Source organism: Acinetobacter sp. SA01 (genome assembly GCF_011319235.1).
GTDB lineage: Bacteria > Pseudomonadota > Gammaproteobacteria > Pseudomonadales > Moraxellaceae > Acinetobacter.
In genome coordinates, this window is record NZ_WXXM01000006.1 from 1 (window position 1) to 190903 (window position 190903).

At 44.0% G+C, this 190903-nt stretch carries 164 protein-coding genes, 8 tRNA genes, 2 rRNA genes, 2 pseudogenes and 1 riboswitch; of the genes and pseudogenes, 87 read left to right on the forward strand and 89 right to left on the reverse strand.

Annotated features, from left to right (window positions below):
- Window positions 1–633 (forward strand): annotated as a pseudogene (locus GTU69_RS07305) (ISNCY family transposase); the annotation flags it as partial.
- A 187-nt stretch (window positions 634–820) separates the two neighbouring features.
- Here the strand turns inward: GTU69_RS07305 and katG are convergent.
- Complete coding sequence (gene katG / locus GTU69_RS07310) at window positions 821–3013, reverse strand: catalase/peroxidase HPI (protein WP_166169403.1); 2193 nt, start codon at window positions 3011–3013, stop codon at window positions 821–823.
- Window positions 3014–3382: 369 nt separating this feature from the next.
- Here katG and GTU69_RS07315 point away from each other — a divergent pair, with 369 nt between their 5' ends.
- A complete protein-coding gene (locus tag GTU69_RS07315; RefSeq protein WP_166169405.1) occupies window positions 3383–3787 on the forward strand; it encodes a DoxX-like family protein in 405 nt (134 codons plus the stop codon).
- Between the two features lie 20 nt (window positions 3788–3807).
- Here the strand turns inward: GTU69_RS07315 and GTU69_RS07320 are convergent, their stop codons facing one another.
- The 9 genes from GTU69_RS07320 to hcaE all read right to left on the reverse strand — a co-directional run bounded on the left by GTU69_RS07320 (window position 3808) and on the right by hcaE (window position 12656).
- Window positions 3808–4863, reverse strand: a complete 1056-nt coding sequence (locus tag GTU69_RS07320; protein WP_166169407.1) for an MBL fold metallo-hydrolase — start codon at window positions 4861–4863, stop codon at window positions 3808–3810.
- Window positions 4864–4938: 75 nt separating this feature from the next.
- Window positions 4939–5877, reverse strand: coding sequence for a cation diffusion facilitator family transporter (locus GTU69_RS07325; RefSeq protein WP_166169409.1), 939 nt, complete (start codon window positions 5875–5877; stop codon window positions 4939–4941).
- Between the two features lie 280 nt (window positions 5878–6157).
- Window positions 6158–7069, reverse strand: coding sequence for an EamA family transporter (locus tag GTU69_RS07330; protein WP_166169411.1), 912 nt, complete (start codon window positions 7067–7069; stop codon window positions 6158–6160).
- A 294-nt stretch (window positions 7070–7363) separates the two neighbouring features.
- A complete protein-coding gene (gene hcaD, locus GTU69_RS07335) occupies window positions 7364–8590 on the reverse strand; it encodes a 3-phenylpropionate/cinnamic acid dioxygenase ferredoxin--NAD(+) reductase subunit (RefSeq protein ID WP_166169413.1) in 1227 nt (408 codons plus the stop codon).
- A gap of 4 nt (window positions 8591–8594) precedes the next feature.
- Window positions 8595–9560 carry a 3-carboxyethylcatechol 2,3-dioxygenase gene (locus GTU69_RS07340; protein ID WP_086195288.1) on the reverse strand — a complete coding sequence of 322 codons (966 nt, stop codon included), beginning with the start codon at window positions 9558–9560 and terminating at the stop codon, window positions 8595–8597.
- Between the two features lie 69 nt (window positions 9561–9629).
- Complete coding sequence (gene hcaB, locus GTU69_RS07345; protein ID WP_086195287.1) at window positions 9630–10445, reverse strand: 3-phenylpropionate-dihydrodiol/cinnamic acid-dihydrodiol dehydrogenase; 816 nt, start codon at window positions 10443–10445, stop codon at window positions 9630–9632.
- Between the two features lie 2 nt (window positions 10446–10447).
- Window positions 10448–10774: a 3-phenylpropionate/cinnamic acid dioxygenase ferredoxin subunit gene (hcaC, locus tag GTU69_RS07350; protein ID WP_076752998.1), complete on the reverse strand. Its 327-nt coding sequence runs from the start codon at window positions 10772–10774 to the stop codon at window positions 10448–10450.
- On the reverse strand, window positions 10774–11292 hold the full coding sequence (hcaF, locus tag GTU69_RS07355) for a 3-phenylpropionate/cinnamic acid dioxygenase subunit beta (protein ID WP_166169415.1): 519 nt from the start codon (window positions 11290–11292) through the stop codon (window positions 10774–10776). The genes hcaC and hcaF overlap by 1 nt, the downstream gene beginning before the upstream one ends.
- On the reverse strand, window positions 11289–12656 hold the full coding sequence (gene hcaE, locus GTU69_RS07360; RefSeq protein ID WP_086195285.1) for a 3-phenylpropionate/cinnamic acid dioxygenase subunit alpha: 1368 nt from the start codon (window positions 12654–12656) through the stop codon (window positions 11289–11291). Before hcaE ends, hcaF begins: the two co-directional genes overlap by 4 nt.
- Window positions 12657–12938: 282 nt before the next feature.
- Here hcaE and hcaR point away from each other — a divergent pair, with 282 nt between their 5' ends.
- Together hcaR and GTU69_RS07370 are read left to right on the forward strand one after the other, a co-directional pair.
- Complete coding sequence (gene hcaR / locus GTU69_RS07365) at window positions 12939–13838, forward strand: DNA-binding transcriptional regulator HcaR (protein WP_086195284.1); 900 nt, start codon at window positions 12939–12941, stop codon at window positions 13836–13838.
- 287 nt (window positions 13839–14125) lie between these two features.
- Entirely contained in the window at window positions 14126–14797 is a 672-nt protein-coding gene (locus GTU69_RS07370) for a DUF1345 domain-containing protein (RefSeq protein ID WP_166169417.1), read from the forward strand.
- Window positions 14798–14855: 58 nt separating this feature from the next.
- Here the strand turns inward: GTU69_RS07370 and GTU69_RS07375 are convergent, their stop codons facing one another.
- The 5 genes from GTU69_RS07375 to mhpD all read right to left on the reverse strand — a co-directional run bounded on the left by GTU69_RS07375 (window position 14856) and on the right by mhpD (window position 20468).
- On the reverse strand, window positions 14856–15713 hold the full coding sequence (locus tag GTU69_RS07375) for an alpha/beta hydrolase (RefSeq protein ID WP_166169419.1): 858 nt from the start codon (window positions 15711–15713) through the stop codon (window positions 14856–14858).
- Between the two features lie 294 nt (window positions 15714–16007).
- The gene (locus GTU69_RS07380) at window positions 16008–17273 is read right to left on the reverse strand and encodes an OprD family outer membrane porin (protein ID WP_086195281.1); all 1266 of its coding nucleotides are present in this window, start codon (window positions 17271–17273) and stop codon (window positions 16008–16010) included.
- A 431-nt stretch (window positions 17274–17704) separates the two neighbouring features.
- Window positions 17705–18724: a 4-hydroxy-2-oxovalerate aldolase gene (gene dmpG / locus GTU69_RS07385; protein WP_086195280.1), complete on the reverse strand. Its 1020-nt coding sequence runs from the start codon at window positions 18722–18724 to the stop codon at window positions 17705–17707.
- An 11-nt stretch (window positions 18725–18735) separates the two neighbouring features.
- Window positions 18736–19632, reverse strand: a complete 897-nt coding sequence (locus tag GTU69_RS07390) for an acetaldehyde dehydrogenase (acetylating) (RefSeq protein WP_166169421.1) — start codon at window positions 19630–19632, stop codon at window positions 18736–18738.
- A gap of 38 nt (window positions 19633–19670) precedes the next feature.
- Window positions 19671–20468: a 2-keto-4-pentenoate hydratase gene (mhpD, locus tag GTU69_RS07395; RefSeq protein ID WP_086195278.1), complete on the reverse strand. Its 798-nt coding sequence runs from the start codon at window positions 20466–20468 to the stop codon at window positions 19671–19673.
- A 488-nt stretch (window positions 20469–20956) separates the two neighbouring features.
- Here mhpD and GTU69_RS07400 point away from each other — a divergent pair, with 488 nt between their 5' ends.
- Window positions 20957–21274: a hypothetical protein gene (locus GTU69_RS07400; protein WP_166169423.1), complete on the forward strand. Its 318-nt coding sequence runs from the start codon at window positions 20957–20959 to the stop codon at window positions 21272–21274.
- Window positions 21275–21320: 46 nt separating this feature from the next.
- On the opposite strand, the gene GTU69_RS07405 is transcribed toward GTU69_RS07400, so the two are convergent.
- Both GTU69_RS07405 and GTU69_RS07410 read right to left on the reverse strand, forming a co-directional pair.
- Window positions 21321–21989 (reverse strand): HAD-IA family hydrolase, encoded by a 669-nt coding sequence (locus tag GTU69_RS07405; RefSeq protein ID WP_166169425.1) that lies wholly within the window; start codon window positions 21987–21989, stop codon window positions 21321–21323.
- A gap of 257 nt (window positions 21990–22246) precedes the next feature.
- A complete protein-coding gene (locus GTU69_RS07410; RefSeq protein WP_166169427.1) occupies window positions 22247–23209 on the reverse strand; it encodes an RluA family pseudouridine synthase in 963 nt (320 codons plus the stop codon).
- Window positions 23210–23972: 763 nt separating this feature from the next.
- Here GTU69_RS07410 and GTU69_RS07415 point away from each other — a divergent pair.
- From GTU69_RS07415 to GTU69_RS07440, 6 genes are all read left to right on the forward strand, one after another.
- Window positions 23973–27368, forward strand: a complete 3396-nt coding sequence (locus GTU69_RS07415; RefSeq protein WP_166169429.1) for an Rne/Rng family ribonuclease — start codon at window positions 23973–23975, stop codon at window positions 27366–27368.
- Window positions 27369–27564: 196 nt separating this feature from the next.
- Complete coding sequence (locus GTU69_RS07420; RefSeq protein ID WP_166169431.1) at window positions 27565–29406, forward strand: long-chain-acyl-CoA synthetase; 1842 nt, start codon at window positions 27565–27567, stop codon at window positions 29404–29406.
- A gap of 194 nt (window positions 29407–29600) precedes the next feature.
- Window positions 29601–29676: transfer RNA gene (locus GTU69_RS07425), tRNA-Lys, on the forward strand.
- 23 nt (window positions 29677–29699) lie between these two features.
- Window positions 29700–29775: transfer RNA gene (locus GTU69_RS07430), tRNA-Lys, on the forward strand.
- 58 nt (window positions 29776–29833) lie between these two features.
- Window positions 29834–29909: transfer RNA gene (locus GTU69_RS07435), tRNA-Lys, on the forward strand.
- A 222-nt stretch (window positions 29910–30131) separates the two neighbouring features.
- Window positions 30132–30207, forward strand: a tRNA-Lys gene (locus GTU69_RS07440).
- Window positions 30208–30328: 121 nt separating this feature from the next.
- On the opposite strand, the gene GTU69_RS07445 is transcribed toward GTU69_RS07440, so the two are convergent.
- Window positions 30329–30934 (reverse strand): hypothetical protein, encoded by a 606-nt coding sequence (locus GTU69_RS07445; protein WP_166169433.1) that lies wholly within the window; start codon window positions 30932–30934, stop codon window positions 30329–30331.
- Window positions 30935–31247: 313 nt separating this feature from the next.
- On the opposite strand from GTU69_RS07445, the gene GTU69_RS07450 reads away from it, so the two are divergent.
- A complete protein-coding gene (locus tag GTU69_RS07450; RefSeq protein ID WP_166169435.1) occupies window positions 31248–31472 on the forward strand; it encodes a PspC domain-containing protein in 225 nt (74 codons plus the stop codon).
- Window positions 31473–31600: 128 nt separating this feature from the next.
- Here the strand turns inward: GTU69_RS07450 and GTU69_RS07455 are convergent, their stop codons facing one another.
- The gene (locus GTU69_RS07455; protein WP_166169437.1) at window positions 31601–32701 is read right to left on the reverse strand and encodes an HPP family protein; all 1101 of its coding nucleotides are present in this window, start codon (window positions 32699–32701) and stop codon (window positions 31601–31603) included.
- Between the two features lie 204 nt (window positions 32702–32905).
- On the opposite strand from GTU69_RS07455, the gene glyQ reads away from it, so the two are divergent.
- The 6 genes from glyQ (at window position 32906) to GTU69_RS07485 (ending at window position 38742) form a co-directional block, all read left to right on the forward strand.
- Entirely contained in the window at window positions 32906–33895 is a 990-nt protein-coding gene (gene glyQ / locus GTU69_RS07460; RefSeq protein ID WP_166169439.1) for a glycine--tRNA ligase subunit alpha, read from the forward strand.
- The gene (glyS, locus tag GTU69_RS07465; protein ID WP_166169441.1) at window positions 33895–35964 is read left to right on the forward strand and encodes a glycine--tRNA ligase subunit beta; all 2070 of its coding nucleotides are present in this window, start codon (window positions 33895–33897) and stop codon (window positions 35962–35964) included. The genes glyQ and glyS overlap by 1 nt, the downstream gene beginning before the upstream one ends.
- A 68-nt stretch (window positions 35965–36032) precedes the next feature.
- The gene (locus GTU69_RS07470) at window positions 36033–36815 is read left to right on the forward strand and encodes a hypothetical protein (protein WP_166169443.1); all 783 of its coding nucleotides are present in this window, start codon (window positions 36033–36035) and stop codon (window positions 36813–36815) included.
- Between the two features lie 252 nt (window positions 36816–37067).
- Window positions 37068–37457, forward strand: a complete 390-nt coding sequence (locus GTU69_RS07475; protein ID WP_166169445.1) for a hypothetical protein — start codon at window positions 37068–37070, stop codon at window positions 37455–37457.
- Window positions 37458–37767: 310 nt separating this feature from the next.
- Window positions 37768–38115, forward strand: coding sequence for a hypothetical protein (locus GTU69_RS07480; RefSeq protein WP_166169447.1), 348 nt, complete (start codon window positions 37768–37770; stop codon window positions 38113–38115).
- 207 nt (window positions 38116–38322) lie between these two features.
- Complete coding sequence (locus tag GTU69_RS07485) at window positions 38323–38742, forward strand: hypothetical protein (protein WP_166169449.1); 420 nt, start codon at window positions 38323–38325, stop codon at window positions 38740–38742.
- 122 nt (window positions 38743–38864) lie between these two features.
- On the opposite strand, the gene GTU69_RS07490 is transcribed toward GTU69_RS07485, so the two are convergent.
- Both GTU69_RS07490 and GTU69_RS07495 read right to left on the reverse strand, forming a co-directional pair.
- Window positions 38865–39818 (reverse strand): 2-hydroxyacid dehydrogenase, encoded by a 954-nt coding sequence (locus GTU69_RS07490; protein ID WP_166169451.1) that lies wholly within the window; start codon window positions 39816–39818, stop codon window positions 38865–38867.
- Between the two features lie 450 nt (window positions 39819–40268).
- Window positions 40269–41549: a hypothetical protein gene (locus GTU69_RS07495; RefSeq protein ID WP_166169453.1), complete on the reverse strand. Its 1281-nt coding sequence runs from the start codon at window positions 41547–41549 to the stop codon at window positions 40269–40271.
- Between the two features lie 120 nt (window positions 41550–41669).
- Here GTU69_RS07495 and GTU69_RS07500 point away from each other — a divergent pair, with 120 nt between their 5' ends.
- Window positions 41670–42452, forward strand: coding sequence for a class I SAM-dependent methyltransferase (locus GTU69_RS07500; RefSeq protein WP_166169455.1), 783 nt, complete (start codon window positions 41670–41672; stop codon window positions 42450–42452).
- Between the two features lie 10 nt (window positions 42453–42462).
- The gene (locus GTU69_RS07505; RefSeq protein ID WP_166169457.1) at window positions 42463–43077 is read left to right on the forward strand and encodes a hypothetical protein; all 615 of its coding nucleotides are present in this window, start codon (window positions 42463–42465) and stop codon (window positions 43075–43077) included.
- Between the two features lie 345 nt (window positions 43078–43422).
- Here GTU69_RS07505 and GTU69_RS07510 read toward each other — a convergent pair whose 3' ends face one another.
- The 3 genes from GTU69_RS07510 to GTU69_RS07520 all read right to left on the reverse strand — a co-directional run bounded on the left by GTU69_RS07510 (window position 43423) and on the right by GTU69_RS07520 (window position 45801).
- The gene (locus GTU69_RS07510; RefSeq protein ID WP_166169459.1) at window positions 43423–43833 is read right to left on the reverse strand and encodes a GFA family protein; all 411 of its coding nucleotides are present in this window, start codon (window positions 43831–43833) and stop codon (window positions 43423–43425) included.
- Window positions 43834–43916: 83 nt separating this feature from the next.
- The gene (locus GTU69_RS07515) at window positions 43917–45119 is read right to left on the reverse strand and encodes a TIGR03862 family flavoprotein (RefSeq protein WP_166169461.1); all 1203 of its coding nucleotides are present in this window, start codon (window positions 45117–45119) and stop codon (window positions 43917–43919) included.
- Between the two features lie 7 nt (window positions 45120–45126).
- Entirely contained in the window at window positions 45127–45801 is a 675-nt protein-coding gene (locus GTU69_RS07520) for an rRNA adenine N-6-methyltransferase family protein (RefSeq protein WP_171522014.1), read from the reverse strand.
- A gap of 84 nt (window positions 45802–45885) precedes the next feature.
- On the opposite strand from GTU69_RS07520, the gene GTU69_RS07525 reads away from it, so the two are divergent.
- Window positions 45886–46071 carry a DNA gyrase inhibitor YacG gene (locus GTU69_RS07525; RefSeq protein WP_086174058.1) on the forward strand — a complete coding sequence of 62 codons (186 nt, stop codon included), beginning with the start codon at window positions 45886–45888 and terminating at the stop codon, window positions 46069–46071.
- Between the two features lie 598 nt (window positions 46072–46669).
- Window positions 46670–46855: a hypothetical protein gene (locus GTU69_RS07530; RefSeq protein ID WP_166169465.1), complete on the forward strand. Its 186-nt coding sequence runs from the start codon at window positions 46670–46672 to the stop codon at window positions 46853–46855.
- A gap of 44 nt (window positions 46856–46899) precedes the next feature.
- Here the strand turns inward: GTU69_RS07530 and GTU69_RS07535 are convergent, their stop codons facing one another.
- From GTU69_RS07535 to GTU69_RS07555, 5 genes are all read right to left on the reverse strand, one after another.
- Complete coding sequence (locus tag GTU69_RS07535) at window positions 46900–47544, reverse strand: MBL fold metallo-hydrolase (protein WP_166169467.1); 645 nt, start codon at window positions 47542–47544, stop codon at window positions 46900–46902.
- A gap of 21 nt (window positions 47545–47565) precedes the next feature.
- A complete protein-coding gene (gene hemH, locus GTU69_RS07540; RefSeq protein WP_166169469.1) occupies window positions 47566–48579 on the reverse strand; it encodes a ferrochelatase in 1014 nt (337 codons plus the stop codon).
- Between the two features lie 66 nt (window positions 48580–48645).
- A complete protein-coding gene (locus tag GTU69_RS07545) occupies window positions 48646–49674 on the reverse strand; it encodes a DUF4062 domain-containing protein (RefSeq protein WP_166169471.1) in 1029 nt (342 codons plus the stop codon).
- Window positions 49675–49801: 127 nt separating this feature from the next.
- Window positions 49802–50674 carry a glutamate racemase gene (murI, locus tag GTU69_RS07550; RefSeq protein WP_166169473.1) on the reverse strand — a complete coding sequence of 291 codons (873 nt, stop codon included), beginning with the start codon at window positions 50672–50674 and terminating at the stop codon, window positions 49802–49804.
- Window positions 50675–50722: 48 nt separating this feature from the next.
- A complete protein-coding gene (locus GTU69_RS07555) occupies window positions 50723–51334 on the reverse strand; it encodes a DUF1285 domain-containing protein (RefSeq protein ID WP_166169475.1) in 612 nt (203 codons plus the stop codon).
- A 184-nt stretch (window positions 51335–51518) separates the two neighbouring features.
- Between GTU69_RS07555 and GTU69_RS07560 the strand changes: the two genes are divergently transcribed.
- Complete coding sequence (locus GTU69_RS07560) at window positions 51519–53231, forward strand: electron transfer flavoprotein-ubiquinone oxidoreductase (protein WP_166169477.1); 1713 nt, start codon at window positions 51519–51521, stop codon at window positions 53229–53231.
- A gap of 139 nt (window positions 53232–53370) precedes the next feature.
- On the opposite strand, the gene tusA is transcribed toward GTU69_RS07560, so the two are convergent.
- Complete coding sequence (gene tusA / locus GTU69_RS07565; RefSeq protein ID WP_166169479.1) at window positions 53371–53628, reverse strand: sulfurtransferase TusA; 258 nt, start codon at window positions 53626–53628, stop codon at window positions 53371–53373.
- 201 nt (window positions 53629–53829) lie between these two features.
- On the opposite strand from tusA, the gene GTU69_RS07570 reads away from it, so the two are divergent.
- Together GTU69_RS07570 and lnt are read left to right on the forward strand one after the other, a co-directional pair.
- Entirely contained in the window at window positions 53830–54669 is an 840-nt protein-coding gene (locus GTU69_RS07570) for a CBS domain-containing protein (protein ID WP_086195248.1), read from the forward strand.
- Window positions 54666–56225 carry an apolipoprotein N-acyltransferase gene (gene lnt, locus GTU69_RS07575; RefSeq protein WP_166169481.1) on the forward strand — a complete coding sequence of 520 codons (1560 nt, stop codon included), beginning with the start codon at window positions 54666–54668 and terminating at the stop codon, window positions 56223–56225. Before GTU69_RS07570 ends, lnt begins: the two co-directional genes overlap by 4 nt.
- A gap of 166 nt (window positions 56226–56391) precedes the next feature.
- On the opposite strand, the gene GTU69_RS07580 is transcribed toward lnt, so the two are convergent.
- The 3 genes from GTU69_RS07580 to gspF form a co-directional block, all read right to left on the reverse strand.
- A complete protein-coding gene (locus tag GTU69_RS07580) occupies window positions 56392–56727 on the reverse strand; it encodes a hypothetical protein (protein ID WP_166169483.1) in 336 nt (111 codons plus the stop codon).
- Window positions 56728–57007: 280 nt separating this feature from the next.
- Complete coding sequence (gene gspG, locus GTU69_RS07585) at window positions 57008–57445, reverse strand: type II secretion system major pseudopilin GspG (protein ID WP_086195245.1); 438 nt, start codon at window positions 57443–57445, stop codon at window positions 57008–57010.
- Between the two features lie 45 nt (window positions 57446–57490).
- Window positions 57491–58696, reverse strand: a complete 1206-nt coding sequence (gene gspF, locus GTU69_RS07590) for a type II secretion system inner membrane protein GspF (RefSeq protein WP_166169485.1) — start codon at window positions 58694–58696, stop codon at window positions 57491–57493.
- 152 nt (window positions 58697–58848) lie between these two features.
- Between gspF and GTU69_RS07595 the strand changes: the two genes are divergently transcribed.
- The 8 genes from GTU69_RS07595 to GTU69_RS07630 all read left to right on the forward strand — a co-directional run bounded on the left by GTU69_RS07595 (window position 58849) and on the right by GTU69_RS07630 (window position 67279).
- Complete coding sequence (locus tag GTU69_RS07595) at window positions 58849–61071, forward strand: primosomal protein N' (RefSeq protein ID WP_166169487.1); 2223 nt, start codon at window positions 58849–58851, stop codon at window positions 61069–61071.
- A 59-nt stretch (window positions 61072–61130) separates the two neighbouring features.
- Window positions 61131–62972: a monovalent cation:proton antiporter-2 (CPA2) family protein gene (locus tag GTU69_RS07600; protein WP_166169489.1), complete on the forward strand. Its 1842-nt coding sequence runs from the start codon at window positions 61131–61133 to the stop codon at window positions 62970–62972.
- 50 nt (window positions 62973–63022) lie between these two features.
- The gene (locus GTU69_RS07605; RefSeq protein ID WP_086195241.1) at window positions 63023–63898 is read left to right on the forward strand and encodes an Hsp33 family molecular chaperone HslO; all 876 of its coding nucleotides are present in this window, start codon (window positions 63023–63025) and stop codon (window positions 63896–63898) included.
- Between the two features lie 224 nt (window positions 63899–64122).
- Entirely contained in the window at window positions 64123–64578 is a 456-nt protein-coding gene (locus GTU69_RS07610; RefSeq protein WP_086195240.1) for a DUF2147 domain-containing protein, read from the forward strand.
- 428 nt (window positions 64579–65006) lie between these two features.
- On the forward strand, window positions 65007–65468 hold the full coding sequence (locus GTU69_RS07615; RefSeq protein ID WP_166169491.1) for a DUF2147 domain-containing protein: 462 nt from the start codon (window positions 65007–65009) through the stop codon (window positions 65466–65468).
- A 142-nt stretch (window positions 65469–65610) separates the two neighbouring features.
- On the forward strand, window positions 65611–66576 hold the full coding sequence (locus GTU69_RS07620) for a DnaJ C-terminal domain-containing protein (RefSeq protein WP_166169493.1): 966 nt from the start codon (window positions 65611–65613) through the stop codon (window positions 66574–66576).
- A 10-nt stretch (window positions 66577–66586) separates the two neighbouring features.
- Window positions 66587–66925, forward strand: a complete 339-nt coding sequence (locus GTU69_RS07625; RefSeq protein ID WP_166169495.1) for a chaperone modulator CbpM — start codon at window positions 66587–66589, stop codon at window positions 66923–66925.
- A 96-nt stretch (window positions 66926–67021) separates the two neighbouring features.
- The gene (locus tag GTU69_RS07630; RefSeq protein WP_086195236.1) at window positions 67022–67279 is read left to right on the forward strand and encodes a DUF465 domain-containing protein; all 258 of its coding nucleotides are present in this window, start codon (window positions 67022–67024) and stop codon (window positions 67277–67279) included.
- 110 nt (window positions 67280–67389) lie between these two features.
- Here the strand turns inward: GTU69_RS07630 and GTU69_RS07635 are convergent, their stop codons facing one another.
- The 6 genes from GTU69_RS07635 to GTU69_RS07660 all read right to left on the reverse strand — a co-directional run bounded on the left by GTU69_RS07635 (window position 67390) and on the right by GTU69_RS07660 (window position 81702).
- A complete protein-coding gene (locus GTU69_RS07635; RefSeq protein ID WP_166169497.1) occupies window positions 67390–68625 on the reverse strand; it encodes a magnesium transporter CorA family protein in 1236 nt (411 codons plus the stop codon).
- A 259-nt stretch (window positions 68626–68884) separates the two neighbouring features.
- Window positions 68885–70972 carry a polyribonucleotide nucleotidyltransferase gene (gene pnp / locus GTU69_RS07640; protein ID WP_171522015.1) on the reverse strand — a complete coding sequence of 696 codons (2088 nt, stop codon included), beginning with the start codon at window positions 70970–70972 and terminating at the stop codon, window positions 68885–68887.
- A gap of 268 nt (window positions 70973–71240) precedes the next feature.
- Entirely contained in the window at window positions 71241–71510 is a 270-nt protein-coding gene (rpsO, locus tag GTU69_RS07645) for a 30S ribosomal protein S15 (RefSeq protein WP_005007057.1), read from the reverse strand.
- Window positions 71511–72472: 962 nt separating this feature from the next.
- On the reverse strand, window positions 72473–74236 hold the full coding sequence (gene recD / locus GTU69_RS07650; RefSeq protein ID WP_346764471.1) for an exodeoxyribonuclease V subunit alpha: 1764 nt from the start codon (window positions 74234–74236) through the stop codon (window positions 72473–72475).
- 63 nt (window positions 74237–74299) lie between these two features.
- On the reverse strand, window positions 74300–78001 hold the full coding sequence (locus tag GTU69_RS07655; protein WP_166169503.1) for a UvrD-helicase domain-containing protein: 3702 nt from the start codon (window positions 77999–78001) through the stop codon (window positions 74300–74302).
- Window positions 78002–78009: 8 nt separating this feature from the next.
- Entirely contained in the window at window positions 78010–81702 is a 3693-nt protein-coding gene (locus GTU69_RS07660) for an exodeoxyribonuclease V subunit gamma (protein ID WP_166169505.1), read from the reverse strand.
- 185 nt (window positions 81703–81887) lie between these two features.
- On the opposite strand from GTU69_RS07660, the gene GTU69_RS07665 reads away from it, so the two are divergent.
- Window positions 81888–82394 carry a hypothetical protein gene (locus GTU69_RS07665; RefSeq protein ID WP_166169653.1) on the forward strand — a complete coding sequence of 169 codons (507 nt, stop codon included), beginning with the start codon at window positions 81888–81890 and terminating at the stop codon, window positions 82392–82394.
- Window positions 82395–82440: 46 nt separating this feature from the next.
- Here the strand turns inward: GTU69_RS07665 and GTU69_RS07670 are convergent, their stop codons facing one another.
- Complete coding sequence (locus tag GTU69_RS07670; RefSeq protein WP_166169507.1) at window positions 82441–83859, reverse strand: phosphate--AMP phosphotransferase; 1419 nt, start codon at window positions 83857–83859, stop codon at window positions 82441–82443.
- Between the two features lie 206 nt (window positions 83860–84065).
- Here GTU69_RS07670 and GTU69_RS07675 point away from each other — a divergent pair, with 206 nt between their 5' ends.
- From GTU69_RS07675 to GTU69_RS07750, 16 genes are all read left to right on the forward strand, one after another.
- Entirely contained in the window at window positions 84066–84770 is a 705-nt protein-coding gene (locus tag GTU69_RS07675; RefSeq protein WP_166169509.1) for a hypothetical protein, read from the forward strand.
- A gap of 168 nt (window positions 84771–84938) precedes the next feature.
- Window positions 84939–85883, forward strand: coding sequence for a bifunctional demethylmenaquinone methyltransferase/2-methoxy-6-polyprenyl-1,4-benzoquinol methylase UbiE (gene ubiE / locus GTU69_RS07680; protein ID WP_166169511.1), 945 nt, complete (start codon window positions 84939–84941; stop codon window positions 85881–85883).
- 11 nt (window positions 85884–85894) lie between these two features.
- Window positions 85895–86581, forward strand: a complete 687-nt coding sequence (locus GTU69_RS07685) for a hypothetical protein (protein ID WP_166169513.1) — start codon at window positions 85895–85897, stop codon at window positions 86579–86581.
- Window positions 86582–86593: 12 nt separating this feature from the next.
- Complete coding sequence (locus GTU69_RS07690) at window positions 86594–88213, forward strand: AarF/UbiB family protein (RefSeq protein ID WP_166169655.1); 1620 nt, start codon at window positions 86594–86596, stop codon at window positions 88211–88213.
- Between the two features lie 203 nt (window positions 88214–88416).
- On the forward strand, window positions 88417–89865 hold the full coding sequence (locus GTU69_RS07695) for a hypothetical protein (protein WP_166169515.1): 1449 nt from the start codon (window positions 88417–88419) through the stop codon (window positions 89863–89865).
- Window positions 89866–89928: 63 nt separating this feature from the next.
- Complete coding sequence (locus GTU69_RS07700; RefSeq protein ID WP_166169517.1) at window positions 89929–91029, forward strand: autotransporter outer membrane beta-barrel domain-containing protein; 1101 nt, start codon at window positions 89929–89931, stop codon at window positions 91027–91029.
- 163 nt (window positions 91030–91192) lie between these two features.
- Window positions 91193–92272 carry a patatin-like phospholipase family protein gene (locus GTU69_RS07705; protein ID WP_166169519.1) on the forward strand — a complete coding sequence of 360 codons (1080 nt, stop codon included), beginning with the start codon at window positions 91193–91195 and terminating at the stop codon, window positions 92270–92272.
- A 229-nt stretch (window positions 92273–92501) separates the two neighbouring features.
- Entirely contained in the window at window positions 92502–93284 is a 783-nt protein-coding gene (gene hisIE, locus GTU69_RS07710; RefSeq protein ID WP_086195222.1) for a bifunctional phosphoribosyl-AMP cyclohydrolase/phosphoribosyl-ATP diphosphatase HisIE, read from the forward strand.
- A gap of 15 nt (window positions 93285–93299) precedes the next feature.
- Window positions 93300–94805, forward strand: coding sequence for a UvrD-helicase domain-containing protein (locus GTU69_RS07715; RefSeq protein WP_166169521.1), 1506 nt, complete (start codon window positions 93300–93302; stop codon window positions 94803–94805).
- Between the two features lie 30 nt (window positions 94806–94835).
- Window positions 94836–96203: an AAA family ATPase gene (locus tag GTU69_RS07720; protein ID WP_166169523.1), complete on the forward strand. Its 1368-nt coding sequence runs from the start codon at window positions 94836–94838 to the stop codon at window positions 96201–96203.
- 390 nt (window positions 96204–96593) lie between these two features.
- Window positions 96594–99431 carry a monovalent cation/H+ antiporter subunit A gene (locus GTU69_RS07725; RefSeq protein ID WP_166169525.1) on the forward strand — a complete coding sequence of 946 codons (2838 nt, stop codon included), beginning with the start codon at window positions 96594–96596 and terminating at the stop codon, window positions 99429–99431.
- Between the two features lies 1 nt (window position 99432).
- Window positions 99433–99798, forward strand: coding sequence for a Na+/H+ antiporter subunit C (locus GTU69_RS07730; protein WP_166169527.1), 366 nt, complete (start codon window positions 99433–99435; stop codon window positions 99796–99798).
- Entirely contained in the window at window positions 99798–101606 is a 1809-nt protein-coding gene (locus GTU69_RS07735; protein WP_166169529.1) for a monovalent cation/H+ antiporter subunit D, read from the forward strand. The genes GTU69_RS07730 and GTU69_RS07735 overlap by 1 nt, the downstream gene beginning before the upstream one ends.
- A gap of 2 nt (window positions 101607–101608) precedes the next feature.
- Window positions 101609–102130, forward strand: a complete 522-nt coding sequence (locus GTU69_RS07740; protein ID WP_166169531.1) for a Na+/H+ antiporter subunit E — start codon at window positions 101609–101611, stop codon at window positions 102128–102130.
- Window positions 102127–102402 (forward strand): monovalent cation/H+ antiporter subunit F, encoded by a 276-nt coding sequence (locus GTU69_RS07745; protein WP_166169533.1) that lies wholly within the window; start codon window positions 102127–102129, stop codon window positions 102400–102402. The genes GTU69_RS07740 and GTU69_RS07745 overlap by 4 nt, the downstream gene beginning before the upstream one ends.
- An 11-nt stretch (window positions 102403–102413) precedes the next feature.
- A complete protein-coding gene (locus GTU69_RS07750) occupies window positions 102414–102812 on the forward strand; it encodes a Na+/H+ antiporter subunit G (RefSeq protein ID WP_166169535.1) in 399 nt (132 codons plus the stop codon).
- 121 nt (window positions 102813–102933) lie between these two features.
- Here GTU69_RS07750 and GTU69_RS07755 read toward each other — a convergent pair whose 3' ends face one another.
- From GTU69_RS07755 to tpiA, 10 genes are all read right to left on the reverse strand, one after another.
- Window positions 102934–103341 (reverse strand): ribosome-binding factor A, encoded by a 408-nt coding sequence (locus tag GTU69_RS07755; protein WP_086195213.1) that lies wholly within the window; start codon window positions 103339–103341, stop codon window positions 102934–102936.
- The gene (gene infB / locus GTU69_RS07760; protein WP_166169537.1) at window positions 103341–106046 is read right to left on the reverse strand and encodes a translation initiation factor IF-2; all 2706 of its coding nucleotides are present in this window, start codon (window positions 106044–106046) and stop codon (window positions 103341–103343) included. Before infB ends, GTU69_RS07755 begins: the two co-directional genes overlap by 1 nt.
- A gap of 10 nt (window positions 106047–106056) precedes the next feature.
- Window positions 106057–107541 (reverse strand): transcription termination factor NusA, encoded by a 1485-nt coding sequence (gene nusA, locus GTU69_RS07765; protein ID WP_086195211.1) that lies wholly within the window; start codon window positions 107539–107541, stop codon window positions 106057–106059.
- A gap of 40 nt (window positions 107542–107581) precedes the next feature.
- Complete coding sequence (rimP, locus tag GTU69_RS07770; RefSeq protein ID WP_086195210.1) at window positions 107582–108106, reverse strand: ribosome maturation factor RimP; 525 nt, start codon at window positions 108104–108106, stop codon at window positions 107582–107584.
- Between the two features lie 211 nt (window positions 108107–108317).
- Window positions 108318–108394 (reverse strand) — tRNA-Met (locus GTU69_RS07775).
- A 92-nt stretch (window positions 108395–108486) separates the two neighbouring features.
- Window positions 108487–108563 (reverse strand) — tRNA-Met (locus GTU69_RS07780).
- Window positions 108564–108636: 73 nt separating this feature from the next.
- Window positions 108637–108713 (reverse strand) — tRNA-Met (locus GTU69_RS07785).
- Between the two features lie 46 nt (window positions 108714–108759).
- A tRNA-Leu gene (locus GTU69_RS07790) sits at window positions 108760–108844 on the reverse strand.
- Between the two features lie 53 nt (window positions 108845–108897).
- Window positions 108898–109227: a preprotein translocase subunit SecG gene (gene secG / locus GTU69_RS07795; RefSeq protein ID WP_166169539.1), complete on the reverse strand. Its 330-nt coding sequence runs from the start codon at window positions 109225–109227 to the stop codon at window positions 108898–108900.
- 13 nt (window positions 109228–109240) lie between these two features.
- On the reverse strand, window positions 109241–110032 hold the full coding sequence (tpiA, locus tag GTU69_RS07800; RefSeq protein ID WP_166169541.1) for a triose-phosphate isomerase: 792 nt from the start codon (window positions 110030–110032) through the stop codon (window positions 109241–109243).
- A gap of 281 nt (window positions 110033–110313) precedes the next feature.
- Here tpiA and pilB point away from each other — a divergent pair, with 281 nt between their 5' ends.
- Genes pilB through coaE form a run of 4 tightly spaced genes read left to right on the forward strand, consistent with a single transcriptional unit; the run spans window position 110314 to window position 114746 of the window.
- Window positions 110314–112026, forward strand: a complete 1713-nt coding sequence (pilB, locus tag GTU69_RS07805) for a type IV-A pilus assembly ATPase PilB (RefSeq protein WP_166169543.1) — start codon at window positions 110314–110316, stop codon at window positions 112024–112026.
- 27 nt (window positions 112027–112053) lie between these two features.
- Complete coding sequence (locus GTU69_RS07810) at window positions 112054–113280, forward strand: type II secretion system F family protein (protein WP_166169545.1); 1227 nt, start codon at window positions 112054–112056, stop codon at window positions 113278–113280.
- Complete coding sequence (locus GTU69_RS17285) at window positions 113280–114140, forward strand: A24 family peptidase (RefSeq protein ID WP_166169547.1); 861 nt, start codon at window positions 113280–113282, stop codon at window positions 114138–114140. The genes GTU69_RS07810 and GTU69_RS17285 overlap by 1 nt, the downstream gene beginning before the upstream one ends.
- A 15-nt stretch (window positions 114141–114155) precedes the next feature.
- Window positions 114156–114746 (forward strand): dephospho-CoA kinase, encoded by a 591-nt coding sequence (coaE, locus tag GTU69_RS07820; RefSeq protein ID WP_166169549.1) that lies wholly within the window; start codon window positions 114156–114158, stop codon window positions 114744–114746.
- Window positions 114747–114765: 19 nt separating this feature from the next.
- On the opposite strand, the gene GTU69_RS07825 is transcribed toward coaE, so the two are convergent.
- The 3 genes from GTU69_RS07825 to GTU69_RS07835 all read right to left on the reverse strand — a co-directional run bounded on the left by GTU69_RS07825 (window position 114766) and on the right by GTU69_RS07835 (window position 116928).
- Window positions 114766–115683, reverse strand: a complete 918-nt coding sequence (locus tag GTU69_RS07825; RefSeq protein ID WP_166169551.1) for a DMT family transporter — start codon at window positions 115681–115683, stop codon at window positions 114766–114768.
- A gap of 30 nt (window positions 115684–115713) precedes the next feature.
- Entirely contained in the window at window positions 115714–116463 is a 750-nt protein-coding gene (gene rlmB / locus GTU69_RS07830) for a 23S rRNA (guanosine(2251)-2'-O)-methyltransferase RlmB (RefSeq protein ID WP_166169553.1), read from the reverse strand.
- 141 nt (window positions 116464–116604) lie between these two features.
- The gene (locus GTU69_RS07835) at window positions 116605–116928 is read right to left on the reverse strand and encodes a pyrimidine/purine nucleoside phosphorylase (protein WP_086195201.1); all 324 of its coding nucleotides are present in this window, start codon (window positions 116926–116928) and stop codon (window positions 116605–116607) included.
- A gap of 514 nt (window positions 116929–117442) precedes the next feature.
- Here GTU69_RS07835 and recN point away from each other — a divergent pair.
- The 3 genes from recN (at window position 117443) to ruvX (ending at window position 120208) form a co-directional block, all read left to right on the forward strand.
- Window positions 117443–119104, forward strand: coding sequence for a DNA repair protein RecN (gene recN, locus GTU69_RS07840; RefSeq protein WP_166169555.1), 1662 nt, complete (start codon window positions 117443–117445; stop codon window positions 119102–119104).
- A gap of 113 nt (window positions 119105–119217) precedes the next feature.
- Complete coding sequence (locus GTU69_RS07845) at window positions 119218–119772, forward strand: YqgE/AlgH family protein (protein ID WP_086195199.1); 555 nt, start codon at window positions 119218–119220, stop codon at window positions 119770–119772.
- Window positions 119765–120208 carry a Holliday junction resolvase RuvX gene (ruvX, locus tag GTU69_RS07850; RefSeq protein WP_166169557.1) on the forward strand — a complete coding sequence of 148 codons (444 nt, stop codon included), beginning with the start codon at window positions 119765–119767 and terminating at the stop codon, window positions 120206–120208. Before GTU69_RS07845 ends, ruvX begins: the two co-directional genes overlap by 8 nt.
- 363 nt (window positions 120209–120571) lie before the next feature.
- On the opposite strand, the gene GTU69_RS07855 is transcribed toward ruvX, so the two are convergent.
- From GTU69_RS07855 to GTU69_RS07865, 3 genes are read right to left on the reverse strand one after another with little or no spacing between them, the layout of a single operon-like run.
- Window positions 120572–121582, reverse strand: a complete 1011-nt coding sequence (locus GTU69_RS07855) for an HlyD family secretion protein (RefSeq protein ID WP_166169559.1) — start codon at window positions 121580–121582, stop codon at window positions 120572–120574.
- 32 nt (window positions 121583–121614) lie between these two features.
- On the reverse strand, window positions 121615–121821 hold the full coding sequence (locus GTU69_RS07860; RefSeq protein ID WP_166169561.1) for a DUF1656 domain-containing protein: 207 nt from the start codon (window positions 121819–121821) through the stop codon (window positions 121615–121617).
- On the reverse strand, window positions 121814–123910 hold the full coding sequence (locus GTU69_RS07865) for an FUSC family protein (RefSeq protein WP_166169563.1): 2097 nt from the start codon (window positions 123908–123910) through the stop codon (window positions 121814–121816). Before GTU69_RS07865 ends, GTU69_RS07860 begins: the two co-directional genes overlap by 8 nt.
- A gap of 475 nt (window positions 123911–124385) precedes the next feature.
- On the opposite strand from GTU69_RS07865, the gene GTU69_RS07870 reads away from it, so the two are divergent.
- Window positions 124386–125162, forward strand: a complete 777-nt coding sequence (locus GTU69_RS07870; protein ID WP_166169565.1) for an IclR family transcriptional regulator C-terminal domain-containing protein — start codon at window positions 124386–124388, stop codon at window positions 125160–125162.
- Between the two features lie 183 nt (window positions 125163–125345).
- Here the strand turns inward: GTU69_RS07870 and GTU69_RS07875 are convergent, their stop codons facing one another.
- Window positions 125346–125978: an alpha-ketoglutarate-dependent dioxygenase AlkB gene (locus tag GTU69_RS07875; RefSeq protein ID WP_166169567.1), complete on the reverse strand. Its 633-nt coding sequence runs from the start codon at window positions 125976–125978 to the stop codon at window positions 125346–125348.
- Window positions 125979–126125: 147 nt separating this feature from the next.
- Here GTU69_RS07875 and GTU69_RS07880 point away from each other — a divergent pair.
- Window positions 126126–126405, forward strand: a pseudogene (locus GTU69_RS07880) (ABC transporter); the annotation flags it as partial.
- Window positions 126406–126668: 263 nt separating this feature from the next.
- On the opposite strand, the gene phoU reads toward GTU69_RS07880, so the two are convergent.
- A complete protein-coding gene (phoU, locus tag GTU69_RS07885; protein WP_086195193.1) occupies window positions 126669–127385 on the reverse strand; it encodes a phosphate signaling complex protein PhoU in 717 nt (238 codons plus the stop codon).
- Window positions 127386–127479: 94 nt separating this feature from the next.
- Window positions 127480–128832 carry a TolC family outer membrane protein gene (locus GTU69_RS07890; RefSeq protein ID WP_166169569.1) on the reverse strand — a complete coding sequence of 451 codons (1353 nt, stop codon included), beginning with the start codon at window positions 128830–128832 and terminating at the stop codon, window positions 127480–127482.
- 147 nt (window positions 128833–128979) lie between these two features.
- Between GTU69_RS07890 and GTU69_RS07895 the strand changes: the two genes are divergently transcribed.
- The 7 genes from GTU69_RS07895 (at window position 128980) to GTU69_RS07925 (ending at window position 135851) form a co-directional block, all read left to right on the forward strand.
- On the forward strand, window positions 128980–130170 hold the full coding sequence (locus tag GTU69_RS07895; RefSeq protein WP_240921601.1) for a hypothetical protein: 1191 nt from the start codon (window positions 128980–128982) through the stop codon (window positions 130168–130170).
- A gap of 89 nt (window positions 130171–130259) precedes the next feature.
- Window positions 130260–130392: riboswitch (TPP riboswitch) on the forward strand.
- Window positions 130393–130501: 109 nt separating this feature from the next.
- Window positions 130502–132385: a phosphomethylpyrimidine synthase ThiC gene (gene thiC / locus GTU69_RS07900; protein WP_166169571.1), complete on the forward strand. Its 1884-nt coding sequence runs from the start codon at window positions 130502–130504 to the stop codon at window positions 132383–132385.
- A 77-nt stretch (window positions 132386–132462) separates the two neighbouring features.
- A complete protein-coding gene (locus GTU69_RS07905; protein ID WP_166169573.1) occupies window positions 132463–133083 on the forward strand; it encodes an NUDIX domain-containing protein in 621 nt (206 codons plus the stop codon).
- A 10-nt stretch (window positions 133084–133093) separates the two neighbouring features.
- Window positions 133094–133903, forward strand: a complete 810-nt coding sequence (cpdA, locus tag GTU69_RS07910) for a 3',5'-cyclic-AMP phosphodiesterase (RefSeq protein ID WP_166169575.1) — start codon at window positions 133094–133096, stop codon at window positions 133901–133903.
- Window positions 133904–134112: 209 nt separating this feature from the next.
- Window positions 134113–134640, forward strand: a complete 528-nt coding sequence (dksA, locus tag GTU69_RS07915) for an RNA polymerase-binding protein DksA (protein WP_086174133.1) — start codon at window positions 134113–134115, stop codon at window positions 134638–134640.
- A gap of 22 nt (window positions 134641–134662) precedes the next feature.
- Window positions 134663–135562: a tRNA glutamyl-Q(34) synthetase GluQRS gene (gluQRS, locus tag GTU69_RS07920; protein ID WP_240921606.1), complete on the forward strand. Its 900-nt coding sequence runs from the start codon at window positions 134663–134665 to the stop codon at window positions 135560–135562.
- Between the two features lie 55 nt (window positions 135563–135617).
- Window positions 135618–135851, forward strand: a complete 234-nt coding sequence (locus tag GTU69_RS07925; protein WP_166169577.1) for a zinc-ribbon domain-containing protein — start codon at window positions 135618–135620, stop codon at window positions 135849–135851.
- 11 nt (window positions 135852–135862) lie between these two features.
- Here GTU69_RS07925 and ftsW read toward each other — a convergent pair whose 3' ends face one another.
- The 5 genes from ftsW to GTU69_RS07950 form a co-directional block, all read right to left on the reverse strand.
- Window positions 135863–137059, reverse strand: a complete 1197-nt coding sequence (ftsW, locus tag GTU69_RS07930) for a putative lipid II flippase FtsW (protein WP_166169579.1) — start codon at window positions 137057–137059, stop codon at window positions 135863–135865.
- 21 nt (window positions 137060–137080) lie between these two features.
- Window positions 137081–138427: a UDP-N-acetylmuramoyl-L-alanine--D-glutamate ligase gene (gene murD / locus GTU69_RS07935; protein ID WP_166169581.1), complete on the reverse strand. Its 1347-nt coding sequence runs from the start codon at window positions 138425–138427 to the stop codon at window positions 137081–137083.
- A gap of 177 nt (window positions 138428–138604) precedes the next feature.
- Window positions 138605–138856 carry a DUF6587 family protein gene (locus tag GTU69_RS07940; protein WP_166169583.1) on the reverse strand — a complete coding sequence of 84 codons (252 nt, stop codon included), beginning with the start codon at window positions 138854–138856 and terminating at the stop codon, window positions 138605–138607.
- Window positions 138857–138886: 30 nt separating this feature from the next.
- A complete protein-coding gene (locus GTU69_RS07945) occupies window positions 138887–140749 on the reverse strand; it encodes a ferrous iron transporter B (RefSeq protein ID WP_166169585.1) in 1863 nt (620 codons plus the stop codon).
- Window positions 140746–141006 carry a FeoA family protein gene (locus GTU69_RS07950; protein WP_086195419.1) on the reverse strand — a complete coding sequence of 87 codons (261 nt, stop codon included), beginning with the start codon at window positions 141004–141006 and terminating at the stop codon, window positions 140746–140748. The genes GTU69_RS07945 and GTU69_RS07950 overlap by 4 nt, the downstream gene beginning before the upstream one ends.
- Before the next feature lie 172 nt (window positions 141007–141178).
- Between GTU69_RS07950 and xerD the strand changes: the two genes are divergently transcribed.
- The 4 genes from xerD to thrC all read left to right on the forward strand — a co-directional run bounded on the left by xerD (window position 141179) and on the right by thrC (window position 145630).
- Window positions 141179–142096 carry a site-specific tyrosine recombinase XerD gene (gene xerD, locus GTU69_RS07955; RefSeq protein ID WP_166169587.1) on the forward strand — a complete coding sequence of 306 codons (918 nt, stop codon included), beginning with the start codon at window positions 141179–141181 and terminating at the stop codon, window positions 142094–142096.
- A 93-nt stretch (window positions 142097–142189) separates the two neighbouring features.
- On the forward strand, window positions 142190–143005 hold the full coding sequence (locus tag GTU69_RS07960) for a DsbC family protein (protein WP_166169589.1): 816 nt from the start codon (window positions 142190–142192) through the stop codon (window positions 143003–143005).
- A 124-nt stretch (window positions 143006–143129) separates the two neighbouring features.
- The gene (locus GTU69_RS07965; protein WP_166169591.1) at window positions 143130–144434 is read left to right on the forward strand and encodes a homoserine dehydrogenase; all 1305 of its coding nucleotides are present in this window, start codon (window positions 143130–143132) and stop codon (window positions 144432–144434) included.
- Window positions 144435–144490: 56 nt separating this feature from the next.
- Entirely contained in the window at window positions 144491–145630 is a 1140-nt protein-coding gene (gene thrC / locus GTU69_RS07970) for a threonine synthase (protein WP_086195181.1), read from the forward strand.
- 102 nt (window positions 145631–145732) lie between these two features.
- On the opposite strand, the gene GTU69_RS07975 is transcribed toward thrC, so the two are convergent.
- Window positions 145733–146779: a serine hydrolase gene (locus GTU69_RS07975; RefSeq protein ID WP_166169593.1), complete on the reverse strand. Its 1047-nt coding sequence runs from the start codon at window positions 146777–146779 to the stop codon at window positions 145733–145735.
- A 220-nt stretch (window positions 146780–146999) separates the two neighbouring features.
- Between GTU69_RS07975 and GTU69_RS07980 the strand changes: the two genes are divergently transcribed.
- From GTU69_RS07980 to GTU69_RS07990, 3 genes are read left to right on the forward strand one after another with little or no spacing between them, the layout of a single operon-like run.
- A complete protein-coding gene (locus GTU69_RS07980) occupies window positions 147000–147635 on the forward strand; it encodes a response regulator (protein WP_166169595.1) in 636 nt (211 codons plus the stop codon).
- A 27-nt stretch (window positions 147636–147662) separates the two neighbouring features.
- Complete coding sequence (locus GTU69_RS07985; protein ID WP_166169597.1) at window positions 147663–149228, forward strand: ATP-binding protein; 1566 nt, start codon at window positions 147663–147665, stop codon at window positions 149226–149228.
- Window positions 149229–149247: 19 nt separating this feature from the next.
- Window positions 149248–150660, forward strand: coding sequence for a sigma-54 dependent transcriptional regulator (locus GTU69_RS07990; RefSeq protein WP_166169663.1), 1413 nt, complete (start codon window positions 149248–149250; stop codon window positions 150658–150660).
- Between the two features lie 25 nt (window positions 150661–150685).
- On the opposite strand, the gene GTU69_RS07995 is transcribed toward GTU69_RS07990, so the two are convergent.
- The 4 genes from GTU69_RS07995 to lptF form a co-directional block, all read right to left on the reverse strand.
- Entirely contained in the window at window positions 150686–151864 is a 1179-nt protein-coding gene (locus GTU69_RS07995; RefSeq protein ID WP_166169599.1) for a S41 family peptidase, read from the reverse strand.
- A 26-nt stretch (window positions 151865–151890) separates the two neighbouring features.
- The gene (gene gpmI / locus GTU69_RS08000; RefSeq protein WP_166169601.1) at window positions 151891–153438 is read right to left on the reverse strand and encodes a 2,3-bisphosphoglycerate-independent phosphoglycerate mutase; all 1548 of its coding nucleotides are present in this window, start codon (window positions 153436–153438) and stop codon (window positions 151891–151893) included.
- A 122-nt stretch (window positions 153439–153560) separates the two neighbouring features.
- Complete coding sequence (gene lptG / locus GTU69_RS08005) at window positions 153561–154631, reverse strand: LPS export ABC transporter permease LptG (RefSeq protein WP_166169603.1); 1071 nt, start codon at window positions 154629–154631, stop codon at window positions 153561–153563.
- Window position 154632: 1 nt separating this feature from the next.
- The gene (gene lptF / locus GTU69_RS08010; RefSeq protein WP_166169605.1) at window positions 154633–155733 is read right to left on the reverse strand and encodes an LPS export ABC transporter permease LptF; all 1101 of its coding nucleotides are present in this window, start codon (window positions 155731–155733) and stop codon (window positions 154633–154635) included.
- A gap of 159 nt (window positions 155734–155892) precedes the next feature.
- Here lptF and GTU69_RS08015 point away from each other — a divergent pair, with 159 nt between their 5' ends.
- From GTU69_RS08015 to GTU69_RS08025, 3 genes are read left to right on the forward strand one after another with little or no spacing between them, the layout of a single operon-like run.
- A complete protein-coding gene (locus tag GTU69_RS08015; protein WP_166169607.1) occupies window positions 155893–157341 on the forward strand; it encodes a leucyl aminopeptidase in 1449 nt (482 codons plus the stop codon).
- Entirely contained in the window at window positions 157334–157741 is a 408-nt protein-coding gene (locus GTU69_RS08020) for a DNA polymerase III subunit chi (RefSeq protein WP_086195170.1), read from the forward strand. The genes GTU69_RS08015 and GTU69_RS08020 overlap by 8 nt, the downstream gene beginning before the upstream one ends.
- A 26-nt stretch (window positions 157742–157767) precedes the next feature.
- On the forward strand, window positions 157768–158403 hold the full coding sequence (locus GTU69_RS08025; RefSeq protein ID WP_346764473.1) for a hypothetical protein: 636 nt from the start codon (window positions 157768–157770) through the stop codon (window positions 158401–158403).
- 475 nt (window positions 158404–158878) lie between these two features.
- Here the strand turns inward: GTU69_RS08025 and GTU69_RS08030 are convergent, their stop codons facing one another.
- The 7 genes from GTU69_RS08030 to glnK all read right to left on the reverse strand — a co-directional run bounded on the left by GTU69_RS08030 (window position 158879) and on the right by glnK (window position 165045).
- Complete coding sequence (locus GTU69_RS08030) at window positions 158879–159424, reverse strand: VTT domain-containing protein (protein WP_086195168.1); 546 nt, start codon at window positions 159422–159424, stop codon at window positions 158879–158881.
- 112 nt (window positions 159425–159536) lie between these two features.
- Window positions 159537–160196 carry a riboflavin synthase gene (locus GTU69_RS08035; protein WP_166169611.1) on the reverse strand — a complete coding sequence of 220 codons (660 nt, stop codon included), beginning with the start codon at window positions 160194–160196 and terminating at the stop codon, window positions 159537–159539.
- A 27-nt stretch (window positions 160197–160223) separates the two neighbouring features.
- Window positions 160224–161516, reverse strand: a complete 1293-nt coding sequence (locus tag GTU69_RS08040; RefSeq protein WP_166169613.1) for a DNA adenine methylase — start codon at window positions 161514–161516, stop codon at window positions 160224–160226.
- Window positions 161513–162616 carry a bifunctional diaminohydroxyphosphoribosylaminopyrimidine deaminase/5-amino-6-(5-phosphoribosylamino)uracil reductase RibD gene (gene ribD / locus GTU69_RS08045; RefSeq protein WP_166169615.1) on the reverse strand — a complete coding sequence of 368 codons (1104 nt, stop codon included), beginning with the start codon at window positions 162614–162616 and terminating at the stop codon, window positions 161513–161515. The genes GTU69_RS08040 and ribD overlap by 4 nt, the downstream gene beginning before the upstream one ends.
- A 25-nt stretch (window positions 162617–162641) precedes the next feature.
- A complete protein-coding gene (gene nrdR, locus GTU69_RS08050) occupies window positions 162642–163100 on the reverse strand; it encodes a transcriptional regulator NrdR (RefSeq protein ID WP_086174158.1) in 459 nt (152 codons plus the stop codon).
- 138 nt (window positions 163101–163238) lie between these two features.
- Window positions 163239–164648, reverse strand: coding sequence for an ammonium transporter (locus GTU69_RS08055; protein ID WP_166169617.1), 1410 nt, complete (start codon window positions 164646–164648; stop codon window positions 163239–163241).
- Window positions 164649–164706: 58 nt separating this feature from the next.
- A complete protein-coding gene (gene glnK / locus GTU69_RS08060; protein ID WP_086174160.1) occupies window positions 164707–165045 on the reverse strand; it encodes a P-II family nitrogen regulator in 339 nt (112 codons plus the stop codon).
- A 279-nt stretch (window positions 165046–165324) separates the two neighbouring features.
- Here glnK and GTU69_RS08065 point away from each other — a divergent pair, with 279 nt between their 5' ends.
- The 3 genes from GTU69_RS08065 to GTU69_RS08075 all read left to right on the forward strand — a co-directional run bounded on the left by GTU69_RS08065 (window position 165325) and on the right by GTU69_RS08075 (window position 167291).
- Complete coding sequence (locus GTU69_RS08065; RefSeq protein ID WP_166169619.1) at window positions 165325–165552, forward strand: accessory factor UbiK family protein; 228 nt, start codon at window positions 165325–165327, stop codon at window positions 165550–165552.
- Window positions 165553–165620: 68 nt separating this feature from the next.
- Window positions 165621–167108, forward strand: coding sequence for a YifB family Mg chelatase-like AAA ATPase (locus tag GTU69_RS08070; protein WP_166169621.1), 1488 nt, complete (start codon window positions 165621–165623; stop codon window positions 167106–167108).
- Between the two features lie 6 nt (window positions 167109–167114).
- On the forward strand, window positions 167115–167291 hold the full coding sequence (locus tag GTU69_RS08075) for a hypothetical protein (protein WP_166169623.1): 177 nt from the start codon (window positions 167115–167117) through the stop codon (window positions 167289–167291).
- A gap of 102 nt (window positions 167292–167393) precedes the next feature.
- On the opposite strand, the gene GTU69_RS08080 is transcribed toward GTU69_RS08075, so the two are convergent.
- Entirely contained in the window at window positions 167394–168155 is a 762-nt protein-coding gene (locus GTU69_RS08080; protein WP_166169625.1) for a TorF family putative porin, read from the reverse strand.
- A gap of 1373 nt (window positions 168156–169528) precedes the next feature.
- Here GTU69_RS08080 and GTU69_RS08085 point away from each other — a divergent pair.
- Window positions 169529–170827: an OprD family outer membrane porin gene (locus tag GTU69_RS08085; protein WP_166169627.1), complete on the forward strand. Its 1299-nt coding sequence runs from the start codon at window positions 169529–169531 to the stop codon at window positions 170825–170827.
- 92 nt (window positions 170828–170919) lie between these two features.
- Here GTU69_RS08085 and ppa read toward each other — a convergent pair whose 3' ends face one another.
- Window positions 170920–171456 carry an inorganic diphosphatase gene (gene ppa, locus GTU69_RS08090; RefSeq protein WP_005233448.1) on the reverse strand — a complete coding sequence of 179 codons (537 nt, stop codon included), beginning with the start codon at window positions 171454–171456 and terminating at the stop codon, window positions 170920–170922.
- A gap of 124 nt (window positions 171457–171580) precedes the next feature.
- Window positions 171581–171982, reverse strand: coding sequence for an MAPEG family protein (locus tag GTU69_RS08095; protein ID WP_166169629.1), 402 nt, complete (start codon window positions 171980–171982; stop codon window positions 171581–171583).
- A 105-nt stretch (window positions 171983–172087) separates the two neighbouring features.
- Here GTU69_RS08095 and GTU69_RS08100 point away from each other — a divergent pair, with 105 nt between their 5' ends.
- Window positions 172088–172468, forward strand: coding sequence for a hypothetical protein (locus tag GTU69_RS08100; RefSeq protein ID WP_086195159.1), 381 nt, complete (start codon window positions 172088–172090; stop codon window positions 172466–172468).
- A gap of 51 nt (window positions 172469–172519) precedes the next feature.
- Here GTU69_RS08100 and GTU69_RS08105 read toward each other — a convergent pair whose 3' ends face one another.
- The 6 genes from GTU69_RS08105 to GTU69_RS08130 all read right to left on the reverse strand — a co-directional run bounded on the left by GTU69_RS08105 (window position 172520) and on the right by GTU69_RS08130 (window position 181029).
- Window positions 172520–174196 (reverse strand): AMP-binding protein, encoded by a 1677-nt coding sequence (locus tag GTU69_RS08105; protein WP_166169631.1) that lies wholly within the window; start codon window positions 174194–174196, stop codon window positions 172520–172522.
- 148 nt (window positions 174197–174344) lie between these two features.
- Window positions 174345–176564 carry a DNA topoisomerase IV subunit A gene (gene parC, locus GTU69_RS08110; protein WP_166169633.1) on the reverse strand — a complete coding sequence of 740 codons (2220 nt, stop codon included), beginning with the start codon at window positions 176562–176564 and terminating at the stop codon, window positions 174345–174347.
- Between the two features lie 164 nt (window positions 176565–176728).
- A complete protein-coding gene (locus GTU69_RS08115) occupies window positions 176729–178048 on the reverse strand; it encodes an MFS transporter (protein WP_166169635.1) in 1320 nt (439 codons plus the stop codon).
- Between the two features lie 135 nt (window positions 178049–178183).
- Window positions 178184–178828, reverse strand: coding sequence for a trimeric intracellular cation channel family protein (locus tag GTU69_RS08120; RefSeq protein WP_086195155.1), 645 nt, complete (start codon window positions 178826–178828; stop codon window positions 178184–178186).
- Between the two features lie 60 nt (window positions 178829–178888).
- Entirely contained in the window at window positions 178889–179359 is a 471-nt protein-coding gene (locus tag GTU69_RS08125; protein ID WP_166169637.1) for a YchJ family protein, read from the reverse strand.
- A gap of 92 nt (window positions 179360–179451) precedes the next feature.
- Window positions 179452–181029 (reverse strand): TerC family protein, encoded by a 1578-nt coding sequence (locus tag GTU69_RS08130; RefSeq protein ID WP_086195153.1) that lies wholly within the window; start codon window positions 181027–181029, stop codon window positions 179452–179454.
- 338 nt (window positions 181030–181367) lie between these two features.
- Here GTU69_RS08130 and GTU69_RS08135 point away from each other — a divergent pair, with 338 nt between their 5' ends.
- The 6 genes from GTU69_RS08135 (at window position 181368) to GTU69_RS08160 (ending at window position 186775) form a co-directional block, all read left to right on the forward strand.
- Window positions 181368–181991, forward strand: coding sequence for a TIGR00730 family Rossman fold protein (locus GTU69_RS08135; RefSeq protein WP_240921602.1), 624 nt, complete (start codon window positions 181368–181370; stop codon window positions 181989–181991).
- Between the two features lie 125 nt (window positions 181992–182116).
- A complete protein-coding gene (mdtD, locus tag GTU69_RS08140; RefSeq protein WP_166169639.1) occupies window positions 182117–183508 on the forward strand; it encodes a multidrug transporter subunit MdtD in 1392 nt (463 codons plus the stop codon).
- 80 nt (window positions 183509–183588) lie between these two features.
- A complete protein-coding gene (locus GTU69_RS08145) occupies window positions 183589–184374 on the forward strand; it encodes a GH25 family lysozyme (RefSeq protein ID WP_166169641.1) in 786 nt (261 codons plus the stop codon).
- A 241-nt stretch (window positions 184375–184615) separates the two neighbouring features.
- Window positions 184616–184807 (forward strand): hypothetical protein, encoded by a 192-nt coding sequence (locus GTU69_RS08150; protein ID WP_166169643.1) that lies wholly within the window; start codon window positions 184616–184618, stop codon window positions 184805–184807.
- A gap of 45 nt (window positions 184808–184852) precedes the next feature.
- A complete protein-coding gene (gene dinB, locus GTU69_RS08155; protein ID WP_166169645.1) occupies window positions 184853–185908 on the forward strand; it encodes a DNA polymerase IV in 1056 nt (351 codons plus the stop codon).
- Window positions 185909–186415: 507 nt separating this feature from the next.
- Window positions 186416–186775: a RidA family protein gene (locus GTU69_RS08160; protein ID WP_166169647.1), complete on the forward strand. Its 360-nt coding sequence runs from the start codon at window positions 186416–186418 to the stop codon at window positions 186773–186775.
- Window positions 186776–186818: 43 nt separating this feature from the next.
- Here the strand turns inward: GTU69_RS08160 and GTU69_RS08165 are convergent, their stop codons facing one another.
- From GTU69_RS08165 to GTU69_RS08180, 4 genes are all read right to left on the reverse strand, one after another.
- A complete protein-coding gene (locus GTU69_RS08165) occupies window positions 186819–187364 on the reverse strand; it encodes a DUF2726 domain-containing protein (protein ID WP_166169649.1) in 546 nt (181 codons plus the stop codon).
- Between the two features lie 350 nt (window positions 187365–187714).
- The gene (locus tag GTU69_RS08170; RefSeq protein WP_166169651.1) at window positions 187715–190123 is read right to left on the reverse strand and encodes a YgiQ family radical SAM protein; all 2409 of its coding nucleotides are present in this window, start codon (window positions 190121–190123) and stop codon (window positions 187715–187717) included.
- A 351-nt stretch (window positions 190124–190474) separates the two neighbouring features.
- Window positions 190475–190589: ribosomal RNA gene (gene rrf, locus GTU69_RS08175) — 5S ribosomal RNA — on the reverse strand.
- Window positions 190590–190766: 177 nt separating this feature from the next.
- Window positions 190767–190903: ribosomal RNA gene (locus tag GTU69_RS08180) — 23S ribosomal RNA — on the reverse strand; the annotation flags it as partial.

Consider the following 190903-nt stretch of genomic DNA (forward strand, 5'->3'; position numbering starts at 1 on the left):
ATCGATATCATCTTCGCTAACTCCCCCCAGGCCAAAGGTCGCGTAGAACGTGCCAACAGAACCTTACAGGATCGCCTGATCAAGGAAATGCGCCTAGAGGGTATCAGTTCGATTGCCGATGCGAATGAGTGGTTGCCCTGCTTTATCGAGCAGTTTAATCGTAAATTTGCCAAGATGGCTTTTAATCCCAAGGATATACACCGGACTGTCACTGAAACTGTTGAGGAATTAGATGATATTTTTACCTGGCGTGAACCCCGCAGAGTCACCAATAGCCTGACGATCACTTATGATAAATGCGTATATCTCCTAGAGAATACAGAAGAAAATCAGAGGCTAATCGGTAAATATCTTGAATTTCTAGAATACCCGGATGGTACGGTAGCGATTGAACATCAAGGCAAAAAAATCAATTACAGCATCTTCGATAAATTAAGCCATCTCAACCAGAGAGAGATTGTGGAGAATAAACGTTTGGGTTCTGTGCTAGCGCATATTCAACAACAGCATGAAGAATTAGAACAACAAAACAAACGCAATCGTTCCCAATCTATGCCACGTAGACGTGCACAGAAAACAGCGGTTCAACAACGAAATCTAAATCCTGTACTTGACTTGGAAATGTCGGTATAGGACATTTCTATTTGGTTTTAAGGTAGGACATTTCTACTTGGGAATAACAGGCAATATAAGTTAAATAATATCAACGTCTTAAAATCTATAAAAAAGCTAAGGGAGTAGAAATTCAGCTTTTTACATGAAATTTCAATGTTTCATAAAAAACCGCCCCTCAAGGCGGTTTTTTACATCTCAATGTAAGTTATTTCTTCACATCAAAACGGTCTGCATTCATCACTTTAGTCCATGCGGCAACAAAGTCTTTGACAAATTTTTCTTTGTTGTCATCTTGCGCATACACTTCTGCATACGAACGAAGAATCGAGTTCGAACCAAACACCAAGTCTACACGTGTTGCCGTCCATTTCACTACGCCCGTTGCACGGTCCACAATCTCATAACGGTTTTTACCGACCGGCTTCCAGTTGTACTTCATGTCAGTCAGGTTCACAAAGAAGTCATTGCTTAACACGCCTTCTCGGTCTGTAAACACGCCTTCTTTCGCACCCGCATAGTTGGTTCCCAGTACACGCATACCACCAACAAGTACCGTCATTTCCGGTGCAGTTAAACCCAATAACTGGGCACGGTCTAACAGCAATTCTTCAGGTTGCGCAGTGTAGTCTTCTTTTAGCCAGTTACGGAAACCGTCGTGCTTCGGCAACAAGTCTTCAAATGAATAGACATCGGTTTGCTCTTGGGTGGCATCCCCTCGTCCCGGCGTGAATGGCACTTTAATGTCTACACCCGCAGCCTGAGCCGCTTGTTCCACCGCAGCCGTACCGCCCAGTACGATCAGGTCGGCAATGCTGACTTTCTTCTCAAGACCAGCCTGAATTTCTTCAAGTTTCGCCAATACTTTCGCCAGACGTTCAGGTTCGTTACCGACCCAGTCTTTTTGCGGTGCCAGGCGGATACGCGCACCGTTCGCACCGCCACGATAGTCGGAACCACGGAAAGTACGCGCGCTGTCCCATGCGGTGTTGATTAATTCGACTGTACTTAAACCGCTGTTTAACAGTTTCGCTTTGAGGTCTTCAACTTCCGCTTCCGATAATACGTAATTCACCGATGGAATCGGGTCTTGCCAGATTAAATCTTCAGCAGGAACATCGGCACCTAAATAACGCGATTTTGGCCCCATATCACGGTGAGTCAGCTTGTACCATGCACGCGCAAACACTTCAGCAAAATAAGCTGGGTCTTTATAGAAACGCTCAGAGATTTTGCGATACTCAGGATCGACTTTCAGTGCCATATCGGCATCGGTCATCATCGGGTTACGGCGCACATTCGGGTTGTGTGCATCAACGGGTTTGTCTTCCTCTTTGATGTTGATCGGTTCCCATTGTTTCGCGCCTGCCGGGCTGAGGGTTTTTTCCCACTCATAGGTAAACAATAAATAGAAGAATTCATTGTCCCATTTGGTTGGATGGGTAGTCCATGCCCCTTCCAGGCCACTGACCATGGTATTGGCACCGTTACCTGTACCTTCAGGGTTATGCCAGCCTAGGCCCTGGAATTCGACATCTGCACCTTCAACGTCTTTACCCAGCAATTCAGCCTTGCCGTTACCGTGTGCTTTACCAATGGTGTGACCACCTGCAGTCAAGGCCACAGTTTCTTCGTCATTCATGCCCATACGGTCAAAAGTGACACGCATATCCTGTGCAGTACGCAGCGGATCCTGTACACCATCTACCCCTTCAGGGTTGACGTAAATGAGGCCCATCTGCACGGCAGCAAGCGAATTGTCTAATGACTTACGGTCCTGATCATTTTCATAACGATTTTTGGTGGCATCCAGCCATTTCTTTTCAGAACCCCAATTGACGTCTTTTTCAGGATGCCAGATGTCTTGACGACCGCCACCGAAACCAAAGGTTTTCAGACCGGCTTCTTCATACGCCACTGTACCGGCCAGGATGATCAGATCGCCCCAAGAGATTTTATTGCCATATTTACGTTTAATCGGCCAAAGCAGACGACGGCCTTTATCGGTGTTGACATTATCTGGCCAGCTGTTGAGTGGAGCAAAACGCTGGTTCCCGGTATTGGCACCACCACGACCGTCCTGCTTACGGTAAGAACCGGCAAGGTGCCAGGCAGTACGCACGAACATGCCAATGTAGCTGCCGTAGTCCGATGGCCACCAGTCCTGGCTGCTGTTAATGAGTTCGCGTAAATCCTGTTTCACTGCTTCTAAATCCAGTGAATTAAATGCCTTGGCATAATCAAAATCCGGGTCCATCGGATTGGTTTTTTTATCGTGTTGAGCAAGAATGTCAAGATTTAGAGCATTCGGCCACCAAGCCGCATTTGAGCTGGCGGCATTAGTATTGCCACCCTCTTGGTGGAACGGGCATTTCCCTGCAGTTTTCGTATCATTATTCATATCTGAGCTCCAAATTAATCATAAAATGACGATTGTCATGAACCGTTAAAAATTTCTAACTCATCATCAAAATAGCTGTTTTTTATGACAATAGAAAGCAAGTTATACGAATGAAAACGATCGAAAAAGCCTATTCTAAAACGGGCTTCAAAACAGGATTTATCAACCCTCACAACAAGAGGTCAAATTTTTAGAATGGCATTATCAATCTGTGATAAAGACAATCAGAATTTGAGATTTTGGACAATATTTCTGATTAAAAATAATGTGCTATAGTGAGGCCATAACAAGCAAACATCCCCCCATCATGTTGATCAAGCATGATCGCTATTGCTGAGAACAGACCGTATTTTCTGGAACCTGCCATTCGTGAATCATAAGCTTCTATTATTGGAAAAACCGCTTCGGCTCATTCAGATCACGCTTGCTGCACTCTGGATTTATCAGGGATGGGTTCCGAAAATCCTGTTTCAGTCAGCTGCTGAAATCACCATTTGGCAGAGCATGGGTTTAGAACTCCCTCTGGCAAAAATGGCGGTTACCCTGTCGGGCATGATTGAAATTGTGTTTGGCTGTACTTTCCTTATTTGGCAAAAAGCAGCCGTCATCCATCAGCTGAATATTTTAGGTTTAGCCGGATTATTATTGCTGATTGCGCTCACCAGTCCCTTGCAACTCACTTCTGCATTTAACCCCGTAGTGATGAATATGGCCATGATTTGCCTTTCAATGCTTGCCCTTCAACTGTTAAAGCTGAGCCAAGCATCATCTTAAGAAACGGACATCTTGCAAGATCAAACCACCAGACGCCGCCCTTCGCGAATGCAGTAAAAGGGGGTCATCAATTTGGAGGTATTTTTCATCGCTACTTTTAAGTCCAGTTCGGGCTGCTCCCGACTTTCATCGGTCAGCTGAAAAGTGTGGTAATGAATCGCCAGCGAACATTTGGAATGTAAATCCTGATGCGCCTGAAAAGCCTCCTGCGGATTCATATGCATATAGTTCATCAGCTCACGCGGCTGGTAAGAACCAATCGGTAACAATGAAATACGCGGTGCCCCCAAACGGTTTTGAATCTCTTTAAAATGCGGTGAATAGCCGCTATCTCCGGCAAAGAAACAATGATCTTTTCCGGCTAACACTGAAAAACCGCCCCATAGTGCCCGGTTGTGATCGCGTAAGCCGCGACCGGAAAAATGCTGTGCTGGGGTATAGATAATTTTTAAATCCTGCAATAAGGACGATTGCCACCAGTCCATTTCCAGCACATGAAAACTTTTTGGCAAATACCACGCATTGCCCAGTCCGGTATAAATCGGCATGGCAAATTGATCATGCAGCCATTCCAGGCTGGCCAGATCCATATGGTCATAATGATTGTGACTGAGCAGCACCGCATGAATGGTCGGTAATTCTTCCAGGGCAATTCCCGCCGGGATGACCCGTTTCGGACCTTTGCCCTGCTGGGGACTGACATGTTCGCACCAGACCGGATCGGTGAGCAGATTATAGGGCCCGATTTGCAACAGTACCGTAGCATGCCCGACAAACCACACTTGCCAGTCATCTATACTGGCGTTTGGACGGTTCTGGGGAATGGCGCGTTTGCTGGCATAGAATTCAGCTTGTTCTTTTTGAACATCAACATTCCAGGTCGATGACTTGCGGCCAAGCAGCCACTTGATCAGCTCGATCCGTCCACGCCCTGCAGGACTGGGCAAGGCATTGAAGAACTGTTCACCATCATGATGACTGGAATGCATAAACCGAAATGAAGGCTGACGCCAGGTATGTGACCAGCATGCTTTGGTCGGGAGTTGAAAGTGTAATTGTTCAGGCTTCTGCTTCATGTAGATTCAATTTCTTAGTCTGACCTCAACATTCAAAATCCGGTATTCTGAATGCACTGACATATATATCACGTTTTATTCTAAACGTCCTTGCATACGTTCCAACCACACCTGTTTAGTTTGCGGTTTGATAAACAATGCCACAATTTCCGGATGAATCTGTTTGATTTTCGCTTCAATTCTATTGACGCAAGCTTCAATGTCATCAGAGCTTAAATTGTCTTCAAACTCCAGGCTTAATGATGCCAGCACCTGATGCGCACCCATCTGTTCGGTCAGCACGCCATTGGCTGACTGTACCGCTTCATCTTCCTGGGCAATCAGCAAGATATCATTACGCAGTTGCGGATCGGCCGTTTCCCCCAACAATAATCCCTTGGTCTCACGTGCCAATAAAATAGCAGAAACCGCCAATACAAGACCAATCAAGATCGAGGCCATGCCATCCAGTTCAGGAATATTCAAGGCATGGGCCAGATAGATCCCGATCAGGGCAATCAACAGACCACATAACGCGGCAGTATCTTCAAACAGTACGGTAAAGGTAGTGGGATCTTTACTGTGTCGAAAAGCCTCGAAATAACCCTGCTTGCCTTTCACCTTACGGAATGCTTTTAAGGCCACCAACCACGAGGTGCCTTCACACAAGATGGCGATGCTTAGCACAATATAGTTGATAGTGGTATTCAGCATTGCTTCAGGATGCAGCACATGTTGTATGCCCTGATAAATCGACACAATCGCACCCAGTGCAAAAACCATCAATGCCACAATAAAGGCCCAAAAATACAGCTCACGGCCATAACCAAAAGGATGCTTATAGTTGGCGGGCTGCTGGGATTTTTTCATGCCATACAGCAGTAAAATTTCGTTCAGTGTGTCTACCACCGAGTGAATGGCTTCACTGAACATGGCCGAACTGTTGGTGATATAGGCGGCCACAAACTTGACCAGCGCAATCGCCAGATTACCTGCCAGTGCTGCATAGACCACAATCTTATTCGAATCAGACATTCAAATTTGTCCCGGGTGTTTTTTGTTAAGCGTTATTGTTATCAAATAGATCTATTTGATTTTTATAGCTCTTTGCATAGTACTCAATGTGGTTGCTGTCGTGGTTTATTCTTTTGTTGTTTTTAGCGTAACTGCTGATTATTTAGCCAGTGCGTATATTGATGTTTCATGTGAAACATTGTTGTTGAATTTTATGAGCTTTTCTCAATTTTCGCAGATTCTGACCTAATCAAAAAAGGAAACCGAAGCTTCCTTTCTTAATTTTGTCGGTCCTGTTGTATTAACGCAGTTTAGAAAAATACTGCTGGCGCCATTCTTTCCAGAAGTACAGCACTATGCCGAACATCACCACCACAATGCCAAAAAAGGCATTCGGACTGATATGTTCATTATTCAAGGTGGCACCCAGAACAAGGGCAATCACCGGGGTCATGACATTACTCAACGACACGGTCGAGGCATTTAAACGGCGGATCAGCCAGAAATAACACAGCATGGCCACAATAGAGGACATGATCATGGTAAAGATAAAACCAATCATCGCTCGTCCACTAGGCAGTGCCGTTGGGAAATGCTGCCAGATAAACGGAATGATCAGTAGTGAACCCACGGCTGAGACCATCAGTGAACCGGTCGCTTGAGACATCGGTTTGAGTGGAGCATTAATCTGTTTGACCCAGAAAATCGAGCTGATATAAGACACCATGCTAATCAGCATCAACACCACACCAATTGGATTGACTTTACTGTCGGCAGAATCGGCAAAGACAAAGCTCAGACCGGAAACCGCAATCGCCATACCCAGCCATTGTAGCCAGATCAGTTTTTGCGTTTTTAAAATCACATGTCCGATCAGGCCTGCAATTAGCGGTGAAAAACCAAAGATCAGGGCCATTAACCCGGAAGTCAGATAATTGGCTGCAAGATAAATAAACAGCTGCGCACCAATTAAATTCAGGCTACCCGCCACATAACTTTTTAAAGAAGTCTGATCAAAAGGCAGCGGCTCACGCATCAGCTTTAAAAGGAACAAGGCAATCAGCGACGCGCCGAAATAACGGATGATCAGCACCCACATGGGGTGGACTTCCTGCACGCTCCAGACAATTGCCAGTGGCGTAGTGGCCCAGATGAATACCAATAAAGCGTAAATACTTGCCATGACCATCATGGAAGATGAATTTGAACTCATAAATTGCTCAATTTGATTTTATAATAATGGATAAGACTGCCAATCGCCTATTTCCCATTATCGGCACGATGTCAAAGGCGACAGGGATGTCGCCCGCTGATCTGGGGTATATGGACATACCCTCAGATCAGTAAAAGATTTTTGTTACTTTTCATCTTTGAAAAGTAAAAAACGCCTGCGCAAATGCATTTCAATTCATAATTTAATTTGAGGCTGTTACCTCAATCATATAACAGCCATAAAAAAACAGACCTATGCAAAACATAGGTCTGTCCAAAAATATCTCAATAAAACTTAAGCCACTTTGCGTAAATCCAGGCTTAAATCAAGATGTTTTTCCGCTTCAAATGCGGTATTTTTGCTGATCATTTTTTTCAAATGACGCATTTCTTTCGCAGCATTGACCGTAATACCGGCAACGATTTGACCGTCAGTCACACCGTACATCACAAATGAATTGTCTGCACCTTTGGCTGCATCCATTTCACCGCGAACATGCCATTCAGCTGCAGCCATATCGCCAACAAACTGATAGTTAATGTCGAGTTGATCGGTCCAGAACCATGCCGGATTGGCTTTCGGATGCTCTACACCCATCACATGACGCGCAAAAATACCTGCCTGAAGGTTGGCATTTTCCCAGGTTTCGACACGGCGGTATTCACCATCTTCACGAAGCTGAGTCGCTACGTCACCTGCTGCATAAATGTCAGCATTTGAAGTTTGGCAGTTTTCATTGACTTTAACCGCAAAATCAACATCCAGACCAGCCTCAACAGCCAGCTGTGCATTCGGCACGATACCAATACCGTAAATGACCGCATCGGCACGAAGCTCTTCACCACCCTCAAGGGTCACGACAACTTCTTCACCGTCTAACTTGCAGTCTGCAATCTTGGTTTCCAGACGCACATCCACACCGGCACGACGTTGTTGTGCCAACAAGAATTCGCTCAGGATACGTGGCGATGAACGACCCATCACCATTGAACCCTGTTCAATCACCGTCACCTGACATTCTTTGTAGCGTGCAGATGATGCCAGTTCAAGACCAATCACCCCACCACCAATCAACACAATACGTTGACCGGCTTGAAGCACAGGTACCAGTGCTTGTGAATCTTCAAGATTACGCAGGGTATACACATGTTTACCCAGCGCATCAAAGTTTGGCAAACGACGTGCTGCACCGCCTGTTGCAAGCAATAGCTTGTCATAAGCAACAACGTCACCGTTTTGAAGTTCAACTGTATGAGCCTCGGCATTGATTTTAGCCACGCCATTGCCACGAATAGTTGTTACACCAAGTTCAGCCAGTTTCTGTTCTGACAGAATTTCAATCTTGGTTTCTTCAGGTTTTAGAATCACATCCTTGGATAATGGTGGACGCTCATAAGGCAGATGCGTTTCATCACCAATCAAAATGATTTTGCCTTCGTACTTATTGGCACGAAGTTCTAAAATCGCACTTGCACCTGCCTGTCCAGCACCTACAATTACGATGGTTTCGATGTTGCTCATGTCATTAACCTTTTAACTCTGCAGATACGATGCCGAAACCAGCGATCCACTCACTGATGTCTTCGTAGCAATGTGTCGTCATGTCATATTCACCCATTTCATGCAGGGCAGCGAATGCAGCCATCCATGAACGGACTTCCTGACCACCACGGCCACCGTCACGGCGGATGTCAGCTTCAGTCATGGCTTCCAGTGCAGCGAAATCTGCATTCTTGAATTTCTCCAGCAATGCGATATCCCACTCCGGGCTTAATGGTACAGAAACTGAGGTATCCCCTGCAGCAAGCTTCTGTCCGACAGCAATCACTTTGGCCTGACGGGCATTACGTGCTTCAGGGCTTGGGTTACGGCCCGCGATCAGGAATTCTTCCACTTCTGGTGGAACAGAACCCATTTGCGGAGTCGGTGGATCGTGTGACAAACCACCGGTACCCAGTACAAGAACACGTTCATTTTCAAGGTTTAAAGACTTGATAAACTGACCTACAGCACGACCTAAAGCGATGGTACGCTTGGTGGTTGGCATGGGTGCTGCAGCGCCATTAATAAAAACTGGAATCGTTGGATAACGATCAAGCTGACCTTCACACAGGAAATGTAAAGGCTGAGTCACACCATGATCCGCCTGCATACGGTATGAGTATGCAACGTCCACACCTTCGTCCAATACGCGGCGAACCAGCGCCAGCGCCTTGTCTTCAGGCACATCAATATGATCATTGTCCTTACCATAATCCCAGTCACCTGCCGCTTTGGCACGAATGCCCACGCAGAAACTTGGCATCAGGTCATAGAAGAAACCATTGAAATGGTCTGGACCAAAGGTAATGATCAGGGTTGGGTCGTAAGCTTTGACTTCAGCAGACAATTTCTCAAAAGCAGCACGGACTTTCTGCTCTTTAGACTGATCTTGTGGTGAAGCAAATTCCATTAACGGACTGTGCGAAGCACAAATAAGTTTAACGGCCATGAGAGACTCCTTAAAAGGAAGGCAGCCAGAACAGGCTGCCGATAAGTCCATTTGATTTAGACTAGATTTTTATTCGTCAAAGAAACCGGCACGAGGCTGACGTAAGCCGCGAATTCCCAGACCACATTCTGCATTGATCAGAACACCAGTCAAAGGACGGTTATTTTGACGAGATGCCAACAGCACGTATGAACCCGTCATGTCTTCCGGTTCAGGCAAAAAGTTCAGTGGCATGCCACGTGCAATTTTCTCAGGATCACGCGCATCCAGCAGACCAAGATTTTCCTGACCTAATGATGCTGCCCCTTTGATATTGACATTCATACCTGACGGTGCAACGGCGTTCACTCGTACTTTAGGCGCAAGCTCGTAAGCCAGTTCTTTCATAATACCCACACCAGCATGCTTGGATGCCGTGTACACAGGGCCTCCGCCTGCCGAGTACAGTGCAGAGTTAGACAAAGTAAATATGATAGAACCTTCAGAAGCTATCAATGCATCCAGCGCAGCTTTGGCACCAAGAATTAAAGACTTGGTGTTAATACCCATGATTTCATCAAAGGCTTTTTCCAGTTGCTCACCCGATGTATTGACGATATCTGCATAATGATCCCAGATACCAGCATTGCCAACGAAACAGTCAAGCTTGCCGAAGCGCTCAACTGTTGCGTTTACGGCACGGACGTTGTCTTCATAGCTGGCTACATCACCGGCAATTGCTAATACTCGATCACCGAAATGGGCTTTCAATGCATCAACTTTTGCCTGTGAACGTTGAAGAACAGCAACTTGTGCACCCTCTTCCAGGAAACGTTCGACCAGTGCCCAGCCTAAACCTGAACCACCACCCGTAATAAGTGCAACTTCGCCTTGTAGCCAACCCATGATTACTCTCCTGCCATCTCTACAAATAACTGACCATCTTCCACAATCACTGGGAAAGTCTGGATTGGATCAGTTGCTGGTAAGCATAATGCTTGACCAGTTTTCAAACAGAAACGTGCTGAATGCAGTGGACATTCCACAGTGCCGTCATCTTCAAGATAACCTTCCGACATAGAAGCATTACCGTGTGAACAACGGTCGTTCATTGCAAAGAACTCACCGCCATTGTTAAAAACTGCAAGCGCTTCGATACCGTTCACGCCGCAATCCACTTTCAATGCTTCGCCTTCGTCCAATTCGTCAACTTGGCAAACAAAAATCTTATTCATCAGAAGAACACACTCAGGTTATGTGAGGTATAGGTCACTTGGTCTAGGGTAATTTTGCGGTCAAAGATTTGCCAGCCTAAACCACCTTCAACTTTACGGATCTTGTCGTGACGTTTACCACAGTAAATCGTAATATCTTTCTCTTTTTGAGAACGGTATAACAGGTAAGTCACGTACACGTCGTATTCGCCTGCAACTTCAGTTGCCTCAACAATCACGTTGCTCACCATGTGAGTGGTACGTGATGGAGGCTCTTCAGCCCAAGCCATACCCGTTTCCAGACGCGCTACACGGCGTTCCAACAGATGTTTGTTGTCGTTGAACACCCAAGTTGTTGGTGGCTCAACTGAACGACGACGGTCACGGGTTTGCGCGTTTGGCGTGGTACGTAGCGTGTACGAAATATCGTCCGCCATTACGTCCAGCCATTCGCGGAATTTCCAGTCATCCAGCAATTTTGCTTCACGGTAAAGGAACTGACTGATTTCGTGATGAAGTTCTAAACTGATTTGACTCATTTCACAAGCTCCTTCTCATATGCTTCAGCTGCTTTCTCAACATCTTCCCATTTTTCATGGATCAGCAGGTCTGCCCAACGGCGGTATAAGCCACGTGCAGCAGTTTCAGAGAAGATGTAGTTGGTAATACCTGGAATACCGTCTTCACGTACTTTTTCGTTACCTTTACCCATTTCCATAATGAGTTTGTTTTGACGAGCTTTATAACCACGTAATACTTTTTGAATTTCTACCCAGTTTTCAGAGTCATCTTGCTCAAGGAAACCAGCAGGACCGAAAGCACGGGTTGCAGAACGTTCAAATGCTTCTTTTACGTCTTGTGGTGCGTCAGCATCACAGATACAGAATGCCCAAACTTCAGTTTTGTTTGGACCACGTGGGTGCCATACACGAAGTGTTGCAGTACCGTTCAACCAAGACAGTGTCGGGAACATGGTGTTGTGACCAGCAAGGCGTAGCGCACGGATTTCACCTAAACGGTCTTTTACTTCTTCGTAAGTTTCACGGAAGTAGTTTGCTACTTCACCGTCTACCCAAACGTTTGCATCTGGTTTTTCAGTGAAGAAGAAGCCTGAACCATGGCCACGTTGACCGTATTGAAGTGCATCTTTCGCTGTTTCCCACACTGGACGAGCCGTTTGTGCCGCACCTAACTGTTTAGACGCGTCATCATCCGGTTTTGCACCAAGAACTTGTACAGCAGATGCATGAGAGAATAATGCGTGGTATTGGTCAGATGCGAACTGTTCAGCAGCAAATTTCCAGTTACACTCGATTTCCCACTTGTGTACACCACCAACGATGCAAGTACCGCCAGGACGACGATCAAGAACACCATCCAGGTACCAAGCGATGTCACCCATGTATTCTTCTAGGTCAGGCGTTGTTTCATCCCAGCAGCCAAATACCAGGCCTTTGTAAGATTTAACACGGTTAACTTCTACCAGACCCCATTGCTCTTTACATGCACCCTGTGGGTAAGCACGCTCTTCAAGCGGGATGTCTTTTAAAGAACCGTCAATACCGTAAGACCAGCCGTGGTATGGGCAAGTAAATGCACGCGTATTACCACAGTCTGCGAAGCTTACGCGCATAGAGCGGTGACGGCATTGGTTTAAAAATGCTTTGATTGAGCCGTCTTTTTGACGTGCCACAATAATCGGATCTTCACCCATGTAGGTATTGAAGAAGTCACCCGCCTTAGGAATCTGGCTTTCATGACAAAGGAATAACCATGTACGACCAAAAACGCGTTCAAGTTCTAGTTCATATAGATCTGGGTCTGTATAGATAGATGGCGAGATACGTCCATTTTGTGCATCGACTAAAGCGTCGATTTCGCGCACATCAATTTTTCCACTCATGAAAAGCTCTCCTGTGACCAGTAACGGTACAAAGTAAATAGACTCAACTTTTCAGCGATAATGGATTTTTAGCCAGTTTTGGGGAAATATTTTTTTTGTTTTAATTAAGATATTTTATGAATTACTTAAAACTGTAGCTTATATATTTAAACACTAATGAAAAATACAAGATCATTTATTTTCTAAATGGCAGAATAATCTTCACCTAATAGTTGTTTATAGATTATACTGCTACAAAAATATAGTAAGACATTTTTTGGATTACTCTTTTGGACGAGTTATATGGAATTACGACACCTACGCTATTTTATCACCGTTGCAGAAGAACTTAACTTCAGTAAGGCTGCATTAAAGCTTTATACCGCACAGCCCTCTTTAAGTCAGCAAATTAAAGATCTGGAAGAAGATGTCGGGGTAAAACTGCTTTATCGTACTAAACGTAAGGTTGAGCTGACTGAAGAAGGTGCCGTATTTCTCGAGCAGGCGCGCTTAACCCTGGCACAGGCAGATAAAGCGATTGCCATGGCACGCCAGGTTTCGCAAGCCAAACAGCAAATGCTGCGCATCGGCTTTGTTCCGGTGGCGGAAATGAAAATTTTTCCTTACGTACTACCGAATTTACGCGTGCAAAACCCTGATTTAAAAATCGATTTGCTCAGCTTAAACAACAGTGAACAAATGAAGTTGCTGAAAAAAGGGGAACTGGATGTCACCTTTACCCGGCACAATCTCAATAGTGATGAAATTGAAAGTCTATTTGTGTTACGTGAGCCACTGATCTTTATTTTACCGAAAGACCACCCCTTGGCTAAGTATGAACGCATTCCTGTTAAAGAATTGAATGGTATAGACTTTATTATTCCTGCTGCAGAACAGTCCTTAACATTACATAATGCCATTATAGATTTTTCCCATGCCAATGGCATTGAATTCAATATTGTACAAAAGGCCGATAACATCCTGTTTAACATCAATTCTGTAGGGATGGGTTTAGGCTGCACCATTCTGCCGGGCTATGTTGCGCCACTGACCATGGAAAATACCGTGATTCGCCCCCTAGATGTAGAACTGCCTTACCTTGACCTATATGTGAGTTACCATAAAAACAGCAGCTCTATCGCAGTGAAGAAATTTATTGAATTGCTGACCCATGTGTTCTATCTAAATATAAACCGCACTTAAAAAAATTTTTATGCTTTTGCACCGGATTGAAGCCACCATTATTTTGCTAATAAATAATGGTGGTTTTTTTTATTTCAATTTGTGTATTTTTAGTCCGGATTAGACTTAAGTCTTACGCTTTTTTCTTATCATTAACACGCTATTGATAGGGAATAACGCATAACTTTTTCTTTAGCCATTTATAAATCACATTTCATCATCAAGAATCACAACTTAAGTCTAATAAATTTCCCACAAACTTTTTAAAATGTTAAAAAACAACAATAACGATAAAAGGTTGCCCCCTCATGCATCTATTACGCCGTATAAAAACAGGGATTCAGCACCATCTTTATTTCTTTCTAACCTTTCCGTTTATTGCTGTGCTGTATGCTACTTTTCAGTTCATGACCTCATTGGACTGGTCAACCTGCCTGCTAATAAGCTGGAATCTGGTCATCTATGCCTATTTATTTTTCACCCTAAAAAAACTCTGGCGCATTGACCATGCGCATATCCTGCAACGTGCGAAGGAACAAGATGCCAGTAAATGGCTGATTCTATTTCTGGTACTGCTGACCTTATTCATCTGCTTCATTGCGCTTATTATTGAAGTGAATAATTTGCCGAGCAATACGCTCATTCAAACTGCTCATATCATTTTATCCATGGTGACCATTACCTCTGCCTGGTTCCTGATGCATACTATTTTTGCGATTCATTATGCGCATGACTTTTATCTGGCACTCGACAAGAATAATGAAGGCGGGCTGGAGTTTCCCAAAACACCTAGACCGACTTATCCCGACTTTTTATATTTTAGTTACATCGTCGGTACTTCGGCACAAACGGCAGATGTTTCCATTACCCACTCCGCAATGCGGGTTTTAAACACCCTGCACCTGCTGCTGGCCTACGGATTTAATACCACAATTCTAGCCATCACGATCAATGTGGCAGCGAACTTTATCAGTCCTTGAGCAAGAGCATAAAAAAGGATGACCGAAGTCATCCTTTTTTATTTGCTAGATGGCGGGATTAAACGCCACGAGCAGTTAAATAGTTTTTAATCACTGTATTAAACTCTTCCGCTTTTTCCACTTGAGACCAGTGGCCACACTGGCTGAAAATGTGTGCATCAGCATTTGGTACAATGTTCAGGATATCCCAGGTACGAGAAACTGGAATCACCACGTCTTGAGTACCATGAATTAACAATACAGGCACAGTGATCTCTTTCATTTTTTCGAAGTCTAACGGGAATTCGAAACGGTCACGGTCACGTGCGCCCACTACGTCCATCAAACGGTTCGATGCATAGTCATTTGCAGCAGAAGCAAAACGTACTTTCACCAGTTCGTCTGTAATCAGGTCTTTGTTCACGACAAACATAGACAATGTTTTCTTGATGCCTTCCTCAGTCAATACCGGATTCGCATGCGCTTTCAGTGCAGCAGTCTGTTTTGCACCACCCGTACCCATAGACACAATACCGAGAACACGCTCAGGGTAATCCAGTGCCAATTGGAATGCCAACCAGCCACCCAGTGAGTTACCCACCAACCAGGTTTTTTCAATGCCCAGTGCATCTAAAGTACGAACTGCATGGTCTACCCAGGCACGGATACCATAAGCTGTGTTTGGTGCAACTACAGTTTGACCATAACCAATAGTGTCGATAGCGATACAACGTGCCTGCTCACCAATTGATGGCAAGTTTAACCACCAGTTTGCAGCAGCAGATACACCGGTACCTGAACCGTGCAAGAACAAGATAGGTGTACCTTCACCCACTTCGTGATAGTGAGTCAACTCACCTTCTGCAGTTTCAATCCATTTGTCTTCTAAGCCAAAGAATGGATCTGTTGTATATTCAGGGATTTGAACAGTGCTCATACATACTCCTCGTACAGTCTTTAGCTTGCGTTTCCATCTTGATTTAGAATTTAACGTCAAGTTGACTCGGTGAAATTTACTTTTTTACTGCCTTATATTACCTGTTCAAAGCAGTCAAACTGATACAAATTTACGATCAAATACTATAAAAAAACGATAATTTAACTATTTGTTTTTTAAAATTTTATTAAAGACCAAACCCTTATTTTTATTAAGGCATTTAATAATAAAATAGCGCTCTCAATAGAAAAAAAAGCGACTTATTGAAAGTCGCTTTTTTATTACACTGTTGAATTAGAACTTGTAGGTATAAGTTGTCGCCACACGGTATTCTTTTAAGTCTGATTTCCAGTCGAAATCTGTATCGATATACATCGCCTGGAAGCCTAGGCCTTTAAGTTTACCTTCTGGAACCGTGTAGTTCAGAATCAAATTCAGCTCATCCGATTTCTGGTCTTTTAAGATCCCTGCCGAGGTTTTAACCTCAGCATCTGAACCGGTGAAGTATACTGCCGTAGCATTTAAACCTTTGGCACCCAACCCAGAGAAATCATAGCCATAAGTGAAGCCCCATGATTTTTCATTGGTATTGGTAAAGGTTGCGACACCCCAGTTTACCAAGTAAGGTTGTGGTACCCAGCCACCCAATGTCGGGAACGGAGAATCACCAAACATTTGCTGGTAGCCCAAACCAACAGTATGTGCGCCATAATTGACTTTAGCGCCTACAGACAACGCCTGGTTATCAATATCACCATACAGCTTGTCACCTGACTCCGAGTTATCAAAGTAACGGATATGGCTGTCTAACTTGGCTTTTTCACCCAGCTTGGTTTTGTAGCTTGCACCGACATAATGCTGCTGATAAATATCTTCAACATCTGCATACCAGTAGCTACCGCCGATTTCAGGGGTAAACTGATGATCAACACCCGCAATCAACATGCCATCAGAAGCATCACCATTATCGTAATACTTTTTGCCCTTAGCAGGTGCAAACAAGGTTAAGTCACGGAACTGGTTGTCATAACGGTTATTGATCTTATCAATATAAGCCACTGTCAGTTTGGTGTCTTTAATCTCTTTAGACTCTAACCATGCGCCGCTATAAGTCGTCAATAACTGACGCGATGGATCAAATACCAGTACTGGAGATACCGGTAATAATTCACCGACTTTTAATTCAGTTTGTGAAACTTTGGCTTTTAAAGTTGCACCAACTTTACCAAAATTGTCTTTCGACTCTTTACCATCATGTGGCAAAACCCAGTCCGCATTTTTATCACGGCCATTCAATTTAAATGCGTGCTGCACCAAAAGGTCTGCACCCACTTGAATACCGCCACCAATGTCCTGATAACCCGATTTGGCATCCAGGGTGATGCCTTGAGACCAAGAACCCCAGTTGTTTTGCGGAAGATCCGCATACTGACGGTCTAAATAAAAGTTTTTAAATTTTAATTGGACATTACTGTCGTCAACAAAATCTGCATTCGATGCAGTTGTTCCTAAAGTTGCTGTCGCAGCAAGCATTGCTATCCATAAGTTTTGACGACGCATGGCTGAATTCCCTAGTAATCAAATTAAGCTATGACGCCATCATGCTAAACAATCACAAAAAACGAAATCCGACCAGAGTATTAAGATTTATTGCCTTTATGGCTATTTCTGCTTTTTTTTATTTTAGTGATTCAAATCACGTTAAGAACTTTAAACAATAAGTCATTTTATCTTCCTTTCATTTCATTTTTGTTAAACCTTTGTTTCAGTGTTTATTTTAAAAGAATTTAGTCTTTTTGACCGCAAAAAAAAATTGATTAATCGCTTTTAAGTTTAACCCAGAGCTAAAACCACTTAAATAATTGATTATATTAATATAACGATCCTATGATATGATATTTTTTATCTATAAACTCAAGTGTAAAATCAAGGTCTAGCCATAAAAAAAGCGCCCTTTCGGACGCTTTTTTTTTGCTTCAACTTAAAGCAGATTAAGCATTGGCTTCTTTAGCTTTAGACATGGTCAATGCCAAGTCTTCAATCATGTCTTCCTGACCACCTACAGTACCACGGCGACCCAGTTCCATCAGGATTTCACGCGCAGACACGCCATATTTCGCTTCTGCACGTTTAGCAAACAACAGGAATGAAGAGTAAACGCCCGCATAACCTAAAGTTGCTGCATCACGGTCGGCACGAATCTGATGGGTCATCATTGGAATGATCAGATCTTCTGCAACGTCTTGAACCTTAAACAAGTCTACACCAGTTTCAATTTGCATACGGTTAGCAACCGCAACAAACAGTTCAAGTGGTGTATTACCTGCACCTGCACCTAAACCAGCAGAAGCCAAGTCAACACGCGTTGCACCAGCAGTCACAGCAGATACAGAGTTTGCAACACCCATACCCAGATTATGGTGACCATGGAAACCGATTTCGATGTCTGAACCTAGGTTGGCACGTAAAATACCTACGCGGTCAGTCACGTCTTGAGGAAGCATATAACCTGCGGAATCCGTTACATAGATACAGTTTGCACCGTAAGACACCATTTTTTGTGCTTCTTCCAGCAGTTTTTCTGGAGAAGCCATGTGTGCCATCATCAAGAAGCCCACAGTGTCCATACCGAGTTTACGTGCAGCAGTAATGTGCTGTTCAGAAACGTCAGCTTCAGTTGAATGCGTTGCCACACGAATGGTAGAAACACCGACATCATGCGCCATTTGCAAGTGATCAACCGTACCGATACCCGGCAGTAAAAGTGCAGATACTTTTGCCTGTTTCAGGTTTGGAATCACCGCCTTCAAATATTCTTCATCGGTTGCCGCTGCAAAACCGTAGTTCACAGAGTTACCGCCTAAGCCGTCACCATGTGTAACTTCGATTAAAGGTACACCTGCATCATCCAGAGCCGTCGCAATGGCAACCATTTGTTCAGGTGTAGTTTGATGGCGCATAGGGTGCATGCCATCACGTAAAGTCATATCATTAATAATAATCTTAGACATGAAGATGCTCCTTATGCTTCAACTGCGTTTAAAACACGTTCTGCAAACATTTCTGCGGTACGCGCAGCTGCTGCAGTCATAATGTCGAGGTTACCGGCATATTTAGGCAGGTAATCGCCCAGGCCTTCAACTTCAAGGAAGATGGATACACGGTTACCATCAAATACCGGACCGTTTACAAGTTTGTAACCTGGAACGTATTTTTGAACTTCTTTAATCATTGCATGTACAGATTCAGTGATTGCAGCCTGATCTGGCTCACCTTCAACCAAGCAATGTACTGTGTCACGCATCATCAGCGGTGGCTCTGCCGGGTTAATGATGATGATCGCTTTACCCGCTTTAGCACCACCGACTTTTTCAATCGCACCAGCTGTAGTACGGGTAAATTCATCGATATTTTTACGTGTACCTGGACCTACAGATTTAGTCGATACAGTGGCAATGATTTCGCCATATTCAACCGCTTGAACACGCGAAATTGCGGCAACCATCGGAATAGTCGCCTGACCGCCACAAGTCACCATGTTCACATTTGGCACTTCGCCTGCATCTAACAAAGCTTCCAGGTTTACTGGTGGTACACAGAATGGACCGATCGCAGCAGGTGTCAAGTCAATCATCAACACGCCAAGTTCATTCAACTTGCGGCTGTTTTCAGCGTGAACGTAAGCAGACGTTGCATCGAATGCAATTTTGATGTCATCTTCTAGAACGTGAGGAAGTAAACCGTCTACACCTTCACTTGTGGTTTTTAAACCCATTTTCGCAGCACGTGCCAAACCTTCAGAAGTTGGGTCAATACCCACCATCCATACTGGCTCTAGAAATTCACTGCGTTGTAATTTATATAGCAAGTCAGTACCAATGTTGCCTGGACCGATCAATGCACATTTAATCTTTTTCATGAACAATTTCTCTTAAAAAACGCTCTTAAAATCTGGACTTATTCAGCAGCGAATGCAGCAGTTACAGAACCAAAACCTTCAATTTCAACCACGAATTCATCACCCGGGTTAGCGACAACCATAGGACCTAATGCACCTGTCAGGATGATGTCGCCTGCAAGTAAAGGACGACCACGACGTACCATTTCATCCGCCAGCCAAACCGCAGCGTTTAACGGGTTAGCTAGACATGCTTTACCAACGCCTTGAGACACGACTTCTTCACCGCGTTTCATGGTCATTTTGCAATTTACAAGATCGAGATTTTCAAGTTTCACAGGACGTGAACCCAAAACATAAGCCGCAGAAGATGCGTTATCTGCAACAGTATCAATCAATGAAATTTTCCAGTTTTCAATACGGCTATCGACTACTTCTACAGCAGGCAGTGCATATTCAGTCGCACTGATAATGTCTGCATAAGTGTGTTTTTCTTGGGTTAAATCTTTGTTGATGATTAATGCGATTTCTGCTTCAACTTTAGGTTGAATCAATAGACCCGCTGGAATCGCTTCGCCATCACCATAAGCCATGTCAGCAAACAACATACCAAAGTCCGGTTGGTCTACACCCAGCTGCGCTTGCACAACTTTAGAGGTCAAACCAATTTTACGGCCAACCAAACGACGACCTTCAGATAATGCGCGCTCTGTATTTACTTCCTGAACGGCATATGCGATATCCACGTCAGCACTTTCGCCACCAAGTTGCGGGCGAACAGGGGCAATCGCAGTTTTTGATAATTCAGCGTTACGTAATGCTTGCGCAACTGATTCAACAACAGCAGAATTCGACATCAATGTTTCCTTAAACTGCAAAAATTGGACTTATACCGTTATCGATGGAAATGCGATGAACAACAAGAAGAAATCTGTGAACTGATCAAAGCCATCAGCAAAGGGCTGCTGCCCATCTTGGCAAACGCGTATATGTATAAACAGTTTTAGAATCGGAAAATTGCGCTTTTTATGCCAATACTTATTTTATTTATGACAATAGCTAATTCCTATAAATTAACTTGGTTTTATTTAAAAAAAACAGCCATATGAACAAAATATAAAAACTGTTTTCCCATATGAACTTAAGGTCAGATTGTCAGATTCATGAAATAACCATCGATCTACGACTAAAAGACTAGATCAAGTGCTTGTTTTAAGCACAGTCAGCATACTCCATCGCCAATAGATATGTTGTTTAAATTTTTAAAATCAACATGCTATATATTTTATGAAACATAAAATTATTTTAGCTACCATCTTGCTGTGCACCCCTTCCAGCACAACTTTTGCACAGAATTAATCAAAATTCACTTAAAGGTAAATATCTTGTTTTAGCGGATGCTGAATGCACAGATTTAAAGTTTAATGCTCAAGCCACTGCAGCAGCATGGCAAAATGAAATGGACTGCAGCCACGGCTACTATAATAAAGATGCCTGGCGTATAACTTGGATTGCACCAGAAATTTTTGTCATGACTGAAGTCATTCGCCCCTATGAAATTTATAAAATCATGAGTATTCAAAACAAAACCCTTACCGTCACCAATTACTGGACGGGTTGGGGCAATCACAAACAGGGTGTACAAAAATTTAGAATCAAATAAAAATAAAAAGGATGATTAAGCTCATCCTTTTTATCTAACTTACTGATCAAACCGCCTGCTTTAAATTCACATGGTTTAATAAAAGCTGATGCAAATCTGCGACCTCATCTGCAATGGCCAGCGGATGATAGCGGGCAAGGACTTCCGGAGTATGGACCCCATAACTTACCCCTATACGCGGCATGGAAATATTTTGTGCCATTTCCAGATCATAGGAAGTATCACCAACCATGATCGCATGTTCAGCCTGGACACCAGTTTGGGTCAGAATTTCTTCCAGCATTAAAGGATGGGGTTTAGATCGGGTTTCACTGGCCGCACGTGTCGCAGCAAACAGCTCCATGCTTTGTGTCTGCTTCAAAACACGATCCAGACCTTTACGGCTTTTGCCTGTAGCGACTGCCAGTTTTACCCCCGCTTGAGTCAATGCTTCTAACATGTCGGCAACACCAGCGAACCATTGATCACCAGTTGAGTTGGCAACATAGTGCTCTGAATAGGACTGTAAAATATCCGTATGCAACTCAGGCACAGCCGGAAATAAACGCTGTGCGACTTCCGGTAAACCTAGCCCGATAATACTTTTGGCATCTTCATCGGTTAAGGGTTGCTGGAATTGTTGTGCTGCGAACTGCAAACTCGCCACGATTTGACCGACCGAATCAAATAAAGTGCCATCCCAATCGAAAATGACCAGTTTTACAGGTGTGTTCATAAATGCTTTCCTAGTATTTGATTCAGTATTTAATTGTTCACCTCTCCCTAGCCCTCTCCGACAAGGAGAGGGAAACCCTTTTGCTTAGTCATTCATTTTTTACTAAATAAAAATACTGACTACACGAAGTCTGAGTTAATGACAGAATATTTTAGGTGATGTCCCCTCTCCTGAACGAGTTTAAAGCACTGCTTTAAACGACGTGCAAGAAAGGAGACTTGCGCAGCAATGCTGCTCAGGGAGAGGATTAAAACTTACTAGTCGTCAAAAGTAACGACCGGCTTATCCTTCTTCTGCGCTCTGAGCTGCGCCACCAGACTCTGCATATCTTCAGGCAAAGGTGCTTCAATGGTCGGATAACCCGGAATTTCCAGACGCATGGCATGTAAACATAAACGGCGCGGCTTTGGTCCCTTATATTCAGTCTCATGACCGTATTTATCATCACCAATTAAAGGATGACCAATACTTAAACCATGTACACGAATCTGATGGGTACGACCTGATAGCGGTGAAGCATATACTAGTGTGCCATGCATGAAACGCTCTGCTACCTTCCACTGGGTTTTACTGTCCTTGCCTTCTTTAGACACACGTACACGACGCTCGCCATTGGCCAGCTCATAACGATGCAAAGGCTGGTCAATGAGTTGCTGATCCAGACTCACCTGCCCTTTGACAATCGCGGCATAGGTTTTTTTGATTTTATGTTCACGCAGTAAATCTTGCAGAGTTTTTAAGGTACTGCGTTTTTTACTGATCATCACCAGACCGGACGTGTCGCGGTCAATACGGTGAATCAGCTCCAGATATTTCTTGCCGGTGGCTGCACGCAGACCTTCAATCAGCCCATAGGCCACACCGCTACCGCCATGCACAGCAATGCCTGAAGGCTTATTGACCACCATCAGCCCTTCATCTTCATAGACCACACGGCTGAGCAGGCTTTGTGCCACCTTGTCCGATACCGGTGCCGCAGTTTCATCTTTAGGCTCAAAACGAATCGGTGCAACGCGAATCTGGTCGCCAATATTCAGTTTGGTTTCCGCTTTAACGCGCTTTTTATTGACCCGAACCTGTCCTTCACGGATTAAACGATAAATCCGACTTTTTGGTACACCTTTCAGTCTGGAAAATAAAAAATTGTCGATACGTTGACCCAATTGATGCTCGTCCACTTCAAACCAGGTGACACTTTGCCATTCTTGCGTAGAATTCATACAGTTACGATGACCCAAAAAAATACTAAAATTGATTAAAAACTGATCACTTGGGCTATGCTTTACACAAGAAAGATAAGCTTAGCCCATAGGCAGATGATGCAAGGTTTGATATAGTCAGCGCACGGATACCACCGTTAGTGTGAAAAAATTTAATCACTTCAATCTTTTTTGAAGCTCAATATTAAATTTCACCATTCACATTAAATACGGAAAGGTCCCTAAAGAATATGCCGACGCCGAAGGCTTATTATATCGGCAAAAAAGCAAACTGTTGCGTTTAATTGTACTTCGTACATAAATCAGTTTGCCCTAAAAAATATGTCGCCAACCTAGTTGGTTTTTAAACGTAAACTGATACACATCAGATTAGTCGCACCCTGAAGTCGCATTCAGGCTACAACGTTGATGCATTGGATCTGCACATAAAGCAAAGATACGATGATAATTCCGTATCAAGACGCCCGATCATGAATTAATGAAGGGACGATCTTCAAGCTACGTGACAGTGAAAGTTACTCACATCTAATGCACCGTTTGTCCGCCAGTGAATCGTTCAGGTGACTTTAATCGTTTATAAGATTGAAGCCGTATTGCCATCTTCAATACGTGAATCAAAAAACCGCAGCCCAAAAAAAAGGCCGGTAAAAAAGCTCAGACCACAATTGCGTCATTTTGAGATCTGGGTGTTGATCCGTAATGTGTGATGTTCGCTACGTGTATAGCGATGTCCTGCTGTGTATCACTATTAGGTGTTACACCCATGAAACGTATGTTGATTAATGCAACACATGCCGAAGAGATTCGCGTTGCACTTGTCACTGGTCAGCGTCTTTACGATTTCGATCTAGAAAATCGTACCCGTGAACAAAAAAAATCCAATATCTATAAAGGTCACGTCACTCGCGTTGAACCTTCTTTAGAAGCTGTTTTTGTAGAGTATGGTGCAGGCCGTCAAGGCTTCCTGTCCATGCGTGAAATCGCAAACTCGTATTACAAGGCAGATCCTCGCCAAACTTCAAATATCCGCGAATTGATCACTGAAGGTACCGAACTTTTAGTCCAGGTAGAAAAAGAAGAACGTGGTAATAAAGGTGCTGCCCTTTCGACCTTCATTTCGCTTGCTGGCCGTTATTTGGTGCTTATGCCAAACAACCCGAAAGGTGGCGGTATCAGCCGTCAAATTTCCGGTTCAGTGCGTGAAGAACTGAAAGAAATGTTGGCCTCACTGAATATTCCGCGTGGCATGAGCGTGATTGTGCGTACCGCAGGTATTGGCCGCTCGCAAGAAGAATTGCAACTTGACTTGCAACACTTGATGGATCTTTGGGCACAAATCCAAAACACTGCAAGTTCTGGTCCATCACCCATGCTGGTCCATCAAGAAGCTGGTGTAGTGACTCGTGCAATTCGTGACTATTTACGTGATGATGTTGCAGAAATCCTGATTGACTCGGAACAAGCCTATAACGAAGCCTATAACTTCGTGAAAGCAGTAATGCCACGTCAAATCGACAAGCTCAAAACCTATACTTTAAATGAGCCTTTATTTGCCCATTTCGGTATTGAAAGCCAGATTCAGACGGCTTATGAACGTGAAGTAAAACTTCCTTCTGGCGGTTCAATCGTGATTGACCAGACTGAAGCTTTGGTATCGATCGATATTAACTCGGCTAAATCGACTCGTGGTCACGACGTTGAAGACACTGCTTTAAACACCAACTTAGAAGCAGCAGAAGAAATTGCGCGTCAACTGCGTTTACGCGATATCGGTGGATTGGTGGTGATCGATTTCATCGACATGACCAAAGACCGCAACCAGCGCATGGTGGAAGCCAAACTGCGTGAAGCCACCCAAAGCGACCGTGCCCGCATCCAGTTCGGTCAATTGTCGCGTTTTGGCTTAATGGAAATGAGCCGTCAACGCTTGCGCCCATCGCTGGAAGAAGCAACCGGTTACGTTTGCCCACGCTGTCATGGTACCGGTATGGTGCGTGATTTACGTTCTCTTTCCCTTTCGATCATGCGTAAAGTGGAAGAAATTGCACTGCGCGAACGTCATGGTGAAGTTCAGGTCGAAGTTCCGGTTGAAATCGCAGCATTCATGTTGAATGAAAAGCGTCATACTTTGGTGTATTTAGAACAAACTTCAAATGTCCGTGTAACCGTGTTGCCACATCCGCACCTGGAAACACCGCATTACGAAATCACTTATAATGCTGAAGGTTTTGCACCAACCAGCTATGAACGTACCGAAGCAACACGTTCAAGCGAAAAAGAGTTGGGTTATGAATCTTCTGAATGGCATTTGGAAGGTGAGCAACAAGCTCAAGCTGCTGCGCAGGCACCTGCTCAGCAACAGGCTAAAAACCAAAACAACAAGCCACAACGTCGTCCACAACAAGTAGCTCAAGAAGTACAGCAATCACAACCAGCTCAAGTTGCGCCTGCTGCTCAAGCTTCATCAAGCCCATGTGCATGGCTAGAAAACCTGTTTGTGCAAAAGCAAGCTAAAACAGTTGATCAAGCCCGTACTGCAAACAATGCTGCTGCTGCCATTGAACAAATGGTCAATGCTGGTGCGGTCAGCCGTGGTCAATTCGGTCAGGTTGTAACATCTGCGCCTACTCAGAGCGCACCACCGGTTGCCACTGCAAACAACAATGCTTACTTATCGCCAACTGCGCCTGTAACACAAAAACAGGAACAGCATGAAGTTGCAGATAAATATTCTGATAAGGAAGAAAAATCGCAACGTCACAATAAAAAGCGTAACAAGCCTAAAGAGCAACGTGAACAAGTTCAGTACGACAATCAGCAAAATCAAGTGCATGAAGAAATTGTTCAGGTTTCCCGTCATGAGCAACGTCAAGAACAACGTCCGGAACAGCGCCAGGATTCACGTGAAAACAAGCGCCCTTCTCGTCGTCAACACGCTGAACAACAACATGCTGATCAGCAAACCGAGCAAAATGCTGTGCCACGCCGTGACCGTCGCAACCAGCAACGTCCGGAACGCCCGAATCGCCACCGCGATCAGAGCGTATTGAACGAACAGTCAGCGCAACAAACTGCAGCTGCTGTAGTCGTAAATGAACGGGAACCTAAAGTCGAAGTGATTGATACACCTCGTCAGGAAGTTCTGCCAACTGCATTGCTGGTCAATGTTGATCAGGCAAAAACCGAAATTGTTGCATTAAATTCGGCACCTGCTGCAGTTGAAGCACCAATTACTCAGGCTGCTCCCGTAACGGTTGAAGCACAAGTGCCGGTCATCGAGAAACCAGTGGTCGTGCAGGAAGAAAAACCTGCTGCAGCTGAAACTCATGAACCACACAAGCCACGTCCTGCAGAAAAACGTGCCAGCAACGATCCGCGTATGCGTCGTCGCCAAAAACGTGAAGCTCAGGCAAGACAGGCTCAGGCGCCGAAGTTAAGCCCTTCTCAGGTTCCAACTTTGGGTCAATACACCGTGATCAGTCTCATTCGCCATGTCTATGGTGAAGATTGTTCAGTGCTGATTGAACAGTTTGGTTTAATTCCAACGTTCAACCGTGCCCTGGTGAAATTTACCGAGCAATATGCTGCAACACTCGCGACTCAGACAACTGAAGCACCAGCACAGCCGGTAACACGCGATGTAGCAGTTACAAAAGCCGCACCTGAAGCAGAACCTGCACCAGTGCTGGACTTGACACCACCAAAACCGGTGTCTGACAAACGTGTAGCAAATGATCCACGTGAACGTCGCCGTTTGGCAAAACAGGCTGCTGAACAAGCTTTAGAGCAAGCAAAGCAGGCGCATAGTCAACCTGAAACTGCTCCAGCTGAAGCAATGCCGGCCGAAACTGTTGCTGTAACAGAAGCAGAAACAGCGCCAGCCGAAGTGGCCGAGCCTGTTGTGATTGAAGTAGTTGCTGAACCTATTGCAGAAACTGTTGTTGCTGCTGAAACGGTAATTACTACAAAGGAAACCGAACAGGCTGCCGAACCCGTACAAGCTGAATTGGCGGTAGAAGCTGCTCAGGACGCACAAACTCAGGTCGAGCCAACCGCAGACGCTGAAAAAACCGAAGGGGAAGAGGGAGACAAACCTGTCCGTCCTCGTCGTCCTCGCGGTCGTCCACCAAAGAAAGTAACACCTGCAAATGAGTCGTAATTTGTTTTAAATTAGCTCTCGTGCAGTGAAATAAAAAAACCTAGTCATTCCGGTGGCTAGGTTTTTTTTGATACTTTTGTCGGATTAGGTTGATTGCACTAGATTGAAACGATTAAAAGACAAGTGTACAAATCACAGCAAGCGTATTGCGAACAAATAGACTGTATTGGATTATGAAAAAATAAATAGGATTCATATGAACCACACTACACCGAGCGATCTTATTGGTATTGCGGATGTTGCAGCAAAAATACCTAAATTCATCAGCAAAGTCCCTCATTTATTGAGTGGTCTCAGACAAGCATATTTGCGCACATCCAATACTCCAGCAGGCTTGGGTATTGCCTTTGAAAAAGCGGTAAAACATAATCCGCACGGCATGGCTTTATTATTCGAAGATCAGAAATTCAGTTATCAGGAACTGAATGAATGGGCCAACCAAATTGGACACTTCTATTTATCGCTCGGTGCACAAAAAGGCGATGTGATTGCGGTGATGGTAGAAAACCGTCCGGAACTGATTGCCACAGTTATCGCCCTGGCAAAAATTGGCGTCACCTCTGCTTTGGTCAACACCTCACAAAGCGGTAAAGCGCTGACCCACAGCATCAATCTGGTCAAGCCGATTGCCGTAATTGCCGGTGAAGAATGCCGTGCAGCTGTAGAAGATGTTCGTCAGGACCTAGAACTGGCAGCAGACCGTTTTCACTGGTTTGCCGATCAAGCTACACAGGTGGATGCTGGTAAAGCCCCTCAGGGCTGGACTAACCTGACGGAAAAAGCCGACCAATTTCCAAAATTTAATACTCCGACCACGCACACCATTCAAGGTAAAGATGGCTTATTTTACATCTATACCTCAGGCACGACCGGCCTGCCTAAAGCGGTCATTTTCACCCATAGCCGCTGGACTTTGGCTTATGGCACCTATGGTCACGTGCTGGATTTAAAACCTGATGATGTCATGTACTGCACCCTGCCACTGTATCATGCCACCGGTATTGTGGTGTGCTGGTGTGGCGTGATTGCAAGCAGTGCAACATTTGCGTTACGCCGCAAATACTCAACCTCTGCTTTCTGGAAGGATGTCAAAAAATTTGATGCTTCAGCCATTGGTTATGTCGGTGAACTCTGCCGTTATTTAATGGATGCTCCCCCGTCTGAACTGGAAAAAGGTCACCGTGTCACAAAAATGATCGGTAATGGCATGCGCCCGAATATCTGGGATAAATTTAAGGAACGCTTCGGGATTGAAGAGGTACTTGAGCTGTATGCATCCAGTGAAGGTAATGTAGGCTTTAGTAACGTGTTTAACTTTGACAACACGGTCGGCTTCTCTCCAACACCTTATGCGATTATTGAATTTGATAAGGAAAGCAATCAGCCGGTGAGAGATACCAAAGGCCGGTGTAAAAAAGTGAAAAAAGGTGAAGTCGGCTTACTGGTGGGCAAAATTACCCGCCGTTCACCTTTTGACGGCTATACCGATCCGGAAAAAAATAAATCCGTGATTATGAAAGATGTGTTTAAACATGGAGATGCTTTCTTTAATACCGGTGATCTGGTACGCGATATCGGTTTCCGTCATGCCCAGTTTGTAGATCGCCTCGGGGATACTTTCCGCTGGAAAGGCGAAAATGTGTCCACCACTGAAGTTGAAAATGTAGTCAGTGAATATGAAAAAATTGCTGAGGCAGTAGTTTACGGGGTAGAAATTCCCCATACCAATGGACGTGCCGGCATGGCAGCCATTACCTTGAATGAGGGTGCAGAATTAACTGCACAAGACTTAAAGCAAATGGCAAGCGAGTTCAAAAAATGTTTGCCAGCTTATGCTGTTCCGGTATTTTTACGTGTTCAGTCTCAAGTTGAAACGACAGGCACATTTAAATATCAAAAAAATACCCTCAAAGAACAGGCTTTCGACCCCAACAAGACCGATGAGCGTTTACTGGTCCTTCTGCCAAATGCGACAGAATATTGTGATTTAACTGCGGAAATCTTCAACAATATTCAAGCCTATCAATACCGTTTCTAATTGCAGAACCGCTATTTTTTTATAAGATTAGGCAAATTTGTTGTATTTATAATCAAACATCAACAAGTTTGCTAATTTTTACTTGCGCTCGTTTGATAACTTGCTACAATACGCTCCATCAAAACGAAGTGGTGTTGAGAAAACTCTTTATTTTCTTGCACTGCACATTCGGACAAGTTCTGAATGTTGGTTCAGGGTCGTTAGCTCAGCTGGTAGAGCAGCGGACTTTTAATCCGTTGGTCCCGCGTTCGAATCGCGGACGACCCACCACTTATTTTGATTGATCTAGAGATGGGTCGTTAGCTCAGCTGGTAGAGCAGCGGACTTTTAATCCGTTGGTCCCGCGTTCGAATCGCGGACGACCCACCATCTTTTCAAAGGCTTCTGACATGAAGCTTTTTTAGCTTTTAAAGCACCTTTTCTGAATGGGTCGTTAGCTCAGCTGGTAGAGCAGCGGACTTTTAATCCGTTGGTCCCGCGTTCGAATCGCGGACGACCCACCATTCTTTCTTAGGGCTTCTTTCTGTACTACAATAGAAACGAAACCTGCAATATTCCGACCAAGACAAACCACACCGTTTCGGTTGATTCGCCATTCTCGAAATTTTGCTAGACCGATGTTGCAAAACACAATGCTTCAATGCATCTGTAAAAAATCTTCGATTTTTTTCTTGCACTCGGGTGAACCCTTAAAGCGATGCTTTAAGTTCACTAATCCTTGCTCAGGGTTGTTAGCTCAGTTGGTAGAGCAGTAGACTCTTAATCTATTGGTCGAGGGTTCGAGCCCCTCACAACCCACCAGATTTTTTATTATTCATCTTATATCCACACGCCCATATAATAAAAAGTGCTCCACATTTGCAGCATTTCTCCCCTTTTGAATTGCAAGTCTGGTTAAATGAAAACACCATCCAATTTTTCTTTAACTGACTTTCTCTTTAACCAAACGATATGCCTGTTGTGGAAAGGGATTGCCTTCGGCAAAATATTGCTCGTTTAAGACAGAAGCATGCGCAATCTTGTCCAAATCCATAACCAGATTTTTATCTTTATCAATATCATAGAAAAATTCCACCCCATTTGAGCGATGCAAAATCACCTGATGATTTTGCCTATCATAAGACCAGCGATCTTGCCGGTGATACAGATTTGAAGCGAAGCTGATTTGCCCCGAATGGATCAGGGTGCGATGGGCAATTCCATCCTCCTGTAAATTAATAATATAATCTGCTGTACCATCTTTACATCTGACAAAAGGATCATCACAACTGATCGTGGCTTGATAACGGCCAATATAAGGCTCGGCACAGTCTGGAATGGCTTTTTTGATTCTAGATTCTACCTGTTCCACCGGAACAGTTGCCCGCCCCGCAACATCAGTCAGGCTTCTAGCCTGCTCATCGCTATTCGTTGGAGTTTCTTTTGTGATTTGTTGCGCGACAGAGTCTTCTAAAGGCTTATTGCAACCCACCAAAGCTGCACAAATTACCCCCAAGAAAAAACCACAATAATTCGCTTTTCGAAACACCGCTCTCCCTCCTGAGAGTTAAATTTTATTTGGCTTTCCATAGCCGTATTTGCCGATGTACACAATAAAGACTAAAGCACGGATCATCATTTTACCCTCACACATATGGGAATATTTTGTTGATTTTTATTCATATAAATCAACTTATTCAACAAAACATATCTTAAATGACGACCTCGCAATTAAGCCCTTAGCTTTACATAAATTAACTATTTTTTATGGCATGCCCCTTTAAAAAGAAGGGTTCATCTCCATTTTTTTATTACAGGCATGTTGTTTTAACTGCTTTGTTATTTTTATTAAGGAGACCTAGATGGCCAATGTTGGTTTATATCGCTCTAAGCGTCAGAACATGATTGCAGGTGTAATGGGCGGTATTGCTGAACGTTTTGGTTGGAATGTGACTTTACTGCGCATTATTTTCGTTCTTGTTTCTGTCATGAGCGCAGCATTCCCGGGAATCTTGGTGTATTTAATTTTGTGGCTGGTGATCCCTAAACAGCCCAATACCATGTTTGGTCATGGCATCAGCCTATAACAACCCGATTCGCACGGTAAACCCGGATCAAAATCGCTAACATCCCGTTGAACTGCATGAGTTGAGTTCGTTTTATGCTACGGCTTTTCCCCCAATCAGTCGTAGCTTTTTTTTGCTTCATTTCTGCTTTATGCCGCTACATTCAACTGCTGGTTCAATGCCGCAATTATATCGGCACGACTAATAATGCCGACCATTTTCTGTTTTTCCACTACCGGAATATAGTTAAATGAACGCTCGACAAAATAAGGTACTAGGTCCTGAATCGGTTGCTCCGGCTTTACCGTCACCACCTGGCGCACCATAATATCCTTGACCTGACGCTGCCAGGTGGTTCGTAAATCGGTTGCACGCTTAAACCATTCCACTACTTCATATAAAGCCAGCGTACCGACCAGTTGCTGCTGGGCATTGATTACAGGCAGACTCATCAAATTCATGTGCTTGAATTTATCCAGTGCAGAATGGATATCATCATTTTCATTCAAGCTAATCACATCTTTGGTCATGATATCCTGACATTTAAACTGGCTCATGCCCCGGGCATTGGCTTTCTCTTGGGCCGCTAAAATAATTTTTTGCAGGTCATATTCACTGATATCCAGCAGCTCGGTCTGCTGATCCAATGTGGCCTGAATATCTTGCGGTTGAATGGTGACTTTTTGCGTGGGTGTCGGGTCTTGAGAACGCTGGTTGATCTGGGCGACTTGTGGATACTGTTTTCCTAAAAGACGGTTAAAGATAATCGCTACAAACATCAACAGGGCCGAGTTTAATAAAACCGGATAAAAAATAAAGTAATATCCCAGCTCATGGACCGCTTCGCCACCCAAAACGGCAGTAATCGCCACCGCCCCACTCGGTGGATGTAAGGAATCCGTGGTCATCATCAGAAAAATAGACAATGCCACCGCCACACTAAAGGCTTCGGTCAGGTTCGGAATATAGGCAGCGCAAGTCACCCCAATGACTCCTGCAATGATATTTCCAATCACCATATTCCACGGCTGTGCCAAAGGACTGGCAGGCACGGCAAACAATAATACTGAAGATGCACCCATCGGCGCGATATACCATGCATTGATGTCTCCCAGCACCCACCAGCTTATGAAAGATGAAAGTGTCAGTCCAAGTAATGCACCCAGACCGCACAGCAGGCGATCTTTTAGAGGAAGAATCTTAAAATTGGGTTTTAGAGTATTCAGCCATTCGAGTCGGGAATGAAACACAGCACGCCTTTTATTGTTTTGGGGAAGAAGTTGCAAATTATAGAATGCTAATGATTAAAGATGTATTTATTTTATATCTTATATTTATCAATAAATCTGTGAATCATTTTTAAACAGCTGATTTCTTGTCCTGAAACCTTTGCCACACCTTTGCAAAATCCTTATACTTAGAGCCAATTTTTCTCTAATTTTAATGGATGCTACATGAGTCGCGCCATATCGCATATTGATACATTTCAAGGCTTAATTCTTGCCTTACAAAACTACTGGGCTGAACAAGGTTGTGTAGTGTTACAACCTTACGATATGGAAATGGGTGCAGGGACATTCCACACCGCAACTTTCCTTCGTGCTTTAGGGCCAGAAACATGGAACGCGGCTTACGTACAACCTTCACGTCGTCCGAAAGATGGCCGTTATGGTGAAAACCCGAACCGTTTGCAACATTATTATCAGTTCCAGGTGGTGCTTAAGCCAAACCCGGACAATATCCAGCAGCTTTATCTCGATTCTTTAAAAGCCATTGGTATTGATACCCTGACCCACGACATCCGTTTTGTGGAAGATAACTGGGAATCACCAACTCTCGGTGCTTGGGGCTTGGGCTGGGAAGTTTGGCTGAACGGTATGGAAGTGACCCAGTTCACTTACTTCCAGCAAGTCGGTGGTGTTGAATGTTATCCGGTAACAGGCGAAATCACTTACGGTCTGGAACGTCTGGCGATGTACCTGCAAGGTGTAGACTCGGTTTACGATCTGGTCTGGACCAAAGGCCAGTTTGGTACAGTGACTTACGGTGACGTATTCCATCAAAACGAAGTGGAACAATCCACTTATAACTTTGAATATGCACCAGTCGACAAAATGTTCGAGCTGTTCGACTTCTACGAGGCTGAAGCAACGCGCTTAATGGAAGCTGAACTGCCATTACCGGCCTATGAACAGGTGATTAAAGCATCACACAGCTTTAACTTACTGGATGCTCGCGGTGCGATTTCGGTGACTGAACGTCAACGTTATATTTTACGTGTCCGTACATTGGCGCGTGCCATTGCACAAAGTTACGTGGCAGCACGTGCGAAACTGGGTTTCCCAATGGCAGAACCACATTTACGTGACGAAGTATTGGCGCAGTTAAAAGCACAAGTTGAAGCAGAAGCAGCTCAAGCAGAAAAAACAGCGGAGAACAAATAATGTCTAAACATACTGTTTTATTTGAACTTGGCTGTGAAGAACTTCCACCGAAAAGCTTAAAAAAATTACGTGATGCCCTTCAGGCAGAAACTGAAAAAGGCTTAAAAGATGCTGGCCTAGCTTTCGATGCCATTGAAGCTTATGCAGCACCACGTCGTTTGGCATTGAAAATTGTCAATGTGGAAGGCGCGCAAGCCGATACGCAAAAACGTTTTGACGGCCCTGCGAAACAAGCAGCCTTTGATGCTGAAGGCAAACCAACTAAAGCCCTAGAAGGGTTTATGCGTGGTCAAGGCATTACGGTTGATCAAGTATCGACTTTCCAGGCCGGTAAAGTGGAAAAAGTGTGCTATTTAAAAGACGTGAAAGGTCAAAGCCTAGACGTACTTTTACCACAAATTTTACAAGCAGCTTTAGACAACCTGCCAATCGCTAAACGCATGCGTTCTGCGGCCAGCCGTACCGAATTTGTTCGTCCGGTAAAATGGGTAGTATTGCTTAAAGACAATGACGTGATTGATGCAAGCATTCAAGATCATAAAGCGGGCAATGTGACTTATGGTCACCGGTTCCATGCGCCTGAAGCCATTAGCTTAGCCAATGCTGATGAATATCTTGCTAAATTAAAAGCAGCGCATGTTGTGGCGTCATTTGAAGAGCGTCAAACCATCATCGACCAGCAAGTCAAAGCATTGGCTGATGAAGTCAATGCGATTGCCATTGTGCCTGCTGACCTTCGTGATGAAGTGACTGCATTGGTTGAATGGCCTGTTGCGCTTCGTGCCAGCTTTGAAGAACGTTTCCTTGCGGTTCCGCAAGAAGCATTAATCACGACGATGCAGGACAACCAGAAGTACTTCTGTTTGGTAAATGCTGACAACAAACTGCAACCTTACTTCATTACCGTTTCAAATATTGAGTCTAAAGATCCGACTCAAATTATTGAAGGTAACGAAAAAGTTGTTCGTCCACGTTTGTCTGATGCTGAGTTCTTCTTCCTGCAAGATCAAAAGCAACCGCTTGCATCGCGTAAAGAGAAATTGGCAAACATGGTATTCCAGGCTGAGCTTGGCACACTATGGAACAAGTCCGAACGTATTGCAAAACTGGCTGTAGCGCTTGCACCAATCACTGGTGCAAATGCTGCGGATGCTGAAAAAGCTGCGCTGCTTGCGAAATGTGACTTAACCTCTGAGCTTGTAGGTGAATTCCCTGAACTTCAAGGGATTGCGGGTACTTACTACGCACGTCTTGAAGGTGAAAATGCTGAAGTTGCTGAATCTTTAGGTGAGCAATACTTGCCTAAATTCGCAGGTGACGTGTTACCGAAAACCAAGACTGGTACAACCATTGCCCTTGCCGACCGTTTGGATACCTTGACCGGTATTTTCGGTATTGGTCAAGCACCGACAGGTTCTAAAGACCCGTTTGCACTGCGTCGTTCTGCAATTGGTATCTTACGTCTTGTGACTGAAAACGAGCTGGATGTGTCGATTGAAGACCTAATCAAACTTGCTTTAGCTTCATATGGCGATGTATTGAAAGACCATGACAAGACTTTGGCAGATGCTGTTGCATTCCTGGAAGGTCGTTACCGTGCGAAATACGAAGACCAAGGCGTGGCTGTTGATGTAATTCAAGCAGTTCAAGCATTGTCACCAAAATCTCCGCTTGATTTTGACAAGCGTGTAAATGCGGTTAATCACTTCCGTGCATTGCCTGAAGCTGCTGCACTTGCTGCTGCAAACAAACGTGTTGCCAACATTCTTGCAAAAGAAGCTACACCTGAAGGAAGCGTCATTGAAGCGAACCTGGTGGAAGATGCCGAGAAAGCATTATTTGCTGAACTTACGAAAATTACACCTGTGGTTGAGCCGTTATTTGCTGCCAAAGACTACACTGCTGCATTGTCTGCTTTAGCTGCACTTCGTGCGCCTGTAGATGCGTTCTTTGACGGTGTAATGGTGATGACTGATGATGCAAACCTGAAAGCAAACCGTTTACGTATGCTTGCTCAGTTACGTGAGTTGTTTACGAAAGTGGCTGATATTTCGGTGCTTCAACACTAAGCTATAATTGGTTGTAAATCATAAAAAACCCCACTATAAATTAGTGGGGTTTTTTATTAAAAATAAATATGGAAAATTTAGAAGTCTTTATTATCAATTTATTTATGTTAGGTGAAAACTTCTCTAACCATAATAATCAGCAAATTCGTGATACAACAACTATAGAATGTGAAGGTTTTAACTTTGAATTTAAACAACTTAATATTCAACTTAAGCAGAGTGAATTTATAAATCAAAATTTAGTTACCACTAAAGTTACTATTGAAAATATTTGTTTAGATCAAGTTGAGCAACTTTTAAATGTTATTGATGATTTCTGCTCACTACTTTCTTTTACTCAACAATCACCAATTCGACGTTGTAGCTATAAAATAGGTACTACAGAACACTGGACTAATTGTTCAGGAAATGTAATTAATCCACTTACCTCTATCATTGAAAATCATGGTAAAGAAATTCGAATTTTCATTGAGCAAACATATCCAACTTTTAAAAAGTTAAAATCAACTAGGCAGCTTACGGTAGTCTTTGGCTATTTATGTGAAGCAAATCGCTCTACCTTAGCTTTAGAAATAGCCTTAATTTCACATTATGTTGCGATAGAAAATTTAAAATATACCTTTGCACTAGATAATCGATATGAATATTCAGGACAACATTTCACTCATAAAGATTTTCCACCTCTAGATAACACACCTTCGAACGCAGAAGATTATTGGCCTCCTAAAGGAAAAAGAAAAAAATATGTACATAAAACATATGGTCATATTACATCAACTGAAATGACATTAAGAATGTTTGAAGCAGCCCATTTTAATAGAGATGAGGTAACACCTTTCTTAGATAAATGACATAGAATGATTCATGAAGGGGTTTTATCATCTTTTGGAGATAACAATTATATAGGTCAAGCCATTGAAGACCGTAGGGATGTCAGTGATTTATTACGAAAGTATCTACTCACTCTGTTAAATTACAAAGGTAATTATTATCTAAGCCGAGATCGAATAGGTGCTTCAGGATATATCCCTTAATATCTAACTAGCCAAGCTAAATCCAATTCCCTATACTCAAACTAACAACACTCAACAAGAAAGAATCATATGAAATTGAAAATGCTTATTTTGACTGGTCTTGCGGGTATTGCTATTACGGCGTGTACGACTGCACCTAAAATCCCGCAACTTGAAGCCGGCGTATTACAAGAAGTTCAGAATCTGGAAGTCTATCCAGACACAGTGGATAACAAAGCCAAACTGACTAAATTTATTGATAAATGCGTGATTGAATTTACTGGCAACCTCAAAGCAGGAAAATCCATAGAACACTGGTCATTTAAAGGCAATACCCTGATTTCAGGTGGCGCAACCACCTTTGCTCAAGACGGTTCAAGCACAGCCAATAATTTTGACCTGCATAGCCCAGAAGTACAAAAAAACTTCCTTGCCCTGCGCCATCATTTCCATAAAGATGCCTTGGCCCAATGTAACTAATTCTCCCATCAGAATCACTGAATCCATTGGGACTTGGTGATTCATTCTTTATACAGTCAAAGCGATAAAGAAACTAAACTTCTAACTGTATGGCTTAAAGCAGCACGACTCTTATAAAATAATAAAAATCAAAAACATATATAATTTAGTTTGTAAATTATTTTCACATATTGCGGCAGATTGTTATTCGGTGTTGCAAAAACGTGTGAATTTAATCTCTGATTCCGAACTCCTCCATTAAACTGGTTATGATGGTGCTCTTATAACTCGGTAAACACTCGAGTTTTATCATGCAAGGATAAATCGGGCTATGAAAACAATCAGAATAATGGTGATGAGCACAGCACTTTTAGCTTGTACTTCCCTTTTTGCTAACGCAGACACCAAAGCAACTTCAGAGCTAAAAGCTAAACACAGTGATCAAAATACTGCTGACATCGTTCATAGCAGTAAAGAAGAGATGAGTAAAACTCGAACTGCAAAGCCAGACTCCCCAGAAAACATCCAGAACTTTGCCGCTGAAAATGCTCCTCCAAGTAAAAATAGTAACCATTCACATCCAAGCAATATGGATATTAACGGTCAAACCCATGCAGAACTGAATCCATATTCTGAAAAAGCAGCTTCAGCCGATCCAACTCAGGAAATTGAAAAATAAGGTATCTTCTTAAATGACTGTATAAAAAGCTCATTTTCACGGGCTTTTTTTCTTGGATAAAACAATCGGAAGATTGAGCTTAAATGTAATGAATCTGTATTAATTTCGCCACATTTCACATTTTCCCCTCAATTTACTCTTAGAATAAAATCCAATAGAAAATTGAATTAGATTGCAGCAATTACTCGCACAGGGATTATCCTTACAATGAAAATGATGAAAACGGTATTGATTACAAGTGCCATTTTGGCATCCACCTCTGTTTTGGCTCAAACCAGTACCACAGCTCCAGCACACAGCCACCCTGCACCTTATGGGGATAACCCCAATATCTTTAAAGTGCTCGGTCATAAGGCCCAGCAGAAGGTTCAGAACACAGCGGAAAAGGTGGATACCGCGGCGCAAAAAGGGGTAGCCAAAGTCAAACCCAAAGTCGAAAATGCGTGGGAAGACACCAAGGACTTTGCCGCTGAAAAATCAGCCATTGCCAAAGAAAAGTCACAACACGCAGCAGCCACGGTCAATCAAAAAATAAATGAAACTAAGGATCATATTATCGGCAGTCCAAATGATCAGCCTGCACCGATTATTTCACATCCGCTCAGTGAGTCTTCAACCAGTAATTAATTTGCACCTACATATGACTGGCTGCTCAAGTACAAGCTGTATAGGAAAACCAACGCCGATTTATAAATCAAGTTGATTATAAGCAATCAGCCTCTGTGAGAGAGACTGATTGAAAAGATAAATTAATTGACCTGACGAATCGGTTGTCCTGCTTTAAAGGCCAGCACATTCTGCTGCATTTGTTGCACAATCCGTTGCCGTGCATCGACACTGCCCCATGCACTATGCGGAGTAATGATCAGGTTGGGAATATCATCAGCTAACAGCACATTACCTTGTTTAGGCGGTTCAACCGTGAGCACATCGGTGGCAGCACCAGCAATTTTGCCCTGACGCAAGGCATCAGCAAGCGCGGCTTCATTGACGATTCCACCGCGTGCACAGTTAATTAAAAATGCGCTTGGTTTCATGGCATCGAAAGCTTGGACATCAATTAAATCACGGGTATCGTCAGTTAAGGGACAATGCAGACTCAGGAAATCCACTTGCGGCAACAGTTTGGAAAAAGGTACACGGCTCGCATCACCAGGACGGTTCGGCAAGGATGCAACAATGACTTTCATACCAAAGGCTTCAGCCAGTTTTGCCACAGCCTGTCCCAATTCACCATAACCGACAATACCCAGCGTTTTGCCAGACAACTCGATAATAGGGAAATCCAGCAGGCAGAACTGTGAAGCCTTATTCCACTCGCCTTGCTTTACGGCACGGTCGTATTTGAGTAACGAGGTTGCTAAAGCCAGCATCAAGCTTAAAGTATGCTGTGCCACTGCCGCAGTGCCATAACCCTGACAGTTGCATACCACAATGCCTTGTTTACGTGCCTGAACCAGATCAATATTATTGGTGCCCGTTGCGGAAATTAAAATCAGTTTTAACTGTGGACATTGTTGCAAGGTAGCAGCATCGACCACGACTTTATTACTGATAATAACCTCGGCATCGTGTACACGTTCGAGGAGCTGTGCCTGGGTCGTCGTTGGAAAAAGTGTCAGCTCATCAAATACAGTTTCAAGCTGACTGAAATCCAGATCATTTTTATCCAGCGATTCATAATCTAAAAATACGGCTTTCATGCTGCTTCCCTTGGCTGAGTTTGATGAATATCTAAAAATTATTGCCCAGACATTAAAAGCCAGTTTTACATTCTTTTTCAACCAAATTTAGAGATGAAAAATACAAAACCCACTATTTAGTGGGTTTGTTGATATGCAGCTGAATCGACTTGTAGATTTCATAAAATACATAAATTGCCAGGGCAAACACCACAAGCATTCCCCCGCTCATAATAATATAAGTCGGATCTAGACTGTCTACGAAAGCATAGCAAGGTATGAATATAGAGATGAGGATTAAAAGTACAGCCGGTATAAAATCACGTTTCATCCTGAAGCACCCGTTATTTATTGTTTAATTTTGAGTCATGAAAACTTGCCTTACCGTTCTATCTTAGACCGATTTAAAGATAAAGCAAGTGATCAAAATTAAAACAAATTGGGATGCATGCTCAACCCTGAATCTATAGGCTATAGCGCAGATAACGGGTCAGGCTGGGTCACAAATTGCGCAGTTTCAGGAGCATCTTCCACAAACTCATGACTGCCATATTCGTTATTGCTCAAGTTTAAATGCTTATAACTAAGCAGATAAAAATCACTATATTTTTTAATGACCAAGGGGTGCATCCCAGCGGCTAAAGCTTCCTGTTCCCTGAACAGTTTCATCACTTGCCGGTCATTCATGGCCACGATAAAACGTTCGTCATTCATTGAAATGTGTACCAGTCCACTGCCCTTGGCAAAGATCGGCATCAGAAATTTATGATTCAGGGCGATGGCACTGGCCGCATAGCTTTCAATCTTCTGGCTAATCACATTAAATACCAGACCATGACCAAAACAGTCCAGTAACTGACTGCGATTTTCCTGCGGCAAATTGACCTGTATGCCCAATTTCAGTAAATCTTGCTGACTGACCTGTTTATTGCGCAGCAATTCCCTGAGTAAATTATTCTTTAACTTGGCATCAAAAAACTGGCTGTCCAGCTGCAAATCATTATTGACCAGAATGGAACCCAAGGCATTGCGGTGTCGGGGCAACAGGTTTTCAATGACTTTACGATAGTAAAACTTGCTGTTCTTTTTCACCTGACGGATTTTGCGATAAAAATAGCTAGCATCAAACTCATGCAATAAAAAGTCATGCAGCAATTCTGAACTGGCCAGTACCGCAATGGCATCGTGTCCGGTAAAAGGCAGGTTCAGGGTCTGAATTTTTGGCAGCACCTGTTCAAGTTTTAAATAATGCGCACGGTCTTCCGGACAGTAAGGGTCATAGACCACAATATATTCACGTTCCGCTGCAACATCCTGAGGCTGAATGCGCATATGGGCATTCTGTTCAGGATGAAAGAACATGTTATAGCGCGAGTCTTCGACTTCTTCAGGATTGATGGAATACTGCGGCACCAGCGCCACTACGCGCTTTAAATTCAGCAGGTTGGAATACTTGATGACCGCATACCCGCCCATGGAACCACCATAGCCAATCCGGGTTTTAAACGGTGCAATCAGTTCCTGAATCTGGGCAAACATCTCGCGCATCGAACTTTCAGGAAACCAGGATTTCTGCTTCGGCATAATGCCAATCACATTAAAGTTATACTTATGCAGTGATTTTTCCGCATTAATCGACAGCCCTTTGGCGCGGGTAATTAAATCGCCAAAAGAAAAAATCAATTCATCCGATGAGCCTTTCAGAAAGATTGCACGAATTTGTTCGTCTTCAAAAATAATGTGTTTATCCATTTCCACACCGAAGCAAATCGGCCCTTTATCAGAATCAATGCTACAAATAGACACCTTGCCTATTTACGAAAAGCGAATATGTTATTTTATAGATGCCATGAAGATTAAAAAGCGCAAAATATGACACAATCACTTCATCCTGCTGCTCAAAAAGGCTTCAGTTCTGCCGCTGAACTTTATCAACAAGTTCGTCCGAGTTATCCACAAGACATCGTCAATTGGCTACGTGATCAGCTCCAACTGGGTGAACAGTCGCAGGTGGTTGATCTGGGTGCAGGTACTGGCAAATTCTTACCTTACTTAAAACAGCTGACCTCACACATCATTGCCATTGAGCCGATTCAGGCCATGCTGACACAATTGCAACACGCCTATCCCGACATTAAAACGCTACAGGCGTCGAGTGAATCTTTGCCTTTAACCGCCCATAGTATAGATGCTGTGGTCTGTGCACAATCCTTTCACTGGTTTGCCAATCTTGAATCATTAACACAAATTCATCGAGTGCTCAAACCGGCCGGACATCTGGCACTGATCTGGAATCAGCGCGATGTTGAGGTCGACTGGGTCAAAGCACTGGCAGACCGTATTGAGCCGTTAGAGGGCAATACGCCACGTTATCATAACGGTCAATGGAAAAAGGTCTTTGAACAGCAAGCGCTGTTTCAATTACAAAATACCACAACGTTTCAGCAGCAACATGTCGGCACTGTGGAACAGGTGGTGTCCAAACGCCTGCTCTCTACCAGTTTTATTGCCGCCATGTCAGCACATGAACAGCAGCAGTTAAAAGCTGAATTTGAACAGATCGTTTTAGAGTATACAGGCAAGCATCCTCAAGATGAAATCGCATTCCCCTATGTGACCTATGCCTATGACTTTAAAACACTCGATCAGAAATAAAGGAACCATCATGATGCAACGTCAATTCAAACATTTTGCTCTTCCTGTTTTACTGTGCTCAAGTGTACTGATGACGGCCTGTAATGACCGTGACGGTACTCCATCTCCAAATGATAAAGTTCAATCTGAAGATAAAGTGATGCAGGAGCTGATTACTGAACCGGTGAAAGCCTTTGAAAAAAACCCGGATGATCCGCATGATATCGCCATGCTGACTGACTTTGACACGCGTTTTACCCAAATGAGCGATGAAATGGAAGATGAACTGGTGAAAATGCAGGAGAACGGTTCGCTAACAGAGGAATTTGCCTACAATCGCAAACGTGACAATATCCAGTCTGCCCTGAACATGCTCAAACAACTGGATTTAAAGACTGAACAAGGGCGCTATATTCAGGGGCTGATGGCGGAATACTGGCAATCTCAAGCCAAACTTTATGATGAGCACAAAGATAAAAAAGCAGAACCCATTAAAAACTCAGCAGATCAAGCCAAAGGCTTGGGTGAATTTTTACATGCTCAGGAACAGCTGGAACACTGGCAATCACAATATCCGGACATGAATCAGGCTCAAGCAAAAAAAGCTGACATAGCCAAATCCGAAACCACTGAATCTGGCTACTAAAATCGGGTACATAAAAAAAGGATCATTTGATCACTACTGTCCCATAATTAAAGTCCAGGTGTTAGATTCGCGAGTGTGGCAGGGATGCCACACATTCCCCATCACGACAGGATGTCGTGTATGGGGAATAAAGACTTTTGCCTACTTTTGGTCTGTCAAAAGTAGGGTTCAGCCTACACAAAGCGACTTAAACTCATAAAGAAAAGACAAGGCTGTAAAAAATAAATATCAAATACTTAAAAATAACAGGTCATCATGTTGATTCATTACTGAAATAAAATTCAAATTATGGGACAGCACTGATCATTTGATCCCTTTATCTTTTAATCTCAGGCTTCAGCATGACTACGGCCGTTCATCATATTGTGGCAGACCATCACAGATGGTATCCCACTCTGCCTTGGAGGCCACAAAAATATGTTGCGTCGGCTTTTGCTGCAACGGTGTATCGAGCGTGCCTATTCTCAGGCGATACAGATCGGGCGTATCGGTTTTAATGCTGATAATCGGCGAGCCACAATCGCTACAGAAACAGCGCTGGGTCGTTTCGGTGGACTGGAACTTTTTCAGTAAATGTTCACCTTGCACAATGTGAAAATCGGCTTTTCGAATTGGAGCGTTGGTGGCAAAGGCCGTCCCATTGGCCTTACGGCAACGTTGGCAATGACATTGCACGATGTCGCCAATTTCGCCCCGAATTTCATAGCGCAAACCGCCACACAAACAACTTCCTGTATATCGCTTTTGTTCAGACATAATGGCTGCATTTTTTATAAGGATTGAATCTGCAACTTAGCATGCTTTAAATCACAGTTCAAAACCGGCCGCATAATGCACTGTTATTTTTGTGCAGCCAGATAGGCATGCACACCCTCGCCTGCAGCACGACCTGTCGCAAAACAGGCGGTAAGCAAATAACCTCCGGTCGGTGCATCCCAGTCCAGCATTTCGCCGCAACAAAACACATGCGGATTGGACTTTAATTGCAACTGTTCCGACAACACATCGCGTTTTACCCCACCCGCACAGCTAATCGCTTCTTCGATCGGACGGAATCCTGCTAAAACAACAGGCAAATGCTTGATCTGCTGGGCTAAAGCCAGCGGATCGTTCCATACATCTTTGGCAACCAGTTCACGTACCAGATTGGCTTTGGCTGCATCCAGTCCGGCCTTACGCCAGACATTGCTCAACGACTGCTTTTTACTTGGTTGTAATTTTTTCGCCAATTGCTCCATGCTTTGCTCGGGGATTAAATCTAGATACAGTTGCATGGTCTGGCCCTGTTTGAGCTGCTGACGCAGTGCACGCCCTTGCTTATAGATCAGCCCGCTTTCCAGGCCATAATGGGTAATCACAATATCCCCCATGCTTTTAGCCTGATCATCCACCCAAGCTTCCACACGTTTTAAAGGCTGGCCAAATACCGACTGCATAAACCTGGACCAAGTACGCTCCACCCCGGCATTACTGGCCTGAAAGGCTTCAATGTCCTGCGCGGGCAGCCATTGCTGCCATGCCCCATCGCTTCCCAGTTGCGACCAAGATACCGCACCACAGGCCATCACAATCGCATCAAAGCCCTGCTGGCTGTCTTGCTGGGTGGTTAAATCCCGGATACACAATTGCTGACCTTTCAAATTCAACACCTGATGGCGATAATGAAAAATCACGCCTTGTTCAGCCAGACGTTTTAGCCAGGCACGAAGTAAAGGTGCCGCCTTCATTTCTACCGGAAACACCCGTCCTGATGAGCCGATATAGGATTCAATCCCCAAACCCTTCATCCATTGCTGAATCCAGTTCGCATCCCATTTTTTTACCCAAGAGGCCAGCCATTCTGCCTGGTCATAACGCTGAATAAATTGCTCGATTGGCTCGGCATGGGAAATATTCAGCCCAGTTTTACCCGCCATCAAAAACTTACGTGCAGCAGACGGCTTTTGTTCATAAACATGAATTTCGTAATCATATTGGCTTAACAGTTCCGCGGCCATTAAACCGGCGGGGCCTGCTCCAATAATTGCAACACGCTTTTTCATAACCAACTCATTCAGCGTTTTTAATATCAGCTTCTGTTGCTCCCGCTTGAACCGAATTTTGCCCTTGTAAAGGCATAAACTCATCAAAACGTGTCGGGTAGCTTTCAGGTTTGCTGATGATCAGTTGCTGGCACAACTCACCACGCTCCAGATACTTAATTTCAAAATGAGTGCGTGCCGATGTAGCTGGAATCACTTCTTTGACAAAAGGCAATTTCCAGACTTCAATCAACTGCTGCTGTGCTTCTGCGATATATTCAGGAATATTACTGGCCAATGTGACTGTTCCACCCGGCTGTAAGCGTGACAGCAGAAACTCAAAAAATGGCATGTTTAACCAGCGTTGGGCCGGATTATGCGGTTCCGGATTCGGATAGAGAATAAAAAACTGCTGCACTTGAGCAGGCAATAAGGCATGCACAATCCACGGCATGGCATCAGCATGAATCACCTGTAAATTCTTTTGTCCTTCCAGAGCATGCTGTTTTTGCATGGCCAGATATTTTTCACGTGTGCGCTCAATGGCAATCAATTTTTTTTCAGGATTTTGAGCTGAAAACAGCAAGGCATGTTTACCTTTACCGGCACCAATTTCCACACAAACGGGATCTGGGCGAATCATTTGAAAATCACGAGGCGCATGCATACGCTGTGCTTGAAATTGACGAATTGGCATAATCAGATCAAACTAACAAAAATCCGCTCAAGTCTAGCAAGAGCGACTGTATTTGCCTAATTGAATCCTTATTTTTATTCGGAGAATAACATGCCGCGTACTTTTCCGTGTCCACGCTGTGGCAAACCCACGACTTGGGAAGGCAATGAATTTCGTCCTTTTTGTTCAGAACGTTGCAAAATGATTGATCTGGGAGCCTGGGCCAGTGATGAATATAAACTGCCGACTCAGGATGCACCCCAAGCAGATAACAGTGGCGAACAAGATGAATTTTAATCGTCTTGCGTGATCCGCAGGAAAACTCGTCTAAAGGTGGATAAAATGGATTGATCCACCTTAGTCAAATGGATTGGAAAGCATGTTTTTATATTCTAAAACTAAAAGAATAATACAAAAAATCAGAAGGATACCAATCGCCGTGATCAGCAAATCTTGACTATAAATCCCCAAACCCAAACATGCCAACATGAGAATAGTTAATATAAACAGTGTTATTTTTGTAAATAGTCGCTTCACAATTCATCCCTCAAAATAATAAACTATAAATCACGTGATACAAGTCAGCCTTTTATAGAGAAATGTTCATGTGCCTATAAATTTGTTTCTTATTTTCTTCATTACATAATTCAAATTTACCCACAAAAACGACTTAAAAACAGTTTTTTACAACTGTTAAATTTCTCTCATTTACCGATAAAAAGAATAACCCGTAGTCACTTTTTAAACTATAATCCTTCTACAAGAATAGCAATAAAATTTTTCTTAATTGAACACTTAAAACTAAACTTAAAAACATTACAGTTGGGCTATAACAGCCTCATCACGATAAAAACGAACAACAATAAATTTTAAAAGCTATAAAAAGGAGAGCCCCATGGGTCTTTGGTGCTTAAAAATTCTATTTTTTCTGTTTGTCAGCTTCAGTATTGTGGGGCTGATTTTTGGAATTTATACTTATGATGGCATTATTATTGCGATTGGCATTTTATTCATGCTTGCAGCCATTATTATTGCCTTGGAATTAAAACAGCTGCGCAGTGGACCCTTTCATCGAGATTAATGAAATGAATTCATCAATCTTTTACAGGAAAAAAACAGGCAAAATTAACCTGCTTTACCTGCTACAAACGGATTATGCTGTTTTTCAAAACCAATGGTACTTAAGGGACCATGACCGGAAATAAATTGGGTTTCATCAGGCAAACTAAAACATTCACGTTGAATCGAATCAAGCAGCTGCTGGTGGTTTCCACGCGGGAAATCGGTACGCCCAATGGACCCTTTAAACAATACATCTCCTGTCCATAGCAGGCCATAGTTTTTGTTATAGAACATCACATGACCCGGCGTATGACCTGGAGCAAAACGAACTTCAAACTCTTCCTCTCCCAGCATTAACACTTCTCCGCCTTCAAGCCATTGAGTCACATCTACCTTTTCAGGAACAGGAAAACCATAACGTTGCGATACTTCCTGAATCATGTCGAGCCAAAAGGCATCTTCCTTGTGCGGACCAATCACCGGTACATTCCAAGCCTTGCTTAAAGCCCCTACTGCACCGGCATGATCCAGATGCCCATGCGTCAACCATAAGGCCTTTACCTTTAGCCCCAAAGCTTCCACCTCGGCTTTTAATTTTTCCGCTTCACCACCAGCATCAATCAAAATGGCTTCTTTGCTTTCTGCATCCCAAACAATTGAACAGTTTTGCTGAAATGCGGTGACTGGCACAATTTTGACTTGCAGCATAAGAATGAAACCTCAGGGAAATTAATGAGCGAATGTGTGCTTTAGTCCATCAAGATTAGCCTGAAGCAGGGTGCTGAGCAAGGCGATATGATCTGGACGACAATTTAATGCCGGAATATAAGCATATTCTCCCCCTCCTGCCGACTGGAACATTTCAGCATTTTGCAGCGCTAATTCTTCCAGAGTTTCCAGACAATCTGCGGAGAAAGCCGGACTCATGACCTGAACCGATTTCACCCCTTGCTTGCCCCATTCTTCCAGCAAGGCATCGGTATAGGGTTTTACCCACTCCTGTTTTCCAAAACGCGATTGGAAACTGATGGCCCATTGCTCCTCAGATAAGCCCAATGCATCTGCTAATAATTGTGCCGTGATACGGCAACGATCGGCATAAGGATCGCCTTTATCCGCATAAGGCTGAGGGATGCCGTGGAATGACATCAACAGTTTTTCTGGCTGGCCGTGTACGGCCTGATAGTCCCGGACACTTTGTGCCAGTGCCTGAATAAATGCGGGATGCTGATAATAATCACGAATAATGGACAGACCTGGCAAATTGCGCTGCGTCAAAATCCATTTTGCGAGGGCATCATATAAAGGTGCTGTTGAGGTGGCCGAATACTGCGGAAATAAAGGCAATAAAATAATGTGATCTGGAATATCCTGTGACAAGCGATTCAAGGCAGAATCAATGCCTGGATTGCCATAGGTCATGGCTGGAATGACATTGAGTTCAAATTCAGGATATTGTTCAGTTAATGTTTTTTTTACCTCAATGACTTGGTTCAACAAAATTTCACGCATGGGAGAATCGTTCTGCCACACCATTTCATAGGCATGGGCCACACGCTTGGGACGAAAAGGTAAAATAAACAGCCGTAAAATGATTTGCCAAATTGGCTTGGGGATTTCAATGACACGCTGATCGGACAGAAACTGCTTCAAAAAACGACGAACTGCAGGGACCGTGGGTTGATCCGGCGTACCCAAATTGGCCAAAATAATCGTGACTTTTGTTTTAGCTGCAGAAGACATCAGACCTTTTTCCAATATAAATGAACTGCTTTACTTTAACAGCTTTCTGCACTTTCTTTATATGGATTAAAATGCAGATTTAAATTGGAAAACGCGATCATTATCAAGCAAATTACTTTCAAGTAGCTTTTGTCCCTTGAGGGTCAATTGCCAGAGCATCCGTTGACGGTCATCACGGCCTGACGGGACAATCCAGTCATTTTGACGCATTTGCAGTTTAATACTGTGTAAGGCACGAATATTAATTTGTGCACGGGCAACGGCATGGGCACGTGGCATTTCCACCCGGGCATCGGCCAGCCCCGTATCATTCAAGTAATCATTGATACATTTGGAAAAATATTCTTCTGGTGTTGGATTGACAAACATGCTGCCCAAAATAGACAGGAGCTGAGCCCAAGTGAGCTTCTTCTGAATTTTCAGTTCCTTAAAATTACCATCTTGATAGGCATGCATACGATATTCAAAAGAAAATACTTCTTGCATGGACACTTTAGGCAAAGACAGGAACGGGTCGACTTCCCGTTTTCCGACTTCGGTTTCAAGCTGCTCAATTTTAGCTTTCAGTTGATCAATTTCATCATGTAAAGCCTGGGTGTTTTGCGGTCTAACCCATCCCGATACCGGATAACGCTCCAGCATTTGTGGCATATTCAAACGCACAGCCATTTCCAGATCACGCAGGCTACGGTAAGTAAAAATCTGATCCACTTCTTGCTGTAATAATTTGCGGAATTCTAAAAATTTTTCGCGCAATTCAGGTTTTTGGTCATGCAAGGACTCATCACGTGAGGCAGGATCTTCATGCATAAACACAATAATCGGTTTCTGTTTTGTGACTGCATAAATATATTCCAGATGCATATAACCTACACCTGACACAGACTGTTCACCATATTGACTGCCCAGCAGCAGGATCACATAGTCACAATCATCAATCTGACGCCGTGCAAACGCGGTGCTTAAAGGTGTCCGTTGTTCTAAGCCCCAGGAAAAGAACCCCATGCCTACTAAAGTTTGAGCTAAAACAATTCGTTCCGGCTGCATTTCACTGCCAGAAGTGGTAATAAAAACCTGATAACGCTTATCGAGCATTGGTTATCCTCTTCCAATTGCTTATTACATCCTGACAGACTCATCTCTGAGCAATCACAATATAATTCAACACCCCAATATAAATATTTTTCTAATATATTTCAGAACACTAGCTGTATTTCTTTACTTATTCAACACCCATATTGCTCAAATTCCAGGTTAAATCTTCTGGAATGAGGAACTGCAACACGGTTTTTAAATGTTCTGCATTATTGCCACTCACATAGCACTCAATACGTAAGCCATTATTTCGATCTTGCTCAAATAACAATTGATTTTTAATCAAAATACGGGCGGTTTGTCGCGCAACTGCCAGCCCAGAGTCAATTAATGTCAGTTTCTGACCAAATATAGACTGAATTGCAGGTTTTAGGAAGGGATAATGTGTACACCCCAAAACTAAATAGTCGGCCCCCTGATCGACCACCGGTTGCAAAATTTCTTTTAAGGTGGTTAAACATGCCTGGCTCATCTGTGCACCACTTTCCACAAAGGGCACCAAATCCAGACAGGTGACAGGAATAACCTTCACATTAGCAGGAATTGCGAAACGCTGGATGACGTCTTTAATCAGCTGACCACGAAAGGTTGCAGGCGTGGCAAGCACCGCCACGGTTTTGGATTTAGTTTGCAGAACGGCAGGTTTCAGTGCTGGTACCAGACCGATAATTGGAAAATTTTCTCCATAATGATCACGTAAATAATCCAGACTGAATGCAGAAGCAGTATTACAGGCTACTACCGCGACTTTACATCCTTTCCGATACAGCCATTCAATCGCATGTGCCGTAAGCTCACGAATTTCCTGATCTTTTCGTGGCCCATACGGCACATGTGCAGTATCGGCATAATAAACAATACGTTCTTTGGGTAAATGTCTGGCAATTTCTTGTGCTACAGACAAGCCACCTATTCCAGAATCAAAAATCCCGATGGGTGCATCAGCTTGTGCCTTGGGCATTGGATCGATTAAAGGATAAACAGGATGAATGGCTGTCATGGTTTCACTTTCAGCAGTTCAAGAAATCGGAAGATCAAAGCTTAAACCTCAGGTGCCTAATTGCAAGTAAAAATCGCCACTTTGTAAGCTTAAAATGGTTTCATTTTTCTCATTTTCAAGCAGCTCTCCCATTTCAATTAAATGAAAAAAAGCAGAGCGTTGAATTAAGGCGTTAATCCCGAAACGCACGTGTACATAAGGACGTAATTCACTTTCATATTCACGCATAAAAACTGCATGCTCCTGATCGACAATCACTATATCCTGGGTGGTCGTGGTGAATTGAATATAAGTCTTTCCACCAATCTCGATCTGGTCGACCTGATTGACAAATAAAGGCTCATCTTCCACCTCAATCTCAATCTGCTCAACCGGGGTTTTTAAGTAGAATTTTCCCTGTTCTTTCCAGAGCACGGTTGAGAACAGGTCAATCAGGGCTTGTCGTTTGATTAATTGACCTTCGTGCCACCATTCTCCATTGGCTTTTACCTTTAAATCCATTGCCCCACAATGCTTTGGGTTAAATTGATCCAGAGGCGGGATTGACCTTTTGTGACCGGCCTGTGCATCTTTTAAGTATTGTGCAATGCCTTTTAAATTTTTATCATCGCCAATAGCTACTTTTTTCGTCGGATTTGGTGAATTATTTTGATTAATCATGACTAAAGACCCTGCTGACGGAAAAATAATATGATTCAGCCAATTGGCTAGATCAAGGTTTAAAACTATACTAGCCCACAATATAAAAGGCACGATACTAAAATTGTGTCTGGGCATACAGAACACTCATGGCAGCACCGGAATAATGACGGTCGCCACCTTCTAATGATATGAGGAATCCTACATGGAACACATCGAACGTGAATCGATGGAGTTTGACGTCGTCATCGTAGGTGCAGGACCGGCCGGTCTTTCTGCAGCGATCAAGATCCGTCAACTTGCAATTGAAAACAACCTGAACGATCTGTCGGTTTGTGTGGTGGAAAAAGGCTCTGAAGTCGGTGCGCACATCTTGTCCGGTGCGGTACTGGAACCACGTGCCATGAATGAGCTGTTCCCGAACTGGAAGGAAGAAGGTGCACCTTTAAATGTTCCAGTGACCGAAGACAAGACCTATTTCCTGCTCTCGGATGAAAAATCACAAGAAGCGCCACACTGGATGGTACCTAAAACCATGCATAACGATGGCAACTATGTCATCTCGCTCGGCAACGTGGTGCGCTGGTTGGGTCAAAAAGCGGAAGAGCTGGAAGTGTCGATCTTCCCAGGCTTTGCCGCTGCTGAAATTCTGTACCATGCAGATGGTTCGGTGAAAGGCATTCAAACCGGTGACATGGGCATTGGTAAAGATGGCGAACCAACCCATAACTTTACTCCTGGCTATGAACTGCATGCCAAATACACCCTGTTTGCTGAAGGCTGCCGTGGCCACCTCGGCAAGCGTTTAATTGCCAAATACAACCTCGATAAAGATTCAGATCCACAACATTACGGTATCGGGATCAAAGAGCTGTGGGAAATCGACCCAGCAAAACACAAGCCTGGTCTGGTGATGCACGGTGCCGGCTGGCCATTGTCTGAAACCGGTTCTTCAGGCGGCTGGTGGTTGTATCATGCGGAAAACAATCAGGTGACTTTGGGCATGATCGTCGATCTGTCTTACACCAACCCGCACATGTATCCGTTTATGGAAATGCAGCGCTGGAAAACCCATCCTTTAATCAAGCAGTACCTGGAAGGTGGCAAACGTATTTCTTATGGTGCGCGTGCCGTGACCAAAGGTGGTTTTAACTCGCTACCGAAATTTACCTTCCCGGGCGGATCGCTGATTGGTGACGATGCCGGCTTCCTGAACTTTGCCAAAATCAAGGGCTCACATACCGCGATGAAATCCGGCATGCTGTGTGGTGAAGCAGTGTTTGAAGCGATTGCTGCCGGTGTAGCAAAAGGTGGTGATCTGGCGATTGCGCGTGTGACTGAAGGTGAAGATTTATTTGCCAAAGAACTGACTGCTTATACCGACAAGTTCAACAACAGCTGGCTGAAAGAAGAGCTGTATAACTCGCGTAACTTTGGCCCAGCAATGCACAAGTTCGGCCAGTGGATCGGTGGTGCGTTTAACTTTGTCGACCAGAACGTATTTAAAGTACCGTTTACCCTACACGACCTAGTGACAGACTTCAGTGCATTGAAAACCCTGGATGCGGTGAACTTTAAACCGAACTATCCAAAACCGGATGGTAAGCTGACCTTTGACCGTTTGTCTTCTGTGTTTGTATCCAACACCGTGCATGAAGAAAACCAGCCTGCTCACCTGAAACTGACCGATGCTTCAATTCCAGTGAATGTGAACCTGCCAAAATGGGATGAACCGGCGCAGCGCTACTGCCCTGCAGGTGTATACGAAATCATGGAAAATGATGACGGTTCTAAACGCTTCCAGATCAATGCAGCCAACTGTGTACACTGCAAGACCTGCGACATCAAGGATCCTTCACAGAACATCACTTGGGTAACACCAGAAGGTGGCGGTGGTCCTAATTACCCGAATATGTAATCTCATATGAGATAAAAATAAACCCGCTAAAAAGCGGGTTTATTTTTGAGAGATTAAAACAACTTAAAATTTAAGTCGTAAGTGATGAATCAATCTTTCAATCACACATCTCTAATCACGTGTTTTAAATAAAAAATCATTAACCCTTCTGTACCAGATAATGAAACTCTTTATTGCCATTTTCATCTAAACGTTCTTCTTGTAATAACAGCTCATGTCCCAAATGCATACAGAATTTTGGAATATCCCAAGAAGTTGAATTATCCGTTGCGAATACTTCCACCACATCGCCAGACTTGGATTTACGAATTGCCTGATGCAGCATCATCACCGGTTCCGGGCAACGTAGTCCACGGGTATTTAATTGCAGGCTTGGAGTAATTTCAGCTTCAGACATCGACAGACTCAGGAGTTCAAGATCAGGATTATTTTAGCATAAACATACAGGTCCGGTGATATACAGGAAAATGAAGGAGATAGCTTGGTTTTCTGACTCAATTGCCTGTGATTTAGATGAAGATTAGCGATAGACAACTGTATTTTCTACGGTATGATTAAAATTACATTTTTTAGATATTAAGCGTCTTTAGGAAAGATCATGCACGAGGAATCAGGCCCGTCGTGGGGCATGCGCGGCTTACGCAAATGGCTGGGTACAGCACCCGAAACTCGCGACGAACTGTTAAAATTAGTACAAGATTCACGTCGTTTTTTAGAACCCGATACTGTTGCCATGCTTGAAGGCGTCCTTGACCTTCCGGCAACCAAAATTCGCGAGGTCATGACCCCACGAACCGCCATGATCAGCTTGCAAGAAGATGATCAGCTGCTCGATATTCTGCATGTTCTGGTGGAATCTGCACATTCACGTTTTCCTGTTTTTTCTTCTGATCAACCGGATAATGTGGTCGGCATTTTATTGGCCAAAGACCTGCTGCCTTTTTTGACCGAACCCACCTCTAAAGTAGATATCCGTGCACTCATGCGGCAACCGCTGTTTGTGCCGGAAAGCGCCCGTTCCGATCAGGTTATGCGGATGTTGAAAAACACCCAGACCCATATTGCAGTAGTGATTGATGAATATGGCACCACTTCAGGTCTGGTCACTTTAGAAGACATTCTGGAAGAAATTGTCGGTGAAATTGAAGATGAACACGACAAGGTCGATGAAGAAGCCCAGTACATTATTCCCGATAACGATCCACACACGGCGAATACCTGGCTGGTTCAGGCACTTACACCAATTGAACACTTTAACAATGTTTTAGATGCTGATTTTTCCGATGATGAAGTAGAAACTGTCGGCGGTTTATTGCTTCAAGAAATGGGTCTAGTCAGCGATTTACAAGGTCAAGTAATTGAACTTGAGAATTGGGAATTTACCATTTTAGAAGCAGATGCACGTACTATTCATCTGATTCGAGCTGTCCGTAAATGAGAACTTACTTTGATAAGCTGTTAAATTCATCTCAACAACACAAGCAGCTCCCTTTTATTTATCCCTTTTTCATTTCGCTTTTTTCAGGTGCCTTATTCAGTTTTGCACTGGCACCTTATTATTACTGGTGGCTGGCAATATTGTCTCCAGCCTTACTCTACGCATCATTGCGTAAACGCTCTGCTCCACAATCCTTTTTCATTGGTTGGGCTTATGGCTTTGGCTTATGGTTTGTCGGTGCCTTCTGGTTATATACCTCCATCCATGTCTATGGTGATACCAGTGCTTTTCTAAGCGTACTGATGATTGCCTTTATGGCCTTGGTGATGGGACTATTTACCGCGCTGCAAACCTGGATCTATCGCCGCTTCTTCCCGGAAACACCCCTGACTTTTGCACCGCTGTGGGTATTCTTTGAATGGGCCAAAACCTGGGTATTTACCGGTTTCCCATGGCTATTTGTCGGTTATGCTTTTACCGAACGTTTCCTCGATAACTATGCGCCTTTATTCGGGATTTTCGGTGTTTCGTTTGTGGTGATTATACTGGCCTGTGCACTGGTGGAAATCCTGAATAAGCGTGTATTCTGGATCATCCCCTCTGCCATCTTACTGCTGGGTGCATGGGGTGCTTCTTATCTTCAATTTGTTGAAAAAAAAGATGAGAAACCGCTTTCCGTTTCCCTGATTCAGGGCAATATTCCGCAAGACCTGAAATGGCTGACTGAATACCAGGTCAAAACCTTGATGATCTACGCCAGTTTAAGCCGGACTGAATGGGGACGTGATCTAATTGTCTGGCCGGAATCTTCCATTCCAATGTTCCAGACTGATATTGAACCATTTTTAGATGCCATGAAAGTTCAGGCCAATAAAACCGGAACAGCGTGGGTGACGGGTATCCCTTACTGGGATTTGAAAGAATCCCAAATTGAACAACACCCGATGTACTATAACAGCATTATGGCTTCGGGTGATGAATCGACAGGTTTATACAAGAAGCAACGTTTAGTCCCGTTTGGTGAATATGTACCTTTATCTGGCTGGCTCAGCTGGGTACTGCCTGCATTACAAAATGATCCGTCCATGAGCGGTTTTTCTCGCGGAGCACGCGACCAGAAACCGTTAAATGTGAAAAATCATGCGCTGGGTGCGGCCATTTGCTATGAAGTGGCTTATCCTAACCTGACCCGTCGCAATGCCAGTCAAAGCGATTATTTGGTTACGGTGTCCAATGATGCCTGGTTTACCGGAACGGCGGGACCTTGGCAGCATTTGCAGATGGTACAGATGCGGGCCAAGGAAAATGGACGCTGGTTTATTCGTGCTACCAATACTGGGGTGACAGCATTTATCGATCATCACGGGCATATCGTGAAACAGGCACCGACCGATCACACTGCGATTCTTCGTGGTGAACTGCCTGCGATGCAAGGAGAAACCTTGTATATGCGCTTAAGTGATTGGCCAGTATTGATTGTGTCATTATTGCTATTACTACTGGGTTGGCGCTTCCGTCCACGTAAGGTAGATGTTTCATTTAAATCACGGCGTTAGCTTTAAGTGTTCCCTCTCCTTCTAGGAGAGGGCTAGGGAGAGGTGAATTATTTATGATTAATCGCCCTCATCCTCTTGCGGAATATATTCCTCATCCCAGAGGGAGAAGAAATAAAAAGGCACTAAAAAACCGAGGTCAATACCTCGGTTTTTTGTTACCTTTAATTTATAGCTGAGTCACCAAATAAGACATCATGCCCGTTAGAAATAGCATGGGAATATAACGATAAATTTTTACAATACTGTGCTCTAAGGCTGAAGCATGGCCTTGTTTTAAGTTGAGTAAGGTCGCTTTCAATGCAGACCAGAAACACAATACAAACAAGGCACTGAATAAACTGACGGCAAAAAAGCCAACCACAATCTGGCTGCTACCTTCGGTTGCATTCCATAAACTTAGAATACCTTGACTGATGGGAAGTAAGCTCAAAATTAAAAGAACAGACTTGAGCATTGCACAATGAAACTGGTTAATTTCATCCGATATTATGAATGCTTTCATTCCATTCTCCTTGGCTAAAAATGCCTTCAAGAATATTATTCTCTGTTTTAATTAAATAAAAAGACGATATTTATTCATATTTTACAATTATTGTAATGAATAAAAATGGGGATAACTCTTATTATAAATACCCAAGAGTCATTATTATATAATATTGTTAAAATTCAAAAAATTAACACTTAATTTATAATTAAGATTTATTATCACTTCAGCTTCTATTGAATATTCAGATGAAGTGAAGTGATATATTCGATAAATTAAAATAAATAGTGATTTCTAATTAAGGCTGATAATAAATATCGGCATCCGTATCTTCACCACCCTCTTTACCATCAGCACCAAAAGAATATAAATCAAATGGGCGGCCTTCAGCACCTGGAATCACATATTGAATATCATTGTCCCAGCTGTCTTTGGGATAGCCACCTTTAACATATCCGCCCGGCATCCAGTTTTTAGCCGAAGCAGGCTGATTCACCAGTGCATCCAAGCCGCCATCTTGCATAGACGGATATTTACCATTATCCAGTTTATATTGATCTAAAGCACCAGCAACGCCTTTTAAGGTAATGGAAGTGGTATCAACCTTGGCCTTTTCACCACGCCCCATCACATTAGGAACAATCAGTGCAGCCAATACACCTAAAATTACAATCACCACCATCACTTCAATGAGGGTAAAGCCAGACTGCTTCACTTGATATCGTTTCCCTTGCATCTCACTCTCTCGCACAATCATTATCTTTATAAAATGTAAAATCAGTTAAATCATATTGTTCATATTCACAATTGGCATCATCACAGCAATCACGATCACCAGCACGATACTTGCCATCAAGACCAGCATTAAAGGCTCAAGTAATGCCAGTAAAGTGGAAATCAGTGTAGTCACTTCCCGATCCTGCATGGTCGAGGCGCGCTGCAGCATACGATCAAGCTCGCCGGATGCTTCACCACTTTTAATCATTTGTACCATCATCGCTGGAAAATAACCACTGCGTTCCAGTTGTGTCGCCAGGTTACCACCTTCAGTGACACGCTCGGCTGCCTGGTTAACAGAGTCACGGATCACCCAATTATTACTTACCGCGGCGCCAATTTTAAGTGCATCAACCAAAGGTACACCAGACTGGGTCAAAATCGATAAGGTGCTGGCAAAACGTGCTGCATTTATACCACGCGATAATTTACCAAATAATGGCAATTTGAGCGTTAAACGATCAAAGGCATAATGCCCGGCAGACGTTCTTAAAAAACGTGCCAAAGTGATGAAACCCAGTACACTGGCGATCAGTAAAAACGGCCAGGCCACACGAATGAAATCACTGGCTTTCATCAGCACAACCGTAATCCACGGTAATGCCTCCTTGCTCTGGTCAAAAGTTTTGACAATATCCGGAACCACATAGGTCATCAACCCCATCACAATGGCAAAAGACATCAGCATGAGAATAATCGGATAAATCATTGCGCCCTGCACTTTCTTTTGCATGGCAAAACGGTTTTCGGTGTAATCGGCCAATTGATCCAGAATTAAATCCAGATGTCCCGAGCGTTCACCCGCTGCAATGGTGGCAATATATAAATCCGGTAAGCGTCCGGCCTGCTGCAAGGCATTGGCCAGTGAATAACCTTCCATCACTTTGGAATGCACTGACATCAACAGGTTTTGCACATGAGCCTTTTCATTTTGCTTGCCTACCGCCCGCAGCGCTTCTTCCAAAGGAATTCCAGCTGCCACCAGAACTGAAAGTTGACGGGTAAACAGGGCCAAATCATAGGCAGTGATTTTTTTCTGAAACCAGCGTTTTGAGTTATGCTTGTCTTTTTGCTCAACAGGATCAACCGTCACAGGAATAAGCGCTTTGTCTCTGAGCTGTTGACGGATTTGACGTGCCGAATCACCCTCTAACACGCCTTTTTGCTGCTTCCCTGAAGCATCAATGGCAGTAAATTGATATGCAGGCATTGTGATGCTCTAATTTTCTAAAATTTGCTTCAGCGCGGTTGCGTCTGACCACCAAAATCATTCATATTCTTAGCTATAAATGATTTGCTCACTCTAACATAACTCTATCCTTAGCACGACGAAATTTGATCAGGACCATTTGACCTTTATTTATGCCAAATACACCACCAACTCTAGCCGACATTTATCGCATTCGTGTTGCTGTACCTGTACATCTCTATGACTGTTTTGACTACACCTTAACGGCTGAACAATATCAGCACGCTGAAGTTGGGGCACGTGTAGCCGTGTCATTTGGACGGCAAAATCTGGTGGGCATTATTGTTGAAAAATTAACGGCCGATACCCCGATTGATCCACGTTTTAAGCTCAAAGCCATCACTGAACTGCTGGATGAACAAGCACTTTTAGATCAAAAAATTTTAAGCTTGCTCACCTGGTCCGCGCAATATTATCAATTTCCGATTGGTGAAGTATTTCAGAGTGCCCTGCCGACATTCCTACGTCAGGGCAAACCTTATAATTTATTGGCCCGGCTGTGGAAAGTTCTGGATTTGCATGCCGAAGACAAGCTGACACGCTCTGAAAAACAGCAACAGGCTTATAAAGTACTGAAATTACATCCTCAAGGCACCACAGAAAATATTTTAAATTTAGCCGGAATTGAAACGGCGACACTCAAAGCGCTGGAAAAGAAGGCGATTGTGCAATGTATTCTGGAACATCAGGACTTTAGTCCTCAACCGGTCACCCTGGCACAAATGCCCTTAACCGCCAATGAAGATCAGAAAAAAGCCATTCAACAGGTGTTGAAAGCCCAGAAAAAATATCAGGCCTTTTTACTGGATGGTTTGACTGGGAGCGGTAAAACTGAAGTGTATTTGCAAATCATGCAAGAGGTGCTGAAACAGGGCAAACAGGTCTTGGTTTTAGTGCCTGAAATTGGCCTGACCCCGCAGACCATCAGCCGGTTCCAGTCACGTTTTCATGGCAACATTGTACTGCTGCATTCAGGACTGAACGATTCAAAGCGCCTGCAAGCCTGGCAGGCTGCACAAACTGGCAAAGCTTCGATTATTTTAGGGACCCGTTCAGCCATTTATACGCCGCTGCCAAATCTGGGCCTGATCATTCTGGATGAAGAACACGACCTGTCTTTCAAACAGCAGGAAGGCTTTCGCTACCATGCCCGTGATGTCGCAATGTACCGTGCCCATCTGGAAAATTGTCCGATTATTTTAGGCTCAGCCACCCCGAGTATTGACAGCTATGCACTGGTTGAAATGGGGAAAATGACCCGTTTAGAACTGAATCAGCGTGCGGGTGCGGCCGTGATGCCAAAGATTCATCTGATTGACCTGAAAATTGCACAAAAACAGAATGGCATGAGCCAAAGCCTGATTGATGAAATTCAAAAACGTCTGGATAAAAAAGAACAGGTATTGGTGTTTTTAAACCGTCGCGGTTATGCCCCGGTACTGATTTGTGAAAGCTGTGCCTGGCAAGCCAAATGTCCGCATTGTGATGCCAACTTTACCGTGCATCGCCAGCCTTATCAGCATTTGCATTGTCACCACTGTGGCAGTATTCACCGTATGCCCGAGCAATGCCCGCAGTGCAAGCATAGTGAATTAAAACCGATTGGCCTGGGCACCGCCAAAGTGGAAGAAAACCTGCAACAACTGTTTCCCCATTTCGATGTGATCCGGGTCGACCGCGATTCCACCAGCCGGGTCGGCAGCTGGCAAAAAATTTATGACAAAATCCAGAAAAGTGAACCGGTGATTTTGCTCGGCACCCAAATGCTGGCCAAAGGACATCATTTTCCATATGTCACTTTAGTGGCTATTTTAGATATTGATTCCGGCCTGCTCAGTGTCGATTTCCGTGCCACCGAACGCACGGCACAACTGATTGTACAGGTCGCTGGTCGTGCCGGACGCGGTGAACGCAAAGGTGAAGTCTATTTACAAACCCTGCGGCCGGATCACCCTTTGCTGAATACCTTAATTGACAAGGATTACCGGCATTTTGCCAAACAGACCTTAAAAGAACGTCAGGCCGCCGCTTTGCCACCTTTTCGTTATGCAGCCTTAATACGCTGTGAATCGAAAAGTCAGGAACAGAACCAGGAATTTTTACAGCAGCATGCACAGGCGTTAAGACAGGTTTCGGAAAACCTGATTGATATCTGGGGACCGATTCCTGCCCCGATGGAACGTAAGGCCGGGCGTTATCAGGCGCATATGGTGCTGCTGTCACAAGATCGGGCCCGATTACATTTTTATATCCGTACCTGGTGGCAAAATATGTTGCATGAAAAGCCCTCAAACATGAAACTGACACTTGATATAGATCCTCAAGAATTAAGCTAAATCAACATTTATGCTGCGCTTAAATTCCTTGAAATTAAAATAAATTCCAGGACAAACTGATGTCGCTACTGTTACAAATTACGATTTTTCTGGGTGCTTCGCTGCTCTTGGTGCCGCTCGCCAAGCGTTTTGGCATTGCCACGGTACTCGGCTATTTGTTTACAGGCATTCTGCTCGGTCCCAGCGTATTGAATATGGCCAGCGATCCGGACGCGATTCAGGAACTGGCAGAATTTGGCGTCATCTTGTTGATGTTCATTATTGGTCTGGAGCTGCGTCCACAACGGCTGTGGGAAATGCGCAAATCCATCTTTCTGATGGGCAGCTTACAAGTCGGCATTACCGGAGTTATTCTGGCAGTCGTGACTTTTTTTTCCTTACATCAGAACCTGGCCGCCAGTTTTGTTATTGGTATGGCGCTGGCGCTATCCTCCACTGCCTTTGTGTTACAGCTGCTTTCAGAAAAGCAGCAACTCAATACCACCTTCGGTCAACAATCTTTTTCCATTTTACTGTTTCAGGACATTGCGGCCATTCCCCTGCTGGCGATTATTCCCTTACTGGCAGGTACTGAATCGACCCACCATGGAGTGGCCTACTTTGCCGCCATTATTGCCACCTTTAGCGGTTTGTTCCTGTTTAGCCGCTATATGATGCGTCCATTTTTCCGCTTTGTGGCCAAAAGTGGCGCGCATGAACTGATTACCGCAGTCGGCTTGTTTATTGTACTGGGTGTCGTGGTACTGATGGATGTACTCGGCATCAGTACCACTCTAGGTGCCTTCTTGACGGGGGTGCTGCTGGCCGACTCTGAATTCCGTCACGAACTAGAAGCCAGTATTGCACCGTTTAAGGGACTGCTGCTGGGCTTATTCTTTATGACGGTCGGCATGACCACACAATTGTCTCTCTTGGTCGATATGCCTTGGCTAATTATTGGCGGTGCTCTCGTTTTAATGCTGGTCAAAAGTATCACCCTGGCGGCCATTGCCCGCTATTTAAACTATTCATGGCGCAACAGCTTATTACTTGCGACCTGCCTGGCTCAAGGTGGTGAATTTGCCTTTGTGGTGCTGAAAGTCGCGACGAGTGAAAAAGTTCTTACTCAAGCCATGCTTGAACCTTTGACCCTGATTGTGACCCTTTCCATGGTGCTCACCCCGATGTTTTACTGGTTGATCAGTCACTGGATTATTCCTTTAATAGATAAAGGAAAAACGCCAGTTTATGATGAAATTCCAGACATCCATAACCCGATGATCATTGCCGGTTTTGGCCGTTTCGGACAGATTATTGCCCGTATTGCCCATTTACAGCACCAGTCTTTTACTGCAATTGACAGCAATCTGGAAAAAGTCGATTTCGTACGCAACTATGGCGGCACGGTATACTATGGGGACGCGACACAACCCGATATTTTACGTTCCGCAGGCATTGAACACGCCAAAGTTTTTGTCCTAGCGATTGATGATATTGAAGACTCCATGAATGTGGCACGTCATATTCGTTTAAACTATCCCAATCTGAAACTTTTGGTGCGTGCCCGAGACCGCCATCATGTGCATTTACTGCGCGATTTAGGTGTCGAACAGATCTGGCGTGAAACTTATTTATCATCGCTAGGTATGGCTTATCGCGCTTTACGCGAATTAGAGATCAGCGAAGAAGATGCGTATAAGAGTATTGAACTATTTCGTGATTACGATGAGAAATTATTGCTTCAGCAGCAACGGGTTTATACTGATGAACAGAAAATTTATGAGACCCATCGTAATGCACTGGCAGAACTTGAGCATTTATTTGAAAGTGATGCGCAAATTCGTCAAGAACCCACTGGCGTCAATTTACAACGCGGCTTAGCACATCAGCGTATTGATGTCACAAGAGATGATAGTAACTAGCTTGTGTTTTACAATATAGACACCATTAACACGGGCTATTGGAGAAATTTATGTCTGAATTACGTCAACGCTTTTATATTGAAAATTGCCCGATTCGTGGTGAAGTGGTTCATCTGGAAAGCGTTCTGCAAACGATTCTCGCGCAACGTGATTATCCACAAGCCATTCAAATCCTTTTGGGGGAAATGCTCAGCGCTACCGCATTGTTAGCCAGTACCCTGAAAATTAAAGGCCGGATCAGCCTGCAAATTCAGGCAGCTGGCACTTTTAAATGGGCTATGGCTGAATGTAACCATCTAGGTCAGCTACGTGCATCAGCCGATTATGAAGAAGATCCACGCTTTTTTCAGGCAGAAAACAGCAGCACGGTATTTAATGCCTTGGTCAATCCGATACTGTTTATTAATATTGAGCCTGAATTCGGTGAACGCTATCAGGGTATTATTGCCCTAGAGCATGATACTTTGGCCGGCTGTCTGATGCAGTATTATGATTTATCTGCACAAATTCCAACGAAAATCGTTTTATCCAGCACAGCTGAACGTTCTGGCGGTCTGCTGATTCAGCTCTTGCCACGCAATAGTGAAGAAGAGCAGCAACGTGTGGATGAAGACCTCTGGCCACGCCTGACCATACTGACCGAGACATTGAAAGCCGAGGAACTCACGGATCTGGAACCGACTGAAATTCTTTACCGTCTGTACAATGAAGAAGATGTGCGTTTACCTGAAGCTGAACAATTAAGCTTTGGTTGTACCTGTTCTAAAGAGCGTTGCGCCAATGCCTTGATTCAAATTGGTGTGGAAGCAGTACGTGAAACTTTAGAGTTCCAGAATCCCATTACCATGGATTGCCAGTTCTGTAGTACCCGCTACACATTTACTGCGGAAGAAGCCTTTGGTTTATTTGGCAAACACTTAAGTTAATTTGATCAAGTAAACAAAATCAGAGCAGCAATAATAATTACTGCTCTTTTTTATCTGACCAAAATAAAATACATCATTTTTTACTTTATTTTATAGCGTTTTTTTACACTTGTATTTTAAATATTTTAGCGTAAAATCCGCTTTCAAAATAAAGCAAAACTATCTCAAATAATGCTTTATTTCTAATGCATAAAAATAAATTAATAATTGGAAATATTGACCACATGAACACAAAAATAATGCTTAGTCTATTATTACTGCTGACCTGTCCTTTTATTCATGCAAAAGCTCCTGACTTGGTGGGGACATGGAAAACGATTGATGATAAAACAGGATATGCCCGTGCTGAAGTTCTCATCACTAAGCAAGAAAATGGAGCTTATCGGGGAACAATTATCCAAGTCCATGCCATTCCAAACCGTAGCGCTATTGATCATTGTGAAAAATGCAAAGGAGCACTCAAAAATGCCCCTCTGATTGGCTTACCGATCTTATCAGGCTTTAAGCAAAACCCTAAAAAGACAGATGAATTTATTGATGGTCAAGTACTTGATCCCCTTTCAGGTCATGTCTATCAAGGTAAGGGTCGTCTCAATACACGAGGCAATGTCCTGACCTTACGTGGCTTTATTGGTACTAGCCTGCTGGGCCGCACCGTGTCCTGGATTAGAGTGAATTAACATGCTTTTCATTCAGCACAAGTTTTTATCTCCATCCTGTTAAAAACTTGTGCATCCTCCAGATTTATAATCTTAAGAGTCAGTTCAAGTCTCATTTATGAACTATGAAATAAATTATTTTTATTAATAACTTGGATATACTAAAAGATAAACTCCCTTACTAAAAATTATAAGAATAATAATTTCTTCATAAAAAACTGTATTTTGGCATTCAGCTAAAATATTAATTAAATAAAAGTTTAAATTTTTAATATCCAAATCGAATATTTTTTAATCAAAAAGAAATTAAAAAATAACTCCCTTAGCACTATTAATTATTTATGTGACTTATTCATCAATTTAATCATTTGATTTTATAGATACTTATCGCTATAAATTAGGCGTTTTACTCTAAAATTAAAAAATAGTTCATTCAACAGGGGAAATTAGTGAAGAATTTATATAAAGGGATTTTGACCGGGGTAATTTTAGCTGCTGTTTCATCTTTCAGTTTTGCTGAAAATGATCCATTGGTGGGTAAATGGAAAACCATTGATGACCGGACCGGCTATTCTCGTGCGGATGTAGAAATTAGCAAAAAGCCAGATGGCACTTATGAAGGAATCATCGTTGCCACCCGCAATGTACCCGGTACAGAAAAAATGGTCATCTGTTCCAGTTGCCCGGGCAACTTAAAAAATAAGCCTTTTATTGGCTTACCCTTTATTTGGGGCTTTACCCAAAATCCGGACAATCCTCGTGAATTTAACAATGGCCGTGTACTTGATCCGGTTGGCGGCAAAATCTATAAAGGCAAGGCACGTCTTAGTGCCAGTGGCAAGCATTTGAATCTGCGTGGTTATGTCGGAATTTCCGTGATTGGGCGTAGTGTGACCTGGATTAAATATTAATCGCATTCAGCATTTTTCAAGGTTCCGGTTACGGAGCCTTTTTTGTCATAATTTGAAACAATAAGGCACAGATCAATACTGTTTCAGAACTATGAAAAGCATAATAATGATTAAAACATGATCAAGCCCAGATTCCCATTATATGCCTCAAAATCATTATGAAGTTCTTGGCATTAACCGAAATGCCACCCAAGATCAAATCAAGAAAGCCTACCGGAAATTGGCTCGAAAATATCATCCCGATGTCAGCAAAGAAACCGATGCTGAAACAAAAATGCAAAGTATTAATGTCGCTTATGACACGCTAAGCAATGAAGAGAAAAAAGCTGAATACGATTTCCAGCTGGATCATCCTGAAGCTTTTTATCAATCTGGAGCACAGACTGGCACAGGAGGTTTTGACCATAACCAATTTTACCGTCAGGGTTTTAACCAGCAGCAGTCCGATTTTAGTGGTTTTGAAGACCTTTTTGGACGTTTTGGTTCTGGTTTTGGCGGAGCAAACTACCAATATCAAAAGCAACAGCGCCAACAACAACGCAGTTATCAGGGTGAAGATCAACATGCCAGCATAGAGGTTGATCCGGCAATTGCTTATCAGGGAGCCACTCAGCAGATTACCTTGCAGATTCCGACCTTAAATGCCTATGGCGAGCCGGAGGTTCAACGCAAAACTTTGCAGGTCAAAATTCCTAAAGGCATGAAAGAAGGACAAAATATCCGTCTCTCTGGACAAGGACAAAGTGGCATCAATGGCGGTAAAAATGGTGATTTGTACATTGAAATTCACTATAAGGATACTGCACGGATACGGGTTGAAGGTGCCGATATTTATTACAATGTGAATATTTCTCCTTGGGAAGCCGCCTTAGGTCAAAGCATTGAAATATCTACGCCTGAAGGTAAAGAAATTCAGGTAAACGTGCCTAAAAATGCCAAAACCGGTCAACAGCTACGACTCAAGGACCAAGGGGTTCCAAGCAAAGTACCCGGTCATCTCTATCTGGTTTTAAATATTGTTTACCCAACTGCGCAAACTGAACATGAACAGCAGGCTTACCAGGCTTTTTCCGAAGCCTTTACCAAGTTTAAGCCTCGCAATGATTAAGGAGAACATCATGACGACCATTCATTATCGTGAAATTATATCTGATGAATTTAATCCTGCAGATGTCATTGATGAACATTACAGTTTTGATTTAAAGCACTTCGCGGATGCATGCGGACAAAGTCCGGAGTGGGTTTTACAGCTACTTGAATACGATATTTTAGACACGCGCCCAGAAGAAAGAATTCATCAATTTTTTGGTCACGATGTTTCGCGTGCACGTCGGGCCTACCGTTTGCAGCGCGACTTTGATGCCAGTTTTTCTGCGGTGGCAATGATGCTGGATTTAATTGATGAGGTACAGCAATTACGTAAACAGGTCAGACACTTGAATGTCAAAAATGCTTAAAGGTACTTTTCAGTCTCCCTGCTATCTTTTATAGATAGGTAGGTGATGACTGACTATTTTGTTCTGAAATTCAATGCTGGAGAATAACCTAGGCTTATGAAAACCAAAGAATGCAATAAAAAAGTGAAGCGTATGTTTCCTGAGCATCAGGAACTCATCCACAAATTGCGTCATGATGATCCTCATTTCGCGAAAATATTTGAGAGCCATCAGGAACTGGATAAAGAAATCGCTCAACTTGAGCTTAATCCGGTTAATTTAGTTAATGAGGATATTGATTTATTGAAGCGCAAAAAGCTGAAAATGAAAGATGAAATTTATAGAATACTAACCCAAAATGCTCAGGTCAGTTGATCTGGCAGCATACAGCAAATGGCTGAGAGCATTTTTAAAATTTAATTGAACTGTGCTGATTGTGCATCGAACACAGTGAATATAGATAAAAATTTGCTGAAAACTGACCTTTATTTAAACTTGGTCAGTTTTTCAACTTCTTTCATGGTTTCTTTGACCGAGTGCTTAATCGGCTCATAGTTTAAAAACCAGAACAGGTTCACGCGTTGATCCTGATGCTGTTGGGCCAGTAAATCAATGACGCTCTTTTCCCCACGACCCACCAGATGGCGACGATAAAAATAATAAACCAGCAGTATCGTCGTGATCAGCATCACGATCAGCATGCTCCAGAACCCGGTCGGAGACTTTAAGCCTGGAATAAACTCAAAATTCATTCCGTAAACCCCGGTCAATAAGGTTAAAGGGGCAAATATCGCGGTAATAATGGCCAGAATCCGCATGTTTTCATTGGTCTGGTTGGCAATTTCAGAAAAATGTAAATCGATGGCTGCCTGAATGGAAGCACGAAGACGAACCGTATGTTTTTGAATTCGACCCACATGGCTGACCAGATCGTCCATCCGTACCAGCATAATATCCTGCCGTTCAGACTTCTTCTTGCCTTTTAAATGAGGGTAATTATCGACAATTTCGTCCCGCAGTTCTTGTAAGACATCAATTTGTTCTTCACAAAGATTCTCCACTTGTTGAAAAGACATGCTTTCCTGTAATAACTGATTCCATTTGGTAAATCTGCGATGGCCTTGTAGTAATTCTTGCTGCCAGAACTCGACACGTCGGGTCAGAGGTACACGCAAATCTAAATAACCATCGATCATACTATTCAGCAAGCGTAAAGCTAAATCTAAAGGTGTGGTAGAAACCTTACGCGATTTGTTTTGATCTTGCACAGAACGGGTGAAATTCATTTCAATCCGGGAAATATAATTTTCAACCGCTCTATTGCCTTGTTCACGCACCGTAATCAGCGCCTGAGGTGTAATGATAAAACTCACCGGTGTGGTGGCTAAACCAAACATCTTTTCATGCTGTTCCAGCGCTTGTGCTCCGGTTTTGATATCATCATCCGGGCTAATCAGTTTACGGAAAATCAGCAGGTCATAATCTTCCAGGGTATCGAAACTACAAGGATGCTCCAGATTTAAAATATCTTTCACATGAAATTCATTTAATATCAGCTGAGTATATTGATAGATTTCTTTTTGCCACTCATCCGCACGATTCACGACATCTTCCCGGGTGCAATCAATCCACAGAAAGACAGGTTCGGCTGTAACATTTTGGGTTTTCTGTACAAAAATATGCTGTTCAGTAGGATGTTGGTAGAAATAATAAAACTGCATATCAACAATTCTCTAGGGTACTTTCTTATTGTTTAATTAATGGAAATTTCAATAATTTAATCATACTATCTGCGATGAAATTATCAGCTGTGCGAAAGTGTTAAGCAATAACATACAACTGGATTTACATATTTTAAACCGAATTTTTTCGCTGCCCATAAAAAAGCCCCGAGCCAGCCAAAGTGATTGCTTTGACGAAGCTCAAGGCTTTTTTAATCATTTTCATTCACATGAGCTTAGTCATGTGAAATTCAAACCATTAAGCTTGTTCGATGTCTTTCATGGTCAGTTTGATACGACCACGGTTGTCGACATCGGCCACTTGAACCTTGATTTCCTGACCTTCAGACAATACGTCTGAAACGTTGGCAATACGTTCGTTCGAAATTTGAGAGATGTGAAGCAAACCGTCAGTACCCGGAAGAATGTTCACAAACGCACCGAATTCAACGATACGAATCACTTTACCTGTGTAGATTGTACCTGGTTCGATTTCAGCAGTAAGCGCCTGGATTTTCGCAACTGCAGCCATCGCAGCAGCTTTGGTTTCACCAAATACGCGAACTGTACCGTTGTCTTCAATATCAATCGCCGCTTTGGTTTCTTCAGTAATTGCGCGGATGGTCGCACCACCTTTACCAATCACGTCACGGATCTTGTCAGGGTTGATGCTGATCACCTGGAATGTCGGCGCGTGCATAGAAATTTCAGGACGGGCACGTGAAATCACCTGGTTCATCGCATTCAGGATGTGCATACGACCTGCATATGCTTGATTTAACGCAACTTCCATGATCTCTTCAGTGATACCTTCAATCTTGATATCCATTTGAAGTGCAGTAATACCGTTTGCAGAACCTGCAACTTTAAAGTCCATGTCGCCAAGGTGGTCTTCGTCACCCAGAATGTCAGAAAGTACTGCGAAACGCTCGCCTTCTTTCACTAGACCCATTGCAATACCGGCAACTGGTGCTTTAAGTGGAACACCTGCATCCATAAGTGATAATGAAGCACCACATACAGAAGCCATTGAAGATGAACCGTTAGATTCCGTAATATCAGATACGATACGGATTACATACGGGAAGCGGTCTGCTGCAGGAAGAACAGCTTGCACACCACGACGAGCCAAACGACCATGACCGATTTCACGACGTTTAGGACCAGATTCACGACCAGTTTCACCTACCGAGTATGCAGGGAAGTTGTAGTGCAACATGAAGTTATCAGTTTTAGTACCCGCTAATGTATCTACCATTAACGCGTCACGTGTATTACCCAAAGTCGTTGTTACTAAGGCCTGAGTTTCACCACGTGTGAATAATGCAGAACCGTGAGCACGGTCTAGAACGCCAACTTGTACATCAAGTGCACGAACTGTTTTGGTGTCGCGACCGTCAATACGTGGTTTACCTGACAAAATATTGTCACGTACGGTACGGTATTTAAGATCTTCAAACAATTCATTCAAGTCATCTGCAATACCAGTTTCGTCATTTTCTGGAACGAACTGAGCAACTGCTTCAGCTTGAAGTGCATCCAATGCCGCATAACGGTCTTGTTTCACCGCAATGGTATAGGCTTCAGAAATTTTCGCTTCAAATGCTTCTTTTAATTTTGCACGAAGGTCTTCATTTTTCTCAGGAGCAGTCCAAGTAGACTCTGTTGCACCCGCAGCTGCAGCGAATTCTTTAATGGCCTGGATTGCAATTTGCATTTCGTCATGACCGAAAAGCACAGCGCCTAACATTTGGTCTTCAGAAAGCTCTTTCGCTTCAGATTCAACCATCAATACTGCAGATTCCGTACCTGCAACCACAAGGTCAAGGTCAGATTCTTTTAACTGTTCATTGTTCGGGTTAAGAACGTATTCACCGTTGATTAAACCAACACGCGCACCACCGATTGGACCACGGAAAGGCGTACCTGCAATAGCAAGTGCTGCTGAAGTACCGAGCATTGCTGCAATATCAGCTTCCATGGTTTTATCAGAAGATACAACAGTCGCAGTGACCTGAATTTCGTTGTAATAACCTTCTGGGAACAATGGGCGGATTGGACGGTCGATCAGACGTGAAATTAAAGTTTCAGCTTCAGACGCACGGCCTTCACGTTTACCGTAACCACCCGGGATACGACCAGCAGCATATTGTTTTTCTTGATAGTTAACAGTCAGTGGGAAGAAGTCCTGACCTGCTTTAGCAGTCGGTTGAGCAACCACGGCAACCAGTACGGTTACACCGCCCATAGTGATTAGAACGGTGTTGGCTTGACGCGCAACACGACCTGTTTCTAGTACAACTTGATGTTGACCAAATTGAAATTCTTTACGAACAATATTAAACATTGTCATGTATTTTTCTTTCCTAGTTCTTTTGAACAGTTATTCTAGTGGAGACCCCTAAGGTTTGGCATTCACATCAACTGCATAAATGACAAAGCTTAGAAGCCGACCTCACTAGACTATAAAATGTATGAATACACTATTTTTAAACACAAAGAAGGAGCGAAACAATCGCCCCTTCCCCATTACCTAACCAAAGCCAGGTATATTCTTAATTTTCAGCAATACAGCATTTAACATGCAATAGTCCGAAAAAATAAGTTTAATCGAATTAACGACGTAAACCTAAAGCAGCGATCAAAGCACTGTAACGAGTAGCGTCTTTACCTTTAAGGTAGTCAAGAAGCTTACGACGTTGGTTAACCATACGGATAAGACCGCGACGGCTATGGTGGTCGTGTTTGTGTTCTTTAAAGTGACCTTGCAAATCATTGATTTGGGCAGTTAAAAGAGCTACTTGAACTTCAGGTGAACCAGTGTCGTTTTCAGCGCGAGCAAATTTAGCAACGATCTCTGCGCGATCTGCGTTTGTTAAAGCCATTCGATTTCTCCGAGATGCTTAAAAATTACATTTGATAGAAATCAATTGATTTCTCAATTGACTGCCGTGCATCACTACAGCAAGTGCGTTATTTTAAGGGAAAATCCGGGGGATTGCAAAAAGAGAAACCGCTTTTCATCCTTTTATATCAATCCATTGAAAAGTATTCATTTTTTATTTTATCCCTTCCACTTTGAATTGATACATTAACGTTTAACGTTCATTCTAAAAAACTGGGGAAACTGTGTTACCCATGAAAAGCGCCTCTTTTTATTTTCCCGTTACGGATTGAAGATAAAAAAAGCCCAAGCTGGGCTTGGGCTTTTTTTGCGCTGTAGTTTCTTATGTTTTAATTATTATTCTTTTATTTATAGTCATAATTTACGCTTTTCGCGTTTATCGTTATAAACATTCCTTGTGTGAAGCTTTACTTCCTTATGTGGTAGATTCTGCCACAAAACATTGTGTAAAAAAGTCGACTTTCTCGTATCTCCTTGTAAGTCTTTTCGTACATTAATTATTATTTCTTATATTTCATGTAACCAAAAAAATTAAATATATCCAATAAAATCAAACATTTTAATACAAACCAAAGATGTAATTTATACAAAAGCATCTCTATCTACCGTATTTGATTTTTAGCGCTACAACCAGAATTCAATAGTGGTCATTTCAGCCAATCATTTTTGTAATAAATCGCCTAATTGTGCATATAAAAAAGCCCTGTAGTCTCTCCCAAAACTACAAGGCTTAGCGGCTGTAAGTTTCCTCTTTATACTTACTTCATTGTAAGTTCGCTGTCTTTCGGCATTATTATTATGTTATGGCGATTTTACCCAACTTTCCGTGTTGAGCTTTTTATGTGCAGCCATCATCTCAAAAACATTCCTAAAGCTCTATGCGCCAATTTCTCGAATTGATGTAAGCAATTTCGTACAAATCTTTAAATTATTTATTTACGATTAACAATTTAGCAAATTATTAATTTTATCTAATACTCCGCTTTTTCTTATGGTTCTAATGGTTAAGGCTTGTACAAAAGCCTCTTGATCAGCCAGCACACTCACTACTTTTTTGGCACGGGTAATTGCGGTATACAGCAATTCTTTACTGAGTAAATTTTTCGCAGCCTCATCCAATACCACTGCGGTATGGGTAAATTCCGAACCTTGTGATTTATGAATGGTCAGTACAAATGCCGTTTCAATACTTTTCGGCAAGCGGGTCGCAGGTACCCATTTTTCCAAACTCGGGAAATAGACTTCAAACTGTGGCTGTCCATCGCGGCTACATTTAAAACAGATCCCAATATCCCCGTTCGACAAGCCCAGTTGATAATCGTTATAAGTCATCATCACTGGTCGACCAACATACCAATCGCCTTGCCTGCTCATCTGTAACGATAAAACCTCCAGTAAGCGCTGTTCAATCTGCTGGTTCAGCTGACCTAAACCGAAGGCACCATGACGAATTGCCGCCAAAATCCGGTAATCATCAAAAGTCTTGATCACCTGTGCTACCCAAAGCTCAGGTTCATCGGCGGTTAAATAGCTTTTCAGCACTTCAATATAGGGGTGATAGCCCAACATCAGTTTGTCGTAATACTCGGTCCGGTCAAATTGCCCGGTCAAATGAGCAGGAAGATATTCAAGTTGGATCTGATCTGCCATTTCTGCCTGCAATGCCACCGCATGGATTTCACTGGGCGCAACCACTTGCTCTTTAAACTGTTCCAGCAATGCTGCGCTGGTTTGCACAGCTTGCTGGGTCTGAATGAATTGTGCCATTTGCCCAATCAATGCTCCTGCTTTAAAACGGCGACTGTTGACCAAATTGACCCGATTTTCAGCCAGAGCCGGGACTTGCTGTAAATCTGCCAATACCGAGCCGACATCGACTGCGGCCAACTGATCCGCATCGCCCAGTAAAATGAGCCGGGCCTGATCCGGCACTGCCGACAGCAACATGTTAGCCAAACTTAAGTCCAGCATGGAGGCTTCATCCACCACAATCACGTCATAGGGCAAAGGCTGCTGGGCATGAAAACGTGGCTGATAACTACTTCCTAGCCCCAATAGACGGTGAATGGTGATGGGATTCAGCTGCTTTAACTCATCCGTCACCAGGTCTTGCAGTTTTTCATCATTCAGCGAGTTTTGTAGCGCTTCTTTCATGCGCTGTGCAGCCTTACCGGTCGGCGCAGCCATGGCAATCCGGATATCCGGCATCGCCTGATTCAGCACGGCAATAATTCGCGCCAAGGTATAGGTTTTCCCGGTTCCCGGTCCGCCAGTAATGATATTCAGTGCCTGCTTCGCCACCATCTGCAAAGCCTGAATTTGATAGGGGTCAGTGAGTAAATCGGGATAAGCTGCAAGATCAACAGGGGGAATAGTTTGCTGTTTGAGACGTGCCACTTGCTGAGCCAAGGACTGCTCCAATGCCCAGTAGCGATACAAATATAAATACTGCTGATCAAAAACAAAAGGCGCGATATTTTGCTCGACATTTTCAGCCAAAACCACTAAATCATTCAGTGTATCGGCTTGCGCCTGAGTTGCAGAAATACAACTGTCGCCGTGTTGAATCGCTTGCAGAACCTGTTCAATAATATCGCCGCTATTTTCCTGCTGTGCTGCATGACTAAACGGCTGCTGGCGAATAAACCGACTCCAAGTGCTGATCCATGCAGCGCTTTGATCATCTTTATATTGTTTATTTTCCACACAGTTATCCTCAAAGTTATCCACAGCTTAATCTATTGTTTACAAGCCATTAAATTTAACAAATCAGGCAATTTTGCTGCTTTTATCTTCAGCAAAACAGCCCAAAATAGCATCAAGCCGCAGTATAAATTCGGCCTCCGGCTTCCAGTGATAAAAGCCCTGTTCCGCCTGTCCGTTCATGCCGCGCAAATACAGATAACTTGCGCCGCCCAAATGTTTCTCAATGTCATAATCCTGCAGCTGTACCGTTAAATAGCGATGCAATGCGACCAGATATAAACCGGCCTGTAGCCAGTAGCTAGCCTGCGACATACTCTGCTGAATTTCCCCATCCAGATAGTGCGATTGATCAGTGCCTAAAAAGTTACTTTTATAATCGGCAATGTGATAACGCTGGCCATCAAAATACACCAGATCGATGGAACCGGTGAGATAGCGCGCAGAATTGGCCGGGTTAAAATCCAGCATCTCTATGCCGTGTTCTGCATAGAGCTGATGAATCCTCTGTATCGCCAAGACATGATCGGATAAAGACAGATAAAACGGAAATTCTGCCAGATATTCATGTTCATTCAGCTGATTAAGCTGAAAATCCTGATGCAAAGGTGTCGTTAACACCTCGGCTAGCCATTCGCCCATCCAGCCAATCAACTGTTCTTCATCGACCTGCTGAAACTCCTGTTCATATTTTGCCGAAAGTTCTTGCCATAAGCCGGGATAGTCATTTTTAAAACGGCGGCGAATTTCCAAAGGCCAGTCTTGCTGATCTTTAAAATCAATATGTTCAAAAATTTCGTGCAGGAATGTTCCCGCCACTGTGCCCATCGGGAAATGGCGCTTGATCCAGGACAGCGGTTGATTGTCCACAGTTTCAATCGGCTCAACTATATGCATTTCATCTGCGGCACTCGGCATTTGCTCGGTATTCACCGCCAAAGCATCCATGGCCTGTTTACGGCTTAAATGCTGGGCCAAGGCACTGAAACTGGTTTTGGAACGCGGGTAAAAACGCTGACTAGGAAATTGCAAAGCCTGTAAAGGCAAAGGTTCGGGTTGATGTTTGGCCTGCAACTTCACCGGTCTTTCAATCAGTAATGCTTCTTCAGCACTGGCAGGATGCGCAAAGTCTTGCCCACGCCAGAAAGCCAAACCATGACTGGACTTGCCTTCCTGATCCTGCAACAGAGCATAAACTCGATGGCTGGCCCGGGTCAGCGCCACATACCAGAGTCGATGCTGCTCTGCCACGGCACGGGCATTGTGCTGATCAATGGCGTTTTGATCGAGCAAATGCTTGTCATTCACCGCAACCACACGCTGAATATCCACTTTCCCGGTCACCGGATGCACATGCTCAACGGTCGAAAAATTCAGGGTTTTATTATTTTCACTAGGTTTTTTATCAGCACCCAATAAAAATACAATTTTAAATTCCAGTCCTTTGGACTGGTGAATGGTCATCAGTTGCACCCCTGCCTCATTGGACAGTTTGCGTTCCAGTTCCCACTCACGTTCCGCTGGAGATTGCAGCTGTTTCAGATACCAGTGATAAAGCTTTTGCGCGCCCTGATACTGTTCACTGTGCTGACATAATAATTCGGTCAGATGACGCAGATTAACCACACTGCGTTCATTATCACGACTTTGGGTAGCCACCAGGTTTTTCCAGACCTGAAATAAATTCAGACAATATTGCCACGCGGTTAAAAAGCCTTTTTGCAGCCACATTTCCCGAATGCAATCAAAGTCGTAAATGAACTGGCTCAAACCATCGGTCTGGGCTTCAAGCTGTATCAATTGCTGCAAATTAAAGCCTAATAGACGGCTGAGTAAAGCCCGCTTGATTTTGCCTTCGTCATAAGGATGCATAATGGCTGCCAGTACCGCCCCAACATCTTTGGCAATAGCATGATCAAACACACTGCGTTTCGATGGACGATTGACCCGAATGCCCAGACGTTCCAATTCATACTGGGCTTTATCCAGACCATCATGGTTTTTCGATAAAATTGCGATGTCATTTTCAATCAGATATCTGGGACCAGTTTTTTCCGCCAGATAGAGTTTTTCTTCAATGCCCTGATTGAGTAAATCACGAATTTTCCAGGCGACCTGAATCGGCTCGTCCTTTTTATCATTCAGCAACAGCCAACGCAGCGGTTGATGATTTTCACCCTCTGCATCGATGAGTGCCGGATGAGGACGCGAGCCGGCTTCAACTGGGCTATAAATCACCTCTTCACCAAAGTCCATCTGCCGCTGAAACAGGGCATCCACCGCCTGCACCAGCACTTTAACCGAACGGTGATTATGGCACAGGCTGTATTGCCGTCCCTGTTTGGACAGCACATCGGCACGGGCTTTGTTATAGGTCAGCATGTCGCCGCCCCGGAAACCATAAATGGCCTGTTTCGGGTCACCGACCATGATCATGCAGCCCTGCATATAGCTCTTCTGGTCGCGCCAGATCCGGGCCAGCATATTGTCCTGATCCTGATTGGTATCCTGAAATTCATCCACCAGAATCAGGGGATAACGTGCCTGCACAAACTTGGCAAAATGCAATCCCTGTTCACCTTGCAAGGCTTCTGAAAGGGTACGAATTTGCTGGGCAAAAGTGGTTTCGCTTTTTTGCTGCAGCACTTGCGGCAAGCGTTTTTTGACTTCTTTACTTAAATAAAACTTCAGATAGGCATCCAGCAAATCCAGATCCAGATTGAGCTTGGACAAAGCTTCGCAAAAACTTTTTAGCGCTTGCATCACTGGGTGCTGTTCAAACTGATGCAACACCTCTTCTGCACATTTATTCAGAACTTTTTTGGTCGCCAGATCGGTCAGATTTTTCAGGGTCGTTTCAAAATGCGGGGCAAATAAGGCATAGCTGCGCTGTTCAGCCAAAGCCTGAATAAAAGCCGGTAAATCCTCACACAGCGTGTGCTGCATCAGGCTATCAGTGCGCCATTTTTTGCCAATGACCGAATGATACTGACCATCTGCGGAATAATATTCACTCAAGCCGGCAATCAGGCTTAAATCCAGCTGGATAAACTCATCCACCAACTGCTCAAACTGCTTTAAATCCAGCTCGGGTGCCTGCACTTCCTGAAACTGTGCCGAAGCAAAGTTCAGGCTATTTTCCACTACTGGCACATAAGCTTCCTGTGACTTCAACTTTTGATTCAGCAGCAAATAGTCCACCACATTTTGCGGTTGGGACTGAATCCATTCACGCAGCACATCGTGAATCAGCTGGTAGGTATAGCTTTTAGCATCATCGGTAATATCGGCACGTTCAATTTTGCCACTTTCAAAGGAAAATTCACGCAACAGCTTTTGGCTGAAACTGTCCAGTGTACCAACAAACAGTTCATCCAGCTGGTCAATCACCAGTTTTAAACGTTCCCGGGCAAAATCCACTCGCGTCGCATAGTCACTCAGCACCTTTTGAAATAAGGGGTCTGTTTCGGCGGCAATTTTGGCCTGAATTGCAGCCTCGGTCAGGGTCTGACAGCGTTCAAAATAACGCAAGGTTTCTACCAGACGTGCCCGAATACGGTTTTTTAGTTCTGCTGCAGCGGCACGGGTAAAGGTGGTGGCAATCACCTGATTGGGCAGATATGGCCCGAGAAAAATCCGCACCATCAGGCTGGACAGGGTAAAGGTCTTGCCAGTACCAGCCGAAGCCTCAATCCAGTGCAGGCCCTGGAATTGCATGTCGACAATCGGGTTAAAAGACATTTGAGTTAATATTTGGGGAGAATTCATCTTATTTTTTATTCTTCAATGGCCTGTTGATGCATAAACACCGGTTGATAGAGCTGATAGGAAAATTGTGCGCAGGCATCTTCCAGCAATGCGGTTGCATCCTGTTCCTGTAAAATAAACTGCCAGTCGCGGTGCATTTGGTTAGCTTCGTTATCCACCACAGAAAAGCCGCTGAACTTGCCATCTTCATGCCAGTCTTTATAGATTACATCCATATCGTCAATACACATCTGGTTCTGCTCATTGGCTTGCCAGTTATGCTGTTTGTCTTTCTCAGCAATTTTAAGCAGCAAGGCCGCAGGCAACACCAGCGGCTGGCTTTGTCCATATTTCCAGGCGGCTATCCAGTGATCCAGCCATTCACGGGCTTTATTGGATGTCACGCCATGACACAAGATGGTTCGGTCACTAAACACCACAATCCGCGCCAGTTTTTCGCCACCATCACCCAGATTCAGGTAGGCCAGCCAGAGTAGATATTCCAGCCAGACTTTGGCACGGCGCTTGGCACGCGCGCTTGAAGCATCCAGACTGACCCATTTAGCTGCGCCATTTTTCGGCAAATGAATGTTCATATACATGTGATCATTCACCTTCCACACCTGCTGTGTGGTCGGGGTCACTTCAGGGGCATATTTCAGCAAGCGGTCTTTTAAACGCTGCTGTTCCACCAGACTCATTTGCCAGCTGCTTTGTTGCAGTTTGCCAATTGGCAGCTGATCCATCAGCAATTCAGGTTGAGCCGTCCCCTCCTGTTTTTGCAGGAACTGGCGCACGGCATAACGCCCTAAACCATCCAGTAACAAAGGTTCCTGCACAGCAGGCAGATCTTCAGGGCGCAGGTTTTCCACACCCAATGTTTTTAAATATAAACGTGCCGGAAAGGTCACATCCTGAATCCATTGATGACTGTCCAGCACCAAGACATCCTGCTGCAAATGTTGATACGGCATATTTACCCAGGATGAACGCTGTCCGGTGGCATGACGAATCTGTCCCGCCACACAGAACCACTGATCCTGATAACGTACCGGGCGGGCCGCTTCAAAGCCCAGTGGATCAAAAGGTAATAAGGGATGCACATGATACAGCGAGCGTAGTTGTTCAGGCACCTCTACACCGCTGATGATTACCGTTTCATCGGCTTCCGCATCAGGCCTTTTGTTCTGCACAATATAGGCCAGATGCTGTACCAGTTCCTGCACCACGGTGGATGGATCACGCACTTCACCATCATTAATGTCGAAGCCGTTATAAAACAGCCACAGGTTGTCCTGCGCCAATAGCAAGTGATCTAAAAATGCCCCCTGATCATCTTCCAGACGGGAACGGTCGCCGAGCTGCGGTTTGAGCAAATCCATCAAATCAAAAGGCAAATGCTGGCTACGGTTGGGAAATTTGCCGCTGTCCAGTCCCAACATCACAATCAGTTTATAGGGCACAGGGCGAATCTGTCCGATCTGACTAAAGGTAATCTGCCCGGTCGGTTCGGCATGGTCCAGCTGCATTTCCAAGGTATTGTTAATTTCGGCCAACAGATAAGGTAAAGGCAGGCTTAAACTTCGCAAGGCATGATGATCCTGCTCATCATAGAAACTGGCCAGTGTCAGCATTCGTTCCTGTTTTTTGATGATTTTATACACCGTCGATAAGGACTCGACGCCCGTTTCTTCAAACTCGGCAAGATCCTGCATCAGGCGTTTTAGCCACTGTTCCACCGCTACATTTTGGCCTTGCTCATGCGCAATCATCCAGTCGCGGCGTGCATCAAAATCCTGATAAATCTGGATCAACTTGCCAATCAGCTCAAAATCGCTGGGCAGGACTTGGGCAAAACTGAGCGTGCTCTGAAACAGGCGATGTTCAGGAATGGCAATCCCCAAGGCCAAACGGTCGAGCGCAAATTTAAAACTAAAACGATAGTCTTCATCGCCTTCGCACAGGCTACGCTTTAAATGCTCGGCATCCAGCCCACGTTTAAAGCCGGCATCAATCAGTAATTCCGTGATGCGTTCAATGGCGTTGACATCTAAGCCATAGTACTGCTGGGTCACGCTTAAACTCAGCCAGTCGGCAAAATCTTCAATACTGAAACGCCCCTGAATGAGTTCAATCCGGCCCAATACCGCTCGCCAGGCATTCAAGGTATCCAGTTGTGCCACACCGGCAATTTGAATGGGCAGATATACACTGTCTTTGGACAGTTGATGACTACTGCCGGTTTTGTGCTGGATCAGGTCACGTTCGCTGGGCGGCGGGGCAAATACGCTGCGGATCAGCGGTTCCAGCTCGCTTAAACTTGGACTAAGGACCAGAATGTCACTCGGCCAACGCGGTGCTTCTTTGGTGCCCTGTGCCAGCCAGTGAATCAGTTGCTCTTTTAAAACTTCCAGTTGGCGCAAGCTGGAATGGCAAACATGAATTTGAATGGAATCATCCTGTTCATCCAGTACATATTGATGCTGCTCCGGCTCCACCAGATATAAGATATCGGACTGGATTTTACCGAGCAAATTATCTTTATATTCATCCACAAAGGCATCTGCCCAGACCCCATCTTCCCCCGAAGATAAATTCGATAATAGGGAGAAATGATCACGTGCCTGCTTGCCAAAACGGGTCAATAAAGGATGGCGTGACTCACGCTGTTCTGCATTGAAATTTAAAGTAAATTCCTGAAAGAACTGTTCAATATCGGCATCACTGGCTTTGGGGTTTTTGGCAATAAAACGTTCTTTGACCCGCAGGTCGTAACGTGCTTTCCAGTTCGGATCGACACTGTCGGCCCAATATTCCTGTGACGGGTTATAATGCAGAATATAAATATCAAGGTACTGCCCCAAACGGCGTAAAAACTCCAGCTGCATGGGAGGCAAATCCAGCAGGGTAAAAATTACCAGTTGTTGTGGCAATTTTTTTAATGCTGCCTTGCGGGTCTCAGGATCACCCAAAACTTCCCAGAACATAGCATCAATACTTTGCATCTGTTCAAAGTCTAGATGAAACACTTCCTGCCACAGCCAGCGCTGCCAGGCTTCCAGTTCACGGGCCTGATTCAGGGTAAATTCAGAAATATCGCTATTGGTTTTAAAGAACATGTCCTCAATCGGAAGCTCTTTATTTTGTCCCCAAGCCTGCAGCCAGTTGCTCGGACAGCTGCACATATTGGGAGGGCAATTTTTCTGGCAATGCCCCCGATATTCCATGTAATGGCTAAACAGGCGTGATACCTGTTCTGCAACCCAATACAGCATGCCCTGCTTTTTCAGCTGCTTTTCAATGCCCTGTTCCAAACGGTCGGCGCTGTCATAAATCCGCTGGACGATGGAATATAAAGGATGATCAAGCTGTAAAGAATTTTTTTCGCCCTGAATAAAGGCTTTTAATGCCTGAAACACGCGCCACTTGATAATAATTCGTGGAATATTGGCTTTACGCACCTGCTCTTTTTGATCGACCAGCACCCATTGATAGGCTGACCATTGGAAACCACGAATCCGGTGATGAAACTGGGTATTGGCACTAATGCCTTTTTGCTCTGCCAGCTTTTGGGTCAGCCAGGCTTCAACTGCATGCGAAGGCACAATAAAATGTTGGGTTTGCAGCACCTGAAAAGGTGTGGTGGCAGGCTTATTCACGGTCGTCAGCATGGCGTGCACCAGCACGTCTATACGCTGACTTTGAATCACATGAATGGCCATGACTGCATTACCCCAATATTTTTTTCAAAAATGAAACGCCTACAAAAGCATAAAGATTATTTACTATACAACGGCGTCTGTCTATGTCAGTTTTAACTGCACATTAGCTTTAAAAAGGCTTTGAAATTCACACCTTAATGATGGTTGAATAGAACAAATAACACGAAATTTAAGGTATTTACATGATGAAAATAGATAAAATTCCAGACTCAATCGATCCTCAGTTAAATTTGGAAAGCATTCGGGCAGAATGCCTGGAACTTGTCAAAAAACGCGCTTACTGTTCTGCAGGTGCAGCCGTCATTCCAGTTCCATTTCTGGATGTGGTTATCGATGTCGGAATTTTGTCACAACTCATTCCGGAAGTGAATGCACGTTTTGGTTTGGCTCCGGAACAAATCAGTGTCTATGACCCGGAAACCAAAAAAGTACACTGGCATGAACTGCGTAAACGAGGGGTAGAATTTTCCGGCTTGGTGGTGGCACGTACCGCAGTGAAAAAATCCCTCAACAATGTGGTAGCAAAGGTCATCACCAAACAGGTGACTAAATTTATTCCGCTAGGTGGTCAACTTGTTGCTGCAAGTTTAGGCTACATTGTGATGAAGAAAGTCGCCGAAGCTCACGTAGAAGACTGTTACAAAATTGCCAAAGGGATTCAACAAAAACAGCAAGCCCAAGCGGCGAGTTAATCATACCCCGATCTATTAATAAAAAATTCCGCTTGCGGCTGAGAACCTAATTGGTTCTCAGCTGTTTTAAAATGGTTCTGAGTATTTCCAAACGTGCGGTATTTTTGTCATCGTTGGCAATAATATGCCACGGTGCATAAGTGGTGCTGGTATGTTCGAACATATCCGCAGCTGCATCCAAATAAGCATCCCATTTTTCCCGATTGCGCCAATCCTCTGGAGTGATTTTAAAGCGTTTGTTTGGCGTCTCTTCACGGGCTTTAAAACGGGCGGCCTGCTCATCCTTGCTAATCGCCAGCCAGAATTTGATCACTACGGTTTGACTATTGGCCAGATCCCTTTCAAAACGGTTAATTTCATCATACGCCCGCTGCCACGCATGCTCACTGACCAGTCCCTCCACTCGTTCCACCAGCACCCGTCCATACCAGGAACGGTCAAAAATCCGGATGTCTTCATCGGTCTGCAACTTGGTCCAGAAACGCCACAAATACGGATGACGCATCTCATATCGTTCAGGAGCCGAAATACTATGAATGTCATATTCCCGCGGATCAAGATTTTTTACCAGCCGTTTGATGGTACCGCCCTTACCTGCCGCATCCATACCTTCAAATACAATAATGGCTTTACGGTCATCAAAACGTAGCGCCTCGGCTACTTTTACCGATAGTTCTTTCAGCTCTTTTTTATAGTCTTCTTTGGTCGTGGCCTGATTTTCTGGATGCAGTAACAACTCTGGAACAGGCGCCTGTTTCCATTCGGTTTCTACTTCTCTCAAATGCTCCGGACAGTTTTTCATAGCCGCCAAAATGATCTGTGCAAATTGTTGATTACGTAATTTTTCATCCTCGCAATCAATGATGTTCCAGTCCTTGGTAAAACGCTGGCTGAGCTTTTGCAAACTGTCGTACTGCTTTTTATTACGCCAGTCCAGACCATGTAATTTATGCCAGCGCACTTCATGGGGATCCAGATTATCCATTCGCTTCTGCAAAGATTTCCAGGACAGGTCAAACCAGACCTTCACCACATCGACATGATTATTTTTTAAGTCCTGCTCAAAAGCCTGCATATTGGCAATATAGGTATCAAACTGCGATTCATCCAAAGGCTTGGATACATGCAGGGCGGTGGCCAGCAAATCACTATACCAGTTGCCAAATAACACCATGAGCTGGCCTTCGGCAGGAATAAAGCTTGCATACGGCTGCCAGTAGGTCTGTGTGTTATTGAACATGTTGGCGGCATCAGCCTTAACCAGTAAATAACGCGGGTCGACCCATTCACGCAGCTGCTTCACCGCCTCTCCCTTTCCAGCCAGTTCAATGCCATTGACCAGCACCAGTACGCTTTTGGCATTACTCTGACCACGGGTATTTCTTAACTGATATTGTGCTTCAATCAAATTCAGGGAAAGTTCATCTTCATCCAGCAGCAGATTTTTTGTTTTTTTCAGTGTCATCTTTTCCCCTATCCTTTTTTCTAAATTTCAGTCTATTCAAGCATAATCCCAGACTGAATTTGAACACATAGTGTTTATGTTGCTCAGAATTGCTGCGATTCTCGGCAAACTGACTTAATTTAAACCATTTTTCTTGCTGTTTGTCATAGCGACTTTGCCCGTCTCGCTCTAATATTTAGCCATCTAAAAAATAATAGAGACACAGCATGTCTAAACTGGCTGCATTGGATGATCTTTTAGAATTGTATTATCAATTGAATTATCATCAAAATCCTGACATTTTTCGGCGCCTGCAAGATGTACAGGCCTGGCAAAAACAGCGCATGCAGGCCACCCATAGTAAACAGTTTGCTGAAAAGCAGAATGTATTGATGTCAGAGTATTTTCTGAACCGTCTCTATGGCGGTCCAGATTTTGACGCACTGGCTGAGCAGATTGCCCGCTTGATGAAATATGCACACAAGGCTGAAAAGCTGATTCCTGAAAATGCAGTGAAAACAGGTACATCAGGGGTATCTTTAGCCATTTTAGCGGTACAGCTGGATGAACAGGTGGCCATGCAGCTACTTGAAGATTATCATCCGCACGAAGCTTTAAACGATGAGATGATGCGTTTGACTTATCTAAAACTCGATCAGGGGCAGTCTCGTTTAAAACAGCTGGATTTACTCGACCAGCTGGGTTTTAGCCTGGATAAATACATGCGCTCGTTTATGGTTCAGACTGCATTTAAAATGTGTAAGGGAGCAGCCAGCAAATATAATTTCAACATCATGTATGAATTTATGCAGGATGGCTTTTTGGCCATGAAACCGTTAAAGTCAGCTGAGAAATTCGTGAAGGATTTTACCGCGGTTGAACGTCAGATTATCCATAAGGTTCACGCAGGCGATCCTCACCCGTTTCAGTAAATTATGTTGTGATGGAAATAACAAATTGCGCAGTGAATAAAAACACAGAGCAGATTTTATGTATATTATTCATAACAATTGCATGCGGATTGCTGTACAACGTCCTAGAATCTGTCATCATGCAAGCACTGCAACATTAACCCTATTTTTATGTTAGGAGTGACTCTAATGTCTAACGAAAAGCAAACGCCTCCCTCTACCCCTGAGCCGGCACAAAATACAGACAAAGTGAGTCCTTTCTTAACTGAGCCTCTTCCACAAGGCACTGCACAAGGTCAGCAACAATCTTTACAACAACAGTTAACCGATACGCCAGTGACCGGTTCAGTACCCAAATACAATCTGCCTCGTGGTGCCAATACCGGTAATGTCGGTCCGACTACCCACTTCGGTTACCAGACCGTCAGCAGTGAAGATAAAGCCCAGAAAGTGGCGGAAGTTTTCCATTCGGTTGCCAGCAAATACGACATCATGAATGATCTGATGTCTTTCGGTATTCACCGTCTCTGGAAACGTTTTGCCATTAATATGTCGGGCGTACGTCGTGGTCAGCATGTGCTGGATATTGCCGGCGGTACAGGGGACCTGGCCAAAGTCTTTAGTCGTGAAGTGGGTCCTACCGGTCATGTGGTGTTGTCGGACATTAACGAATCGATGCTGAACGTCGGTCGTGACCGCCTGACTGATGCCGGTTGTACCAATGTAGACTTCGTTTTGGCCAATGCTGAAACGTTAGAGCCATTTGCAGACAACAGTTTTGACTTACTGACCATCAGCTTCGGTTTACGTAATGTGACCGATAAAGATGCAGCACTCTCTGCGATGTATCGTGTGCTTAAGCCAGGTGGCCGTTTATTGATACTTGAATTCTCTAAACCTGTATTCGAGCCATTCTCTAAACTGTATGACCTGTATTCGTTCACGGCTTTACCGATCATGGGTAAAATTATTGCCAACGACTCTGAAAGTTATAAATATTTAGCCGAATCCATCCGTATGCATCCAGACCAACGCACCTTAAAAGGGATGATGGAAAATGCCGGCTTCCAGAACTGTGATTACCACAACCTGACGGGTGGTATTGTGGCGGTTCACCGCGGCTTTAAACTTTAAGGTTTTATACTATGTGGTCGATTCTGGCACTGGGTGCAGTTGAACGGTTAATTCATCATGTGATTGATCTGGATGCCATTACCCGTATCCAGCTCAATCAGTTGCAAGGCAAGATGCTGCGGGTGGTGATTGATTCACCGCAACTGTCTGTCGATGTGTTTTTTGACGAAAATAAAGTTCGTCTGGAACCGACCATCACCGGTCAGGCAGAACGTCCGTCCATTTTTGAGCAACGCCCGTTTGACCCGCAACAAACATCTATTATGCCAGCCACCGCAACCTTACAGGTTAAAAATGTGGTTGAGCTAATCAAACTGCTGCTGGCAGATGATGTCGGCAATATTCCGCTGCAGGGTGACTATCACCTATTGCAGGATATTCAACGCATTCTGCAACAGGCCGAACCTGATCTGGCTGCCCATTTAAGTCCGTGGATTGGCCCTGCCCTTGCTCATGAACTGGGTAAAATCCAGCTGGCACCAAAACATTTAAAACGTTCCTTAGAAAGTTATTTATTCTTTGCTGAAGATGCGTTAAAAGAAGATACAGGTTTATTTGCTGCACGTTGGCAAATGGACGATCTGCAACAAGATACCCGAATTTTCAATCAAAATTTAGACCGTGCTGAAGCCAAGATTCAACAGCTTCAGGCACAGATTGATACTTTAGATACAGCTCCTGCTTCAGCTCAAGATTAGGTAATGAGATTTATGATTCCGCACGTTTCACGTTTACTCGAACTTTGGCGCATCGCCGCGCACTATAGACTCGACACGTTGTTTCCTGCGGAAGAATTACCGGAAAAAGCCCGTCATGCTTTAAGTTTCATTCGCATGCACCCTGCAGCATGGTCCAGTCGTGAGCGTAAAAATCCCCTCAAGCTGAAACAGGCTTTAGAAGAAATGGGGCCGCTGGCGATTAAATTGGGACAGCTGCTTTCAACCCGTCGCGACCTGATGCCACCTGAAGTTTTACAACAGCTGGTATTACTGCAAGACCGGGTCAAGCCCTTTGACAGCAATGTAGCTAAAACACGAATTCAGCAATCACTAAAAGCCGATGTCAACACGCTATTTGCCCGATTCGATGCTCAACCACTGGCCGCTGCCTCGATTGCACAAGTCCATACGGCCGCCCTGCATGATGGCCGCGAAGTAGTGGTGAAAGTCACGCGCCCCGACATTCGCACGCAAATTCTGCAAGATTTTGAAATTTTGGACTGGCTTGGAGCAGCGCTGGAAAAACGTCTGGAAGCCGCACGTGCCCTGCATTTATCGGAAATTATTCAGGACTATCGTCAGATCATTTTAAATGAGCTGGATTTGACCCTGGAAGCAGATAACACCCGTCGCATGCGCCATTACTTCACCGGCTCTAGCATGATGTATGTGCCTGAAGTGTATATGGACAGCAAAGATGTCATGGTTGCTGAACGCATCACCGGGGTTCCGATTTCTGATACCGCGACTTTTGACCAGATGGGTATGAATCGTGCGGACCTGGCAGAAAAAGGCCTGACCATTTTCTTTACCCAAGTGTTCCGTGACAACTTCTTCCATGCCGACATGCACCCAGGTAACGTGTTTGTCGAAACCATTAATCCAGCCAATCCGCGCTTTATTGCACTGGACTGCGCGATTATGGGTGAGCTATCCAAGCATGACCAGATGACCGTAGCACGCATGTTACTTGCGGTCATGAACAGCAACTTTATGCAGCTGATTCAGATTGTGCATCAAGCTGGCTGGATTCCACCGGGTACCGACCAGGATGCTCTGGCCCGTGAAATGCGTCGCACCGTAGGTCCAATGGTATCAAAACCGATGAGCGAGTTGGACTTTGCCGGCATCCTGATTCAAGTGATGGATATCGCCCGCCGTTTCCATCTGGAAATTCCTCCGCAGCTGATGTTATTGCTGAAAACACTGGTTCATGTGGAAGGTTTGGGCACCGACCTCTACCCGGACCTTGATATCTGGAAACTGGCGAAACCGATTCTAACTGACTGGATTAAAGTCAATATGAACCCAGTGAAAAACATGAAGGAAATTGGTCAGCAAATTCCAGACCTTCTGCTGGGTGCACAGGATTTACCAAGTCTGATGATTGACAGCCTGAATGGTTTAAAAAACCAGTCCGCCTGGCATTCCAAACAATTGCATGAACTGCAAAGCATGCGTCTGCAAATGGAACATCAGCAAAAACGCAGCTGGATTTTTGGCAGCATTATGGCCATTTTGCTATCCATTGCGATTATTGCACCATGGTATGTATCTATTATTCTGATCATACTTGTGAGCTTGCTGGCTGTCTGGCGAATTGCGAAATAAGATTCTCTATTCAAAAATAATATCAGCCCGTTTATAATGGGCTGATTTTTTTCATAATATCTAAAGTGATTATTCAATTATTATTTATAATGATTTGTTGCATTTAGTTCAATTTAGGTGTTTTTTTCACTTATTTTTTAACCATTTTTTTGTTATAAAGTTAAGCATCACTCATAACTAAAACTTAGGCTTTAGGGAATACTATGTTCAATCGAACTTTTAAACTAACAACATTAGCAATTGCAACTTCATTATTGGCGGCTTGTGGTGGTGGGAGTAGCTCATCAACTCCTGGGTTTTCCTCCAAAGAAATTTCCGGAGCCGCTGTTGACTTCTATATAGCAGGGGCAGATGTTAATTTTACAAACCCTGAATGTGAAGCCGCTTATCCAGATCTGAAAACGGATCAAGATGGTAAATTTACTTTTAAAACTACAGGAAACTGTCAGGAAACTGGTTTCATTATTACCGGCGGTATTGATACAGTGACCAAGCTTCCCTTCCAAGGCCAATTAAAAGTTAAATCTAATAACTATCAAGCAGCATCAACTACTGAAATTGTTGCAAGCCCTCTGACAACTTTGCAAGCAGAGCTTCCAGCAGCAGAGTTTGCTCAAGTTCTCGCAAACTTAGGCTTTAGCCTAAATGAAGACGTAACGACATTTGACCCAATTACAGAAGGTTCAAATGAACAAAAGGCAGCTGTATTCGTATTACAACAAATTTTCACTCAACTTGAAAATTCTGGTTTAACACTTGAGCAAGCTGCCCAAGCTATTCAAACTGCTTCTGCTACAACACAACTTCTTACTAACTCAGGCGTAGATTCTAATGCGGTCGCAGCCGTGTTCACCGCTGCTATAGCATCTACAACCGACACCAATGTTCAACAAGCTTTAACTGCAAGTCAAACCAAGGTAGAAGCTGTTACTACCATTATCAATACTGCCCTCACTTCAACTGGCAGCACTGGTAATTTAGAAGATTATTTAACTGACAACTCTACCGTTATTGGTGAAATTCAGGATAACATTGTATCTGCTAGCTATAGTGGACTAAGCATTGCAAATAAAAATATTCAAGACATTATTGATTCTCGAAGTGATGCACGTCTATCACTTGATAAGAATGCAATTGATTCTCTAACTCAAGTGACATTCAATTTAAATAAATTCGCTACAGGTACTGATTCTATTAAATTAGGTTTAAAAGCAACTGCTACAATTGGCCAAAATGGCCAACCTGAAACTTTAACGGCTTATATCAGTAATGTAAAAGTTTCGTTTAATAATACTACTGCTATTAGCAAAATCATTATCCCTAAAGGTACTGTAATTGAAATTGCAACTACGTTAGCAAATGCACCTAAAGGCTCATTTGAAGTTGCGGAAGATACAGAATTCTTAGGAACCTCAATTGCTCTAACAGATCTAACTGCGGCATTCCCAATTTTAAGTCAACCGTATAATAATTATAAAAATCTGATCGCTTCAAGCAACCTAGTAAATGCTGATGTATCTGTTTTTGTAGCTCCAACCGTTTATCCAGTCTCTGCAACCTTAGGATTGAACCTAGGTGAATTTGGTATTCCAAATAAACCTGCAACTGTCTTTAGTGGATATACTTCTACAGGCTACTTTGTAATCCAATAATCTCAACTAAAAAGCCAGTGATCATCACTGGCTTTTCTCTAACTTCCTATCTGGTAATTCAAGTTGAAAAATCAATCATTACTTTTTATCTCTGTGGCATTAATTTTTTCTAATAGCTATGCTGCACCTGATGATTTGTTTTTACAAGCGACTCCTGCTAAAAATAAGCTCACCACCAATATAAGTTTAGATTTAGTCAATGACACTGTAGACTTTCTGAATTTACGAGAAAGTGAGGGTGTGAAAGGAGATTCAGGAGATTATATCGGTGGACATCTGAATGTTCAGTACCAACTATATCCAGAATGGTCTATAAATGCTGATTACTGGCATCGTGAAATCGAGTTTGCCCAAGATACAAATAAACTAAATACTACTGCATTAGGTTTGACTTATACGCCCGAAAGCCTTTCTACAGATGACTCTGATCTTGCATTTAAGCTTTCTTTCTGGGGTAACAAGGCAAATGAAGTAAGCAAATCTACCCCTACTCTGGTCAATGGTCGTAAGATTGATGAAGTTACAGTTTCTAACCCGCGCGATATGCAAATTCAGTTAGATACTATCTACACCCATAAAATTGATTTTATGAATCAAATCAATTTATTTGGATCGTTAGGATACAGTCAGGTCAAAGTTGATGAACTTGATCTAATGGTTCATCTAACAGGCGAGGGACGTGACTGTAAAGCAAATATCAATATTAACTCCAATAATCAAGTAACTGGTACTCCTATTGGCCGATGTCTGATTGACGGATTAATTGTGCGTGATATTGATGTCGGGCAATATGCTGATCAATTTGGCCTCGATATGCAAAAAGACCTGAATTACGATAGTTATTATGCAGGCCTAGGCGGCTCATGGAACTGGCGCTATAAACAGTTTGAAAGCCAAATTGCCTATCAATACCAGCGCTTATGGCGTAATGATATTGATGATCGCGTGAGTAATTTTGGTAACGCTCCGATTAAAGATAATCATACTCTTGGCGTAAAATTCAGCTACGATTTTACTCCACAGATCACTGCTTTCTTGCAGGGTGAAATCTATCAGAACAACTTTGTTGGCAATATTCCCTTTCTCTATAACGGGGTCACGGCATCACGCCTAGATAAACGTTATGGACTGGCTTCTTTAGGGCTCAATATCCGTATGTTCTAGGCTTAAAATCCTTTTAAAAAACCGTTTATCGATCCGCAGCTTTACGTAAGATGCGGATTTTTATTTTTACTGACTCATCAGTCATTCACTGAATGATCTCGCCATTGTTGCGTATCCCAGACAGATTAAAATAACTGCACACCTGTAGATTGAATGATAGATCATGACGCAAATCTTGCAAAAACGCCCTTCTTCTTTAAATGTCCGTGCTGGCCGGTTGGCACGCCAACTGATTGAAAAAGAAGGTTTGCAGGCGAATTTTGTCGATATTGTTCCCGGTGCAGCAGGTGGCCCCAAAGGCCTTGGCATTCAGGGTCTGGACCAAGCCATTTTTGGCAATTTCCTGGCACAAGCGCCACAGCGCAGAACCCTGATTGGTTCATCCATCGGTAGCTGGCGTTTTGCCAGTATTGCTGCCTGGGGTGCAAAAGAAGGAACTGAGCGTCTTGCGGAGCTTTATACCAACCTGTATTTCCATAAAAAAATGTCACGTCAGGAAGTGGGGCAAATTTGCCGTAACATGCTGCTCGATCTGGTGCAAGGCAAAGAACAGCAGCTGGTTGAGCATCCGGACTATCATCTGACCGTCATCTCGGTCAAAGCCCAGCACATTTTCCAGAGTGACAGATCTCTGCCTTTACTGGCATCGGTTGCTGGAATTATTGGCAGTAATGCTGTGGCACGTAAACACAACCGTCTGTTTATGCAAAGGGTAATCAGCCAACCGGAAATGGGGACACAATTTAAAGTCGATGATGAATTTACCACGCATTATCAAGCTTTAAATCTCAGCAATGTCACCTCCTGGCTGATGGCTTCAGCTTCTATTCCCGGAGTGATGGCTGCAATCCGCGATATTCCCGATGCCCCGAAAGGCAGTTACCGTGATGGGGGTTTAATTGATTATCACCTTGACCTGCCGTTTCAGAGCCAGGGCATTGTGCTGTATCCGCATTTTAGCGACAGCATTACTCCGGGCTGGTTTGACAAGATGTTGAAAAAGCGCAAGGCCAATCCGGAAAATCAGGCACGGACTTTACTACTTTCCCCTTCTGCCGAATATTTACAGTCCTTACCGCTCGGTCGCTTGCCGGATCGTAAAGATTTCACTTTAAAAGGGCTGGACCAGAAACAGCGGATTCAAATGTGGAATCAATCGATAGCAGAAAGCCAGCGCATGGGGGATGAGTTTTTGGAAATGGTGGAAAAACAGAACTTTCCGCAGCTGATGCAGGATTTATAAAAGTAAGTAGAGGAAAAACTATAGGCGCTTGATGAATGAATCAGTTTATTTTCCTATGCTTGTAATATTATAAAATTCTTGGTGAATAAAGCACCTGAACCTCTTGAATCAGAAATCAAAAGGTTCATACGTATATTTTTTTCTCAAACAGCCGCTAATCACGTACACTATACAGCTGCGATTTTGATTCGCTGTTTTCCATTTTGAACATATTTTTGGTGAAATTCTCATGAACAACGCGCAATGGCTCGATGAAGTAAAATTTAACGAACAAGGTCTGATCCCTGCCATTGCCCAGCATCATCAAAGCGGACGTGTCCTGATGGTGGCCTGGATGAACCGGGAGGCTTTGGCGCTCACTGCCGAGAAAAATCAGGCCGTGTATTTCTCCCGTTCACGCAACAAGTTATGGCACAAAGGTGAAGAATCGGGTCATTTCCAGACTGTGCATGAAATCCGTCTGGACTGCGATGCCGACGTGATTATTTTGCAGATTGAACAGCACGGCGGTATTGCCTGCCACACTGGTCGTGAATCATGTTTTTATCGCAAATTGACCGCAAATGGCTGGGAAATTGTCGATGCACAGTTGAAAGATCCAAGCCAGATTTATGCTGAAAAATCAACCAACCCACATACCCTGGCCATGAATGCCTCGACTGCCCAGTCTGAACAGGTCGAAGTTCTAGACTATTTGGGCCAGATGATGGCAGAGCGCAAGAAAGCCGATCCGGATTCATCTTATGTCGCCAAACTGTATCACAAAGGCTTGAATAAAATTCTGGAAAAAGTCGGTGAAGAAAGCGTTGAAACCATCATCGCCGCCAAAGATTTTAAATCTGAAGCCAATACAGACAATAAAAACGACCTGATTTACGAAGTTGCCGATTTATGGTTCCACACCATTGTGATGCTGGGTTATTTCGACCTCGACCCACAACTGGTATTAAACGAGCTGGCGCGTCGCCAAGGCCTGTCTGGCCTGGTGGAAAAAGCCAATCGTCAGCATTAATTCAGTCTTTTTACTGTGTCAGTATCTAAAAAGCCCAATCCCACCTACGAGCAAGCGCTTGCTATAGATAATGCGCGTCTGGGCAATTCCTTCAAGGTGATTGCCTATGCTGGCACAGGTAAAACCACCACCCTGCAAATGATCAGTGATGCCATGCCCGAGCGCCGTGGCATGTATCTGGCATTTAACAAAGCCATTGCAGCAGAAGCACAAAGTAAATTTCATCGCAATGTCGACTGCCGGACCTTTCACTCGCTGGCTTTTCGCAGTGTGCCACGCGGTGTCACCGACAAACTTCGCTTGCCGCGTTTAAGTCCGAGCTTTATTGCCAAGGAATACCGGCTACAACCGATTACTCTGCGCCGGATGATGGGCGGCCGTTATGAAAAATATGTCATGATGCCATCGCGTCTCGCCAGTCTGGTGGCCAATGCAGTCAGTTATTTCTGCTCGACCAGTTCGCAGTATCCGGCACCACGACATCTGCAGGCACCGAGCTGGTTGCATCCGGACGATATTGAAGAATTACAGAAGCATCTTTATCCGGCCATTGAACGGCGCTGGTTAGAATCAATTGATCCCAGTCATCAAGCCGGTATAGGACATGATATTTATTTAAAGCTTTGGGCGCTGTCTGAACCGAATATCCCGGCCGACTATGTGCTGTTTGATGAAGCACAAGATGCAGACCCATTGATGCTCGGAATTTTGCTGCGTCAAAGAAACACCCAGGTCATTTATGTCGGCGATGCCCATCAACAAATTTATGCTTGGCGCGGTGCTGTTAATGCCATGCAACAATTGCCACTGCCTGAATCACGCCTGACCACCTCGTTCCGTTTTGGTGAAGAGATTGCCTTAAATGCCAACGCCATTTTAGGTGCATTAAACGAAACCGTGCCCTTGCTCGGCAATCCGTTACTGAGTTCCAAAGTGGTGAATAAACCGCATACCAAACAGCGCGATGCAATTTTGTGCCGTACCAATGCCCGCGCGATGGAATTGCTGCTTTCCGGACTGGTGCATGGTGACAAGGTCAGTTTGCAGGCTGATCATGTCAGACTAAACCGTTTTGTTGATGCAGCCAGCATGCTGAAACAGGGTCGTCGCGTGACCGATGTACCTGAACTGGCCTGGTTTAATTCCTGGCATGATGTGCATGAATACTGTGAAACCAATGATGGCAGTGACATTAAACCGCTGGTAAAATTGGTGGATGATCACGGCACCGACCCACTCAAAAGAGCCTTAGCCAAAATTACCCCGATTGAACAGGCCGACTACATTATCTCGACCGCCCACAAGGCCAAAGGCTTGGAATGGGACCGTGTGCATATCGAAGATGACTATCAGTTTAAGGTCAATGAAAAAGACCATAAAATTAGTGACGAAGAGTTAAGATTGCTTTACGTGGCCTGTACACGTGCTAAAGTAAGTTTAAATATTCACCACATTTACGATCTGGTACAACAGCTGAAAAAGCAAATGCCAGTCTCGCTGCGTAAAGCTGTGGGAGAATAAGTTTCGCTTTAGCTGCAAGGCAGGTGTTTTATGAAAATTGACTCCATTCAACTCAAACATGCGCTTCATTTTGCCGATCTCAAGCTGAAATTTAATGACAAACCCATCACCCTGATTCTGGGTGATCAAAGCTCCGGTAAAACCGGTATTTTAAAATTTACCTATCAGGCACTCACCTGGTTTGCAGCCCGTTATAAAGACTCGCGTGCTGCCGGTGTGGTCATGCAGGATCAGGACATCATGTTTACCCGCCTGCAATCCAAAATTGATATTCGGGTTCAGATTCCTCCCGATATTGGGACTTTAAATGCCTCTAGCGAAGCGGGGGACAAGACCCTGACGACGTGTGACTGGCAGATTTATAAAACTTTAAATAGTCATGGCATTGGCACCAGCAAAGCCGAACCCCAGCAATTAGACAATCTGGTGGAACTCTATCATAACGCGCTGAAGCACGATCAGCAGCAAGGCTTGCCCTTGATTGCCTATTACCCGGCAGAACGTTTTGTCCATGAAATGAATATTCAGAGCAAAAATAATCCGGTAGTGTTTCAGGCTTCACATGCCTATGAAATTTCCAGCATTCCCTATACCACCTTTAGCCGTTTCTTTGAATGGTTTCGTGAAATCAGCGATATTGAAAATGCTCAGATTGCGCAGCTGTTTCAGCAGCTCATTACCAATTCGTCCATCCAGAAAAATAAAGACAAAGATTTTTTACAACAATTGGTCAATGCACAAAAGCAAATGAACGCGCCGAGTCTGGACGCTTTAAAACAGGCTTTGAGCACCGTTCTTCCCAATTTTGAAGACATTTATGTGCAGTATCAGCCTAAATTGCAACTGATGGTGAGTTATGCGGGAAAAACCATGCTCTATCAGCAACTTTCCAACAGTGTTAAAAACTGGATCGCCCTGGTGGGAGATATTGTACGGCGTTTGTGCCTGCTCAATCCCAAAAGTTTATATCCCTGTCTGGAAGGCGACGGCATTTTGCTGATTGATGCCATTGACCACCAGCTGGATCAAAATACCTCGCAAGTAATTTTACAGCGCCTGCATCAGGCTTTTCCGCGTCTGCAGATTATTGCTACCGGAAACCGCATGGAATTACTAGAACATGCAGTGGAATATCAATGTTTAAAACTGGAACATAAGCAGCTGTTTGATATGCAGCTACAGCCGTTACAGGAAAAGTTTGACACGATTTATGAAAATCTGGTGTTTAATGAGGAAGTGATTGAAGCCGATGCCTTAACTGAGCCTGAATCAGAAAGCATGACCCCACAAAGCCTGTTAGAGCAGATCCAGCAATATTTAACCCCCGAACAACAAACAGAATTATTGCACTTAATGCAACAGCAGGATGCTACCTCTCCCTCTCATCCTATCTCCTGACACAACAATTTGAATGGTATTCGAAAATACTCAGTATCTCTTTAAAAAATCCTGTTTAGCATTGCATCTGGCTAAACACGCTACGCCCCTCAAGCATGCAGGGGCGTATAATAAGTCAGGCAAGTATTTATGAAATGTCAACAAACCCGAGTGTGCGCGCAAAAGTAATTGATGTTGTTTTACTCATGCAATAAGATCATGTATATTTAAAGTTTAATAGTAAAATCCGATTCTACTATGACTTTTTTACAGGTTGCGCAACACAGCTTGTTTTTCATTTTTTAACTCAAACCGGCTTTCAAGATTGAGAAGTTTGGATTGTTCTTTGCATTCCTGTAATCCTTGGAAGATAAGATTCACGCTTAGGTGTTTATAGCCTAACTCACGACTTTGGATATGAGTGTGCTACCGATTATTATTTTGCTACCGTTAGTACTAGGCACAACCCTTGTCTCGTGGCTGAAATTTTCACGCGGGCTAACGGCTTTAGCCGCCTTAGGGGTCAGCCTGAGTAGTCTGACCCTGTTACTGCTGCAAGCCAAAGATGTGTTTAATGGCGGAACAATGACACAAACCTGGGCCTGGTTACCCCAGTTAGGCATTGACTTAAGCTTTCGTCTGGATGCCTTAGGCCTGTTGTTTTGCTTGCTGATTAGCGGGATCGGAACGCTCATTTATATTTATGCCTATTATTATTTAAATCCTAGAAATTCTCTAAGCAAACTCTATCTTCTGCTGATGCTGTTCATGGCCTCCATGCTGGGGATATCACTTTCTAACAATTTAATTTTACTGCTTATTTTTTGGGAACTGACCAGTATTTCCTCCTTTCTGCTGGTCGCTTACTGGAGCAATTACGAAGCGGCACAGCGCGGTTCACGTATGGCTCTGACCATTACCGGCATGGGTGGTCTGGCCATGCTGGGCGGTTTCATTCTGCTCGGTCAAATCACCGGAACCTATCAGATTGACCAGATTTTGACGATGAAGGATCAAATTCAAAGTCACTCGCTATTTGTTCCAAGCTTGCTGCTGATTTTAATAGGAGCTTTTACCAAAAGTGCCCAGTTCCCGTTTCACTTCTGGCTGCCGAATGCCATGGCAGCTCCGACGCCGGTTTCGGCCTATTTGCACTCTGCCACCATGGTCAAAGCCGGAATTTTCCTGCTGGCACGTTTTACGCCAATTTTTGTCGGTGCAGCCCTGTATCACAATATCGTGACTTTCGTGGGCCTGTTCACCTTATGTATGGCTGCCTTCTTTGCCATTTTCAAGGAAGACTTAAAAGGCTTATTGGCTTATTCCACCATCAGTCATTTAGGCCTGATTGTGTGCTTACTGGGATTAGGTTCACCACTGGCAATTGCTGCTGCTATTTTCCATATTATTAACCATGCCACCTTTAAAGCGGCTTTGTTCATGATCGCCGGGATCATTGACCATGAAACCGGAACCCGTGATTTGCGTAAGCTTAGTGGGATCTGGCAACTCCTGCCCTTTACTGCCACCCTGACCATGATCACCGCCGCCTCTATGGCCGGTGTGCCGCTGACCAATGGCTTCCTGTCGAAGGAAATGTTCTTTACTGAACTATTGACCAGCCTTTCAGGTCCTGTGCTTATTGTTTCTGCCATTCTGGCAACCCTGGCCGGAATTTTTGCCGTGGCTTATTCGGTCCGTTTAGTGCATGGGGTATTTTTCGATGGTCCGATTGGCGCAGGGGTCCCGAACCGGCAAGCACATGAGCCGCCGCTGGGCATGCGTGTACCCGCCATACTGCTGGCGGTTTTATGTATTCTGGTCGGCCTGGTACCTGCGCTGCTGGTGGAAAACATTGTCAATTCCACTGCACGTGCCAGCACGCAGCTGCCTGATTTTGCCGGCACTCATTTAGCCATCTGGCATGGTTTTAACCTGCCTTTACTGATGAGTATTGTTGCACTTTTGGGCGGAATCATTTTCTATTTTGCTTTGGCCAAAGGCGGTCGCATTAGGGAAATTGATCTCGATCCCCTGCTTGGAAAATTTCAGGGCAGAGTGCTGTTTGATTTATTTTTAAAACATCTGTTACTGAGTTCACGCAAGTTCAAACGGCAAACTGAAAATGGTTCACTGCAAAGCTATCTGATGTGGATTGTAGTGTTTAGTGGTGCTTTGCTCACTATCCCCTTTATCAATCAAGGCCTGACCACAGGCACACGTGAACTCGTCCATGCTCCCGCGATTGCCATTGTCTTGTGGCTGCTCTTGTTCTCCGCCTGCTGGATGATGCTGTGGTTTCACCATGAACGGATTAAGGCCGTGCTGATTAGTGGTGCAGTCGGACTTGTCGTGACCCTGGTGTTTGTGACCTTGTCTGCACCTGATCTGGCCCTCACCCAAATCACGGTAGATGTGGTCACGACGGTATTGCTGCTGATGAGTCTGTCACTTCTGCCACAGCTCACGCCTTATGAATCCAGCGTTTCACGGCGTTGGCGCGATGCCCTGATTGCCATTGGTGGTGGTCTGGGCATCGGCTGGATTAGCTGGCTGATGCTGACCCGTGATCACAACTCGATTTCATGGTTCTTCATGCAGCAATCACTGCCACTCGGTGGTGGTTCCAATGTAGTCAATGTGATTCTGGTCGACTTCCGTGGTTTCGATACCTTTGGGGAAATTACCGTATTGGGTATCGCTGCGATTGGCGCACTGTGTTTAATGGATGGTATGCGTGCACATGGCACCACCATTACCCAGGGGCTGACCTACCGCTTTAACCCATCTCCGCTGATGTTCCGTATTACCGCATCCTGGGTATTGCCTTTGGCACTGGTGGTGAGCCTGTATATCTTCCTGCGTGGCCATAACCTGCCCGGTGGTGGTTTTATTGCCGGTCTGATTACCGCTTTGGCCTTGGTGATCCAGTACATTGCCTTAGGGCAAGACCAGGCCGAACAAATGCTAAGAGCCAAATCCGGCCGTTTATATGAAATCTGGATTGGTTCAGGTCTAAGCATTGCAGGACTGACCGGTCTGGCTGCCTGGTTCTGGGGACGTCCATTCCTGACCAGTGCCCATGTGCATATCGCTCCACCCCTGTTAGGTGATATCCATCTGGCTTCAGCGGCATTATTTGATGTCGGGGTTTATGTCACAGTGGTGGGTGCCACCATGTTGATGATTTCTGTCCTGGGTGACTCACGCCACTCCAGCATGTCTGGTCCAGTATTGAAGGGGGAATAAAATGATCAGTCTAGAGTTTTTACTTGCCTCTGCCATTGGTTTACTGGTTGCCACGGGAATTTACCTGATCTTGCGTGCACGTACTTTTCCCGTGGTTTTAGGACTGGCCATGATTGGCTACGCGGTCAATTTATTCCTGTTTGCCATGGGACGAATTCAGATCAATGCCCCGGCTATACTGACTGAAACCAGCAAAGTGACCGATCCTTTACCTCAAGCGCTAGTCTTGACAGCTATTGTGATCGGTTTTGCCACCACGGCCTTTATTGTCCAGCTGGCTTTACGCAGCCGTTATGAAAGCGGTACCGACCATGTCGACTCAAAAGAAGAAATCACCCCGATTGACCCGCGCGAGGATGAGCCTTAATGAATGCCTTCATCCAGTTCTGGACTGAACACACCCCAATATTTAGCATTTTAATTCCGGCATTTACTGGCTTTTTACTGGTTCTTTTGGGCAATCCCGGTACAGGTGCATTAGCCCATGATTGGCGGCAGCCTTGGCGTCGTGGCATTAGTTATGTCTCTTCAATCTTGGGCTTAGGCACTGCCATCGTGTATTTAATCTTCGCCAGCAGCGGGCAAATTAGCACCTACACCCTCAGTGAATGGGCTGCACCCTTTGGTATTGTGCTGGTTCTGGATCAGCTTTCTGCACTGATGCTGGTGCTGACCTATGCCCTAGCGACCCCAATTTTATGGTTTGCCAGTCACGCGTGGGATACTCAAGGGCGTTATTTCCATGCCATGTTCCATTTTTTACTCATGGGCCTATGCGGTGCATTTCTGACCGGGGATTTATTTAATTTATTCGTATTCTTTGAAATCCTATTGATGGCTTCTTATGTCCTGCTGCTACATGGACAAGGCAAGGCCCGTTTTCAACTCGGTATTCACTACGTCACCATCAACCTGCTAGCCTCTGCGCTGTTCCTGATTGGCTTAGGCATGATCTACGGCAGTGTCGGCAGTTTAAACATGGCCGATGTTGCACGTTTAATCCCGCTATTAGAACGAGACCAGCATATCTTAGCAGCGGCAGGCGGCTTATTATTATTTGTGGTTTTTGGCATCAAGGCTGCCATGTTGCCAGTCGGGTTTTGGCTACCAAAAACCTATGCCGTAGCCACCACTCCGGTTGCTGCCATTTTCACCATTATGACCAAAGTAGGGATCTATGCCATTCTTCGCGTCAATGGCACGATTTTTGATGATGGCTTCAGTCAGGATATTCTGGCAAACTGGTTACTTCCGATCGGTTTGGTCACCTCGATTTATGGCGTGATTGGTGCCATTGGCGCGGAGCGTTTACGCCGTTTTGTCGGCTTTATGATTTTATCTTCGATTGGCACGCTGCTGATTGCCATTTCATTATTTAATACATTGGCCTGGGCTGCAGGACTGTATTATCTGGTGCATAGCACCATTATTGGCGCTGCGTTTTATCTGCTCTGTGGCTGGATTACCTCACAGCGCGGTACATTCAAAGATCATTTCAACATCGCTCCGAAAATGAAACAGCACAAAGCAGTGTCCCTCACCTACTTTTTCATTGCCTTGATGATGGCGGGTTTACCGCCTTTTAGCGGCTTTTTAGGCAAGGTTTTTATCTTGCAGGCGACTTCACATTCCCCTTATCAGGGTGTGATTATTGCGGTGGTGCTGCTAGTGAGTTTACTCAGCATTATTGCCTTTACCCGGGTGGGATTCATTCTGTTCTGGCGTGCCAGCAAACCTGAAGATCAAGCGGAAACCGAAGCATTTAAAGCATATCAAGCCATACCCAATCATGCCCCGATACGCAATGACAAAACCATTTATCTGCTGTTGTCAGGCTTGGTACTCTATATGGTTTGCGCAAATCCGATTCAGCAATACATGTTTAAAACGGCTGAACAGATCCAGAATAATGCTGTGTATGAAGATGCAATTTTATACAAAGATGACCTGAATCAGGTGATTAGCGTACAGCCCTATAATCCTGAAAATTTACCTGAAACCAAATATGGCGGTGAAACCGTCGATCCGAATGCGCATCTGATTCCGTATATCATCTCGAAAAATACTTTAGAAGGTGAGCACATTTCAGAATATAAACAACGCCAGATCAGGCAGCAGCAAGACCAGCAAGCCACTGATCCGGATGATGCCAAACTCAAGCCGATGGAGCCTTAAACATGCAAAAAACATCGTTTTTGGACCGCTGGCTGCCGCATCCCTTCGTCTCCGTGATTGTGGCCTTAAGCTGGATCATGCTGGCGCATAGTCTGGATCCGGCAACCTTGCTGATGGCCTTATTGCTGGGCATTGCCATTCCATATCTAGTCAAACCCTTTATTGGCAACACCCCAAATATTCACTGGATTCTGGCTATCAAATTATTCTTTGTGGTGTTATGGGACATTATTGTTTGTAATATTAAAGTGGCCAAACAGGTGCTTGGCCCCACCCATAAACTGCATCCGAAATGGTTTCGTGTACCTCTGGAAACCCAGCATGAACAGGTCAATGTATTGCTGGCCCTGATTATTACCACTACGCCGGGTACCGTGACCGCAGGGATCGATCACGATCGTGGTGATATTCTGGTTCATGCCCTGAGTACCGATAATGCCGAAATCGATATTATCGAAATTAAAAATCGTTATGAAAAAGCGCTGATTGAAATTTTTGATGTGGAATTAGGAGAAGATTCATGACTATTTTGCCTTATGCACTTGGTCTGTGTATGGTCGCAATCACCATTTCCATGTTTCTTTGCCTGATCCGTATGGTGATTGGCCCTTCCATCGTGGACCGGCTTTTAGCACTGGATACCCTGTTTCTGAATGCGACCTGTCTGGTGGTCATTCTGGGTATCTACTGGGCAAGTACCTCCTTATTTGAAGGAGCTTTATTGGTTGCCATGCTTGGATTTGTGTCCACCGCAGCCTTGGCACGCTACTTTACCACTGGCCATGTGGTCGATTAGGAGCAACAGTGATGCAACTTCTCATGGAAATCCTGGTCTCAATTTTTTTGTTGATTGGTTCATTCTTCATGCTGGTGGGCGGCATTGGGATGGTTCGTCTGCCCGATTTATTTATGCGCCTGCATGCGCCGACCAAATCCAGTACCCTGGGTCTGGGCAGTTTCCTCATTGCTGCCATGATCTTTTCAGCCTTTCAGGGACGCTTTGGTTTTGCCGAACTGTTATTGACTTTGTTGGCGTTCATTACAGCCCCCGTATCTGCAAATTTAATGGCACAAGCAGCCTTACACTTACGTTTACGCTCAACCAGTGGTGAAGTACCTGAAGCACTTGACCGTCCCTTGCCCTGGCAACGTACCCGGCGTCGCAATCCCAAAACAGAAGATGATTCACATAATGATGTCAGCTGAAACCGTTCTTGTTGTTCTAAACTTAACTTAAAATTTTATACCGTTTTACACAAATTTATTCTTCTGAACAGAATTTTCCGCCACAAAAAAGCCACCCGAAGGTGGCTTTTCTTTTTAGCGATTATTCATCATCTTTTTTTGCATCATCAGCTGGAGGTAAATCCTTCACTGCTTCTGCAATCAGACCAAACATATAGTTGCCATACGCGTTGGTTTTGTCGTAATGGAAACGCAAGCGAGGCGTTATACGTGTCTTGATACGACGACTGAGTTCGTGACGCAGGAAACCAGATGCCTTATTCAAGACATCTAACGTTTCCTTGTTTGCCGCTTCACTTTGCTCATCGCCCAGCTCACGCCCCATCACAGTCACATAAACTTCGGCATATCCTAAATCTGGGCTAACTTTCACCGCAGAGATGGTCACCAGACCACCCAGGCGTGGATCTTTCAGCTCTTGGCGAATCAGTTCAGACAACTCACGCTGAACTGAATCTGCCATACGCTTCAGACGTTGACTACCCGCCATTAAAGACTCCGTTTAATCAATTGAACATCATACACTTCGATCTTGTCTTGTGCTTTGATGTCTTTATAGCCTTTCACTGCAAGACCACATTCCATACCGGCACGAACTTCTTCCACCACTTCTTTATAGCGACGAAGAGATTCAAGCTCACCCTGGAACACCACCACGTCATCACGAAGAATACGGATTGGTTTATTACGGTGCAATACACCTTCAAGTACCATACAACCTGCAGCCGCACCGAATTTGCTTGAGTGGAACACTTCACGCACTTCAGCCACACCCAGAATTGTTTCACGGTGTTCAGGAGCAAGTTTACCGCTCATTGCTGCTTTCACGTCATCAATCAATTGATAGATGATGCTGTAGTAACGAATGTCGATACCGTCTTCATCGGCTTTTTGACGCGCAGTATTGTCGGCACGAACGTTAAAACCAAGCAATACCGCTTCAGAAGATTCAGCCAGCGTTACGTCAGACTCAGTGATTGCACCGACACCTGAACCAATAATACGTACTTTCACTTCATCAGTTGCCAGTTCGGCAAGTGCCACGTGTAATGCTTCCAAAGTACCGCGCACATCAGTTTTGAGTACCACATTCACAATAGGCACATCTTTCTTGCCCATCGATGCCATGATGTTCTCAAGACGCATTGCAGATTGACGTTCAAGACGTTTTTGACGTTCACGATCCATACGCGCATCGGCAACTTCACGTGCTTTTTTCTCGTCATTCACAACAAGAACTTCGTCACCGGCCATTGGTGCTTCCGGAAGACCCAAGATCTCTACAGGAATTGATGGACCTGCAGATTTGATACGTTGACCATTTTCATCCACCATCGCACGAACGCGACCGTAAGATGAACCTGCAAGGACAAGATCACCTACATTCAATGTACCGTTTTGAACCAAGATAGACGTTACCGCACCACGGCTGTTGTCTACACGTGCTTCAATGACCACACCTTGAGCAGCACCTTCTTCAGATGCTTTCAACTCTAACAATTCTGCTTGAATTGAAATCAGGTCTAGAAGTTCATCAATACCTTGACCTGAGTGTGCTGAAACCATGGCAACCGGTACATCACCGCCCCATTGTTCAGGTACGATCTGTTTCGTGGTCAATTCGTTCAATACACGGTCAGGATCGGCCGACTCTTTATCCATCTTGTTAATTGCAACAATGATTGGCGTACCAGCAGCACGTGCATGGTCAATCGCTTCCGCAGTTTGTGGCATTACACCATCATCCGCTGCAACAACCAGCACCACGATATCAGTCGCTTTCGCACCACGTGAACGCATTGCGGTAAACGCTGCATGTCCCGGGGTATCCAAGAAAGTGATAATGCCTTTATCCGTTTTAACGTGATAAGCACCGATATGCTGGGTAATACCACCCGCTTCGCCTGCAGCCACTTTGGTACGACGGATACGGTCAAGCAGCGATGTTTTACCATGGTCAACGTGGCCCATGATGGTTACGACAGGAGCACGAGTGGTTTGAGCACCACGCGCTTCTTCAGCCGCTTCAAGCAAGTTGTCTTCAGCCTGAGTATCAGAAACTAGAACTGGGTTATGACCCATTTCTTCCACCACAAGCGCTGCAATCTCTTGATCAATCGCCTGATTCTGAGTAACCAATTCACCCATTTTCATGAGTGCCTTGATAACTTCACGCACCTTCACTGCCATTTTCGCAGCTAAGTCAGCTACGATGATGGTTGAGCCGATTTCAACATCATAAATTTGTTTTTTAACTGGTTTTTCAAAGCCATGCTTGTTCGCCTGACTTGATTTTAAACCGCGTTTATGTGAGTTATCACGGAAAGATTGCTCTTCGCCACGACGACCACCTTTTTTCGGTGCACGCGCATTGGTGGTATTGCCACCACGTTTAATTTCACGGTCTTCTTTCGCAAAAGAATCTTCATATGCCTGACCAACCAGACCGGCAGCCAGTGGAGAATCATCAATCACACGAATTGTTGCCGTGGCATCTTCAGAAGAATACTTGGAAGCCATTTGACGCATTTGTTCAAGCGTACGTTGTTGTGCTTCTTCAGCCGATTTACGACGTGCTGCTTCTTCAACTGCTTTTAACTGTGCAGCTTGTGCTTCACGTGCTTTCTTCTGTTCTGGTGTTTCAGTCACTTTAACCGGCTGTTTTACAATCGGCTTGTTGTTTGACTTGCGTTTTACCACAACCGCTGCTTTTGGTACTTCTTGCTTCGCAGTTTCTTGCTTCGCTGCTGCACGCATTGCTTCTAAAGCCTGTTTTGCTTTAGATTCAGGTTGTTGCTTAGGTTCTTCAGCTTTCGCTGCTGGCTTTTGCTCAGCTTCACGCGAATTCTGTTCGGCTTGTGCTTTCGCTAAAGCTTCAGCTTTAATCTGTTCCGGATCTGGCTTAACAAATGTATGCTTCTTACGAACTTCTACATTAATTGTTTTCGCCTTACCTGATGTACTGGCCACTTTAGCAGTACTGGTTGTTTTACGTTTCAACGTGATTTTTCCTGCATTCCCATCGTCCTGACCATGAACTTTCTTCAAATGGTTAACGAGGGTATTTTGTTGTTCAGTGGAAATAATATCTTCAGCTTTACGTTGGGGTAAACCTGCGTCACGAACCTGCTCTAGGAGCTTCTCAACGGGGCGATCCACGCTGAGAGCCAACTCTTTAATCGACTTGTCCGTCATATATTTCCTCCTAGTTAAACCATGATTCGCGCGCTTTCATAATAAGTTGACCCGCTTTTTCCGTACCTAAACCTTCAATATCTTCAATATCGTCAGTGGCTTGGTCAGCTAAATCATCTACAGTCACCACACCGCGAGCCGCAAGGGCATATGCGATTTCCTGTGTCATCCCTTGCATTGCCACAAGTTCAGCACTTGGTTCTTGAATGTTTTCTTGTTGTTTTAATGCATCAGCCAAGGTAATTTCCTTCGCACGGCTTTGCAATAATTCAACTGTTTCAGCATCCAGTTCGATTTCATCAAATGTTTCAGCTGGAACATAAGCAATTTCTTCCAAAGAAGTAAAGCCCATTTCAACCAAAGCCATTGCCAAGTCTTCTTCAATATCCAGACGGGTAACAAACATGTCGAGATATTGTTGAGCTTCATTTTGTTGACGTGCGTAGAATTCCTCTTCGAGCATCATATCCAATTTGTAGCCAGTCAATTCAGAGGCTAAACGGACATTTTGACCTTGTGAACCAATAGCACGTGCCAACTGATCGCTCGCCGCAAAAATGATATCTGCACTGTGAACATCTTCATCAATCACAATACTGGATACATCTGCAGGTTCTAGCGCACTAGCAATGTACTGTGCCGGATCATCAGACCACACCACCACATCAATACGTTCACCATTGAGTTCTGACTGTACAGCCTGGATACGTGTACCACGCATACCAATACATGCACCTACAGGATCAATACGGTGATCGTTGGTTTTCACAGCAATTTTAGCACGAACACCCGGCTGGCGTGCAGCTGCTTTAATTTCGATGATTTCTTCAGAAATTTCAGGAATTTCTTTTTTCATCAATGCAATCAGCATTTCAGGACGTGCACGTGACAATAACAGTTGTGCACCGCGACCTTCACGGTTCACGCTATATAAAATCGCGTTTACACGTTGCTTCGGACGAAGAATTTCTTTAGGAATCATCTCTTCACGGGCAAGATAAGCTTCCGCATTGTCACCCAAGTCAATAATAAAGCCATCTTTGGTTTGCTTTTTCACTTCACCGTAGATGAGTTCACCGACTTTAGATTCATAGGCATCAGCAACCAGAGCACGTTCAGCTTCACGAATTTTTTGCACAATCACCTGTTTGGCAATTTGCGCAGCAATTCGGCCGAAGTCGATCGATTCCACTTCGAGTTCACGAATGTCACCAATAGACCATTTGGCAGGATCTACATCCGAAATCGCATCCTGACATGCCGGCATTTCATGATCTTCATCAGCCACCACTTCCCATTGACGGAAAGTACGGTAATCACCTGTTTTACGATCGATTTCCACACGTAAACGTGCTTCTTCCGAGTTTGTGCCTTCATAAAATTTCTTTTTAGTCGCAGCAACAAGCGCTTGTTCTAGCGCTTCAAAGATCGCTTCACGAGGTACACCTTTTTCGTTACTAACCGTTTCTACTACGGTAAGAATTTCACGTGCCATAAGTCACCTATTCGTTCAGATTCTTATTTATTTGGATAAATTAATCTTGGTAAATCAAATTTGCTTTGTCGATATTATGACTATCAATTTCAAGGATTTGTTGCTTTTCAACTTCCACTTGAATGAGTTCATTTTCAAGATCAACAGCAATCAGTTTGGCTTGAAATTTACGACGGTTATCTACAGCACTGATCAGACGCAGCGCAACGGTTTGTCCGATATAACCAGCCATCTGTTCAAGCTGGAAAAATGGACGGTCCCAACCCGGAGAAGAAACTTCTAGTGAATACTCACCAGAAATTGGATCATGTACATCAAGCATGGCACCCACTTGCTGTGTTACGCGAACACAGTCTTGTACGCCTATACCTCGACCCTGTTCAAGCTCGCCATCTTCATTCATGACAGGTTGTTCGTTATTTTCATCTGCTTTATCGATATAGATACGCAATAAAGAACGTTTACCCTGAGGAAGAAATTCAATTCCCCAAAGATCGACATTGCATGCTTGCACTGCAGGAGCGATTAGGTCTTGGAGTGCTTGAGTTTTATTTGATAGCTTCATTTACTCTCGTCATTATGGTGCTATTTAATGGTCGCGGTGACCGGTTCAGACTAACTCAACTATATTAGTAGTGAAACATGACGATTTGACCAATAAATGTCGGACACTACACGATAGCCAATAAAAAAGGGCGTAATCGCCCCTATTTACACAGAAAAACCAAAGTCCACTGTGCAAAAAGGCCCACCTTTTTGTGAGCCTTTTAGAAACTTGGTAGCGGGAGCTGGATTTGAACCAACGACCTTCGGGTTATGAGCCCGACGAGCTACCAGACTGCTCCATCCCGCATCAACGTGCAAAAATTATATACAATCTGCTGATCATTTTCAATCAAAAACTGTTCAGTGATTGCTTGATTAAGTTGCACCCTAATCAAATAGTGGTAGCGGGAGCTGGATTTGAACCAACGACCTTCGGGTTATGAGCCCGACGAGCTACCAGACTGCTCCATCCCGCAACAACATTGCAAAAAATTAATCTCACCTTAAATTATCAAAGTGCTTATTTTAGTTTGCATCTAAAATAAAGATTGGTAGCGGGAGCTGGATTTGAACCAACGACCTTCGGGTTATGAGCCCGACGAGCTACCAGACTGCTCCATCCCGCATCAACAGATTTGCTGCTTACACCAACTTATGTTCTGGATTATAAGTTGGTGCGGAAGGGGGGACTTGAACCCCCACGCCCGAAGGCACTACCACCTCAAGGTAGCGTGTCTACCAATTCCACCACCACCGCAGCTGTGACGCATTCTAGTCGGATCAGACCCAAAAAGAAAGAACTAAATATATTTATTCGCTAGTTTTTGGTGCAACTGGTGAAGTTTCAGGCGATTGGCTTTGTGCAGGAGCAGTCGTTTGTACCGATTTTAAGCTATAGGCATCAGTGGTTTGCTTTTTAGCAAACACCGCTAAACTTAGGCTGGTGACAAAAAACAAGGCTGTTAAAATTGCCGTTAAACGTGTTAAAAAATTAGCCGAACCTGAAGCACCAAAGACGGTTGCTGCTCCACCACCACCAAATGATGCACCCGCATCGGCACCCTTACCATGTTGTACCAGAATCAATACAATCATTAAAATGGCTAAGATAATATGTACTACCAGCACAAATGCATGCATGCTGAACTCCTAATTATTTTGTATTTGCAAAAGCCTGGGCAATTTTATAAAAAGACTCTGCATTTAAAGATGCACCACCAACCAGCGCACCATTAATGTCTGGACAGGCTGCCAACTCTACTGCATTTTCCGGCTTAACACTACCACCATATAAAATTGCCATGCCTGTACCCAAAGGTGTAATTTGGGTTAAACCTGCACGGATTTTGGCATGCATTGCCTGTGCGTCTTCAGGTGAAGCTGTTTTACCCGTACCAATTGCCCAAATGGGTTCATAAGCCACCACTATATTTTTCCACTGTTCAGCCTGAACAACTGTGGCAATATCACAGATTTGTTGCAACACCACCTGCTCGGCCTGACCATTTTCACGCTGATTTAGGCTTTCACCTACGCAATAAATAATGATTAATCCTGCATTTAAAGCATTTTTAACTTTTTCATTCAAAATCTGGGCAGTTTCACCAAAAATCTCACGACGTTCTGAATGACCAATCAGTACAAAACCGATTTGCTGATCTTTCAGCAGTTCGGCACTTACTTCACCGGTATATGCCCCTGTACCTGCAATACGGGAAACATCCTGTGCAACGGAATAAACAGGGCGCGCTGAACTTGCCAATTCTGCCTGAACACCACTCAAAGCCAGCATGGTCGGTGCAATACCCAAATGACAATCTTGTTCTTTAATTTCATTGTTTTGCAATAATTTTTTTAAATCTTGCAGCAACGCTTTTGCATCTGCCTGCATTGGGTTCATTTTCCAATTGCCGACAACCCAAGGAGTAATAGCCGAACCCGACATACAGTAACCTATTAAAAACAATTCATTAAACCGCGCACATTCTACACGGAATTCAAGATTTTTCAGAAAATTTTCACATGGCTTTTTTATGCGATTCTTATTTTTTTGCAATCCCCTTTTTTTACGCTCAAGAAAAACTTCACCCTGTAATACGACTGGTTCAAAGTTTTATCTGATATTAAGTAGATGACAACATTTTAAGATATGGTATTTTTATATAACAAAAGTATAATTCAATGATACCAATTATAAACAAATTGATTAAGCAGGCATATTAGAGCATGGCAGCATTACAAGGTTCACCAAGATTTACGGGTTTTATTCGATGTTTAGTCGAAGATGGCTTGGTTTCTGCTGAAAATATGCAGAGTGCAATATTGAATGCAAAAAAAGCCAATCAAGATATTGTGCCTTTTTTAATTGATCAATTGAAAATTTCCTCCTTGGCTATTGCAGAAAAAATTTCTCAAGAATTTGGAGAACCTCTTTTTGATTTGAGTGCCTATGACTCTGCTCAAATTATCCGAGAAGGGCTGGACGAAAAGATCATTAGCAAACATTGTATTCTGCCCATTTTCAAACGCGGGAATTTACTCTACGTCGCAACCAGTAATCCCACCAATATAGAAGCCATGGATGCGATCCGCTTCAGCAGTAAGATGAATATCGAAGCGATTATTGTAGAGCACCAGAAATTACACCAGCTGATTGAACAAAACTTTACCCAGGCAAACAACTTTGAATTTTCTGATGAAGATATCGATCTAGATCTAGAACAAGAAGATTTAAGTCAAAAAGAAGATGAAGATGATGGTCCTCAAGGTGATGAGGCTCCCATTGTTAAATACATCAATAAACTGTTAATTGATGCCATTCGTATGGGTGCTTCGGATTTACATTTCGAACCGTATGAAAAGTCATATCGGGTGCGTTATCGTATTGATGGCGTGCTGCGTCAAATTGCCAATCCGCCGTTACAGCTGTCCACACGTTTAGCCTCGCGCTTAAAAGTCATGTCGCAGATGGATATTTCTGAAAAACGCTTACCTCAGGATGGCCGGATTAAACTGAAGCTTTCAAAAACCAAAGCCATCGACTTCCGTGTCAACTCATTACCTACCCTGTTTGGGGAAAAACTGGTCCTGCGTATTCTCGATCCATCCAGTGCCATGCTGGGTATTGATGCATTGGGCTATGAACCAGAACAAAAAGAACTGTTTATGCAAGCGCTGGAAAAACCTCAAGGCATGCTACTGATTACAGGTCCAACCGGTTCCGGTAAAACCGTATCGCTCTATACGGGTTTGAATATTCTGAATCGTGAAGATACCAATATTTCCACAGCTGAAGACCCGGTAGAAATTAACCTGGAAGGGATTAATCAGGTCAATGTTAATGCTAAAGTCGGTTTAACCTTCTCTGCCGCACTGAAATCATTTTTACGTCAAGATCCAGATATTGTCATGGTTGGTGAGATCCGGGATCTGGAAACAGCTGAAATTGCCGTAAAAGCGGCCCAGACCGGTCATATGGTGATGTCAACCCTGCACACCAACAGTGCACCAGAAACCTTGACTCGTTTACGTAACATGGGGGTTCCTTCCTTTAACATTGCGACTTCTGTCAACCTAGTGATTGCACAACGTTTAGCACGTCGTCTATGTCCTCAGTGTAAAATACCGGCAGAGATTCCTGGACCCAGCCTGCTGGAAATGGGTTTTACTGAGGAAGATCTTAAACATCCAGACTTTCAGGTATATCAACCGGTAGGCTGTTCCGAGTGCCGTGAAGGTTATAAAGGTCGTGTCGGTATTTATGAGGTCATGAAAGTGACCCCTGAAATTTCGAAAATTATTATGGAAGATGGCAATGCACTTGAAATCGCAGCAGCCTCTGCAAAATCAGGTTTCAATAATTTACGCCGTTCAGGATTAATTAAAGTTATGCAGGGGGTGACTTCCCTTCAGGAAGTCAATCGTGTAACCAGTGAATAAATGAAAATTTAAAATAAGGATAAACGCATGGCTGTCAAAAAAGCACAGATGATGCCCGTCTTCAGTTATGAAGGTGTTGATCGTAAAGGGGAAAAACTTAAAGGGGAACTTCCTGCGCGGAATATGGCACTTGCTAAAGTGACTTTACGTAAGCAGGGCATCACCATTAAACATATTCGGGAAAAACGTAAAAATATTCTCGAAGGTTTAATGAAAAAGAAAGTGTCCACCTTGGATATCACGATTTTTACCCGCCAGCTGGCCACCATGATGAAAGCCGGTGTACCACTTGTGCAAAGCTTTGAAATTGTTGCGGAAGGCTTGGAAAACCCAGCGATGCGTGAAGTAGTACTTGGTATTAAAGGTGAAGTTGAAGGCGGCAATACCTTTGCTGGTGCACTTAAAAAATATCCTCAATATTTTGATAATTTATTTTGCTCACTGGTCGAATCTGGCGAACAGTCAGGTGCGCTGGAAACCATGCTAGATCGTGTCGCGATCTATAAAGAGAAAAGCGAACTTTTAAAGCAAAAAATCAAAAAAGCCATGAAATATCCGGCAGCTGTCATTGTAGTTGCGGTTATCGTGACCATTATTTTGATGGTTAAAGTGGTACCTGTGTTCCAGGACCTCTTTAGTTCATTTGGTGCCGATTTACCTGCCTTTACCAAAATGGTGGTAAATATGTCGGAATGGATGCAAAAGTACTGGTTTATTCTGATTATTGCCATTGGTGCAATGATTGCCGGATTTCTTGAAGCAAAAAAACGCAGTAAAAAATTCCGTGATTTTCTGGATAAAGCAGCCCTCAAAGCGCCTATTTTTGGTGACCTGGTCTATAAAGCCATTATTGCCCGTTATAGTCGTACGTTAGCAACCACCTTTGCTGCTGGTGTTCCCTTGATTGATGCCTTGGAATCCACTGCAGGCGCAACTAACAATTGTGTTTATGAAGCAGCGGTGATGAAAATCCGTGATGATGTAGCCACAGGCCAACAGCTACAATTTGCCATGCGGGTTACCAACAAATTTCCATCCATGGCTGTACAGATGGTGGCGATTGGTGAAGAATCGGGTGCCCTCGACAGTATGCTGGATAAAGTTGCCACCCACTTTGAAAATGAGGTCGACAATGCGGTCGATGGTTTAACCTCCATGATGGAACCCCTCATTATGGCCGTGCTGGGTGTGCTGATTGGTGGTCTGGTGATTGCCATGTATCTTCCAATTTTCCAAATGGGTTCTGTGGTTTAATGCAAGATTTCATTTCTTATTTTATGATCAACCCAACTGCTTTATATATTGCAGTTGGGCTTTTTAGTCTCTGTATCGGCAGTTTTCTCAATGTCGTGATTTATCGAACGCCGAAAATGATGGAGCAAGAGTGGCGGCAGGATTGTCAAATATTGCTGCATTCTGAACAGGTCATTATTGACGAAACAAAAATCACCCTCAGCAAGCCAGATTCTACCTGTCCGAAATGCCAAACGCCCATTCGCTGGTATCAGAATATTCCTGTCATCAGCTGGCTGTTTTTACGGGGCAAATGCGGTTCTTGCAAAAATCCGATCAGTATTCGCTATCCACTCATTGAATTGTTAACTGCAGCATGTTCCCTGATTATTGTGGCAGTATTCGGCCCTACCCTGCAGATGCTGTTTGGCCTGATCCTCACCTGGGTACTGATCACACTGACCTTTATTGATTTTGATACCCAGCTTCTCCCAGACCGCTATACCTTAACCCTGGCCGCCTTAGGTTTGGGAGTCAATAGTTATAGCCTCTATACCAGTCCAACCTCTGCCATCTGGGGCTATATTATTGGTTTCCTGTGTTTGTGGATTGTCTATTATCTGTTTAAGATGATTACCGGTAAAGAAGGTATGGGCTATGGCGACTTTAAACTTCTGGCTGCCTTAGGGGCCTGGATGGGGCCATTGATGCTCCCATTGATCGTATTGCTCTCTTCTTTCGTCGGTGCCGTGATTGGCATTATTCTGCTGAAAATACGCAAAGAAAACCAGCCTTTTGCATTTGGCCCTTATATTGCCATTGCCGGATGGATTGCTTTTATTTGGGGTAAGCAGATTATGAAAATCTATTTAGGACAGTAATTTTTAGGGACATCTATGACTTTTATCTTGGGTTTAACGGGAGGGATTGGCAGTGGAAAATCGGCTGCCAGCAACTGGTTTGAAACCCAGGGCATTACTGTGGTTGATGCCGACATTGTCGCGCGAGAGGTAGTAGCCAAAGGACAGTCAGCCTTACAACAGGTTCATGCGGCTTTTGGCGATTGGGTTCTATTAGACAATGGCGAGCTGAATCGTCGGGCTTTACGCGAACATATTTTCAAATATCCTGAAGCACGTAAAACGCTGGAAAGTATTACCCATCCTGCGATTCGAGAGTCTATTATTCAACAGCTGCAGGCTGCGACCAGCCCTTATGTAATCTTGGTCTCTCCCCTGCTGTTTGAAACCAACCAGCATGAACTGACTGATCATACCCTGCTGATTGATGCATCAATTGATTTGCAGATTCAGCGGGCTGCTATGCGTGATCACCAATCAATTGAACAAATTGAACAAATTATTCAGTCCCAGATGCCACGTGAACAAAAGCGTCGTTTGGCTGATGATATTGTGCTGAATGACGGTCATCTTGACCATTTATACAGCCATTTAAGACCGCTGCATGAAGCTTATTTGAAACGCTGAAATTAAAAAAAGCAGTCGATTAGGACTGCTTTTTTTGTTGATCAAGTTGCTGCTGCAAACTGTCTTGATGACCTATCCAGCGCCATGGCTGTAATGCACCGATCGCCATTCCGATCAAGCCACAAATAATGGCTAGACTTAAAGGCTCTCCCAATAGCGGTACCGCTAAAATTGCCGCCATAAACGGGGCCAAAGTCACGATACTTCCCGTTTTGAATGCACCCAGACGCTTAATCGCTTCTACATAAGTCAGTGTGGCCACAATAACCACAAAGATACCGTGAAAAATCACCTGTAGCATTAAATGTGCAGGTTCAGGTGCCGTTAAATTTTTCGGCAAAAACAATAGATAAATCGGCACATAGATAATCGCCGACCAGATGGCAACACCTGCCATAGAATGCCAGGCAGAAAGTTTCCATTGGCGTAACAATACGGTGAATACACCCCACCAGATCGCACTCAGGAAAAATAGCATGTCACCAAAACCAAAGGCCACACCGGTTTCCTGATACATCAAGAAGCTCATTGCAGTGATCGCACTCAGCATAATCACCAAACTAATCCAGATGTGTTTATCTAAAGGCTGTTTAAATAATACCAATCCAGCTAAAGCTGTACACAGCGGAATACAGCCATTCAGGAAAATGGCTGCATGCGCTGCTGGTACATAATGAAAGGCACTATAAGAGGTCAGGCAATACGCTACCCCGCCAATCATCGCCAAAATAAAAGGTTGTTTTTTCCATAAAAAAGCGGTGTCTTTTTTATAGAGTAAAATGGGCATGAGAATACAAAATGCCAAGGCAAAACGTAAGGCGGTAATATCCCAGGCACTAATTCCCCACTGGGCATTCAGGCGAGAAGTAATGGTAAATCCGCCCCAAATACACATGGTAATGGCGACATAAAGATAACCTTGAGACCGGGGAGACATAGCAAACAACTTTTAAATAGCAAAGAAAAATTACAGGTTACGTTGACGACAGGCTTCATACAGTGCCATACCGGTGGCAACACTGACATTTAAGCTTTGCAAGTTTCCGGCCATTGGAATATAGACCTTCTGATCACATTGTGACTGGGTAATTGGACGCAAACCTGTATCTTCAGCCCCCATCACGACACACACTGCCGTACCGGTAAAATCAAATTGATCAATCGGTAAGGCTTTTTCATCCAGCATGGTTCCAACTACACGTACATTAAATTCATCTTTGATATAGCCCAAAGTACGCGCCAGATTGGTCACCTGAATAAACTTCACTTTTTCTGCGCCACCGGCAGCAACCTTACGTGCAGTTGGCGTTAGGCTTGCAGAACGGTCACGCGAAACCACTACGGCTTCAACCCCCATGGCAGCAGCTGTACGGATACATGCGCCCAAATTATGCGGATCGGTGACCTGGTCCAGTGCCAGCAAAAGTGCTTGAGGATTTTGCTTCAGCACGGCATCCAGATCCTGTTCATTCAATACCGGATGCGGACGCACTGCCGCGACTACGCCCTGATGAAAAGGTTGGCCTGCGAGTTTTTCCAGTTTGTCACGGCTGGCTTGTTGCACGCTAATACCAAAAGGTTCAGCCAGAGCCAAGACGTTTTTCAAACGCTGGTCATCACGGCCTTTCAAGGTAAATAAAGTCAGTACGCGCTCAGGCTCGAGTTCCAATAATGACTCCACCGAGTGAACGCCATAATAATATTCTGGTTTTGCCATGAACAGCCTCTAAAATCTATGGTGACTATGGGTAATTATACAAAAAGAAAAATCCTGCAAAGCAGGCTTTACAGGATTGATGCTTGAATCTAGTTTAACCGATTCAGGTTAAAATTTCTTTGTCTTATCCGGGACGAATGCTTAGCCTTCGAAATGACAGACATAATCGAGCACTTCATCGGTCTCGATTTTAAAACGGCTATTGCCTGGTACATAGAAAGACTGACCGGCACGGAACAGTTCACTTTCTGTTTTGTCGCCAATTTGGACACGACATTCACCTGAAATGATTTCCATACGTTCAGGTACATGTGTTTGAAAGGTCAAAGCCTGTTCTGTTGGCAAAATTACCCCTAAGGTTTTTTTGGTGCCATCTTCAAACTGCACGGTATGACTGATACACAACCCGTCGAAATAAACATTCGACTTTTTGACAACCGAAACGTGATCAAACTGATTTGACATGCGTATTCTCCAGATAATGCGCATTTATAATTTTTGCCCGAGCTAGTTTAAAGCCGAGTATTAAACTAATCAATCATTGTTTCTTCCAGTCAAATCAATATTTTTCAAATTTTTACAAATATTTTTTCTATAAACTTCAAAGAAAAGCTGGAGAGTGATGCACGAACTTCTGCATAAATGAAATGCTAAGCTCAAATTATTGCCAATTTCTTCCTAACCAAAGGTGAATAATATTCCCCATCATTAATCCTACCTTCAAATCATCCGCATTATATGGTTCAGGTTTTGCGCGACTGGATCGAGCTGCGCATCAGTTTTTTATCTTTTTCTAAAAATAAGAGGCTATTGATCGATGGCAAATTTTATCGGCTATTTTCAGCTGCGCGTTTCATTTTCTTCGCCCAGATAAGGTAAGATATTGATGTTTTAAATCCTTTTAAAATAAAAGCTGTCTTGTGACCAAAACAAAATTTCACTATCTTAGATTAAAACTTTTCGCAGCTTGGATGCGTTTATGCTGACACATTTAACTCTCATCAATTTTGCTTTAGCTGATCACTTAGCCATTGATATTGAAAAAGGTTTCAATGTCCTGACAGGTGAAACCGGGGCGGGTAAATCGTTATTACTGGATGCCCTGTCTGCCTGCCTGGGTGAACGTACCGATACCAATTATGTACGTTTCGGTTCGGATAAAGCCGATGTGACGGCCATTTTTAGTTATCAGGAACAGAGCCCTGAAGCCCAATGGTTAAAAGCACACGAGTTGGATGATGAGTCAGGCGAAATTCATTTACGTCGGGTGATTTTTGCCACTGGCCGCAGCAAAGCCTGGATTAATGGCCGTCCAAGCAGCTTGTCAGAGCTGAAAGAAATTGGGCGTTTGCTGGTACAACTCTATAGTCAGCACAGTCAGCAGCAACTGTTAGAACCGCCCTATCCCAAGCACTGGCTCGACCGTTACAGCAACTTTTATCAGCCTGCGCAAGATGTTCGTAATGCCTATAGCACCTGGCAAAAAGACATTCGCCAGCATCAAGCCGCTTTGGATGCACAAGCCACCCGCAAGCAGCGGATCGAAACTTTAGAGTTACAACTGGAAGAACTCGAAGACATTACCCAGATTGACTATAAAGAGATTGAACAGGAATTTGACCGTTTAAGCCATCATGAACATATCATGCTTGACTGCAGTTATAGCTTAAATGTGCTGGATGAAGCCGAACAAAACCTGACCCAGGAACTTTCATCAATTATTCGTCGTCTGGAATCACATGCTGGTCGTAGTGAACAGCTTGCTGAAATCTATAATTCACTGATCAATGCACAAAGTGAAATTGATGATGCAACGGCAAACTTGCGTCAGTTTATCGATCGCCAAAGCTTCGATCCTGAACGGATGGAAGAATTGAACTCACAACTGGAAATTTTCCACCGTTTAGCGCGTAAATACCGCACTCAGCCAGAGACATTGAAAGAAGAATATCAGGCCTGGCAGACAGAACTGGAACAATTGCATCAGCTTGAAGACCCGGAAACCCTGGCTGAACAGGTCGAGTTATCGCATCAGGAATTTTTAGCCAAAGCACAATATCTGGATGAAATTCGCCGTGAAGCCGCAATCCCCTTGGCAAAACAACTGACTGAACAGGTCAAGCAGCTGGCTTTGCCAGAGGCCTATTTTGAATTCAAGTTTGAACCTTTGGAGCAGGTTGGTGCCGAAGGGCTTAGCTTTATTCAACTGCTGTTTACTGCGAACAAGGGTATTCCCCCACAGCCTTTGGCACGGGTCGCTTCCGGGGGTGAACTGTCACGTATTGCCCTGGTCATGCAAGTCATGAATGCTGAAAAAACCGAAGCAGAAGTTTTGGTGTTTGACGAAATTGATGTCGGGATTAGTGGCGGTACTGCAGAAATGGTCGGCCGTTTGCTGGCGGATTTGGCCCAGCATGTACAGATCTTATGTATTACCCATCAGGCTCAGGTGGCAGCACAATCCGATCAGCATCTGCTGGTGAAAAAGCGTCAGACCGATCCGGCCAGCAGTACCATCATTAATCTTGAAGAAGAACAGCGCATTGATGAACTGGCCCGTATGACCGGCGGCGTCGAAATTAATGATACGACCCTGCAACATGCCAAACAGTTACGTCAACTTAAGTTTCAACAGGTATAGGTTTGAGGTTTAAATCACAAAAAATGATTGGCGAAACCCAATTAGTTTAGTAACTTGGTCATAAGCGCTTAGTTAATTTAATCAGTTTTTGATTTTAAGGGGGAATGGCTTAGATGACTAAACAATATCTGACACATCGCTGTCTCATTGCACCTCCTGATTTAGCCGATGACTTTTTTGCCAATACGGTAATTTATTTGGCACGCCATGATGAAGATGGTGCACAAGGCATTATCATCAACCGCCCATCCGGTCTTTCAATCAAGGAATTGTTGAATGACCTGGAAATTGAAGCGGACAATGTCAATCCTCATGCAGTCTTGCAAGGTGGACCTTTGCGTCCTGAAGCTGGATTTGTACTGCATACCGGTCAACCGACCTGGCATTCATCCATTGCTGTGGGTGAAAATGTCTGTATTACCACGTCTAAAGATATCCTCGATGCCATCGCCCACAATGAAGGCGTTGGACGCTACCAAATTGCTTTGGGTTATGCCAGCTGGGGCAAAAACCAGCTGGAACAGGAAATTGCACGTGGTGACTGGCTGATCTGTGATTCCGATATGGATTTGATTTTTAACTTGCCTTATGACGACCGCTGGGATGCGGCCTATAAAAAAATGGGCCTGGACCGCACCTGGCTGTCATCAGAGATTGGACATGCCTGATTTATCACAACCGCACATGATTATGGCATTTGATTTTGGTACCCAGAAAATGGGCATGGCAGTCGGTCAATCACTGATTGAAAGTGCCAATCCGCTTGCCCTGTTTCCGATGAAAGATGGCATCCCGAACTGGGATGCTTTACTGAAAATTGTCAAACAGTATCAACCGAACTTATTTCTGGTCGGTTTACCGTTAAATATGGATGATAGCGAGTCTGAACTTTCCGCGCGTTCACGCAAATTTGCCCGACGCTTGCGTCATCAGACCAATATTGAAACCTTGATGGTCGATGAGCGTCTGACTACCCGTGAAGCACGTGATGAACTTGACCAATATCAGTCTCAAGGTCGTGGCAAAAAACTGGCGGCTGACAGTATTGCCGCAGCCTTATTTATCGAGAGCTGGTATCGTAATCCACAAGGTGTAGCACCTTAAAGATAAAAAATATCTTTTAGAATAATGCCAGTCCGTTCAATAGTTGACTGGCATTTTTATTATAAATTCAGCATTCTGTTTGATACACGGAAACGTCATCCGCAATTGTTTGAGGCAAGATTACATAAAAAAGTGGTTGTTTTTGCGATACATTCTTTAGTTGATGGTAATGGACGAGTTTTGCGGATGACAAATGGTTTTGGTTACTTTTGCCAAAACAAAAGTAACATACGAGCTCCAAAAATTTGATTTAAGGAAGTAAGATTCTGTCATAAACCACTTAAAAAATTAAGGCATTGTTACCAACTCCTTAGATCAGCATTAATTTCTCGTATGCTTTTTTTGAAATGAACAAGGGCTAAGTTATGGCTGATCTTTTTTCAGGATATGTACAGTCGCAGTACGGCCTGCGACAAAGGCCAGCTGGTTCTTCGGCAATTCATCAATCATAATTTTTACTGGTACACGCTGTGCCAGACGCACCCAGCTAAAGGTTGGATTGACATTGGCAAGTAATCCCGTAGTGGATGTACGTTCACGGTCCTCAATCCCGGAAGCAATGCCCTGAACATGACCTTTGAGTTTTTGTGAATCGCCCATCAGCTGGACCGTTGCAGGAGCGCCAACATAAATCTTGTCGAGTTTAGTTTCTTCAAAATACCCCACCACATACAGCTGCTGACGGTTTAACAGTGCAGCCACTGCCTGCCCGACTTTGACATAGTTGCCTTGTTGTAATTCAAAATTGGATAAGGTGCCATCAGCCGGTGCCACCACTTCAGAACGCTTTAAATTCAGTTCGGACAGGTGCAAATTGCTGTTGGCCACTTCAATCAGGGCTTTTTGCTGCACAATATTGGCTTTGGCCTGATCAATCGCAGCCAGCATTTGCTCATGTTCGGCATGTGACTGATCTCGCGTTGCAAACATCTGGTCCTGTTCCTGTTTTGAAATCGCACCCTCCATAAGGTTGGCGTAGCGGTTGGCATTTTTATCCGCCAGATTGATATTGGCTTGAGATTTCACCAGATTGGCTTTGGCCTGAGCCAGTTCTGCTTCAGCAGCAGCCAGGCCTGCCTTGGCTTTAGACAGGTCCGATCTGGCCTGTTCCACATCCAGAGCTTGACGGGCCACATCAATTTTAAACAGCACCTGCCCTTTTTTCACAGTCTGGTTATCCTGCACCAATACCTCGGTGATCAAACCCGCAACATCTGAAGAGACTTGAATCACATCGCCGCGTATTCGGCCATCACGGGTCCACGGCTCAGAATTGTAATAATCCCAGATATGTTTTACCGCCAAAATTGCAACGACAGCGACTATGGTAAATAGCACCGGTCGGATGACTTTACGCAAGTCTAAAGATGTCATGGAAAACCTCATTCATTTCAAAAAATGTCTGCTTAGCCCAAGCAGACAATAAAACCCCAATGCATTAACCACAGCAGCGCAAGATAAATACAGAGATAAAAAATATTCGGTAGCGGAATCCAGCCCTGTTCCACAACACGGTCAAGCACGCGCATCAATACACGCAGTACAACGTAGGCCAGAACCGCCTGAATCAGCAGAATCGGGACATATACGCCATAAACATTTAACTCACCCATGGACAACTTCTCCAAGTTGTATCTCTTCTTTAAGCTGCACTGGTTCATGACACAAACTGCTGCGAATATTGTTTAAAGACATCTGTATTCGCCAGGAAGTTTCAGCATGCTCCAGTTGTTGTGCCTCTTTTTTCAATTGGCTGATTTTTAAAATAACCTGCTGATGAAGCTCTGCAATCAACTGCTGTTGCGCATTTTCTTTGGCACGAAAATAGTCATCCAGACCTTGTTGCAGATCTTCCAGACTGACCAAAATGGCTTGCTCTGAATCAAGTCGATGCATCAACTCTTGCAGACGGGTCAGATCAATCACGGCACTGGTTTCTACCAGGGCCAAATTAATCTGGGTCTTTAATTTTTCCGACTGCACCATCTTGGTATTCAATATTCCAATCCGGTCCAGCATACTTCGTAAATGGATACGAAACGGCACGCCATAAGGAAGATATAAAGCCTGACGAATGGCCTTGTAATGCAGCGATAGAATCCGCTGTACCGTAATTTCAGGAGACATCGCCCGAACCAGATGAATGATATAAATTGAAATAATCGGGCCCAGCACCGAACCGATGGTGGCATCAAAGAAAAAAACCTGATCCAGCGTGTAATGGTTTTGCAAGTTCAAGCCCATGATGGTTCCCATCAATAAGGGCAAGGCAATCCCGGTGAGTGGTGGATGGGGAAACATCATCAGGCAATAGATCACAAAAGGGGCCAGTACCAGTGCCAATTCCCAGAACGAGGTCACGTGTGGGAAAATGCCATAGGCATAAGTAAACACCATCATCCCTGCATAAATATTGCCACGCACAAACATCTTCAATGCCGGTACCGGGTTATCCATGGCAGTTAAAATACAGGCGCTGATCGCTGCCATTTCAGCCATCATAAAACCAGCTTTCCAACCACTGAGTATCCAGAATCCTGTCGCGATGATCACCACAATAAAAGCGGAAATTCCTCCCCGCACCGCAACCCCATGGTCACGGTGTAAATTGGGATAGGTGGTGCTCAGGGGTGTAACGCTTTCTGGCAATGAAGCATCACCCAGTTGAATACGTTGCCAAATCAGTCTGATGGCACGAATATTTTGAATGAAATGGCGGATATCCATTTTCAGGCTGGCCAAAATCACCTGCTGTTCAGCAGGTACGGTGGCCATTAAACGGGTAAAATCCTGCTCAAAATTTTCAGGTAACAGGTTTAAGGTCTGTTCCTGAATATCCTGATCATCTTTTAAAAATGTGGCGCTATGATCATGAATCACCTGAAGCTGGACACGGTATTGGCGATCGATTTGATCCAGCTGTTTGATCCGTTCGGCCATCGCCACCAGGTTCGCTACCAGCATGCTCAGTTGATGTAGCATTTCCTGTAGGGGTTTGGTCATGCCCTGCAAGGTCGATTTCTCATAGGACAAGTGCACTGCCATGACATGAATTTCAGCAATATCACGGGCAATCTGACTGAGTGCGGTACTGTAATTTCCCAGTTCGGAGGGATTGAGTAAAATCTGGTCAAATAAAGTTTTGGTGTCTTTAAAGGTTTTAGATACACGTGCCGCCACGGCCGGACCAATATGCAGCGGAAAAATTGTCGTAGTCACAATAGCACTACAGACCACCCCAACCAGAATCTCTAAAAAGCGGCCCACGGCCATATCAAACATCGACGCCGTGTCAATGCTATAGATAATGTTATAGCTGATAATAACCGTGGTATATCCCGCCAGCATAAATACATAGCTACGCGGAGTCCGGTCGAGCAACGAGATATATAAACAACCTCCTACCCATGTAGCTAAAAATAAAGTGAACAGCCACGGCGTGTTGATTAGTAGCGGAGTCACTGCCACCGAAACTACCGCACCCAACAAAGTGCCCAGTGCACGATACACACTTTTGGAAGAAGTCATACCGGAAAAGGGATTGGCAATCACAAAGACGGTCCCGATTGCCCAGATGGGATAGGCCAAATTCAGTGTAAAAGCCACATACAGCGCAAGCATACCTGCCAGAAACGTTTTAGTCGCAAAAATCCAGTCCATCTTGTTGGGACGAAATGCGAGTACTTGTTTAGTAAGCAGCATGGGTTGATCTCAAATTAGGGGGTTACTTCCTCTGCCTGATTTTTGAATGACGACTACAATGCACGATCTACCTGGAAGATGGATCGTGTAAAAATAGGGAGGTTTAAACATGCCTCAGATGAGCGTCATTCAAAACGAATGGAGAAGATTTCACATCATCCTGTTGATGTGAAATAACACAGGAAAACAGCCAGCCTGGAAAGGTTGAAAATTCACCATTAGACATTTATTTTTAATATTTTTTCAAACAAAGCCTATAAAGTCAATAATAATATCTTATTGTGATAATTAAACACAAATTAATAAGACCTATTAAATGAATATTGCCTTATTTTCTCATGCTCACCGTAAAATATTTTTAGATGAGGTACAAATACAACATTAGCTTCACAAAAGCCCTGCTCTACCTAATTTTTTGTTATAAAGTAATACTTATTCGTTTTTCTTTTTATATGCTTTGACCAAGCAGGTACTTATGGCACTTTCTAGTTTTGGTAAAATTCTTACCGTTTTGGATCTCTTTTCAGTGTCTCGCCCGATCATTAATGTCGATATCATTAGTGAGGAATTAGGACTCTCTAAACCCACAAGTTACCGTTATTTAAAAGAATTGGTTTCGGCAGAATTATTACAACGCCTCAGTGGAACTTCAGGTGACTACACACTAGGTTCTAAAATTGCCGTACTGGATTACATTTCCCGTACCACAGACCCTTTGGTACAGATCAGCATTCCCTTTATGCAGCAAATTGTAGAACGTACCGAATTCGGCTGTCTGCTCACGCATTTAAATTACGATTCATGTATCGATATTCATCACGAACTATATAAAGACCTGACCACGCTGATTTATGGTCGTGGTTGTCCTCGCCCAATCTATAAAGGCTCTTCTGCCAAGGTGATTTTGGCACATTTACCCAAACAGCGCGTTTTGGATTATTATCGGCGCTTTGTGACTGAACTGTCTGAAGTTGGCTTTGCACATAGCGAAGAAGAATTCCTGTTGCAAATGAAACAGATTAAAAAACAGGGCTATTATTTCTCGAGTGGAGAAGTCGATCCAAATCTGGCCAGTCTTTCTATTCCAGTGAAATTTTCTGCTAAGGAACCGCCTTTGGCCTTGACCCTGTTAGGCTCGAAAAACCGCTTTGAATTTACCAATTTTCAGAAGTTGATCGAAATATTACGCGACAATGCCAGTTTAATCGAAAAGAAATTTATGACCTTGACCCATCAGGAAGACATATTTTAACTTGAGGAAAAACAATACATTTTAATCTAAAAAATGTTGAATTCATCATTATATTCTCATAATATGATTATCGTTCTTCAGCATCCAGTGTTCCATGATAACGTGATGCCATGTTAAAAACTCTCCCCAAATTAAAAAAGCTCATCACAGGATGGGCTTTTTTATGCGCTTATTTCCAATATTCTATTGCTTCTCATACGGATAAAAATAACGGAAAGTCAGATTCACCCGTGGCTCAATAATTTTCACCGATTTCCTTAAAGTATGCTTCCAGTACTGCTGAGTCTTGCCACGCATCACAATCAGCTGACCGTTCTGTAACAGCACATCGACTTTGTCTGGCTTTTGCTTGTGCTTAAAACTGAATTTCCGGGTTGCCCCAAAACTTAAGGAGGCAATCACGGTTTCCTGACCTGTATTGGATTGCAATGTAGACTCATCATCACTATGCCAGCCCATGGCTTGAGTGCCATCTTCATACAAATTGGCAAGACAGGAATTAAACGCATGGCCAACCAAATTTTCGATATGCTGCTTTAAACGGAATAATCCGGGTGTCCAGACATGGGCTTGCTTGAATGTGCCGGAATAATGATATGGGTAATTTTCATTGCCATACCAGGCCACTTTACGTGCAGTTTTATAGTGTTTTCCATACAACAGTACTTCATCATGTTGCCAGGCCAGATGAGTCAAAAAATACTGCAAATATTGCTCACTCTGCTGAGGCGTTAAAATCAGGCCATAGTCTTGCACAATACCGTCATAAGGCAACAGATTGGCTCGGACTTCAGGCCCAAACAATTCAAAGTTCATGAGCAAAAATGCATCGTCTAAAATAAATGTAAAATTCACTTTATTCTAGCGGATGATGGCTGTTCACAATTGAGAATATTGTATGCACTTGTGACATAGACTAATCGGACTTAGCTTCAAAACAAAATTGAAAATAAAAAATCACATATGGAATTATGGCACTTGTTTAAAAAACTCCACCCTTTTGTCAAAACCTACCACGTACTGGTCATCCCATTTGACCCTGATTGGTTCCTTCACCGCTCAGGTCAAGGCGCTAACTTTGCAATATGCGGTTAATAGTATTAATCGACTGATTGAATCGGGGTTGGGGCTACCTGAAGGCTGCCATATTCTGATCACCATCTCTGCCATTTTACTGGCTAAAGAAGTCATCAATGCCTTAGTGCAATTAGGGCAACAATTTTATGGGGAAAAGCTGCGTATTAGCGGATGCTGAAGAAGAAACGCATAGTTGATTATATTATGAATATTTTTATAACAGCGTGCTCACATGATCCCTTTTATGAGCGAAACTCGTTTACTTCTTCTTAGGGCAAAATTAAATTTTAAAATAAATCATTCATAGAAACATGGTCTTTCCGCTTGGCTCCATTCCCAAACCATAGCTGATAACCACCTAGTCATGAAGTCATGAGCAATAAAAAAAGGCCTGCAAATTGCAGGCTTTTTATTTAATTATTAGAATAATTAACGCTGAACTTTCTGTTCAATCTCTTCGACACTGGTATGACGAACATCTAGCCCTTTAACCATATAGATGACCTGTTCAGAAATATTACGTGCATGGTCACCAATCCGCTCCAAAGAACGCAACACCCACATCACATTAATGACCCGTGAAATATGACGTGGATCTTCAATCATATAAGTCATTAAGGTACGGGTCGCAGATTGATATTCGCGGTCAATATCAGCATCGGCAAGCAATACTCGTAAAGCCTGATCAACATCCAGACGTGCAAAGGCATCCAGCGCATCATGAATCATCACACGAACCTGATTACCAATGTGACGGGTTTCCATATAGCCACGTGGCGAACTGCCCTCTTCACATAAATTTTGTGCAATACGGGCAATTTTTGCAGCTTCATCGCCAATACGTTCCAGGTCAGTATTGGCCTTTGACATGGCAATCACCATACGTAAATCAATTGCAGCAGGATGACGGCGTGCCAGAATCAGGGTCAAGGCTTCATCAATCTCGGTTTCCATACGATTGACTACATTATCCTGAAATTGCACTTCAATCGCTAAAGCGGCATCAGTGTCTAACAGGGCATGAATACTGTTGGCCACTTGCTGCTCGACCAAGCCCCCCATGGTCATAAACTTGGTATTTACATCTTGCAAATCTTCATTAAATTGCGAAGAAATATGGTGATTTAACACCGGATTGTTTGGCAAGGGACGTACTCCACAACAGCGATTTTAAAATGAATAATCTTGTTTAATATTAAAGCATACCTACTATGAAGTTTTTATGACAAAAACTGCAAGATTAGCTGACTGGCTTGAACGACTTGTCAACCAGCCAGGTATTCATTTCTTCAAGGTCTTTTTCGGTCAATTTACCGACCGATGCTTTTAAACGCAGCACATTAATCAAATAATCATATTTTGCATTTAAATAATCCTGTTTGGCAGAAAAAGCGTTGCGTTGTGCCAGCAGCACATCGACCATGGTTTTTAGACCTTCCTGATATTGTGCTTTAGAGGCTTGGGAAACCACTTCCGAAGAGTCCATTGCGGCTTTTCGTGCCTGTAATTTGGCTTGATCAGTTTCTACCTGCATATAAGATTTTTTCACATCGGTGCTGGCTTTGCGAATTGCAGCCTCCAGCTGGGATTCGCTTTTCTTCACATTCACCGCTGCTTTTTGAATGGATTTTTGCGTTCTGCCCCCGGTATAAACATTCCAGTTCATCTCTACGCCAATCTGGTCAAACTGGCCATCACTGGATACCACATTTTGCGGGGACTGCTTGATATATCCATACGTCCCTACCGCCTCAATTTGTGGATATAAGGCAGCTTTTTCTACCCGTTTCTGGTCTTCTGCATAACGCTGCTGGATACGTGCCTGCTGAACAGAGAGATTCTGACTCAGTGCCAGCGCTGTCCAGGCATCCAGATCAGCAGGATAAGGCTTTTGAAATTGAAAATCGTCTCGGAGTACGGCCAGGTTTTCTTGATAAGGTCCGATTAACTGGGTCAGCTGTTCCTGTGCCAAAACCAGTTGTACATGCGTGGCAATCCGGTTGGCGCGGGCACTTTGATATTGCGCATTGGCCTCACTGACATCGCTTTTTGCTACCAGTCCTTCTTTTAATTTGGCATTCATCACATTCAGCTGTTCAAACAGGGCTTTTTCTTCCTGCAGATTGGCTAGGGTTAAACTCTGCTGACGCAATATATTAAAATAACTTTCCGAGACGTTTAAAATGTGTTCCTGGCGCTGTAATTGTAAAGTGATTTCACTCAGATTAACGGAAGTTTTGATCTGCTTTAAACCTTCCCAAGCATCCCAGCGAAATAGTGGCTGACGAGCAGTAATGGCAATTTGTCGAGTAGTGGACGAGGAAGCCGTAAATGCATCTGCCGGAAAACCCGGAATACTGCTATCACTGCTCTGCTGGCTTTTACGCACCACATTTCCAGAAACAGTCACCGTTGGCAATAAATTCCCTTTGGCAATGCCCAGATTGAGTTGATCTGCTTCATACTGTAAAAGATTCGCTTGCCAATTGGGATCGCTGTTTTTCGCCCGTTGATAGGCTTGCACCAAATCCAGAGCATGACTCCATGGACTGAACAGCAACACACATGCACCAATGACTATTTTAATATCCATTTTTTATCGTAAATCCCAACCTGCGACCATCCATAGACATGCATATTTATAATAAAAGCTATGCAATATTAAAATGATCTGCTCAATTTTCCGTATGATTTTTATTAATTTTTGCCATCTGCTCAGCTGTTATTCATCAACCTCCACATGACTGCTCCATCATCACAGCACGTAACCAAAATCCTTCACAACACTACACAGACAAAGACTTTTTCAGTTATACAATACCCGCATACCCTGCAAATCATTGCCGCATGTACCCGATATAGAATGACTGTGCCGTTAAAAACAAAATTTTCTGTTAAGCAATACTTCCCTTTCTTTATTTTTATCCTTCTTATCGGGTGTCAAAAACCCGAACCTCAACCTATTCAAGAACCGGTACAAAAACAATCACAACAAGATGAAACGGTAGATTTAAACCTATTATGCAAAAATCTTGAGAAAAACATGCTGGCCATTAATGCGGAACGCACCACTTTTGCCCTGGAACAGATTAATCAGGATCTCAAGTTATGCTTGCCGCTGTCTACCTTAGCAGAACAACAACATTTATTAAAACTGTCCAATCAAATGTACAACAACTTCCTTAGCGTGGATAGAACAGCGCCACAGCAAGTTGCTTTCGAAGAGTATGCTTTTGATTTATCGCAGCATCCGACCATTCAACAAAACCGTTTTGAACAACTGACGTTACGTGATCAATATTTATTAAAACATAAAGGGCAAGCTTATATAGAGCTGTATGATCGCGGTAAAGGCCAGATCAATTATCGCCGTAGCCCCGAATATTTAGCCAGAATTTTTGCGCCTTATATGCCGCAAGCCGAACAGGTCTTTATCGAAAATCTGGCGGCACAAAATACGCTGCCGGTATTTTCAGAGCATATCTTGATGATTGAACCGCATGAAATTGTGACCCGGGCTTTATTCTGGGAAGAATATTTAAATCAATACCCGAAAAGTAGCTATCGTAAAGATGCGGAATATCTTTTACAGATGTATAGCCTGTTTTTATTTAAAGGCATGCATGATTCGCCGGTCTCGGATACTTACCTGGATAAATATGCAGTACAAAGCAGTTCAATGGATGAAATTGAAAAATTAGCCCAGGTCAAAAACTCACATTTAGCGGTTCAAGTGAGCAAGTTTCTACAATTTCTACAGTTATCCGAACAGCAGCGCTTACAAGAAATTCCTGTTCAGCTTAGCCTCAAAGAACAACAGTCGATGTCTGAAAAACAGCTCACACTCAGACAGTTAGATGAATATTTGGGTTTACAAAATCTGAGCCTTTCCAACCCGCGTGACTGTTTTAGTGATGCCGTTTGTCTTTAAGCTGCCTGTCTGTCTCCGATCTGGATGCCAGCCGAAAAGCGATGTTTTATGTGAATGTTTTTTAGTACATGGACATGGTAGTATTGATTCATAGCTTGACGGAGCGCGAGTAACAACTCGCTGAGATCGCCTAAATTCTATATGCAAATATGGCATTTGAGGGTGAGTACCGTTGAACCTGATCAGGTTAAGACCTGCGTAGGAATCAAGCCATCAAAAAACCTAAGCCTTCAATTTATCCATGTTGATTTTTACAATCAATCTACCGGGATAAAAAGCCACGTTTTTGGTCGTGCTTGATTCGTTGATGTTATTCACAAGGATCATTACCATGGACCAATTAACGAATCGCTCTGCAACAGATATTTCCGCTCAACATGAGCAAGATGCCAAAGATCTCACCCGAATTTTACCCGCTTCCAGAAAAGTCTACATTCAAGGTTCGCGTAGTGACATTCAGGTGCCCATGCGTGAAATTTCCCTGACCGAGACCCCAACCGGTCTGGGTGGCGAACACAATCCGGCCATTATGGTGTATGACACTTCAGGCGTTTATACCGACCCGAACGTGGCCATTGACCTGAATAAAGGTTTGCCCAATGTGCGTGAAACATGGATTGAGGAACGTCAGGATACTGAACGTTTAGAGACGCTGAGCTCTGCTTTTGGACAGGAACGCCTGAAAGATATTCGCACCGCGGACATCCGTTTTGCCCATATTCAAAAGCCGCGTCGTGCTAAAGCGGGCAAAAATGTCACCCAGATGCACTATGCACGTCAGGGCATTATTACTCCGGAAATGGAATATATCGCCATTCGTGAAAACCAGCGCCAGCAGGAAGGTATCGATGCACGCCAGCATGCAGGTCAAAACTTCGGGGCCAAGAATCTGACGGAAATTACCCCTGAATTTGTGCGTCAGGAAGTAGCGGAAGGCCGTGCCATTATTCCGGCCAATATTAACCATCCTGAAATTGAACCGATGATTATCGGACGTAATTTCCTGGTGAAAATCAATGCCAACATCGGTAACTCCGCACTCGGTTCCAGCATTGATGAAGAAGTAGCGAAAATGACCTGGGCGACGCGCTGGGGTGCTGACACCATTATGGATTTGTCGACCGGCAAAAATATTCATGAAACCCGTGAATGGATTATCCGCAACTCTCCTGTTCCAATTGGGACGGTTCCTATTTATCAGGCCCTGGAAAAAGTTGATGGTGTAGCCGAAGACCTGACCTGGGAAATCTTTAAAGACACCCTGATTGAACAGGCAGAACAAGGCGTGGACTATTTCACCATTCATGCCGGCGTGCTTTTAAGATATGTACCGCTGACGGCTAACCGCTTAACCGGAATTGTTTCTCGCGGCGGCTCTATCATGGCGCAGTGGTGTCTGGCGCATCATCAGGAAAACTTCCTGTATACGCATTTTGATGAGATCTGCGAGATCATGAAGGCCTACGATGTGTCCTTCAGTCTGGGGGATGGCTTACGTCCAGGCTGTATTCAGGATGCCAATGACGAAGCGCAGTTTAGTGAACTGCGTACCTTGGGTGAACTGACCCATCGTGCCTGGGAGCATGATGTACAGGTGATGATTGAAGGTCCGGGGCATGTGCCGATGCACATGGTCAAAGAGAATATGGACTTGCAACTGGAAGTCTGTAAAGAAGCGCCTTTCTATACTCTGGGGCCTTTAACCACTGATATTGCTCCGGGATATGACCATATTACTTCAGCGATTGGCGCTGCCATGATTGGCTGGTACGGTACCGCCATGCTGTGCTATGTCACGCCAAAAGAGCATTTGGGCTTACCGAACAAGAAAGATGTCAAAGACGGCATCATCACCTATAAAATTGCAGCCCATGCTGCCGATCTGGCCAAAGGCCATCCGGGTTCGCAAGTCCGTGATAATGCCCTATCCAAAGCACGTTTCGAATTCCGCTGGGAAGATCAGTTCAATTTGAGTCTGGACCCGGATACGGCACGTAGCATGCATGATGAAACCATGCCGAAGGAAGCACACAAATCTGCGCATTTCTGTTCCATGTGTGGTCCTAAATTCTGTTCGATGAAAATCACTCAAAATGTGAGGGATTATGCGAAAAATCAAACTAATGATGGACAGGATACAGAGATTGAAGCAGGTTTGAATGCCATGAAAACCAGCTATCATGAACATGGTCAAAAATTGTACCACAAGCTGTAATTCTTAAAAAAAAATCTTTTATTTTCATAAAATTCTCAGTTAGGATGAATGTATGCTTTTCATCCTGACTGAGCTATATGAATATTATTAAACAAGCCACATATAACAACGACCAAGTCAAAATTCAGTCGCGTGAATATCTTTTTCGTGGCTTCATTCAGGTTGAAAAAGTCAATCTCTGCCATCGTTTATTTAACCAGAGCAAATTCACTCCTGTTATGCAGCGTGAACTGATTCACCGCCCTGAAGCTGCAGGTGTACTGATTTATGATGATACCCAGCAAAAATTTGCCTTGATTGAACAGTTCCGTGTCGGTGCAATGGATGATCCAGAATCCCCCTGGCAACTGGAAGTGATTGCCGGTGTACTCGATGGTGATGAATCGCCGGAAAGCTGTATACGTCGTGAGAGCGTGGAAGAATCAGGCTGCGAGATTGACCAGTTACAGCATTTATTCAGCTTTTATCCTTCGGCTGGGGCCTGTTCTGAACTGTTTCATTTATATAGTGCCCAGGCGCATCTTCCTGAACACGGCGGAGTGTTTGGCATGCCGGATGAAGGGGAAAATATTCAGCTGCATATCATTGATTATAGTGAAATCAATACCTTATTGAGTAATGGCCGATTAAGGAATGCGCCAGTCATTATGGCCTTGCAATGGTTGCAACAACATATTAAAACAACAAGGAATGTCTAGGGAGTCGGACATGACTTTATACCAACCCAATGAAGACCAGCAAGACTGGACCATTATTCAGATTTCAGACACGCATTTGATGGATCAGGACGATCTGGAATTTGTAGAGATGAATCCGGAACACAGCTTTCATGCTGTGATGCAACAGATTCAGCAGCAATATCCGCATATTGATGCCATTATTCATACTGGGGATCTGGCACAAGTACCGGTCAAACAGACGTATACACGTTATTTATCTTATATGCAGAATCTTGGTATTCCCTTTTATCAAATTCCAGGCAATCATGATGATATTGATCTGTTCCCTTTCTATCAGCATAAAAATCAGGTACACGCCATTCATTTTGGCAGATGGAGCGTGCTGCTGCTAAACACAGCCGTAGGCGGCAGAATAGATGGCAGGGTTGAACCAGAGCAATTACAACAGCTAGATCAGCTACTGGCAGAACTGCAACAGCAATTTGTCATTGTGGCATGTCATCATCATCCTTTTGCCATGCAATCAAAATGGATCGATCAACATAAACTGAAAAACCCTGAAAACTTGACCGCTGTTTTAGCCAGGCATAGTCATGTTAAAGCGGTTATTTTTGGTCATGTGCATCAGGATTCGTGTCATGAATGGCAGCACATCCGGTTTTTCTCAACTCCGTCGACCTGTGTCCAGTTCAAACCTTTCAGTGAAAATTTTGCCCTAGATGACCAGGCCCCGGGGTTTCGTGTCCTGCATCTGAAAGCCAATGGTGAGCTTGAAACCCGAATTCAGCGTGTCCAAACAGTACGGCAACAAATTAATAGCGAAATTTCAGGTTACTAACTTTTCATTTTGCTTTTTTTCTATTACTTTATGGCTTCCGAAGGAAGCATGATCGATAGAATCCAAGCATCAAAGACTATCAAAAAGCACAAAAAGTCTATATGATGACGACCCTCGAAGGAGAATCTCCTTAGGGTTGGATAAAAACACTTGCATATCACCATATTTTTTGCGTATAGATAATACGCATATGATGAGGAATGCCCTATATGGCGAATGACAACCAAAATCAAGTCTTGGACGAACAAACTGATGTGGTAGATGAAAAATCTACCAAACGCGTGCGTAAAACAAAGCCAAAAGCGTCAGAAAGTGGTTCTACTGCTAGCTTATTTGGTATTGCACCTTATCAGCCTAAAAAAAATGAAGAATACATGTCTGAAGGACAGCTTGAGCATTTCCGCCAGATTTTATTGGCGTGGAAAGCAGAGCTCATGTCTGAAGTAGACCGTACCCTCAACACCATGCAAGACGAAAATACCGCATTGCCTGATGTTAATGACCGTGCCACACAAGAAGAAGAGTTTGCGATTGAACTCCGTACCCGTGACCGTGAACGCAAGCTGATTCGCAAGATCGAGCAATCCATCGAAGCGATTAAAAACGACGATTACGGTTTCTGTGAAACCTGTGGTATTGAAATTGGTCTGCGTCGTCTTGAAGCACGTCCAACCGCTACCCTTTGTATTGACTGCAAAACCCTGGCAGAAATCAAAGAGAAGCAAAATAACGGTTAATACTGTGTTAAGTAATCCCTCCCTGACCCTCCCTTTAAAAAAGGGAAGGAAAGCTGAAGAGAATTACGTGGGTCGGTTTGCGCCATCGCCAACCGGCCCTTTGCATTTTGGCTCGCTTATTACAGCAGTGGCCAGTTATTGCGATGCCCGTGCCCATCAGGGTCAATGGCTGATCCGGATTGAAGATACTGACATGCCGCGTATTTATCCCGGTAGTGAAGAACATATCTTGCGCTCAATCGATGCGTTCCAGTTTCAGCCCGATGCCGAGATCATTTTCCAGAAAGACCGCCTCGATATTTATGAATCTGTGATAGAACAGCTGCATCAGCAAGGCTGGGTCTATGCTTGCCAATGTACCCGAAAAATGCTCGGTTCCAATCATATCTATGCCGGAACCTGCCGGGATTTAAACCTGCCTTTTGATCAACAAGCCATCCGTGTCAAAGTATCGGATCAACAGATTTGTTTCACCGATCGCCTGCAAGGAACACATTGTTCCAACCTGCAACAGGACCTGGGCGATTTTGTGCTGAAGCGCCGTGATGGCATTATCAATTATCAGCTCGCCGTAGTGGTTGATGATTATCTGCAAGGAGTCACCCACGTAGTTCGCGGTGCCGACCTGCTGGACAATACCGAACGGCAAATCTGGCTCGGTTCGCTGCTGGGTTATCCGCAACTTGAATATATGCATCTGCCTTTGGCGATGAATGCTCAGGGACAAAAACTCTCTAAACAGAATCTGGCTCAAGCACTCGATCTCAAGCGTGCTCCTGAATTATTACAGCAAGCCATTCGCGCTTTGCACCAACCGGAAGTCGATTTAGACACGCCCCAAAATATGCTAAAACAGGCCATTGCGCAGTGGAATACAGACTTCATTCCACATACAACTGAGCTACAAGGCAGCTATTTATAAAACTCGGATTATCGTTAAGCTAAAAACATCTACAGCAGACAATGGCAGACTTAAAATGTTTTTTATCTTTAGTATTGGCCCTAAAACCAAAGTGGTCGAGAAAAATCCGTCTCTATGCCCGGTATGCAGAACGCGTAGCGCTTATGAATTGAAACAGCAAGGCAATTATTTTTCTTTATTTTTTATTCCACTGATTCCCCTCTCAAAAGCGAAAGGAGAATTTGTGCAATGCTTACATTGTGAAACGGAAATGCCGAGCACTGTATTAAACCATGCTCAGCCAGACTGATCGAATCAAAGCTAGAAGCTTGATTCTTCTTTACTTGGATTGGCTTTTTGCGTGGTGGCATCAATTTTCAAAATCAGGCTGATCATCACGGCACACATAATTAACGATGAACCGCCATAACTGATAAACGGCAAGGTCAAACCTTTGGTCGGTAACATGCCCATATTCATGCCGGCATTCACCAGGATTTGTAGCAAGAAAATAATACTGATGCCATAGGCCAGATAACCTGCACGCAAATATTGATATTGCAAGGCACGATGTCCAATCTTGATACAGCAGACCACCATCATGAAGGACAGGATCAATACGGTGCTGATACCGAAAAAGCCGAATTCCTCACCTAAAATCGCCAGCATAAAGTCAGTATGCGCTTCAGGCAGATAAGACATTTTCTGGATACTATGACCGAGTCCGACTCCCATCCATTCACCCCGACCAAAGGCCATCAGCGCATTAGACAACTGATAGCCGGTGCCCAAGGGGTCAGCCCAAGGATTGGTAAATGATAAGGCACGCTGTAAACGGTAAGGCTCAAAGATAATTGCGGCGGCCAAAGCAAATATAATCGCGATCAGGAAGAAAATAAACTGAATCGGCGGCGCGCCAGCCAGGAAGAAAACGCCTAAAATCATCAGGACAATCACCGCAGTCGCACCCAGATCGGGTTCCAGCAGGATTAAGCCTACAGTGATGATCATCACGCCGACCAAGCGGTATAGGCCGGATGCACTGCTTCGCACCTCTTTTGCCCGTCGTACCACATAATCCGCAGTAAAGATGGCCATCATGACCTTGGCCACTTCCGATGCCTGCAAGGTAAAACCGGCTATACGAATCCAGCGGGTGGAACCGTTGACTTCGGTGCCAGCAACCAGCACCACCGCCAGCAGCAGAATGGTCATAATCCACAGGGGAAAGGTATTGTTAAACCAAACATTCAGCGATACTTTATAAGCCAGAAATGCAGCTACACCTGCCACAAAAATGGAAATGCCGTGTCGGATTACATAATGAAATGCATTTTCATGTAAGCGGTCGGCATAGGGCATCGATGCCGATGCCACCATGATTGAACCGATACAAAGCAAGGCAATGACACAAAAAATCAGCACATTACGTGGCGTAACTTCAGCGGGAATTTTCGCTCCCCACTCATTGTAGACCTGATTAATTTTATTTATGGTCGTCTGAGCTAACCCAGCCATACAACTTTCCTTATCGTTCTTCTAAGCAAGTGTGTTCACACATTCAACAAACTGGTGTCCACGTTCACTATAACCTTTAAACATATCAAAACTTGCACATGCAGGTGACAGTAACACCACATCATGGGCTTGGGTATGTTGCTGGCATAATTCCACCGCTTCTTTTAAAGATTCGGCATGAAGCAATGTCGTGGTTCCTTCAATAGCGGCTTCAATAATCGGACGATCTTCACCAATTAAAACCGCAACTTTGGCATATTTGCTTAAAGACTCACGTAAAGCAGTGAAATCCTGACCTTTACCTTGCCCACCCAGGATGATTGCCACTTTACCCTGTTGCGGTTCAATTGCAGCCCCCAAACCATCAATGGCAGCCAAGGTTGCGCCAATATTGGTACCTTTAGAGTCGTTATAATAACGAACACCCTGTACTTCCTTGACAAATTCACAGCGGTGTTCCAAGCCTTTAAAAGTTTTTAGCGTCTCCAGCATGCTGTCCAGCGGCAAACCGATCGCTTCACCCAAAGCCAGGCAAGCCAAGGCATTGGCTACATTATGTGTCCCTTGAATGTACATATCTGTGCTTTTTAACAGGCGTTCACGACCACGTGCCAGCCAGATCGTGCCATTATCTTCTTTTAAGATGCCGTACTGATTTAAATCCGGTGCATTCAGGCCAAAGCTCTGCATGGGTGTGGTATCTGGAACCAGTGGACGAGTCAGTGAATCATCACGGTTAAACACGACTTTTTTCACGCCCTGGAAAATACGATGTTTTGCAGTGTGATAACCAAACATATCGCCATGACGATCAAGATGATCTTCACTCATGTTCAGTACCACTGCCACTTCGGCATTTAAATTGGAGGTGGTTTCCAACTGGAAGCTGGATAATTCCAGAATATACAGTTCAGGGTCATCTTTGGTTAAATCCAGTGCCGGACGGCCCAGGTTACCGCCTACCGCCACTTTCTTGCCGGCATCTTTGGCCATTAGGCCAATCAGAGTCGTCACGGTACTTTTGGCATTTGAACCGGTAATCGCCACAATCGGTTTATCGGTAGCACGGCGCAAAACCTGAATTTCACTGATTACCGGAATGCCTTGGGCAATCGCGGCCTGAATTTCTGCAATCTTTGGATCAAGCCCCGGACTAATCACAATTTCTTCAGCTTGTAATAACAGATCTTGATCAAGCTGACCAAAACTGGTCTGAACATCGGCAGGAATCTGGTCATGCCCGGGAGGTGTCTTTCGAGAATCTGTTACTGCAACGCGGTAGCCATGTTCATGTAAGAAATTGACTGCTGCAACACCTGAAATTCCGAGTCCTGCAACAACTTTTAATCCACCACGCTGTATTAACATTTTTGCCCCATTTTATGGTCTGTTTTTAAAACTGACAAAATGTTAGCACTTTGCTGTTTTGAATGCTTTTTCTGTTTTGACTTTATCTCGGCTTTTTTGTGTCAGCGCGTAAAAAAACCGTCATAAAAATGACGGTTTTGCAAAATTCTTATTTACGATGGAAATATGACCTGAAAGTTATTTCCATTTTACCGCTTGCACTTCAGATTTTTTCTGAACCGGGTCGGGATTTGCAGCACAGCCACAGCTTCCTCCGCAACCTGAAACCATCGCCGGTTTTAACCACTTTGCCAAAGCTGCCCAACCTTGCTTTTCACAGTGCTGAGACAATGCCGTGAAGACTGAATTTGATGTTCTGGGAAAAACTTTCTTAAACACCACGACAGCACTCCAAAGGACCAAAGCAGCCACAATCAGAATTTCAATCATTTCAGTCTCCTTTCACAGCCTTAAATCACACTATCCAAAGTAATGTGAAGCAATTTGATAGGTCAGGAATGACATCAGATATGCCAGACCAAACAGGTACAGGGTCATGAAAGACATGGTTTTCCACGACCCCGTTTCGCGGCGCACCGTCGCAAGCGTGGCCAGACAGTGCGGTGCATAGATAAACCACACCAGCAATGACAAACCAGTCGCCAATGACCAGCCCAATTCACCTGTGCCACCGATAATAGAGGCCAGACCCTGTGACATGGCATCTTCATCTACCGCAGAAAGTGCATATACGGTACCCAATGCAGCCACCACCACTTCACGAGCCGCCATTGCAGGAATTAAAGCAATACAGATTTGCCAGTTAAAGCCCAGTGGGGCAAAAATTGGCTGCATCACATGACCCAGCATTCCGGCAAAGGAATAATCAATTGCCGGGGCAGTAGCACCGTCCGGTGCTTGCGGGAAGGTACACAGGAACCACAGTAAAATAGACAGGGCGAAGATGATGCCACCGACACGTTTCAGGAAGATTTTGGCGCGATCCAGCAGACCAATCCACACGCTTTTGACATCAGGAAAACGGTAACTTGGCAACTCCATTAATAACATATGCTGTGACTTGTCTTTCTGGAAAAATTTCAGCACGGTCGCCACAATCAAGGCACTAACTATCCCGGCCATATATAGACCGAACAGCACCAAACCCTGTAAATTAAATATACCCCAAACCATTTTTTCCGGAATGAAAGCGGCAATCAGCAAAGCATAGACCGGCAAACGAGCTGAACAGGTCATCAGTGGTGCCACAAAAATCGTGGTTAAACGGTCACGTGGATCACTGATGCTACGGGTTGCCATAATGCCCGGCACCGCGCAGGCAAAACTGGACAGTAGCGGAATAAAAGCACGACCTGAAAGACCGGCTTTAAACATCAGCTTATCCAGCAAAAATGCCGCACGCGGTAGGTAACCCGATTCTTCCAGCACCAAAATGAAAAAGAACAGGATTAAAATCTGTGGCAGAAACACCACCACACCACCGGCACCGGCAATAATTCCATCCACCACCAGACTGTTGAGTAAGGGATGAGAAATCTGTGCACTGACCACTTCACCCAGCCAGCCAAAAAAGCATTCAATGCCATCCATGAATGGCGCAGCCCAAGCAAATACTGCCTGAAATACAATAAACATCATCAGGGCCAGACTGACCAGCCCCCCCACCGGATGTAAAAATATCTTGTCCAGAAAATCGGAGCGTTTGTCTTCATGGTCAACAAAAACCACCACATCTTTTAGCAGCTGAGCAATTTTTTCATGATTTGAACCCGAAATTTTGACATCACTCAGTTCAGCATTGGGCGTTCTAAACGTTTCTGCATCCAGTGCACCCATCAGGTTTTCAATCCCTGCATTACGTACTGCAACGGTTTCTACCACAGGAATGCCTAAACGTTGCGATAGTTTTTGCGTGTTGATCTGCATGCCACGGCGGCGTGCTTCGTCCATCATATTTAAGACCAGTAAAATCGGACGGCCCAGCTCAATCATTTCCAGAACCAAACCGAGATGCAATTTTAGGTTAGTCGCATCGACTACACATAGAAAGGCATCTTGCTGACCTTCTTCTGCAATTTTGCCTTGCACCACATCGCGGGTAATGGCTTCGTCCGGACTAGTGGCATTCAGACTATAGGTCCCGGGTAAATCCAGTACACGAACCGCACGAGCTGAAGGTAAAGTAAACTGCCCTACTTTACGTTCAACCGTGACCCCGGCATAGTTACCAACCTTCTGCCGTGTTCCGGTTAAATGGTTGAATAATGATGTTTTACCGCAGTTCGGGTTACCTACAAGGGCAATACGTAGCGCATCACTCATGCAGTGATCCCCTCTTCAATTTCAATTTTTTCAGCTTCAACTTTGCGCAGTGCGAAACGGGTAAACCCCACCTGTATCAGGATAGGATCACCACCAAAAATACCTTTGGTAATGACCTGAACTTTTGTCCCCGGTACAAAGCCCAAAGTTTCCAAACGACTCGCCACCAGATCAGTCTGAGCTGTATCACCATTCAAAGTACGGTTGACTTTGCGAATGATGGCCGTTTGTTTCACTTTCAAATCAGATAATCGCACCGCATCTAATCCTAAAATATTTGCTACAGTATACAAACAAATGAGAATAATTACCAAGTAAGGTTTGATTCCAATTCTCATCTTGTCTGTAGCGTTCGACATTGCAAAAAAATTGGTCTACATTGATCAACACCAAGAAAAACTTGGATTTTTCATTCAATGTAGAAGTGACATGCTCAATAAAAAGCCTCGTATTCCTGCACCGGTAAATATTCCTGAACATTTAAGTTTTTTACAGGGGTTTCGAGATTATTTAATTGCTCAAACCGTCAGTCCGCATACGCGTAATGCTTATCTATCTGATTTAATTCAATGTAGTGAATGTCATGCGGTTTCAATGCCAGACTGGAATAGTGATGACATCTCCGATGTTTTATTGAATTTGACCAAACAGGGCAAAAGTCCGCGCTCGATTGCCCGCTCACTTTCTGCACTGCGATCCTTTTATAAATTTTTACGTGAACAAAAATTACGTAGCGATAATCCTGTTGCAACCCATAAAACGCCTAAGATTGGCCGGGCCTTGCCTAAAGATTTATCTGAAGCCGATGTTGAAGCCCTGATTAATGCACCAGATATCAATACGGCTCTGGGCTTACGCGACCGGGCGATGTTTGAAGTCCTGTATGCTTGCGGCTTGCGTGTCACTGAACTGTTAAATTTACGTTTAGAACTGATTAATCTGAAACAAGGCTATTTACGTATTGTCGGCAAAGGCAACAAGGAACGTCTGGTGCCTTTGGGACAGGTGGCTTGTGAATGGATTGAAAAATATCTGAATGAAGCACGTTGCCATTTATATAAAACCGCTACCGATTATGTGTTTTTAACCCAGCATGGCGGCATCATGAGCCGGCAAAATTTCTGGTATGCCATTAAACGTTATGCTTTGCAGGCCGGGATTCAGACCGAACTTTCACCGCATACCCTGCGTCATGCCTTTGCCACCCATTTGCTCAATCATGGTGCCGACTTGCGTGTGGTCCAGATGCTGCTCGGGCATAGTGATTTATCCACCACTCAGATTTATACCCACGTGGCTCAGGTTCGCATGCAGCAATTGCATGCCACTTATCACCCACGCGCTTAAGGGCAGCAAATTCAGACCAAGAAGTTTTATCGCGGGCATTTTTTTTTGTTATGCTTAGGCACCTGTTTTTATGCCTACAAGAAAGGGTTGTTTATGTTATTTACCCGTTCAAAAATTTTTCTCGCATGTACACTTGCTGCTGGCTTAGGATTAACGGCCTGCTCCAATTCGAATAATGATGAAAAAAAACAAAGTACTTTAACCGCTAGTGCACCTGCTACCGGCCAGGCCTCCAATCTTTCAGAACGCAATGCACAGCAACGTCTGGTAAACACGCTGCAGCAGCACTTCAAGAAAGCCAATATCAATGCCAAAATTTTAAATATCAAGGCAACCGAAGTTCCTAACCTGTATTGGGTTAACCTGGAAGGCATGTCATCAGTTTATGCCACCGCTGATGGCAAATACATTATTCAGGGTGACGTGCTGCGTCTAGGTGACAGTAAAATTCACAATGTCAGTGAAAACCTGCAATCCGAAGCCAATAAAAAGCTGCTGGCTAACTTAAAAGTCGAAGACTTGCTGGTTTATAAAGCCCAAGGCAAAACCAAGCATATCGTGTATGTGTTTACCGATGCCAGCTGTCCGTACTGCCATAAACTGCATGAGCATATGAGCGAAATTAATGCCAAGGGCATCGAAGTACGCTATATCGCTTGGCCACGTGGCGAACAGTTCATGCCAGCCATGGAAAGCGTGTGGTGTAGTAAAGACCGTCAGGCGGCTTTTAATCAGGCCATTGCCGGGACACCACTTGCTCCAGCGACCTGTAAAAATCCGGTTCGAGATCAATATCAGCTGGGGCTAAATATGGGCGTCAATGGCACTCCGGCCATTTATAACAGCGAGGGCATTTACCTGGGTGGATATCTCTCGCCTGAAGAATTGGTAGAGCGTTTAAATAACTAATTTTTATCAGTTCATCTACTAAATTTAATAGGTAGAGATAAAGTGATTTCTGCCCTAGAGTCTGGCCGTTTTTTTAGCTATGATCTAGATTCGCTTAAAGTTGAATACATATTTGGAGTGTGACGTGAAACCAGTTCGTCTGGCAATCCTCGGTCTTGGTACTGTGGGTGGTGGTGCCCTTAAACTACTAAAAGAAAATGCTGCTGAGATAAAACGTCGCACCGGTCGAGAAATCCAAATTACCCATGTGGGTACACGTCGCCCTCGTCCTGATCTGGATTTGCCTGCTTCGGTGAAACAAAGTGCTGATCTGCTCGATATTGTTCGTCAACCGGATGTCGATATCGTGGTAGAAGTCATGGGCGGCATTCACCCTGCTTATGAAGTCATCATGGAAGCGATGAAACACGGCAAGCACATTGTGACAGCTAACAAGGCCCTGCTGGCTGAACATGGCAATGAGCTGTTTAAAGCAGCCGAAGACCATGCCGTGCAAATTGCCTATGAAGCCGCCGTTGCTGGTGGTATTCCAATTATTAAAGTCATTCGTGAAGGTCTGGCTGCCAACAAGATTGAATGGCTAGCGGGCATCATCAACGGTACAGGCAACTTCATTTTAAGTGAAATGCGTGAAAAAGGGCGTGCTTTTGCAGACGTGCTGAAAGAAGCGCAAGAGCTGGGTTATGCCGAAGCAGATCCAACCTTTGACGTTGAAGGCATTGATGCTGCACATAAACTGACGATTCTGGCTTCATGTGCCTTTGGTATTCCGCTACAGTTCGACAAGGTATTTACTGAAGGCATCAGCAAAGTGACTGCCCAAGACGTGAAATATGCCGAAGACCTAGGCTTCCGTATCAAGCACCTGGGAATTGCCCGTCGTGCTGCATCTGGTATTGAATTACGTGTTCATCCTACTTTAATTCCAGATGATCAACTGATTGCCAATGTTAATGGCGTGAAAAATGCAGTCTTGGTTCAAGCCAATGCGGTTGGTCCAACACTGTATTATGGTGCTGGCGCAGGTGCTGGCCCTACTGCTTCTGCGGTAGTCGCAGACATCGTGGATATTGTCCGTGATATTATTTACACAGAAGATGGTGCCGGAACCATTCCACAGCTGGCTTTTGAAGCTTTAACAGATTTGCCAATTCTGCCGCGTGAAGAAATGACCACGGGCTATTACATCCGCATCAATGCCGAAGATCAAACCGGTGTTCTGGCAGATGTCACCACCATTTTAAGCCGTGCCGGTATTAGCATTGACGCGATCATGCAACAGCCGCGCTTAAAAGACCTTATTCCTATCGTGATTCTGACTGATCCAGTCAAGGAATCAAAAATGGATGAAGCCCTTCAGCAAATTCAAGCATTGCCCGTCATTCATGGCGAAATTGTACGAATTCGTTTAGAATCGCTTGATAATTAATCGGGTTGAGGGGAGTATTCCCCTTGCCAAGCTCTACACACAATTGGAACATCATCATGTCTAATGCCAATCGTTATACTGGTTTAGTTGACCGCTATCGCGACCGTTTACCAGTGTCTGCAACTACTCGCGCAATCTCTTTAGGCGAAGGGAATACGCCACTGATCAAGCTTGAGAACATTCCACGCATTATTGGCAAAAATGTTGAAATTTATGTGAAGTACGAGGGCTTAAACCCGACTGGTTCATTTAAAGACCGTGGTATGACCATGGCGGTTACTAAAGCAGTTGAAGAAGGCTCTAAAGCGATTATCTGTGCTTCTACCGGTAACACTTCTGCTGCTGCAGCCGCTTATGCTGCCCGTGCTGGCATCAAAGCATTCGTTTTAATCCCAGAAGGCAAAATTGCCATGGGCAAAATGGCACAAGCGATGATGTATGGTGCTGTCACCATGCAAATCCGTGGTAACTTCGACGACGGTATGCGTCTGGTCAAAGAAGTGGCTGACCAAGCACCTGTGACGATTGTAAACTCTATCAACCCTTACCGTTTGCAAGGTCAAAAAACCATTGCTTATGAAATCGTGGATGAGTTAGGTCGTGCGCCTGATTACCACTGCTTGCCTGTGGGGAATGCAGGTAACATCACGGCTCACTGGATGGGTTATACCGAAGCTGTTGCCAACCAGCCTAAAGAGCAGTTTGAACAAGTGGTTTATGATGCTGCAACTGATCAGTTCACTGGCCCTAAACCTGAAGGCTTGCCAACCATGGTCGGTTACCAAGCATCTGGTGCTGCGCCGTTCCTGCGTGGTGCACCAGTTGAAAACCCTGAAACTGTAGCTACAGCAATTCGTATTGGTAACCCGCAAAGCTGGCATCATGCCAAAGCGGTGGTACGTGATTCCAAAGGTTGGTTCGATGAACTGACTGATACTGAAATTTTAGAAGCGCAACGCTTACTTTCTATGTATGAAGGTGTATTCGTAGAACCTGCTTCTGCAGCGTCTATCGGTGGTGCGATTCGTGATATTAAAGCAGGTAAAATTGCTGAAGGTTCTGTTATCGTATGTACAGTAACCGGTAATGGCCTGAAAGACCCTGACACTGCCATCAAACAATGTTCTGATGCCGTGATGTTGTCTATCGATGCCTCTATGGATCAAGTGAAAGACTCTATTCTTTCTAATATGTAATGCATATTTAGACCGAAGAAAAAAAACCCTGCGATCGCAGGGTTTTTTCATTTAGAAGCATTCAAATGTTGAGTAGATTTGAAGACTTCTCCAAATTCAGCCTTAAATACGCTTGGGTAACTGGCTAACCCAAGTCATTAAACGGGTGGCATCATTGGTACGTGCAGCAGAAGAATCTGCTCCAAGCAGTACAACCACAGCCGGACGGTTATTTAAAGTGGTATGCATGGCTACACAACGTCCTGCTTCATTGATATAACCGGTTTTGGAAATATTGATATTCCAGCCACCATTACGGACTAACGCATTGGTATTGTTCGATTTCAATACTCGGTAACCAAGGTTAAAGTCATAGCTTGGAGTGGTCGAGAACTGACGAATCAAACCATATTGCGATGCGGTATTGACCAAAATACCAAGGTCACGTGCTGAAGACACATTGCCCGGGTTCAAACCTGTTGACTCCAGATAATGGGTTGAATTCATTCCAAGTGCTTTGGCTTTTTTGTTCATCGCTGCGATGAAAGCCGAACGTCCCCCTGGATAAGTACGTGCCAATGCAGAAGCAGCCGGATTCTCAGACTTCATTAAAGCAAACAATAAAGCTTCAGCGCGATTCATGCTATCACCCGCACGGAGCGTTGAGCTTGAACTCTTACAGCCTGAACAAGAAAAGTCAGCCTGTTGTAAGGTAATTGTCTCAGACATGTTTAAACGCGCATCAGCAATGACCACAGCAGTCATCAGCTTGGTTAGAGAGGCAATTGGAAAGGCAGTATTACTATTTTTACTGTATAAAACCTCACCTGTCTGGCCATCCATCACCAAAGCAGCACGGGCATTCACCGAAGGCTGGTTGCCATAGTTGGAATTATTTAAAATCTGTACCGTTTTAGGTGCAGAATGAGGCGCCACTCCATTTGAATTACGTACAGAAGTGGTTATTTTTGTTGAACCTTGTGGAGAGACTTCTTCAGCCGAAGCATCACCGTTTAATAATTGACTCACATCTTCAGAGGACCAGTTTAACGTCGCTTGTCCCGCCCCTTTAGACGCATCCATCACCAGCTCAGCAAAACTGGTTGAACTTATGCCTAGCAGAATCGATATGCCTAGCACATGCATTAAAGATTTTTTCGAATTTTTCACGGTGATTTACTCAACTCAAGAAGGCAATATACATTTGTATATTCCCTCAAAAATGCTTACATTTAAACACAAATATGAACACTTTTTGTTACTCACAACATTGTGTATAACATTTAATGGAAAGATAAAGAATAGGATTGCTAATTTTGTCATTTCATTGCAAGCTTATTTTGCTTTATGTAACAAAAAAATGCATTTTTTTGAGATGAGGGAGAACTAGGTGATCACAGTTTTAGTGGTAGATGACCATGAATTGGTACGTACCGGAATTTGCCGTATGCTCGAAGACCATGCGGATGTTCAAGTGATTGGTCAGGCTGAATCTGGTGAAGAAGCGATTAACTTAGTCCGTCATCATCATCCGAATATCGTTTTGCTGGATGTCAACATGCCGGGCATTGGCGGGGTAGAAACCACCCGACGCCTATTGCAAACAGCCCCTGAAACCAAAGTACTGGCCGTCAGTGGTCTGGCGGAGGAACCCTATCCTTCCTTATTACTGAAAGCCGGGGCGAAAGGCTATATCACCAAAGGTGCACCGGTTTCCGAAATGGTACGTGCCATCAACAAGGTCATGCAAGGCGGAAAATATTTCAGTGCCGACATTGCCGAACAACTGGCCAGTTCTTACCTTTCCGACACCCAGCAATCTCCTTTCGATGCCTTGTCGGAACGCGAAATGCAGGTCGCAATGATGGTGGTCAATTGTATTAGTGCCCAGGAAATTGCCGATAAACTTTTTGTCAGTGTTAAAACGGTGAATACTTACCGTTACCGCATCTTCGAAAAGCTGAATCTAGATAGTGATGTCAAATTGACTCATCTGGCCATTCGCTATGGCCTGATTAAACCTTAAGGCCCTTTGGCTTGCTAGAAGACTTGCATGACGCAAAATACCCATAATTTAGAGTTTAACCAATATCATTTAGGTATTTGGTATAGCACCTATAGACTCATTATTGCGACCAGTCTTCTGCTGATTTTCTTACTCACGTATCAGCGCTTAAGTCTAGATTACCACTACCAACAGCTTTATCTTTACGTGCTAATCGGCTACGTATCGGCAAGTTTTATCCAGTTAATCATACTCAAAAGCATACGCTTTAAAACTGCCCAGCAACTCCCACTGTTATTTGTTGTCGATGTCATTGCTTTAAGCTTGCTCACCTTGGCCGTCGATGGTCCGAACCTGCAATTGAGTTTGCTGTTTGTGATTACTATCTTCGCGGCCTCGTTATTACTTGATGCCCAAAAGGCTTTGATCATTACCCTGATTGCCGTGATCAGTGTGATTTATCAGCTTTTTTTAGGCAGTATTTTTGATTTTTCTTCACTGAATAATATTGGCAACAGTGCGATATTGGCTTTTCTGTTTTTAGTGGTGTATGGCAGTGGGCAAATTGCAGTAAAACGCTTTCAACTGCTTGAAAATTTAAATTTTTCGCAGTCTTTGGAATTAAACCGGCTGCAAAACCTGAATCGCTATATTCTGGAACAGATCGAACTGGGGTATCTGGTTTTAGATGAAAATTGTCATATTGTGCTGAGCAACCCGGCTGCCTGCCTGCTTTTAGGCATTCCTCCACTCTATGCTTATGACAAATATCCCTTATACAAGGCTCAGCCGGATTTATTTGAATTGCTTAAATTTGATCAACTGCGAGATGGGGAAAAATTTCAGTTTGAGTCACAACTCAGTCATTATCATATGCATATTGAAGTGCAAAAGCTCATGGTGCCACAACAAACCCTGACATTATTGGTATTGCAGGATGCCACCAAGCTCAATCAACGTGTACAACAATTAAAACTCGCGGCACTTGGGCAACTGTCCGCCAGTATTGCCCATGAAATTCGCAATCCTCTAGCCGCCATTGTTCAGGCCAATGAACTTTTGAGTGATAGTGACCCGCAGCAACAGGCGGTATTGAGCCGAATGATTGCCAAGCAGACACAGCGTATTGACCGGATTGTACAAGACACGCTGAATATGGTGCGCAATAAAGAAACCCACCCCTCAACCATTCAGTTGAAACAGTTTATTCCCCTACTGATTCTGGAAGATTTGGCTGATATTGCGCCCCAAATTAAATATACTGTTCAAAGTAAAATTTTTGTTCATTTTGACGAGGCACAACTTCGTCAAGTGCTGATTAACCTGATTCGTAATGCCATTCGACATAATGCACCCGAGCATTCACATATCGAGTTGAATGTTTACTTACATGACAACAATGTGCGTATTGATGTTCGTGATTTTGGCGCGGGCGTTGCATCCAAGGATTTGGCTTATTTATTTCAACCTTTTTTTAGTACCGAAATCACAGGAACAGGTTTAGGATTGTACTTATCACATAGTTTTTGTGAAGCCAATCAGGCAAAACTGAACTATGTAAAACAAGAACAGGGAGCATGCTTTCGGATAGAATGCCTGCAAGTTGCTTTATAAATGAAAATTGCTGGGGTGTATTGTGGAACAACAACCACTTGTCTTATTGGTGGATGATGAGGAAGATTTGTGTACCCTCATGCAAATGTCGTTATCTCGTATTGGAATTAAAACCCATATTGCCTATCGTCTGGAACAGGCCAAAAAATTCTTGTCCGAATACCGCTATGATGCCTGTTTAACCGATTTAAATTTACCGGACGGCAATGGACTGCAACTGGTGGAATGGATTAACCAGCACTTTCCATCCGTACCCGTGGCGGTACTGACGGCATATGGCAATATGGAAATCGCCATCGCAGCACTCAAAGCCGGTGCCTTCGATTTTGTCAGCAAACCCGTAAATCAGAAGCATCTGGAACAGCTGCTGCAAAAAGCCTTTAACAAACCACAAGAACATTTGCAGATCAAGGAAGATAGCCTGGAGCAAAAACTGTTAATTGGACAGTCACTGCCAATTCAACAGTTACGGGTGACCTTAAATAAAATTGCCCGCTCTCAGGCACCTGTTTTTATTACCGGTGAATCCGGAACAGGAAAAGAAGTCATTGCCAATCTGGTGCATCGCCTTAGTAACCGTAATGAAGGTCCTTTTATTGCCATTAACTGCGGTGCCATTCCGACTGAATTGATGGAAAGTGAACTGTTCGGGCACAAAAAAGGCAGCTTTACCGGTGCCACTCAGGATAAACAGGGTCTGATTCAGTCTGCACACGGCGGCAGCCTGTTTCTGGATGAAATTGCTGAACTGCCTTTAAACATGCAGGTTAAACTGCTGCGTGCCGTACAGGAGAAACGCATTCGTCCAGTCGGTTCGGACTGTGAAATTGACGTCGATTTCCGCGTGATTAGTGCCAGCCATCAGGATCTGGAAGCTCTGGTTCAGCAAGGCCGCTTTAGACAGGACTTGTTTTTCCGTATCCATGTCATGGATCTGGTCTTGCCTCCACTGCGTGACCGCGGTGACGATATTATTTTATTGGCACATCACTTTATTCAGAAAATTAGTCAGGAATGGGATATTCCGCAAAAACAGCTGACTGATCGTGCGAAAAGCTTTTTACTGAGTCAGTATTATCCCGGCAATGTCCGCGAACTGCGCAATATTATTGAACGCGCCATTACCTTAAGCGATGATGAAAGAATTGATTTGCAACACCTGCAAAGCGCACCTTTACGCTACCCTACTGTAGCAGTGCCAGAGGTAACGGAAGACCAGCACAGCTTGCGCAGTGACATCGTGATATCTTCCAAGAAATTACCCGATGAAGGTTTGGAGCTTTATCTAGAAAATATTGAAAAAGATATTTTACTCAATGCACTGAATTTAACCCATTGGAACAGAACACTGGCTGCCAAGAAACTGGGCATGTCTTTCCGTTCCTTGCGTTATCGACTGAAGAAATTTGGTTTAGATACCGACGAGGACTAGACCATTTTTTAAGGATTAGGCCATTTTATTTATGAGTTAAAATGATCTCTGCAACATGTTCTAGATAGTTTTCTTCTTTCATTTCATGTTGCAGATAGGGTTGATTGGGTTGAATACCTACCCCTTCAATCATCTGCCCTTTAGGAGTGTAGTAATGCGATACCGTCATCTGTAAAGCTGCACCGTTAGAAAGTGGGAACAGTTTTTGTACCACCCCTTTTCCGTAACTCTTATCCCCGATCACCCAGGCACGGCCATGATCTTTCATCGCGGCAGTAAAGACTTCAGCGGCAGAAGCAGAACGGTTATTGATTAAAATACCCAACTTTAAATTCTGAAATTCGAAACTGGGCAAGGCCTGAAACTGCTGGTCGCCTTCAGAACGGCTTTTGGTCGAAACAATGATTCCTTGATTCAAAAACAGATCGGCCGATTCAACCGCAGCAGACAATAATCCGCCCGGGTTATTTCTTAAATCCAGCAATACTGCTTTCAAGCGTGAAGAAGAATGCTCTTCAATCAGGCGTTTGATTTCATTGGCTGTATCTTGCTGGAAAACTTTGACTTTAATCACCAGCACCTGATTATGCAGCAATGTTGCCTGAATATCGGTTTCTATTTTTTTATTACGGACTAAAATCAGCGGTTTACTATTCTGTGCCAGCTGCAAACTTAAGGTCGAACCAATCGAACCATTCAGTAAGCTATTCACTTGATCATGATTGAATTTTTTCAGTTCCTGATCATCAATCTTGAATACACTGACCCCATTGCGTAAACCTTGTTTGGCTGAGTCAGCATTTTCCTTTAGACCTTGAATGACCCACTGATGCAATTGCGGATCATAAACCAGTTCAAAATCGACAGAGGCAATATCGCCTTCAGTGTATTGTAATAACTGCTTATATTCTTCTGGACTTAAATAACGGGAATAACGATCTAGCCCGCTCACCAGACCTTTAATCGCTTGTTGAAATAAGGCTTCGTCATTTTTTTCATCGACGTAATTTTCTTTGACAATGCTATAAATCTGCACGAACTGCTGAATCGATTCCACCGGAACTTCAGCATAGTTCTGTTCAGCTTCATCATCAAAATCTAAAACAGGCTGTACCTTGCCTTTTACCGCAGCAAAAGCGGAATGGCTCACACACATGAATAACGTTGTTAAAATGACAACCTTTTTCCAGCGCTGTAAAGCCATCCATCCACCTGTTTATACAAAAATTTTTATGATTTTAAAGTAATCAAATTATGACCTTTCATTTCTGCAGGTACAGGAATTTGCATGAGGTTCAACAATGTCGGTGCGACATCTGCAAGTACACCACCTTCAGCAATGGTGGCAGAAGTTGGGCCGACATATATAAACGGAACCAGTTCAGTGGTATGTTGCGTATGTACCTGACCGCTTTGGTAGTCCTGCATTTGCTCTACATTACCATGATCGGCAGTAATCAGCATATGACCTTTTTGTGCCATCACCGCTTCATAGACACGACCGAGGCATGTATCTACTGCTTCCACTGCTTTCACAGCGGCATCAAATACACCAGTATGCCCAACCATATCACCATTGGCATAGTTCACTACCAATAAGTCATATTCACCTGAATTAATCGCAGCAACCAGTTCATCAGTCACTTCGAAAGCACTCATTTCCGGTTTCAGGTCATAAGTGGCAACACTTGGAGATGGAATCAGAATGCGTTTTTCACCCGGGTATTCATCTTCACGACCACCACTGAAGAAGAACGTTACGTGTGCATATTTTTCTGTTTCGGCAATACGCAGCTGTGTTTTACCCAGATTTGATAAATACTCGCCAATCGAGTTTTTCAGCGCTTCAGGCATATAGGCCACAGGTGCATCAATGGTCGCCTGGTAACGGGTCAACATCACAAATTTAGACAGGTTTGGAACCACTTTACGTTCAAAACCGGCAAAATCTTTTTCAACAAAAGCTTTGGTGATTTCACGCGCACGGTCGGCACGGAAGTTCATAAACACTACACTGTCGCCATCCTGAATTTTCGCCACATCACCAATACGGGTGGCTTTGACAAATTCATCGCTTTCTTCAGCTGCATAAGCCTGTTCCAGACCTTCAACAGCTGTTGCAGCGGTACGTACTGCTTCACCTTCAGTCAGCAGACGGTAGGCCTGTTCTACACGATCCCAACGATTGTCACGGTCCATAGCAAAGTAACGGCCAATCAGGGTTGCAATGCGACCTTGACCCGGATATTGGGCAAACAATGCATCGAGTTTTTCTAGAGATGGCTGTGCACTTTTAGGTGGTGTATCACGACCGTCCAGGAAAGCATGCAGATAAACTTTTGCACCACGTTTTAATGCCAGTTCAGCCATGGCTACAATATGGTCTTCATGTGAATGCACGCCACCTTGCGACAGCAAGCCCAAAATATGGACTGCACCATTTGCTGCTTTGGCTTTTTCAACTGCATCGACCAGCACTTCATGCTCAAAAAAAGCACCGCTACGAATATCTTTGGTAATACGAGTGAAATCCTGATACAGCACTCGACCTGCACCAAGGTTCATATGACCCACTTCAGAGTTGCCCATTTGACCATCAGGCAGGCCGACATCTTCACCTGAACCTGAAATCAAACCATGGGGATGCTGTTGTTGCATAGCCGTTAAGTTAGGTCGTTTTGCTGCCAGGAAAGCATTGTCTTCGACCGCTTCGCGATGACCCACACCATCCATGATTACCAATACGTGAGGGATTTTGCCAGCAGTTGCATCCGTCATAATGAACACTCTTTTGTTTACAATTTCATCGTCATATCTTACCGAATTTTCGGTCAAGACTCTATGTGCAGATCATGACTAAAGCTGATCATGCACATTCTTTTTATCACTGTCAGAGCAGTTTAACGTGCACGGCGCAGTAAATAACCACCGACCAGCAGCATCAGTACAATCGGCACAAACACAAACCAGGCCGGTGAAGGAGAATAGACCAAACTGGCATAGCCCAGAAAGTCCTGCAGATAGAAGAATCCCAAGCCAGTAAACAAGGCAATGACCAGACGGAAACCCATCGACTGTTGACGTAAGGGACCAAAAATAAAGGAACAGGCAATCAGCACCAAGGCAATCAGGGCAAATGGCGAACCGACTTTTTGCCAGAATGCCAGCTGGTAGGTTTTCGGCACCTGGCTATATTCACGCATATAGCTCATGAAACTCACCAGCTGACTTGGAGATAAATCTTCCGGGTCAATGGTGACCATATGCACATATTTCGGTTGTAGGGCTAAAGCCAGCGGTAGCTGTGCGCTCTGTAGCAGAGTAGAATTGCCTTGTGGCAGAATATCCATCTGGGTTGCCTGCTGCAGCTTCCAGTCACCATCTTTAATGAACTGGCCCTGTTCTGCATTCAGTACACCTTTCAGATAATAATTGTCATCAAAGTCGACCACCTGAACACGCTGAAGCTGGCCTTGTGCATTGGCATAATCAATGTAAATAAAACGCTGGCCTTCACGGGTCCAGTAGCCCCTCACCTCACCCAATGCACTGGCGCTACGGTGATCTTTGACACTTTTGGCCTGTTCATTGGTATACGGAATCACCCATTCACTTAAGACAAAGGATAACACCACCAGAATCAGCGCTGAACGAATCACCCAGCCCACAATACGCCACAGGCTGATGCCCACCGAGCGCATCACCACCAGCTCACTATTGGAAGCCAGAGTACCTAAACCCAGCACAGCCCCAATCAGGGCAGAGATCGGCAAAATCTCATAGAGATAACGCGGTGCACCCCATAATACATAGAGAAATGCCTGCCAGGCCCCATAGTTTTCGTTCAGCGAACCCAATTCACCCAAATAGGTGAACAGCACCTGTAAAACAGAGAGCACTGCGGTTGCACCCAGCATGGCAAGTGCCGTAGTTTTGGTCACATGTTTGGCGACTATTCGACGTGCTAACATTTTAAGACCTCACCTGCTGAATTCGTTTCTTGATTTTGGGTGCCAGTTTCTGTTTCCGGGAAAACAGTGCTGCGGCAACAGCATAGGCCAGCAACACCAAAGGATAGGCCCAGATGCCCATTTCATCTTTACTAATGCGCGTTTTGACCGCCATCAGAGCCACAATCAGACTGGCAAAAATCAGTAAGGCCGGGAACAGTTTTAAATAACGTCCCTGACGCGGACTTACTTCACACAGTGCAATCGCCAGCATTAAGGCAACCACAATGGAAAAGGGTACGAAGAGACGCCAGCCCAATTCACTCACAACGACAGGATCATTGCGGTTGTTCCAAAGTTTAGCAATTGGTAAGGCTTCCACTTCAGCACTTTCAAATTTTGCTTCTTGATCACTTTCTAAACGTAAACGATAAGATTGAAACTCTGCTTGTGTATATTTTGGTGTTCCCGGGAAAATTTCATAACGGCGCCCTTCTACCAAATCCACAATACTGGCCGTTTCATTAGCAACTTCTACACGAGTGGCTTCCTTCGCCAAAATCATGACATCAGGTTTGCCAGGTTTTTCAGCACGCTGATAGAAAAACACATCTTTTAAATTGTGACGATCTTCCGACAAATCTCCAGCATAAATGGTATAGGGACCAGAGGAAATGAATTCTTTGGGACGAACCAAATCAAAACCGGTTCTCACCGCCTGATTGGTGATCAGTTCTTCAAAGTGACGCAGTCCCCAAGGGGACATCCACACCATCAATACTGTTTGAACCGCAAGAAAAACCACAGTCAGTGGAATCAGTAAACGTCCCAGCTGGTTACGGCTGATGCCACTACCATTCATGACGGCCATCTCATGATCGACGTAGAGACGGCCAAAAACCAACATCAGACCAATGAAAAAGCCGAGCGGAAGAATTAATGTTAAAAATTCTGGCAGTCGATAACCAATAATGCTAAACAAAATACTGGTATCTAAACGACCTTGTGCCGCCACACCAAAAAACTTGATCAGCCGACCACCCATCATGATTAAGGTCAATAAAGCAATGACCACCAGAGAGGTAGACAGCACTTGCTTGACCAGATAACGCCGAATAATCAAATTAATTCTTCCCAAAAAAGAAACAAATAAAACTAGCGCTAGTTTACCCGAATGGTGAAAATATAAAACCTATACTGTTGTTGCGCGTTGAAACCCTATTCATAGAAATGTTTCAATGGTTTAATGATTTGCAATCTTTCCAAGGCATGAATACAGCACATGAAACTGACCATTAATACGTCATTCCAAGAGAATGCATCTAGCCCATGTTTATTGATATTAGTAGATTCCGAGCAGCTGCAACACGCCTCGACCACTTATCAAATCAATGATTTAAATAGTTTAGTCGAAGCAGCACAATTCAAGGCGAGTCTATGCGAATCTTTAACCCTGATCGGCAAAGTGGCTGCCTGTACCAATACCACGCTGATTGGCCTAGATAAAGCAGCTGAAATTCAGCCGACCAAATTAGCAAAAATCGCACAAAATATTATCAAAGAGTCACAAAAAAAATTCAAACAGATCAGTATTGATATTTCTGCCCTAGCCCCTGAACAGCATTATTTATTTGCACTGGCGCTGACTCAGGCCAGTTATGCATTTGATGAGTACAAATCGAAGAAAAATGAATTTGTGCTTGAAGAAATTCATCTGATTGCCGAAAACAGCACATTAAACCCGCAACAATTATCTCTGATTCATGCCGTGCAATCCGGTCAAAACCTGGCCCGTGATTTAGGCAATCGCCCAGGTAATATCTGTTTCCCAGAATATCTGGCTGAACAGGCTCAAGCTTTGGCAGCACAATATCCAGACTTGCTGAAAGTCACTGTGATTAATGAACAGCAAATGGCAGACTTGGGCATGAATGCCTTCCTGGCGGTGAGCAAAGGTTCAGACCGTCCGGGTCGTGTGATTACCCTCGAATATAAAGCCCATACTGAACAGGCCCCTGTGGTACTGGTTGGTAAAGGCGTCACCTTTGATACAGGCGGTATTTCACTCAAACCAGGTCTGGGCATGGATGAAATGAAATTTGACATGTGCGGCGCAGCATCCGTTCTCGGCACCATCCGTGCGCTATGTGAAGCAAAACTGCCAATTCATGTGGTCGGTGCCATTGCCGCTGCTGAAAACATGCCTTCAGGTCATGCCACTCGTCCAGGTGATATCGTAACCACCATGAGTGGACAAACGGTGGAAATTTTAAATACCGATGCGGAAGGCCGTTTGGTACTATGCGATACCCTGACGTATATCAAGCGTTTTAATCCTGCACTAGTGATTGATATTGCAACCTTGACCGGTGCCTGCGTGGTGGCCCTGGGTTCAGTGTTGTCAGGTTTATTTACCCCGGATGATGAATTGGCTGCTGAAATTACTGCTGCAGGCCAAGCTTCATTTGACCGGGTATGGCGCATGCCGGTGATTGAAGACTATCAGGAACAGCTGGATTCCCCATTTGCCGATATTGCCAATATTGGTGGACCGAAAGCAGGTTCTGTGACGGCTGCTTGTTTCTTGCAACGCTTCACACGTGAATACCGCTGGGCACATCTCGATGTTGCCGGTACAGCATGGAACTCAGGTACAGCCAAAAATGCAACCGGTCGTCCTGTGCCATTACTGGTTCAGTTTCTGGCCAATCGCGTGCAGTCGAATGGCTAAAGTCAGCTTTTACCTGTTTGAAAAAAGCAATGAACGGCAAGTACAAAGTACTTGCCGTTTGTGCCGCAAGATTCTGAAACAGCCGGCACAGATCTGGTTATATTGCGAAAATACCGACTTGCAGCAGCAGCTTGATGAACAGTTGTGGAGTTTTGATCCTGGCAGTTTTATTCCGCATGGCATTGATCAGGAACAGGCCAGCATTTGCATTTCATCCCGCCTGCCGCAAGAGTCTGACTGGATTGTGTTTAATTTTAACAATCAAGCCCTTGAACAGATTGATAAATTTAGTCACATTATAGAAATCATCGAAAATAATGAATCGGCAAAACAACTGGGTCGTGAAAAATTTAAACAATATCGACGCTTAGGTATTGAGCCGCGAACGTTCAAGCTTTAGCCGATCAATGGAAATTAAGGAGAGATGTGGTGGCATTAAATGTCGGTCAAGATTTTAAACAGCGCTGGTTAAATGTACCTGAGGCTGTTCGTCAGGCATTTATTGATGACTTATACCGCGTCTGCAATGTCCTCAAACCTGAAACTAATATTCAGAAGTGGCTGGAAAAAGATAAAGAAGCCCAGCAGCAATCTTATGAAAAGATTGAACATGCCTATGCCGAACGTAAGGCCCAGCTGATTGAAGAAGCGCGCTTGCGCAAGCAACGTGCTCTGGAACAGTCGCTGGAAAATAAGCGTGCCGAACAGGCGGCTTATGCACGGGCATTACAGCTAGACGAAGAAAGACAATTTGCCGAGCAGGTTCATACCTTGGCTTTTATACGTCAAAATATAGAGCACGAAATGCAAACCTATACTGCACGTTATCACAAGAACCCTGCGGGCCCGGCCTTGAATTTTGCCAAGGGCATGTTCTCGATTGCTGACCATGAAATATTATCGGAGCTGGAAAGCCTGCGTTTACGTCTGGAATTGGAAGCTGAAACGCTAATTGAGCAAGCGGTGACTGTATTTCGCGCCAAGTTACATCAGGCCAGTCAGGAAGAAATTGATTATATTTTAAAGAACTCTAATTTATCTTCGGAAAAACCTAGCGCTTGAGTTTCAGCATGGCGACTTCAGGTATTTTTTAATTTCGTTGCTATGATAAAAACAGTCCATTTTGGTGTAATGCCAGTCAGTTAAGAAATTGACTGGCATTTTCTTTTTTAAATTTATGACTATATTTGATATGTGGGAAAGTCATCCGCAACTGTTTGAAGCATGGGGTACATTGCACCAAAAGATTAAAAAATGATCGTTTCTGCGACAAATCTGCTAGTTGATAAGGGCTGATAAGTTTTGCGGATGACAAATAGCTTTGATCTTACGAAGCAATGCTTCTCAGGGCGAAACCAAATTAACAAATGATCTGCAAAAATTTGATTTAAAAAGGTAAGACTCCACCATGAATTACTAAAAAGTTAAAGAGTCTATTTCTAAACTCTTGAACTGTTCAGCATTACCATTTCGGTGGACTTTTTCTTGAGCCAATCATGTGAAATGCTGCTGGAATCTAAATCCAAAGCATCCGAAATTAAAACAGGTCCACTGCTAGACCCAGTATATTCCCGGCACCGTAGCCTATACTCAATAATACCGCAATCCAGATTAAACCACCGGCCACGTTATACAGCATAAAACTCAAGAGATTCATATGCCCCGCCCCTGCAGCAAAGGGCGCAAATGAACGTACAAATGGAACAAAGCGAGCCATCAGAATGGTTTTACCACCATGTTTGGTAAAATAATGGTTGGTTTTTACGATATAGGCCGGTTTTAAGTAGCGTGAATGTTCATGGAAAAACTTAAACCCCAAAATCTGCCCGGTATAATAATTGACAATATAACCCAGTACCGCAGCACTAAACAGCAACAGTCCCATGGTATTTAAATGGATCACATCTGTGGTTGAGCAGAGGGCACCAATCGCAATCAGCAGACTGTCTCCCGGCAAGAAGAACATAAATACGGAACCGGTTTCTGCAAAGATAATCAGAAATAAAATGGCATAGATCCACAGACCATACTGATCCAGCAAAGTAGGTAACCATTGTTCAATATGCATTAGAAAATCAAGCATTTTCCCCTACTCACTTTAACCACATTATTTTCATAACTTATTAAAAATAAAAACTAAAAACAAAAAAAACAGCCTGACTTTTCAATCAGACTGTTTTCTATTCTAAGATGTTTTACTTCAAGAAGCCATTTTCTGCTAAAAATGCCATGCTTAATTTGGATTGCTCTTTGACTTCAGCAGCTTTATCCCCCAGCATTAAACGCTCGATATAACGCGCTAAAACATCGACTTCCAGATTCACTTTGATGCCGGTTTTCCAGGTGCCAATATTGGTTCGTTCTGCCGTATGCGGAATCAGGTTCAGGCTGATAATATTGCCACGCAGGTGGTTAATGGTCAGACTAATGCCATCTACCGTGACCGAGCCTTTTTCTGCCAGATATTTGGCAATTTCCGCCGGAGCCGTGACCTCATAATAAATGGAACGGGCATCTTCACGTACCAGCGTGATTTCACCCACTGCATCGACATGACCACTGACAATATGTCCACCAAAACGGGTGGTTGGCAACATGGCTTTTTCCACATTGACCGGCTGACCGACTTTCCAAGTGCCTAAAGTAGTTCGATTCAGACTTTCACGTGAAACATCAGCGGCATACCAGTTTTCGCCCCATTCAATCACAGTCAGGCAGATCCCGTTGGTGGCAATCGAATCACCCAAATGCACATCAGACATGTCGAGGTCGGTGCCAATACGCAGACGCACATCACCACCCACATTTTGCAAGCTTTCTACTTTACCTAGACTTTCAATAATGCCTGTAAACATAACTTTTTCTCTAATGCTGTCGTTGTTTTACCACAATGCCAGTTGTGTACTTACACCAGTCGTATCTACACCGCCAAGTTCAGCAAAATGATACAGCTGACCCAAGAGTTGGCGTAATGGCGGCCCCGATTTGGCATGGGTATCGGTAATCACAATAAACTCTAACACACGTGCACGTTCTGACTGGCGCTGCTTGCTCACCCGGTAGCGCGGTACATCTTGGGTCAGCAAGGTGACGCGACCACGCTTCAAGTTAGCCTGCAGCAAATCGCCCGCTTCAATATTGCCATCGGTCGAATAGCTGGTCAGAATATAACGTGCATTAATGGTTGCCAATAATTTTTCATAGGCTTCTTTGGCATGCTTGGAAGAATTGTACTGGCTCGGACGTTCTTTACGCCATGCCCGGTCAATCCCGCTTTTAAAGCCTTTGGTGTCTGGACTCGGCAAATCTACCTGATCCCACAGCGTCAAGGCATTCAATACATGATAGTTACTGCTATAGGCATGCTGGTTATACGGCGGATCCAGATAAGCGATATCGACCTCAAAATGACTCATCTGATTGGCCAGATGCTGCGCATCAACACACCACATTTCCGCGGCCGGTTTTTTCGGATCGCCAATTTCACAGAAACGGCTTGGGGTCAGCCAGAGTAAGGATTCAATCCGTTCCAAAGCCGTTTGGGTTTTACCGCCCCAGCCATGGTGGAAGCTTTTAAATACCCCAGAAGTATTACTGACGAAACTGGCCGAATACAGCAAGGGAGCCAGTAATGCCGACATTTCTACATCATCAATCGCACCTTGTGCCTGCCAGGTGGCAATCTGCTGGCGGATGGCATCAATACGCATGCCATTACGGCGTTTGAAGAACAGACGGTCGCGGGTCGGATCATAAATTTCGTCATTGCGCGGACACAGGTTATGCGTCACCCAGCCTTTGACTTCCGGCAAACGGTTCAGATAATCAATCGCTTTTTGATAGCCGCCCAACTCTTTAAATGCTGGTGCTTCGACACAGGACAAAATCGCGCTATTTAACGCATGGCTGTAGGGTTCCCAGTCATTGGCAATGACCCGATAGCCATTTTGTCGCGCCAGACGCGAAACCACGCCGGAACCGGCGAAAAAGTCAGCAAAAATTGGCGCACGACCATTGTGATTATTTAAGGTTCCCGTACTCTCAAGCGCTTCCAAAATCAGATGCAGTAACCGGCGCTTATTGCCTAAATACGGAACAAGCTGGTTGAAAAGGTATTCATCTGTAGTACGTGCTGAATGACGACGTTTATGATAAACCGAAGACTCTGAATTCATACTGTCTCTTGAGAAGGGATTAACCTTAAGCGCACATCATTCCCGACTTGAACCAGGTCGATGAGCTTAAATCGAAGTTGCTCTGCCATACGGTCGAATTCCGCATTAAACATCGCACGAGCGGTTTGACCTAAAAAGGTCGGTGCAACATAGCTGATCATTTCATCCACCAGCTGTGCCTGTAAAAAGGCCGTGGATAATGTTGCCCCTGCTTCCACCAGCACATCATAAATTTGATATTGGGTAGATAAGGTCTGTAGCAGGTCTTTTAAAGGCTGTACTGGCAATTGTAACACGCCTAAATCGGCCAGTTCCTGACGAAACGGTCCCATCACCATGACTGTTTCAGGCTGCTGTAGTATTTTTGCAGTCAGAGGTAAACGCGCCTGACGGTCCAGTACCAGACGTTTGGGCTGAACAATCGTACTGATATCTGCGATGCCATCCAGCTGACGCACATTCAGCTGGCAGTCATCGGCAAGTACCGTTTCAATGCCAGTAATCACCACACCGGAAATGGCACGCCAGTGCTGTACATCCTGACGGGCCTCGCTTCCGGTAATCCATTTCGATTCACCCGATGCCATGGCAGTTCGACCATCCAGGCTAGAAGCGACTTTTAAACGCACATAAGGCATGCCAGTGGCCATGGTTTTTAAAAAACCCAGATTGAGTTTTTCTGCTTCTTGTTCGCAAATACCAACACTGACGTCAATACCGGCATCTTTTAAAATCTGCACGCCTTTACCCGCCACTAAGGGATTTGGGTCCGGACAGGCCACAATCACTTTTGCAATTCCAGCTTCGACCAGACCTTTGGCACACGGCGGTGTACGGCCATAATGCGCACACGGCTCCAAAGTGACATAAGCTGTTGCGCCTTTGGCTTGCTCACCGGCCTGACGCATGGCAAATACTTCTGCATGCGGTTGTCCGGCCTTCGGATGGAAGCCCTCACCGACCAATTGACCATTTTTGACGATGACACAGCCGACATTAGGATTGGGTTTAGTGGAATATTGTCCAAGTCGTGCCAATTCGATTGCACGTTGCATCCAGAGCTGATCTGGCTGAATAGAATCTTGTTTTAACTCGGACATTGCATGGCTCTTGGAAAATATAATCTTAGTGTTCGCGCTGCTGCATCTGTTCAATTTGACGACGGAAGGCTTCAACATCCTGAAAGTCTTGGTAGACTGAAGCAAAACGGACATAAGCAACATGATCCAGGGCAAATAAAGCCTGCATCACAATTTCGCCAATGGTGCGGGACTTTACATCGCGTTCACCTAAACGGCGAATCTGTAATTGGATATCGCTGAGTACGGTTTCAATCTGTTCCTGTGTCACCGGCCTTTTTTGCAAAGCATGCATCAGGGAACGACGCATTTTTGCTTCGTCAAACGGTTCACTCTTACCATCAGATTTAATCACCCGGGGCATCACCACTTCATAGGTTTCAAAGGTGGTAAAACGTTCTCCACAGCTGATACATTCACGACGTCTGCGAATCTGGCAGCCTTCGGCAGCCAAACGCGAATCGATCACTTTACTATCTGCAGCGTTGCAAAATGGACAGTGCATAGCGGTTTAATTGAACAAATCAAATCGGATTCAGAGTGTAGCAAAAATTCTGCCCTTTGTAGAGACTTACGCAAGATATGGAAAAAAAACAGCCCTGACGGGCTGTTTTACACAATATATTGATTATTGGTTTTTATATTATTCTACACGTTCGCCATGTTGACTCAGGTCAAGACCCATACGTTCGTCATCACTCGCAACACGGATACCGATGACCAGATCAATCACTTTCAGAATGATAAAGGTCAATACTGCAGAGTAAGCGATGGTTGCCAGTACACCTTCAAGTTGCACCCATAATTGATGCATCATGTCTGTCGGCACTTTATCACCCATAATAAATTCACTGGCAAATACCGCAGTCAGAATTGCACCGACAATACCACCCACACCATGCAGACCAAAAGCATCCAAAGAGTCATCCGCTTTCAGTGCACGTTTAAGTGCAGTAATACCCCAGAAGCACACCACACCACCGATCAAGCCCATAGCTAACGCACCGCCTACAGTCACGAAACCTGCTGCCGGTGTAATGACCACCAGGCCTGCAACTGCACCAGATGCACCACCCAATACCGAAGCTTTACCACGAATCACTTTTTCAGTAATTAACCACGAGATTGCAGCAGCGGCAGCAGCAACTTGTGTAGCAATAAGTGCATAACTGGCTGAACCGTTGGCACCGAGTGCAGAACCACCATTGAAACCGAACCAGCCTACCCATACCAGGCTTGCGCCCACCACGGTTAAAGTCAGGTTATGGGGAGCCATTGATTCACGGCCCAAGCCCATACGTTTACCGAGCATGTATGCAGCAACCAGACCTGCAACACCCGAGTTGATATGAACTACAGTGCCGCCAGCAAAGTCTAATGCGCCATCATTGGCTAACCAGCCGCCACCCCATACCCAGTGAGTAATTGGCGCGTACACAATCACACTCCAAAGTGTAATGAATGCAACGAAAGCTCCAAATTTCATACGTTCTGCAATCGAACCGGTAATAATAGCTACAGTAATGATGGCAAAAGTCATTTGGAAAATCACAAACAGAACTTCCGGAATCGTTCCAGTTAAGGCATCTGTGGTAATGCCGGATAGCATGATTTTATCCAGGTTACCAATGAAAGCATTGCCACTGCCAAAGGCCAGGCTATAACCAATCACCACCCAGGTAATACTCACAATGGCTGCCGCAACAAAGCTATGTGCCATGGTACCAAGTACGTTTTTCTTACGAACCATACCGCCGTAAAATAATGCAAGTCCGGGAATGGTCATCAATAGAACCAGTGCTGTAGACACTAAAATCCATGAGGTGTCACCTGTATCTAATTTTGGTTCTTCTTTGACAGGTGCTGCTGTTTGTTCAGCTGGAGCAGGTGCCGCAGCTAATTCAGAATTTGTTGTTAAAGACGAGGCAGCTGTTTCAGTCGCTGCGACATTTTCAGAAGGAGTGGATGCTGCTGTTAGTGCTTCTTCAGCCCATGCAACAGAACCACCTAAAAGTGCGCCAGATAAACTCAGCGCAATAAGCATTTTTTTCATTCGTATCCCCCAACCTAGTTTTGTGAGTTATTAGCTACTCAGCAAACTTCATGCCAAATTAAACAGCATCTGCACCTGTTTCACCGGTACGGATACGGATGACTTGTTCTAAATTAGTAACGAAAATTTTACCGTCACCAATTTTTCCTGTGCTTGCTACACGGGTAATCGATTCAATGACTGAATCAACCATTTCATCGCTAATCGCGATTTCAATTTTTACTTTAGGCAAAAAATCAACAACATATTCTGCACCACGGTAAAGTTCAGTATGACCTTTTTGACGACCAAAGCCTTTGACTTCAGTTACGGTGATCCCTTGAACACCAATGTCAGAGAGTGCTTCACGCACATCATCCAATTTAAAGGGTTTTACAATTGCAGTTACGAGCTTCATGTTTGTTTTCCTTCGGCTTCTTTCACCAGTAAGGTTTTATGTTCAAATTCCGTGCCAAAAATTCTAAGGTTGGGGGAAATAGAAACTTTGACACGAGTTTTCTTTATAACCTATTTTATCCTTTTACATGTAGTCTGAATTCCAGAAACTAGACATTTTTACTATAAAATTAACGATTCTAAACATCGAATAAAGCTATATCCGGTCGAGTGGGACTATGGTCCAAGTAGCAGCAATGTTACACTAGCACCACTTCTCCATCCTTATATGGGTACTGCAATGATTGAAACCTTATTACAAGCCATAATGGAACAGCTCGATCAACCGAAAAAAGATATTGAGCATAATTTACGCGCCTTACTGAATGAAGCAGTCAGCAAGATGGATCTGGTTTCCAAAGAAGAAATTGAACGTCAACGTACTGCATTAAATAATGCTAACCTGCGCTTGAATGAACTGCTTAAACAGGTTGAAGCTTTAGAAACTAAAATCAAGAACAATAAATAAGCACTTGTTTAGTGCATAAAAAGACCAAAAACGATTAAAAATAACGCACCACAATGGAACAATAATAAATGTCTTTTGCTAAAATTTACACTCGAGGTCTGCTTGGACTTCATGCACCTTTAATTGAGGTGGAAGTTCATGTCAGTCAGGGCTTGCCTTCTTTAACCATTGTCGGGTTGCCTGAAGCAGCAGTTCGGGAAAGTAAAGACCGGGTACGTTCTGCCATTATTAATAGTGGTTTCCAATTCCCCACCAAACGTCTCACCATCAATTTAGCGCCTGCAGACTTACCCAAAGATGGCTCGCGTCTGGATTTACCCATTGCTTTAGGAATTTTAATCGCTTCAGGCCAACTACCTGAAAATGTGACAGATCAGCTGGAATTTATTGGTGAACTGGCCCTGGATGGTCAACTTCGTCCCATCAGCGGTATTTTAAGTATTGCCATTGCCTGCCAACAGTCTGGACATCAACTGATTCTGCCGGAACAGAATGCCCAAGATGCTTCGCAACTGCCCAATTTTGAAGTATTTGCTGCCCACCATCTCAAAAATGTCTGTGAACATTTATCCAGACAACATCCGCTTCAGCAATATCAAGCCCCTAGCAGTAATCCAATCAATCAGTACAAATTTGATTTAGCCGATATTAAAGGTCAATTGCGCCCGCGACGGGCTTTGGAAATTGCTGCCGCTGGTGGACATTCACTATTGTTTAAAGGCCCGCCCGGTACAGGGAAAACACTGTTGGCTTCACGGCTGGCCAGTATTTTGCCCCCTCTGGACATGCAGGAAAATCTGGAAGTAGCCAGTATTTACTCGGTTGCCAATAGTTCGCATCCCTTTGGGCAGCGACCTTTTCGTGCGCCACATCATACCGCTTCCGCAATTGCCTTGGTGGGTGGGGGTTCACATCCCAAACCGGGGGAAATTACGCTGGCTCATTTGGGCGTATTATTTTTAGATGAGCTGCCTGAATTTGATCGCAAGGTCTTGGAAGTCTTAAGACAACCTCTCGAATCCAAGGAAATTGTGATTTCCCGTGCCTCCAGGCAAATTACCTTTCCGGCAAACTTTCAACTCATTGCCGCAATGAATCCCTGCCCTTGTGGTTATGCTTTTAATCAGGATATCCGCTGCCAATGTTCCCCAGATGCGATTAAACGTTATCAAAACCGGATTTCAGGCCCCCTCCTAGACCGGATTGACCTGCATATTGATGTGCCGCCTTTACAAGCCCATGAATTACAGGCAACTACACCAGTTGAAAACTCACACACGGTTCGGGAACGGGTAATTCAAGCCTATAATTTACAAATCCAGCGACAACAATGCCTGAATCATGCTTTAAGTCCCAAACAGCTGGAACAGTTTGCCTGCCTTGATGCGCAGGCACAGAAAATTATGGAAATGGCCCAGCAACGCTTAAACCTGTCTGCCCGGGCTTATCATCGGGTATTACGTGTCGCGCGAAGCATTGCCGATTTAACCCAACATACCGACATTCAAAGCCAGCATTTAACCGAAGCGTTGTCCTATCGGGCACAACAGGGTTAATACTAGATGCAGAACTTTATTCGCCATCCTGAAGGTCTTGTCGATGCAGTGCAGATGGGCCAAATGATTAAACAGACATTTAAAGGTCAGTCCAGCTCAAATGATAGCGAATACCTGATTGCCAATACCTTGGCTAGCTTTTTTTACATGGATCGTCATAACACGGCATCAATTCAGTGCTGATCCGCGCTGCATTTTCTGCAACAGCCTGCACATCAGATTCTGACCTATAAAAAAACCTCCAAAGTCATGCTTTGGAGGTTTTTTAATGCCTTGAAATTACAATTAGAATGTTTTGGTAAGGGTAAATACCGCACCGGTATCCACCGCACGTTCTGCAACATCAGATAAACCATCAGTATCAATATTGGTGCCTACAGCTGCCAGTTCAGCACTGGCACCTGAAATGGATTTAAAGCCATACGTTACCCCCACTTTCCAGTCTACATAATTATCATCACCATTAAAGGTATATTTGTCTTCATCTACAATGGTATAGCCTACAGCGCCGACCCCACCAAAACCTGATGAACCAAATGGAATAGAATAACCCACATTCACATTCCAGCTGTCTGCATCTGCACCGGCATAGTCATTGGTATAATTGAGATTGGTTAAAATGCTATCGCCTTCTGCAATCACACTTTTGAAGCCTAATTTGCCATATAATTCTGCCCAGTTCAGATCGCTGGCACTTGGATAATTATAGTACACCACCCCAACATCTACTGTCGGTTTGCTGCTGAAAGCTTCAAGCGTGGTGGCATAGCCAAGCGATGGATCCAGTTCCAGGCTAGGTGTGCCGCTGCCAAAATTCACATTGGAACCCCACAAGCCAAAATATAACCCTGAAGCATGAGCTAGCGTGAATCCTGCTTGTACGGCTGGATCATTTTCCGTTTGAGTCACACCACGGAAACGATAGTCTGTAGTGACGGCTGCACTACCACTAAAAGACAGGCCAAAAGGTAAGGCAGGAGCATCTGCAGCAAATACAGCACCTGACATAGTAGCTAAAGTGGTCACAGCAAATAATTTTTTAAGCATTTTATAGATCCCCGACAGATTTTTATGGATTCAAGAGATATCAGCAATTGCTATGCCAGTTTAAAAAACAACACAGTAATTTTTAGCCCATAAATCGCCAATATAATATTAAAATATTGATATTTATAAATTTATTATTTAAAAATAAAAACAAAACCTAGTCATTTTTCGAGCTTTACTAGATTGACAGCTTTCTCTCTTTTAGATGGTCTGCATGCTAATACAGCTTAAATATTTATTTACAACCTGCCTTATTTTGAGACTGTTTTTTCAGGTAGAGCTAAAAATGCCTAGAAAAAGTGCACAAAAAATATTCACTGTACGCTTGTTTATGCATCTATCTCCTTCTCTGGCTAAAATCGGCCAGTTAAAACCCCAATCCACCGGCTCAAAAATCTGGATCAAAATCAGCTGCTACCTTCTCCAGTTTTAATCAAACAATATTGGCCATGTTTGACTTACTGACATATTAAGCATGCATCGCAGTAAATGTCGGGAGCATGAGCAGCTCCTGCAAAGTTCTGTTTAAAACCTTCATCTTGATCTGCACACGATTATTCAAAAGTCCTGACATAGACTGGACAATAGCTGCGGAACCAAGGATAAATCAGCTTTTATGTACCTATGCCCTACTGATAGCTAAAAAAGATCATTATTTTTATCTCACTGCCCACATTTTATACACAAAAGCATCGCATGGACTTTTTTTGCTGATGATCAGATCGTATTTTCAACTCATATAAATCAGGAACTTATTGCGCGCAAAAAAATAATACAATTTTATCTGGACCTAGCAGAATTTATTCCGACTATGGAATGATTAATATTTTACCTAATGATAAACCGAACAACAATAATTAAAACTTTATCTATAATTTTTGGTCAATTTTTTAATCATTTTAAAGCACATTTATTGAACAAAAAAAATCGACATGTAAGCCTAATTTTTTGACCAGAATATCTGATTACTTCAGCCAAAAGTCAGCTGATTTTGCTACTTTTTAAAAAATTAAATCATTATAAAGAGGTGTTTCTGCTGATATCACGGGTTGATAAAAGCCATGGTTTAGGCCTGATATCAAAATTTAGGACGCTAAAATAGCATTTTTCAAAACCACAACTCCCTATCAATTTTTAATGAGGCATCGGCATTAGCCCAGAATTTATTTAGAGTTAAAATATCATATTGTTTTGTAAAAAAATTTACACAAATAATAATTTTTTAATATTTTATTAACCAAAAGGTATAATTTACATTTAAACACGTTATAACTTTAATTAAATAAAATGTATTAAAAAAAGCTTTTTTTGCGATACATTATGTATACAATTCTGCCAATTTCTTCTCCCATTTTGTATAAGGCTCTCTCCCAATGCAAAAAGCTAAAAAACTTACCTTAGCAGTTTTAATTCAAGCTGCCTTAATTTCAACTGTATATGCTAGCGAGCAAAGCGAATCGAAAGGCTTTGTTGAAGATGCAGAAGGTTCTGTATTGTTCCGCACCGGTTATATCAATCGTGATAAAAAAGCACCTGGCAAGAAAGATCAAAGCTCTGCTGCACAATCTGCAATTGTAAAACTCGAGTCTGGTTTCACCCAGGGTGTGGTAGGTTTTGGTGTAAATGCGGTAGGTGATGCTTCATTTAAACTGGGCGAAAACAAAAATGCGAATAATGGCATGATTCCTAAGCATGCACCGACTGCAGAAAATCCAAATGGGGACGCTTATGACCATTGGGCTCGTGGCGGCGCAAGTGTCAAAGCACGTGTTTCCAATACAACTGTTGAATACGGTACGCAAGTTTTAGACTTACCGGTATTGGCCAGCAATACTGCCCGCATGGTTCCTGAATACTTTGAAGGTGTACTTGCAACTAGCCGTGAAATTGATGGCCTGGAATTGACTGCTGGTAAATTCACGAAGAACCAGTATTCAGATCAAATCAATACAGATGGCCGTAAATTAGATCGCGCAGTAGTTTGGGGCGCTAAATACAAAGTTAATGATGCTTTAAATACGGCTTATTATGGCGTGGATATTAAAGACAAACTTGAACGTCATTATGCCAATGTCAATTATAAGCAAACGCTTGCCAATGACAGCTCACTCACTTATGACTTCAGCGGTTATCACACTGAGTTTGATGAACAAGCCGCTACTTATTCTTCAACAATTGGCAATAAAAATGTTTCCGGTAGAAGCAACAATATTTGGGCAATTTCAGGTACTTATAATACTGGTGCGCACAACGTAATGTTGGCTTACCAACAAAATACTGGCAACACTGGTTATGATTACGGCGAAAATGCTGACGGTGGTCAAAGTGTCTACCTTCCAAACTCTTACTTGTCTGACTTCGTCGGCAACCATGAGAAATCAGCACAAGTTCAATATACCTATGACTTCAGTGCAATGAAGGTTCCAGGCTTAACTTGGACTACTGCTTATGTTTATGGTTGGGACATCAATGTTGCTGGTAAAACAGGCGAAGGTAAAGAAAATGAATTCTTTAACCAGGTGAAATACACTGTTCAAAGCGGTTTTGCCAAAGATGTAAGCTTACGTGTACGTAACTCTATTTATCGTGCCAACGATGCTTATGAAAATGCTTACATCGGTGATACCAACGAATGGCGTATTTTCTTGGATATTCCTGTGAAATTATTCTAATTCACTCGAATTTCAAGTCATAAAAAAACCTGCACAATGTGCAGGTTTTTTATTTAAGCTTTAAAATTTTAAAGACTTAAATTGAAAAGCAATTATTTATTTGCTTCTGCATAAGCTGCAATTGAGCTCAATACTTCTTGTTTCGCAACGTCAGCACCTTCCCAACCACTTAACTTCACCCATTTACCTGGTTCTAAGTCTTTGTAGTGTTGGAAGAAATGTTCGATTTGGCTAATCAACAATGGAGGAAGATCTGTATATTCCTGAACGTCTTTATAGATCGGTGTTAATTTGTCGTGCGGTACTGCAACCAGTTTCGCATCAACACCACCATCATCTTCCATGTTCAATTTACCGACTGGACGGCAACGAATGACTGAACCTGGTTCAACTGGGTGTGGAGTCACAACCAATACGTCAAGTGGGTCACCATCAAGTGACAATGTGTTTGGCACATAACCGTAGTTTGCCGGGTAGAACATTGCAGTACCCATGAAACGGTCTACAAATAATGCATCAGAATCTTTGTCGATTTCGTATTTGATTGGTGCTGCATTTGCAGGAATTTCAATAATTACATAGATGTCGTTTGGTGCATCTTTACCCGCTGGGATATTGCTGTAGCTCATAGCATCACTCTTTAACAAGTTAAATCTTTTTTAAACCGCGACGATTATAACGGTTTTTGCGTATTAAATAACTTTTCGATTATACATCTGCTGGGTGAAAATATGTATTTTCACATTTTCAGGTTCAGGTGGTTAATTTAATCACCAGCAGCAACAGACAAATCGGACACAGCAAGGATAAAGTCCAGATAATGGAACGCAAAGTGGCCCAATTAGCTAAATAGCAGATGCCGTAGAAAACACGGAGTACAATATAGGCAACACCAAAAGTCATGATTACGGTTTGAGAAATCACCATATATTCTGCCATTAAAATGGAAGCAATAAATAAGGGTAAACTTTCAAAACTGTTTTGTTGTACCGCATTGGCACGGGCGGCCAAACCTGTGGTTTTAGCCAGAAATTCACGCGGGTTCTGATTATCTCGTGCTTTAAAACCGGCTGTTTTTTTTGCAATTGCAGTAAAAACATAGGGCAATAAACATGCGATTAAGATGAGATAGATTATTCCGCTAATGCTTTGCATCTCACTTTTCTCATTAAAATTTTATGCTGCCTATCATAGCATGGTGTTTTCGCAATATTTTTTGTAAATTATAGCGTTTTTATAAATGAGCAATAAGGATCCATAATGATCAATCCTGATCAAGAAAAAATGTTTGATGTACTCGAAAAGCAGCGCCAGCATCAACTTAAAGTGGATCGGGTACTCAAAATCGTATTGCCTATTACGGGATTTTTACTTGCAGTGGTGTGTGCCAATTTTAATAGGCTTTCCCTTATTTTCACCATTGTTATTTCCATCCTCGCACTTTGGATGGTGGGAATTAAACGTCAGGCCCTTTGGATATGGACTACAGTCGTTGCACTCTATTGTTTGCTCGATAATTTATATAGCTTTGGTGCATTTGATTTACAGCGATACATCTATCAATTCGGTAGCATCACGACCTTTCTATGGATTACTGGGATAGCACGTCCCTATATTGATCGATGGATGTTAAAAGATTAAAAAGCCCAAATAAAAAAGCGCCGTGATCGGCGCTTTTTTTTATTGCAGCATTTATGCAGTTTTACGCAAGTCTTTACGTAAGATTTTACCGACGTTGGACTTTGGTAATTCATCGATAAATTCAACATAACGTGGGCGTTTGTAACCTGTTAAGTTCTCTTTAGCGAAAGCAAGCACTTCTTCTGTGGTGAGTGACGGATCTTTCTTCACCACAAACAGTTTAGGCACTTCACCTGATTTTTCATCCGGCACACCAATCGCAGCAACTTCCAATACTTTAGGATGCGTAGAAATTACTTCTTCAATTTCTGAAGGATAAACGTTGAAGCCCGACACCAGAATCATGTCTTTCTTGCGATCGACAATCTTGATATAACCACGATCATCCATGATCCCAATATCACCGGTACGGAAGAAACCGTTAATCATCACTTTTTCAGTTTCATCTGGACGGTTCCAATAGCCTTTCATGACTTGTGGACCACGAATAGAGATTTCACCCTGTTCGCCAAGCGGCACTTCATTACCATCATCATCCAAAATTGCAACTTCAGTCAACGGTAATGGAATACCAATGGTACCGCTAAATTCAGTGGATTGCGGTGGATTGGCTGTTGCAACAGGTGAAGTTTCAGATAAACCGTAACCTTCAATAATATTGGTGCCAGTAATTTTCTTCCATGCTTCAGCAGTAGAAGGCAGGACTGCCATGCCGCCACCCATCGCCATTTTCAGTTTGCTATGGTCCAGCTGTCTAAATTCTTCATTGTTCACCAATGCATTAAACAGGGTATTCACTGCCGGGAAGAATGATGGCTGGTATTTACGCAGTTCTTTCATTACCGCAGGTAAGTCACGCGGGTTTGGAATAAGCACGTTGGCCTGACCTTTATACATGCCGTACAACGCACAGACCATGAAGGCAAAGATGTGATAGAGTGGCAAAGCACAGAAAATACGGTCATCCGGTTGCCCATCTTGAGCACCAAATTTACTTTGGAAAATACCGTCGCACTGCAACATGTTGGCAACCAGGTTACGGTGAGTCAGTTCAGCACCTTTAGAAACACCGGTAGTACCGCCGGTATATTGAAGTACGGCTGTATCACTGAGCGTAAGGTTTGGACGCTTATAATTGCTTGCGCTGACTTTAGACATTGCTGCATTAAAACGGATATGTCCTGGAATATTCCAAGCCGGAATTTGCTTACGCACTGAACGTAAAACAAAGTTGACTAATGTACCTTTTAAGGCACCCAACATATCACCCACCGAAGCAACAACCACATGCTTCACCGGGGTTTTACCAATAATTGCCTGATAAACTGTTGCAAAGTTTTCAATAATAACCAGCACTTCAGAACCGGAGTCATTTAACTGATGCTCAAGTTCACGAGAAGTATAAAGCGGGTTGACGTTTACAAGCACTAAACCTGCGCGGAAAATCCCCAATGCAACAACAGGATATTGAAGCACGTTTGGCATCATCACCGCCACACGTGTACCCTTTGCCAATCCTAAACTTTGTAAATATGTTGCAAATTTACGGCTTGCTTCTTCCAACTCATTAAAAGAGAGAACTTTATCCATAAAAATAAAGGCGTCACGTGAGCCAAATTTTTGGAAGTTGCGCTCAAACACATCAACCAATGAGGTATTTTCAGCCGGTAATTCTACAGTTTCTGGAATCCCTGTCTTTTGGTATTCAGCGAACCAAATCTTTTCCATAATGCCTATCACTCCAATCTTAATCCTTAGTTTTTAAACTATTTTTTTCTTTGCTGAACCTGGTTTTTTCCTTTTGTATTGTTCAACAAAGCATCCATTTGCACGAATTACACCATATATAGCCTATTTCATATCTGGGATGCTAGTTTTATCTTTGAATGAACAGTCTATTTGCTTTTTGATATCCTCGTGGTAAGAGTTGACCTTTAGTGCCTCGCTTACCGATATATTTTTGAAGATCATCACCTTTTAATTTTAATTGTTGCTGTCCAGCAACTACTTGAATTATTTCATTTAAACTCAACATTGTCATAGATACAATTTGATCTTTCGCCTCGAGTTGTATCAATTTATTACCTTTACCTTTGTTCAGGCTTGGTAATTCTGACAAATCGACAACCAGCATACGGCCTGCTGAACTGAGTAAGGCCACATGAGTCGCCTGTTCTATTGCTTGCAGTGGCATCGCTTTGCCATCTTCAGGCACAGTCAGGAAGGACTTCCCTGCCTTGGCATTGGTATCCAGTTGTTTCGCCTGGGTTTTAAAGCCATAACCTTTGGAACTCAAGGCCAAAATTTCAGCTTCATCCTCGGCAATAAACACCTGAATGAAACCTACACCGCTGGCGGGTGCAAGTTTAGAACTTAAAGGTTCACCTAAGCCACGTGCCGAAGGTAAAGTGTTAATAGCCAGTGCATAACTACGACCAGTATCGTCCAGTACATAGACCCGTTGATTGGATTTACCTTGGGCATGGCTTAAATATTGGTCACCGGCACGGAAATTCAGATTTTCGGCATCGACCTCATGGCCTTTAGCTGAACGGATCCAGCCCGCTTCAGACAACACCACAGTCACAGGATCGGCTGGCAACATGTCCTGTTCATTAATGGCCAATGCTTCGGCGCGGCGTACAATAGGCGAACGGCGGTCATCGCCAAACTTTTTCGCATCTTCTTTCAGTTCATTAATAATCAATGCTTTTAAAGATTCAGGATTGGCCAGCTGCTCGCGGATAATGGCCGCACGCGCTTCCAGTTCATCCTGTTCGCGGCGCATTTCCATTTCTTCAAGTCTGGCCAAATGACGTAACTTGAGTTCTAAAATGGCTTCGGCCTGAATTTCATCAATATTGAAATGGGACATCAGCACCGGTTTGGGCTGATCTTCCTCACGAATAATCCGAATTACTTCATCAATATTTAAGTAGGCAATAATCAAGCCGGCAAGGATATGCAGACGTTTTTCAATTTTATTTAAATGGTATTGTAGGCGGCGCGTTACCGTATTTTTACGAATCTCGATCCATTCCAGCAAAATGCGGCGAATCGATTTCACTTGCGGACGGCCATCAGCACCAATCATGTTCATGTTGACGCGATAGCTGGATTCCAGATCAGTCGTTGCAAATAAGTGACTCATCACTGCTTCGGCATCAATCCGGTTAGAACGTAATACAATCACCAGACGGGTCGGATTTTGATGATCCGATTCGTCACGCAGGTCACTGACCAAAGGCAATTTTTTCGCCTGCATCTGATCGGCAATCTGGGTAATCACTTTAGAACCCGACACCTGATACGGCAAGTCGGTAATCACGATTTCATTTTTTTCTATTTTATAAACTGCACGCATACGGTAACTGCCACGTCCTGTGGTCTGCAGTTTGAGCAGTTCTTCAGGGGCAGTAATAATTTCGGCTTTGGTCGGCAAATCGGGTGCCGGAATATATTCCGCCACTTTTTCATCGCTTAAATTTGGATTACGGATCAGCGCGATGGTACCTTTAATCACTTCACGCAAGTTATGCGGTGGAATATCAGTCGCCATCCCCACAGCAATGCCTGTAGTACCATTCAGTAAGATATTCGGTACACGTGCTGGCAAATTCACCGGTTCTTTCATTGAACCATCGAAGTTGTCCTGCCAATCACAGGTACCCTGCCCCAATTCAGACAATAACACTTCGCTATATTGCGACAGTTTGGCTTCGGTATAACGCATGGCCGCGAAGGATTTCGGATCATCGGGTGAACCCCAGTTGCCTTGCCCTTCAATAAAAGGATAACGGTAACTGAATGGCTGTGCCATCAGTACCATGGCTTCATAACAGGCAGAATCACCATGCGGATGGTATTTACCCAGCACATCACCCACGGTACGGGCAGATTTTTTCGGTTTGCCGCTATGCTTTAAGCCCAGCTCACTCATGGCGAAGACAATACGGCGCTGTACCGGTTTTAAACCGTCACTGATATGCGGCAATGCACGGTCCATAATCACGTACATGGCATAGTTAAGGTAAGCTTGTTCAGTAAATTCGGCTACTGAACGATTTTCTGTCGCATGATGCACAAGGCTGGTCATAAAAGCGTGAAATCCTAAATAATTCGTTTTTGTATCTACGTTGTTATGCTATGTCGCAGCTACGGACTACACAAGGGCAGTAACCCACACTCTGCGACAAATTGTGTCTTATGGACTAAAAATATCCATTTTATAAGGGCCAATCAACCCAAAAATCAGCAATTTTATAAACCAATCGACTCTAAAGTTTTACCTTTGGTTTCTTCACCCAGCAGCAGGATAATCAGTGCCACGGCAATTAAAACGGCGGTAAACATCATAAAGACATAGCTGAAACCATGGTCGAGCACCATTATATGGGTGACAGCAAATGGCGCAAAAATACCACCAATACGGCCAATAGCTCCGGCCCAGCCCGAACCAAAGGCACGGATATTGGCTGGATACTGTTCTGGGGTATAAGTATATAAAACGCCCCAGGCGCCCAGGTTAAAGAAGGACATCAAACAGCCCCACAGCACAATCTGGGTCACATTGTCCGCTTGACCAAAGAAGTAGGCAGAGACCGCACACATGGCAATGAAACCGGCCAATGTTGCCTTACGTCCCAGTTTTTCCACCAGCCATGCCGCGGCAATATAACCCGGCAACTGGGCCAGAATCATCACCAATACATACTCAAAAGACTTCACAATGGTATAGCCTTCTTTGACCAGCAAACTTGGCAGCCAGGTAAAAATACCGTAGTAGGAAAATACAATACCAAACCAGATCAGCCACAACATCAGGGTACGGCGGGCAAAAATACCGGACCAGAGTTGAGAGAAGCTAATGTCATGCTTTTCGGCCACCGGTTTGACTTCAAAAATTTCAATCACTTCCACGCCACATTGCGCTTCAATTTTTTTCACCAAAGCATGCGCTTCTTTATGTCGACCCCGATTAATTAAGTACGGTACGGATTCCGGTACCATTTTCCAGATCACAATCGCATACAGCGCAGGAATACCCCCAATCAGAAAAGCAGCATGCCAGCCAAAATCAGGAATCACAAACCGCGAAACCAGTGCTGCCACCAGCCAGCCCAAACCCCAGAAACTTTCCAGCAGCACAATAAAGCGACCACGGACATGAGCGGGAATATATTCGCTCACCAGCGTCACCGCCACAGGTAACTGACCACCCAGTCCAAGCCCGACAATAAAACGGAACACCAGCAGCCAGCTGAGGTTCGGTGCAAAGGCACAAGCCGCGGTTGCCAGGCTATAAATCACCAGGGTTGAAGCAAAAACCGTTTTACGCCCCCAGCGATCGGCAAGAGCTCCCGAACACACTGCCCCAATGGCCATTCCAATAAAACCAATGGAAACCACCCAGCTTTTATCATCCGGCGTCATGGCCCAGTCTTCCGCCATTTTGGCCAGAATAAAGGAAATCAATCCGGTATCCATGGCATCGAACATCCAGCCCAGACCAATCACCCATAGCAAGGTATAGTGAAACTTACCAATCGGTAAACGTTGTATACGTGAGACTAAATCCATAACAAGAGCTCTGATTTGGTGAAAGAATGCATGCTGCTTTCCCAACAGGATTTATAATTGTATTAATTTTTATACGCCAATTTGCAGATGATGACCGCTCATTTCGTCGGTCATTCATCATATTAAGGCAATATTCTAGGAAGCATCTTTGGAGGATGCGGACTGGTCGTCGTCATCTTTATAAATAAATTTCGGCATTTCCAGACCGAAATAGATGGCGATACAGCGTAAAGAAAAACCGAAGATTAAGGTGGAAATAACAGTGATTTCCAGAGAGAAACCGATATCCTGACAAATCCAGTAACAGATCACGGAAACAAAAGAAATACTGGCATACAGTTCGCGGCGGAATACCAAAGGCACATCGTTACACAAAATATCGCGCAGAATACCGCCGGAAACTCCAGTCAACACACCGGCAACTGCGGAAACCACAAAACCATGCCCCATCTGCAAGGCAATCTGGCAGCCAATGATGGTAAAACCGATTAAACCCAGGGCATCGAGAATCAGGAAGATGGAACGTAAATGGCGCATCCATTTGGCTATCAGAATGGTGACAAAGGCTGCACAACAGGTCAACACCAGATATTCCGGATGCTTCACCCAGGTCAGCGGATAGTGCCCAAGCAGTACATCGCGAACCGAGCCACCACCCAGTGCAGTCACGCAGGCAATCAGCGTTACCCCAAACCAGTCCATACTGCGCCGACCTGCCGACAGTGCCCCTGTCATGGCTTCAGCCGTAATTGCGATAATATAGATGACCAATAGCAACATTGCCCTGATTCCCCTGAGGGTAATTGATGCGCGCTATTCTAAGGCAAATTTAGCGGAAAATTACAGATATTGTGCACAACATTGCTTAAATTTTTTCCCTGAACCGCAAATACACGGCTGTTTCATCGTAATGTTCATTGTGGTTGTCGGATCAAGGAAATACCATGCGCCTTCATGCTTTACAAAATGGGAAATTTCATGATGAACCTGTGCTTGCTGACCATCATGATAATGCGCCTTAAATTCAACCTGGGCATGGTGCTTGTCCAGTTTTTCCTGAGCCTGCACCACCTCCAGCTTGAGCCAATGATTGGCCTTGCTCCAGTCACGAATCGCAGCCACATCCAGCGCCTGTTGCTGACCTAATGCCGTGGTTTGAACAAGATAGTCAATTTCCTGTTTGGCAAAGGCACTATAACGTGAACGCATCAATTGCTCTGCAGTGTGTGCTTTGGCCTGACCCAAATGTAAGGGTTGGCAACAGTGGGCATAATTCCCCTGTCCACATGGACATTCTGTTTCTGATATCAATTTTTTTCCAACTTAACTTAATAAATCAAATAGCCCGACAATTCGGGCTATTTTAATTCAATCTCGATAAAGATCAGCTGTGCAGGATGAAATTAATCTTCTGTCTGATTTTGATTGAGGGGGATGATATGAACCTTATCAATTTTATGGCCATTCATCGTCACCACTTCAAAAATATGTTTATCTGCCTGCAATTTGGCACCACTTTCCGGCAAACGCCCCAGATGGAACAGGATATAACCGGACAAGGTTGAATACTGTTCAGACTCATCTACCAGATCACGGTTTAACAACAAGGAAACATGACGAATATCGGTAGAACCTTCCAGGATTAAAGTCCCGTCTTCCAGACTTTCTGCCGCTGTTTCAAATTCATCTTCATCCGGGAATTCACCGGCAATCGCTTCAAGCACATCAATCGGGGTAGCAAGCCCTTCAATCGAACCGTATTCATTCAATACAATTGCCATTTGCAGCGGTGCCTGACGCAACTGTTCCATCACCATCAGCACCTGGGCATTTTCATGCACAATCACCGGCTCACGTAAATGCGCTTCAAAATTCAGTTTTCCGGTTTCGATATAGTCGTTCATGACTTTATGGGTCAGCACTATACCGGCAATATTGTCCAGTTCACCATGTGCCACAATCAAACGTGAATGGGTCATGCTTAATAACTGTTCTTTAATGGAGGCTTCATCTTCATCCAGATCAATCCATTCCAGTTCCGGACGCGGCGTCATCACCGATTTCACCGGCCGTTCCGACAGCCCCAGCACACCTTGCACCAGCACACTGTGGTAAACTCCGTTCTCTTCATTAAAGACTTCATCGGCAAAGGCACGGGTCGCCAGCACATCTTCGGCTTCATTGTTTTGCGATTCACTTTTCCCCCCGAGCATACGCATAACGGCAGAAGCAGTACGGTAACGCAGGTCTGTCGTGGTCACCATGCGCTCCTGATTACGGCGCATGGTCTGGTTGATAAATTCCACCACCACAGAGAAACCAATCGCCGCGTATAAATAGCCTTTAGGAATATGGAAACCAAAGCCTTCAACAATCAGTGAAAAGCCGATCATCATCAGAAAGCCGAGGCACAGAATCACCACGGTCGGATGTCTGTTGACAAAGGTCATTAGTGGTTTAGATGCCCACAGCATGATGCCGACTGCAATCACCACTGCAATCATCATCACCGACAGGTCTTTGACCATGCCGACTGCGGTAATCACGCTATCCAGAGAGAATACGGCATCCAGTACCACAATCTGAACGATCACCATCCAGAATGCGGCATGCACCGGGTTTTCTTCTTTCTGCGGCTGAGCGCCTTCTATGCGCTCATGTAATTCCATGGTGCCTTTAAATAACAGGAAGACACCACCAAACAGCAGAATCAGGTCACGGCCGGAAAAAGGATGATCCAGAACATGGAACAGTGGCTGGGTCAAGGTCACCACCCAGGCAATAGATGCAAGTAAAATCAACCGCATACACAAAGCCATAATCAAGCCGACGATACGGCCTGCATTACGCTGTTCTGGGGGCAGTTTTTCCGCCAAAATGGCGATAAAAACCAGGTTGTCGATACCCAGTACAATTTCTAGAACCACTAAAGTTGCCAGTCCAATCCATGCTGATGGATCTGACATCCATTCCAAGATCATTGGATATTCTCCTGTGCAGGATGATGAGGGACTGATTTTAGAAGGTTCATATTAAAATCGCTGAATATGCGATGAACAGCATGCTGTATATTTTTTTCAGAAGCATTGAAGTGTTCAGAGCGAGGACAACCACTACCCATGTTAATTCATTTGTTGGAAAACAGATTTTTAGTATAGCAAGATGAAGTAGAAATTCATCCTCTTTTCCTCATTGCGCTGTTTTTAGCTCACCCAATTTCAACAAATCTTTGCAAAGTCAGTATAAGGCTGATCACGACTTGTCATATTTAACAGTTAAGCTAGAGACTGAAAAAATAAAATGCTATGGTAAAAATATAATGATGAACAGTGTATTAAAAATGACTCCCAAACATAACAATCCTACTCCCAAAACAACTCAACCTTTAATTGCACTCTACTGTGGTTCACGTTCAGGCAATAAACCAATTTATCAGGAAAAAGCCGTAGCTTTGGCTCAGGCACTGGCAGACCTGGGTTTCGGCATGGTCTATGGCGGCGCAAGTATAGGCCTCATGGGGCAAGTGGCTGATGCCGTCAGACAGCGTGGCGGTGAAACCGTCGGGGTGATCCCTGAATTTATGCTGGATTATGAAATTGCGCATCATCAGCTGACCGAATTACACATTGTACACAGCATGCATGAACGCAAGGCCATGATGGCTGAGCGTGCCAGTGCTTTTGTCGCTTTACCCGGTGGTTTGGGCACGTTTGAAGAAATTCTGGAAATTGCCACTTGGGGACAGTTAAATCAGCACCAGAAACCGATGATGCTCTATAATGTGAATGGCTTTTATGATGCCCTGGTGCGCCAGCTGGATCATGCAGTCAGTGAAGGCTTTTTACCGCCGCAGCATCGGGCCAAACTGATTATCTGCAATCATGCCGATCAGATTCTCAATGCCATTAAAAATCTGGATGCACCACAACACTTTGCCATTTAAGTCCAAGCCAGGACATAAAAAACGAACTCCTGACAGTGCTGTCCCATAATGGATAGCACAACTTTTTCTTACACCACTTTAAACGGATTGCTTTAAACTCTGTAAAAAATCACTTTAATATTGTTATGAACGCCACTCCTTCGCATCAAGCCCTACAACCTGAATTCCGCCTGTTAGTGTTGTTGGTATCGATCGGTTTTTTTATGCAAGGTTTGGATACCACCATTGTCAATACGGCAATTCCAGCCATGGCAGCCAATCTAGCTGAAGATCCGCTACAAATGCATAGCGTGGTGGTGGCCTATGTACTTTCGGTAGCAGCCTGTATTCCTTTAAGCGGATGGCTGGCCGACCGTTTTGGTGTGCGCAATACCTACTTTGCGGCCATTATTATTTTTACCTTGGCATCACTGGGCTGCGGACTGTCCAGCAGTTTAAACCAGCTGCTCTTTTATCGGGTCATTCAGGGCATTGGCGGTGCATTGTTACTTCCTGTAGGCCGGCTGGCGATGCTCAAGCTCATTCCGCGCAGCCAGTTTTTATCTGCCATGAGCTTGATGAGTTTAGCTGGTCTGATGGGTCCCTTGATTGGTCCGACCTTGGGCGGATGGATGGTCGAAGTGACAACATGGCACTGGATTTTTTTAATTAATATTCCGATGGGGCTGTTAGGCGTTCTGATTACCTTGAAGGCCATGCCAAACGTCACTGAACCTGCTGTCAAATCTTTTGATTTTTCAGGTTTTATCTTGCTGGTGATTGCCATGGTGGGACTTTCACTGGGCATTGAAAATTTTGCCAGCCCCCATCAATCGCTATGGTGGAGTATGGGTCTGGTACTTGCGGGTGTATTGGCAGCGATTATCTATGCCGTTCATGCCCATACCCATCATAATGCGCTGTTCCGTAGCACATTATTTAGCAATAAAATTTATGCTATAGGCATTATTGGTAATTTCTTTGCCCGCTTAGGCGGCAACGCGATACCTTTTTTAATTCCGCTGATGTTGCAGGTTGCCTTTGGCTTTGAACCCTTTATTACCGGTCTGTTGATGATTCCGACCGTACTGGGCTCTCTCGCCTCCAAGCCGATTATTCGCCAGATTATTCAACGCTTTGGGTATCGCCAGGTATTGCTGGTCAATACATTATTGGTCGGAGCATGTATTGCCAGTTTTGCCCTCACTACGGCGGATACACCAATCTGGTTAAGAGCATTACATTTCTTTGTTTTCGGCATACTAAATTCTTTGCAGTTTGTTTCCATGAATACCCTGACCCTAAAGGATTTACCACAAAAGGATGCCAGCAGTGGCAACAGCTTTTTGTCGATGATCATGATGGTATCGATGAGTATCGGCGTGGCTTTGGCAGGAACACTAGTCAATGTCTTTACCGCCTATTTCGGTAGCGAGCAGATCGTGACAGCCTTCCATACCACCCTGATTTTCCTCGGCTGCATTAACCTGATTACCGCAGCCATTTTCTGGCAAATTCCACGTCACACCCCGATATAATCAGACGCTATTACAAACAACGTGGTCTGAATGTTCAGATCGCGTTATCATGTGTTTGATAAATCACGCCTAAATTATCTATGTCTAATAAACGATTCGCCAAGCATCATCATCACAAGCTGTATGCCTCTTGCGTCGGCCTGTTGCTGAGCTGTGTTGCAATCGTATTGTATTTTTTTGTCTTGCCTCATCATCCTGCTTCGGCACAGGAATATCCGGTCAAAGGTTTTGATGTATCGCATCATCAGGGCGACATTCAATGGCAACAGATCTCACCCAAAACCTATCGATTTGTTTATCTGAAAGCTACTGAAGGTGGTGATTTTAAAGATCGGAAATTTCAGGATTACTGGCTGCAAGCCCGTGAACATGGTTTCACTGTGGGTGCCTATCATTTTTATCGTTTATGCAGGGATGGCGAAATTCAGGCGCAAAATTTTATTGAAACCGTACCCAATAAAGCCGACTCATTGCCGCCAGTAATTGATCTGGAATATGACAGCAACTGCATCAATACCTATACCAAGGAACAACTGCTAAAAGAAATTCAGGTCATGCATGACCAGCTGTATCGACATTATGGCAAGCAACCGATTTTCTATATTTCCAAAGCTTTCTATAACATTATTTTAGCGGGAGAGTTTGCAAAAACACCGCTCTGGGTCCGTGAATATCACAGCAAACCCGATTTAAAAGGCAAGCCAAAATGGCTGTTCTGGCAGCATACCAATCAGGGTACCATCAAGGGCATTAACAAAACCGTCGACTTAAATGTGTTTAATGGTGATGAGGATGACTGGACACGATTTTTAGAACGCAATGGAATCTATCCACTTAACAAAGTGGAAACTTTACCAAAAAAATAATAAGATAACTCCACTTCTCTAATCCCAATAAAAAATCAAACTGCATAAAAACGAGAAATTTATGGCAAATCAAAAAGGATTTTGAGTGGCGGGGTAGGCATCAGCATACTCGTTGGAGTGGCTGTAGTGGTTTTGCTGCTGCAGCCTTCAGGTCAAGTGTCTAATTTTCAAAAATGGCAATATCAGTCATCTGCAAAACTATCTCGATCAAACCCTGAGAAGCTTAAAGCCTAAAGTCGTGATGCCAATTCACTGGGATAACTTTTTCCAGCCGATTGACCAGCCTTTGGAGTTTTTACCATACCTGGCAGATCACACCGAGCAAAGTCTAAAAATACTGATTCAAGCGGCTAAACAACAACAAACCCGTCTGGTTTTACTCAGTCAGCCTGTGTCGTATCCACTTGATCCTGCTCTACAATCTGATCGATGAAGATGAGATACTAGCCCAGCATGTACAGGCAGAATTTGGGACTGCATGAGAAAAATCATTCACATCGATATGGATGCCTTTTTTGCATCTGTGGAACTCAAAGACCGACCGGAGTTAAAGTATTTGCCGGTGGTCGTGTCTTCCCATCATCCAAGGGCCGTGATTTGTGCAGCGTCCTACCCTGCGCGCGAGTTTGGATTGCGCTCTGCCATGTCGATGGTACAAGGCCGAAAGCTTTGTCCACACGTAGTGGTGATTGAACCCAATTTTGAAAAATACCGTGCCATCTCCGCCCAGATTCATCAGGTGTTCCAGCGTTACACGCCGCTGATTGAACCCTTATCTTTAGATGAAGCTTATCTGGATGTCACAGAAAATCTGCAAAATATTCCAAGTGCTACTGAAGTAGCTATGCGAATACGGGAAGATATTTTCAAAGTTACAGGTTTAACCGCCTCTGCCGGGGTAGCACCAAATAAATTTTTAGCCAAAATTGCTTCAGACTGGAACAAACCGGATGGCATTTGTGTCATTAAGCCCTCACAGGTGCAGCATTTTATTCAGGGTTTACCGCTAAAAAAAATTCCCGGTGTGGGAAAAGTGATGCAAGAAAAGCTCAAGTTACTGCAATTACAAACGCTGGGAGATTTACAAAAAATTGAGCAAAATGTGCTGGTTCAGCATTTTGGCAAATATGGCAAACGACTTTTTCTCTATGCCCAGGGCATCGATGAACGTCCGGTACAGGCGGAGCGTGAACGCCAGCAAATTTCCAAGGAAACCACCTTTGATGATGATCTAACCTTAACACAATGCAAGAACTCTTGGCCTCGACTGATTGATCAGGTCTGGAACAGTCTAGAGCGCAAACAACTCTGTGCACGTGGGGTTTCGGCCAAACTCAAGCTAAAAAATTTTCAGGTCTTGCAACACAGCAAGAGTTTTAAACAGCCTTTGCAAAATCGGCAACAATTGGAACAGGTACTGCAACAGCTACTCATTGAAATGCGTATTCCAGAACATTTTCAGTTTCGTCTCATTGGCGTTGGGCTGTACCAGCTTTCGGAGCAGCAAGATCAGTCACAGCTTTCTCTCTGGTAGAGTTTGCATATTTTTCAACCAAAAGAACGTGATTAGACCAATTGACTACACACAAGTACGATTTTTGCGGTACTCTATGGGCGCGATACATTTATCCATGTAGACGCCGAGATGCTAAAAATCACCTTTACTTTTAGCATACTGTCCTGTGATTGGCGTGACGATCAAATCCGAATGTTACAGGGCAACTCTGTTAAACCGCATGGTCCCTCGCTCGCATTTCTTCTGCATATCTCTCTATAAATTCCTAAAAACAGCAGATTTCATACTGTGCTAATGCATTTTATACAAGCTACTCTTGATCACTCCGATTTGCTCCGGTATCTGCTGCTGATTCCTGTTATTTTAAAAATCTTTGCTGTGGCAACGTTATCTTAATAGTCTCTACTCGATGAATGATTTACGCTCACAGCTCATGGCATTATGATGTTGCCATCTATCTGGCTGCAGGCTGTATGACCAAAATATGGCTCGCAGCAATTATGCCGAAAATAAAGGACTTATATTATGACAGTACAACGTCTGCATGTTGAAAAGCGCTTTTCTGAAATTGCCATTTCAGGCAACCTGGTACATCTAGCGGGTCAATTGGCTACAGATACCACGCTGGATATTAAAGGTCAGACACGACAAACCCTGGAAATTATTGATCGCTTGCTGGCGGATGCAGCTACAGACAAGAGCCAGATTATGTCTGTGACCATTTATTTAAAAGATATTGAAAATGACTACGCAGCAATGAATGAAATCTGGGATGCCTGGGTCGCTGATATTGAAGCCCTGCCCCGCACCTGTGTCGAAGCCAAGCTATATGCCCCTGACGTTCTGGTAGAAATGACGGTTACTGCTGTTCGTGCATCGAATTAAAAGCCAAAAAATAAGCATGAACAGTCTTCATGCTTATAGTGATTTAACCTAACAGGCGGATTTTCTTTCGGCCCAAATCTGGATAAAAATCATACTTTTTTATTGAAACTTCTGTTAACTCATCTAGCTGAAAATCAGTAGGGTTTTCAATTAAAAAATCTTGTCTTAACTGAAAATATTCCGGTACATCTTCATAGCGAATCACCCGATACCCGGCCATCGCCAACAGCGCATCCTGATACTGGGCATTTTGCGGATGGCGTAAGGCCATGGGATCATCCAATGCAATAATGGCAAGCACCTGATGATGTTCATCCAGAATCACAAAATCTGCCACCATATTGCGATATTTATGGCGGGTACGGCTGTATTTGGTCGTCAACAAGGCATCAAATGAAACATGAGCCAACACGGTACTGCGCGGCAATATTTCTTTAAGGCGTGTAAATGTGATCTGTTCACTAATATTAAAAATAGCTCTTTGTTTTAAAGCACTATCTTGCTGTTTAGCACTACCTTCCAGACTTTTCCAAGCCTTCAACAGAATGCCAAACAGAAGTAAACTTCCGACCAAAATATAAATTATCATCCTCTTAATCCTTTAATTTTTTATAGTCTTTCCGGTGTCACACCGATGCTTGTTATCAACCTCAGTATACAACGCTTATTTTTATTAAATATTTCAAGCAAACGAACTGCATTTAATCATGACGAAAACATTATAAATGCTGACAAAAAGTTGCACTGATTTTATTTTTTACATCTATGCCTAGGATTCATCCATTATCTGACACCAAATTACTGTAGCGCAAGGCACAGTAAGGATGCAAGACTACTTTTGAATATTGTCCTACAATTCCGATGAGCTGTTTTCATTAGAGGGCTATTTAATTGAATGATAAAAAAAGAACGCCTGAGCGTCCTTTTTTTATTTTTAAATCAAGCCTTTGACTTAGGCTTAGATTTAATCTTGGATTTAGAACCCGTAAATGGACGTTTCTCCCCAGTTTCACGTGGTGGTAAGCCAGTATGTTGAGTCAGGATCTGGCCTTTTTTAGGACGATTATTGCCATTTGTATTGGCAACATTACGTGATTGATTACGTGCAGTATTTTCACCTGTGCGTTTTGCAGAATCCCCCGCCAAGGTCGAGTTTTTCTTGCGTGCCGACTGATATTGCCCTTCTGTGCCTTGCGGTTGATAGCTCGGAATCAGATGTTGTTTCGAATTACCAATCAAGTCTGAGCGGCCCATTTCTTTCAAAGCTTCACGTAACATTGGCCAGTTATTTGGATCATGGTAACGCAAGAAAGCCTTGTGCAAGCGGCGACGTTTCTCACCTTTCACAATATCCACATTTTCAGTATAACGCGCCACTTTTGCCAGCGGATTTTTACCGGTGTAATACATGGTGGTTGCTGTGGCCATTGGCGATGGATAGAAGGTTTGTACCTGATCGGCACGGAAACCATTCTTTTTCAACCAGATCGCCAGGTTCATCATATCGTAATCGGTGGTCCCCGGATGCGCCGCGATAAAGTAAGGAATCAGATACTGTTCTTTACCGGCTTCCTTACTAAAGCGATCAAACATCTGTTTGAAACGGTCGTAAGTGCCAATCCCCGGTTTCATCATCTTGGATAATGGACCTTTTTCGGTATGTTCAGGCGCAATTTTGAGATAACCACCCACGTGATGAGTGACCAATTCTTTGACATATTCAGGGTTTAATACCGCCAGGTCATAACGTAAACCTGAACCGATCAGAATTTTCTTGATGCCTTTAAGTGCACGTGCTTTACGGTATAACTGCGTCAATGGCGCATGGTCGGTATGCAAATTCTGACACACACCCGGGAATACGCACGATGGCTTACGACAGTTTTTCTCAATCTCAGGGTCTTTACAGTGCAAACGGTACATATTAGCTGTTGGACCACCTAAATCCGAGATAATGCCGGTAAAGCCCGGTGCGGTATCACGAATCTTCTCCACTTCACGCAGAATTGAGTCTTCCGAACGGTTCTGGATAATACGGCCTTCATGTTCCGTGATGGAACAGAAAGTACAACCACCGAAGCAACCACGCATGATGTTGACCGAAAATTTGATCATGTCAAAAGCCGGGAAACGTGCATTACCATATGCAGGATGTGGCAGACGTGCATAAGGCAGATCAAACACATAATCCATTTCTTCTGTGGTTAATGGAATAGGTGGTGCATTCAACCACACATCACGTTCACCATGCTTTTGTACTAAGGCACGCGCATTACCCGGATTGGTTTCCAAATGCAGGATACGGTTGGCATGTGCGTATAATACGGGGTCATTGACGACTTCTTCAAAAGCAGGCAAACGAATGACCGCCAGTTCTCGTGGAGGTAATTTGTGTTTAATCGCTTTGGAGGCAGGGTGTAACTGTACAATTTGCGTATCGGCATCCAGATTGTCACCTTCACGGACAATTGGATTTGTCACAGCTTCTTTTTGGAAGCCTTGATACTGGCTTAAACTATTGCCTTTATCTTTTTCGATTTCACAACCATCCAGATCTTCCGTCATCACATAAGGGTTGATGATGGGATCTACACGACCGATGGTGTCCACATCATTCGATGCAATTTCAACGAATTTAGCTTTAGAAGCACGGTTATGTTTATTGACAATAAAGGCCGTACCACGGACATCCGTGATGTCAGTAATTTTTTCACCTTTGGCCAAACGATGCATCACTTCGACAATCGAGCGTTCGCCATTACCGTACATCAGAAGATCGGCTTTAGAATCCATCAATACCGAACGACGGACTTTATCTGACCAATAGTCATAATGAGCAATACGACGTAGAGAAGCTTCAATACCCCCTAACAATACCGGCACATCAGGATAGGCTTCACGTACACGCTGGCAATATACGGTTGCCGCGCGGTCAGGACGTTTATTCGGCACATTATCTGGAGAATAGGCATCATCTGAACGGATTTTACGGTCAGCGGTGTAGCGGTTGATCATCGAATCCATATTACCGGCCGTCACACCCCAGGCAATATTCGGCTTACCCAATACTCGGAATTCATCCACGCTGGTCCAGTCCGGCTGGGCAATAATCCCGACACGGAAACCTTGAGCTTCTAAAGTACGGCCAATAATGCCAGAACAGAAAGAGGGATGATCGATATACGCATCACCACAGACTAAAATAAAGTCACAACTATCCCAACCGAGTTGATCCATCTCCTCGCGTGACATCGGCAAAAATGGCGCAGGTTCAAAACAGGACGCCCAATATTTGTCGTAATCAAACAACGCTTTTGGCGCAGTCTGCATGGTATAAGCAGTAGACATGGCTAGCAATTCTCGGCTGGCAGATGATGGAAGATCTGAAAATTAGATCAAAGATGAAAGCCGAGTATTTTAGCATGAATTAGACTCAGCTTGCTTGATTATAATTTGTACAAAACCAGTAATTTAATTTATTCTCCCAAAATGATCACTTCAGTTTAAAAAGCTTCTCCTGTAAGTGATCACTTATATAATTATAGTTAAACACACGGACAAAGCAGCGAATCAAGCAAACTTTTGAACAAATAAAAAGCATAATTTAAGATCCGATACATTCTTAATCATTCTTCTTTTTAATAAGAATTCCAGGCATAAAAAAGCCCCCTCATTAGAGGGGGCTTTTTAAGAATAATGAGCTGGCGATGACTTACTCTCACATGGGTAATCCCACACTACCATCAGCGCTAAGAGGTTTCACTTCTGAGTTCGGGAAGGGATCAGGTGGTTCACTCTTGCTATGGTCGCCAGCACAACTGTTTATGACTTTGCGTTTGGTCTTATTTAGATGCCAATGCTTGGTCAAATAGAATTCATTAACAGGTATATCTGAGCTGTCGTATTTTGTTCTTTAGCATTCACTAAATCAAGCTGTTTTGCTTAATATCGAATCAACTGATGCTTTATACAACAACTGTTTGGGTGTTGTATAGTCAAGCCTCACGAGCAATTAGTATTGGTCAGCTTCACATATCACTATGCTTCCACATCCAACCTATCAACGTCGTAGTCTTCAACGGCTCTTTAGGAGACATAAAGTCTCGGGGAAATCTTATCTTGAGGTAG

Coding starts and splice junctions, on each gene's coding strand:
- katG (WP_166169403.1), bottom strand. CDS start 3,013: ATGAATAATGATACGAAAACTGCAGGGAAATGCCCGTTCCACCAAGAG.
- GTU69_RS07320 (WP_166169407.1), bottom strand. CDS start 4,863: ATGAAGCAGAAGCCTGAACAATTACACTTTCAACTCCCGACCAAAGCA.
- GTU69_RS07325 (WP_166169409.1), bottom strand. CDS start 5,877: ATGTCTGATTCGAATAAGATTGTGGTCTATGCAGCACTGGCAGGTAAT.
- GTU69_RS07330 (WP_166169411.1), bottom strand. CDS start 7,069: ATGAGTTCAAATTCATCTTCCATGATGGTCATGGCAAGTATTTACGCT.
- hcaD (WP_166169413.1), bottom strand. CDS start 8,590: ATGAGCAACATCGAAACCATCGTAATTGTAGGTGCTGGACAGGCAGGT.
- GTU69_RS07340 (WP_086195288.1), bottom strand. CDS start 9,560: ATGGCCGTTAAACTTATTTGTGCTTCGCACAGTCCGTTAATGGAATTT.
- hcaB (WP_086195287.1), bottom strand. CDS start 10,445: ATGGGTTGGCTACAAGGCGAAGTTGCACTTATTACGGGTGGTGGTTCA.
- hcaC (WP_076752998.1), bottom strand. CDS start 10,774: ATGAATAAGATTTTTGTTTGCCAAGTTGACGAATTGGACGAAGGCGAA.
- hcaF (WP_166169415.1), bottom strand. CDS start 11,292: ATGAGTCAAATCAGTTTAGAACTTCATCACGAAATCAGTCAGTTCCTT.
- hcaE (WP_086195285.1), bottom strand. CDS start 12,656: ATGAGTGGAAAAATTGATGTGCGCGAAATCGACGCTTTAGTCGATGCA.
- hcaR (WP_086195284.1), top strand. CDS start 12,939: ATGGAATTACGACACCTACGCTATTTTATCACCGTTGCAGAAGAACTT.
- GTU69_RS07370 (WP_166169417.1), top strand. CDS start 14,126: ATGCATCTATTACGCCGTATAAAAACAGGGATTCAGCACCATCTTTAT.
- GTU69_RS07375 (WP_166169419.1), bottom strand. CDS start 15,713: ATGAGCACTGTTCAAATCCCTGAATATACAACAGATCCATTCTTTGGC.
- GTU69_RS07380 (WP_086195281.1), bottom strand. CDS start 17,273: ATGCGTCGTCAAAACTTATGGATAGCAATGCTTGCTGCGACAGCAACT.
- dmpG (WP_086195280.1), bottom strand. CDS start 18,724: ATGTCTAAGATTATTATTAATGATATGACTTTACGTGATGGCATGCAC.
- GTU69_RS07390 (WP_166169421.1), bottom strand. CDS start 19,632: ATGAAAAAGATTAAATGTGCATTGATCGGTCCAGGCAACATTGGTACT.
- mhpD (WP_086195278.1), bottom strand. CDS start 20,468: ATGTCGAATTCTGCTGTTGTTGAATCAGTTGCGCAAGCATTACGTAAC.
- GTU69_RS07405 (WP_166169425.1), bottom strand. CDS start 21,989: ATGAACACACCTGTAAAACTGGTCATTTTCGATTGGGATGGCACTTTA.
- GTU69_RS07410 (WP_166169427.1), bottom strand. CDS start 23,209: ATGAATTCTACGCAAGAATGGCAAAGTGTCACCTGGTTTGAAGTGGAC.
- GTU69_RS07415 (WP_166169429.1), top strand. CDS start 23,973: ATGAAACGTATGTTGATTAATGCAACACATGCCGAAGAGATTCGCGTT.
- GTU69_RS07420 (WP_166169431.1), top strand. CDS start 27,565: ATGAACCACACTACACCGAGCGATCTTATTGGTATTGCGGATGTTGCA.
- GTU69_RS07450 (WP_166169435.1), top strand. CDS start 31,248: ATGGCCAATGTTGGTTTATATCGCTCTAAGCGTCAGAACATGATTGCA.
- glyQ (WP_166169439.1), top strand. CDS start 32,906: ATGAGTCGCGCCATATCGCATATTGATACATTTCAAGGCTTAATTCTT.
- glyS (WP_166169441.1), top strand. CDS start 33,895: ATGTCTAAACATACTGTTTTATTTGAACTTGGCTGTGAAGAACTTCCA.
- GTU69_RS07470 (WP_166169443.1), top strand. CDS start 36,033: ATGGAAAATTTAGAAGTCTTTATTATCAATTTATTTATGTTAGGTGAA.
- GTU69_RS07475 (WP_166169445.1), top strand. CDS start 37,068: ATGAAATTGAAAATGCTTATTTTGACTGGTCTTGCGGGTATTGCTATT.
- GTU69_RS07480 (WP_166169447.1), top strand. CDS start 37,768: ATGAAAACAATCAGAATAATGGTGATGAGCACAGCACTTTTAGCTTGT.
- GTU69_RS07485 (WP_166169449.1), top strand. CDS start 38,323: ATGAAAATGATGAAAACGGTATTGATTACAAGTGCCATTTTGGCATCC.
- GTU69_RS07490 (WP_166169451.1), bottom strand. CDS start 39,818: ATGAAAGCCGTATTTTTAGATTATGAATCGCTGGATAAAAATGATCTG.
- GTU69_RS07495 (WP_166169453.1), bottom strand. CDS start 41,549: ATGGATAAACACATTATTTTTGAAGACGAACAAATTCGTGCAATCTTT.
- GTU69_RS07500 (WP_166169455.1), top strand. CDS start 41,670: ATGACACAATCACTTCATCCTGCTGCTCAAAAAGGCTTCAGTTCTGCC.
- GTU69_RS07505 (WP_166169457.1), top strand. CDS start 42,463: ATGATGCAACGTCAATTCAAACATTTTGCTCTTCCTGTTTTACTGTGC.
- GTU69_RS07510 (WP_166169459.1), bottom strand. CDS start 43,833: ATGTCTGAACAAAAGCGATATACAGGAAGTTGTTTGTGTGGCGGTTTG.
- GTU69_RS07515 (WP_166169461.1), bottom strand. CDS start 45,119: ATGAAAAAGCGTGTTGCAATTATTGGAGCAGGCCCCGCCGGTTTAATG.
- GTU69_RS07525 (WP_086174058.1), top strand. CDS start 45,886: ATGCCGCGTACTTTTCCGTGTCCACGCTGTGGCAAACCCACGACTTGG.
- GTU69_RS07530 (WP_166169465.1), top strand. CDS start 46,670: ATGGGTCTTTGGTGCTTAAAAATTCTATTTTTTCTGTTTGTCAGCTTC.
- GTU69_RS07535 (WP_166169467.1), bottom strand. CDS start 47,544: ATGCTGCAAGTCAAAATTGTGCCAGTCACCGCATTTCAGCAAAACTGT.
- hemH (WP_166169469.1), bottom strand. CDS start 48,579: ATGTCTTCTGCAGCTAAAACAAAAGTCACGATTATTTTGGCCAATTTG.
- GTU69_RS07545 (WP_166169471.1), bottom strand. CDS start 49,674: ATGCTCGATAAGCGTTATCAGGTTTTTATTACCACTTCTGGCAGTGAA.
- murI (WP_166169473.1), bottom strand. CDS start 50,674: ATGACAGCCATTCATCCTGTTTATCCTTTAATCGATCCAATGCCCAAG.
- GTU69_RS07555 (WP_166169475.1), bottom strand. CDS start 51,334: ATGATTAATCAAAATAATTCACCAAATCCGACGAAAAAAGTAGCTATT.
- GTU69_RS07560 (WP_166169477.1), top strand. CDS start 51,519: ATGGAACACATCGAACGTGAATCGATGGAGTTTGACGTCGTCATCGTA.
- tusA (WP_166169479.1), bottom strand. CDS start 53,628: ATGTCTGAAGCTGAAATTACTCCAAGCCTGCAATTAAATACCCGTGGA.
- GTU69_RS07570 (WP_086195248.1), top strand. CDS start 53,830: ATGCACGAGGAATCAGGCCCGTCGTGGGGCATGCGCGGCTTACGCAAA.
- lnt (WP_166169481.1), top strand. CDS start 54,666: ATGAGAACTTACTTTGATAAGCTGTTAAATTCATCTCAACAACACAAG.
- GTU69_RS07580 (WP_166169483.1), bottom strand. CDS start 56,727: ATGAAAGCATTCATAATATCGGATGAAATTAACCAGTTTCATTGTGCA.
- gspG (WP_086195245.1), bottom strand. CDS start 57,445: ATGCAAGGGAAACGATATCAAGTGAAGCAGTCTGGCTTTACCCTCATT.
- gspF (WP_166169485.1), bottom strand. CDS start 58,696: ATGCCTGCATATCAATTTACTGCCATTGATGCTTCAGGGAAGCAGCAA.
- GTU69_RS07595 (WP_166169487.1), top strand. CDS start 58,849: ATGCCAAATACACCACCAACTCTAGCCGACATTTATCGCATTCGTGTT.
- GTU69_RS07600 (WP_166169489.1), top strand. CDS start 61,131: ATGTCGCTACTGTTACAAATTACGATTTTTCTGGGTGCTTCGCTGCTC.
- GTU69_RS07605 (WP_086195241.1), top strand. CDS start 63,023: ATGTCTGAATTACGTCAACGCTTTTATATTGAAAATTGCCCGATTCGT.
- GTU69_RS07610 (WP_086195240.1), top strand. CDS start 64,123: ATGAACACAAAAATAATGCTTAGTCTATTATTACTGCTGACCTGTCCT.
- GTU69_RS07620 (WP_166169493.1), top strand. CDS start 65,611: ATGCCTCAAAATCATTATGAAGTTCTTGGCATTAACCGAAATGCCACC.
- GTU69_RS07625 (WP_166169495.1), top strand. CDS start 66,587: ATGACGACCATTCATTATCGTGAAATTATATCTGATGAATTTAATCCT.
- GTU69_RS07630 (WP_086195236.1), top strand. CDS start 67,022: ATGAAAACCAAAGAATGCAATAAAAAAGTGAAGCGTATGTTTCCTGAG.
- GTU69_RS07635 (WP_166169497.1), bottom strand. CDS start 68,625: ATGCAGTTTTATTATTTCTACCAACATCCTACTGAACAGCATATTTTT.
- pnp (WP_171522015.1), bottom strand. CDS start 70,972: ATGTTTAATATTGTTCGTAAAGAATTTCAATTTGGTCAACATCAAGTT.
- rpsO (WP_005007057.1), bottom strand. CDS start 71,510: ATGGCTTTAACAAACGCAGATCGCGCAGAGATCGTTGCTAAATTTGCT.
- GTU69_RS07655 (WP_166169503.1), bottom strand. CDS start 78,001: ATGAATTCTCCCCAAATATTAACTCAAATGTCTTTTAACCCGATTGTC.
- GTU69_RS07660 (WP_166169505.1), bottom strand. CDS start 81,702: ATGGCCATTCATGTGATTCAAAGTCAGCGTATAGACGTGCTGGTGCAC.
- GTU69_RS07665 (WP_166169653.1), top strand. CDS start 81,888: ATGAAAATAGATAAAATTCCAGACTCAATCGATCCTCAGTTAAATTTG.
- GTU69_RS07670 (WP_166169507.1), bottom strand. CDS start 83,859: ATGACACTGAAAAAAACAAAAAATCTGCTGCTGGATGAAGATGAACTT.
- GTU69_RS07675 (WP_166169509.1), top strand. CDS start 84,066: ATGTCTAAACTGGCTGCATTGGATGATCTTTTAGAATTGTATTATCAA.
- ubiE (WP_166169511.1), top strand. CDS start 84,939: ATGTCTAACGAAAAGCAAACGCCTCCCTCTACCCCTGAGCCGGCACAA.
- GTU69_RS07685 (WP_166169513.1), top strand. CDS start 85,895: ATGTGGTCGATTCTGGCACTGGGTGCAGTTGAACGGTTAATTCATCAT.
- GTU69_RS07690 (WP_166169655.1), top strand. CDS start 86,594: ATGATTCCGCACGTTTCACGTTTACTCGAACTTTGGCGCATCGCCGCG.
- GTU69_RS07695 (WP_166169515.1), top strand. CDS start 88,417: ATGTTCAATCGAACTTTTAAACTAACAACATTAGCAATTGCAACTTCA.
- GTU69_RS07705 (WP_166169519.1), top strand. CDS start 91,193: ATGACGCAAATCTTGCAAAAACGCCCTTCTTCTTTAAATGTCCGTGCT.
- hisIE (WP_086195222.1), top strand. CDS start 92,502: ATGAACAACGCGCAATGGCTCGATGAAGTAAAATTTAACGAACAAGGT.
- GTU69_RS07720 (WP_166169523.1), top strand. CDS start 94,836: ATGAAAATTGACTCCATTCAACTCAAACATGCGCTTCATTTTGCCGAT.
- GTU69_RS07730 (WP_166169527.1), top strand. CDS start 99,433: ATGATCAGTCTAGAGTTTTTACTTGCCTCTGCCATTGGTTTACTGGTT.
- GTU69_RS07735 (WP_166169529.1), top strand. CDS start 99,798: ATGAATGCCTTCATCCAGTTCTGGACTGAACACACCCCAATATTTAGC.
- GTU69_RS07740 (WP_166169531.1), top strand. CDS start 101,609: ATGCAAAAAACATCGTTTTTGGACCGCTGGCTGCCGCATCCCTTCGTC.
- GTU69_RS07745 (WP_166169533.1), top strand. CDS start 102,127: ATGACTATTTTGCCTTATGCACTTGGTCTGTGTATGGTCGCAATCACC.
- GTU69_RS07750 (WP_166169535.1), top strand. CDS start 102,414: ATGCAACTTCTCATGGAAATCCTGGTCTCAATTTTTTTGTTGATTGGT.
- GTU69_RS07755 (WP_086195213.1), bottom strand. CDS start 103,341: ATGGCGGGTAGTCAACGTCTGAAGCGTATGGCAGATTCAGTTCAGCGT.
- infB (WP_166169537.1), bottom strand. CDS start 106,046: ATGACGGACAAGTCGATTAAAGAGTTGGCTCTCAGCGTGGATCGCCCC.
- nusA (WP_086195211.1), bottom strand. CDS start 107,541: ATGGCACGTGAAATTCTTACCGTAGTAGAAACGGTTAGTAACGAAAAA.
- rimP (WP_086195210.1), bottom strand. CDS start 108,106: ATGAAGCTATCAAATAAAACTCAAGCACTCCAAGACCTAATCGCTCCT.
- secG (WP_166169539.1), bottom strand. CDS start 109,227: ATGCATGCATTTGTGCTGGTAGTACATATTATCTTAGCCATTTTAATG.
- tpiA (WP_166169541.1), bottom strand. CDS start 110,032: ATGTCGGGTTCGGCTATTACTCCTTGGGTTGTCGGCAATTGGAAAATG.
- pilB (WP_166169543.1), top strand. CDS start 110,314: ATGGCAGCATTACAAGGTTCACCAAGATTTACGGGTTTTATTCGATGT.
- GTU69_RS07810 (WP_166169545.1), top strand. CDS start 112,054: ATGGCTGTCAAAAAAGCACAGATGATGCCCGTCTTCAGTTATGAAGGT.
- GTU69_RS17285 (WP_166169547.1), top strand. CDS start 113,280: ATGCAAGATTTCATTTCTTATTTTATGATCAACCCAACTGCTTTATAT.
- coaE (WP_166169549.1), top strand. CDS start 114,156: ATGACTTTTATCTTGGGTTTAACGGGAGGGATTGGCAGTGGAAAATCG.
- GTU69_RS07825 (WP_166169551.1), bottom strand. CDS start 115,683: ATGTCTCCCCGGTCTCAAGGTTATCTTTATGTCGCCATTACCATGTGT.
- rlmB (WP_166169553.1), bottom strand. CDS start 116,463: ATGGCAAAACCAGAATATTATTATGGCGTTCACTCGGTGGAGTCATTA.
- GTU69_RS07835 (WP_086195201.1), bottom strand. CDS start 116,928: ATGTCAAATCAGTTTGATCACGTTTCGGTTGTCAAAAAGTCGAATGTT.
- recN (WP_166169555.1), top strand. CDS start 117,443: ATGCTGACACATTTAACTCTCATCAATTTTGCTTTAGCTGATCACTTA.
- GTU69_RS07845 (WP_086195199.1), top strand. CDS start 119,218: ATGACTAAACAATATCTGACACATCGCTGTCTCATTGCACCTCCTGAT.
- ruvX (WP_166169557.1), top strand. CDS start 119,765: ATGCCTGATTTATCACAACCGCACATGATTATGGCATTTGATTTTGGT.
- GTU69_RS07855 (WP_166169559.1), bottom strand. CDS start 121,582: ATGACATCTTTAGACTTGCGTAAAGTCATCCGACCGGTGCTATTTACC.
- GTU69_RS07860 (WP_166169561.1), bottom strand. CDS start 121,821: ATGGGTGAGTTAAATGTTTATGGCGTATATGTCCCGATTCTGCTGATT.
- GTU69_RS07865 (WP_166169563.1), bottom strand. CDS start 123,910: ATGCTGCTTACTAAACAAGTACTCGCATTTCGTCCCAACAAGATGGAC.
- GTU69_RS07870 (WP_166169565.1), top strand. CDS start 124,386: ATGGCACTTTCTAGTTTTGGTAAAATTCTTACCGTTTTGGATCTCTTT.
- GTU69_RS07875 (WP_166169567.1), bottom strand. CDS start 125,978: ATGAACTTTGAATTGTTTGGGCCTGAAGTCCGAGCCAATCTGTTGCCT.
- GTU69_RS07890 (WP_166169569.1), bottom strand. CDS start 128,832: ATGGATATTAAAATAGTCATTGGTGCATGTGTGTTGCTGTTCAGTCCA.
- GTU69_RS07895 (WP_240921601.1), top strand. CDS start 128,980: ATGACTGCTCCATCATCACAGCACGTAACCAAAATCCTTCACAACACT.
- thiC (WP_166169571.1), top strand. CDS start 130,502: ATGGACCAATTAACGAATCGCTCTGCAACAGATATTTCCGCTCAACAT.
- GTU69_RS07905 (WP_166169573.1), top strand. CDS start 132,463: ATGAATATTATTAAACAAGCCACATATAACAACGACCAAGTCAAAATT.
- cpdA (WP_166169575.1), top strand. CDS start 133,094: ATGACTTTATACCAACCCAATGAAGACCAGCAAGACTGGACCATTATT.
- dksA (WP_086174133.1), top strand. CDS start 134,113: ATGGCGAATGACAACCAAAATCAAGTCTTGGACGAACAAACTGATGTG.
- GTU69_RS07925 (WP_166169577.1), top strand. CDS start 135,618: ATGTTTTTTATCTTTAGTATTGGCCCTAAAACCAAAGTGGTCGAGAAA.
- ftsW (WP_166169579.1), bottom strand. CDS start 137,059: ATGGCTGGGTTAGCTCAGACGACCATAAATAAAATTAATCAGGTCTAC.
- murD (WP_166169581.1), bottom strand. CDS start 138,427: ATGTTAATACAGCGTGGTGGATTAAAAGTTGTTGCAGGACTCGGAATT.
- GTU69_RS07940 (WP_166169583.1), bottom strand. CDS start 138,856: ATGATTGAAATTCTGATTGTGGCTGCTTTGGTCCTTTGGAGTGCTGTC.
- GTU69_RS07945 (WP_166169585.1), bottom strand. CDS start 140,749: ATGAGTGATGCGCTACGTATTGCCCTTGTAGGTAACCCGAACTGCGGT.
- xerD (WP_166169587.1), top strand. CDS start 141,179: ATGCTCAATAAAAAGCCTCGTATTCCTGCACCGGTAAATATTCCTGAA.
- GTU69_RS07960 (WP_166169589.1), top strand. CDS start 142,190: ATGTTATTTACCCGTTCAAAAATTTTTCTCGCATGTACACTTGCTGCT.
- thrC (WP_086195181.1), top strand. CDS start 144,491: ATGTCTAATGCCAATCGTTATACTGGTTTAGTTGACCGCTATCGCGAC.
- GTU69_RS07985 (WP_166169597.1), top strand. CDS start 147,663: ATGACGCAAAATACCCATAATTTAGAGTTTAACCAATATCATTTAGGT.
- GTU69_RS07995 (WP_166169599.1), bottom strand. CDS start 151,864: ATGGCTTTACAGCGCTGGAAAAAGGTTGTCATTTTAACAACGTTATTC.
- gpmI (WP_166169601.1), bottom strand. CDS start 153,438: ATGACGGATGCAACTGCTGGCAAAATCCCTCACGTATTGGTAATCATG.
- lptG (WP_166169603.1), bottom strand. CDS start 154,631: ATGTTAGCACGTCGAATAGTCGCCAAACATGTGACCAAAACTACGGCA.
- GTU69_RS08015 (WP_166169607.1), top strand. CDS start 155,893: ATGAAACTGACCATTAATACGTCATTCCAAGAGAATGCATCTAGCCCA.
- GTU69_RS08020 (WP_086195170.1), top strand. CDS start 157,334: ATGGCTAAAGTCAGCTTTTACCTGTTTGAAAAAAGCAATGAACGGCAA.
- GTU69_RS08030 (WP_086195168.1), bottom strand. CDS start 159,424: ATGCTTGATTTTCTAATGCATATTGAACAATGGTTACCTACTTTGCTG.
- GTU69_RS08035 (WP_166169611.1), bottom strand. CDS start 160,196: ATGTTTACAGGCATTATTGAAAGTCTAGGTAAAGTAGAAAGCTTGCAA.
- GTU69_RS08040 (WP_166169613.1), bottom strand. CDS start 161,516: ATGAATTCAGAGTCTTCGGTTTATCATAAACGTCGTCATTCAGCACGT.
- ribD (WP_166169615.1), bottom strand. CDS start 162,616: ATGTCCGAGTTAAAACAAGATTCTATTCAGCCAGATCAGCTCTGGATG.
- nrdR (WP_086174158.1), bottom strand. CDS start 163,100: ATGCACTGTCCATTTTGCAACGCTGCAGATAGTAAAGTGATCGATTCG.
- GTU69_RS08055 (WP_166169617.1), bottom strand. CDS start 164,648: ATGAAAAAAATGCTTATTGCGCTGAGTTTATCTGGCGCACTTTTAGGT.
- glnK (WP_086174160.1), bottom strand. CDS start 165,045: ATGAAGCTCGTAACTGCAATTGTAAAACCCTTTAAATTGGATGATGTG.
- GTU69_RS08065 (WP_166169619.1), top strand. CDS start 165,325: ATGATTGAAACCTTATTACAAGCCATAATGGAACAGCTCGATCAACCG.
- GTU69_RS08070 (WP_166169621.1), top strand. CDS start 165,621: ATGTCTTTTGCTAAAATTTACACTCGAGGTCTGCTTGGACTTCATGCA.
- GTU69_RS08075 (WP_166169623.1), top strand. CDS start 167,115: ATGCAGAACTTTATTCGCCATCCTGAAGGTCTTGTCGATGCAGTGCAG.
- GTU69_RS08080 (WP_166169625.1), bottom strand. CDS start 168,155: ATGCTTAAAAAATTATTTGCTGTGACCACTTTAGCTACTATGTCAGGT.
- GTU69_RS08085 (WP_166169627.1), top strand. CDS start 169,529: ATGCAAAAAGCTAAAAAACTTACCTTAGCAGTTTTAATTCAAGCTGCC.
- ppa (WP_005233448.1), bottom strand. CDS start 171,456: ATGAGCTACAGCAATATCCCAGCGGGTAAAGATGCACCAAACGACATC.
- GTU69_RS08095 (WP_166169629.1), bottom strand. CDS start 171,982: ATGCAAAGCATTAGCGGAATAATCTATCTCATCTTAATCGCATGTTTA.
- GTU69_RS08100 (WP_086195159.1), top strand. CDS start 172,088: ATGATCAATCCTGATCAAGAAAAAATGTTTGATGTACTCGAAAAGCAG.
- GTU69_RS08105 (WP_166169631.1), bottom strand. CDS start 174,196: ATGGAAAAGATTTGGTTCGCTGAATACCAAAAGACAGGGATTCCAGAA.
- parC (WP_166169633.1), bottom strand. CDS start 176,564: ATGACCAGCCTTGTGCATCATGCGACAGAAAATCGTTCAGTAGCCGAA.
- GTU69_RS08115 (WP_166169635.1), bottom strand. CDS start 178,048: ATGGATTTAGTCTCACGTATACAACGTTTACCGATTGGTAAGTTTCAC.
- GTU69_RS08120 (WP_086195155.1), bottom strand. CDS start 178,828: ATGTTGCTATTGGTCATCTATATTATCGCAATTACGGCTGAAGCCATG.
- GTU69_RS08130 (WP_086195153.1), bottom strand. CDS start 181,029: ATGATCTTGGAATGGATGTCAGATCCATCAGCATGGATTGGACTGGCA.
- GTU69_RS08135 (WP_240921602.1), top strand. CDS start 181,368: ATGATGAACAGTGTATTAAAAATGACTCCCAAACATAACAATCCTACT.
- mdtD (WP_166169639.1), top strand. CDS start 182,117: ATGAACGCCACTCCTTCGCATCAAGCCCTACAACCTGAATTCCGCCTG.
- GTU69_RS08145 (WP_166169641.1), top strand. CDS start 183,589: ATGTCTAATAAACGATTCGCCAAGCATCATCATCACAAGCTGTATGCC.
- GTU69_RS08150 (WP_166169643.1), top strand. CDS start 184,616: ATGCCAATTCACTGGGATAACTTTTTCCAGCCGATTGACCAGCCTTTG.
- dinB (WP_166169645.1), top strand. CDS start 184,853: ATGAGAAAAATCATTCACATCGATATGGATGCCTTTTTTGCATCTGTG.
- GTU69_RS08160 (WP_166169647.1), top strand. CDS start 186,416: ATGACAGTACAACGTCTGCATGTTGAAAAGCGCTTTTCTGAAATTGCC.
- GTU69_RS08165 (WP_166169649.1), bottom strand. CDS start 187,364: ATGATAATTTATATTTTGGTCGGAAGTTTACTTCTGTTTGGCATTCTG.
- GTU69_RS08170 (WP_166169651.1), bottom strand. CDS start 190,123: ATGTCTACTGCTTATACCATGCAGACTGCGCCAAAAGCGTTGTTTGAT.